Below are 206931 nucleotides of genomic sequence, written 5' to 3' on the forward strand. Positions count from 1 at the left end.
CTAGGTTGGGAAACTATCTTTTAAGTATAAAACACCCTGGAGGGGTTCCCGAGTGGCCAAAGGGAGCAGACTGTAAATCTGCCGGCACTGCCTTCGATGGTTCGAATCCGTCCCCCTCCACCATATTGAAAAAGCCAGCTCATTGAGCTGGCTTTTTTCGTTTCAGACTCTTGATAAAGTAACAAGCCCTTCCTTATTTAACCCAACTTCTTCGCTATTCTACCTCTGTTTGGATCCTACTTTAACAACTGGGCCGAAGCGAATCTCCGATGGCCAAAGTTCGGATCTGGTCGTTGTAATACAAACAATGAACTAGCACTTTGTCCTTGTTTTATCGCAATGACCATAATGTGAATGCTAAAAACATTCAGTAAAACACTTGAGGACTGACTAGCAAAAAGATATTCGGCAGAGTTAAGCGCGAGCCATGATGAAGTCTCCATCTGGCAGGTTTTATAAAAATATCTTTCGTAGATACAAACGACAGATACAAAAAATCCCGCAGGGGGCGCGGGATTTTTATTAGTGACTAAATTGGTTTAAAGGTGACTAGCCTTGAATACCAACAATTAACCATGGTGCATTAGGCACAGTCAGGTCACGCTCTAGGTGCCAGATATCTTCGATTTCTTCTTCAACACCTTCTACTGTGTCACGGTAACGACCGCTAAACTGCAGGCTAAGCTGTGCTTTATTTGCATCGTAATCGGCACGGACGATCTCTGCATCAACGTACATTACATCAGTATGCTGCTCACCGTCGAGCTTCGCGCGCTCTGCTTTCAGATCTTCAAACAAGCTTGGAGAAACATATTCTTCAATGGTTTCCAGTTGATTGTGATTCCACGCACCTTGCAGGATTCGGTAGTGTTCACGAGAGCCGTTAATGAACGCTGCTTGGTCAAAGCACGGTGGGTAGTTATGTGGTACGTCCGTTTGAGCGCCGAAACCGCCAAAGCCACCATTATTTGTGTTTGGCTGTTGCTCAAAGTTTTGCATGTTTGGTTGCTCAAACTTAGATGCGTTACCACCAAATGCAGGTTGCTGACGATGCTGGTTCATACTGCCCTGCTTCGCACCTAGCATACCGCGCATTAATTTAAAGATGACAAAGGCAATCAAACCAATAATTAGGATATCCATAAATTGGATACCTTCAAAAGCACCGCCAAAGAATGCAGCAAGTAGACCACCAGCAAGAAGTCCGCCTAGCAGACCACCCATTAAGCCTTTTTTACTTGAAGACTTCGCCGTCTGATCTTTGCCTACCGTATTGGTGTTTTGTTGCTGTTGTTTTGGTGCTGGCGCTGTTTTGTAGCTCTTACCGAAAGACTTACTGCCACCAAACTTCTTCGCTTCCGCGATAGGCGTTACAGCAACGGTAAACATCAACAGAGCAACAATAGAAAATAAACGTTTCATCGTTATCCTTAAAGTTAGCTATCTAAGATTGTGCTCTATCAGACGAAACAACGATTGTTTCAAACAGTAGCACGCCAAAGATGATTGTTACGTCATCATACTCTGTATGCCTGTTGATGAAAACAACTTACAGAAGCTGACATGTATCAGAATATTGCCAAAGATACAGACTGCTCTCGGTTAACTTCGAGATACTTGGTTCGTTTAGAAATGCTGGGAATGAACTCGCTACTACTCGGGGATGTTTTACTTGAATTAGAATCAGTGACACAGCTCAGAATCCTGGACCTTGACGTCACTTGAGTATATTGCCTTGTTGACGGTTAATAGGTAGCTGACTATCATATTGAACGATGTTCAATAAAGCAGTTTGAGAGTATGGCGCGCAGAAACGATCACACCAGAGAAGAGTTAGTGAATTTGACTTTAACAACAGTCAAAAACTTTTTAGATGAGAATTCTTACCACGAACTCAGTCTTCGTAAAATCGCTAACATGATTGGTTACGTGCCAAGCACATTAGTCAACATTTTTGGCAACTATAACCTGTTACTTTTACACGTAGTCGCGCAAACTTTAGACGAACTCTCCCAAGAAGCACTGAAGGCGACCAATAGCAGTAAAGACGCTCATCAAGCTCTATTTGAACTGGCTTATTGCTACCACGATTTCGCTCAAAAGCACCCTTACCGTTGGCAGTTAGTGTTCGAGCACAACATGAATGGTGCAGAACTTCCAGAATGGCATGCCAAACGTATCGACGGGATGACAGGAATGCTGGAGTCACTATTGGCTCAAATCGCACCACATCGTACCGAGTCCGAAGTGATTCAAGCAAGTCGAGTGCTTTGGTCTGGCGTACACGGTATTACTTTACTCAGTGTTGATGATAAATTTTTCTCTAGTGAACCCATTGATGGTAAAGAATTAATCAGTAACCTGCTTTCTAACTACCTCACAAACTGGTAACAAAGGATTATCCATGTCGTCCGACAGACAGCCGTCCTTACTTACACAAAGAAAGTTCCTACCCTATTTCATTACTCAGTTTTTTGGCGCTTTCAACGACAATATTTTTAAAAACGTTTTGCTGCTGTTTGTCGCCTTCGCGGGATCCAGCGCACTACCTATTTCGAGCAACTTGTTCATCAATTTAGCGGCTGGCTTGTTCATTCTACCGTTCTTTCTATTCTCCGCTTCAGCTGGCGTATTAGCCGATAAATATGAAAAATCATGGTTTATTCGCAAGGTAAAGCTGTTTGAAATCGCCATCATGCTTTTGGGCGCCATTGGTTTTATAACCGAAAGTTATGGTGTGCTTTTGCTGCTACTGTTCTTAATGGGCACACAGTCAGCATTCTTTGGACCGGTTAAATATGCCCTTTTGCCCCAAAAATTAAACGCAAAAGAGTTAGTGCCAGGCAACGCCCTTGTTGAAGCTGGTACCTTTATCGCCATCCTTATTGGTACCCTAGGTGCTGGAATTATCGCCTCAGCAGACAACGCAAAATACCTTGCCGCATTTTGTGTCGTACTCTTTGCATTATTGGGATATTTGTCGAGCCGCTCAATACCCTTTGCAGCCGCCAGCGCACCTAATCTTTCTTTTCGTTGGCAACCGTACAAACAAACTAAACACACGCTATCCATCGCAAAATCAGATCGTGTTGTTTTTCAATGTATTATGGCGATAAGCTGGTTTTGGTTTTTAGGCGCCGCCTATCTAACCCAGTTCCCGAATTTCACCAAGATTTACTTAAATGGCACCGAGAGTGCGGTGTCTTTCTTGCTAGCTCTGTTTTCCATTGGTATCGCGCTGGGGTCGCTACTTTGCAATTGGATCTCAAATCATCGTATCGAAGTCGGTATTGTGCCTATTGGCGCACTTGGCATTACGGTATTTGGGTACTTGATGGCAACCTCCATTCCAAGTGACCTACCTATCTTCCATAACTTTGTAGACTTCTTTAGATATGAGCCTTTTTGGCCATTATTTTTCTATCTATTGATGATTGGCGCCTCTGGCGGGCTGTTTATCGTACCGCTTTACGCATTAATGCAACATAGAGCAAAGGAAACCGAGCGCGCACAAGTCATCGCAGGGCTCAACATCTTTAACTCTCTGTTTATGGTCGGCAGTGCTGTCTTAGGTATTGTGTGCCTGAGTGTCATCAAGATGACAATTCCTCAGTTGTTTGCATTGTTAGCCATTTTGAATTTCTTGGTCGCCGCTTACATTTTTTTGCAAATACCGATATTCGTTGTCCGTTTTGTGGTTTGGATGCTAACTCATACTATTTATCGAGTGAAACATAAAAACCTACATAACTTGCCAGAACAAGGCGGTGCGTTGATCGTATGTAATCACGTGAGCTATATGGACGCCTTGCTACTTAGCGCAGTATGCCCAAGGTTGATTCGTTTTGTGATGGAGGAAGATTACGCCAACCTACCGCCACTAAGACGCTTTTTACGCAGAACTGGGGTAATTCCGATTTCAGCGAGTAACAGAAACTCCATCAGGCGTGCATTTAATGATGTAGAGAGAGCATTAAGCGAAGGACATATAGTCTGTATTTTCCCAGAGGGGAAATTAACCTCAGACGGTGAAATGAATGAATTCATGCGTGGCATTGATATTATTCTGCGTCGCAGCCCAGTACCTGTCATACCCGTGGCACTCAAAGGCTTATGGGGAAGCTATTTCAGCCGCGCGAAAGGCCGCGCATGTTGTGGCTTACCGACTCGATTTTGGTCAAAGCTAGAAATTGAGGCCGGACAGCCGGTTCCACCAAATGAAGCAACGGCAAAAACGATGTTCGATAGAGTGCATCAACTTAGAGGCGACTGGCGATAAAAATACATTTGAACAGATGTTTAGAATAACTGAACATGTGTTCAAATCATTAAGACAAACTGACCACACTCAGTGCGATATACTCGCGCTTTCATTCACAACAGCGAATAAAAACCTTGAATAGAAACTACCTCTTGTTTGGATTGGCGTTACTCTTTTGCTTAACCCCTTTTGTCTCCTCTCCTATTGCCCTAGTTATTGGTTTTCTACTCGCAAGTTTTGGTTTTGTGCCTTCAGAACTGCCCATTGCTTCTTTTACTAAAAAGCTGTTGTCCTACTCGATTATTGGTTTAGGCTTTGGCATCAACTTTGAGCAAGCACTCTCTGTTACATCGGATGGTATCGGTCTGATTATCGCCACGATTGCGGGCACACTGATCATAGGCACTATCATTGCCAGAATAATTAAGTTGGAGCGAGTAACCGCATACTTAATCTCGTCAGGTACAGCAATTTGTGGTGGTAGTGCAATTGCCGCGGTGGCACCAGCGATTAAAGCAAAAGACGAACAGATTGGATTAGCACTGGCAACGGTATTTGTCCTAAACTCCATCGCACTATTCGTGTTTCCTGTGGTTGGGCATGCTTTAGGGCTAGATCAACACACATTTGGTACATGGGCCGCGATTGCTATTCATGACACTTCTTCTGTTGTTGGGGCTGCCTCAGCCTACGGTGAAGAAGCACTAACTACAGCAACAACGTTAAAACTCGCACGAGCTTTGTGGATCATCCCTGTCGCACTGATCAGTGCCGTGATCTTTTCGAGAGACCAGAAAGAGAATGGGACGAAAAAGTTAGTTATTCCTTATTTCATTTTTTGGTACTGCGCAGCCATCGCGTTTAGCGACTTCTTCCCTCAATTTGAAATGGTCTATCACGGTATTTTCGTTGGAGCGAAACAAGCTTTGGTGGTGTGCCTGTTCCTGATTGGTTGCAGCATTTCAATTTCGAAGCTGAGGTCTGCTGGAGCTAAGCCACTGTTGTTTGGTGTAACTCTGTGGGTGTTAATTTCAACCACTTCTCTAAGTTGGTTATTGTTTAGATATTAGTGGTCCTCTCATCGTGTTGAGATGACGACGGCTCAAGTTTGCTGTTTTTGTATGTAACAACCAATGCGATAGCGATCAAAAAAGCCGTCAGCTCTGCAAGAGAGCGGGCGAGCCCTTCACTGCTTATTGCAATACCAATTTGTAGTGCTACCGCCGCAATTAATACTAGCTTTACCATCCTGAACCTTATGCCTTTTCTCTCCTCGAAGAAGCATAATTATGATTCAGAGTTATAAGGATACGAAATTCCCTTTCTGACTAATACATAGCAAAATTGACTAATGATTAATTGATGGCAATAGCCACTCCTTCACTGCCTTCCGAGAAACTTTGATTCCACTTTCTAGTAGCACTTGTGGCATTAAATGGTATTCCACTGGCCATTTAAACTTCTCTAATTTGGATTGCAAATGCAGGTCATATTCCGCTTTGCTGCGCAAATCATTGGTCTGAATCACAGCAACAGGGCGATGACCAAATTCCGCATCTTCGACTGGAACCACTATGCTCTGCAACACGCCATCAATTTGGTTCAATGCTGCCTCAATCTCTTCACAATGAATGTTCTCACCACCAGAGATAAATTGATTGTCGGCACGGCCGATGATCTTTAACTCGTCACCTTGCCACTCACCGAGATCCTTGCTATCGAACCAACCTTTCTCATCCAGAAACGGAGTAACATGACCTTGATGAAAATACCCTGCCGCTAATGTTTTACCACCGACAAAAATGCGTTGGTCAACCAACTTTATCTTACGATGATTCAATACGTGTCCAGCATTACTGGTACTGTCAATTCTCTTTGCGGTAACGGTAGAGGCTGCTTCCGTCATCCCATAACCTAACCACGCCTCAATCCCTCGTCCTGTTGCTCGCAACGCCAACTCGTGAGCAACGTGGCTGCCGCCCAATAGCACATGCGTCAATGACAAGTGAGCATCATCATCCAATAGCCGTTTGAGCTGCGTTGCAACCAAAGAGGCGTGTGACACGCCCTGAATATCTTCGACAAGTTTTCCTGTACCGATTTTCAATGTCGCTCCGACATATAGCCAACGATATACAATCGCCAATCCAGAGACGTGATAAAGCGGAAGCGACAATAGCCAAGAATCTTGCTGAGTGAAAATGAACTCTTGCAACAAGCCTTCTGCGGATGCAAGGTGTTGTCGATGTGTATGAACCACAGCTTTAGGCTCCCCTGTCGAGCCAGAGGTAAATACCACTGAAGCGAGCCTGTCATGGTGATAGGCATCTTCAATCACCGCATCACGCTCTTGTTGTGAAACTAAGGGCGGTGAAAGCAATGTTGCCTTGAGTTTTTGTATATCATGTTCAGAAAAGGTCGAAGCGCACTCCTGAGCAAACCAGATAAACCGAGTTTGTTCAGGTTTATAAAGGGTCGCAAGTTTACTCTGTAGCGTATCGAGTGGTTGTACCATGGTCAGCGCGGCAAGTGCGCCTAACTGCTTGGAAGCAAGATAAAACAGCAGAGTTTCGACTTGGTTTTTACCTACCAAAGTCAGCACATCTCCCCGCGTTACGCCCAAGTCATTCAAATAGTGAGCGTATTGGTCAATACGTACTGAGAGTTGTTGCCAGTTTAATGTTTCTGTTGGTGTCTTGAGTGCAATAGAAAAAGGGCTCGTTTGAGCCCAATATTTCCACGGTGCCTTCGCAACATTGTCTATGCAGAATGCCACACAATCTCCTGATCTTTCAGAGGAAGAACGGGAAGTTCACACTTAGGCCAGCCTTGCTCTAACTGAGCTTTGAATAGGCCAATCGTATCCAAACCTGGAACTTCATCAGGCAGCTGCCATTGGGCAAAGCGCGCTAATTGCGTTAAGCCGAGACTGGATTCAATGCTCGAGCTAATAACCGCTTTCATCCCCAGTGACTTCGCCTTCTCTATCAGTGTAATACAAAAATCCACCGAACCAATGAGTGTGGGTTTGATGATGATCGTTTTCACACCAGTTAGATCTTCAAGACGGAAATCCTCTCGACGAACCGCATCTTGCAAAGTTTCATCCCAAGCAATCGCAATACCAGTATTGATAGCAAAAGAGAGACTATCGCCAGGAGAGCGGCACGGCTCTTCCAAAAAGGTAATGCGCTGACGCAGAGACGGAGTAATGTATTTAGCAAACTGCTGCGCTTTTTCTGGTGTCCAAGCGCGGTTTGCATCAAGTCGAAGCGTTAATTGAGGGATAGATTCAAGAAAAAGGTTCACAAGCATGCCATCGCGAATTGGCTCATAAAGCCCGACTTTTACTTTCGCGACTTTCTCGCCTTCCATTTCGTTCAGCTTTGGAATGAGCTCGTCTGGGTCACCAGTACACAGCGGCGCTGTTTGATACTTACCTTGTTGGGGTAAGCCACCAGCTAACTCTAACTGTGCCATCGATAAACCAAACGCGACCGATGGATACATGTTGGCGTAATCCACATCCAATCCTGCTACCCAACGCTCCGCTTGTTCTTGTAGCTGAATACCAGCATCTTCGGTGTTCTCTAAACTAAAACCAGGAAGAGGAGCGACTTCTCCAAGCCCTATTTGGTCACGTTCAGAAAGCGCGACAACATAACCAACACGTTCTGTTAGCTTATTGTCTCGCAGGATGACACCACTATCCATGGGCAAGCTATAACGATAAATTTTCGCTTCACGCATAATTCGAGTCCTATGTAATGCCGTATATTTGAGCGTTCTGGCGAGCAATCCCACCAGCCTCCCTGAGGGCGAGGCGCTCAGGAAAAATGGAACAGAGGAGCTAAAACACTCCTCTTTTTATACGGATTATGGGTTACGAGGGAATTTGTCGAAGTCTGGGCGACGTTTCTCATTGAATGCGTTACGACCTTCTTGTCCTTCATCGGTCATGTAGAACATCATCGTTGCGTTACCCGCAAGCTCTTGAAGACCTGCTTGACCATCACAGTCCGCATTCAATGCAGCTTTCAGGCAGCGTAGCGCCATTGGACTATGCTGAAGAACTTCACGACACCAACGAACGGTTTCTTTCTCTAGCTCTTCTAGCGGCACAACCGTGTTGACCAAGCCCATGTCTAACGCTTCTTGCGCGTTATAGAAACGACATAGGAACCAGATTTCGCGTGCTTTCTTCTGGCCTACGATACGAGCCATGTAAGACGCGCCCCAACCACCATCAAATGAACCCACTTTAGGGCCCGTTTGACCAAACTGCGCGTTGTCCGCTGCAATTGTTAGGTCACACATCATGTGCAGTACATGACCGCCGCCAACAGCCCAGCCAGCAACTGATGCGATCACAGGTTTTGGACAAGTTCGAATATCGCGTTGGAAGTCCAATACGTTTAGGTGGTGTGTACCTTGCTCGTCTTTATAGCCGCCGTAGTCGCCACGGATCTTCTGGTCGCCGCCAGAACAGAATGCGTCTTCACCTAGACCTGTCAGAATGATCACGCCAACACCAGAGTCATAACGCGCATCTGCCAACGCATCAATCATCTCTTTTACTGTTTGAGGGCGGAATGCATTACGCACTTGTGGGCGTGCAATGGTAATTTTCGCGATACCATCTTCAGATTTATGGTAGTGAATATCCTCGTATTTCTCGCTGCAATCTTTCCATTGAACCGGAGCGTAAAGTTCTTCTTCAGAAATGCCTACTGTTTTAGCCATGGTGATTCCCATTGTTCTCGTTACTCTCACCAAAGTGAGATTGAATTATGTGCTTAATATGCATCGCAAATTGTTGGGGCTGCTCTTGATGAACGTTATGTCCTGCGCCTTCAACTTGTCGATACGCCAACCCGCTACGTTGTGCCAGTTGGCTAAATTTTTGGTCTTTCGCGCCACACAAGTAATACATCGGTATATTCAGCTTTTTCAGTGTGGGCAACAAATACGCCTGCTTGGCTAACGATGTTGCCATCAGCATGCTCGAGACCGCCGAGCCAAGATTATCACTTCGCTTCGCAATTAATGTTTGTCTTTGCTCATGGTTTAGTGAAGAAAACACCGCTTGCTGATACCAATCGTTCAAAACACGTTCAAGTGGTTCAGTTTTGAAACGCTTTGCCCAGCGAGCATCATTCTCCAATCTCACCTGTTTCTCTGACTCAGTTTGAAGCCCGAAGTTTCCCCCTTCCACAATTGCACCCACAATATTGAGATCTGGGAAGCATTGATTGGCAATACCATGCATCGCAATACGACCGCCCATCGAGTAACCAATCAAAATAAGTGGTTGTTGCGGAGGAAATAATAAAGATAGTGTGGAATTAAGAAGTTTGCAGCAATCATCGAGATCGTTGCACTTTGTAAACTGACTGCGACCATGACCAGGAAGGTCTATAACGACTCGTTCAAACTGAGTCAGCTCATCCAAACAAGCTTGCCAATCAGCACCATTTCCTAAAAAGCCATGCAAAAACACCAGAGTGGGAAGGTCGCCACTTTGGTGTTTTTCAGTTGAAGAGAGACGCTCAGAGTGAAGCATGCAGGCTCTTATTAAATGCCTTTATCAACTCTGCGGCTTGGCTTGGTGGGGTTTGAACTTCCACCAGCAGTGTGCCTTGACCGCTCGACAGGTGCTCGGCAACCATTGCTTGATACATTTCTAACGTAGTTGGCTTCTCATACTTTAAACCAAACTGTTTGGCTGCATGTTCAAACTGATAACCGTGGGGCATTTGGTAGTACGCAGTGCGATGCTCCTGAGGCACCGGTAACATATCGAAAATTGCGCCACCATCATTGTTTGTGACCACAAGTACCGTCGGCAATTTATTGTGAGAAAACAGCGCTAGTGAATTGAGATCATACAGTGCTGATGTGTCACCAATATACATCAGTAACGGATTACCTCTTGCTCGCTGCACACCTGATGCGGTAGCAAACAAACCGTCAATGCCTGACGCGCCTCGGTTAGTGAACACTTCTACATCATCAAGTTTGCCGTACATATCGACAAGTCGAACAAACAAACTGTTACCCAAAAAGACATCAGCGTTTTTAGTGCGCTCGTTGATGTCTGCTGCCAACGCAATTTCGTCAATGGCAGACGCTGAATCAGATAGGAAAGCTTCTTCGATACGTTGATGAACTCGCTTAACTCCATTCGCTAACCTATCAGCCCACCCAGCAAATATTGGCTTCTCAAAGCTAATGCGAGAAACCCAAGTTTGAGGAAGCTCAACCCAGTGCATTTGCGCCAGATGATTTTGGTTATTACGGTCCATACGCGGCGAGATATACCAGTATTGAACGTCTTTACTTTGTTGATTTTGCGAAACTTGTTTATCAATCCACTGGTTCAAACGTTTGGAGATGATTCGGCTACCAAATTGGATAATAAGTTCACAAGATTCAAGCTCGTTTGCGAGCTCGGGAAGTTGAAGCCATACATCGTAATGCGCCCAATCCGAACTGAGACCACTTTGCGGGTCTGCAAGTACCGGCCATCCCATCTTTTGTGCAAATGCCTGCGCCGACTTCGCTTGTTCAAGCGGTAAGCTGCCAATCACAACCAAGCCTTTTTTATCCGCACAAGACGGGATTTTCGCCTGTGACAAGTGGCTAAAACGCTGGGTATAACTACCACTTCCTTTTCGCCATCCGGCTACCGAGTCTAAGTAGGTTTGATAATCCGCTTTTGCACCGTTGGAATACAAAGGTTCTGGAAATGCACAGTTAATATGAACAGCACTGCCTTGCAGCTGCTGAGTAAACATCACTTCGTCAACAGAGGTCAGCAACCAATTAAGCGATGTTGTTAAAGTTGGGCTTGGTAAATTCAAGCTGGCCGAGACATGATGTGAAAAAATACCCAACTGGTTAATCGCTTGGTTTGCGCCACAGCCAACGAGCTCCATCGGACGATCCGCAGTGAGCAGCACCAGCTTTTCACCAGTAAGCCTAGCCTCCGCAACGGCTGGTAATAAGTTCGCCACTGCCGTACCAGAGGTAACGATAATTGCCACTGGCTCTTGAGTAGCTTTCGCTAAGCCAAGAGCCATAAAGCCGAGACCACGCTCATCAAAGTGAGTATGAATAGAAAAATTGGACTGTTCTGCCGCCTCTAAAGTTAAAGGAGTAGAACGAGAGCCAGGAGCGATACAAACATGCTTAACGCCAAATCGCTGAAGCTCAATCAATATGGTTTCTGACCAAATTCGATTGAGCACCGCTTGGTCATGATTCATGATGCGACTCCCAACGGGGGGTGATCAGAAATCAGCGTAAGTAACGTCGACATTTTCTTATCAAGTTCCGCCCACTCATGCTCTGCTACAGAGCCTGGCACAATACCTGCGCCCGCAAACAGTTGTACTTGGTCACCGAGAACAAGCGCGCTTCTGATCGCGACACAAAACTCTGCTCGTTCATGGCTTATGTACCCCATTGACCCCGCGTACCAGCCGCGTGCAAAGGGCTCATTATCAAGAATAAACTGCATGGATTCTTGTCGAGGTAAGCCAGCAACCGCCGCTGTTGGCTGAAGCGCCGATAACAACTGAACACCGTTTATGCCCGTCTTTAGGCTCGCGTGAATATTTCGCTTGAGGTGTTGCACTTTTCGTAGCCTAACCAAACTTGCCTCGGCCTCCACTTCAACCGCTTCGGAATGCGGTGATAGGCGATCAATAATGTCATCAACTACGTATTGGTTTTCGTTGAGGTTCTTTTGGTCTTGGGATAACCAATTCGCCAACTCCATATCGTGAGTGGCATTGTCCCCTCGACCAATCGTGCCTGCTAACGCTTCGGTATGAAGTTCATGCCCTACGCGAGAATACAAACGTTCTGGCGTAGAGCCCATAAAGCTGTGTTTGCTGTCTAAGCTCAGCATGAAATGGAAACTATGATGGTTATTTAAGTAACTCGCTTTCAGCAATTGTGCAGCACTTAATGTGTTATCAAGCTGCACGGTAGAGCGACGCGCCAATACCACTTTCTTAAAATCATCATTCTTTATACCAGTCAGAACTTTATGAACTAACTCATTCCATTGAGGCTGACTTGGCGTATGAACAATAGAGCGGATGTGAGAAGAAATCGGAGCTAAGGTCGCGACCTCACAAACCAGTTTATGCAGTCCTGCTAGGGTTCGCGCTTTGTCTTCTGAAATATTAACTGCGAGAGACCATTGTTGGTCAAAACGAATTAACTCAATTTGAGGCAAAAAGAAGAAAGAAGGCATACAGCGACGATTCTTCTCATGCTGGCCGTCAAAAGAGCGTCCGCCCCAGACTCGTTGCCCTTCACCTAGAATGGTATAAGCAGGGCCCGGCTCAACAAAAGCGTGTAATTGCCCTAGTGCAACGACCTCTTCACGAGTATCGCGGGACTGCCAGTAGAATTTAGGGAAAAGTGGTTGTGCATCAAGCCAATCAATAAATGAGAAATTAGGTTTCTCGCTCAGGGGCTCGACCAGACGTGTTTGATTGCCTTCCGCTTGCTGAACTCGCTCGATAATTCTCTTTACGGCTTGATGGAACTGTGACAAATCAACCTCGTAGTATGTGAGGATAAATGGTAACTGACGGCTACTCTAAGTTTAGACCCAAAGCAAATCAAGGTCGTATGCGATCTTTTGCAAAATCCTGTGATAGCAAACGAGCAAAACTTAACCAGCAAACAGATAATTTACAGATATATATTCTAATAAAAAACAAATTATTGTATTTTAATAAAGAAATTAACGAATTTTTAGGAATTATACAATGCAAAATATCGGGATGTCGTCAAAACTCGATAATGTCTGCTACGACATTAGGGGTCCTGTACTCAAACATGCTAAGCGCATGGAGGAAGAAGGGCATAAAATCCTAAAGCTAAACATTGGTAACCCTGCCCCATTTGGTTTTGACGCCCCTGATGAGATTTTAGTCGACGTGATTCGTAATCTGCCGACTTCTCAAGGCTATTGTGATTCCAAAGGCATTTACTCTGCTCGTAAAGCCGTGGTTCAACACTATCAACGTAAAGGTATCCGCTCTCTAGATGTCGAAGATGTGTATGTGGGTAACGGCGTGTCTGAGCTGATCGTGATGGCCATGCAAGCGCTGTTAAATAATGGCGATGAAATGCTGATCCCAGCACCTGATTATCCGTTGTGGACAGCTTCAGTTGCACTATCAGGCGGTAAGCCGGTTCATTACCTATGTGATGAAGGTGCAGACTGGTACCCAGATCTTGAAGACATCAAAAAGAAAATCACACCAAAGACACGTGGCATTGTTCTGATCAACCCGAACAATCCGACAGGTGCGGTATATAGCCGTGATTTCCTACTTGAAGTGATTGAAATCGCGCGCCAGCACAAACTGATCATTTTCGCAGATGAGATCTACGACAAAGTGTTGTACGACGGTGCAACACATACCTCAGTCGCAACACTCACTGAAGACGTGCTCGTCATGACATTCAATGGCCTTTCAAAAGCCTACCGTGTTTGCGGTTTCCGTGGTGGCTGGATGTTCCTAACGGGGCCTAAACATCTAGCTCAAGGGTACGTGAATGGCTTGGAGTTGCTTTCATCGATGCGTTTATGTGCAAACGTACCAATGCAACATGCGATTCAAACTGCGCTAGGTGGATACCAGAGTATCAATGAACTGATTTTACCTGGCGGACGCTTATTAGAGCAGCGCAATAGAGCGTATGAACTGATCAATCAGATTCCTGGTGTTTCTTGTGTCAAACCTAAGGGGGCGATGTACCTCTTCCCGAAAATCGACACAAAAATGTACAACATCAAGAACGATCAGCAGATGGTTTTAGATTTCTTAAAACAAGAGAAGGTCTTACTGGTGCAAGGTTCCGGTTTCAACTGGCCAAAACCAGACCATTTCCGCATCGTGACACTGCCGCACGTTGAAGATCTAGAAATCGCCATTGGACGTTTTGAGCGATTCCTATCAACCTACAGCCAGTAATGAATCACTGGTAGTAATTAGTGCTGATCTCTCATATGCTTAGAGGAACTCCTAGTGAGTTCCTTTTTTACACCAGAAACGGAGAAAGCCATGAAAGAAAGCCATTTTTTCGCCCACCTGGCTCGAATGAAGCTGATCCAACGCTGGCCTTTAATGCGGTCCGTCTCACCAGAAAACGTTTCAGAGCATAGCTTACAAGTTGCTTTTGTCGCTCATGCCCTTGCCCTAATTAAAAACAAAAAGTTCGGCGGCAACCTTAACCCAGAACGCATCGCGATTCTTGCCATGTACCATGACTCCAGCGAAGTATTAACGGGGGACCTTCCAACCCCAGTGAAGTATTACAACCCTGAAATTGCCAAAGAATATAAGAAGATAGAATCAGCAGCGGAACAAAAATTACTCTCAATGTTACCGGAAGAGTTCCAAGATGAATTTGCCCCCTACCTTCTTTCTCACTCTGCACACGAAGAGGACGCAAAAATCGTCAAGCAAGCCGACTCCATCTGTGCCTATTTAAAATGTCTCGAAGAACTAAGCGCAGGCAATCATGAGTTCGCTCTGGCAAAAAAACGCTTAGACATCACTTTGCAAGAACGTAGAACGCCTGAAATGGATTACTTCCTCAATACCTTTGCCCCAAGTTTCGAATTATCGTTAGATGAAATCAGTTAGCTTACGGAGATAATCGTGTCGTTTGAATTACACCCACAATGGCAAGAGCGCCATGATGATGAGCATAAAATCCGTCGAGACGACCATCGAAGCCCGTACCAAAGAGACCGAGCGCGCATTCTTCACTCGGCTGCATTTCGACGCTTACAAGCAAAAACCCAAGTACACGGCAATAGCTTGGAAGACTTTCACCGCAGCCGGTTAACACACTCCTTAGAAGCGTCGCAACTCGGGACCGGTATCGTCGCCCAGTTAAAGAAAAAACAACCAGAGTTCCGTGATCTATTGCCATCAGACAGCTTAATTGATTCATTATGTTTGGCGCACGACATCGGGCATCCTCCATACGGTCATGGGGGAGAAGTCGCTCTAAACTACGTAATGCGCGAACATGGCGGTTTCGAGGGGAACGCCCAAACCTTTCGTATCGTCACTAAGTTAGAGCCTTATACTGAGCATTTCGGAATGAATTTATCACGCCGCACACTGCTTGGTTTGATCAAGTACCCTGCCCTTATTAGTCAAACACGCTCCGTCAAGTTGCCTCAACCAGCCGAGCATCAACGCAAACTAAAAGCCAAAGATTGGAGCCCAGCGAAGGGCATTTATGATTGTGACAAAGACTTATTTGATTGGGTAATTGCGCCGCTTTCTGACAACGACAAGGCATTGCTTAGCTTAATGCGCTCAAAACCAGAATCGGAGTTTGAGCACAGTAAAACGCGTTTTAAATCACTCGATTGCTCAATCATGGAGCTAGCGGACGATATCGCCTACGGCGTTCATGATTTAGAAGATGCAATCGTGCTTGGTATGGTGACACGTCAGCAATGGCAAGAAGGCGCAGCAAGTCAATTAGCGGACTGTGGCGACCCGTGGTTTGAAGCACATATCGATTCCATCGGACAGATGCTATTTAGTGGTAAGCATCATGAACGGAAAGATGCCATCGGTGGTATGGTTAACGCCCTCCTGACCAGCATTTCAATCAAGGCGGTGGATGAGCCTTTCAATAATCCATTACTGTCTTGGAATGCATGTTTAGAGCCACAAATGGCACGAGCACTTGACGTACTCAAACACTTTGTCAGTACTTTTGTTATCCAAATCCCGCAGGTCCAGATCGTTGAATATAAAGGTCAGCAAATTATTATGGACATTTTTGAAGCGTTAACAGCGGACCCAGAGCGCTTGCTGCCTGTTCATACAAAAGAACTGTGGTGCCAAGCGAAAAGCGAGAGCAATAAGATGAGAGTCATCGCCGATTACATTTCTGCTATGACCGATGGTCACGCGCAAAAGCTTCACCGTCAGCTATTCTCTTCCATCGTTCTTTAGTAACACTCAACCTTTCAAGTAATTCTTTTCAAATACGCCCGGCGGCATCTGGGCGATTTGGAATTCGATCATCTTTTCAAAGGCATGCATAAGCGGTGTAAAGTCTCTCTCGGGTTCAAGCAAACGAAGCGAATGATAACCCGCCTCGACTGTCGATAAGCTATTCTCAGAGGGCGCCTTACGAATGGTGTAATGCCCTTGCAATTGCTTCGGTAATTGCACGGTTGGGAGTGGATGTAAATTGCTAGAAAGCTGCCACATTTTGTACGCTTTTTTCCACGTCCCATCGAGCAAAATCAAACGTATTTTCTTAGATACACTACGGCTCGCTTGATTAATTTCAGAGATGCATCGTGACTGTTCCGATGGGTAAAGAACAAAATGTTGATATGATTCATCCGCCAACAAGTGATTTAAGACATCATCACCAGAAAAGTCCTCTCCTATCAGACAAATACAGTTATCTAAACTCAAATTGAGAATCCGTGCCGTACCAAGCGGACGATGTTCTTCACTCGTGTGCTGAAGAATGATAAGTTCTACCTCGCTTGCCAACGGTACAATCCATTGGCAAATACACGCTTTTTGCGATTTTCCACAACGAGAACAATAACGAGACATAGAGTGAACCTTTATACCTTGCTGAGTATTATCAGCGTGATCTGTTTGATACTTCAATTCGAACCAATGGCAAGCCTAACCGAGTGGCACAGCTACAATATACGCCATGGCGAATGGTGGCGAATCGTAACAGGAAATCTCACACATACCAACTTTGCGCACTTAGGGATGAACCTGGCAGGATTATGGATCATTACTTTTATTTTTCGTCCAAGCACTCGCAACTTCCTTATCGTTTTCTCACTCTTGTGTGCATTTGTTGGCGCAATGAATTTGTTTACCAACATGTCAGTGTACGTGGGATTATCTGGCGTACTACACGGACTATTTGGATTCTGGGCACTCAGAGAAGTCTTTGAAAGCAGAAGAAGCAGCTTGTTGTTGGTCGGCGGGCTTATTGCCAAAGTAGCATGGGAGCAGATCTATGGTCCATCAAGCAGCACTGCTGCGCTTATCGGCGCAAACGTTGCTATTGATGCTCATTTATTTGGCGCACTCGGTGGGTTAACAATGGCTCTAATGGAAAAAGGCTTTCGCCGTCGTTTATTCGGTTAAAAAATCCCGAACCACGAAAGAGGGGTTGGTTCGGGAAAGCAGTAATAGGGAAACAGATATTGTTCTGAATTCAGACTCAATATCTGAAATACATCAAGCTACAGTAAAATGCGGTCTTCGTTTTTCTTAACTGTCGCTTCACCAATGCCTTTTACGCTCTTCAAATCTGCTGCTGTTTTAAAAGGGCCATGCTCCTCGCGGTAGTCCACGATACTCTGCGCTTTCTTCTCACCTATACCTTTCAACATGGTCGCTATTTCTTCAGCAGAGGCCGTGTTGATATTTACGGTAATTTCAATTCCTTCATATTTGCCAGTGGCTGAATCCGCAGCCATGCTAAAAGGTGCAAAAACAAATAAGCACAATGTCAAAATCCATTTCATATTGAACATACAATCTCCAAAATAGTAGGCTAAAACCAGTCATCGGGAGCAAGTAACTACCAAGTTCGTAGTGAAAAGCAACGTGATTATGCATTTAACAAACTTAGATGACCCGATATTCGCAATGACTGGTATCACTTAAACGCGCACTAATTTAAGTAATGCTTATTGATGATTGAAGTTAATAAAGACAAAAATAAAACGGACCGCTTATGCGGTCCGTTTTAGTTAACATGCAAATTACACTAATTGTGCTTAGTTGCTCACAATAAAGTACTCAATGTCAGTGTTTGCGCGCAGTACAGCTAGCACAGATGATAGGTCTTGCTGAGAAGATGCTCGCTGCATTTGCATCGCAACTTGCTCTTCTAACTCACTATCTAGCTCAGCATTTACAGCATCAAGCTCGATGATAACAATGTTACCTTCAAGATCTTTAGACTGACCATATACTGGCTTACCATCGACTGGTTTTGCCATCGCGAATACCGTTGTTGCCAACGGAGAACGGCGATCTACTGTCTCTTGTTCACCAAATGCAAGGTTGTTTTCAGTAAGCACATCTGTCTTACCTTCTTTCAATGCAGCAACAACCTGTGTACCAAGTTCCATCGCATCTTGCTCACCCTTAACGCGAGATAGCTCTGCAATAACCTGATCTTTCACTTCTTCTAGTGGAAGAACCGTCTCATCACGTGCGTCTTCAACACGAACAACAATAATATGTTCAGGTGCAACTTCGATAGCTTCAGAGTTTAAGCCATCTTCTTTTACTTCTGGGCTAAGGATAGCTTGCATTACCGCAGGGTTACGAAGCACTTCAGGTGCGTCAACTTGAGAAATAAAGTCCGTTGTCTTCACTTCTTGGTTAACCGCTTGAGAAGCGTCATACAATGAGTCTGGGTATTCAAACGCTACGCGCTCAAGTTCGCTTTGTAGCTCGTAGAATTGATCAACCGCTTGTTGGTCAACCATTTCTTGTTTGATTTCAGCGGCTACTTCTTCAAATGGCTTCGCCACAGAGTCTTTTAGCTCTTCAAGCTTGATAATATGGTAACCAAAGTCCGACTTTACTAGACCCGACGTATCGCCTGGATTCTTCAACGCGAATGCCGCTTCTTCAAAAGCAGGGTCCATCACATCACGCTCTATCCAACCTAAGTCACCACCGTTTTCAGCGCTGCCAAAATCGTCAGATTTCTCTTGAGCAAGCGTCGCAAAATCTGCACCCGCATTTAGCTCATCTAGGATAGCCTGCGCTTTTGCTTCATCGTCCCCTTCTACAAGAATATGAGCGACACGACGCTGCTCTTCTGAAGAGTATTTGTTTAAGTGCTCTTCGTAGTACTTTTTCACCTCAGCATCAGAAACATTAACTTGTTCCTTTAGCGCTTCAGCAGACAGTTCGATATAAGCGACTTTAACCTGCTCTGGGCGAGTAAAGTTGTCAGGGTTTGCTTTGTAGTACTGTTGAATTTCTTCGTCAGTCAATTCAATGTTTTTCGCAAACTCTGCTAAGTCGATTTTAATCGTGCGAATATCACGAGTTTGAGTGAACAGCTTACCTTCTGCCTGTACTTCACCTGGCAGAATAAATTCACTGTTTTGTAGTGCATTCAGCAGTTGTTCACGAACCAATTCACGACGCATGTACTCAGCAAAAGAGTCTGGCGAAAAGCCTGCACGACGCAGAGAAGCTTGATAGATCTCTTGATCGAACTGACCATTAGATTGGAATTGAGGCATGTCTAGAATCATGCTACGAACTTGGGTGTCGCTGATTCGCAGACCTAAAGCTTCTGCTTGTTGGTCAAGCAACACGTCATTGATCATTCGATCTAAAACGGATTTGCGGAAAGATTCAACATATGCAGGGTCAGCCAGCATTTGAGAGAAGTAGTCACCCAACTGAGCTTGCATACGGTTACGCTCATTTTGGTATGCCATCTCGAACTCACCACGAGGAATCTCAGTGTTACCGACTTTCGCTGCAGAGTTGTTGTTACCACTAACGATGTAGCTACCTACACCTGCAAATACGAAAGACAGGATGATAAGCCCAAGGATAATTTTGACCGCGATGCTATTCACGCCTTCGCGTAGTCGATCCATCATAATTTAACTGCTCTCCACAATTGAAGCCTACTGCTTCTATCTAATAGAAATAATGGCGCAATAATATCAGAAAAAGAAATGCGCATCAGTATGATGCGCATAATTTAAGAAAGTTCGGCTCGAAGTTTGTAAATTTTTGTTCGAAACTTATTGTTTGAGCAAAAGTTAAGCAAATGGCCGGTTACAGAATTAACGTTGTGATTAGTTACAAGCGTCTTTCAGTGCTTTACCAGCTTTAAAAGCTGGTACTTTTGCTTCTGCGATTTGGATTTCTTCACCAGTTTTTGGGTTACGACCAGTACGTGCAGCACGAGTACGAACGCTGAATGTACCAAAGCCAACTAGAGCAACTTGATCACCAGACTGAAGAGTGCCGCTTACTGCTTCGATGAATGCATCTAGAGCACGACCCGCTGACGCTTTAGAAATGTCTGCATTTTCTGCGATTTGTTCTACTAACTGAGTTTTATTCACTGTAATTTCCCCTTTGTGTCATCTGTGATTATTTTTGTGATGACTTTCGTTCCATTGTTAAGAAAATATGCTCCATCCCTTATTCGTCAAGGGCTGGCAGCTATCGAAACTAACTTAGCGCCCAAAAAAAACGCTGACAAGCCTTTTTAGACTTATCAGCGTAAACTTTTACTTATTTTTGCTGCACATCACTATTTTTGAGACTCAAACTCAACGCCCGTCGGGTCTCGCTCTAGTGCGACTTTCAGTACTTCATCAATCCACTGTACAGGGATGACTTCCAGATCAGCGATAACATTATCAGGAATCTCTTCCAAATCACGCTCGTTGTCTTTTGGAATTAGCACAGTCTTAATGCCGCCACGGTGTGCCGCAAGTAACTTCTCTTTTAGGCCACCGATAGGTAGGACTTCACCACGCAGTGTGATTTCACCCGTCATCGCTACCTCTGCTTTCACAGGGTTACCTGTCAGAGCTGAAACCAAAGCAGTACACATTGCAGTACCCGCACTTGGGCCATCTTTTGGCGTCGCGCCTTCCGGTACGTGCACGTGAATATCTTTCTTCTCGTAGAAGTCAGTATTGATACCCAGTTTTTCTGCACGAGAGCGAACTACTGTCATTGCGGCTTGGATAGACTCTTGCATCACGTCACCAAGAGAGCCCGTTTGCGTCAGCTTACCTTTACCTGGCATGGATTGAGTTTCAATCGTTAGCAGATCACCACCCACTTCTGTCCAAGCTAGACCTGTCACTTGACCAATTCGGTTACTTTCATCCGCTTTACCGTAATCGAAACGTTGAACACCCAAGTACTCTTTTAGGTTGTCCATCGTTACCGTGACTGACTTGATGTCTTTATCCAGCAAGATGTTCTTCACGGCTTTACGGCAGATCTTAGAGATCTCACGTTCTAAGTTACGGACACCCGCTTCACGAGTGTAGTAACGGATAATGCCAATAATCGCAGAGTCTTCAATGATGATCTCATCTGGTTTTAGACCATTGCGCTTCACTTGCTTACCAACAAGGTGACGTTTTGCAATGTTCAGCTTCTCGTCTTCTGTGTAACCAGATAAACGAATAACTTCCATACGGTCTAGCAATGGACCTGGAATGTTCATCGAGTTCGAGGTTGCAACGAACATAACGTCAGAAAGGTCATAATCCACTTCTAAGTAGTGATCGTTGAACGAGTTATTCTGTTCAGGATCAAGTACTTCTAGTAGCGCTGATGCCGGATCGCCGCGCATATCTGAAGACATTTTGTCGATTTCGTCCAATAAGAACAATGGGTTCTTCACGCCAACTTTCGACATCTTCTGGATTAATTTACCTGGCAATGAGCCAATGTAAGTACGGCGGTGACCGCGAATTTCTGCTTCATCACGTACACCACCCAGCGCCATACGAACGTACTTCCGACCTGTAGCAGAAGCAATTGAACGACCAAGAGACGTTTTACCCACACCTGGAGGACCAACAAGACAAAGGATTGGACCTTTTAACTTATTGATTCGGTTTTGAACCGCCAAGTATTCAAGAATACGCTCTTTTACGCGCTCTAGACCGTAGTGGTCTTCATTAAGAATCTCTTCTGCTTTCGCTAAATTTTTCTTAACTTTTGAGCGTTTAGCCCAAGGCACGCTGACCATCCAATCGATGTAGCTACGAACCACTGTTGCTTCGGCAGACATTGGAGACATCATCTTAAGCTTTTGCAGCTCTTGCTCAGTCTTTTCACGTGCCTCTTGAGGCATTTTTGATTCGTCAATCTTCTTCTGCAGCGTTTCGAACTCGTCTGGTGCGTCTTCCATCTCACCAAGTTCTTTCTGAATCGCTTTCATTTGCTCATTCAGATAGTACTCACGCTGAGATTTTTCCATTTGCTTTTTAACGCGACCACGAATGCGTTTTTCAACTTGCAGCAAATCGATCTCTGATTCCATCTGGCCCATTAGGAATTCCAGACGCTCAGTAACATCAACAATTTCAAGTACTTGCTGCTTATCCACCAGCTTCAACGGCATATGAGCTGCAATGGTATCCGCTAAGCGAGCCGCTTCGTCGATACCGTTGAGTGAGGTGAGAACTTCTGGTGGAATCTTCTTGTTTAGCTTAATAAAGCCTTCAAACTGATTAATCGCACTGCGAACAATCACTTCTTGCTCACGCTCATCCAATTCTGGCGTAACAACAAATTCCGCTTCCGCTAGGAAGAAGTCACTCTCTTTAAAGTGATTGATTTTCGCACGTTGCTGGCCTTCAACCAGTACTTTTACTGTGCCATCCGGAAGCTTCAGTAGCTGGAGAATGGTGGCTACCGTACCAACTTCAAATAGGTCGTCAACCGTAGGCTCATCAGTATCAGCTTGCTTTTGTGCCACAAGAAGAACTTGTTTGTTGGTTTCCATCGCCGTTTCTAAACAGCTAATCGATTTCTCACGACCAACAAACAATGGAATAACCATGTGCGGGTAGACCACTACGTCACGTAGAGGTAGTACCGGGATCTCGATACGCTCGGAACGTTCCAAGTTCATATAATTCTCTCTTCCGCTTTCACGTTTACGTATTACTTATCGATTTATATGGGGGCTAATTGTTTGGATTCAATAAGAGAAATAAAAAAAGGAGGTAATTACTTACCTCCTTTTTCATTACGGCTGAATTTATTCTGCTCCAGCGGCCTGATTGTCTGAGTTGCTATAAATAAGCAATGGCTCTGACTCACCATTGATGACGGACTCATCAATCACGACCTTACTTACGTCTGTCGCAGATGGCAGTTCGTACATGGTTTCCAGTAATACGCCTTCAAGGATCGAGCGTAAACCACGAGCACCTGTCTTACGCTCCATTGCTTTCTTAGCGATAGCGCGCAGCGCATCTTCTCGGAACTCAAGTTCAGCGTTTTCAAGCTCAAACAATGCTGCGTATTGCTTGGTTAATGCGTTCTTCGGTTCACATAGGATCTGAATCAACGCTTCTTCATCAAGCTCAGTCAGTGTTGTTGTCACAGGAAGACGACCAATGAATTCTGGAATGAGTCCGTACTTCACTAAATCCTCAGGCTCAACCTGAGTAAATAGCTCACCCACGGTCTTCGATTCGTTTTTAGAACGAACTTCAGCACCGAAGCCAATACCTGTACCTGTTGCAACACGCTGCTCAATCACCTTATCTAGGCCAGCAAATGCACCACCACAGATGAACAGGATCTTCGACGTGTCCACTTGTAGGAATTCTTGCTGAGGGTGCTTACGACCACCTTGAGGTGGAACCGATGCAACCGTGCCTTCGATAAGTTTTAGTAGCGCCTGCTGAACACCTTCACCAGATACGTCACGCGTAATAGATGGGTTTTCAGCTTTGCGTGAAATTTTATCAATTTCATCAATGTAAACGATGCCGCGTTCAGCTTTAGCTACATCGTAATCACATTTTTGCAGAAGCTTTTGGATGATGTTTTCAACGTCTTCACCCACATAACCAGCCTCGGTTAGTGTGGTTGCGTCTGCCATTGTAAATGGCACATCCAAGAATCGAGCTAATGTCTCAGCAAGTAGTGTTTTACCGCTACCTGTTGGGCCAATTAGAAGGATGTTACTTTTACCAAGCTCCACACCTTCACTCGTTGTATCACCATTGCGTAAACGCTTGTAGTGGTTATATACCGCAACTGCGAGCACTTTTTTCGCGTAATCTTGCCCGATCACATAGTCATCAAGGTGTTCACGGATCTGTTTTGGCGTTGGTAACGCTTCAGATTCTTTCTTAGGGAGAACATCCTTGATTTCTTCGCGAATAATATCGTTACATAAGTCGACACACTCGTCGCAAATGTACACTGACGGACCTGCGATTAGCTTGCGAACTTCGTGCTGACTTTTGCCGCAGAAAGAACAGTACAGCAATTTACCGCTGCCACTTTCTTTGCTTTTATCTGTCATTCGCTAACCTCTTAGCCTTTACTCTTCATGAATGAGTGTATATCAATTTTTGCCAAAATGCGCTGGCTAATTACTCGCCGCGGTGGCTTAACACTGCATCCACGATACCGTATTCCACAGCCTGCTCTGATGACATGAAGTTATCACGATCAGTATCGCGCTCAATGACTTCAAGAGGTTGGCCAGTATGTTCTGCTAACAACTTGTTTAGCTTCTGCTTAATGGTCAGGATTTCCTGAGCATGGATTTGGATATCAGAAGCTTGACCCTGGAAACCACCCAATGGTTGGTGGATCATTACACGAGAGTTAGGCAGTACGTAGCGCTTACCTGGCGCACCACCTGCTAACAGGAAGGCACCCATTGAACATGCTTGACCCATACATACAGTGCTAACATTTGGCTTAATAAACTGCATGGTATCGTAGATAGACATACCAGCTGTTACGCTGCCGCCTGGCGAGTTGATGTATAGGAAAATATCTTTATCTGGATTTTCAGATTCTAGGAAAAGTAGCTGAGCCACGACAAGGTTTGCCATGTGGTCTTCCACTTGACCCGTTAAAAAAATCACGCGCTCTTTCAGCAGACGTGAGTAGATGTCGTAAGAGCGTTCGCCGCGGGAAGTTTGTTCAACCACCATTGGTACTAGCGCGTCCATAATTGGCGACATTGCATTTTTTTCTTGGTAGCTCATATTCTTATGTCCCTAAAATAAATGGCCCGGATGATGACTATCATACGGACCATTGTTAGCAGAATAGTTAACGTTAAGTCAACCTTCTACGCAAGATATTGCTTATTAAGCAGCAGGTTGTTGTTGGTTAAGTAGCTCGTTGAAGCCTACTTCTTTCTCAGAAACCTGTGCTTTAGCGATGATCGCGTCGATTGCTTGCTCTTCTAGAGCTACATTGCGCATGTTGTTCATCATTTCTTCGTTTTGCTCGTAGTAAGCAATAACTTCTGATGGATCTTCGTATGCAGTAGCCATTTCTTCAATTAGAGCTTTAACTTTCTCGTCGTCCGCTTTTAGCTCTTCAGACTTGATTACTTCACCTAGTAGAAGACCAACTACTACGCGACGTTTAGCTTGCTCTTCGAACAGCTCACGTGGAAGCTGAGCAGCAGCTTCTGGGTTACCACCGAAGCGTTGTGCAGCTTGTTGACGTAGAACTTGGATTTCTTGCTCGATAAGCGCTGATGGTACGTTGATGTCGTTTTGCTCAACTAGACCGTCAATCGCTTGCTCTTTGATGCGGTTCTTAACAGCTTGTTTAAGCTCGCGTTCCATGTTTTTACGAACTTCAGCTTTAAGTGCTTCAACACCGCCTTCAACAACACCGAACTTAGCAACGAACTCGTCGTTTAGTTCTGGTAGTTCACGAGCTTCAACTTTGTTCACTTTGATTGCGAACTTAGCTGCTTTACCTTTTAGGTTTTCAGCGTGGTAATCTTCTGGGAAAGTCACGTCGATGTCGAATTCCATACCTGCAGTTTTACCTGCGATACCGTCTTCGAAACCAGGAATCATGCGACCAGCACCCATTTCTAGAGGGAAGTTCTCAGCTTTACCGCCTTCGAACTCTTCACCGTCGATAGAACCAACGAAGTCAATGCTTACGCGTTTGCCATCTTCTGCTGCTTCTTCAACTTCAACCCAAGTTGCTTGTTGCTTACGTAGAGTATCGATCATCTCTTCTACGTCTGCGTCTTTAACTTCAGTTAGTGGTTTTTCAACAGTGATGTTTTCTAGGCCTTTAAGCTCAACTTCTGGGTAAACTTCAAAAGTTGCAGTGAAAACTAGGTCTGAACCTTCTTTGTTTTCTACAGGAGCGAAAGTTGGAGCGCCAGCTGGGTTGATTTTCTCTTTAACGATAGCTTCGATGAAGTGGCGTTGCATAACTTCACCAAGAACGTCTTGACGTACTGCTTTGCCGTACATCTTAGCAACCATTTTTAGAGGCACTTTACCCTTACGGAAACCATCGAAACGACGGTTTTTAGCGATGTTGCGTAGTTCAGCTGTTACAGCGTCTTCGATGTTTGCAGCTGGAACAGTAATGTTTAGACGGCGCTCTAGGCCCTCTAGCGTTTCAACAGTAACTTGCATTATATATAAACCTCTAAAGTGGCTCGGTTTTCCGAGCGTATGAGCGAAACTCAGCGGAGCTTACGCTTCATCCTTGTGTAGTGTTCTGTCCGAACACCTAATTTAAATCGAGTATCGATACTGTTTGTCAGTACCGGACTAATCAGTGATATCTTCGATAAAATTACCAAAGGTATCTCCTATTAGCCTCAGGACAGAATTTTTAGACGCGACATTCTAGCGATCTGTCGCAACCCTGTCGAGCCAATAGCCACTATGTGGACATTGTCTGCGCTAAATTCTCGAATGCTGACCCATTTTTTCTTCAAAAATGCGATTCAAACACCGTCTAAGTATCGTCAGCATATCTAGAATGGGGACAATAGCGACTTTTTCAAGAGAATCGACCGGTTTTTTTATCGAAAAGCCTAAAAAGAGATCTTGCTCTTGTTTTACTCCACAGAGTTGAAAACTAAATCCCTAATCCTCCCTACAAACTATTAACATTTTCTTACGTGACCAAAGGAAAGGTTTAAGGAGTGTAAGGATGTCGCAAAAAAACCGGATTCTGCTGACTTTTTTTGCCTTCTATTTCCTTTGCGCAATCATAGGTGGTCATTGGGTTTGGCAGACTAGTTATCAATCATTACTTGATAAACACCAGTCACAACTTGAGCAATTTTCTAGTCATATTAAAAACAAACTCGACAAATACGCCCATATCCCTAACCTTCTGGCCAAAGATGACCCTCTCCATCAAGCGTTACTGCATCCAAATAACAGTGCCCAACTGGAACTCACCAATCGGTATTTAGAATCCGTTAATGACGTGATTGAAGCGGCAGATACCTATTTAATCGATCAATGGGGTACGACGATCGCGGCCAGCAACTGGCGTAAAGAGCGATCTTTTCTTGGACGAAATTTTGCGTTCCGCCCTTATTTCAAACAAGCAATCGTTGGGGAACGAAGCCAATACTACGCGCTGGGTTCGACTTCGGGTAAGCGTGGCTACTACTATTCTTATCCGATCATATACGCGGGCGGCGTCCTTGGTGTGGTCGTGGTTAAGATGGACTTGAGTAAGATAGAAGACAACTGGCAGCAGCCAAATAGTGTGTTCGTCGCGAGCGATCCGCACGGGATTGTTTTCATGAGCAGCCGAAGTGATTGGCTACTCAAAAGCTTACAACCACTGACTGAGAATGAAAGAAAACAAGTTTGGGCAAGCCGACAATACCTTGATGAGCCAATTGAAACTCTAGGATTGGTGGGCAATGTGGAGGAAACGCATTCTGAGCTTAAACAAGGTTACCCATATAACAAAGGGACCTTGGTGGTCTCTTCGTTGCCCCTACCAGAGCTCAAGCTGACCATCCGTGTACTATCTCCTAAGCAGTCTATCGTCTGGCTCACAATGGGTTACATTTTTGTACTTACTCTTGCATTCACCGTGTTGTTTTTAATTGGCCAGCTCATCTATCACCGTCAACAACGCCACTTACAACTTGAGAGAATTCAGCAAGAGGCAAATCAAAAACTTGAATATCAAGTCATGGCTCGCACCGCAGAATTGCAAGCAGAAATCGCCCAGAGAATTGAAACGGAACAAACACTTCGCCTAACGCAAGACGAACTCGTTCAAGCTGCGAAACTAGCAGTATTGGGGCAAATGTCAGCCAGTATCAGTCATGAACTGAATAATCCACTTGCGGCCATTCGTAGCTTTGCTGAAAACGGCAAGCTGTTCCTCCAAAAAGAAAAATATGAGCGAGTGGAAGATAATCTAACTCGCATTTCAGCCCTCACTGATCGTATGGCAAACATCAGTCAGCAGCTTCGTTCTTTCGCTAAAAAAACCAGTGGAAACGAGCTGGCTCAATCTCGTTTGTTTCCAGTAATTGCCTCAGTCAAAGAGCTGATGAAACCCGCACTTAAATCTGCACGTGTCACGCTAGAAACGCAGGTACCAGAGCACGATGTTGAAGTTCAGATCAATATCATTCAACTTGAACAAGTGTTGGTTAATTTACTGACCAATGCGATAGAGGCTCTCAAAGAGAAACAAGACAAACAAGTACAGTTATCCATAGAGCAAGACGAACATGCCGGTTTGGTTTGGATTCATGTAGATGACAATGGTCCAGGGCTTGGAGATTTCTCACTTTCGGACTTATGTGAGCCTTTCCTAACTACCAAACAAAATGGGTTAGGTTTAGGACTCTCTATCTCGCAACAAATCTTAGCCAGTATGAACGGAAGATTATGTGCCCAAAATCGAGAACAAGGCGGAGCTCGATTTTCATTGTGTTTACCTATCGCTCCTAACAACACAGAACAATCAAAAGGATGAGATCATGTGTCAGGTGTTTTTTATTGATGATGAAGCCGATCTTAGACTGGCAATAGAACAAACGTTTGAATTGGCAGATATCGATGCCACATTCTTTCCAGACGCTGAATCTGCCTTACTCGCCATTAAGCAGGGAGCCGAGCCAGGAGTGGTGATTACCGATATTTGCTTACCCGGTATTTCAGGGATGGATTTACTGAATACCCTTGTGCGAAAAGACACCCATCTTCCCGTGATTATGATTACTGGTCATGGCGATATCTCAATGGCGGTTAATGCGTTACACCAAGGAGCGTATGATTTTATCGAAAAGCCATTCCCACCTGAGCACCTAGTTGAAACCGTCAAGCGCGCCATTGAGAAGCGCCAATTAACGGTTGAAAACGAGAAGTTACGCCTGTCTCTCAAGGCAAGTAAAACGCTCGGACCTCGTGTTATCGGAGAAACGTCTAGCATTCAAATGTTACGCGAAACCATTGCTCACATCGCCGATACTGATGCAGATATCTTATTGTTTGGCGAGACTGGTACAGGTAAAGAGTTAATCGCCCGCTCTTTGCATGAGCAAAGCTCTCGACGGAACCAAAACTTTGTCGCAGTAAATTGTGGTGCAGTACCAGAGAATTTGATTGAGAGCGAACTCTACGGGCATGAAAAAGGCGCATTTACTGGCGCAGAAAGCCGCCGTATCGGTAAATTTGAATTTGCTCAAGGCGGTACACTTTTCTTGGATGAAATCGAGTCAATGCCAATCCAAGCCCAAATCCGTTTACTGAGAGTACTGCAAGAGCGTGTGATTGAGCGTGTCGGCTCGAATGAACTCTTGCCCTTAGATATTCGAGTAATTGCCGCAACCAAAGTCGATTTGAAACGCGCTGCTGAAGAGGGAACCTTTCGCCAAGATCTTTACTATCGACTGAATGTGGTTACCTTAGATCTCCCGCCACTGCGTGAACGGAAAGAAGACATCCCTGCCCTCTTCCATCATTTCCTATTGGTAGCGGCTTCACGTTACGGTAAAAGCTCTCCTAGCTTGTCATCCCACGACCTCGCCCAACTGATGAACCATGACTGGCCAGGCAATGTTCGCGAGCTAAGAAATGCAGCAGAGCGTTTCGTGCTATTGGGTAAATTAATTCAGTTAGGAGAATCGACTCCGGTTGCCAAGCCTTCTTCAAGTCTTGCAGAACAAGTTGCAGAGTTCGAGAGAGCAGCCATTGAAGGTGCATTACTGGAAAATAACGGCAGCATTAAACAGACAATGGCGCAATTGAATGTGCCTCGAAAAACTCTGTATGACAAAATGCAACGCTATCAAATAGATAAAGAGCTCTATAAATAAAACGATTCTCAAGGATTGGTATTATATCCAACTTGAATCATAATTTTTAATAATTGATTCATCATGGTTGTTACGGATATGAACGAGAAAGTGAGAATACCGATCATTACAGATACCGTGATGGTAGACGGGCAATATCAAGAAGAGAGACGTTCAGGCGAGGAGCGGCGCAAGAATAAAAAGAAGTGGCGAAGCTACGAGCGGCGAGTCCACCCAGACCCTCGTAGGCCTAACTACAAACCCATAGACGAAGAGGTGTGAATCATCACACCTCTTTTGTTTTTCTTCAAATATCTGGTGCCATTACTTAGTAATGATTTCTGGCCCCATCAAGGTCGTTGGTAACCAAGTCGACACCCATGGCACGTACGTTACAATAATGAGGAATAGGAACATCACCGCCACCCATGGCAGTGCGGCTTTTACTACATTCATCATCGACATTTTGGCGACACCTGCAGTAACAAACAAGTTAAGCCCAACAGGTGGTGTTATCATACCTATCTCCATATTCACCACCATCATAATACCTAAGTGAATTGGGTCGATCCCCAGTGCTATCGCAATTGGGAACACCAGTGGTGCAACAATGATCAATAAGCCTGATGGCTCCATAAATTGACCACCAATCAACAGCAATACGTTCACCACAATCAAGAAGGTGATTGGTCCTAAACCAGCTGACATCATTGACTCTGTGATCATTTGCGGGATGCGCTCTTCCGTGAGAACGTGCTTCAAAATTAACGCATTGGCAATAATGAAAAGCAGCATGATGGTGAGTTTACCCGCTTCATACAGCGTGTGTTTGGTGTCTTTATGAACAAAGGTTTGGAAGATTTTAACGAGCGCAGGTTTAGTGTTTTTCTTGTCTGCAAATGGCCCCATGTCTTTGTATACAAAGTTGGCAATAAAGAACGAGTACACAGCAGCAACTGCAGCGGCTTCTGTTGGGGTGAAAATACCGCCATAAATACCACCGAGAATGATCACCACCAGCAACAAGCCCCAGCTTGCATCCTTAGCTGCATCAAACGTCTCTTTCCAACCGACAAATGGTTGTTTTGGCAGGTTCTTAATACGGGCAGCAATATAGATCGCTATCATCAACATGACACCCGCTAGCAAACCGGGAATCACACCACCGAGAAACATGCGTCCAACTGACACATCGGTCGCGGCAGCGTAAACTACCATAACGATAGACGGCGGAATCAAAATCCCTAGCGTACCTGCGTTACAAATTACGCCGGCCGCAAACTCTTTTGAGTAACCGTTTTTGATCATACCTGCGATAACGATGCTACCTATGGCAACAACCGTTGCTGGAGATGAACCTGATAGCGCGGCAAACATCATACACGCGACAACCGAAGCCATCGCTAAACCACCACGGAACCAGCCTACAATCGCAATCGCGAAACGAATGATCCGTTTTGCTACACCACCTGTCGACATAAAGCTTGAAGCTAAAATGAAGAATGGAATTGCTAATAGAGTGTAGTGTCCAGCAAATGCATTAAACAACGTTTGAGCAACAGACGCCAAAGACGCATCCGAATGAATCAAAAGGAAAAGAATACTGGAAAGACCCAGAGAAACTGCGATTGGCACGCCGACGAGCATGAAACCAATCACCATCAAAAATAGAAACAAGATATCCATGGCTTATTGCTCCTTGCTCTTAGAATTGTCTGAGGCCTTTGGAGCCATAAGATCACCGGCATCACCCATCTCTTCTTGAAGCGCCTCTAGCTCTTCTTCCGCTTCATGCCCTGCAATCAGTCGGTCGAGCTTTCCGGTAGCAATTTGCCATGTTGCCTGAGCAAATCTCAGCGTTAGCAACGCCATACCAAGCGGCAAAGCGAAATAAGGAATAAAACGTGGCAGCTTTTCGTAACGCTCTCCCTCGTTTAACCAATCCGCCATAAACTGAAGCATTTCCGGCATTGGAATATCATCCGTTTCATACCACGCTCGGTCTGTGGCGAACGGATACCAGTAGTTCCAAGAGCCAATTAAAAGCAAAATAGAGAAGGCTAAACAGCATATTGCAGCGAATAACGCCAAGGCTTTTCGTTTGCCCTCTGGCACTATGTTGATAATCACATCAACACCAATATGAAAGTGTTTTTTCACACCGTAAGAAGCGCCGACCAACACCATCCATGCGAACATAAAGACGGTGAGCTCAAGCGCCCAAAGAATATTGTCGTTAAAGACATAACGAAAGATGACATTGGCAAAGGTTAACAAGGTCATGGCACCTAAGAAGAAAGCAATCAAAGTCTCTTCAATGGCATCGGTGATTCGTCCAGCCTTGGCAAAAAAAGTCTGTTCCATAATTACATCACGTCGTCTGTAGGGGAAAAGAGCCCCCTCTAATCGAGAGGGCTAAGCGTGCTAGGCGTTATTATTTTTGGTTAGAAGCCAAAGCGGCTTCAATTAGGTCAGAACCAATGTCTTTTTCAAACTTCTTCCATACTGGCTGAAGTGCAGTGACCCATTCTTGGCGCTGTTCTGGCGTTAACGTGCGAACCACACCACCAGCTTCGATGATGTTGTTTTTGTTCGCAAGGTTCACTTTGGTCGACTCAGCATTACGCTGCGCTGTCACCTCTTGGATGATTGTGTTTAGCTGCTCGCGCTGATCGTCTGGTAAGTTTTCCCAGAAGTCGTTTGACGTCACCACTAGGTAATCCAGAATCCCGTGGTTCGTTTCCGTAATGCCATCTTGAACTTCGAAGAACTTTTTGCCGTAGATGTTTGACCAAGTATTTTCTTGACCATCAATAACCTTAGTTTGCAGGCCACCGTACACTTCTTTGAATGACATTTTTTGCGGGTTTGCACCTAGCTGTTCAAACTGAGCAACGAGAACGTCAGAAGCTTGAACACGGAACTTAAGCCCTTCAGCATCGGCTGGAGAAATGAGCGGCTTGTTGGCTGACATTTGCTTCATGCCATTATGCCAAAACGCAATACCTTGTAGGCCACGTCGTTTCATTGAGTTTTTCAGCTTTTCACCGGCTTCAGAGTTTTGGAAGCGGTCAACAGCGTCGACATCGTCGAATAAGAAAGGCAGATCGAAAAGGCGGTACTTTTTGGTGAATTTCTCAAACTTAGAAAGAGAGGGGGCAGCGAGTTGAACATCACCATTTAGTAGTGCTTCCAACACCTTATCATCATCGTAAAGCGTTGAGTTCGGAAACACCTGCATACAGACTTTACCGTTCATCTCTTCGTTAACGCGTTTTTCAAGTAACGAAGCCGCAATACCTTTTGGGTGTTTGTCCGCGTTCGTTACATGGCTGAACTTGATGACCGTTTCACCTGGGTCACAATTCGCGGCAGCGTTAAAGCTCGTTACAGCAAGCGCAGAGACAGATAGTAGAGTTAGAGGCTTAAACATTATTATTCTCCTTGTTGAATCACATCCCATCCCGTCCATGAATAACTAGGTATTAGGCGATGGGTACGGATGTTCAACAAAGAGCAATTAATGGACCATATTAAAATTCATATGTATTTCAATAAATTAACAAAGCCCATTAACATGAACACAGAGTATAACGAGTGAATTCCACCCAAGAAAAAGATTCAAATGGGTGGGAAATGACCCATTTATGAAGAACAGCTTATCTCCATTTTCTTCCCCCATTCCGGTGGCAATTTCGCGTAATCATCAAACTCGGGTTGCTCATCAAATGGGCGCTTTAACAGTTCGGCCAATCGGTGTAATTCACTAAAGTCCCCTTCTTCCGCTTTATCAATGGCCAACTGAGCCAAGTAGTTACGCAAGATGTATTTGGGATTGGCTTGACGCATCTGTTCGCAACGCTGTTCGGCTGAAATCAGCTCCCCTAGTTCATCAACCTCTAGCTCACATCGAGCTAAGTACAGATCAAGCCAAGCTCGCGCAGCTTCTCGGTCGAGAAACAAGTCGATTACGGCTTGAGAAGAATCAGTATCAAGATTTGAAAGCGTTCTAAAGAAGCGAGTGTAATCCGTGTTATTTTGGTGAAGGAGCTCAAACATTGCTTCAAATAAACGTCCATCTTCCGCGATCTTGGTTTTTAAACCCAACTTCTCACGCATTAGGCGGCTGAACTGCTGACTCAACCGGACTTCAAATTGGCTCAACGACGCTTCTAAATCTTCTCGCTCAACGAGTGGCGATAGCGCATGCGCGAGTGCTGAGAGGTTCCAAAGCGCAATTCTTGGCTGTTGGTCAAATGCATAACGGCCTTGGTAGTCGGAATGATTACAAATATATCCCGGCTCATAATCATCAAGAAAACCAAACGGGCCGTAATCAAACGTTTGACCAAGGATCGACATATTGTCGGTGTTCATTACCCCATGAGCAAACCCATACGCTTGCCAATAAGCAATCATGTCCGCTGTTTTCTGAACAATTTCACCAAACATTGCAGCGTATGGCTTCTCTGCCGATGCACAATCAGCAAAGTGCCACTCGATCACTTTGTCCGCCAGCAACTTCTGCTCTGCCAATTGATTGGTATAGAAAAAATGCTCGAAATGGCCAAAACGCACGTGGGTCTCCGCCATACGAATCAACATTGCGCCGAATTCTGTTTTCTCGCGATAAACCGGCGTGTCACTGACCATCATGCCAAGAGCACGAGTCGTCGGGATCCCAAGCCCCACCATGGCTTCACTACATAAATACTCACGAATGGTTGAGCGCAACACCGCCCTGCCGTCCCCCATTCGCGAGTAGGGGGTTAGCCCCGCGCCTTTAAGGTGAATATCAAACCAAGTGCCATCTTGATGCTCAATTTCCGCCAACAGCAATCCACGTCCATCGCCCAAGTCTGGGTTGTAAACGCCAAACTGATGTCCTGCGTATTTCATCGCCAAAGGACGAAACGGTTCGAATTCGCTTTGCCCAGAAAAAACCGCCAATAGCTCATCGCTTTGCTCTGCTGGTAAACCAAACTGCTGCGCAAACTCACCATTCCAAGCGACCCAACGAGTATTATCCAAGGGTTGCGGCTCGACCAAAGTATAGAAAGCTGACGGTAATTGACTAAAGCGATGGGTGAAACTGACCCGTTGCCAAATGGACATGTGGGGTTCCTTAATAACAAGAAGTACTGCTGTCAGTATACGTGTGAACGTCACTGTCATTCAGCCATGAAATGGACATGGGTATTTTGCGTGAATAACGCGAAGGTGGTAGGAAGGTATTAACCCGCAGCATACCACCTCACAAACGGAAGTGGTATGTAAAAGCGATCAAATGATTAAGCGGAAAACTCTTCACCCGTTTTTGGTGGCTCTGATGGTGTATCAAAACGAGCGCGTTCAATGTCCACGACCGTTTTATAGCTCAACGATAACAAAGCCAACTGGTACGCACCGAAAATACCATAGGCAACACCCACAAGACTCAGCATGAAGAGGTTAGTAAAGTGACTAAAGATAAGCTGACTGAGCAATCCCGCGCCCAATGGAATTAAGCCCATCAAAATGAATACTTGTTTGTTGTATGGTCTGCTTTGGTTCCACGAACGACGCAAGCTGCGCGGCTGATGATCCATTGCGGTCGCTGGCAACACGAACGACCAGCGCGCCATCACCCAATAGCCCGGAATGCTTGCAACCGTTGTGATAAACGCCATGGCGACAAAATCGGGTTCACCACTTTCTGCAATATAGAGAAACGACAACACAAAGATTGGGATACCAATGACGAGCATCATCATCAACCCAAATAATATCCACCAGCCAATGAAACGGAATTCTCTGGCTGACAAGCGAAATACATCCAACGCTGAGTGCATGTAATCGCCAACCAAATAAATTCGGTGTACACGCACAGCCGCCATCGCGGCAACAAGTGGGTATAAAATGATTGTGACGAAATAAAATCCCGCGATGTTTCCTTCTTGAGCGTTCGCTTGATCTTGCCCCGTCATTTCAGGATACATAAACACAAAAATTGAGTGCACGATGATCAATGGAATACAAGCAATGACAATTGCGAGTAGGTTCCTTCTGACCATCACTGCTGCTTCTCGGCATATTGCCGAAACAGAAAAGTCCTCGGTTGACATACAACATCCTTAATTTATAAAAATCTGCCCATAGGGTAACCGCTGAATAGAAAAATCGCTTTAAAAATAATGAGAAACACATCTCATAAGATAATGAGAGACACTAGGAAGTAAAACAGGCACAAAATTAAGCCACTCAATCTGAGTGGCTTATACCGTAATTCGATATCGTTTTAGACGCGGCGTCGCCAGCCCAATGCAACAAGTAACATCAGAGCCCAATAAGAAACACTGCCGCTACCTTCAGAGTTCTTGAATGTCGTTGTTTTCAAGGAAGCGACAACCGTCACAGTCACTTCTCCCATTGCGGTAGCACCGTTGCCATCTGAAACCGTATATTGCAGCTTGATGTTATCAACCGCACTATCCGGAGCTTGAAAACGAATTTTGCCATTTTCTACACTCGCACTTCCCACGCCCGTTAGGTTCTGTACGCTTTCTACAACCAGTTTATCGCCATTCACATCCGAATCATTGCCAGCAGCATCAATCACAATGCTTTCACCAACGGCAACGGTCGCCGTATCTGCTAGCGTGACTGGCGCTGCGTTTTGCATGGTTAAATTGACGGTAGCACTGGAGGTTTCATTACTTGGATCAGTAACGGTTAGACGGAATGTCAGAACCTCACCCGCTTTTATACCTTGAGGCACTGTAAAGCTTGCCGTAGCACTGGTCGAATTTCCGATAGAAACTGAAGTACCAGCCAATTGCTCCCATCGGTAGTTCAACACATCGCCATCCGCATCTGTGCTGTTTGCCGCCGACAATGTTACTTTCTGTCCAGCCGTAATCTCCTGGCTATTCACATCGATGAGCGCTTTTGGTGCTTCATTACTACCAAGTACTTCGACCTGCACGCTCACAACCGAAGATGAATACACGCCATCCGTAGACAGCAAACGATATTGGAAACTGTCCAAACCAACGAAGTTAGCGTCAGGTTGGTATTGGTTGCCAGAAATGGTGCCGTGCTCAGGCTTCTGCACAATGTCCACATTGAACTGATACCCTATGGCTATGAAATCATTGTCCATCAAGTTCAGATCGATTGGCGTGTTCTTATCGGTTTGCAGTGAATCAGCTTTCGCTTCAACAATGTTGTTCGCCTCCACATTCAAGAGTGCTGCGAACGGAACATAAGAGAACCCGGCTTGCTCCAAACCAAACGTACCTATCTCATTGTAATTACCAGTCCACATTGCAGGCAGGGATGATTTTTCAGTTTTTAGTAAGCGGCCAAAGTCAAAGTTCGATTCAAATTCACCGCCTTCTAATTCCACTACTAACAGGTGCTGACCCGCACTTAATTGGCTCGGTTGAGGGAATAAAATTCGGGATGGCTTTTGGAAGCTACCTTGCTGTAAAAGTTCAGCATTGTTCTGATCCAATATTAATCGGTAGCCCACGTTACCTGAGAATGGGAACCGCCATACTCGATAAGTCATGTCACTTTGAGCGCTATTTCTTTGCGCGTAAAGTTGAAGACCATCAAGCTTTGTCTCAGCATTCAAATCCAATGATACCGCCAGGGTGTTACTGCCACTTGCGTACACATAACCTTGGTGAAGAGAGTTCAACCATGCCGATTTATTTGGCTCGTTTATATGCTCAAGAGAAAAACTGCCGCCGTTGGTATTGCTGGCAATGTTGGAAATACGAACCCCAGTATCAAACCCGGCGATCGCTCTCAGACCCGGGGTCGATGTATCTGAAATGACATTGCCACCATTAGGATACAAATCGCCGGCATCACTGCTTCCATCATGTTCTAACTCATTCAGACCATCGGCCTGCATGATTTGAACCTGCATCGCGCCAACATCGTTAAAGCGATTCTGGACATTAACCGACGTCGCTAGTATGCCTTCTGCCGCCAATGCTCGGTCGTAACCGCTAAAGGTACGGTTTTCCAAATAAACGCGTGGGCCAAACTCTTTCAAGTATGGGTCGAGATACACCAGTTTGACATCGTCGTTGTTCACGGAAATAGGCATCGGGCTTTCATGAGTGATCGTTGGTACTACGAAACCAGCGGCGTGTTTGCTCCACGCACTCATGTTCACTGGCGTGTCTCCTGCGTATGAGTCTCCCGGTTTCTGTGCCCATGAACCACCGCCCATTACGCCCCAAGAACCGATCGAGGCATCACTGTTCCTTGCGTACAAATCCGGCAAGCCAAGCATTAAGTGGCCAAGCTCATGTACGATTACGCCTAACGTCGCTTGATGATCAACTTGGTAGTCAGCAAACACACAATAATCGGCAATTTTTTTGCCATCTAGTGTCACATCGTCGTGAGAGAATTTATGAGGCCAAATAGAAGGACGATCAAGGAATCCGGTTGAACGGTCGCCACCAGCAAAAATAAACATCACTGACAACTCTGACGGTTCTACGGTACCATTTTGATTGCTGTCGTAAGCCGAAAGATTAAAGTACGGATCCAGTTTTTGATATGCTTCGGTGAAGACCGCATTCAACTTGGCAGTGCAAGTCTTGTCTGTTGAGCTAGAGTGGCAATTTGGGTGGCTTTGCGCCACGGTCACATTGATCACACCATCATTCGCGGTACCATAACTCTCAATCGCAGGGACAACTTTGAATTTCCCTTGAGAGTTTTTATCAAAATAATCGACAACGCTTTGACCATCGGTATTAAACACACGTTGTTCGAAGTCATGCACCATTGCTTGGTCATCAAAGGAGACTTGCACAACCAACAGTGGTTGTTGCTTCACCGATGAGCTACTCATCGCCTGATAACCTTGCGCCGAACGCAACAGATTTTGGCGCGCCATCGGTTCAATGGTTTTTAGAGAAGATAACTGCGGCTTAACTTGTAGATCCGGGCGAAACTTCGCCGATTCAGGCGCATCACTCGATTGAGTTTTAGCAACACCCGTCGAGCGCAACGTTGGGATGTCTGACTCGCGCTGAATCTGTGCAAAAAACCAAATGCCATCTTCATGAACCAAGGCATTACCTTGTTTATCTTCAAACCAGTGGAAATCGGCAGTGCCGCGTAAAATTGCCTCACTAGAGGTACCATCGCTCAACGCAATAGTATGCCAAACTGGTGATGGCGGAGTAGTTGCCATGCTCTTACCTGCAAGAAGCGCAGTTAGCATAGTCAAGGCGAGTGTGTTGAATTTCAAAGTACGGCTCCATCTTTTCGATTCGTTTAATACCAAGCACAGTCAGTACACAATAGCCCATAAACATAGAATGAGGTTGAGTGGCTAACGACTAAGGCTGGTATCAATTCGCTCAGATAACACAATATTATTTAGCATCACGTTACAAAAGCGTCGGATGCCCAAATACTTTTGTAAGTGTGGCTTCCGAGGGTATAAATTGAGTGAATGAATAGTATCGAAACAAAAGGAAGAAGAAATAAACTTCTGCGACTTTGTAGATAAAATTGGGCAACGTCCCACATATTTTATAAATGTACGAGCACTGCTATTAATCAGTGCTCGTTATGGTCGGTGGGGTGCAGATAAACGCTACTTTAACCTGTAAGAACGGCGTCTTCTGGGTACTTGATTAAGGTAGGTTCAGGGCGGGCTAACATGTAGGCAAGCGTGAGTGGCCCGATACGACCAATGATCATCACCACGATCATAATGTACTTGCCAGGTTCAGAAAGCTCTGCCGTCAAACCAGCGGTAAGTCCTACCGTCGCAAATGCGGAAATGGTTTCAAACATGACCTTATCAAAGCTTGCCTTCTCTGTGAGCATCAATAAAAACATCGCGCTTGTCAGAATGGCGCCGCTCACAACGATAATGGCGAGTGACTTAGTCACGGTTTGCCAGTTTACGGTTCGTTTAAACATAACCACATGTTTCTTTTGACGCAAAAAGGTCCACGTAGCCATGAACGCAACGGCAAATGTGGAAACCTTAATACCGCCCCCCGTTGAGGTGGACCCAGCACCAATCAACATCAGAACAATCATGATCAATAACGCTGGCTGGGTAAACTGCGCCAAGTCGACACTGTTGAATCCGGCCGTTCGAGCACTAGCGGATTGGAAGAATGCCGCCAACCATTGACCCGCCACAGGTAACGATTCCATTGTATTTGGATTACTCCGCTCGAGTAACCAAAACATCACCGTCCCAACGAGGAGCAATATCGGTGTCGCGATAAGCATGATTTTGGTATGAAGATGCAAAAAGTGGAAACCTTTACGCCAGTTCAGCCAGATGTCACCCACAACAGTAAAACCAAGCCCACCAAAAATGAATAACCCGGCCAGGGTAAAGATGACCAGCGGGTCATTCACAAAGCTCATCATACTGTCTGAAAACAGAGCAAACCCTGCGTTGTTAAACGCAGAAATCGCATGAAATAACGCGTAAAACATGCCGGTTTGCCAGCCCATTTCAGGAACCCAACGAACGGAAAGGAAAATAAACCCAATAGATTCCGCGACAAGCGCAAAAATCACAATCCGCTTCACCAGTCGGTTTAAATTGACCTGTCGATCTTGCCCTAGCGCTTCTTTCGCTAACGCTTGCTGGCGTAAGCTTAAACGCACACCAAACATATAGAGTAAAACCGCCGACAACGTCATCTGCCCCAATCCACCGATTTGCATTAAAAACATCAGCAAGATCTTCCCGGCTAACGTAAAGTGCTGCCCGGTATCGACAATACCAAGCCCTGTCACACTGATGGCGGATGTTGCGGTAAACAAAGCGTCCGTTATCGAAAGGCCTGTAACAGAAAAAACTGGCAAGGTTAACAGCACGGCAGAAGGCAGCAACACACCGAGAAAACTCAGCAATATAATCCGCGGCTCGTTACCCTTGGCTTTTTCTCGTTTACCATCTGGCGCGTAAAAAACGCCTTTTTGATGAAACTGCGTCATAGTGATTTTAATTTATTTGCCAGCGCATCTTGCGGGCCAACCACAATAATGAGATCGCCAATTTCCAGCTTGGTATTAAGGTCTGGCGCCTTGGTAATTTCTGGGCCCCGTTTAAACCCGAGTACTTGCACACCGTCGACTTTGCACAGTGCGAGGTCACTTAATGTCTTACCCATCCAACGAGATCCAATCACAAACTCCGTCATGGCTAAACCACTACCTAAAGGGTGGAACTCAAGAACCCGTTTATCGAGCATTTTACGCGCGACACGTATCCCCATGTCGCGTTCAGGCATGATAATGTGGTCCGCACCAATCTTTTGCAGGACACGCGCTTGAAATCGATCGTTGGCTTTAACCCATACTGACTTCACTCCCGCTTCTTTGGCGATCAGTGTGGCGAGAATACTAGCGTTAACGTCCGCTCCGATAGCAATCATCACCATGTCGTAATCATCAAGCTTAAGCTCAGAAACCGTCTCTTCGTGAGTACAATTAGCCACAATTGCCTGACTAACAAAACTGGCAGCTTCTTTGACTCTGTCTTCGTTGATATCAACCGCTAAAACTTGAGCTCCTGAATCTTGTAGCTCTTTACACACTGCCAAACCAAATCGGCCAAGACCAATAACGGCGAATTGCTTATCACCTGTTTTCATTTATGCCTCATCTTATGCATTCACTAGCAAGCAAAAAAGTCTGCGCCCATTCCTAACCTTGTGCAAACCTGAGGACAGAGAATTGACAAAAGCTTTACGAAAGCTGACTCACTTTGAGTGTTAAGCGTATGACATAAATTAACTTTTTTCCTCATTACGGCATAAAAGCCAACACTGTCAACCCATGAGTGAGTCTCCCTAAAACGCAAAAAGCCGCAACAATGCGGCTTTTGGATCGTAGAGATAAAACAGGCTATTTTGATTCGCGCTTATCGTGCGGTTTACGCTTGTTCTTAGGTACGTAATTTAAAATAGAAATCGGCACTGGCTTTCTTGGTGCAAAGCCGTCAATTTCCACTCGCTCTAGCAAGTGCCCTAAACGGCTCTCGATCATACAAAGGTTTTTAAAGTCATCTTTTGAGACTAATGAGATCGCTTCACCTTGTGCGCCAGCACGACCGGTACGACCAATACGGTGTACATATTCATCTGCTGGATACGGCAAGTCATAGTTAATAACAACGGGCAAGTTATCGATATCAATACCGCGCGCTGCAACACCAGTTGCAACTAGGTACTGGATTTCACCGGCTTTGAACTTTTCTATTAATTCCTGGCGAACACGCTGATTACGGCCACTGTGAAACGCTTCAGCCACAATGCCACGCTTTTCAAGTTGGCTAACAAGCTTGGCAGCACCGTGTTTGGTTTCAATAAATACCAGTACTTGCGACCAGTCGTTTTCTTTGAGCATGTGACTTAACAGTGACGACTTCATGTCCTTATCGACGGTGGTTATCCACTGCTTGATGTTCGACTTAGATGCACTGTGTTTTGCAATCGTGATCTCTTCAGGATCAATAATCGCGTTTTTCGCCAAATCACGAACAGGGTTAGATAGCGTTGCCGAGAACAGCAGACTTTGAACATGTTCTGGCATGCAATCAACGATCTTATCGATCGCATCGATGAATCCCATGTCCAACATTTTGTCCGCTTCATCAAGCACTAGCATTTCCACTTCATCAAAGTGAATAGCGCGTTGACCGTACAGGTCAATCAAACGTCCCGGCGTACTTACCACAATATCGACACCCTCGATCAAGGCTTGTTTTTGTGGCGCATAATCCACACCACCAAACATCGCCATTGAGCGCAGCGGTAAGTTTTTACCATAAGCTTCAATGCTTTGATGAACCTGAAGCGCAAGTTCGCGTGTGGGCGTAAGAATAATAGCGCGAGCGCGTTTTTTACGTTGCGTTTCGCCTTGACTAAGCTTTTCTAAGATTGGTAGAACAAAACTGGCCGTTTTACCTGTCCCCGTTTGTGCTGCAGCAATTAAGTTGCTACCACGCAGTACGATTGGAATGGCTTTTTGTTGGATAGAGGTCGGTTTTTCATAACCTAGCGCTTTTACTGCATCAGTAATCGATGCGCTTAAACCAAGCTTAGAAAATGGCATAGAAACGTCTCAACAGAGGAAATGGGCGCGTAGTGTATCAGAATCCCAGTGAAGTAACAGAAGGATTCATGCACGTAGAGCCCGATATTAGAGCGCTGCATGATTTACTCGCAACATCACATTTCTTGCGCGTGAATCTAGTTATGCTGCTAACGTGTACATTACTGGGAAACGTTATGGACGTATTACTGCTGGTTGGATTAATCGCACTCAATGGCGCGTTTGCGATGTCAGAGATCGCTCTAGTCGCAGCCAAAAGCGGAAGGCTAAAATTAATTGCAGAACACAACGCCTCTGCCGCTTTAGCGCTCGAACTTAAAAACAATCCGACTCAGTTTCTTTCCACGATCCAAATAGGCATTACCGTCATCGGGCTATTAAGTGGTATTTTTGGTGAAGCAACGCTTTCAGTACCATTCGAAAATTGGTTAGTAGCCCAAGGGCTAGAAAGAGAGATAGCCACGGTACTTTCAACGATGAGCGTCGTGCTCATGATCACCTACTTCGCGATTGTGGTGGGAGAACTCGTTCCCAAGCGCTTTGCACAAAACAACGCAGAAACCATCGCTATTATCGTAGCTTATCCGATCCACTGGCTCGCCAAGCTCACCACTCCTTTTGTCTTCTTATTGACGTTTTCAACCGATACTTTTCTCCGATTATTGCGCCAAAACGACAGCAACGGTGAGATTGTTACCGAGGAGGATATTTTTGCTATTGTTAGCGAAGGCTCTGAGTCCGGTGCGATTGAGCCACAAGAGCAATTGATGATTCGCAACTTACTCCACCTTAACGATCGTTTAGCATTATCGTTAATGACACCACGGTGCGATATCCATTACCTGGATGCCAACCAACCTATTGATGTCATCCTTACTGACCTTCGCCAAACCCAACACTCCGTATGGCCAGTCTGTAAGGGTAGTTTGGACAATATTATTGGCACCATTTCATCCAAAGTCCTGCTCGATGAATATGACGAATTGTCTATCAGTAAACTGGCTAAACAGCTCAAGCGCCCACGTTTTGTACCCGAGTCCATGAAAGGGTTACCTCTCCTTAACTACATGCAACAAACCAGTGCGGAAATGGTCTTTATTGTCGATGAGTATGGTGATGTACAAGGCCTAGTAACCCTTTACGACTTGTTAAAGTCGATTGCTGGAGAACTGGGCATGGCGCCACAGCAAGTGTGGGCCAAACAACAAAAAGATGGCAGCTGGTTGATGGACGCGTTGATCCCGCTCAATGAGCTCAAGAATAAACTCGAACTGAGCAGCATAGAAGGCGAAGAGCGAGAAGGCTTTCAAACATTAAATGGGCTTTTGACATGGCTTTATGGTCGAGTCCCAAATGTTGGGGAGCACATTCACTACCAAGGTTGGCGATTTGACATACTCCTCGTTAAAAAACATCGCATTATGCAAGTCAGAGTCACCAAAGACACCGATACACCAACCAACAATAGCGAAGTGGAATAAAGCACGGCCCTATCCCATCAAATTGGGCTGTAAACCTTTCTCTAGTTTTTTTCGTACTTTATAGGAAACATCATTAAGCGTGATTTTTCCTGTATTGTGACGATCGATACCCGCATTTTGTCGGTATGCAATCGAGCCTTGCTTGAACAAAACGAAAGAAGACGGTTTGCCAATCGCAGCAGGATAGAGAATTGCCATATACGCATCTTCCAGACTATTGATTTTATGGCGATATGGCCAGTAATAGGCTTTTACATAGTCAAGTTGCTCGACCGCGCTCATCCTCGCAAGAGTTTTCGTACTCACTCCTAATGACTCAGCGGTAGAGGGCATAAATTGAATTAACCCTGTCGCCCCACTTCCTGAACCATTTTTGATGCTTGGACTGAAGGTTTCAGCGGTTTCAAATGCCATGCAGGCCATCAGATGATTAGGGTTGATCTCCAGCTCTTCACTAATACGAATGACTTTGCATTTGAACTCTGGAGAAACTTTGCCTCCCCACGCCACCGCGTTCTCGGGATCAACAACCGAAGAGACTGTTGACGCGTCGTGTTCTTTGACAATTCGAGAAAGTAAAGGAAGTGTTTGGCGCAGTCGATGGTTCGAACTCACCAAGCGAATTGATTTGGCAAGAAACTTATCTTTTTTTTGGTGCAGTTTTTGGAACTTTACTAATTTATACAGTTGCTTATAAACCGTTTTCACAACGAAGCCGGATTTAGGGAACACTCCCAAAATGTAATCCATTTCCTACACGTTTAATATAAATATCAGCAACAATGAGTATGTATGTGATCATAATCACTATAAATTTTCTCAAATTCGATACACCTCGAAACAAGTGGTCAAGATGTCTCCAGTAAGCTCGAAGTACAAATAAAAAGGTATTGTCGAGAATAAAAAAAGGTCTTACCAATTTCTCGGTAAGACCTAGGTTTACTCATCCTCAGCTAAGAGAATTTATACTCTTACAGTTCCGCTTCTCGAACCAGCTCAGCGAGCGTCGACAAACGTTGTTCGCTTTGTTTTACGTAAGGGTTGTTTGTATCCCAAGCGTACCCAGCCAAAATCGCGCTAATCATCTGCTTAATACGTGGATTCGGGTTTTGGTAGAAAATCACATCTTGCAATGTGCCGTTGTACCACCCCTCCACATAAGTACGGAATGTGTTCACCCCCACCATCAAGCGTTCCGAATACTCTTCTTGCCAGTCAACCACTTCACCATTTAATTGACGAGCTACGCAATCGGCCGCAAATTCCGCCGACTTCATGGCAATGGTGACACCAGATGAAAACACAGGATCAAGAAACTCGCCGGCATTACCAAGCAGTGCGTAGTTTTCTGTCGCTAAGCGTTTGACGTTCGCTGAATAGCCACCCAACTCGCCTGCGGGATTTGGGTACTTCGCGTTTCGCAACACAGAAGCCAACCCCGGCTCTTCATTCGCCAACTGCTGCAAAGCTGCAAGCTTATCCTCTGGGTATCGCTCAAAAAACTCAGGCTCACCCACCACACCAAACGAACACGTACCATTCGAGAATGGAATCAGCCAGTACCACACATCGTGATTTTCAGGATGTACGGAAATCAGAATTTTATTACGATCGTACTCTGGCTCTTGTGGAGAGATACGATCTTCAATATGAGTAAATATCGCTTTTCTTGGAGGAAGACAAGAAGGCTCTTCAAGATCCAACAAGCGTGGCAAAACACGGCCAAAACCACTCGCATCCAAAACAAAATCTGCTTCGATTTGATAGGCCTGTTTATCCGGTCCAACAACTTCTAAGCGCGATTTTTTGCCTTCAAACGCCAAGCTAACTAGCTCATGTTGATAACGAATATCGACGCCCTGCTCTGCGGCACTGTCGGCGAGCACTTTATCAAAACTGGCACGTTGCACCTGAAACGTCGTACCCGGCCCTGGGGTATATTTGTCCGTAAAATCGAACTGGGTGTAAACACCATTGCGACGAAATGCAGCGCCATCTTTATATTGGAAGCCAAACTGCTTTACCGCATTTGTCATTCCGGCTTGCTCGACAACTTCCATACATGCAGGAAGCAGGCTTTCTCCGATAGAGAAACGTGGAAAGGTGGCTTTTTCTATGACAACGACATCTATGCCACGCGATTTTAATAACGCAGAAACGGTGGAGCCAGATGGGCCCGCTCCTACGACGACAACTTGCTTGAGCTCTGTTTTCATTCTGAATTTAGTTTGCTTGTAGTTTTAATAAGGTGTGACCAAGGCCAATGTTGTCGGTTCTTTCGACGACAGATAAACCTGCCGCTTCAACAATTTCTAAGAAATCATCACTGCGATAAAAACGACTATTGCCGTTGGCTAAACAGGTAAAGTAGAGAGAGGTTGCATTAAGACTATAGGAAGCACCCGCGTATTTTTGGGCATCCCAAAATAGCTCCAATACGTAAATAGTATCTCCCTTCGTTAACTGGGCTTTGACTTTTTTAAGGATATTTAGGATCTCAATTGGGGAAAAGCAATCCAAGAACTGGCTCATCCACCATACGTCAGCATGCTCAGGCAATGTTTGTGCTTTATCAAGCATGTTGGCAGGGTATGGACGTACACGCTCGGCGAACTGGTTTTCTGAGACATTTGACATCGCCACTTCTAATTGCTGCGGCAAATCGACAATGGTAACTTCAACATCAGGATCATGCTTACAACACTGAATAGCCCATTTCCCGGTATTTCCGCCAATATCCACGAGGTGCTTTGGCTTGCTTGCAAACACTTCTTTAAGCAGTAATGGAAACGAGCGATCCGAATAGAAGTGATCGAACTTAAACCAACTCTGCTTAGCTTGGTCTGGCAGCGTCGACAGACCTTGATAAATCGTCTCCCAATTGCCCAACTCTTTCAAACCTGAAGGCTTACCTTCTTTAATCGCTTCCGTCAGATGCATCATCGCGGCGTAACAGACATCAGCCGTAAAATCCATGTTTGCGTTCGTCATACCATCGTGAAGAAGGTAAAAACCAAGGTTCGCAAGCGAATAGTTAGGTCTTTCCCATAAAACAATATGTGCGCTAATCGCCATATCCAACAATACTTTGACACCATATTCTGACACGCCCGTTTTCTCGGCAATGTCCGTGGCACTCATGCCTTGTGAACCGGCGCTGTCTAGCGCGGCTAAAATACCTAAATCTCGGAGCGTTCTGGCGGTCTGGAACACGATTGGTGCAAAAGATAACTTCTGAGCTTCTGTTTTTGCTTCAAAAGCATTAAAAGGGTCATTATTTTGATTTAACACGGAAAAACCTAACTGCAATTAATATTTTTATTGTTTAGACTGAGAGCCTAACAATGCAATAGCTCGTTGAATATCAACATTCAAGTTGTTTATCCAACGATTGTAATTGCGATGGATTTTGCCATTACTGGCTTTTAGATTTACTGAGTTGAGATAAATAATTGAGTAATATTTGTTGTTATATGGAATTTTTACTTCTGCAAAGTGTTTACGAACGTGAATTTTTGCAATAAGAACGCCTGGGCTTACTTCTTCAATCGTCCAACCTCGGTTGGTTGCCGATTGCACAATGGCCATTTTTACTTGTTTATTTTGAAGATCATAAGCAACTGGAGTATCCTCCACATTCATTACAGGTTGTACTCGTCCACAACCGACAAGAAGCAAAGTTAATAATAACGAGACATACAGCTTAAAACGCGACATGATAATTTCCTTTTTTATTATGACTTTGGGCAAAACCCAATTTGTATCGAGCTGTAAAATAAACAATTTAACCCAATATGCCAAACTCGAAGATCAACATTTCGTTCAATATTGATGCGTGGACAGCGAATTCATTCGGTTTATCCGAATCCAATGAATGGAAACAATGGGCAACAGAGATAACATGGCCAGAAGATGGCAAAATCAATGTTGCAGATATTCCTGCGATGATGCGCAGAAGAATGAGTCCACTTAGCAAACTGGCAGTGCAAACGGCAATCGAATTGCTTAATCAACATCAGGTTGATTACCTCGTATTTTCGAGTCGTCATGGCGAATTGCATCGCAGTGTTGCGTTAGTTAAAGATATTATTAACGGAGAAGAAGCGTCTCCGATGGCTTTTTCTCAGTCCGTGCATAATACCGCCGCAGGGCTTGCCACTATTGCAACCAAACAGCCCATCCCCCTAACTTCGATCGCTGCGGCAGAAAACACATTCCAAAGTGCAATATTAGAAGCATGGCTGTTTTTGTCCGACAATCCTGATAAAAGAGTCCTGCTTGTTGATTTTGATGAGCCTATGCCTGACTCTTATTTAGAATATGAAAACCAACAATACCAAGGGTTTGGACTCGGCTTGATACTTTCTCATGGAGATGGCTTCACGGTGCAAAGCGGCATCAGTGCAAAATGCTCAAACCACCCGTTGCCACAAGGCTTAGCGTTTTTGCAACACTACTTGTCAGGTGAAAATCAGTGGACTATTCACGCTCCGCAACAAATTTGGGAATGGCAAAAGCAATGAGTCGCTTAAATCAGTATTGGCGTGTGCTAGCAACCGGCTTTTGTTTTTCAGTATTTGGGTTAGGTGGTTTAACACTGAGCTTCATTGTTATTCCGACCATTCGTATTTTCGTTTCGGATCAAACGGAACGTGAATATAAAGTTCAAGGTGCCATTCGATATTCATTCAACACCTTTTGTAAATTGATGAAGTTAAGTGGAGCAATCGATTACGAAATTATTGGTGCCGATATTCTTCAACAAGATCGTAATTGTTTAATTGTTGCCAACCATCCTAGTTTAATCGATTACGTTCTCATTGCTTCACAATTAAATCGCTGCGACTGTTTAGTAAAATCGGCAATATGGTCGAATCCTTTTATGAAGCACATCGTAAAAGCAGCCGGATATATTCCCAATGAAGCGCCGGATGATTTATTAGCACTTTGTGATGAACGATTTAACAAAGGCAACGTGTTGCTTATATTTCCTGAAGGGACAAGAACAACACCAGGTGTAGAACCAAAATTACAACGCGGCGCAGCACAAATTGCGGTAAGAACAGAACGAGATTTAAGGGTTGTCCATATTACGGTAACGCCAAGTTTCCTCACAAAAGAGAAAAAATGGTATCAAGTACCGGCAACAAAGCCTTTTTTCAGGGTTGAAGTTAAGGATAAAGTTGAGATTGACCCTTTTATAAAGCAAACTACGTCGCCGACAATAGCGGCGCGACGCTTACAACAGCACCTAGCTGAAAACATTTTTCCAGAAAACTTTTATTAATAAGCAGGTCCCAGTGGAACAGTTACACAACGACATTAAGCAACTTATTATTGATGCTTTAAACCTTGAAGATTTAACCGTAGATGATATTGAAACGGATGCACCACTTTTTGGTGATGGACTTGGCTTAGATTCTATCGATGCACTTGAGCTTGGACTCGCAATTAAAAAACAATACAACATCGTTATTGATGCCGACGACTCAAACACGCGCGAACACTTTGCGTCTGTAGCAAACCTAGCGAAATACGTTTCTTCTCAAACTAATGAATAAGTTGTAGGTATATTCATGACTGATGTAAATAAAGATCAAGTATTTGAACAAGTTAAAGATGCGCTTGTTGAGCTGTTCGAAATTGACGCAGCCGACATTCAGTCAGATGCGCACTTATACCAAGATCTCGACCTTGATAGCATTGACGCCGTTGATTTGGTCGTACACCTACAGAATGTCACTGGCAAAAAAATCAAGCCAGCAGAGTTTAGTGCTGTAAGAACCGTTGACGATGTGGTTAACGCCGTCACTGAGTTATTGAAGGAAAGTTAATGCGCCAATTGCTGACTGGTCTGTCTGCAATTGTACTGTTTGCCTACCCCTTCGCCGTCTATTTCGGTATAGATAAATTTGGCTTGAACTTAGTCGGGGGCTTGTTAATTGCTGCGTTACTTTTGCGTGTTTTCGTCGCAAATAAGACCCCACTAAAAGAGTTTAAATTCTTGGCGCTCGTTACGGGCGCTGTTGGCATTGTTCTAATTACGCTTGGCATGGTGTTTAAACAACACGGGTGGCTTCAGTTTTACCCTGTAGTTGTCAATGTATGTATGCTGTGTGTCTTTGGACTGAGCTTAAAACAGCCGCAATCAATCATTGAAAGGCTTGCTCGCTTGCAAGAGCCTGAGCTTCCGGCTAGTGGCGTGGCTTACACACGCAAAGTCACGATGGTTTGGTGCGTTTTTTTTACGCTCAACGCTGCCGTTGCACTCTATACCTGTTTCCTACCAGTAAAAATATGGACGCTTTATAACGGCCTCATCAGCTACTTACTTGCTGGTGGCTTGTTCGCTGGAGAATGGATCGTGCGTCAATTTGTTCGAAAGGAACACTAATCGTATGAATACAACGTATTCGAGCTTTACCTCCCTAGCGACCTTGTTCGTCGCAGAGAGGTCTGAGCAATCCCCTGTCTCTTACGATCGCGACACAGTTATCACTTGGGGTGATTTCCAGCAGCACGTCGCAACACTTGCTCAGAAGTTAGAAACCCAACCAACGCAAAACATTGCGTTGTGTTTTGGCAACAGCTACCTGTTTGCCGTTGGCTTTTTTGCTTGTTGTCACGCAGGAAAATCCATTGTATTGCCTGGTAATTACCAACCAGAAGCACTCAAAGAACTCAGTGAGCACTACGATTTATTACTGCACGATGCCGATGTCTCGGTTCCAGAACAGGTGAGTTCGCTTTTAATCGAAGCTAGTTCATTGTTAGAAACCACATTGACTAACAAACAACAGGTAAACCAACCTTATGTTTGGCGTGAATTGAATCTGGCACAAATACCAGTGACGCTATTCACTTCTGGTTCAAGCGGCAAACCAAAAGCCATTGCAAAAACGCTGAAGCAGCTCGATGTCGAAGTGTCTATTCTAGACAACCTATGGGGCGACACGGTTGCCAACACACGCGTTGAAAGCACCGTCTCTCATCAACACATTTACGGCTTGCTGTTCCGCGTATTGTGGCCTTTGTGCTCTGCACGTCCATTTTCAGCACACAACCTTGAGTTCCCAGAGCAAATTGTCCATCACGCCGATGCTGACACCACGCTAGTAAGCAGCCCTGCGTTACTAAAACGACTCAGTGAAGAGCATAATCCGGTTGCGATTCGGTGCGTATTTTCTTCTGGTGGTCCCTTGCCAAACCAAGCCGCGCAGCACAGCCAGCAGTTGTTTGGGTCACTTCCTATTGAAGTTTTTGGCAGCACAGAAACCGGCGGCATCGCTTACCGTCAGCAGCACGTAGCCAGCACTCCATGGACGTTATTCCCAGGTGTTGAAGCAAAGCTTAACCATGAAAATTGTTTAAAGCTCCGCTCGCCACACATTGATGAAAACACTTGGTACCAAACTGCGGATGAATGCTATTTCCATGATAGTATTTCTTTTGAATTGCGTGGACGCACTGACCGAATCGTCAAAGTCGAAGAAAAGCGTATTTCCCTTGTCGAAGTGGAAAAACGTTTAGAGCAACTGCCGTGGGTTCAAGAAAGCGTGGTGATCCCAATGGAAGAATCAGGTCGCCTCACGTTAGTCTCGATCATCGTACTTAACGATAAAGGCAGCGATGTGCTTGATGAACTTGGTAAAGGCAAGTTTTGGCTTGAGCTTCGCAAGGCACTGCGCAATTGGCTAGAACCGATCGCTATCCCGAGAAAATTCCGAGTGGTCGACGAAATTCCATTGAACAGCCAAGGCAAACGCCAAGTTGCTGAAATTGAAAAACTATTCCAATAAAGCTAGTAACATGGATAAAAGAAAACCAACTATTCAGAATATTGAAGTGAGTGACCACACCGCAGAGCTGTCGCTGCGTGTGGATGCTGACATCTTAGATTTCCAAGGTCATTTCAGTCACTTTCCTCTTTTACCCGGCGTCACTCAAATTGACTGGGCGTTGTTCTACGCCGTTCAATATTTGAACACCCCCAAGGTGTTTAAAGGAATGGAAGTCATCAAATTTCAAGAGCCGATTCTGCCAACCGCCGACGTTTGTCTCTCACTCTCTTGGGACAATGAGCGCGAGAAATTGACCTTTAAGTACACATCGAAAAACGGTGAAACCTTGGTGACTCACTCTTCAGGCAAAATGAAACTGGGTGAGTCACGTGAGTGATTACCGTCCCTGCTTTTTAATTCCTTGCTACAACCACGGCAGCACAATTGCAGACGTGGTTGCATCGTTATCCTCTTTCGATTTGCCAGTGCTGGTCGTGGACGACGGCAGTAATGAAGACACCAAACAAGCGCTTTCAGCGTTGAGTGAGCAAGGGCTGATAAAACTGATTAGTTTGAGTGAAAACCAAGGCAAAGGTGGCGCGGTGATGGCTGGCCTACATCAAGCTCACCAACTTGGTTTTACGCACACCATTCAAATCGACGCAGACGGTCAACACGACCTAGAAGCATTGCCGAAGTTGCTCAGCGCCAGCAAAACAAAACCAGATAACCTGATTTCGGGCCAACCGATATACGACGAGAGCGTACCTAAATCCCGTTTGTATGGTCGCTACGCTACGCACGTTTGGGTGTGGATAGAAACCTTGTCACTGTCTATCAAAGACAGCATGTGCGGTTTTCGCGCCTACCCAGTGACGAAAACGGTCGCCGTGTTGAACAAGTACAACATCGGCAAACGCATGGATTTTGATATCGAAATTCTGGTGCGAATGTACTGGGAAGGCGTCGATATTGATTTTGTTCCAACTCGCGTGATCTACCCTGAAGGTGGCATTTCCCACTTCGACGCATTGTGGGATAACGTCAAGATAAGCTGGATGCACACTCGCCTATTTTTTGGCATGTTGCCGCGCATCCCTTCGCTACTCGCCAGAAAGCGCCGTCACACAGATGACAGCAATGCCCACTGGTCTAAACGAAAAGAACAAGGCACAATTTTAGGCATCAAAACCTTACTCGCGGTATACCGCTTGTTCGGCAGAAAAGCGTTCGACCTGATTTTAAAGCTAGTCATGCGCTACTACCACTTCACGGGTAAATCTGCCCGTGAAGCGTCTGAGATTTACCTGCAAAACTTGCAGCGCTACGCAGCGCAGCAGAACATCGCACTGCCAAAACAGTTGGACAGCTATCATCATCTGCTTTCTTTTGGGCGAACCATGCTCGACAAACTAGCAGCATGGCAAGGTGACTTTAATGTCGACAACCTAACCATTCACGGTCAACATCATTTCGAAGAGATGGCGCAGAAAAAACAAGGCGTGCTCATTTTAGGCTCGCACCTTGGCAATATCGAACTCTGCCGCGCGCTTGGTCGTCGACACTCTCATGTCAAAATCAATGCCTTGGTATTTACCCAACACGCTGAACAATTTAATGCGGTAATGAAGGCGGTAAACCCAAATTCGGAACTGAATTTGATTCAAGTCAGCTCAATGGGACCAGACACCGCGATTCTACTTCAACAAAAAATCGAGCAAGGCGAATGGGTAGTGATCGTTGGCGATCGCACTTCCACCAGCAAAGAAAATCGTGTCGTTTGGGCAGATTTTCTTGGTAAACCCGCACCATTCCCGCAAGGCCCATTCATGCTAGCCTCGGTATTAAAAGCGCCGGTTTACCTACTCTTCGGCCTACGCGACGACGAAGCAAACACTCCGCATTTTAATGTGTACTTTGAACACTTTAGTGACCAAATCACGCTACCACGCAAGGAGCGTCAGCAGGCACTAGAACGCGTTGTTCAACAGTACGCACAAAGATTAGAACACCACACACTGCACGCGCCGTTACAGTGGTATAACTTTTTTAACTTCTGGACTTTAAGTAATCAGCCACATGACAAACAACAATAATCACAACATCACTTTTGGTGCCCAATCTTTAACCATCGAAGATGTCGTTGCCATTGCTCAAGGTGCAAAGGCAAACATGAACACCTCGCCAGAATTTACCGCGAAAATCGATCGTGGCGTGGCGTTTCTGGAACGATTACTGAAAGAAGAAGGCGTTATTTACGGCGTGACCACGGGTTACGGCGATTCATGCACTGTGGCGATTCCACCCGCGCTTGTAGATGAACTTCCGTTGCACCTTACGCGCTTCCATGGCTGTGGCTTAGGTCAAATCCTTTCTCATGAGCAAGCTCGTGCGGTGTTGGCAACCCGTTTATGTTCATTGTCGCAAGGCGTATCTGGCGTGTCTCACGATCTGTTGAACCAAATCGTTACGCTTATCAACCACGACATTGCGCCGCGTATTCCACAAGAAGGCTCGGTGGGCGCAAGCGGCGATTTAACGCCTCTGTCGTACCTAGCGGCGACCTTGATTGGCGAGCGTGAAGTGCTTTACAAAGGCGATGTGCGACCAACACAAGAAGTGTTTGCAGAGCTGGACATTGAGCCAATTCGCCTAAAACCAAAAGAAGGTTTGGCGTTAATGAACGGTACATCCGTGATGACTGCCCTCGCCTGTCTTGCCTACAAACGCGCAGAATACCTAGCTCAGCTATGCACCAAGATTACCGCGATGGTCTCTGTGGGTATGCAAGGTAATGACTTCCACTTTGATGAAGCGCTGTTTGCGGTAAAACCTCACCCTGGTCAACAGCAAGTTGCGGCTTGGCTGCGTGATGATCTTAATGCTGAACGTCCGCCACGCAATAGCGACCGACTGCAAGATCGCTACTCGCTGCGTTGTGCGCCACACGTGATTGGCATGGTGCAAGACTCACTGCCTTGGCTACGTCAATTGATTGAGAATGAACTAAATAGTGCCAACGACAATCCAATTATCGATGGCGACAACGAGCGCGTTCTGCACGGCGGTCACTTCTACGGTGGTCATATCGCAATGGCGATGGATACGTTGAAAGTGAACATTGCCAACTTAGCTGATTTGCTGGACCGTCAGATGGCGCAACTGATGGATTACAAGTTCAATAACGGCCTGCCGTTTAACTTAACCGGTGCAGAAGGCAAGCGTAAACCGATCAACCACGGCTTTAAAGCGGTTCAGATTGGTATCTCAGCTTGGACGGCAGAAGCGTTGAAAAACACCATGCCAGCGAGCGTTTTTTCTCGCTCAACCGAATGTCACAACCAAGACAAAGTGAGCATGGGCACCATTGCGGCTCGTGATTGCTTACGCGTACTTGAGTTAACAGAGCAAGTTGCTGCGGCTTCACTCCTAGCAAGCGTTCAAGCGGTTGAGATTCGTCGCCGTCATAACGAATTGGACGAACACCACATGAGTCAGAGTTTACGAGTAATTCGTGACGCCGTGCTGAGCGAGTTTGAGTTTGTGATTGAAGATCGCCCATTGGAACAAGATTTGCGTCATTTCATTGAACGCATTCAGCAACGTCATTGGCCACTCTACGCGGAGGTATAATGCAAGAGCAGGTTCTCTACCCATTAGAAGCGGAGGTGACTATGGTCACCTCATTCCAAGATGCTGACCCGATGGGCGTGATTTATCACGGCAACTTCTTTCGGTATTTTGAAGAAGCGCGTCGTGTGCTGATGGAGAAGATCCAATACAGCTATCGCGATATGCAAGACTCTGGGTATATGTGGCCGATCATCGACACGCGCGTTAAATACGTGAAGGCGATTCCGTTTAATCACACCATTCGTATTACCGCGCAACTCACTGAGTGGGAAAACCGCTTACGTGTGGATTACGTGATTTACGACGCCGAAACGAATCAACGTATGTGCAAAGCGCACACGACCCAAGTCGCCGTATCCATTGAAAAGCAAGAGATGTGCTTTGTTTCTCCAGCAATCTTTTTAGATAAAGTAGAGCAATGGCATCACCATGGGAGCCTGAACTAATGCAAAAGTGGTTACTCTCTTTTTTGCTGATATTGTCTGTTTCAGCACTGGCCACACCGGCAGCAAACGTAACGGATTTGGCATCGCTTCAGCAGCAGTTGTCTCAGCATGAAATCGTGCGCGGAGGTTTTACGCAGCAGCGTCATCTGGAAATGTTCAGTCAACCTTTAACCTCTAAAGGTCAGTTCACACTGAGCAAAACACATGGCTTGTTGTGGCAACAAGCAGAACCTTTCGCAGTCAATTTGGTATTGACGGAAAACAAACTTCGTCAGACTTTTGCCGACCAAGCTCCGAAAACGATCTCTGCAGAAGAAAACCCAATGGCGTTCTACTTTAGCCATGTGTTTTTATCCGTGTTCCACGGGGATACTTCTGCACTGCAAGAACAATTCACACTCGATTTTTCAGTTGAGAACAATCAGTGGCAGCTCATTTTAGAGCCAAAACAGTCGCCATTAAATGCAGTGTTTAAAGCCATCACCCTTTCAGGTAAAACGCACATTGATCGCCTAACCCTACAAGAGCTGCGTGGCGATAAAACCGAAATTACGTTTACGAACCAGACCTCTCTACCTCAGGAACTCACGGATGCCGAAGTCGCTCAATTCCGTTTCTAAACTCAGTCTCGGCACTCATACCTTTGCTCTGGTTTGGCTCAATCTCGTTGTTTTAGCGGGCGCGTTGCTACTCAAACAATGGGTTTGGAGTGCAGAATCTCCGATTGAGACCAACATTTTAAAACTGCTGCCGAAGAACCAACAAAACCCGGTGGCTGAGCAAGCCTTTGAGTCGGTCTCGGCAAGTATGAGCGACAAAGTCATTTTCGTGATCACAGCGCCGGACAAAAATGCCCTTTTTGCAGCGGCGGCTGAATTTGATAAGGGGTTACGCCAAAGTAATCATTTTCGCGATGTGGTAGGAAAAATCTCACCTCAAGAACAGCAAGCTTGGGCGAGTTACTACTTTAAGCACCGCTTCCAATTGCTGACGCCTGAACAACGAGAGCGTTTAAGCCAAAATCCAGAACAGCAAGTGCAGCATGTAATTCAGTCTCTGTACAACCCGTTTTCTGGAGTGACCGGGCAAGAGTTACAAAATGACCCTTTCTTGTTATTTCGTGATTATTTAAGCCAAGTTACCCAGCAATCGTCCTCTTTCCGGTTGGATAACGGCTATCTATCCGTCGAAAAAGACGGTGCTCAATACTTACTTATTACTGCTGAGCTAAAAGACTCGCCTTATAGCCTAACTGGGCAGCTTGCCGTCCCTGATATTCAAGCACTAGAACAAAGCGTCGCTCAGAAATATGGCGCTGAAGTCGCACATACTGGCGTTCTATTTTACGCCGACTTTGGTACGCAAAGTGCAAAATCGGAGATCAGCACCATCGGTGTATTCTCTCTACTCGGTATCATTGCATTGTTCGTATTGGTCTTTCGTAGTGTGATGCCACTGTCTCTGGCACTGCTTTCCATCACCATTGGTTTGCTCGTTGCGTTGTCCGTTACGACGTGGATTTTTGGAAAAGTCCATCTGTTCAGCTTAGTGTTTGGCGCAAGTTTAATCGGCGTGTCTATCGACTACGCATTCCACTACCTAACCGAACGTCTTGCGGCGGGAAATGAATGGGATAGCGAGCAAGGGTTAAAGCATATTTTCATAGCTATCACACTTGGCTTAATCACCAGTTTGATCGGCTATTTGGGCATGTTAGTGGCACCGTTTCCTGGTTTGCAGCAGCTTGCGCTGTTTTCATCCATTGGTCTGATTGCCGCATACATCACCGTGGTGGCTTGGTATCCGATACTGGCTCGTAACCCATCGCGATCCATTTCGAACTTACCAGGACAATCATTGTTGGCGAAATGGCTAACGCTTTGGAATCAACCTCGAATTAAAGTCGGATTGCCGATGTTATGTGTGGTTGTGAGTGGCTTTTTCTTGCTGCAATTGAACTACGATGACGACATTCGTCTGCTGCAAACGATGCCGAACGATCTCAAGCAGCAAGAAACCTTGATTACGACGCTCAGTGGCATGCAATCTTCTCAGCAAATGTTGGTCGTTACCGCCGACGATGACGAAAACCTAATGAAAAAGCTGGAGTCTTTGACGCCAACATTAGAAGCGTGGAAAGCGGACAGCACCATCGAAAGCTACCAGAGTCTGAGTCGCTACTTGAGCTCGGTGGAGCGTCAGCAACAAGACTATCAATTGATTCGCGATCTTTACGCGACACAATCCAGCCCACTAGCTTCCGGACTGAGCTTAAGTAAAAAGCCTAAAATGGACGCCGACTTTATCCCTGTCACGGTTGATCAGTACTTGCAAAACCCAGTATCAGCGCCTGTGCGTTTTCTCCATTTGGGTAAGATCAAAGGAAAATCGGCAACGGTAGTGGTGTTAAACCAATTGCAAGACTCCGCCGTTGTTAAGGCATTTGCCAAATCGCAGTCTGATGTTGTTTATCTAAACAAAGCTGAGGAAATATCCGCCCTATTTGGTGAATACCGAATCAAAATCATGGAACTATTGGCAGCCGCCAGTGCTGTGATCTTTCTGGTATTAATCAAGCGGTATGGTCTGCAACACAGTTGGCGAGTTTTACTGCCATCATTGATTGCTTGCGCCTGCGGTCTGGCAACTGCTGTCGCGATGGGAACAACGTTAAACCTGTTCAACTTGCTTGGCTTGGTGCTCATTCTTGGTATCGGAATCGATTACACTCTGTTCTTTGCCGAGAAAGCCCGCAGCGTGAGCACACTATTGGCGATCACCCTTTCGGCAATAACCACTGTGCTGTCATTTGGGTTGCTGTCACTCAGCCAAACTCACGCGATTCACAGTTTCGGCATTACGGTGTTAAGTGGTATTTTTGTCGCTTGGCTGCTCTCTCCGATTGCGATTAAAACAGAGGAAACGACGTCATGATTTTTAACCATGCTTTTCGCTGCGCGGCGTTAATCGCACTGAGTCTGTTTTTAAGTGCATGTAGCTTGGTACCTCACCAATCGACGCCTCAGGTCGATATTGCCGAGCACACCCAAGTTAGCTTGCCCACTCCCGCAAGCTTGGGCTATCAGTTGTCTGCCAGTCAGTTGATTACGGCTTCTTGGGCAATAGATGGTAAAACCACATCTGAGCAACTTCCGGTACAACTGCAAGTAACCAACAACGAAGTGGTGCTGGCAGGCTTCTCATCCTGGGGGACAAGAGTACTGTCATTGTCTTACGATGAAGAACAAATCCAAACCGAAGTACTCAACGGTTTACAAGGTTCGCTACCGCAGCCAGAACAGGTATTATTTAACCTGATGATCACGCTCTGGCCGAGTTCCGCTTGGGAAGGATCGTTAAATGAGGTAAGGTGGCGAATTATTGATAAAAATAATTCTCGCGCCATCTTTGATAGCGACGGTGAAAAGATCATTGAGATTCAATACAGCTCTTCTAACAAGTTAGAGGGTAAGATTGATTTTCATCACCTCAAACATCAGTTTTCAATTTCTATTCAAACACTGCAACATCAGATTAATTAAGAACAATTTAGAATAACAATATGCCTATTCGCTCTTCTCAACCTTTGTATATTCAGGCCTGTGGCTTTCACTCTGCCATGGGACAAGATGACGCCATCATCCACCAGTGTTTATCGGGAGCGAAGCCATCCAACATGGTGGTTGACCAAGATATTTTAAATTCAGGCCGCCAAACAGTAATCGGTCGAATTGCACAGACGTTACCGCAATTACCGACCGCACTCAGCCAGTTTGATACGAGAAACAACCGCCTCGCACTTTCGGCTTTGCAGCAAATCGAAAGCGACGTGCGTGAAACCATTGCTAAATATGGTCGTGACCGTATCGCAGTCGTGATCGGCACCAGCACGTCTGGCATTTCAGATGGCGAAATCGCATTTGGCGAAAAGCTGGCAAACGGTAATTTTCCCGCCGACTACCATTACACCAAACAAGAACTTGGCAACTGCAGCGATTTTATTGCCGCCTACTTTGATTTGAGCGGCCCACATTACTCAGTTTCCACCGCTTGCTCTTCTAGTGGTCGCGTCTTTTTAACCGCGCAACGCCTGATTCGCTCTGGCATTGTTGATGCGGTCATTGTAGGTGGTGTGGATACCATTTGTCGCCTAACGCTAAACGGCTTTAACGGTTTAGAAGCTCTATCCGATACCCTTTGTAAGCCGTTTGACCAGCATCGCAACGGCATCAATATCGGCGAAGCCGCAGCATTAATGTTGCTAAGCAAAACACCTGCGCCCGTTGCTCTTCTCGGAGCTGGCGATAGCTCAGACGCGTACCACATTTCCGCACCACACCCAGAAGGGTTAGGCGCAGAAGAAGCGATGAAAAAAGCGTTGGCCAATGCAGGACTTACAGCGCAAGACATTGGTTACATCAACGCGCATGGCACAGCAACGCCGTTAAACGATGTGATGGAAAGCAAAGCCATTCACCGCTGCTTTGGTAACTCCGTCCCTGTGAGTTCAACAAAGCCACTTACCGGACACACATTAGGCGCTGCAAGTGCAACGGAAGCCGCGATCGCTTGGCATATTCTCAAGTACAACCTTGACTTGCCAATGCAACACTGCGAAACCAAAGCAGACGATATCCATATATCGTTAGTTGAGACGCCAACCAAACTGGGTAACAAAGCGATTCTCAGCAACTCTTTTGCTTTTGGTGGCAATAATATTAGTCTTATTTTTGGTTACGCTCATGACTAAACTTCCTCCCATCGAACAACTTTTGCCACACGACAAACCAATGATCTTGGTCGATCGTGCTTTGGATGTTCAACAAGATACGATTCACTGCCAGGTTGATATCGCAGAACACAACCCGTTCTTCGACTCGACCTCTCAAACCGTGCCAGCTTACGTTGGCATTGAGTTTATGGCGCAATCTGTCGCGGCGTGGTCTGGTTACCACGCATTAATGAAAGAACAAGCGCCACCGATTGGCTTTTTACTTGGTAGCCGTCGATACACTTCTGAATGCGATGCGTTTTCTCGCAGACAAATGCTCGATGTGTATGCCGAAAAAGTCATGGAAGATAACGGTATGGCGGTATTTTCTGCCCGTATTGAGCTACAAGGAACTGTTGTAGCGACTTGCCAATTGAACGTTTACGTTCCATCAGAAGAAAAATTACAAGAAATGAAAATCAGGAGTCAACAATGACCCGACAAGTCCTCGTTACAGGTGCTAGCAAAGGCATCGGTAAAGCCATTGCCGTTCAATTGGCCAAAGATGGTTTCCAAATCATTGTCCATTACATGGGCGATCAACAAGGCGCGCAAGACACCCTAGACACCATCGAACAGCATGGTGGTAACGGTCGTCTTATCCAATTCGACATCAGTGACCGTGCAGATTGTCGTGAGAAGTTAGAAGCCGATATCGCCGAACACGGCGCTTACTATGGCGTCGTGAACAACGCTGGCATCACAAAAGATACCGCTTTCCCTGCGATGACCGAAGAAGAATGGGATGGCGTGATTCATACCAACCTAGATAGCTTCTACAACGTTCTTCACCCTTGTGTTATGCCAATGGTGCAAAAGCGCAAAGGTGGCCGAATTGTTACGCTTGCATCAGTCTCTGGCCTAATGGGTAATCGTGGTCAAACTAACTACAGCGCAGCAAAAGCGGGCGTAATTGGTGCAACAAAATCACTCGCTCTTGAACTGGCAAAACGCAAAATTACCGTCAACTGCGTTGCACCGGGACTTATCGACACAGGCATGGTAGACGAACACGTAAAAGAACACGCGATGCCGCAAATTCCTTTGCGCCGCATGGGAGAACCAGAAGAAGTCGCTGGTTTAGTCAGTTACCTTATGTCTGACATCGCAGGCTATGTAACTCGCCAAGTCATTTCGGTAAACGGAGGCCTAGTATGAACCGTCGAGTCGTTGTAACCGGAATGTCGGGCGTGACTGCGTTTGGTAACGATTGGCAATCTGTCGAGCCGAAACTGCGTGACTGCCAGAACGCGACGCAATACATGCCTTCTTACGAACAGTATGATGGTTTGAATACCAAGCTCGCGGCACCAATTTTAGATTTTGAACTGCCAAAGCACTACAAGCGCAAGCAAGTACGCGGCATGGGGCGTGTTTCTAAATTGGCGACCGTCGCAACAGAAAACGCACTGAGCCAAGCAGGTTTGATTGGTAACGACGTACTCACCAATGGCCAAACGGGTATCGCATACGGCTCATCAACAGGCAGTACCGACGCAATCGGTGCATTTGGTGTCATGCTGAATGAGAAAACCACTAAAGCGATCACCGCAACGACTTACGTGCAGATGATGCCGCATACGACGGCAGTGAACGTTGGTCTATTTTTCGGTTTGAAAGGCCGAGTGATCCCAACCAGCAGTGCATGTACCTCCGGCAGCCAAGCAATCGGCTATGCCTACGAAGCGATCAAACACGGCTACCAAACGGTCATGGTTGCTGGTGGCGCTGAAGAATTGTGCCCAACGGAATCCGCGGTCTTCGATACCCTTTTTGCCACCAGTCTGAAGAATGAAGACCCGAAAAGCACACCAAGACCTTATGACTCCGATCGCGATGGTTTGGTGATTGGCGAAGGTGCGGGAACGCTAGTTCTGGAAGAGTACGAACACGCCGTCGCTCGTGGCGCGAAAATCTATGCAGAAATCATCGGTTTTGCCAGCAACTGTGATGCCGCACACGTCACTCAACCTCAGATGGAAACCATGCAAATCTGTATGGAAATGGCTTTGCAAAACGCGGGCATTCCTGCGGAGAAGATCGACTATGTATCTGCTCACGGCACTGCCACCGACCGCGGTGATATTGCAGAAAGCAACGCAACAGCGAATGCTCTGGGCAAAGTGCCAATCAGTTCACTCAAGAGCTACTTTGGCCACACACTAGGCGCGTGTGGCGCAATTGAAGCGTGGCTAGGTTTAGAAATGATGCACACAGGTTGGTTCAACCCAACACTCAACCTAGAAAACCTCGACGAGCAATGTGGCAATTTAGACTACATCGCCGGACAAGGCCGAGAACTGGACGTGAAATATTTGATGAGTAACAACTTCGCCTTTGGCGGCATCAACACCTCCATCATCTTTAAAAAGATGTAATGCCCTTGGTAAATGCAAAAGCGCTGGTTAACCAGCGCTTTTTTGTTGGTTGCCTATCAGGTTCATATATCACGCTGTAACGGCAAACAAGACATTACCATTCCGCGATACAAAGGCGACTTTTAACACCACGAATTTGTAATCCCATCGCTTCAAAGACATGCTCAAAATCTTGGCAAGATGCTGGCACATTAGGTAGCGACAATGAAGCCTCGGTAAAAAATGTCCGACTCAAACTATCCGTCTCTCCCCAAGCTAACTGCCACCAATCCAAAATTCGCGGCTTAGACGCGTTTAATCGATAGCTAGCAGGAATACGATCACGTTTGTTCAGGTTTTCAGCCTTAGAAGTTGGTAGCAAGTTCCACTTATCATTGTTAGGCCAATAAGCAAAAGGCAAACAGTGATCAACGTGATACTCATTTCGTAATTTGCTTCCACTCCATACGCTGACAATGTCGGAGTGGCTGAGTTTCAACTGAACAATTCGCTTTCGAACGGCTCGCGTATCATGGTCTTTATCAATCCAGACCAAACAATCGTGATACGTTTGCAGTGGAATACCCCGCTCTTGATTAGACCGAAATCGTTGCATTTCCATAATCCACTGGTTGACTACCAGCGGCTCAATCCAAGAGTTATACAATCGAAAACAATCCCAAAGGCTTTCATCCAACACAAACAGCCCATAGCTTTCGAGGAACTCACTATCCACAACAATTGAGCCTTTATTAGGCTTTTTAGCTGAACGAATTATTTCAAAGTAAGGGTTTGATTTATCACCTTGATAGGTAAAGGTGACGGGGCCATCTTTTATGGTTTTTAAGCTGTCTTTTATTGCTTTATCAAGCGCCACTGCGTCTTCGCCAAAAAATGTCGTGCCTATAGCAAGATCATCAGGACTTAAATGGGAAAGTCTGCCCCAACCACCGGGCTTTATAAAACCTAGCCCTTTAGACGAGTTCGAGCTTTGCTGGATGTTCTCTTTATCGATTAAACGCTTAAATTGACGAATCCAATATAAGCCGACTAATCCTAATGGGATGGCAACTTTACCTTCGCTGCGATCAACCACTGCACCAGAATGAGCGTCTGCAATCCGTAGTAAAGTACGTAGTAGTGCGAGTTTATAGGTAGCCGATTTGGAATCATTGACGATAATGTGGCGAACCTTATTCAGATCACCAGAACCATCATCAGGCAAAGACATCACTACCGTTTGCCAAGATACACCCGTTCGCTTTAACTGATCATCATCGAGAGATACGTTTCTCACCATTAACGCGCTATTCTTTGCAAACTTTTCAAGCTCTTCAACCGATACCGGATAAGCTTTACGACCGTCAGAAAAGTCACCGTGACGAAGGCTAATCACCAATCGACCATTAGGCGCTAACAAATTTGCAAGTTTGCGAAATGCACGTTCACGGTGCGTAGGCGCAAGATGCATCCATACCGCACTGACAAGAATTAAATCGAAGCGAAAGCCAAGATTAATGGTTTTCTCAAGCTTAGGTAATGCATCTTCAAGCCAAGTAACGGAATCGCCACAGTAAGACTTACCAAGCCTTAGAAGTGCTTGAGCAGGCTCAATCGCAACAACTTCACACCCATGTTCAGCCATCCATTTCGCGTCTCGACCAGAGCCCGCGCCAACATCTAACACGCGATCTCCAGCCTGGGGCCAGAAAACTCTCCAACTCGCGTGGACATCCTCAAACTGGAGCGATGTGTATTGCTTCGCGAAAGAGTCGGCGTGTTGGTCATAAAAATTAGAAGTGGCAGGCATAAAGACTTAACGAAAGATAATTAATATGCGTCCATATTAATTGCTAGAAATTGCAATGGCTAGAATGCCATTCAAAAGTTGTAGATAGAGTGGTAATTATAGCCAAAAACCTAAAAACGACAAAGCCCCGACAACTCAAAGAGTTATCGGGGCTTTTGAATAAATGGCACGCCCTATTGGATTCGAACCAATGACCACATCCTTAGAAGGGACGTGCTCTATCCAGCTGAGCTAAGGGCGCGCTACAGGGACAGGATTATACGAGTTCAAACGGGTAAATCAACGGGTTTTCATAACATTCTGATCTGAATGCCTAAAAAAAGTCCATCAAAACGCTTAATGTTCAAAAACACCACAAAGCAAACGTTTGCGTATGGATGTTAATAAGAAATTCTGCGACAATGCGCCGCAGATAATTTGCCTTCTTAATTTATAAGGAAAGTCATGACTGCTCAAAATATAGACGGAACTCTCATTTCCCAAACTGTTCGCTCCGAAGTGGCTGCACGTGTTAAAGCGCGTGTTGAAGCAGGGCTACGTGCTCCTGGTTTAGCAGTGGTTCTAGTTGGTGAAGATCCTGCTTCTCAGGTTTATGTCGGCAGCAAACGCCGCGCATGTGAAGAAGTTGGGTTTGTTTCTAAGTCTTTTGATCTTCCTGCGTCTAGCTCAGAAGAAGAGTTACTAGCGCTGATTGATGAATTAAACAACGATGATGAAATTGACGGCATTCTAGTGCAATTACCCCTTCCTGCGGGCATCGACACAACACATGTTTTAGAGCGCATTCACCCAGAGAAAGACGTGGATGGCTTCCACCCTTACAACGTTGGTCGTCTTGCACAACGTATTCCAAAGCTTCGCTCTTGCACGCCAAAGGGCATCATTACCCTACTAGACCGTTACAACATAGAGCTTCGTGGCAAACATGCTGTTGTGGTTGGTGCATCAAACATTGTTGGTCGTCCTATGACACTTGAGCTGCTGCTTGCGGGCTGTACAACGACAACATGTCACCGTTTTACCAAAGACCTAGAGAGTCATGTGCGTCAAGCTGACGTTGTCGTAGTTGCGGTTGGTAAGCCAAACTTCATCCCTGGAGAGTGGATTAAGAAAGGTGCAGTGGTTATCGATGTCGGCATTAACCGTCTTGATTCAGGCAAGCTAGTTGGCGACGTGGAATACGATAAAGCACGTGAAAGTGCGAGCTTTATTACTCCTGTCCCTGGTGGTGTTGGCCCAATGACCGTCGCAAGCTTAATTGAGAACACGATGCTCGCTTGCGAGCAGTTCCACACAGACAAATAACGTAAACTTCAGATACGAAAAAGGCTCCGCAAGGAGCCTTTTTGCTAATTTTAGGTATCTCTTTCAATTACAGGCTTAAAATCACGCCCGCAATCGAAGCGCTCATTAAGTTCGCCATGACACCAGCGATAATCGCACGGAAACCATGTTTAGAAACAAATGCACGCTTTTCAGGTACCAATGAGCCCAACCCACCAATCAGCATCGCCATGCTTGAGATGTTTGCAAAACCACACAAAGCAAACGTCACGATTGCTTGTGAGTGTTCACTGAGTTGAGACTTCACTTCAGCAAGCTGGATGAAGGCAACGAACTCATTCACCACAATCTTATTACCAATCAACGAGCCTGCTGTGGTTGCTTCTTGCCATGGTACACCTAATAACCAAGCGAAAGGTGCGAATACATAACCTAGGATCAGCTCGAAGCTTAGTGGCGTCCCAACAAGATCACCAATCCAACCTAGCATGCCGTTTAACATTGCAATGACACTGATGAAAGCCAATAGCGTACCACCTACCGATACAGCAATGCGTACACCCGCCATTGCACCATCGGCTAATGCTTCTACTACGTTGGTTGCACGTGGAATTTCAACTTGGCTAATGTCGATATCTGCTGCTTTATCCGTATCTTCTGGCATTAAAATTTTTGCCATCAGCAAGCCCGCAGGTGCCGACATAAATGCAGCAGCAATAAGATAGTTAAGGTCGACGCCCAGTGATGCGTAACCGACCAACGTTCCACCAGCAACTGATGCCAAACCACCTGTCATAACTGCAAAAAACTGCGAGTCAGTCATGTGTTTTAGGTAAGGCTTCACCATCAATGGTGCTTCAATGGTGCCAACAAAGATATTCGCCGTAGCAGACAAAGACTCCGCACGACCGATACCCAGCAGTTTTTGAATACCGCCACCGATAAAGTTGATGATTCTTGGCATCACGCCAATGTGATAAAGACCTGAGATAAGAGAGGAAAAGAAAACGATGATACCCAGAACATTGATCGCAAAGGTGAAGCCCCCTGTCGCCAAATTACCGAATAAAAACGCAATGCCCTCTTGACCATAGTTGATCAAATTCGACACTACGCTGCTCACTGAATTCAGCGCATCTCGTCCTGCTGGTACATATAAAACCAACAACGCAAACAGTACCTGCAAAGCAAACGCAAACGACACTGTTCTCAGCTTTATATTTTTTCTATTTGTAGAAAGTAGCCATGCTACGAATAGTATGGCTACGATACCAATAATTGAGTTCATAAAATGAATCCGACAGAAGGGGGATATGGAAGGCACCGGATTGTATAGCGGACTCAAAATGCTGCAAGTTGAGGATGTTAACAGTGTGAAAAGTTTAAGCGCCCAATAATTGACCATAATTATAAGGCATTGAATTATATAAATATAAACGTTTGCTTATTTTTATTGTTTCTATATGGAAAAGATGTTTCTAGTTCTGGAAAAATTTTTGTGAAGTGAATCACCTTATGTGCCGTTCAATAACGTCATTGATCCTGTTACTTAGGAATAGATATGTAAGGCGCTAGACGTTGATCCCAATGACACGGGTTACCGATCTTCTGTTTGATGAAGTTAATCACTGCGGATATTTTTTTGGGCATATGTTGGCGGCTTGGATACACCGCATAAAACGGCATCGACTGGCTTGCTTTCCAGTCCGGTAACAACTGTATTAACTTACCCGTTCTAAACTCATCACCCAGTAAGTAAGTGGCAAGGTAGGCAATGCCCCAACCTGCAATAGCGGCATCCCGAACGGCTTCTGCCAGATCCACTGAATAGTTGCCCGAAACTTTTACGTTCAACTCCTGCTGATCTTTAGTAAACGCCCACCCCGTATAGTCACGCTCCCAGCTTCTGTATATAAGACAGTTGTGAGAAGACAAGTCATCCGGCTCTGTTGGCGTATCATGCTTCAATAAGTAATCTGGTGATGCCGCTACAACAAACTGGCAATCCGTCAAACGCTGCGCAATGTAGCCTTCAGGCAAATGCTCGTTGTTGGTTACCCATAAATCGAGCCCTTCGGCTAACATATCGACCTTATAATCAAACAGATGTACTTCCACTTGAAGTTGAGGATACAGTTCGCGTAACTCTTGAATCGCTGGGATAATGTGTAAGGTACCAAATGATTGCGACAAACCAAGACGCACTAAGCCTGCCACTTCATCCCGCTGGGTTTCCATCTCTAATGTAGCACTGCTCACCGCTTGTACTACTTGCTCACAGTGATGAAAAAAGGTTTTTCCTGCCTCAGTCGGCGTAAAGCTTCGCGTAGTGCGTTGAACAAGCTTGATACCAAGAGACGCTTCTAGCTGGCTCAACTGCTTACTCACATGAGACACCGACACGCCTAAGCTCTTTGCAGCAGCAGTGAAACTTTTATGTTTAAGAAGAGCGGAGAAAATCACCATTTGTGCAGCACGTTCAGATAACACGCTTTACCTCGATTTGATTATAGGAAAAACAAAGGACTCCGAAGAGCCCTCATATTGAATACTGGATGCCAAGTGATTATTTTATAACAGCTCAGTATTTAATTCGGTCAGCCAAGTGACTCACGGCGAGTGCGAAGTAGTAAGAGCGGTTCCACTTCATCAGTACGTTGTAGTTATTGTAAACCAGATACGTACGACCATTTTCGTCGTCCGGCATGATCAACCATGCTTTGATGTCTTCATCCAGTTTTGGCAACGGACTACCGTCGTATTTTGTGATGCCAAGTTTGCTCCACTCCTGAAGGTATTTACCTTTTTCAGCCGTGCGCCCTTCTAAGCTGTGATCAATGCCTTTAGGAACTTTCACTTGGCGACCCCAAGTGTATTTGTCATCCCAGCCGGACTTGCTCAAATAGTTAGCGGTTGATGCAAACACATCGGCTTCAGATTGCCAAATGTCTTTTTTACCATCCCCGTTGCCATCAGCGGCAAAACGAAGAAAAGAGCTTGGCATAAACTGACATTGCCCCATCGCACCAGCCCATGAACCCTTAAAGTTTTCCAGTTCAATATGGCCTTGATCGAGGATCTGCAATGCCGACATGGTCTCTTTACGGAAAAACTCTTCACGACGACCTTCAAATGCCATTGTAGACAACGCGTCAATCACTTTGAAGTTACCCGTAAATTTACCAAAGTTACTTTCTACACCCCACAGCGCCACGATAAAACGAGGCTGCACACCGTACTCATCGCCTATACGCTTTAGCTCGGTGTAATGCTCTTTATAGAGTTGTCTTGCTTGCTTCACCTTCCATTCGGGCACCGCGCGAGGAATGTATTCATCCAACGTCAGTTTCTTCTCTGGTTGGTTTCGGTCCGCTTTTACTGCTCGAGGCTTGTACTCAACATTCGCAAAAGCAGCACTAATGACCTGCTCTGAGATACCTTTATCACGCGCTTCAGCACGCAGCTTATTCAAGTATTCATCGAAACCCTCGCTACTTGCAAAAGCCGAGGTACACACACCAACGCTAAGCATGGTAGCCAGTATTTTTTTCATATTGCCCTCCTTGAGCAAGGCAGAAATCCCAGATGAAAAACGATGACGTTATTCGCCTTTCTGCTGGGCTTTTTGTTCTTTGTACTTTTCTAGTAGGTTCTCCGGCGGAGGCGGAACCTGCAAAAAGAAGCCATCATTTTGCAATGAAGCCTTCACTTTTTCGATATCAACTTGTGCCAATTTACGGCCATCAAGTTTAATCGTCATAACAGCGATAGGCTTACCGAACATCTGCATTAAGGTGTCAGGAACCTGTGAAAAATCATCCTTTTTCGGAATATAGAGATAAGTACCTTCTTTTTTCGAGCTTTTATAAATAGAACAAAGCATGACACGCCTTTTATGCTGATTTAGCCGCGTTGAGTGCGGATTAGGTTGAAAACGTCAAATTCTCGCAAACTTAATAGCAAATTTGAGATTAATTCACCTATTTGCCCACGAGAGAACTTGCTGCGTCAAAGGATGAAATATAACATGACAGACCTAGTTTAAGGCAACGCTCTTTCAATAAAGGCAAGAAGTCCACGATGACCCATTCACCAGACCTTAAAGGTAGCAGTTTTACATTGTCAGTTTTACACCTTTCTGACAATGAGATCGCAAAGACTGTCGAATTTTTGCAAGAAAAAGTTTCTCAAGCACCTTCTTTTTTTGCATCCGCGCCTTTGGTAATCAATATAGCAAAAGTACAAGGCGACATTGATTTCCCTAAGCTTAAACAAGGCATCTCAGATGCTGGTTTTATTCCGGTCGGTGTAACGGGCTGTAAAGACAAGCGTGTACAAAATCTTGCTTCCGAAGCTGGCTTCGCCATTATGTCGGCAAGCAAATCACCAAGCCAGGCGCCAGCCAAAATGGCACCAACGAAAGTAGTTCGCACGCCTGTTCGATCAGGACAACAGATCTACGCGAAAGATGGTGATTTGGTGGTGTTAGCGCACGTAAGTGCTGGTGCTGAAGTCATCGCTGACGGCTCTATTCATATCCATGGCACACTTCGAGGCCGTGCGATTGCAGGCGCAAGTGGTCAGCAGGAAGCGCGTATTATTTGCCACGATTTACAAGCAGAACTGGTATCCATTGCGGGTGACTACTGGTTAAGCGATCAAATTGAAAGCGAGTACTGGCAAAAGAAAGTAATGATCAGTAAAGCCGATGAATCATTACATTTAGAAGTTCTCGCGATTTAATCTAAAAAGGAAAAAAAATGGCACGCATTATTGTAGTAACGTCTGGTAAAGGTGGCGTTGGTAAAACCACTTCAAGCGCAGCCATCGCCTCTGGTCTAGCTCTGAAGGGAAAAAAGACCGCGGTGATCGATTTTGATATCGGTTTGCGTAACCTCGACCTAATCATGGGCTGTGAGCGCCGTGTCGTGTATGACTTTGTAAACGTCATTAACGGCGAAGCGACATTAAACCAAGCGCTGATCAAAGATAAGCGCACGGACAACCTATTCATTCTTCCTGCTTCTCAAACTCGTGATAAAGACGCACTGACAAAAGATGGTGTTCAGCGCGTATTCGGCGAACTTGATGAAATGGGCTTTGATTTCATTATTTGTGATTCACCAGCAGGTATCGAACAAGGCGCATTGATGGCCTTGTACTACGCCGATGAAGCCATTGTCACAACGAATCCAGAAGTCTCTTCTGTGCGTGACTCTGACCGCATTCTAGGTATTTTAGATTCTAAGTCCCTGCGCGCAGAACAAGGGCTAGAGCCAGTAAAACAGCACCTGCTACTGACTCGCTACAACCCATCTCGCGTCACTCAAGGCGAAATGCTAAGCGTTGAGGACGTAGAGGAGATCTTACATATTCCACTACTGGGCGTGATTCCAGAAAGCCAAGCCGTGCTTAACGCGTCAAACAAAGGTGTGCCAGTCACTTTTGACGATAACACCGATGCAGGTATGGCTTACTCTGACACCGTTGATCGCTTATTAGGCAATCAGGTTGAATTTCGTTTCCTTACTGAGGAGAAGAAAGGACTCTTTAAACGACTCTTTGGAGGCTAGACATGTCATTATTAGAATTTTTCCGCCCACAGAAGAAAACTTCTGCGAATCTAGCTAAAGAGCGTTTGCAAATCATTGTTGCTGAGCGCCGCAGCCAAAATGATCCTGCGCCTTCTTACTTGCCTCAATTGAAAGAAGACATCCTGAAAGTGATCAGTAAGTACGTGGCAATTGATCCAAATATGGTTGACTTAACATTTGAGCACAAAGACGACGATATCTCAGTTCTTGAGCTCAATGTGAAGCTACCAGACGACGAGAAGTAAACCACTTTTCCTCACGAGATTGAATGCTCAGATTAGAATGAAAAAGGTTGGCACCGAGGCCAACCTTTTAATCTTTTATTACTTTAATGCTTTGTTCATCTTGTCGCCGAGCAGGTCCAAGCGCCAGCCCTGCATCAAGTCAGGCAACACTTCTGGATCGCGATCTTTTTTCCACACCCAACTGATCAGCTGATTAATCTGCTTTTTAGAAGCAAGGAACTCCGTCGCTAAGCCAGACTTCTGCGACGCCGATTTCACTATGTCTTTCATATTTTTGAAGACTTGTTTGTAACCTGGATAATCCATTAAGCGTTCAATTTTTGCTGGATACTCTTCAGAAGGTGTTTGCTTCGCTTGTTTAACAATCGCGGCAATCTTCGCGCCATGGCGGTTAATCGCTCGGATATCAATATCTTCCGCTTCCATCTTCTTAAAGTTAGTTAAGCCAAGACGAGCGACTGTTAATAGGTCACCTTCTTTGAAGATAAAGTTCAGCGCTAAATCTCGTTTGATTGCTTCACGGTAGCGCCACGTCGCTAGAGGCTTTAAAATCGCCAGTTCAGAAGGTTTTAATTGCCAAGCACCTTTAATATCAAGGTAGGCATTCTCTTCATTAGTGAAGCGAATGCGTTTTGAAACCAACAAATCACTTTCTTGTTGTACGGCTTCCCACCAACCTGCTTGCGTCACCTTATCGAACAGCTTCTCGTATAACGGTAGCAAGTAATGCACGTCTGCAGCAGCATAGTCTAATTGCTTTTGCGTCAACGGTCGGGCCATCCAGTCAGTACGTGACTCACTTTTGTCTAGCTCAACACCTAAATATTCTTCCACCAGCGTTGCAAAGCCTGTTGATAGACCGTGGCCAAGAAAGGCCGCCATCAACTGAGTATCTACCATAGGGAACGGCGTACAACCAAATGCATTTTGGAAAACTTCTAAATCTTCACCGCAGGCATGCAGCACTTTTAACACGGAAGTATCTTTTAATAGCGCTACGAACGGCGTCATATCCGTTAATTCGGTCGGATCAATCAGCGAGAGGCGATTACCATCGAAAAGCTGAATCAGACCTAACTGCGGGTAGAAAGTGCGAATACGGACGAATTCGGTATCCAGCATCACTACATCTGCCTCTCGGGCGTGAATGCAAACTTCTTCTAGGTCTTTGTTTTTGGTAATAATTTGATAATTCACATACTTCTCGCTATAAAAAATGCCAGCAAAACGCTGGCATTCTATCATTTTTTAAATCTCTCGACTCGACGAAATCGGCTTATGCGCTTTTCTTCGCGAGTTCAGCGTCGTTCTCTTCACGCAGAACACGGCGCAAGATCTTACCGACATTGGTTTTAGGGAGGTCTTCACGGAACTCAACCAACTTAGGCACTTTGTAGCCAGTTAAGTGCTGACGACAATGCGTAATCACTTCATCTTTGGTCAAGCTCGGGTCGCGCTTCACGACGTAGATCTTCACTAATTCACCAGAGACTTCGTGCGGTTGACCAATAGCAGCCACTTCAAGGACTTTGCCGTGTAGCGCTACAACGTCTTCGATTTCGTTCGGGTAAACGTTGAAGCCTGATACCAAGATCATGTCTTTCTTACGGTCAACGATGTGCAGGAAGCCTTCGTCATCGAACTTAACAATGTCGCCGGTTGATAGCCAGCCGTCTTCGTTAATCGTATCTTTCGTTGCTTCAGGTCGTTGCCAGTAGCCTTGCATAACCTGAGGACCACGAACTTGAAGTTCACCAGTTTCAGTATTCGGAAGCGCATTGCCTTCTTCGTCCACAATACGAACTTCTGTTGATGGCACAGGCAGACCAATCGATCCATTGTATTCAACAAGGTCATGCGGGTATGCCGCAACCAATGGAGAACACTCGGTTAGGCCGTAGCCTTCTAGTAGGTAACAACCAGTGGTCTTCTGCCATCTTTCTGCCACTGAGCGCTGCACTGCCATGCCGCCGCCAACGGCTAAACGTAGGTTACTGAAATCCAACTCGTGGAAGTCTTCGTTGTTGATCAAAGCATTAAATAAGGTGTTCACGCCCGTAATCGCAGTAAACGGATGCTTTTGTAGCTCTTTCACGAACCCTGGAATATCTCTAGGGTTCGTAATAAGTAGGTTACGGCCACCCATTTCGACAAACAGTAAACAGTTTACGGTAAGAGCAAATACGTGATACAGCGGTAGCGCTGTCACGACCAATTCGCGGCCTGGAGATAAAACCGGCCCGTACGCGCCTTTTGCCTGTAGAACGTTCGCAATCATGTTGCGGTGAGTCAGAATGGCACCTTTCGCGACGCCTGTCGTCCCCCCCGTATATTGCAGGAATGCAATGTCATCCCCAGACATAAACGGTTTAACGTATTGTAGACGACGACCTTTACGTAGAGCCTGACGCATTGAGATTGCACCAGGTAAATCGTACTTAGGCACCATGCCCTTAACATACTTCACGACAAAATCGACAATCGTACCTTTCGCTCGTGGCAGCATTTGACCAAGGCTGGTTAACACCACGTGTTTAACTGGTGTTTTATCGACGATTTGTTCTAGCGTGTTCGCAAAGTTAGATACAATCACAATCGTCGTCGCACCTGAGTCATTCAATTGGTGTTCAAGTTCACGAGGAGTGTAAAGTGGGTTAACGTTTACGACGATACAACCTGCACGCAAAATACCAAACAACGCCACTGGGTATTGCAGTAGGTTTGGCATCATCAGAGCAACACGGTCACCCTTTTGCAGTTTTAACTCGTTTTGCAGATACGCTGCGAATGCGCGACTACGCTCTTCCAATTTACGGAAGGTCATAACCGAGCCCATGTTCATGAATGCTGGTTGGTCTGCATATTTTTGTACAGACTGCTCAAACATTTCTACCAAAGACTCATATTGCTCTGGATTAATGGTTTCAGGTACGTCACTTGGATAACGTGAAAGCCATGGTTTATCCACGATGTTACTCCTCGTTTATAACTGGCTAAAAAATAGCGTCCTTTTTATTTTGAAAGCTATTACAGCACAGCGAACGTGCTTGAGCACGCAACTCTCAAACACTTGTTTAAATTTTGTTAACTACACCAAGAATTCGCGTTGCGACCTCGAGTATTTGCTCTAAATGACAGTGATGACCACCCTTGACAGAAACCACTTGCGGCGGGTTCTCTCCCCAATCAGCTTGGTTAGATGGTAAATTCTGAAATCCTTGATCGCCTAATACGATCAAATGAGGACAACGTATTTGGCTGGTAATCGAGTTAGCATGCGCTTGCGCCATTCGGTAAAGCGACGCACATTTTAACTTGGCATCATGCCGCCAATGCCATTTATCTCCTCGCTGCTCCGTTCCTCGCTCGACTATCGGCAGAAGCTGCTCAGCGGTTAATTGGTTGGCTTGCATGCGTAATTTTAACGCCAGATCGAAGGAGGCAATGGCTCGCTCTGGCTTGTTGTGCTGTCTTACTCGACTTAAAATGCCATCACGAAGACGAGACAAACTGTTAGCAGGATCTTCAGTAAGAGGACCCGCTCCCTCAATTTGCACAAGAGCTTCGACCTGCTCTGGAAACGCAGCACTATAGCAACTTGCGATTAAAGCACCAAGTGAATGCCCTACTAATATCAGTCTGTTTGGCGATAATTCGTCCAACAACTGATATAAATCGGCAATATAGTCGTAAAAGGGGTAATAGTTATCGTGAGATTTATGACTCGATAAACCGTGACCAAAATGATCGATGGCGAGGAGGTGTAAGTGAGGATTAAGTTGGTTCAACTGCTCCATGAGCGCTTTAAAGCTGCCCGCATTATCTAACCACCCATGAAGAAAAACGACTGACAAGTCAGCCGTTTTCTCGTTCCCTATCTCTAGGGCTGACATTTTGCCGGCAGGAAGCTCGAATTGACGCTCATGCATCGCAGATTATTTGACCTGTTTTATCACTTTACCGTCTTGTGGGAAATCATTACGCCACATGCGGCAGTTAATCGAGTAACATGGGTAAAAGTAGGTTGGCGAGTCATACATGCGTACACGTTCTTCAATTTTCCACAAACGGTAGCCTTGCCCCTTAATGATCGGGAATACGTATTCGTGCTCACCAATCTTTCCTTCTTCTTCTCCGGCGCCTGTACCTACAACCGTCAACAAACGACCTTCACTAAAGGCAACAGGCTCTAAATAACCATCAAAATAGGCAATAAATCGTCCAGTTGGCTCTTCATCAATATCCGGTTTACCAGATTTACTGATTGGTAGGTTTACGATCTCTAGACGGGTTTTATCTTTGAAGTTATCCACTTTAGCGATGATTCCACCAAGACGAACATCTTCACTCACTTGCCCCTGAGACTCAGCGAAAGCTTTATAATCAGTAACGACTTCTTCTGTGCTTGCATTTAACTCCTCTGGCAACGAGCTACACGCAGACAAACCAACCGTAGCAAATAATGCCAGAAAAAACCGTCCAAAAACCTTCATAAACCACCTTTCATATTAGTAATCCCTGCTTGGGGGAAAGTACTCACACGTAAATATCGACACCAAGTAACTGAGCCAGTTCCTCTTTTTTAGCTCGATTCATGACATCCATGTATTGTTCCATCGCTTTACGTGCACTCCCTTCAGGAAGGTCATATTGCACTTGAGCTCGGTGAATTTGGGACTCATCCACGTGTTTTATGGAGTGCGCCACAGCGTTAGCAACCTTTGAAGGCTGACCTACAGGCTGCTTTGTTTGTGATTTATTTACCTGCTTCTTTTGACTGGCTTTATTAGTGCGATTTGCACCAGGGATCAGTGAAGGAGGCAAGCCATTAATCGACGCCATAACGCTCCATAAAAATACAGGGCAAATGCCCTGCTTTTTGTCAGGTTAATGAAAAACGGATTATTCGCGGCCCGGAAGTTTTTTCCATGTCACATTATCGCGTAGATAAACTGGGCTAGAATCTTCTACCGGCACAGTATTACCCTTTTTAAATTCTTGTTCAGCAAGAATCACGATGTCTTGTGAATCAGGGTACAGAACCTCGCCATGCGTCAAATTAAACGGTAGGTCTGCTAATACTTCTTGGTAGGCATCCCAACCAGTACCTGCTGTCGTCCACATTTTGTCGTCTGCCTGTGCTTCTTCAGTTAGACGTGCTGGTGGAATAACACACTCTTCATCAATACCAACCCATTCACCATTGTCTTGACGAGAATAGCGCGCCCAATAAACTTCACTCATACGTGCATCAATGGCCACAGCGACATTGGTCACACCATGTAAACGATGGCTACCTTGAGCCATTGCAGACAGGGTTGAAACGCCGATCATAGGCAAGTCAGCGCCGAACGCCAAACCTTGTGCGATACCAATACCGATACGAACGCCAGTAAAGCTACCTGGACCACGTCCAAACGCTAACGCATCTAGCTCTTGTAGAGTCAGGCCAGCTTCTTTTAGTACTTCATCAACCATTGGCAGTACTTTTTTGGTGTGATCGCGTGGTGCAACCGCGCTACGTGAAATCACTTGATCATTAGCCAACAACGCAACTGAACAGTTTTCAGTCGCTGTATCGATAGCAAGAATTTTTGCGCTCATTTAACTCTCTACAACTCTCATTTATTGGGTTATGCCTCAGCACTTGCGTCTGTGACAGATTGTTCTGCTTTCAGGAATGCTTTGATTCCATCTAAGTCTCGCGTTCTTGGGATAGGTGGTAGGCTTCCGAGGAAAATACCACCGTAGTCTCGCGTGACGAGGCGATTATCACAAATAATCAACGCACCGTGATCCTTCTGATCTCGAATTAATCGTCCTACTCCCTGCTTTAACGTAATCACTGCATCCGGGATTTGTACTTCAGCAAATGGTTCACCGCCACGCAATCGACAATCCTCGATACGGGCTTTGAGTAATGGATCGTCAGGGGCGGTAAACGGTAATTTGTCGATAATAACACAGCTCAGCGCATCACCTCTAACATCAATCCCTTCCCAGAATGCACCTGTCGCCACGAGTAAAGCGTTACCCAGTTCCATAAACTCCGCCAAGGTTTTCTGCTTACTCATCTCCCCTTGCATTAACACAGGCAGCTCAAGTACTTCTCGGAACTTCTCACCTAGTTCACGCATCATGCTGTGCGAGGTACATAAAAAGAAGCAGCGACCATCATTTTCTTCAATCACCGGAGCAAGCATTCGGACTAACTTATCCGCTAAGCCGTTACTGTTTGGCTCTGGCAGATACCTTGGCACACAAAGGCGCGCTTGTTTTTGATAATCAAAGGGGGACGGCAGAGAAAATTGCTTTGTAGGCTTGAGGCCAAGGCGCTCAGTAAAGTGCTTGAAGTCGCCCGATACGGCTAGGGTTGCTGACGTGAAAATCCACGCGCCTTGTTTAATCTCTATTTGCTCATGGAACTTGTCCGCGACAGAAAGAGGCGTAATGTGCAGAGCGAAATGACGAGGCGAGGTATCGTACCAGTATGAGTAGCCGGTAATATCGACATCACATACCCGGTCGATGCGGCCTTTGATCAAATTGGCTCGTTCAAAGGCGGTATCCAGTAATTGACTGCGCCCTAAGGCTATTTTGAGTACATCAATCGCCAATTCGAGGCTATCAGTTAAGCGCAATAATTCTCGCTTAATAGAGCCTGATTGCAACGCCTCACGCCAGTTGCCACGAAAGCCAGGCTCACCCAGTACAATCCGCATGTCCATTGCGCTTTGCATGAGTTTGTCTCCCACTTTTTGCAATTGACGCATATCTTTGGCTTCGGTGCGGTAGGCTATTTCAATGTCTTTGGCAAGATCATGAATTTGACGGCTTGAAACTGACTGGCCGAAATATTCGCTCGCAATATCTGGCAACTGATGAGCTTCATCAAAAATAAACACATCGGCTTCTGGGATCAGTTCGCCAAATCCTGTTTCTTTGATCGCTAAGTCAGCAAGAAATAAGTGATGGTTCACCACAACAATGTCGGAATCCATGGCTCGCTTACGCGCTTTCAATACAAAGCAATCGGTGTAGCTCGGACACTCTTTACCTAAACAGTTATCATTGGTTGAAGTGATGGTCGGAATGATCATGCTGTCTTCAGGTAGATCATCACAATCACCAAGGTCACCTGTTTTGGTTTCTGATGACCAAGCACGCACTTTAACCAGTTGAGTTAATAGCGTCGGGTCAGATTCATTAGTATGGCTTTCGACCATTTGGCGGCTCAAGCGATCCAAACACAGATAATTAGAACGCCCTTTTAATAACGCCACTTGACCATAAAAACCAAGCGCATTGACCATGAGCGGTAAGTCCCGATGGTACAACTGCTCTTGCAAGTTTTTCGAGCCTGTACTGATGATCACTTTTTTACCACTCAACAGCGCAGGGACTAGGTATGCGAAGGTCTTACCGGTTCCGGTTCCTGCCTCCACCACCAACTGGGTTTGATCTTTGATCGCACTACTGACGGCTTCCGCCATATCGATTTGTGGCTGACGAGCTTGAAAGCCAGGAATGGCCTTACCTAACGCGCCATCAGAGGAAAAAGTTTTTGCGATCATGCTTGGTATTGAGTTTGAAAAATTATCGAGAGTATATCAGAGGAATAGGAGTGACATCAGCCCACAATCTGGCCAGCTTGCGGCGATGCACGGATATTTTGTTGAAACCAACGTAAGAATAGATTATTTATGGTGAAACATGGCAGTACAGTTACACCCGCCTGGGAATAATAACAAATTCGTACGCTAAAATATTAATGCATGGAAGTACCTGATTTATGGAAAAGAAAACACTGTTGACCCACTGTTCTGACGCCCCGGGTCTCATCTCAAAAATCACTAACATCTGTTACAAGCACCAACTCAACATCGTTCACAATAACGAATTTGTTGATAATACCAGTGGCCACTTTTTCATGAGAACGGAGTTGGAGGGATACTTCAACGATCAAACGTTTCTTGCCGATTTGGACCAAGCACTCCCGCAAGGTGCTAAGCGTAAATTGGTTGGCTCTCGCCGTAAGCGCATCGTCATTCTCGTCACAAAAGAAGCGCATTGTTTAGGCGATATTCTGATGAAAACCTACGACGGAAGCCTAGATGTTGAGATCGCCGCTGTGGTAGGGAATTACGACAAACTGCAAACTCTCACTGAACGCTTCGACATTCCTTACCACCACGTGACCCATGAAAACCTTAGCCGTGAAGAACACGAGCAGAAGATGTTAGAGGTGATCGACCAATACGATGCTGACTTTTTGGTGTTAGCTAAATACATGCGCGTATTGACGCCTACGTTTGTTGAGAAATACCACCACAAAATCATTAATATTCATCACAGCTTCTTACCTGCTTTTATTGGCGCTAAGCCATATCAACAAGCTTACGATCGCGGTGTGAAAATCATCGGTGCAACGGCACACTTCGTGACTAATGATTTAGATGAAGGGCCGATCATCAAGCAAGACGTAATTCCTGTCGACCATACATTCAATGCCCAAGATATGGCACAAGCGGGACGCGATGTAGAAAAGAATGTGTTGAGCAAAGCGTTGAATAAAGTCATTAACGACCACGTCTTTGTTTATGGAAATAAAACAGTGATCCTGTAATCCCTCCGCACTAGTTACAACGAGAATGAAACCCGTCCAACTTGGCGGGTTTCATCTTTTCAGGGATATCCCCCGACTCTAACCATCAAAATTAAACCGATATATTATAATTTTTCATTTCACTACAACTATTTACTGAGAGAATGATTCCGTTTATCATTTGGTCCCCTTATAATAAACCACGTTAATATTACGGAATTAAAATGAAAAAAACGTTAGTGGCTTTTCTGATTGGGCTGACTTTGCCAGCAACCACAATCGCAGATACTCTTAAGCCTGTTCAGAATGATGTATCCACTCGCATTATTGGCGGCGAGCCAGCTAATACTTCCGACTGGAAGTTTATTGCTTCACTGGTCCGTAAAGGACAGCCAACATCTATTGGTCACTTCTGCGGCGGTAGTTTCCTTGGTGGAAAATACGTATTAACTGCTGCGCACTGTGTGGAAGGTCTTAATGCGGACGATATTGATATCGCTCTTGGTCTTTATGATCAAAACAACGAGTCTCACGCGCAGCGCATCGCGGTTAACAATATCTACTCGCATACTGCATATAACAGTAATACAACGAACAATGACATCGCTCTTATCGAATTAGAACGCAATGTCGATAGCGCGACTATCGATCTGGCAACGCCAGAGCTTTTGGATAGTGTACGCGTAGGAGATAAGTTGCACGTGGCTGGATGGGGAAATACGTCCACGACAGACCGAGTATACCCAACCGTTTTACAACAAGTTGATTTGGAATACGTAGATCGAACTACCTGCCAAAACCTATCGGGAAATTACTCTAATGTATCAGATGACGGCATTTGCGCCGGATACTATTGGGGAGGTAAAGATAGCTGCCAAGGAGATAGCGGCGGTCCGCTCATCGTTGACGATAACGGCATCAACAAATTATTAGGGGTGGTCAGTTGGGGTGATGGATGTGCTCAACCAAATGCTTATGGTGTTTACGCAAACGTCTCTCATTTTCAGCACAACGGCTGGATAGATAGTCATCGTAATACTATCAGCTACACTCAGTATCGAGATCTTCATTTCGTTGAGCGAAAAGCGCAGCAAGAGACCTTTACTATTCGTAATGACGAGGTGAATACGCCAATTAACATCACGGGCGTTACCCTAACAAGCGGAATCAGCCTCGCCAAAAATACCTGTACTGCGACACTGGCACCATCTCAGAGCTGTCAAATTACGGTAGGCTACTACCCAAGCTACTCGCACTCAGTTGAAACGATTGAAGTCTCTACTGATCATCCGAAACTATCTAAACTTTCGACTACCTTAATATATAGTGGTATTGATAAAGCAAGCAGCTCATTGAGCAGTGCCGTTACGCTAGCTGGCGCAAACGTGTACACCAATGAACACGCTTGGACCGCTGAAAATGGTGAACTTCAATCAGCAGACATGGGAACGTCTGCTGGCGCATCCATCTTGTATTTAACCGATCTTCCAAAAGGCAAACTATCAATGGACTTTAAAGTCTTGTCAGATGGTTTCGATGTTTTTGTCGTTTACGTCAATGGCCAAGAGTATGACTACACTCGCCAGCTTCTTGAGTACAATGAACTTTCTATCGATCTTTACCGGAAGTCAAACACGGTTACTTTTGCTTATCTGAAAAACTACGAGTTTAGCGGTGGTTACAACGCGCAAGCGTATATTCGCAATATCAAGATGTCAGTTAGTTCAGATAACACTAGCGAGAGCAGCGTAACAACAACATCGAGTTCAGGCGGCAGCTTCTCAATTAGCCTACTAATGTTGCTAGCCGCAGGTCCTTTCCTGCGTCGCAAAAAAGGACAATAAGATGCAATATGTACTCAAAACAATGCTGCTTGGCTTGAGCTCCATCAGTTTAGTCGCTTGCTCGGCAAATACAGAAACGCAGCAAGGTCTAGAGTCTGAACATCAAGCCGTCATGGTTGAAGCGTACCGAACTAGCGATAGTCAAATTTCATTTATCGCCGAGTCTAATGGCTGCAGTAAGAACGATGACTTTAGCTTAAAAATAGAGCAAAACTCTTCAACGGAAGCCCTGCTTACAATCGTCAGGAACAAAGTGGATCATTGTAAACGAATGCCGTTTCCAAAGACTTTCACACTAACTCTAGACGAAGAGTTGAAAGGCAAAAAGCTTTCCATTACCAACCCAAAAAGCAAGTCACCGGCTAAATAGTGATTCGCTTACGAAAGGGAGCCTCGGCTCCCTTTTTGCCTCTCGCAACTCAGCAATTTTCACTCTAGCGTTTTACGCCTGCTCAGACTCCACAATACGCTTAAGTGAATGCGGGTGCAGCTTGATACAAATGCCTTGGTACTTAAACGCCACGGTTGGGTTGTTCAAGCGTTCGCCTTCCCCTTTCGGGCTCGACAATTTGATCTTCACACCCAGTTCTTTTAACTCATCAAAACGCGCGCCAAACGCTGGGTAAGTGTGTTTCAAATCAGCAAGAAACTCATCTGCGGTTTCGGCATGAGACGGAATCACAAACTCCACATGTTCCCAGCTTTCAGTTGGGTAGATTTTGCCTTCCGCAGGATATGGCAGCTCCAGACACTCAATCTTCCAGCCACGGCTTTCCAACGCTTTGTCGAATTCGATAACGATGATTGGGCGACCGTTTATTTTCGCTTGTGAAATCACCTTACCGTATTGATTCCATGCTTCATGCGCGGCTTTCGCTGTTTCAGTATCATTAATACGCAGCGCAATATGGTCAGCCTGAGCAAAGCTCAGATCCAGTTTTAACAGGGTTGCAAGCTCTTCAATCTTCGCCATAAATGCGTCCAGGTCTTGGATCATCAATTCAGGCGCTAGGCGTTTTTCAACTAGTTGAGTCGTCATTGTGGCTCTCTTATGGGGCGATTTATCTCATTACTCTGAGCGCAATAGTAAACGCAAACCAAACCACATTTCCATTCAATCGAAAAAGTATAAATTTCCCCAATTCCTCTCTGTATGAAAAGCAATAAAGTTGTTATCATTAGCCCCATTTTTGTGAACTCCAACAGAACTCGGCACTTACTTCGCCGAGTTCTTCGTCCTTGAATTGAAGGAAACGCGTGTGAATATCCAAGCACTTATTAATGACAAAGTATCTCAGGCTCTAGAAGCCGCTGGCGCACCTGCAGGCTGTCCTGCGGCAGTACGCCAATCAGCAAAGCCACAATTTGGTGACTACCAAGCAAACGGCGTAATGGGCGTTGCTAAAAAACTGGGTACTAACCCACGAGAATTTGCACAGAAAGTACTGGATGTTCTAGACCTAGACGGTATTGCGAGCAAAACAGAAATCGCTGGCCCTGGTTTCATCAACATTTTCCTAAGCGAAGAGTTCCTTGCGAAACAAGCCGACGCGGCGCTAGCAGACGAACGTCTTGGCGTAGCTAAAGAAGAAGCGCAAACCATCGTTGCCGACTACTCTGCACCAAACGTAGCAAAAGAAATGCACGTAGGTCACCTGCGTTCAACCATCATTGGTGATGCAGTGGTACGTACGCTTGAGTTCTTAGGTCACAAAGTGATCCGCGCGAACCACATCGGCGACTGGGGTACTCAGTTCGGAATGCTTATCGCAAACCTTGAGCGTGTACAACAAGAGTCTGGCGAAGTTTCTATGGAGCTGGCTGACCTTGAAGGCTTCTACCGTGAGTCTAAGAAACTGTACGACGAAGACGAAGAATTCGCAGTGAAAGCACGTAACTACGTTGTGAAACTGCAAAGCGGTGACGAGTACTGTGCAGAAATGTGGAAAAAACTCGTTGATGTAACCATGATCCAAAACCAGCGCAACTACGACCGTCTAAACGTGTCACTGACTCGTGACGACGTAATGGGCGAAAGCATGTACAACGACATGCTTCCTAAGATCGTTGCAGACCTAAAAGAACAAGGTCTTGCCGTTGAAGATGATGGCGCGCAAGTTGTATTCCTAGATGAATACAAGAACAAAGATGGCGAACCAATGGGCGTTATCGTTCAAAAACGCGATGGCGGTTTCCTATACACAACAACAGATATCGCATGTGCAAAATATCGTTATGAAGAGCTAAGCGCAGACCGTGTGCTTTACTTCATCGACTCACGTCAACACCAGCACCTAATGCAAGCTTGGACGATTGTTCGTAAAGCGGGCTATGTGCCTGAGTCTGTATCTCTTGAGCACCACGCGTTCGGCATGATGCTGGGTAAAGACGGAAAGCCATTCAAGACTCGTGCGGGTGGTACCGTTCGTTTGGCAGATCTTCTGGATGAAGCAGAAGTTCGCGCAGCACAGCTGATCGAATCTAAAAACCCTGAACTAGATGCAGACGAAAAAGAGAAGATCTCTAAAACAGTTGCAATGGCAGCGGTTAAATACTCTGACTTATCTAAACACCGTACGACTGACTACGTGTTCGATTGGGACAACATGTTAGCGTTTGAAGGCAACACAGCACCATACATGCAATATGCATACACTCGTGTAGCTTCAATTTTCGCTAAAGCTGGTGTTGCTATGGATGCTCTCCAAGGTGACATCAAAATCACTGATGAGAAAGAGAAAGCACTTATTGCTAAACTTATGCAGTTCGAAGAAGCGGTGCAATCTGTTGCTCGCGAAGGCCAACCACACATCATGTGTAGCTACCTATTCGAACTAGCAGGTCAGTTCTCTAGCTTCTACGAAGCGTGCCCTATCCTAGTTGCTGAAGACGAAGCAGTGAAACAAAGCCGTCTGAAACTAGCTGCGCTAACAGCGAAGACCATCAAGCAAGGTCTGTCTCTACTGGGTATCGATACTCTAGAGCGTATGTAATCCGCTTTTACGTAGTTAGCTTAAGTAGCACAAGCTAAATGATGACAAAGGTTGACGTGAAAGCGCCAACCTTTTGTTTTATCTGTCGTATACTAATTCAAACTAAAAATTAATCGGACAGCAATAATGAGTTTTGAACTTCATCCTCAATTGGCAAAAGACACTTCGGTGATTGGTCACTTCCCACTTTGCGTCGCTCTTCTTCATAAAGATAATGCTGTGCCATGGGTTATCTTGGTGCCTAAACGCGAAAATTTGAAAGAGCTACACCACTTGCCAATGCAAGAGCAACAACAGTTTTTGCTCGAATCTCAAGCGGTAAGCCAAGCACTCGAAGCGACATTCCGCCCAGACAAGTTAAACCTTGGTGCCCTAGGTAACATGGTGCCACAGCTGCACATTCACCATGTTGCTCGCTTTAAAGACGATATGGCATGGCCGGGACCAGTTTGGGGTAACACCAAAGGTGAGTTTCGTACTGACGAAGAACAAGAAGAGATTCTTAACCGAATTCGTAATGTGTTGTCGTTAAGCTCTATCTTCCGTAAAGCGTAACCGTTATATAACTTTTAATTCAGGCAGAAAGTAAAAAGCCGCATCATTGCTGATGCGGCTATGTTGTTTGCTCGCGATGGTTCATTGCTCCTACTACATGGTTACGGTAAGTGACAAACCATCGTGCTTTGTGACTGCATAGCGTATTCGCGTTATATGATGAGCTTTATTTGTATCTACCAAGCGAGAAATGCGACCTTTGTTAATCCATACACTTAACATGGCGTCTGCACCGTCTTCACTCATTCCGAACTGTTTTGCTAGCTCAGATTGGGAAACCGTTCCTTTTTCGGCAATATATTGATAAAGCTCTTTTAAAATCATACGACTTGCGCCTCAAACTCGCCTTGATGTTTCTTGCCTACGCGCTTGAAAACGCGGTACGTGCCAAAGAAAATCGCAATAATTGCGGCAATCCAAACGCCGCTGGTGATAGGGCTATCAGCGAAATGCATAAGCTGATGATAGAAAGTCGCACTCAAGTACGCGAGCCCCATTGTCCATACCGCTATAAAGCGCGCAAAGTTATTGCCGAATTCTCGAACATAGGCACCCATCGCAGCCACACAAGGAGTGTAAAGTAAGATAAAAATTAGGTACGCAAAAGCAGCATGACCAGAAACAAATTTCTCTTTTATGTTACCAAAGATCGATTCATCAATTTCTTGCTCCTCTGCGACTGCATGAGAATCTGCTAAATCACCGACGTCAATCCCCAGAGGATCAGAATAGCTCAGCCCTGCTAGGTTTTCAGGAATGCTCATCACCGCTTCTTCTAGGCTACCCATAAGATCAAATTCTGCATCCTCTTCATCGGTTGGCGTAGTATATAAGCTGTTCAATGTGCCCACGACTGCCTCTTTCGCGAAGATACCAGTAATAATACCAACCGTTGCTGGCCAGTTATCCTCTTGAATACCAATTGGTGCAAACACTGGCGTCACAACCTGAGCGGCTTTTGATAGAACCGATTTATCACTGTCTTCATTACCGAATGTACCGTCAGTTCCTAGCGAGTTGAGGAAGCTCAAGATAGCAACAACCACTACGATGGTTTTACCTGCACCCAATACAAAACGCTTAAGTTTTTGCCAAGTTTTGATCACGACGTTCTGCAACGTTGGAAGCTCATAGTCAGGCATTTCCATCACCAAGCTATCACTGCTGCCAGGATACAGCGTGTGCTTGAGGAACAAACCGGTAAACACCGCGGCGACAATACCAAGTAGGTAAAGTGCAAACACAATGTTTTGACCAGAGCCTGGGAAGAAAGCGGCAGCAAATAAAGCGTACACAGGTAAGCGAGCACCACATGACATAAACGGTGCCATCGACGCAGCCAACTTGCGCTCACGCTCTTGGTCTAGCGTGCGCGTTGCCATGATCGACGGAACGTTACAGCCAAAACCAAGAACCAAAGGGACAAACGCTTTACCCGGCAAGCCGATTTTCTGCATCACTTTATCAAGCACAAACGCAGCACGTGCCATGTAACCCGAGCTCTCAAGCACAGCAAGGAATAAGTACAAACACGCAATGACCGGGATAAAGGTCGCAACTGTTTGAATACCGCCGCCTAAACCATCAGCAATCACCGTAACTAGCCATACGGGGAGGTGACCATCTAATAAGTGGTGTCCACCATCAACCAGCAATGCGCCTACACCAATGTCAAAAAAGTCGATAAATGCACTACCGATGTTAATCGAGAACATAAACATCAAGTACATAACCACAAAGAAGAATGGGATCCCAATCCACTTGTTCAAAATAAACTGGTCGAGTTTTTCAGTCACGCTACGGCTCAATTTGCCTTCGCTTCGGCGAACTTTTTTACACTGTTCATGCAGGTATGTGTACTTGGTATCCGCGACATGCAAATCGATATCCAAATCTAAAGTCGCAATGACTTCCAATACTTTGCTTCTCTCAATATCGGAAAGGCTATTGAGAACCATCGTATCTTTTTCAAGCGCACGAATAGCTAATGCACGATGGGCGACGGTTTGATCGTTAAAAAGTGCGGAAACAGTTTGAATCGCCGACTCCATCTTTTCACCGTAATGCAAAGATAGCTCTTTAAGCGCGACCCCTTGAACGATGGACTTATGAAGTTTTTCTTTAAACTCTGCAACTTGAGTTTTATTGGTTGCAGATAAACTTACTACAGGACAACCTAATGTTTTCTCAAGCTCTGAAACGTTAATCATTTGACGTTCACGTTTTAGCGCATCCATTTTGTTGAGAACAACAATCATAGGACGGCCAAGTTCGCGAAGTTGCAACGTCATATATAAGCTGCGCTCTAAACTCGTGGCATCAACCACGTTGATAATGAGATCAGCAGGATGAGTTAGAACCGCACGCGATGCAATGGATTCGTCAATACTATTGCTATCATTACCACTGTCTAACGAGTAAATGCCAGGGAGATCAGTGAGCAAAAACTCGTCACCCGCATGTTTGAATTGTCCCGTTTTCTTTTCAACGGTGACGCCTGCCCAGTTACCAACTTGCTGTTTTGCGCCAGTCAAACCATTAAATAGCGTCGTTTTACCACTATTAGGATTACCTACGGTAAGCACTTGATATTGCATTACACTCGCTCCACTTCAATTTTCTGAGCAATGGTTTCTCGCAATGCGACAGACACACCACGGACTTCGACTTGTAAAGGATCGCCCATTGGAGCACGTCGAATCACTTTGACTTCTGTATTGGGAAGCAGCCCCATTACCATGAGTTTCTTTCTGATATCTGATGAAAGACCATCTAACAACCGAATCGTCACCGTATCGCCAGGATTAATCTCTGATAACTTCATAGTGGCCCTTAAGAGTATTGCTAATGAGAAATATTATTATTTAATAAGTTTAGGCTGCCAATATTACTCTCCTATAACCCTTCAATCCTTGTGTGAAATCAAAGATTTCATAAATGTTTTCATGCTTTCAAACGTCAACTCCGTAAATTTCCTCTCGTTATTTACGTCAAAATTAACAATTAAAAATCACGACCAATGAAATAAAAATGTCACAAACAAATGGTAAAGATAAAAATTTCCACACAAAACAACAGGTTAGATGACATTTAAAACTTTGTCGTTTTTCTCATATCAACATGGCGTTATTTTTATAAGAAAAATAAGTAACCTCTCGTATAGTTACTCCATCGAGAGGGCAACCTCTCAAATGAATTCCAGAGGTGGCATGGCAACATGTCACTCCGGCAGCAAGCGAAGGTGTCATTGACACCCGTGGTATAGTCCCCCCGGCTATACCACGATATTTTTTTTCATCTCTCTCTAAACTCTTTATCTTATCCACCTTTTCAGCACAGTTCTGTTTTCACGAATTTCGCATACCCCCACTACTCAAATGAACCAACGCACTCTAGATACAAAAATACAACCATTCATCTATTTGTCGCCGTAGGTAAATCCGTCCTCTTAAGCCATGTATGGTTATAGCTAAGAACAGCGCTACTAACAGATAGAGCGTGACCGTGCTTACGTATTGAGAATGGATTTGTAGGCTAGATGTGATGAAGAAGCAATGAGAATCACTGCATTGGTAGCTCTAGAATAGTAGAGCGCTATAAGCAGCTCCCCAGTCTTTTGAATATTCACTAGGGAGTGTGTAATGAGGTTTTTTAGTTGGTTTCTTGGCTTTCTTGAGTCAAAGCAAACTTGGAAGGAGGCAAACCAAAATGCAATTTAAACTTTTGGCTAAAGTAAGAAGGATCATTAAAGCCGCAGTTAAACGCTACTTCGCTGATTTTCTCGCCCGCTAATAACTGCTCACACGCCGTTTCTAAACGAACTTCGGTTACATAATCTTTTAACGTTCTTGACGAGGCTGATTTAAAGCGCCTCTGTAAAGAGCGTTCTGACATGAACAGCATTTTAGCCGCTAAAGCAGTACCAAACTCAGGGTCATGGTAATGCTCAGCCACCAGCTGATAGACTTTTTGCAACCATTCTTTCTCTGGGGTCACTTTATCTTCGACGATAGGTTCAGACTCAAATTCTTGCAAAGATTCATCCACATAACTCATTTCCTTCGCAGTTGGCCATGTAATTTCGATTTTATTTTGAGCGTCGGAAGTAAACACCGCCAAGTATCCTCCACTCGTTGTCACTAACTGGGCAAGATGATCAATACTCAATTCAGAGTGGTTCATATTAGATGGACGCCCGGTCATGACTTTATTAGGCAGTTGCGTCCCATAATCAAGAAAACTCAATGAAACAATATCATTGCCCTCTTCTAGCATGATTCTCACCGTTTGGCCTCGGAAAGAACGCTTGATGATATTGGCAAAAATGCTGTTGAAGATAACATCAAGGTTAAAGCTTTCCAGAGCAATTCGACTTGTTTTTCTCTCATCTTCAAGCTCCACCATAATCCCAGCCTTCGCAAAATCATCTTGCCATACATCAACCACCGATTGAGTTATCTGACTCAAATTGTAATTGTGACTACCGCCGCTAGCTTCGCCAGGAACACTTTTTAACTCATTTAATTGCCATGTCGTTTTCGCCAGATGATCTTCCGTAGCTGCATCCAAAGGTATGGGTAATTTTGCCGCTATAAAATCCACACTGGACTTAATAGATTGCGCCACGTGATCAACCAGCAGGTTTCTGACTTGAATCTGTTTACGTAGCTGTTGGTTACTCGTCAACAACACTCGGCTTTGATGCCTCAACTGGTTAGTTTTGAGTGTCACTTGCGCAGCTAAATCACGGTTAGCCTGTACAACATAGCGAGAGCGCCAGTACATAAGTAGTGCAACCATGGCAATACTCGCGACCACAAAACCTAAAATTGCGAGTTGCGATAAATACCAAGGATTAAGCACAATAAAATATGACTCGAGCCCAACCAATCCAGCAGCGACTTGAGACTCATTACTTACCTGTAGATGGTATTCACCGGAATTGAGATGCTCTAGAGTCAGTTGGCCTCCCTCTAGCGCTTGCCAAGGATCATCGCTATTCAATCGATAATACAAATTTTGGCTGTCTGGTTTTGGCATCACGCCAAATAAGAAACTTAGAGAAGAGCCATACGGTAATTTTATGCCATTCAAATCGGCGCTACCAACTTGTAGAATCTCGTTTTCAAGCACAACTTGGCTCACGATAAACTTCGACTCTGGAGGGTTGGACACAAGCAGCTTGGATGCTTCAGCTTTTACCAACCCGTATTTCGACCCTAGGACGAGCTCTCGCTCACCACCTTCTTTTTGCTGTATAACACTGCAGATTCCTGGTAGAAACTCGTTGTTCATTAAGCCAGACGCCGATGAATAATGCTTCACTAATTCACCCGAAAGGTGGTAATAGCTTAATCCGACAGAAGAGGCTAACCACACACCTTGCCTGTCTCTGATCAAGCAAGCAGGTCGCGCGTTGGGCACACTCATTTCAACAACATGTTTCTCGTTACTTCCTTTAATCGTTTTAAAAACGCCGTAAGATGACGCAAACCACTGACTGCCATCAACCGCCGTGACCATGTCTAATGATTCACCAAATTTTTCGGAATAGCGGATGAACTGGATGTTTTCATTGCTGTATTGATAAATCCCATGATCGGTCCCTATCAATAGAGAATCTTCAGTGTCGTATAAACGCGTAACCTTAGCTGGTAAGTACTGACTTACTAGCCACTCACTTCCAAAATTTCTTACGCTTTGCTTGGTTATATCAACATTGTAAAGATGGTATCCACTTGATACCCAGAGACGATCATTACCATCTACAGTCACGTGCTCCACTGCGTGTCCAGCCATAACCTGTAAATAAGGAAATGTCACTTTGTTAAGACCATTCAGCTCGAATATTTCGAGCCCTTTAGAGGTCGCAAGCCAAAGCATCCCACCTTGAAATGCAAATTCATTGATCTGCGAATCAAGCTCCAAGACTTTGATGTTGCCACTCTCACCTGTCCGGTAAAGCTTTCGGTCATCCGCGAACCAAAGCGCATCATCAGGTCCTGTGGAAGTTTGTCGAATTCGCCCTGATAAGGTTTGCGAGTCGTAACTACTGAAGGTTACTCGTTCAAACTTTTTACTAAACAAGGAGTAATAGCGAATGCCTTGGTTAGTCGCGATCCACATCCCTCCCATGTTGTCACTCAGTAGCGAATAGATCTTTGTATTATCCAGCTCCAGTTCAAGAAAGCTTGCAGGCTCGACTTCTGTCACTTCACCTGACAGGAATGAGTATAAATACAGACCATGCTCAGTCCCCACCCAGTACTCTTGATTTGTCTCAGCGAAAGTCAACACATGAGAGCCGCCAATCTTAATCACCTCTTTATCAGGTTGATAAATATTGAAAATTAATGCCCCACGCAACGTTCCTACCAGAATTTCTCTGCGCGTGTGTGAGTAGTAGATCTTTTCAATGTAGTTCTGACCTGAAGCGACTACATGGTCAAACTTATCTCCTTCTGAAAGATAAAAGCCAGAAGTTGTAGCAAGTGCCCACTTCTCTTCGAGCAGAACTGCATCGTTAATATAAACATAGCTATTGTTGCTATGTTGATAGAGCTGCAACAAAGAAAAGGACTTTAACTCGCTAGTATCGATGTTGTAAGTATAGAAATGTGCGCCATCACTAACCCAAATATAATCTTCAGAAGAACCGATTTTTCTTATTTGCGACCCGGGGTTTAAGCTAAAGACTAAACGTCTTTCTTGATTTGGATAAGTTTGATACACCTCATTCTCAACAAAGGTCCAGAACGAGCCTTCATGATAAGCCAGTTGCTTGGCAGACGTTTGTAAAAAACTGCCTGATTTAGGTAGGATATTTTGGCCATCATAAAACAACACCCGCCCATGCACGTCGTGAATCCACAAGCCCCCTTGCTCACCCAAGAACAATTTTTTAGCCGCAATAAAAGTACCCTTAACCTGAGTCGGCAAAGGGTAAAAGATGGCATTCGCATTATGAAGAGCAAATGCTTGGAAAGATAGGAAAAAGCCCAACAAGACAAGGGCTAATTGGCGTAGCAAGACGAAAACCTTTTATATCAATTTGTGCTCGGTGCCCACCGTCTATATCTTCTACAGCATGGACTTATACGGTTATTTTGAGCTGCTAATTATTGATAATGATATCTCAATTATTGTTTGAGAAAAGGCTCGCCTTGCCAAAGGTTGTAATTCTTACTACTGGATCACGTTAAAAGGACTATTCCTACACAACAACACTACTTAATCCGTCTTTTGGCTCAAGCACTGCTCAAAATTATTCGCCATATTGTTGAGAAAAGTAAAGTAACTGCCCGGTTTTGCTTCAATTGTGCTCCCTAATGGGTCAAGTTCTCCTTTGGCAACTTTACTACCTCGCATCACACTCTGAACGACAGCTGGAGTAAACTGAGGTTCAGAAAACACGCAAGCTACATCTCCTGAACTTAACTTTTGACGAATTTGGATTAAGGTTTTTGCGCCCGGCTTACGATCCGGGCTCACGGTGAAGTGCCCCATTTGATTTAACTCATAACGCTCTTCGAAATAACCATAAGCATCGTGAAACACAAAGTAACCTTTGTCTTTCACTGGCGATAATTTCTTCTTGATCTCTAGGTCCGTCTGGCTGAGCTCAGTTTCAAATTTTTTAAGGTTTTCTTGGTACTGTGCTGCATTTTCCGGATCAAGTGATCCCAGTTGATTCACGACAGCCTTGGCAACTTGTTGTGCTTGACTTACACCTAACCAAAAGTGCGGATCATGTGAACCATGATCGTGGCCATCATGGTCATGGTTGTGCTCACTATCAAACTCACGCAAATCTAGATCTGGAATTTGACTAATAGTCAGCGTATTCGATCTGTCTGACACGACTTTTTCCAGAAACGGTTCGAGATCATGTCCGTACCAAATAACTAAATCAGCAGAAGCGATTTTCTTAACATCCGATGGGCGTAAAGCGTAATCATGGGGCGAAGTGTTAGACTGCAGTAATACATTTGGCGAAGTCACCCCTTGAGTAAGTTCTGTCACTAATAACTGAATAGGTTTGATACTCGTTAGTACCGTTACTGCGTGTGCTGGCAACGTTAGCATCGCTGACGCAGCAAGAATTAATGCTCTTTTCATAGTTTTACTTGGGATATGGTGTAGAAAGTGTGATAATGTTACATTATAACATTATTGATTTGCAAATGAGTTTCATTCATGTCTTCCTTAGTCCATCTTGAGCACTTATGCGTCGAGTTCGATGGCCGCAGAGTTCTCGACAACATTAGTATGGAATTACAAAAGGGCAAAATAACAACCCTAATTGGTCCCAATGGAGCGGGAAAATCAACGTTAGTCAAAGTCATTTTAGGCCTTCAAAAACCGACTAGCGGCAAATTAAACCGACAAAGAAAACTAAAAATTGGTTATGTTCCTCAAAAATTGAAACTCAATGACTCTCTTCCATTGAATGTCACCCGTTTTCTAAATTTAGCAGGAAAATACAGTAAACAAGAATGTATTGATGCATTAAGGCTTGTTGGCGCTGAGCATTTAATTAGTAGTAACATGCATCGCTTATCAGGTGGTGAAAACCAACGCGTATTACTTGCGCGTGCTTTGCTTCAACGCCCAGAGCTGTTAGTGCTAGACGAACCTGCGCAGGGTGTGGATATTCAAGGTCAAATCGATCTCTACGATCTAATTGAAAGCATCCGTCACCGGTTCGATTGCGGTGTATTTATGGTGTCACACGACTTACATTTAGTAATGGCCAAAACAGATGATGTCATTTGTCTGCATCACCATGTTTGCTGCTCTGGTTCACCTGCCACGATTACTCAGCACCCTTCTTACATCGCGCTATTTGGCAATGCAGCGAGAGAATCACTCGCGTTTTATCATCACGACCACGAGCATCATCATCACGATTTATCCGGAACGCCAGTAACTGGCGATGCGACATCATGCTCCAACCATAAACACGGACATCATCACCATGATTGAGTTTCTTCTACCTTCTATTCTTGCTGGTATTGGCATCGCGATCATTGCAGGTCCTCTTGGGTCATTTGTCGTTTGGCGCAAAATGGCTTACTTCGGTGATACCCTGGCACATGCTTCATTGATGGGTTTGGCATTAGGCTTTCTGCTCAACGTGAACCTTTATCTTGCCCTACTCGTTTGCTGTTTAGCACTCGCGGTATTGCTCGTGACACTACAGAAACAACAACTGGTCGCAACCGATACGCTTCTGGGTATACTCGCCCATAGCGCATTATCTGTTGGTCTAGTTTCTGTTAGTTTCTTGGATAATGTCCGTGTTGATCTGATGAGTTACTTGTTCGGTGACTTACTCGCAGTATCTCCGCAAGATCTGATGTTCATTTACGCAGGTGTCGTTGCTGTTAGTGTGTGTCTTTACGTTTTTTGGCGACCTTTATTGTCGAGCACAGTTAGTGAAGAGCTTGCTGCCGTCGAGGGCGTCAATACAGACTTAGTTAGATTGGTGTTAATGCTTATGGTAGGTGTTGTGATTGCCGTAGGAATGAAGTTTGTTGGGGCACTTATCATGACTTCTTTGCTGATCATCCCAGCAGCAACAGCACGTAAGGTCTCTTCATCACCAGAGCAAATGGCACTGTTCGCATCTATTATTGGCTCTGTGGCAGTACTAATGGGGCTTAGCCTATCATGGCACTTCGATACGCCGGCTGGTCCATCAGTAGTAATCAGCGCAACATCTCTGTTTATGCTTAGCCAATTTATTCGCCAAAAATCGTAAAAAGTACCTTGATACAAAAAAGCCTAGCAATAATTGCTAGGCTTTTTTAGCTTTAAGCTTAGAGTTGGAAATTACCAGCCCGTTACTTCACGTAGACCTTGGCCGATCTCTGCTAGAGATTTCACAGTCTTAACGCCCGCCGCTTCTAGTGCAGCAAATTTGTCTTCAGCAGTACCTTTACCGCCAGAGATAATCGCACCAGCGTGGCCCATACGTTTACCAGGAGGAGCAGTTACACCAGCAATGTAGGAAACCACTGGCTTCGTTACGTTTTCTTTAATGTATGCTGCTGCTTCTTCTTCGGCAGTACCACCGATTTCACCGATCATAACAATCGCTTCAGTTTCAGGGTCTTCTTGGAACAGTTTTAGGATATCAATGAAGTTTGAACCTGGGATTGGGTCACCACCAATACCAACACAAGTAGACTGGCCGAAACCTTCGTCTGTTGTTTGCTTAACTGCTTCGTAAGTTAGAGTACCGCTGCGAGATACGATACCTACTTTACCTTTCTTGTGGATGTGACCAGGCATGATACCGATCTTACACTCGTCAGGAGTGATAACACCCGGACAGTTAGGACCGATCATACGAACGCCAGTTTCTTCTAGCTTCACTTTTACGTCGATCATATCTGTTGTAGGGATGCCTTCCGTGATTGTTACGATTAGCTCGATGCCCGCATCAATCGCTTCTAGAATTGCATCTTTACAGAAAGGTGCTGGAACGTAGATAACTGTCGCTGTTGCACCAGTTGCTTCTACTGCTTCACGAACGGTGTTGAATACAGGTAGGCCTAGGTGAGTTTGGCCACCTTTACCTGGAGACACACCACCAACCATCTGAGTGCCGTATGCGATAGCTTGCTCTGAGTGGAAAGTACCTTGACCACCAGTGAAACCCTGACAGATTACTTTAGTGTCTTTGTTAATTAATACAGACATTATTTAGCCTCCGCAGCAGCAACAACTTTCTGAGCAGCATCCGTTAGCGACTCAGCAGCAATGATATCAACATCAGAATTAGCAAGAACTTCGCGACCTAGGTCAGCATTAGTACCTTCTAGACGAACAACAACAGGTACGCTTACACCTACTTCTTTAACCGCACCGATAATACCTTCTGCGATCATGTCACAACGTACGATACCACCGAAGATGTTAACAAGTACCGCTTTCACGTTGTCATCAGATAGGATGATCTTGAATGCTTCAGCAACACGCTCTTTGGTCGCGCCGCCACCTACATCTAAGAAGTTAGCTGGCTTGCCGCCGTGTAGGTTTACGATATCCATCGTACCCATTGCTAGGCCAGCACCGTTAACCATACAGCCAACGTTACCGTCTAGTGCTACGTAGTTCAGTTCCCACTGAGCTGCGTGCGCTTCGCGCTCATCTTCTTGTGAAGGATCGTGCATTTCACGAAGCTTAGGCTGACGGTACAGTGCGTTTGAGTCGATGTTGATCTTACCGTCAAGACATAGCAGGTTGCCTTCACCAGTAATCACAAGTGGGTTGATCTCTAGCAGAGCAAGGTCGTACTGAGAGAACATAGTGCCAAGACCCATAAAGATCTTAACGAATTGTTTGATTTGGTCACCTTCAAGACCAAGTTTGAACGCAAGCTCGCGACCTTGGTAAGCTTGTGGGCCTACTAGTGGATCGATTGCTGCTTTGTGGATAAGCTCCGGCGTTTCTTCCGCAACTTTTTCGATTTCCACACCACCTTCTGTTGAAGCCATGAAAACGATCTTACGGCTTGCACGGTCAACAACCGCACCTAGGTATAATTCGTTTGCAATGTTTGAAGCTTCTTCAACAAGGATTTTTGTAACTGGCTGACCGTTAGCGTCAGTTTGGTAAGTCACTAGGTTTTTACCTAACCACTTTTGTGCAAACTCTTTAACGCCTTCTTTTGTATCGTGCAGCTCTACACCGCCCGCTTTACCACGGCCACCAGCGTGAACCTGACATTTAACTACTTTCTTTTCTGTACTGATACGGCCTGCAGCTTCAAAAGCTTCTTGTGGTGTATCACACGCGTAGCCTTCTGGCACAGGCAAACCGAATTCTGCAAACAGCTGTTTGGCTTGGTATTCATGCAAATTCATTTCGATATTCCGTTTGTTTTTCCCTTAAGGGATTTATTATTTCCATAACGCTGCAGTCTTGGCTGCTTGTACGTCTGTAGGGTCTTCTCAAATCAATCCCTCATCACGAGTACTCATGGTGTGGGATTCAAATGAAGGCCAGACGTTGAGCTAGTCTAGCCATTGAAATTTTTAACGTCTAGCTACCTACGATAACTAGACGTTTTAGCGATATTAAACGTCTAATAGGAGACGTGCTGGATCTTCTAGCAACTCTTTAATCGTCACTAGGAAGCCAACAGACTCGCGACCATCAATTAGGCGGTGATCGTAAGACAGCGCTAGGTACATCATCGGCAAGATTTCAACTTTGCCATCCACTGCCATCGGGCGCTCTTGGATCTTATGCATACCAAGAATCGCTGATTGAGGTGGGTTGATGATTGGTGTAGACATTAGTGAACCGAACACACCACCGTTTGTGATAGTGAAGTTACCGCCCATTAGCTCGTCTACCGTTAGCTTGCCATCACGACCTTTGATAGCCAGTTCTTTGATGCCTTTTTCAACATCAGCGAAACCAAGCTTGTCACAGTCTTTTAGGACTGGTGTAACTAGACCACGTGGCGTTGATACCGCCATGCTAATGTCGAAGTAGTTGTGGTAAACAATGTCATCGCCATCAATCGAAGCATTTACTTCTGGGTAACGCTTAAGCGCTTCTGTTACAGCTTTCACGTAGAAAGACATGAAGCCTAAACGAATACCGTGACGCTCTTCGAACTGATCTTTGTACTGTTTACGAAGGTCCATGATTGGTTTCATGTTCACTTCATTAAACGTCGTTAGCATTGCCGTGTTGTTCTTCGCCTCTAGTAGACGGTTAGCGACTGTCTTACGCAGGCGAGTCATTGGAACACGTTTTTGGCTACGAGCCGCTGCCGGCACGTCAACCACTGCTGGTGCTTCTTCTTTTGGCGCAGCTTTAGCGTTCGCAAGATGCGCTTCAATATCTTCGCGCGTAATACGACCACCAACACCAGTGCCTTTCACTTGGCTTGCTTCTAAGCCATGCTCAGCCAATAAACGACGTACTGCTGGGCTTAGTGCATCATTGCTTTCTTCGCTAAGCGCAGCTTTATGACGTTTATCAGGAGATGCTTCCGTACCTTCTGTTTTATCTGCGGTAGGCTCACCTGCAACTGCACCTGGCTTCAATTTAGCAATGATTTGTTTAGAAAGTACTGTCGCACCTTCTTCTTCAACGATAGCTTCCAAAACACCTGCTTCCGGAGCTGGCACTTCTAGCACGACTTTGTCCGTCTCGATGTCAACCAAAACCTCGTCACGCTCTACTGCGTCGCCTGGTTGTTTGTGCCATGTCGCTACGGTTGCATCAGCAACTGATTCAGGTAAATCTGGAACCAGAATTTCAATTGTCATATCTGTTTCTTCCTTTAACTTCTAGTTCTTAATTCGAAGTTTTTGAGTTCACGTTCAGAGCGTCTTCAACCAACGCTTTTTGTTGTTTCAAGTGCACCGACATGTAGCCAACTGCTGGCGAAGCAGAAGCTGGGCGACCTGCGTATTTAAGATCTGCACCTGCAGGAATAGCGGCACGGAAGTTGTGTTGGCTACAGTACCAAGCACCTTGGTTCTGAGGCTCTTCCTGACACCACACGAAGTCTTCAACGTTAGTGTATTGAGCAATCGCTGCTTGTACTTCTTCCATCGGGAATGGATAAAGCTGCTCGATACGCACGATAGCGACATCGTATTGCTCGTTGTTACGGCGCTGCTCCAGTAGGTCAAAATAAACCTTACCTGAACAGAACACGACTCGTTTTACTTTGCTTGGGTCTAAATCATCTACTTCTGGAATTGCAGATTGGAATGTACCGTCCGCTAAGTCTTCAATTGTCGAAGTACATAGGGGATGGCGCAGCAAAGATTTTGGCGACATAACAATCAGAGGTCGACGCATTGGGCGTACAACTTGACGACGAATCATGTGGTATACCTGAGCCGGTGTTGAAGGAACTACAACCTGCATATTTTGCTCAGCACACAACTGAAGGTAACGCTCTAGACGTGCAGAGGAGTGCTCAGGGCCTTGACCTTCGTAACCGTGAGGTAAAAGCATTGTGAGACCACATAAGCGTGCCCATTTCTGCTCACCTGACGAGATGAATTGGTCAATCACAACCTGCGCGCCGTTGGCAAAGTCACCAAACTGCGCTTCCCAGATAGTCAAACCACCTGGCTCTGCTGTTGCGTAACCGTATTCAAATGCCAATACCGCTTCTTCTGACAGTACTGAGTCAAACACTTGGAATGGACCCTGATTGTCATGAATATTCGCTAATGGAATGTACGTACTTGCATCTGTTTGGTTATGAAGAACCGAGTGACGGTGGAAGAAAGTACCACGACCCGAATCCTGACCAGAAAGGCGAATACGCTTACCATCATCAACTAATGTTGCATACGCCAATGTTTCGGCCATACCCCAGTCGATTGCTTTTTCACCGGTCATCATTGCTAGACGATCGTTGTATAGCTTATTAACACGGCTTTGTAGTTTATGGCTTTCTGGATACTGACAAAGACGATTACCCAACTCGATAAGACGCGTCTTGTCATATTTTGAATCCCACTCCATATCCCATTCATGCCCTAAGTAAGGGGACCAGTCCACAGAGTGCAACGCCATTGGACGCCATTCTTTAACCACCACTTCACCGCGGTCTAATGCGTCGCGGTACTCATTGACTAACTGAGTCGCTGTCTCGATATCTGATTCGTTTTTATCGATCAGAATATCCGCATACAATTTGCGTGGTGTAGGGTGTTTTTTGATTTTTTGGTACATCAAAGGCTGAGTCGCGTTTGGCTCATCGGCCTCGTTGTGACCGTGGCGACGGTAACACACCAAATCAATCACGACATCGCGCTTGAACTCGTTGCGGTAATCCAAAGCAATACGAGTAACAAAAGCAACCGCTTCTGGGTCATCGGCATTCACATGGAAGATTGGCGCCTGAACCATCTTCGCGATATCTGTACAGTACATCGTTGAACGCGTGTCACGAGGGTTAGACGTCGTAAAGCCAACTTGGTTGTTGATAACGATACGCACCGTACCACCGACTTGGAAACCACGAGCCAGTGACATGTTGAACGTTTCGGCAACCACACCCTGACCAGCGATTGCAGAGTCACCGTGGATAGTGATAGGAAGCACTTTGCTACCTTGATTATCACCCAAGCGATCTTGACGTGCTCGCACCGACCCCATGACTACTGGGTTGACGATTTCTAGATGCGATGGGTTAAATGCAAGAGCTAAGTGAACATCACCACCTGGGGTAGCAAAGTCGGCAGAGAAGCCTTGGTGATATTTCACATCACCCGTACCCCAAGTTTCGTCGTGTTTACCGGCAAACTCATCGAACAGATCTTGAGGCTTCTTACCAAGCACGTTCACCAGCATGTTCAAACGACCACGGTGAGCCATACCGATAACCACTTCACGCATCCCACTAGTTCCCGCGTGACGGATCAACTCTTTCGTCATCGGAATCAGTGCGTCACCACCTTCTAGAGAGAAACGTTTTGCACCTGGGAATTTCGCCCCGAGGTAACGCTCCAAACCTTCAGCGGCAGTTAGCTCTTCTAGGAATGTGCGCTTCTCATCTTTGTTGAATGATGGCTGGCCTACGACAGACTCAAGACGTTGTTGGATCCAACGTTTTTGCTCTGTGTCAGTCATGTGCATGTATTCAGCACCGATGGAACCGCAGTAAGTTTTGTTGAGGGCTTCATAGATGTCTTTCAACTTCATGGTTTCTTGCCCAACAGCAAAAGAACCTACGTTGAAAGTTTCTTCGAAGTCATCTTCGGTAAGATTATGAAAAGCAGGGTCTAACTCCGCCACGGTTGGGCGTTGCCATAGACCTAGTGGGTCTAATTCTGCAGCTTCATGTCCGCGGAAACGGTAAGCGTTGATTAGCTGTAGAACTTTTACTTGTTTTGCATCGACATCTGGGTCACTAACTTGGACATTGTAATGCTTTGTTTCTCTAGCGAGTCGACGGAAGTAGTCACGGACACGTGAATGTGGTTGTTCTGCCACTTCTTCTGACGGCTTAGGTAAGCCTTCAAAAACACGTTTCCACTCCTCACTTACCAGATCGGGATCACTTAGATACAGTTCGTAGAGGTCCTCTACATACGTTGCATTGGCGCCAGCCAAGTGTGAAGACTCGAGCCATGCCTTCATCACGCCGTTGTGCATATTTTCCCTTAACCAGTAGTTTTCACGTTTGCTTCGGTCTTTGCCGAGCTATAAGAGCCGACCAGAACTAGTCGGCAATTTTTGTATTCTTTACTCGAAATATTCTTGAAGCAGTGAAGCGGTCATATCGGGTGATCCGCAACACTGCGACATTCCTAAGAGCGAGTAAATTAAACCGAGCGATTAACCAGCATCGACTTAATATGGCCGATGGCTTTTGTCGGATTTAATCCCTTAGGACAAACACTTACACAATTCATGATGCCATGGCAACGAAAAACGCTAAATGCATCATCAAGATCAGACAAACGTTCATCTGTTGCCGTATCACGGCTATCAATTAGCCAGCGGTACGCCGCAAGAAGACCAGCTGGACCGATGAATTTGTCAGGGTTCCACCAGAATGATGGGCAAGACGTTGTACAACATGCACACATAATACATTCGTACAATCCATCTAAATGCGCACGATCATCAGGCGATTGTAGGTTCTCGCGTGATGGTGGTAATGCACCATCATCAATCAAGAATGGTTTAACTTTCGCATAGTTATCATAGAACTGCGTCATGTCAACGATAAGATCGCGCACGACAGGTAACCCTGGCAATGGACGAATAACTATCTTTTCGCCTTGTAGAGCAGATAACGGTGTGATACACGCTAGACCATTTTTACCATTCATGTTCAAACCATCAGAACCACATACCCCTTCACGGCATGAGCGACGGAACGCGATGCTTGGATCTTGCTCTTTTAGCAGAATCAATGCATCAAGCACCATCATGTCTGAGCCTTCGTCTACCTCAAGGGTATACTCTTTCATGTAAGGCTTGGTATCCACATCCGGATTGTAACGGTATAAAGAGAAGTTCAATTTCATAGTCGTATCCTCCCTTTAGTATGTACGTACTTTCGGCGGGAAAGCTTCACGATGCGTTGGCGTCATGTTCACATCACGCTTAGTCATCGCTTCTGTTTCCGGGTTGTAGATAGAGTGGCATAGCCAGTTCTCATCATCACGCTCAGGGAAATCGAAACGAGCATGTGCGCCACGGCTTTCAGTACGGTAGTTCGCCGCTACGGCTGTAGAGAATGCTGTTTCCATCAAGTTGTCTAACTCTAGACACTCAATACGTTGCGTGTTGAATTCAGAAGACTTGTCCGCTAGATGTGCATCTTTCAGACGCTCGCGAATCACTTTCAACTCTTCTAGACCGGTTGCCATCGCATCGCCTTCACGGAATACCGAGAAGCTGTTTTGCATGCATGCTTGTAGGTCTTTACGAATCTGAACTGGATCTTCTCCACCAGTGCTGTTTTCCCAACGCATAGTACGCGCTAGAGATGCTTCAATATCAGATTCTGTTGCAGGACGAGCTTCCGCTTGCGCTGCTAGCGTTTCGCCAAGGTGCAAGCCAGTAGCACGACCAAATACGACTAAGTCTAGTAATGAATTGCCGCCTAGACGGTTTGCTCCGTGTACTGATACAGAAGCAATCTCACCACATGCATATAGACCTTGTACTTCCATCTCGCTGCCGTCAGCCTTTTGCTTGATTGCTTGACCAGACACTTGAGTCGGTACACCACCCATCATGTAGTGACAGGTTGGAATTACTGGAATTGGCTCTTTCACTGGATCAACGTGCGCGAAAGTACGAGACAGCTCACAAATACCAGGCAGACGTGACTCAAGCACTTCTTTACCAAGGTGATCCAACTTCAGCTTAATGTGTGGACCCCAAGGACCATCACAACCACGGCCTTCACGAATTTCGATCATCATTGAACGTGCAACTACGTCACGACCAGCAAGGTCTTTCGCGTTAGGAGCATAGCGCTCCATGAAACGTTCGCCATCTTTATTTAGAAGGTAACCACCTTCACCACGACAACCTTCTGTAACAAGAACACCTGCACCAGCGATACCCGTTGGGTGGAACTGCCACATTTCCATGTCTTGCATAGGTACACCCGCACGCAATGCCATACCTACACCGTCACCAGTGTTGATGTGTGCGTTAGTGGTCGACGCGTAAATACGACCTGCACCACCTGTTGCTAGAATCGTTGCTTTTGATTTGAAGTAACAGATTTCGCCTGTTTCCATACAAATCGCAGTACAGCCCATTACGGCGCCGTCTTGGTTTTTCACCAAGTCTAGTGCATACCATTCCGAGAAAATGGTGGTTTTGTGTTTCACATTTTGTTGGTAAAGCGTATGCAGAAGCGCGTGACCTGTACGGTCCGCAGCAGCTGCTGTACGTGCAGCTTGCTCACCACCAAATTCTTTTGACTGACCACCGAATGGACGTTGGTAGATAGTACCGTTATCAAAACGAGAGAATGGAAGACCCATTTTTTCTAGTTCGATAACGGACTCAGGGCCATTTTTACACATGTATTCAATCGCGTTCTGGTCACCAATGTAATCGGAACCTTTAACGGTATCGTACATGTGCCATTGCCAATCGTCTTTGTGCGAGTTACCCAGAGCAACGGTAATACCGCCCTGTGCAGACACAGTATGAGAACGTGTTGGAAATACTTTTGATAACAAAGCACATGATAGGCCTTGTTCTGAAATTTGTAGTGCAGCGCGCATACCTGCACCACCAGCGCCGATTACTACGGCATCAAACTCACGAACTGGAATAGACACTTACGCACCCCACAGAATAAATAGACCAGAGAAGACATAGCCGAATAGCACGGCAATAACACCAAGTTGCAGTGCGCCACGCAGTTTCGCGCACTTAATGTAATCCGTTAATACCTGCCACAAACCGACCCATGCGTGGATCAGGATCGAGACAAGTGCCAACATGGTGAATACTTTAGTGAAGGTACCACCAAAGAATTGGGTCCAAGATGCGTAAGAGATATCTGAAAATGCACAGAAGCTAATCAGATAAATCGTGTATAGCGTCATAATGATTGCAGTTGCACGAATTAGTAGGAAATCGTGTACACCATTACGACCAAATGAAGATACGTGTTTTACCATACCAAGATCCCCGCCAATAATGATAATACTGCTGTTGCACCAAACGCGACTTTAGCGCTCATCGTGCCAGAATCTAGCTCTTCAAAGTGACCTAGATCCATCAACAAGTGACGGATACCACCTGCAATGTGGTAGGCAAGTGCAGTAAGAATTCCCCACAGGATGAATTTTACGAAGAAGCTATCGACGATGTCAGCGGCTTCCATAAAACCCATTGGGGATGACAGAGAAATGGACAGTAACCACAGTAGTATACCCACCGCAACAAACGTAATTACCCCAGACACACGGTGTAGGATGGATGCGATTGCTGTGATAGGAAAGTGGATGGTCTGTAAATCTAAATTAACAGGTCTTGACTTTCTTTCTTTCACGGGCTTGCTCACTCAGCTCCATTGAGCATTTATTGTTATAACCAATTTCAGCTTCCAAACGTACAAAAGTTAACATCTATTTAACAAATATCGCGAGTAACCACCCAGATAATTGTAAACAACTTGTTAACAATCGGAGTCCAGCAACAAACCTCACTCTTTGTTTCTAGCCCCGAATTTATAAGGATTTAACTAAAATTTTCTTAGCCAATATACGGCGAGCAACATTCTAATACAATTGGTGTAACAAATTATGCTACATAGAACAGATTTTTAACGATTTTCATGAGAAAAATCATAACAAGTGCACACAAAGATGGAGAAAAATTGACTTTAAGCTTTAACAACAGTACAAAAATGGCACATAAACATCCTGGACGGATTAAATAATAAACAAAGGAGATTGTTATGGCGGATAAGAAAGCGACCCTTCATGTTGAAGGTCAAGCGCCAATCGAACTGCCAATTATGGACGGTACGCTAGGTACACCTGTAATTGACGTTCGTAAGCTGGGAGCCAATGGTTACTTTACTTTTGACCCAGGTTTTCTTGCCACTGCATCTTGTGAATCATCAATCACGTACATCGATGGCGGCAAAGGTATTCTTTTGCACCGCGGTTTCCCGATTGATCAATTAGCCAATAACGCAGATTACTTAGAAGTATGTTACATCCTTCTTTATGGTGAAGCCCCTACCCGAGAACAATACGAGCAATTCAAGACGACCGTAACGCGTCATACTATGGTCCACGAGCAAATCGCAAGCTTTTTCCATGGCTTCCGACGTGATGCTCACCCGATGGCAGTAATGTGTGGTGTAGTCGGTGCACTTGCAGCCTTCTACCACGACTCTCTTGACATCAACAACGACGAGCACCGCGAGATCGCGGCGTACCGTCTGCTATCGAAGATGCCGACACTGGCTGCAATGTGTTACAAATACTCTATCGGTCAGCCATTTATCTACCCACGCAACGATTTGAGCTACGCAGAAAACTTCCTACACATGATGTTCGCAAACCCTTGCGAAGAGTATGAAGTAAACCCTGTCGTTGCTCGTGCAATGGATAAAATCTTCACGCTACACGCGGATCATGAACAGAATGCGTCGACGTCAACTGTACGTCTAGCTGGCTCTTCTGGTGCTAACCCATTTGCATGTATTGCCGCTGGTATTGCATCACTTTGGGGACCTGCTCACGGTGGTGCAAACGAAGCGTGCTTGAGAATGCTAGAAGAGATTGGCAGCGTCGATAACATCCCTGAGTATGTAGACCGCGCGAAAGACAAAGATGACCCATTCCGCTTAATGGGCTTTGGTCACCGCGTTTATAAAAACTACGATCCACGTGCGACAGTAATGCGCGAAACGTGTCATGAAGTTCTCAAAGAGCTAAACATTCAAGACCCTCTACTAGATGTAGCAATGGAACTTGAGCGCATTGCGCTTTCTGATGAGTACTTCGTTTCTAAGAAGCTGTACCCGAACGTAGACTTCTACTCAGGTATCATTCTTAAAGCGATTGGTATTCCAGTTTCTATGTTTACGGTTATCTTCGCGATTTCTCGTACCATCGGCTGGATTGCTCACTGGAACGAAATGCACAGCGATCCACTGAACCGCATCGGTCGTCCTCGTCAGCTATACACTGGTGAGACACAGCGTGAGTTTTCTCCACTTCACGAACGTGAATGATCTTTTTAGTTAGAAGATAAACAAACAAAAGGGTTGAGATTTTGTCTCAACCCTTTTTTCTTTTCAGCGTTTCACGTTATGAATAGCGAACACTAAACCGGATTATCAATATCGATAAACTCCACATGTAGGCCATATTCATCCGCTAGCCATTTTCCTAAAGCCTGAACACCATAACGCTCAGTAGCATGATGACCTGCAGCAAAGTAATGAATGTCCATTTCTCGCGCAGTATAGGTTGTACGCTCAGAAATTTCGCCAGAGATAAACGCATCTAATCCGTGTTGTACAGCAAGCTCAATAAAATCCTGTCCTCCACCAGTGCACCAACCGACCGTCTCAATCATCTTATCGGTATTCTCTGGAGCAATATGCAGTGGTTGTCTATCAAGAACTTGATTGATCTTGCTCGCAAACTCAGCACCAGACATCGGTTTTTTCAAGCGTCCAAACATGGCTACTGATTGAGGATGTCCTTCAAGCCCACCTTCTACTTCGATTTCAAGTAAGCGAGCTAATTCGGCGTTGTTGCCTAGCTCTGGGTGAATATCCAGAGGAAGGTGATAACCATATAAGTTGATATCGTTTTTGATCAGACTACGAATTCGTTTACCTTTCATACCACGAATTGGCTCAGGTTCACCTTTCCAAAAATAACCGTGATGAACGAGTAATGCGTCTGCATTAAGCTCAATCGCTTTATCGATTAAGGCTTGGGAGGCAGTTACGCCAGTGATAATACGCTTTACGGCTGGCGTCCCTTCTACCTGTAACCCGTTTGGTGCGTAATCTTTAATTAACTGCGGTGACAGTTTGTCATTAAGAATCTGTTCTAGCTTTAAGTTATTCATTATTACTTCCAATTTCTAGCGCATGTAAACCTAAATAACCTCTCGATGAAATCAGACCGAGAATGTGCAACCTAGTTGATAAAACAACGTTTTGACATCTGGCACCTTGATATCATTTAGGTACTTAAAGTGTATCTCGAACCCTAATATCGATGCTAGCCACCCTACCCTCAAAAGCAAATTTAGTTACAATAACAAAGCTTGTCTCCTCACCATACATATAGGGATACGGATGAACCAACTGCAACGCTTTTACCAATGGATCGCCACTTCACCTCCTCTTTTCAAGTTACGCCCTCCGTTTACAACCTTAGAGGATCTTTCGGTAACGCCTTTAAATAACGCTGAGCAATACAATGGTAATCCAAGATTGGGCTTTTTATATCAGCACTTATGCACTGCAGTTCTCTCTAGTTCAGAACGATATCAGGTTATCGCGGAAGAGGTTCAGTTAAACGACATCGAAGGTAAGACCATTGGTGCTATCGACTTAGTGTTGCGGAATACAGAATCAAATCAAATAGAACACTGGGAAGTAGCGATTAAGTTTTATCTTCTTTATAACGGCGTTTGGTATGGTCCGAATGCTCACGACCAGCTGCATACAAAACTGAATAGAATGCTTACTCATCAGTTGAAAATGAGCGATCGCCCGGAATTTCAAAAAATAATTCCGTTAAACGACGCCCCACAAGAACGTCTATTGATGCAAGGACGACTCTATATTAATCCGTTTACTCCAGAGCCAACTCCTAGCGAGTGCTTGGGTTATGAACTAAATCCAAGTCAGATTAGTGGTTACTGGTGTTACCAGAGCCAATGGGAGTTAATCGGTAAGCCACTTTATCATTTACACAAACCATGCTGGGCGATTGGTACGGACGATTTCTCTCAACCCATTGAAAAGCCTTCAGACCGATTTGTACATGCACAAACGGAGGACGGTCAATTCTGGTTTGTGGTACCGGATTCCTGGCCCGGAAACAACTCAGTTCAGGAATATTAAAACGCAAAAGGGTTGATGCTTGCACATCAACCCTTTGTTTTCTAAATCGACTATTGAATGGTTTACAGGCCGGCAGCTGCAAACACTTGATTAACGATCTCTTGTGCTTCTGCTTCGATTTGTTTTAGGTGCTCTTCACCTTTGAAGCTTTCACAGTAAATCTTGTAGATGTCCTCTGTGCCTGATGGACGAGCAGCAAACCAGCCGTTGGCAGTCGTTACTTTTAGACCACCGATTGCAGCACCATTACCAGGCGCATGCGTTAGACGAGCAGTGATAGCATCACCCGCTAGAGTTTCAGCCGCGACCATTTCTGGTGACAACTTCTTCAGTACGTCTTTTTGAGGGCCATTCGCTACAGCTTGAATACGGTTGTATTTCGACTCACCGTGTTTCGCCGCTAGCTCTTCATAGTAGTCTTGTGGGTTCTTACCCGTTACCGCAGTGATCTCTGCCGCTAGAAGACATAACAAGATGCCGTCTTTGTCTGTTGACCAAGGCGTACCATCTTTACGAAGAAAAGATGCCCCGGCACTTTCTTCGCCACCGAAGCCGAATTTACCAGTGTACAGACCATCAACAAACCATTTAAAGCCTACTGGTACTTCACATAGCTCACGACCTAGATCCGCAACAACACGGTCAATCAGTGCACTTGATACTAGTGTTTTACCAACCGCTACATCTTTACCCCATGCCTCACGATGGCGGTATAGGTAGTCGATACAAACGGCTAAGAAGTGATTCGGGTTCATCAAACCTTTTGGCGTAACGATACCGTGACGGTCGTAGTCAGGATCGTTACCAAATGCTAGATCGTACTCATCTTTCAATGCCAATAGACCCGCCATTGCGTAAGGAGAAGAACAGTCCATACGTACAACGCCGTCTTTATCGAGAGACATGAATTGGAAAGAAGGATCAATCGCTTCACTTACTAGCGTTAGGTCTAGGTTGTATGCCTGACCTATTTGACGCCAGTAATCGATGCCGCTGCCACCCAATGGATCTACACCAATCTTCAGGTTCGCTTTTTGGATTGCTTCCATATCGATAACGTTCACTAGGTCATCGATGTAGGGTTTAACCAAGTCCATCTCCACAAACAGATCCGATGCTTTTGCTTCTGCTAGTGGTAAGCGTTTAACACCTTGTAAACCTTCGGAAATCAGTGCGTTCGCACGATCTTCGATAGCTTGAGTCAACTCAGCTTCTGCTGGACCACCGTGAGTCGGATTGTATTTGATACCGCCGTCTTGTGGTGGGTTATGAGATGGTGTAATCACAATACCGTCTGCTTTTTCATCGTGCTTGATGTTGTAAGTCAGAATTGCGTGCGAGATACCTGGTGTTGGCGTGTAGCCGTTATCCTGCTGTACGATGACTTTCACACCGTTTGCAATCAAAACTTCAATCACGCTAGAAAATGCAGGTTCAGACAAAGCATGCGTGTCTTTACCGACAAACAAAGGACCTGTGGTCCCTTGCTGGGCACGAACTTCTGCAACCGCTTGAGCAATAGCCAAAATGTGGTTTTCGTTAAATGTATGCTTATCAGCGGTACCACGGTGACCTGATGTGCCGAATTGAACCTTGTGATCGGGGTTCTTAGCATCAGGTTGAAGCAAGAAGTAATTGGCAACAAGTGCCGGAATATTATGAAGATCTTCCTGCTGCGCTTTTTGCCCAGCACGAGGGTGCATAGCCATGTTTGACATCCTTTCTTTAAATACAAATAAAATTAAAAAAGCCTCATAATATCCGCTAACTGCGACACATTATGAGGCTTCTATCAGGTTTCTTAGATTGAACCTGTTACTTTTTCTATTAAGTCAGGTTGGTACCCCATGTGTGTCATCACTTGTTCAACCATCTGTCTTTTACGACTGGTATTGTTGTTCGTGATAACCCAAAACGGTGTGCCAGGAATGGCTTTTGGCTTGGTCGTGTTGCCATTTGCCAACAAGGTTTCTTCATTATCTGCAAAGTACACGCGTTTACGTCCCTTTACATTCGTAGCCTGCGCGAAACCTTCTGGATTTAATTTATGTAAGGTCGATAGTACTAACATAAAGCGATCAATCGCTTTTTTTAGACCGGCAAACTCATCAGAAATAAGCAGCGAACGCATTTCTTTCACCACATCAACAGATTCCGTTTTACCCGCATCTTTACTTACTACAATCCCTTGTGGCTTCTCTACTACAGGCGCGGCTTCAGCTTCCTGCAACTGACCATCAAGGTTTAAAAGGCGTCGCAAAATATCCGAGGCGCTTTCACCGATATGCTTAGTTTGGCTAGCAATGTAACGGTATAGATCCTCATCAACCTCAATTGTTTTCATTCGCTTTTCACATTCTCAATGTTTAAACTCTGGGGGATTATAACGAGATCCTCTCGGATACTCCACGTTAAACCCATCACGAATAAGATAAAATGTCAGCATTACTCAACTATAAGCAGGAAGGCCAAGGCCAAACAGTTGTTTTGATTCACGGATTGTTTGGTAGTTTAAGTAATCTGGGTCTACTCGCCCGCGATCTTATTAAAGATCACACGGTGATCAGTATTGATCTGAGAAATCACGGCCTCTCTTTTCACTCAAACATTCATAATTACGCCGACATGGCAAAAGATGTGGCACAACTCCTACAACACTTAAATGTAGATCCATCTATTATTATTGGGCATTCAATGGGTGGAAAGGTCGCGATGACACTGGTGGACATTGCTCCAGAGCTCGTCAAACAGTTGGTTGTGCTCGACATGGCACCTGTCGCCTACACAGCAAACCGTCACGACAATGTGTTTAATGGTTTACACGCCGTAATTAACGAAAAGCCAGCAAGCCGTCAACAAGCGATGGATATCCTAGCTCAACATGTTGAGATCGACGGTGTAAGACAATTTCTCTCTAAGTCACTATACAAAAATGGCGATAAAATGGACTGGCGGTTTAACGTACCGAGCCTTTTTGAGAATTACGCACAAATTATCGGCTGGCAGGAAATTGCCCCAACAGACATACCCACTCTGTTTGTTAAAGGTGGTGATTCCGATTACTTAATGCCAGAGCACCAACCTGCGGTGCAAAAACAGTTCAAACAAGCAAAAGCACATATTATCGCTAATACTGGCCACTGGCTTCACGCCGAAAAACCGGCTGAAGTAATGAGAGTCATTCGGAAATACATTTCGAGTTAACAAATTCGAAAAGCAACAATAGATTATTGAAATAACCCTTCTTGTAGTGCATTAACTTTACCGTTTAACAGTGGTATAGTGCGCCCAAGATTTTTCGGCATGAAGGGCTAAAATGCTTTACGACTATATGGATATGCTCGAGTCTATTGGGCTCGATCTTCTTTTTGCTGCTATCTTCTTTTTCATCGGGATGGCGATAAAAGATGTGCTAAAGCAAGGCAATGTACCTGTTTTTGGTCGTCGTATTGTGTGGTTAGTCCTTTTCCTAGGCTGTGCTGGCTTTATTGCAAAAGGTGTAATTCAGCTAACTTGGGAAGGCTCTGGGTTAGGTTAAACCCTTAGTACCATCGCCAATAACAAACAATGTAAAGGTATAGACTCTATGGCAAGTGTAGGTATCTTCTTCGGTAGCGACACAGGTAATACTGAAGCCGTTGCAAAGATGATTCAAAAGCAACTAGGTAAGCATCTAGTTCACGTTCAAGACATCGCGAAAAGCAGCAAAGAAGACATTGATAACTTCGATCTTCTTCTTCTAGGTATCCCAACTTGGTACTACGGCGAAGCACAATGTGATTGGGATGATTTCTTCCCTGAACTTGAGCAAATCGACTTCTCTACTAAGCTAGTGGCTATCTTTGGCTGTGGCGACCAAGAGGACTACGCAGAGTACTTCTGTGACGCGATGGGCACAGTACGTGATATCGTTGAGTCTAAAGGTGGCACAATTCTTGGCCATACTTCAACAGAAGGCTACGAATTTGAAGCGTCTAAAGCACTTGTTGAAGGTGACGACAGCCAATTCGTAGGTCTATGTATCGATGAAGACCGTCAACCGGAACTGACTGACGAACGTGTTGAGAACTGGGTTAAACAGATTTACGAAGAAATGTGTTTAGCTGAGCTTGAAGGCTAAATAAATCGAATTATGTAAAGACCTCCGATTGGAGGTCTTTTTGTATATTTTCACAAAGCATCGGTGAGCACTTCCTCTTCGCGATACTGAGGTTTCTTTCTTACATAAAGCTTGCGTTGAACCTCTGAAACCACATTCCCCTGCTTATCTTTTACATGGGTAATAAATTCAGGAAAACACTTTTCTCCATTCCGTGTCATTTGATAAATGTTTTCTAGCATTCCTTCAGTGACCTCAAATTCTGCAAATAAATCACTTTGCCCTGGCTTAATAAAGTTAATACTCGCCTCTTTATCCCACACGTAATACTCCTCGCGTAGAATCCCCATCAGCATCAACGAGTAAATGGGATCAGTTAAAGAGAAAATACTGCCACCATACTGAGTACGATTGGCGTTTTTATTCCACCAGCGAAGTTTCAAACGCACCTTGACGGTACGAAAGTCTTCAGAAATATGTAAGATTTTAATACCAGCGCCCCAAAAAGGTGGCCAAATATTGAGTGCTAATTTTACAATTCCTGGTTTGTATATCTTCGCAAGTCGCTTATTCATCGCAGTCCGTGCCCTCTCTAAGCTCAATGTTACATAATTGTAACTGGTCAGATCTGTAATATAATCGACCTATTTCTAATTTACAAAAAGATTCTATTAACCCTTTGAAGTTCGTGGTTTAATGTTCTGAGCGCTTATCCTATAATGGTAGGAAGATTGAATTCTGTTAAATCGCTGCAGATGATCCAACGGGAAAGTATATGTCAGATAATAATCAGGCGCTGAAGGATGCGGGTTTAAAAGTAACCCTTCCAAGGCTAAAAATTCTAGAAGTACTTCAGCAGCCAGACTGCCAGCACATCAGTGCTGAAGATTTGTACAAAAAGTTGATTGATCTAGGTGAAGAGATTGGCCTAGCAACTGTTTACCGAGTTCTAAACCAATTCGATGATGCTGGTATTGTAACTCGTCACCACTTTGAAGGTGGTAAGTCAGTCTTCGAATTATCGACTCAACATCACCACGACCATCTAGTGTGCCTAGACTGTGGTGAGGTAATTGAATTTTCTGACGATCTTATTGAAGAACGTCAAAAAGAGATTGCAGCTAAGTACAATGTCACGCTAACAAACCACAGCTTATACTTGTACGGCAAGTGCAGTGATGGTGGTTGTAAAGACAATCCAGATGCACACAAACCAAAAAAATAACGGTTTGTTGATTTAAAATAAACGTCAGCTCATGCTGGCGTTTTTTGTTTCTGAGGGCGATATCTTTCAATAGCTGAATTGCCGTACCAACTTTTGTAAAGCGTCGATTAGACTTACCAATTCAAACCTTAATAAACATCATTGTTTTGCTTCCAAACCGAACATTTATCAAACGTCCCTCGTTCTTAAGCAACTCCCTACACTACCTATAACCGCCGCATTACGATAATGAGAATAAAAAAATGCCAGCATTTGCTGGCATTTTTATCGGTTTTTGCATTAATCGAGATTATTGGTTCTCAATTTTTGCCCAAGTATCACGTAGGCCAACCGTGCGGTTGAATACTAGTTTATCTGCTGAAGAATCTTTCGAGTCTGCGCAGAAGTAACCCATACGCTCAAACTGGTAGCCTTTTTCTGCTTCTGCTGACGCTAAGCTAGGCTCTACAAAACCATTGATCACAACTAATGATTCAGGGTTGATTGTAGAAGCAAAGTCTTCTGCTGCACCCGGGTTTGGAACCGTAAATAGACGATCATACAGACGTATTTCCGCTGGTAATGCTTTATCAGCTGATACCCAATGAATCACACCTTTTACTTTACGGCCATCAGCCGGGTTCTTACCTAGTGTGTCTGCATCGTAAGAACAGAAGATAGTCGTGATGTTGCCTTCGGCATCTTTTTCAACGCGCTCAGCTTTGATCACGTAAGCACCACGTAAGCGAACTTCTTTACCTAGCACTAAACGCTTGTACTTTTTGTTCGCCTCTTCACGGAAGTCTTCACGCTCAATCCACAACTCTCGAGTGAATGGTACTTCACGCACACCCATCTCTGGTTTGTTTGGGTGATTAGCAACCGTCAAGTTTTCTACTGCACCTTCTTCAAAGTTTTCGATAACAACTTTAACAGGATCCAGCACAGCCATTGCACGCGGAGCGTTCTCGTTTAGGTCATCACGAATACAAGATTCTAGTGAGCTAAACTCGATCATATTTTCTTGCTTCGTTACACCAATACGCTTACAGAACTCACGGATAGATGCTGGCGTGAAGCCACGACGACGCAGACCTGAGACTGTTGGCATACGTGGGTCATCCCAACCGTTAACCAGTTTTTCAGTGACAAGTTGATTAAGCTTACGCTTAGACATCACCGTGTATTCAAGGTTTAGGCGACTAAACTCGTACTGATGTGGACGGCTTTCGATCGTGATGTTGTCCAGAACCCAGTCGTACAGACGACGGTTATCCATAAACTCAAGCGTACAGATAGAGTGTGTAATGCCTTCTAATGCATCAGAGATACAGTGCGTGAAGTCGTACATTGGGTAAATGCACCACTTATCACCAGTTTGGTGGTGCGTAGCAAAACGCACACGGTATAAAACTGGATCGCGCATAACCATGAATGAAGAACCCATGTCAATCTTGGCACGAAGACACGCTTTACCTTCTTCAAATTCACCAGCGCGCATTTTTTCAAATAACGCTAAGTTCTCTTCAACAGAACGGTCACGGTATGGGCTTGGTTTACCTGGCGCCTTTAGCGTGCCACGGTATTCACGAATCTGCTCTGGACTTAGCTCATCTACGTACGCTAAGCCTTTGTTAATCAATTCAATTGCATATTCGTAAAGCTTATCGAAGTAGTTTGATGAGTAACATACTTCACCACTCCACTCAAAGCCCAACCAGTTTACATCTTTCTTGATAGACTCAACGTATTCGATGTCTTCTTTTTCAGGGTTCGTATCGTCGAAACGTAGATTACATTGACCCTGGTAGTCCTGAGCAATACCGAAGTTCAAACAGATAGACTTAGCATGACCGATATGCAGGTAGCCATTTGGCTCCGGCGGGAATCGAGTATGCACGCTAGTGTGTTTACCATCCGCTAGATCTTTATCAATGATCTGGCGAATAAAGTTTGATGGACGAGCATCAGCTTCACTCATCTATAGCACCTCAAAAATATTAGTATTGTCAGAGAAAACGGAACTCTGCATCCAAGTATGGTTTTGCAGAGTACATTGTTTCTAATGATCCACAATTCTAAGCAATTAGACAACAAGAACTCGCGCTAAAACGACAATATTTATCGAGTTAGAGCGAAAGCACAGCAGATTCAAAGTGCCAAAACAAAAAAAAGACCTCCCGAGGGAGGTCTTTAGTCAGATATCAGTTCGATGTAATTAAGGCAATTTTACATTCGATAGGTCTTCATTAGCACCGATTGCTTTCATTTCGCCAGCAACGATTTCAGCTAGAGGGCCAAGGATAACTTGAAGGTTGTTTTCACCAAGTTTAACCACACCTTTCGCACCCAGTTTCTTCAGTACTTCCTCATCAGCGACTGAACGATCTTTTAGCGTCAAGCGTAGTCGAGTGATACATGCGTCGATTGAAGTTAGGTTGTCATGACCGCCAAGTGCTTTTAAGTATTGGCGAGCTAGGTCACCACTTTTCTTCTCACCAGCAGGCGCTGCAGCTTCGCTGTCGTCATCTTCACGACCAGGCGATTTCAAGTTGAATGCGCGGATTGCGAAGCTGAATGTGAAGAAGTATAGAGCACCAAAGCCAAGACCAACTGCACCAAGTAGTAGCGGTTTAGTTGCTAGACCGTAGTTCAACAAGTAGTCAATTAGACCAGCTGAGAATGTGAAGCCGTGTAGCGTACCAAGCATGTTAGCAACAACTAGCGACAGACCAGTGAACACTGCGTGAATCGCGTATAGTGCAGGCGCTAGGAATACGAACATGAACTCTAGAGGCTCTGTGATACCAGTTAGGAATGAACAGAATGCAACAGAGAACAATGCACCACCAACTTGGCTGCGTTTCTCAGCAGGAGCCGCTAGGTACATAGCAAGCGCCGCACCAGGTAGACCGAACATCATTACTGGGAAGAAACCGTTCATGAACACACCAGCGCTCTTATCGCCGCCGAAGAAACGGTGTAGGTCACCAGATTTAACTGTTTCAGTTACTTCCTTCACTGTTGCAGTGATTTCAGGAGTGACAGAGTTAGCGAATTCAAATGTATGAGTTTGACCAGCCACAAGCGTTTTCGCTAGCGCAGGATCAACACACAGTTGTTGTAGAGCAGGAAGCGCTTGACCCGCAGCATTTGCACCAGTTACTAGCACTTCTTGACAAGACCCCATACCAAACCAGAAGAATGAGTTAAGTACGTGGTGTAGACCTACAGGAATAAGGGCTCGGTTCAGTGTACCGTAGATAAACTGACCAATAGCGCCAGAAGTTGAGATGCCATGAGCAAGCGCATCTAGACCACCTTGAATTGTTGGCCATACAATGCCACCAACTGCACCAGCAACTAAAGCGAATAGACCTGCCATAATCGGCACTAAACGTTTACCAGAGAAGAAAGCAAGCCACTCAGGAAGACGTGTAGCATGGAAAGCGTTGTAAGAGTGGCCAGCAATAATACCTGCGATGATACCACCAAAGAACGACATGTTTACTGATGCATCAATTGTTGACGCTGTCGCTGTCAGTACAAAGTACGCAACTGCACCAGCAAGGCCAGCTGCACCTTGACCGTCTTTAGATAGACCGATCGCAATACCAAGGCCAAACAACAATGGAAGGTTAGAAAAGATTGAGTTACCTGCTTGCGCCATAAATGCGATGTCAAAAACATCCGGCTGGCCCAAGCGCAGTAACAAGCCTGCGATTGGCAAAGTCGCAATAGGAAGCATAAGAGCTTTACCTAACTTCTGCGCGTATCCGAGAATATTCACCTTAAGTTCCCCCTATAGGATTAGATGTTATGTTGAATGACTTATTTCAGTCGTCCAATTTAGTCATCCTCAGTTTATGACATTAATTTTGCTCCGCAAATTAAAAGCTCACCGTTTGTGATCATAATCACCACAATTTGCCCTTTCGGAAGGTTTTTGCTAGCGAGATCATAAAACTTATTTTATTATACGAAAAAATGGCGTTTTAAAGATAATATTCTCGCACTTTATGCAAGGCAGAATCAGTGTTATTTTGGTATCTAGGCGGGTAAATCACTGTAACTTTGCTCTGAAAAAGAATCATAAAAAACCATACAATTATTACTTTTCAGTTAGTTACTATGACAATAACATCGATAAAACGCGACTTGCTGTATGTGACTCGTTATCTAATTCAGTGATACAAACTAAGTACCCATATGACTAAAGCAGTCTCCACTTAGGTAACGATATAGAAATTGAATTCTCATCTATAAGGACTAGCTGACTATGTACGCGCTAAGTAACTGTAAAATTTATACCGGTAGTGATGTTCTTACCGATCATGCGGTCATCATCGAAAACGACCTTATTCAATCTATTGTGCCGGTTGCAGAGCTACCTCAGGGCATCGAAGTGAAAGACCTCGCAGGAGCAAACCTAAGTCCGGGCTTTATCGACCTGCAACTGAATGGCTGTGGCGGTGTAATGCTAAACGATTCAATCACACCGGAAACCATGCAAATCATGCACGAAGCAAACCTTAAGTCCGGCTGTACTAGCTTCTTACCAACGCTCATTACTTCATCAGACGAAGATATGCGAACTGCAATTTCTGCCGCTCGTGAATATCATAACCAATATCAAAACCAATCACTTGGTCTACACCTAGAAGGCCCTTATCTTAACGTCGCGAAAAAAGGTATCCACAACGTCGATTTTATTCGCCCGTCAGATGAAAGCATGATTGATCTGATCTGCGCAAACGCCGATATCATCGCTAAAGTAACGCTTGCACCAGAGCAAAACGATCCAGAGCATATTGCACGATTAAAAGCAGCCGGCATCGTAGTTTCTATTGGTCATACAAATGCGACCTACGCCGAAGCGCGTAAAGGCTTTGAAGCAGGTATTACTTTTGCCACACACCTATTTAATGCGATGACACCAATGGTTGGTCGTGAACCTGGAGTTGTTGGTGCAATTTACGATACGCCTGACGTTTATGCTGGCATTATTGCTGATGGTTTCCACGTAGACTACGCAAACATCCGAATTGCTCATAAAATCAAAGGTGAAAAGCTTGTTTTGGTGACGGATGCCACAGCTCCAGCAGGTGCTAACATTGATCACTTTATTTTTGTCGGTAAGAAAGTATATTACCGAGATGGTAAGTGTGTTGATGAAAATGGCACACTAGGCGGCTCAGCTTTGACAATGATAGAAGCAGTTCAGAATTCAGTTGAGCACGCGGGGATCGCTTTAGACGAAGCTCTACGAATGGCCACGTTATACCCAGCAACTGCAATTGGTGTTGAGGATCGCCTTGGCCGAGTTCGAAAAGGGATGGTTGCAAACCTAACCATTTTCGATCGTGACTTCAAAGTAAAAGCGACGGTTGTTAACGGACAATACGAGCAAAATTAAGCATGAATGGCGGACAGATTGGTAATGTAGATTTAGTAAAACAGCTTAACAGCGCTGCGGTATATAGGCTGATTGATCAGCAAGGTCCTATCTCCCGTATTCAAGTCGCAGATGTGAGCCAGCTCGCACCTGCTAGTGTTACCAAAATAACCCGCCAACTTTTAGAGCGCGGCCTTATTAAAGAGGTCGCCCAGCAAGCTTCAACTGGTGGTCGTCGTGCAATCTCTCTGACCACCGAAGTCAAACCCTTCCACTCTATTGCGGTTCGTTTAGGTCGAGATTACGTACAATTTTGTTTGTACGATTTAGGTGGCACTGCACTTGCGGAAGATCAGCACGAACTGCATTACACCAACCAAGCTGACTTGATCGCTGGGCTTATCGATTTACTTAAAGACTTCGTAAACCGTTGCGAAGACAAAATTGATCAGCTCATCGCAATTGGTATTACGCTACCGGGCCTTGTTAACCCAACAACAGGCGTAGTTGAGTACATGCCGAATACCGATATCGATAATCTAGCGTTGGGTGAAATTGTTGGAGAGAAGTTTAATACCGCATGCTTTGTTGGGAATGACGTACGTGGTATGGCGTTAGCGGAGCACTACTTTGGGGCAAGCCAAGACTGTCAGGACTCCATTTTAGTTAGCGTTCACCGCGGTACCGGCGCAGGTATTATCGTTAACGGCCAGGTTTTTCTTGGTTTTAACCGCAACGTCGGTGAAATTGGTCATATCCAAATCGATCCGCTTGGTGAACAGTGCCAATGTGGGAACTTTGGTTGCTTAGAAACCGTAGCAGCGAACCCAGCTATTATCCAACGAGTAAAACAACTGATTGCTCAAGGCTATGAGTCAAGCTTGACTGACCTTGAAAACATCACGATTGAAGCAGTGTGTCAGCATGCAATGGATGGTGACGAACTTGCAAAGCAGAGTTTAGTGCGAGTGGGTAACCAGTTAGGTAAAGCGATTGCAATTACCGTTAACTTGTTTAATCCTCAGAAAATTGTCATTGCGGGCGACATTACTGCCGCACAAGACATAGTCTTCCCTGCAATTCAACGTAATGTCGAAAATCAATCTCTCAAAACTTTCCATAACGACCTTCCTATCCTGGCTTCACACATTGATAAGCAGCCAACGATGGGCGCATTTGCGATGATTAAACGCGCAATGCTAAACGGAGTTTTGTTACAAAAGTTACTTGAAGACTAAGTTTATACAACTAATTGAGTTACAATCTCGGGCTGTGTTTTCACAGCCCGTTTTTGTATATCAGGAATACAGCTCAACAGTATGGAAATTATTCTAATTACAACAGCTTTTTTAGCTGGCTTTATTGCGCTTAAATGTAGCCTCCCTCCCCTCGTTGGTTTTCTACTGGCAGGATTTGGTTTGCATGCATTTGGCTATCAAAGCAATGACGTTATCGTCACTCTTGCAGATCTTGGTGTCACTCTTCTTCTATTCACGATCGGACTCAAGCTTGATGTCAAAACGCTACTGTCCAAAGAAATATGGGGAGGAGCGACCGCCCACAACATACTGTCTACCGCTTTTTTTGCACTAGCGCTATCAGGTTTAAAACTACTGGGCTTAACTTCGCTCGCCAGTATGGATAGCGGTCAAATCCTACTTTTAGCTTTTGCACTATCGTTCTCCAGTACCGTTTTTGCCGTAAAAGCATTGCAAGAAAAAGGGGAAATGAACGCCACCTACGGCACACTCGCGATCGGTATCTTGGTTATGCAAGATATTTTTGCCGTGGTATTCCTGACTGCTTCAACCGGAAAAGTCCCAGAATGGTATGCCATTGGTTTGTTCGCATTGCCTTTCCTTCGTCCACTATTCTATAAACTGTTAGATAAAGTTGGCCACGGCGAAATGCTGGTGCTGTTCGGTATTTTCTTCGCGCTTGTTGTTGGGGCAGGGCTATTCGAACTGGTCGGTATGAAACCAGACTTGGGCGCGCTGATTTTAGGCATGTTACTCGCAGGCCACCCTAAAGCTTCAGAGCTATCCAAATCGCTATTCAATATGAAGGAGCTGTTCTTAGTCTGCTTCTTTTTAAACATTGGCTTGTCCGCTTCATTGAGCGTCAATGGCGTCGTACTCGCCCTACTATTTATCTTACTGCTGCCAATAAAAGGGCTCTTGTACTTCGTCACGATTAATCACTTTAAGTTTCGAGTACGTACCTCTTTGCTCGCCTCTTTATCGCTGTTCAACTACAGTGAGTTTGGCCTTATTGTCGCAGGGTTGGCCTATAAAATGGGCTGGATGCCAAGCGATATGCTCGCTGCGATTGCGGTTGCGGTGTCTGTGTCCTTTATTATTTCTGCGCCACTTAACCGCCTTAGCCACAAAATTTATCAACACTCCGGCAAGTGGCTGCAAGAGACAGCCGCAGAAAAGCTTAACCAGCGTGACCAACTCATTAACCCTGGGCATGCCCAGGTATTGATCTTAGGCATGGGGCGCATCGGGACTGGGGCCTATGATGAATTACGTGCGCGCTATGGCAAAATTTCACTAGGCATAGAAATTCGTGAAGATGCAGCACATCAGCACCGTTCAGAGGGAAGAAACGTGATCGCTGGCGATGCCACAGACCCAGATTTTTGGGAACGAATTTTAGATACAGGTCATGTTAAACTGGTGCTGCTTGCCATGCCTCATCATCAAGGTAACCAAACCGCACTTGAGCAGCTTAAACGCAGAAAATATAAAGGGCAAATAGCTGCTATCGCCGAGTACCCAGATCAGTTGGAAGGTTTGCTGGAAAGCGGAGTTGACGCCGCATTCAATATATACAGTGAAGCAGGTAGCGGTTTTGCTCGACATGTGTGTAAACAACTCGAACCTCAGTTCACACCAATAAAATAAGCAACCATACTAATATTTTTTAAAAGCCTTTCTATCAATAGAAAGGCTTTTTTGTATGGTTTTTATACCAAACCTTGATTTCATTCACCAAACGAGCCATTAAATTAAATAATATTTACACAACAAGGCTTTTTATCATTTTTATAATCACAAAACGTTGCTTTTTTTACTAGTAATGGCAAATTGAAGCCATACCGATTAGAAATTATTTAGTTTAGTAAGGATGTAGTATGTGTTCAGTATTTGGCATTTTAGACATTAAAAGCGATGCAGCCGCATTGCGCCCTATCGCATTAGAAATGTCGAAAAAACTTCGTCATCGTGGCCCTGACTGGTCTGGGATTTACTCTTCAGAGCGCGCTATTTTAGCGCATGAGCGCTTGGCGATTGTTGGTCTAAATAGTGGTGCACAACCGCTATACAGCCCTGATAAAAAGCTCATCCTTGCAGTCAATGGTGAAATCTACAACCATAAAGAAATTCGTGCTCGTTACGAAGGAAAATACGAGTTTCAAACCGATTCAGACTGTGAAGTCATTCTTGCACTGTACCAAGATATGGGTGCAGATCTCCTTGAAGAACTAAACGGTATTTTCGCTTTTGTTCTGTACGATGAAGAAAAAGACGAATACTTAGTCGGTCGCGACCACATTGGCATTATCCCTCTTTATCAAGGTCATGATGAGCATGGCAACTACTATGTTGCATCAGAGATGAAGGCACTTGTTCCAGTATGTAAAACAGTGAGCGAGTTCCCTCCTGGTAGCTACTACAGTTCAAAAGATGCCGAGCCAACGCGTTACTATGTTCGTGACTGGAACGAATACGCTGCCGTTCAAGGTAACACCACCAGCAAAGAAGAACTGACTGAAGCACTAGAAGCAGCGGTTAAACGCCAACTAATGACGGATGTTCCATATGGTGTTTTACTATCAGGTGGTTTAGATTCATCCATCACCTCTGCTGTGGCTAAACGTTTTGCTGCAATGCGAATTGAAGACGATGAAAAGTCAGAAGCTTGGTGGCCACAACTGCACTCTTTTGCTGTTGGCCTAGAAGGCGCGCCTGACCTGAAAGCCGCTCGCGAAGTTGCCGACCAAATCGGTACCGTTCACCATGAAATGACTTATACAATTCAAGAAGGTCTCGACGCGATTCGCGACGTGATTTACCACATCGAAACGTACGATGTGACCACCATCCGCGCATCCACACCTATGTTCTTAATGGGTCGTAAGATCAAAGCGATGGGTATCAAGATGGTATTGTCTGGTGAGGGCGCTGACGAAATCTTTGGCGGCTACCTGTACTTCCACAAAGCGCCAAACGCGAAAGAGTTCCACGAAGAAACGGTACGTAAACTGCTTGCTCTAAACATGTTTGACTGCGCGCGCGCAAACAAATCGCTAGCGGCATGGGGGGTTGAAGGCCGAGTACCGTTCCTTGATAAAGAGTTTATCGACGTTGCAATGCGCCTGAACCCAGCAGATAAGATGTGTGGCAACGGCAAAATGGAAAAACACATTCTACGCGAGTGTTTTGAGCATTACTTGCCAGAGTCGATCGCATGGCGTCAAAAAGAGCAGTTCTCTGATGGCGTAGGTTACAGCTGGATTGATACATTGAAAGAAGTCGCAGAGCAAAAAGTGACGGATCAGCAGATGGAAACGGCTCAATACCGCTTCCCATACAACACGCCAACTACAAAAGAAGGTTACGTGTACCGAGAAATCTTTGAAGAGCTATTCCCACTACCTTCAGCGGCTGAGTGTGTGCCAGGTGGTCCTTCAGTAGCTTGTTCATCAGCGAAAGCAATTGAATGGGATGAGTCATTCCAAAACTGTGTAGACCCGTCAGGTCGTGCAGTGCAAACCGTCCATAACGACGCTTACTAAGCGACTAAGTAGGGTGTCATGCCCTACTCCTAATCGGTAATCATCGTTGTTTTGCTAAGCTCGCTAACAGCGTCCCACTGCTGGTGATCACTAGCAAGATTAAAAAAGAGGTGCCAAAGCACCTCTTTTTTTGTTTGTACGCATTAGCTATTTCAAGTCTAAATCGCTGTTGTCAATGCTGACAGGCACTCGTTTAGTGATCATCTGCACTAACATGATTGAGCGTTTCTCACCATCTTGCTCTTGGAAGATAGCATCTATACCTGCAAACTGACCGCTCTTAACTCGGATTTGATCACCTGGTTTTGGCATACACTCAGAAGCGGTATTTTCATTACAGCATTTTTCTAGCTGCATCAATTCAAAGACTAAGTCACCTTGGACTTCTTTTGGTTGAGCACCAAAACGCACAAAATCAACAACCCCTCGAGTGGAGCGGACTGAGGTGAAGTTAGGTCCCTGTTCATAATCAAAGTACGCAAACACATAACAAGGAAACAGCGGCTCTTCGACTTTTTGTCTTTTCCCGCGCAAAATCTTCTCAACTTCTACAGTTGGATAAAAGCACTCTACACCTTGGTTTTCAAGGTGCTGTTTCGCCCTAACCTGCTCCCCACGTTTACAATAAAGTAGATACCAACGTTTCATCTTTTTTACTAGCCAATTCTATTTTGTTTTTATCCTAGCATTAAGCCAAAGTTGAGTCATTGACATTCAGTTTATCTATAAAAGTATGATTATACATCGCTCGCATTAACGGTATCTTTTCAAGAACTTACGAGAAGAAGTCCATAGACAAAAATGGAAATTAAGTTTGTAACACAGCCAACACACCATCATATCATCTGCAAATTCACCCAAAAACAGTCACTTAACAAACAACTTTAGTCGTAATGCAAAATTTTATTGTTTGTCACTCATTAAATTGCAATGTATACGTAGAAGTCGTTAAAAAATGTAATAACTATTATTAGAAGAGCTTATGTCAAACCAACATCAATATTTCGGCCATCCTCGTGGCTTGTTCTTATTGTTCGGTACTGAACTGTGGGAACGCTTTTCTTACTACGCAATGCGCGCCATTCTAGTACTTTACCTTACAGATACAACGATGAATGGCGGCCTTGGCTGGTCAACCAAAGACGCACTAGACCTATACGGTATTTATACTGGTCTTGTGTATATCACACCTCTCATCGGAGGTTACTTAGCGGATAACTATCTAGGTCAACGCCGTTCAATTTTGCTTGGTGGCGCGTTAATGGCTATCGGCCAGTTTACACTCGCACTTCCTGCTGACGCTCTGGGTATTGGTTCGCTACACAGTTTCTATTTAGGTCTTGGTCTGCTTATCACTGGTAACGGCCTCTTTAAGCCGAATATCTCAACCATGGTTGGCGATTTATATAAAGAGGGTGACAACCGTCGTGACGGCGCATTCACTATCTTTTATATGGGTATCAACTTAGGTGCGTTACTTGCCGGCGTCGTTTCTGGCTCTGTGACAACCTCGTACGGTTGGAAAGCTGGTTTTGTGGCCGCAGGTGTAGGTATGATTATTAGCCTAGTGATGCAAATGGTGCTAGCTCAGTCTTGGCTTGGTGACATCGGTCGCGAGCCCGCAGCAAAACGAGATCTAAGCAACAAAAACTCAACCACGAAGCAACCCTTAACGAAAGAAGAAGTAAACCGACTAAAAGTAATTTTGGTCATGAGCTTATTCACTATCGTCTTCTGGGCTGGCTTTGAGCAGGCCGGTGGCCTGATGAACATCTACACTCAACAATATACTGATCGTATGATTGGTGGCTTTGAAGTACCTGCTGCGTGGTTCCAATCGCTAAACCCATTTTTCATTATTACCCTAGCACCGGTTCTAGCGGTCCTTTGGGTAAAACTGGGTAAACGCGAACCTACGTCGCCAGTGAAATTTGCAATGGCACTATTTTTCTTGGCAATTGGCTTCCTATGTATGGTTGGCGCTGTGCTAGAACAAGGTGGAGACACAACGGTAAAAACATCAATGTTGTGGCTGGTGGGTGCTTTCTTCTTCCATACATTGGGCGAACTGTGCTTATCTCCAATTGGTCTTTCACTGGTGACCAAGTTAGCACCGCTTCGCTTAGCTTCACTCATGATGGGTGCATGGTTTGGCTGCAATGCGATTGCAAACTACGTTGCGGGCTATGTGGGATCTCACGTAGGAGAATTGGGCGCAATGGCTATCTTTAGTGGCATTGCAGTCAGCGCTACCGTGAGTGGTGTCATCCTACTTCTGTTCTCGAATACGCTCGTTCGCTGGATGCATGGTGCAGAGAATACTCACAGCACAGCAGAACAAGTAGAAGAGCAGCAAGTACAAGTCGCTTAATCGCTCTACAAAAAATGAAAGGGTCGCTTTTGCGACCCTTTTTGTACCTAAAGCTTAGAGTGAACTAACTCAGCCATCATTTCTATATGAAGCTCACTATCGTTCAAACAAGGAATGTAAGTAAAGCTTTCACCACCTGCTTCAAGGAAAATCTCTTTACACTCTTCCGAGATCTCTTCCAACGTTTCTAAACAATCCGAAGAGAATGCTGGTGTCACTACATTGATATTTTTTACCCCTTTTGCAGGAAGTGCCTCTAGGGTTTTATCGGTATAGGGCTGTAACCACTCTTCTCGGCCAAATCGAGACTGATACGTCATACCTATCTGTTGCTCGTTTAACCCTAACGCTTCAGCGAGTAAGCGAGTCGTTTCTTCACAGTGCTGAGGGTAAACATCTCCATTATCAGCGTAACGTTTTGGAATACCGTGATAAGAACATAGCAAGTAGTCTCCCTTACCATACTCTTGCCAATGTTCACGAACTGAATGCGCTAACGCTTCAATGTATTTCGGGTGATTGTAGTAATCCCGAATAAAGCTAAAGCCCGGTATCACGGGCAGGTTTTTAAACGCTTTAGTGATTCCGTCAGAAACCGCTGCCGTTGTTGTGCCCGAGTATTGCGGATACAAAGGTAAAACGATGACTTCCCCTACCCCTTGAGCCAACAGCGCTTCAAAACCTGATTGCAAACTTGGATTTCCATAAGTCATGCCAAGTTCGACTGGCATATCAAGCTTTTGAGCCAACTTTTCTGTTTGACGCTTAGAGTACACCATCAGTGGCGAGCCCTCTTCCATCCAAACTGATTGGTAGAGTTTAGCAACCTTGGGAGCTCGGATTGGAAGGATAACGCCGTGCAATAGCGGACACCAAAGCCATCGAGTCATATCTACCACTCGGTGATCATGAAGAAACTGACTTAAAAAGCGCTTTACGGCAGGAGCGGTTGGTGCGTCAGGAGTACCCAGGTTCACGAGGAGTACACCCTGTTTATTATTCTCTTTCATAACATCCTATTCATGGTAAACGGCTTGGTTCATATACTTAAATAGCCTCAAAGTGCTGCATCGCTGCAGCTTGAAGTTATTTAGATATATGTTTACGAGTAAACTAAAAAAAGCGACCACTTGGGTCGCTTTCAATATATCAAAATATTAAATTTTTGACTTCAGCAAATTAAGAAAGTGCTTTCTCGATATCTGCACTAACTTCAGCTACTTGCTTAGTACCATCAAACTTAAGGTACTTAGTGTTGCCTGCTTCAGCTTCTTTACCGTAGTAGTTGATTAGTGGTGCAGTTTGCTCGTGGTAAACACCTAGACGTGCACGTACTGTTTCTTCTTTGTCGTCATCACGAACAACAAGATCTTCACCAGTTACGTCATCTTTACCTTCCACTTTAGGTGGGTTGTAAACAACGTGGTAAGTACGACCAGAAGGAAGGTGAGCACGACGACCTGCCATACGCTCAACAATCACATCATCTGCAACGTCAAATTCGATAACGTAGTCTACATCAACGCCCATTTCTTTTAGGCCGTCAGCTTGAGGAATAGTACGTGGGAAACCATCCAGTAGGAAACCGTTTGCACAGTCTTCTTGAGCGATACGCTCTTTGATAAGACCAAGGATGATTTCATCAGAAACTAGCTGACCAGCGTCGATAACAGCTTTAGCTTGTTTACCAAGCTCTGTACCTGCTTTGATAGCAGCACGAAGCATATCACCAGTAGAGATTTGTGGAATACCGTATTTTTCCATGATGAAGTTTGCTTGTGTGCCTTTACCTGCACCTGGAGCACCTAGAAGAATGATGCGCATGATTTATCCTCTTTAATATTTAAGATTTATACCGAAGCTCACAATAGCTGGGCTTCTTAGACATCAAACCCGAGAAGCACTCGCAACGATAAGTTTCGGTATAACGTATATAGGCGAGCAAAAATACACGCCTTATTACTCACATTCAAGTCGCAGATTCTATCACAGGTTCGCCGCGCAAAGAGTGTATTAAGACTAAAGAATGTTAACGATACCCTCTTTCACGCCCTATTGATTATTAACTCAACACCTGAGATGCAAAATTTTGCGACAACAAACAAAAAGCTCGCGAAATGCGAGCTTTTTGATGTACTGAGGTTATTACACCTTAGTCAAAAGTTTATTAACAGCTCCTAAGAACTCCGTTGGGTCCTCAATTGAGCCTCGCTCTGCAAGCATTGCTTGACCAAGCAGGACTTCTACCCAACGACCAAATGCCTCTTCATCCGCTTCGTCAGCCATGCGCTTAACCAGCTCGTGCTCAGGGTTTAGCTCAAAGATGTACTTCACTTCTGGCACTGCCTGACCCGCCGCTGCAAGAAGCTTCGCCATTTGAGTGCCCATTTCGTAATCGTCCGTTACCACAACAGCAGGTGTAGACGCGAGTTTAAAGGTCGTACGAACTTCTTTCACACGATCGCCTAGGTAAGACTTCGTGCGTTCTACAACCGACTTAAACTCTTCTTCAGTTTCTTTCTGCTTCTCTTTTTCTGCTTCATCTTCAAACTGACTTAGATCGAGCCCAGCTTTTGTGATTGACTGGAACTGCTTGCCGTCAAACTCAGTTAAGTAGTTCATCAGCCACTCATCAATGCGGTCGTACATCAAGATAACTTCAATGCCTTTCGCTTTGAACTGCTCTAAGTGAGGGCTGTTTTTCGCAGCTGCATAGCTGTCTGCCGTCAAGTAGTAGATTTTATCTTGACCTTCTTTCATGCGCTCAACGTAAGCAGCTAGACCCACGGTTTGCTCCGCAGAATCCACTTCAGTTGAAGCAAAGCGCAATAGGCCTGCAACTTTCTCTTTGTTTGCGAAGTCTTCTGCCGGACCCTCTTTCATTACAAGGCCAAACTCTTTCCAGAATGATTGGTATTTCTCTTCATCATTCTTAGCCATGCGCTCTAGCATCGTTAGCACACGCTTAGTACAAGCATTACGTAGAGACTGAGTCACTTTGTTGTCTTGTAAGATCTCACGCGATACGTTGAGTGGCAGATCATTGGAGTCTATTAAACCACGTACAAAACGTAGGTAAGACGGCATGAACTGCTCTGCATCGTCCATAATGAACACGCGTTGTACGTATAGTTTCAAACCTGATTTGTGGTCGCGGTTCATCATATCCCATGGCGCTTTAGATGGGATGTAAAGCAAGCTCGTGTAATCGTTTTTACCTTCTACACGGTTATGGCTCCAAACCAATGGATCAGCAAAGTCATGTGATACGTGCTTGTAGAACTCTTGATACTCTTCATCTGAGATATCCGATTTATTACGCGTCCACAGTGCTTGAGCTTTGTTGATTTGCTCCCACTTCTTCTCATCCGTTTCTTTGCCTTCGTCATCGCGAACAACAGTTTGGATTGAAACTGGGATGCCAATGTGATCCGAGTACTTACTGATCACATCACGTAGACGCCATTCATTTAGGAACTCTTTACCTTCTTCACGCATATGAAGAATGATATCAGTACCACGCGATTCTTTAGTGATGTTTTCGATGGTGTACTCACCTTCACCGGCTGAGTGCCATTGTACTGCTTCATCAGCGGCTAGGCCCGCAGCACGAGTGCGTACGGTGACGGCATCAGCAACGATAAACGCAGAGTAGAAACCAACACCAAACTGACCAATAAGCTGAGAGTCTTTGCTCTGCTCTTCAGACAGCTTTGAGAAAAACTCCGCGGTCCCAGATTTTGCGATCGTACCTAAGTGCTCGATCACATCATCGCGGCTCATACCGATACCGTTATCAGAAATGGTTAAGGTATTTGCGCTTTCATCAAACGACAGTTTCACGCAAAGGTCTGCATTACCTTCATATAAGTCTGGGTTAGATAGCGCTTGGAAGCGCAGCTTGTCCGATGCATCTGATGCGTTAGAAATCAGCTCGCGCAAAAAGATCTCTTTATTTGAATAAAGAGAATGGATCATTAAATGCAGTAGTTGTTTTACTTCTGATTGAAAACCACGAGTTTCTTTGTTTTGAGATACGGTTTCGCTCATGTGTGCTCCATAACATCTAAACTAATTGGCTTTTTCATGGAGATAAGTTTGTGACTTTCCCCTTGAAATTACCTTACTGAGATGTCATTTAACATGTGGCTGACAAATGTAAATTCAAGGTCAATATTGCTAAAAACGGTGTTTTTTTAGAAAAATTTAATTATCCTACCAGCCTAAAAGCATCTAAAATGTCGTGCGCACTCCATGCGCTTCGGTAATTTTGTGACATAAATCACTATAATTACAACATCATCCATCTAAGAAGAACTAAATGACTAACATCGGCACCAAATTTCTACTTGCTCAAAGGTTCACCTTTGATCCAAATAGTAATTCGCTCGCTGACCAACAAAACGGCAACGACGTTGTACGATTAGGAAGCAACGAAAGCCGTATACTTCTGATGTTGGCAGAGAGACCAAACGAAGTTTTAACCCGTAACGAGCTTCACGAGTTTGTTTGGCGTGAGCAAGGTTTTGAGGTGGATGACTCAAGCCTGACTCAAGCGATCTCTACTCTGCGTAAGATGTTGAAGGACTCAACAAAATCTCCAGAGTTTGTTAAAACGGTTCCTAAACGCGGTTATCAACTCATTTGTTCAGTGGAACGCTTAAGCCCATTATCTGCTGACTCTAATACTGACGTTGAAGAAGCCACTTCTGAAAATGAAGCGCACGCTGCGGAAATAGAAACAAGTGACGCGCCGTCAACAGAAGCGGCTGCATACACTACGACTGAAGTAGAGCCTCAAGTAGAACTACCTAAGGCACAGCCAAAACCAGCAGCTAACACTAATAACTGGCTGCCGCGTATGATCGTTCTTTTGTCTCTACTGCTTCCTATTTGTGTATTGCTCTTCACCAATCCTGCAGAATCCCAATTCCGTCAGATTGGTGAGTATCAAAATGTACCTGTGATGACGCCAGTGAACCACCCGCAAATCAATAGTTGGTTGCCGTCCATTGAGCAGTGCATTGAACGCTACGTAAAATACCATGCAGAAGATTCAATGCCGGTAGAAGTGATTGCTACAGGTGGCCAGAATAATCAGCTGATTCTGAACTACATTCATGACAGTCAACATTCATATGAGAACGTGACATTGCGTATTTTCGCTGGTCAAAATGACCCAACCGATATCTGTAAATAAGGAGGCCAGAATGAAGATAAAATTAGCATCTGCGGTTTTGGCCGTATCCGTCCTTTTCAGTGGTTGGTTATATTGGGGTAGCGACCTAAAAGTGGAGCAGGTCCTCACTGCCAATGAGTGGCAGTCAACCATGGTGACGGTCATTACAGACAGCTTGCCTGACGATCCTGTCGGCCCACTGCGTCGTGTTAATGTTGAATCAAATGTGAAATATCTCCCTAACGGAGACTATATTCGCGTAGCAAATATCAAACTATTCGCTCAAGGTTCAACGGCAGAATCCACGATTAATATCTCGGAAAAAGGGCGATGGGAAGTAAGTGACAACTATTTGCTGGTTTCGCCTTCTGAGTTTAAAGATATTTCATCTTCTCAATCAAAAGACTTCTCCGAAGCACAGCTACGTTTGATCACTCAAATCTTTAAGCTTGATGCTGAGCAAAGTCGCCGTATTGATGTCGTGAACGAAAAAACGCTATTGCTCACTAGCTTGAACCACGGTTCTTCGGTGCTGTTTAAAAACTAACTTTGATTTGATGATAAGGGGGCAAGACGCCCCCCTTTATTTTGCTTATGGATTGGCTAGATACCCTCACCCTCTTTTTCGGCTCACTTATCGCCAATACTCTGGCTTCGCTTTCTGGCGGCGGTGCAGGCTTACTTCAATTCCCTTTGCTCATCTTTCTCGGCTTGCCATTCTCGGTTGCGCTGGGGACACATAAAGTGGCTTCCGTCGCTTTAGGCTTAGGGGCAGCAAGCACACACTTAAAAGCAGGCACAATTAAATGGAAGGTCGCGCTCTACCTTATAGTCTCTGGCAGCATTGGCGTAGTCTTAGGGGCGAACTTAATTGTCCAAATACCTGATGGTGTGGCGGAAAAAATGCTAGGGAGCATGATTCTCGCGCTCGGCATCTATTCACGATTTAAGAAATCGTTAGGCCAAGAAGAAATAATACGTAACCGTCACCCAATCGGTTGGGTCATCGGCGGTGTCGGACTAATGCTCATCGGTATCATCAACGGGTCGCTGACCGCAGGTTCTGGTCTGCTCGTGACACTATTTTTAGTGCGCTGGTTTGGGTATAACTATAAACAAGCCGTTGCTTACACCATGATTTGCGTCGGGTTGTTTTGGAATGGCATTGGAGGCATTGCCGTCGTCCAAGCTGGCGCTCCGATACATTGGGCTTGGTTGCCTGTTTTATTGTTAAGCTCATTTCTAGGCGGCAGTTTAGGCGCATGGGCCGCGACTCGATACAGCAACCGAGTGATTAAAATTGCATTCGAAATTCTCACGTTTGCCGTGGGTATCAAGTTGCTAGTTTAAACCGATTAAAAGGAAAGTTTCATGGATAAAGCAATCATTGATATTTATTACTGCCGCCAATGCAACTGGATGTTGCGTTCAACTTGGCTATCGCAAGAACTACTGCATACTTTTAGCGAAGAAATAGAAACGATCAGCTTACACCCAGATACGGGTGGTCGCTTCGAAATTTTCTGCAATGGCCAGCAAATTTGGGAACGGAAAAAAGACAGCGGCTTTCCTGAAGCAAAGGTGCTAAAACAGCGCGTAAGAGACATTATCGACCCAGAACGCGATTTAGGACATTCAGACACAAAATAGGGAGCAATTCGCTCCCTATTTTTTTACTTAGTAAAACCGTTAAATCATGGTTTGTGCTAAGACTTCGCCTTCTGGCGTTTTTACCGTTAGCGTATTGTCTTCTAAAGTACCAAAGCTTCTTGGTAAACCATTACGTGGAAATGTCATCGAGCCTGGGTTAAATATAATGGCTCCATCTTGCATCTCTGCGACAGGAACATGCGTATGACCGTGGGCGATGATATCACCTTCACGCAGTGGCGGCCGTTTTTCAGAGTTGTACAAGTGACCATGAGTCAAAAAGATTCTCTTGCCAGATTCAAGTAGCACCCACGAGTAATCCATCATCATTGGAAACTTCAATAGCATTTGGTCCACTTCACTATCGCAGTTACCACGCACAGATATAATTTGATCACTGTATTGGTTCAATAGCTCCGCCACCTGCGGTGGGTTGTAACCTTCTGGAATCGGGTTTCTTGGCCCGTGGTTTAGCGTATCCCCCAACAAAATCAGGTGCTCCGCACCAGAGGCTAAAAATAGCTCAATAGTTTCTTTAGTTGCTGGCAAAGAGCCATGCAGATCTGAGGCAAAAAATAGTTTCACGACATCGTCTCCTCACAAAGTACGAGGTCATTCTACGGCATTTTTATGACAGCTCAACCAACGACTACTGATAGCGCAATGATTCAATGACCATAGGCAAAATATAGAACCATGCGGCATACGCAGTTCCAACCAACACCAGTATCCAAAACACCATCGACATAAATTTTGACTTAGCTAGGTGGTGCAGCGGGTCTGGCTCTCCGCATCCTGGACATGCGTGAGCGCGCTTTGAGATTTGTTTCTCACACACAGGGCAAGAGACTAAAGGCATGATACAAATTCCTCGACAATAGACTTAGGGCGCAAAGAATAATGGTGAATTAACACATATGCAACCTAACATATATTAAATATTTTAGTTCTTTGTAACAGTCGCTGACTTGAGAAAAAATGCGTTGATTTTTCATTTATATCAACCTATTACACTTCTTCTCGCACCATGCCATTGATGACAATATTGTTATAACTCACCATGCCAATGACCTCCCCATCTTCAATGACAGGAGCTCGGCTAATGCCAAATCGTTCAAATAGGCGCGCACAATATTTCACATTCATATCAGGGTCGACACACAAAGCGGGCTTGGTCATGATTTCATAAATATTCGTGCGCTGTGGAGAGCGATTATTCGCCAGCACCTTTTTGGCAATATCATTCATCAAGACGATGCCATATTCATCGTTGTCATCTCGCTTTTTCACCACCAGCGCTTTGACTTGGTATTTTTTAGCCAACGTTATGCCTTCATAAACTGTCATTAGCCCATCAACCATTACATAAGTAGCCGCCATTACATCTCGAACTCTAATTATCGTTTGACTGCTCATAACTCATCCTCGACCACTTTGGTCAACGTCTCTACTTGATGCGCGACACCGACTGCATCCTCAATATCGATCTGAATAGCAATGCCCTGCCCCGACTCTCGGTCGAACTCACCAACTTCATTGATGGTTTCTAATATGTGTCGAGAAAGGTGCTCCTCAACGACAAACAGCAGCACATCTTTTTGTACTTCCAGCGTTAAGCCAAAAAACGTTCGCTTTTGATTTAAGCCTTGTCCACGAGCGTTATTAATCACTGTCGCACCAGTCGCGCCAGCTTCGCGAGCAGCGTCCAGTACCTTGTCTGTTTTGCTGTCTTCAACAAACGCAAGTATCAATTTAAAGCGCATTTTCTTCGTCCTCCGAGACATCTTTATTCAGCCATTGGGTTATTTGCGCATAGCCCATCACAGAGATCATAGGAAACAGACTGGCAAAAGCGATCAAGCCAAAGCCATCAATCATTGGGTTTCTTCCTGGGACGGTAGAAGCAAGCCCCAGCCCTAGTGCGGTTACAAGCGGAACAGTGACAGTAGAAGTCGTGACGCCTCCAGAATCGTAGGCGAGTGGAACAATAAGCTTTGGCGCATAAAACGTTTGAATCACAACCACGATGTAACCCGCAATGATGTAATAGTGAATAGGGTCACCGACAACAATCCGATAGCTCCCTAGCGCGATGCCAATGGCCACCCCAAATGCAACGGCCACGCGTAAACCGTTAATACTGATACTGCCACCAGAAACTTGGTTTGCTTTTATCGCTACAGCGATTAGAGAAGGCTCAGCAATCGTGGTACTAAAACCGATAAAAAAGGCGAAGGTATACACCCAATAGTAGTCGACCCACACTAAGGCTTTTCCCACAGAAACTTTAAACTCTTGTAAAAATTCCGGCGCCGTCAGTTGCACAGCCATGGTCTCTCCGAGCGGAAACAGAGCCATTTCTAATCCGAGCAAAAAAAGAGCGAGCCCAAGAATCACATAAACAAACCCAAGCAAAACCCTCTTAAGGTTGTTAACTGGACGCCTTAACACCGCTAACTGAAAACCAAAAATAATGCTGGCGATGGGAATGACATCTCGAACGGTCGATAATAAAGTGTCTAGGAAATGTTCAATTGAAATCATGTTACGACCATTCCGTAAACCATCACAAACATCATCGGTAGAAGCGAGGCAAAAGCGATCAAACCAAAACCATCCACCATGGGGTTGCGCCCTTTAATCGCCGATGCTAAACCAACCCCTAGAGCAGTGACCAAAGGCACGGTGATAGTCGACGTCGTCACACCTCCAGAATCATAAGCAACGCCAATAATGGCTTCAGGTGCAAACCACGTCAGGACTACAACGCCGACGTAGCCGCCGATGATCATGTAATGAATTGGCCACCCTTTTAAGATGCGCAGAACGCCAATAACGATGGCGATCCCCACAGAAAGTGCCACCGTTACTCGTAGCCCTTGTCCATAATCCTGCATGGATTGCTCTGAGTTTGTGATCATCCCGCCTTCTGCCGCAACTTCTGATGCTTCTTCTGCTACGGCCGTTAATGCAGGCTCGGCGATCGTGGTGCCAAAGCCTAAACAAAACGCAAAAACTAACAACCAGAACACACTGCCTTTTTTTGCAAAGGCTTGAGCCATACTCTCTCCGATAGGAAAAAGACCAAGCTCTAGACCAAAAATAAAAAACGTTAACCCTAAAACCACAAGCAATAAGCCAAAAAGAATGGAGATGAGATTAGGAAGTGGCTCTTGCAAAACAACTAATTGAAAAAAGTGATAACAACAACGATGGGTAGCAGATCGCGAGCACTATTAAGGAGCGCTCGAAAAAGAGCAACAAATGCTTCCATACCTATCCTCCTTGATGGTGCAAACTGATTACGCTTGTTCCGGTAGCGATGTTTCTAGTCTGGCATAGATTTAGTTCTCCTACCGTGAACGAATTAGCGCCATGCATAACATTTAGTTACATTTTTTCAATATGTGAAGTCAGTAGCCTCGCTACAGGCTTGCCACTATCCTAGAAATAATAGTGTTGAGATGATCAAGCTCAGCACAAAACGACTATAATGTTCTAATACGTGTACATTCAAAGAGATAACATGAAGATATTACTCACAGGTGGCACTGGGTTTATTGGTTCGGAGTTGCTCAAGCTGCTATCCACTCACCAAGTTCTGCTACTTACACGCTCTCCAGAGCATGCAAAACAACGCCTCCAACACGCTGATTTGGGTAATATCGAATACCTTAACTCGCTTGAGTCATTCGCCGATCTCAATCACATTGATGCCATAATTAATCTTGCGGGTGAGCCTATCGCAGATAAAAGATGGACCAGTGAGCAGAAAGAAAAAATCTGCAAAAGTCGCTGGAAAATTACCGAACAAATCGTTGAGCTGATCCACGCCAGCACAGAACCTCCCGCTGTTTTTATTAGTGGCTCGGCCGTTGGTTACTATGGCGATCAACAAGACCACCCGTTTGATGAGTGCCTGCATGTTAACAGTGAAGACTTTCCTCACGAGGTTTGTGCAAAGTGGGAGCAAATAGCCAAACGCGCAGAGTCTGAACAAACACGTGTTTGTCTATTGCGAACTGGCGTGGTGCTCGGCCTTAATGGCGGTGCGTTGGCGAAAATGCTCTTACCTTACAAACTTGGCGTAGGCGGCCCGCTCGGGAACGGTAACCAGTACATGCCTTGGATTCACATTCTGGATATGGTCCGCGCCATCATGTACTTGCTTGAAACACCACATGCCCACGGTGCGTTCAATATGTGCGCACCTCACCCTGTGACTAACCGTATCTTTAGCGGCACGTTGGCAAAAACGCTCAAACGACCACATATCTTGTTCACGCCTAAATGGGCAATGGAACTCCTAATGGGTGAATCTTCCTGCTTATTGTTCGATAGCATGAGAGCAAAACCCAAAAAGCTCACCGAACTTGGCTTCAAATTTAGCTACTCCAGAATAGAGCCAGCACTCAAGCACTTGCTTCATGACCGGAGCTGATGAATGATGACCTCATTCAATGTTTCTTGAGGCTTAATTTATGAAAAAGTCGATTCTTATTACGGGTTGCTCAACCGGTATCGGTTACGTGTGCGCTCACGCCCTGCAAAACGAGGGATTTCATGTCATAGCATCTTGTAGGAAAGAGCAAGATGTCCAACGTCTAATTAATGAAGGGCTAACCTGCATCAAGCTAGACCTAAACAGCCCTGAAAGTATTTCTTCGGGCGTGAAGCAAGCATTAGAGCTAGCAGAGGGTAAGCTTTATGCCGTGTTCAACAATGGTGCCTATGGCCAGCCCGGTGCATTGGAAGACTTGCCCACCGAGGCTCTTCAAGCTCAATTTCAGACCAACTTTTTTGGTTGGCACCAGTTAGTCAGAGAAGTGCTTCCTCATATGCGCATACAAGGCGAAGGACGCATAATACAAAACAGTTCCGTTCTAGGCTTTGCTGCAATGAAATACCGCGGCGCCTACAATGCGTCAAAGTTTGCCCTAGAAGGCTGGACTGACACACTACGGCTAGAGCTTGCGGATACGAATATCAAAGTGGCATTGATAGAACCTGGGCCTATCGAAACTCAATTTAGAAACAATGCATTAAAAGCCTTCGAGAAGTGGATTGATATTGAATCCAGCCCTCACCGCCTCGCCTATGAAGGACAAAGAGAGCGACTCAACAACGACAAATCTAATAATCGATTTGTTTTACCTGCAGAGTCCTGCGTCGCACCTGTTCTTCATGCATTAACTAGCGCTTCACCTAAAATTCGCTATCGAATTACTACGCCGACTAAATTATTCGCAATCTTGAAAAGGTTATTACCAACCCGTGTGCTTGATAAAATTTTGCGACAAGCTGCATAAAAAAGTTTTGTCACAATGTAATTTCATCGTAACAATGTGATGTCATTATGAGCATGTAGGTTAAAAAAACCTCAAGCAAACGAATCAATTTCTACGCAATTCAGTGAGCACTATTCAGCCTAAAGTGAATGAGTTGCTTAGATTTGGTATCGCCACCCATTACGTTTTGTAGCAATGTTTTTACTACTGCGAGGCAATAATGACATTAAATCAGCTTAACTGGCTTAGTGTGGGTGTAGTGTTGACCATGTTCATCCTATTTTGATACCGCACTAACAAATAGCATTAGAACTGCGCTGCTTCGGCAGCGTTTTCTTTTTGCCTTACACCTATTCAGCAGTAACACTATTCTCTTACCGCATCCTTTCACAAAATAGAATGATTCATTATTGATGACGATTAGCAACCATCGCTTGAATTTCCCTTAAATCAACTCCATATCTATTATCAACGACAAGACACAAAGCAAGGATACTCTGATGCAATCCCCATTTATCGTTGAGATAACAGAACAGAACTTTCGCGAAACTCTTGAAGGATCAATGAACACGCCCGTTCTGATCCACTTTTGGGCCAATGCTCAACCAGAAAGCGCACAGATACTCCCTGAGTTGCAATCTCTTGCTCAACAGTACAACGGTGCATTTACGCTTGCTTTATTAAATTGTGAAGATCAGCCGGCTCTAGCGTCTCAATTTGGTGTGCAAGTATTGCCAACTATCGCGCTGTTTATAAATGGTCAAGCCGTCGATGGATTGGGTGGCCCTCAGCCAATTGATGCCATTGCAACCATGCTACAAAAGCATTTGCCAAGCCCAGATGAACAGCTATTAAAGCAAGTCAGTGAACTTCTTCAGCAAGGTGAGCATGCTCAGGCTTTAAGCATCATCCACACTTTGCCGCCAGAACTGCAAGAGCGTGGTGATGTGAAACTCGCGATGGCTGATTGTTTATTAGAAACCAAACAATTTGATGTAGCCCAAGAACTACTGAACGCTATCCCTCTTGAGTATCAAGATAACTACTACAAGAGTCTAATAGCCAAGCTCGAGCTGCATTTGCAGGCTGCAGATAGCCCTGAGTTACAACGACTAGAACAAGCATACGCAGCAGACATGGCAAACTTCGAACTTGCTTGTGAATTGGCGGTACAGTACAACCAAGTGGGTCGTGATGAAGAAGCGCTGGAACTGCTGTGGAATATTCTTAAAAAAGACTTGGGCGCCCAAGACGGTGAAGTGAAGAAGACTTTTATGGATATTCTCAGCGCGCTAGGTCAAGGCAACGCATTAGCAAGCAAATATCGCCGTCAGCTGTATTCGATTCTGTACTAACTCGCTGAAAAGCGAAACTTCAACTAAAGGCCGGATATTCCGGCCTTTGTTATATAAAAAACCAATAACCTCTTAAGGTTCTCAGAACTTCAATTGTCTATTGTCTATAAATAGGTAAAAATGAATCGGACATTATGCACTTAAGGGAATAACTCATGCCAATTGATTCACTGATTACCATCGGTATTTTCGTCGTTCTTGCTGTAGTTATCTTATCTTCAGCCATTAAGACGGTGCCACAAGGAAATAACTGGACAGTCGAACGCTTCGGACGCTACACCCATACGCTAAAACCCGGCTTAAACTTGATCATCCCATTTGTTGATAAGATAGGGCAAAAAGTCAACATGATGGAGCGCGTTCTTGATATTCCAGCGCAAGAAGTTATTTCAAAAGACAACGCTAACGTGGTTATTGATGCGGTCGGATTTGTTCAAGTCATCGATGCTGCCAAAGCGGCTTATGAAGTCAACGATTTGGAACATGCCATTAGAAATTTAACTCTCACCAATATCCGTACCGTTTTAGGCTCAATGGAGTTGGACGAAATGCTGAGTCAGCGCGACATGATCAACTCCAAGCTGCTGGCAATTGTTGACCAAGCCACCAACCCGTGGGGTGTAAAAGTCACGCGAATTGAAATAAAAGATGTCCAGCCACCATCCGATCTAACGGCAGCGATGAATGCTCAAATGAAAGCCGAGCGAAATAAACGAGCGGAGATTCTCGAAGCAGAAGGGGTACGCCAAGCTGAAATTTTAAAGGCTGAAGGTCATAAGCAATCGGAGATATTAAAAGCTGAGGGCGAAAAGCAGTCTGCTATTCTCCATGCTGAAGCTCGTGAACGCGCCGCGCAAGCAGAAGCAAAAGCGACTTATATGGTTTCTGAAGCGATTGCCAAAGGCGATATGCAAGCCGTCAATTACTTCATTGCTCAAGGCTATACCGAAGCGATCAAAAGCATTGGTCAAGCCGAAAACGGCAAAATCATTATGCTTCCATTAGAAGCGACCGGACTAATGGGCTCGGTTGCAGGGATAGCAGAGATGTTTAAACAACAAGATAAAGAATAACTTATGGACTTTTTCAGTTTGCTGGAAGGTATCTCTTTCTGGTATTGGCTAGCCTTCGGTTTTGCACTTCTAGCGGTAGAGCTACTTGGGACGGCGGGATATTTTCTCTGGCTCGGAGTTTCTGCACTTATCGTTGGGGCACTAATGACCGTTTTGTCAATGAGCTGGCAATTACAATGGCTTTGCTTTGCAAGTTTCAGCTTAATCACCACTTGGTTATGGTGGCGACGACAATGGTCTCAAGACAAGAAAGAAGACCAAGAAAGAGACCTGAACCAAAAGTATAAGCAGTTAATCGGACGCACACTTACCATTGAAGAGGACTTTTCTGTTGGGCTCAATCGTATCAAGGTTGCCGATACCACGTGGTCGGCACAGTCGGATCAAGCACTTCCAGCAGGAACGCGCGTTAAAATAAAAGATATCGATGGTATTATTTTAATCATTGAGCCTGATTCTAAGTAATTTATGCCAAAGTAATGGGGCAAACTATGCTCCATTACTTTAATCTAAACAACCGCTTTCATTTCATTGATTTAATTAAAATCGAACAAAAAATAAGTAGCATAAATATTATTAATATCCTACCCTCTTCTTCCAATTATTTAATTCTTCATCATACGATAATCAATAAGATAGAAATATATCGATATAAATTATCTTTCTAAATTTATTTTAAAAAATAAAACTTTATTGAATTATTTTTTGATCTTTTTGCCCCCCCATACATACTTAACGCATAAGCATTTAAGTTGAATGCTTTTTATTTGGTAAGTAAGAGGACGTACTATGAAGAAACTTCTCTTTTTAATGTTATGCGGTATCTTTTCTTTTTCTTCCTTTGCCTACACCAACGGAAATGGTGGTACAACTAATTTAGGACCGATAGTCGAATGTAAATTGCCAAGTGGTGATGTCACTAATATTCCAAGTGAAACGTGTCGATTTAGAGGCGGGGAATGGAACTAATATAGAAGTCAGTAGTTAGATATAAAGAAACTATTGATACCTTACTTTTCAGTAAAGTCATTATTTACCCAAGCAAGTAGATATTCAATGTCTACATTAAGGTGATGATTATGAAATTTTTAGCTGGTCTATTGTTAGCATGTTTTGCCCTAGCTCCATTAACGACTCATGCCAATAGTGCTTCAGGTGGTCGTACGCTAGCCCCAGAGATAAAGTGTGAGTTACCAAACGGTAACGTGCATATGCTACCGCCGTTATATTGCAAAATATATGATGGTCGAGAAGTAAAATAAAAAAGGAGCCTAGCGGCTCCTTTTCATTATCTCACTAAGTATTAGTGGAAGCTGTAAGGGATAAGAACTTGTAGACGTAGGTCCGTTTCATCCGCATCACCAGCACCAGCGTACTCATCGCGCTCTAGGATTGTACCGTGTAGACGGATCGTAGAACCTTTCAGTGCGCCACTCTGTAGAGAGTAAGATACTGTCGCGTTAACTGCGTATTCACTTTCGTAATCCCAGTCACCTGATGCACCGCTTGCTGCAGAATCAGCACCAGTACCGTAACCAAAGCCTAGGTAGTAGTTCCAGCCGTTACCTTGGTTGTAAGATAGACGGTTGTACCACGCTAGCTCACCTGCTTTGTTCCAGTCAGACAGTGCATCCCACCACTGAGACCAAGTACCGTTGTTCATACCGTAAGTATGAATTGTACGTGGAACGAAGTCAGCACGGTTGTCTGTGTCTGTGTAGCGTAGCTCAGACATCCAAGCTAGCTTGCCGAAAGATTGATTCAAAGATAGACCAGTGTGGAAACCTAGACCATCGTATTTCACATCATCGTCAACACCGTAGAAATCAAATGCTAGAGTTGTACGGTCACTCACAGTGTACTTCAAGTAAGCCTTGTAAGAAGTGTTGTCAGTTTCGTTGTGGTAGCTAGTTACTTGACCTGCACCCCAGTCGATACCATTTGCATATTGAACGCCAGTAGCTTGACCCAAACCAAGTTGCATAAACAAGCTGTCAGTTAGGTTACCGTTTAGGCCTAGAGAGTGTAGGTAGCTCCATGAAGTATCAGACCAAAGCGCTGGCGCGTAGTCATCTTCGTGAAGTAGCCAAGGTGCTGTAAATTGGTCTGCACCAAAGTAGCTTAGGTTGAAATCACCTAGTTTAGCGTTCAGTTCGAAACCACGGTAAGTACCAGGTACGAAACTCCAAACGTTACCAATAGTACCGTTACCACCCGCTTGTAGCATACCAAAGCGCGCGTTGAAGCTTTCGTTTGCTTTGAACTTCAGTGCTGCTTTGTAAACTTTAAGCTGTTGACCATCACCTGCACCCCAGTCTAGGTTGTTACAAGTTGAGATTTCGTTACATAGGTAGCCTTCGTTTGAATTGTAAAGGCTATCGTTGTAAAGGTCGCCAGAATAGTAAGCCGCAACATCTGCACCAACCCAACCATCGTGGTAGCCAGAAGTAAAGTCTAAAATTGCGTTGTAAGAAGAGTAGTTTAGACGACTCCAACGGTCACCGTTTTCACCGCCAGGCTTACCTGTTGTACGAGTACGAGAACGAGTATCAACTAGAAATAATGCATTAAGACTAGAGTCTTGCATAAATTCGTTCACTTTCTCTACGTACTCGCCACCTGCTGCACTTTCAGTAGACGCTGTAGCTGGAGCAACAGCAACAACACCAAACATTGCTGCGGTTAACGCTGAAACCTTAAAAAATTTGTCCATGGAAAAACTCCTAAAAATGGATATAGCTGTATTTTTCTATCTCACCTTTAGTTGGCCGCCGAAGGAGAGAAGTAAATTCCTGATCAAACCTCATTATTTCTAATTTGGCTTTTTTTAGTTCCTGCATACACACCGTGTATCCACGTGATTAAGACTAACTTCGCAGCTAAAAACATCCAAACGGAACTTATTTTTTTTCTAAAAAAATATGAGCCAGTCCAAAGTTCCATATAAGTTGTTGATCCAGATCTTACTTTTAACAACACCAACATAAAAAGACAGTTAAACATTAAATATCAATAACTTAAAACACACATTAGAATTCCAACTTGAAGTCACTCGCAGACTAAAGAAGTAAAAAACCTTAATAATTCAATGGGAGATCTTGATCACTGAAAAGATAAAAAGCACAAATAACTCAATCAAAAAGCACTTAATTATGAGCAAGAAAAAGCCCCACATGCTTACTATGTGGGGCTTTTAGTTATTTTTTAGCTTTTTTGACAAGACTTAATTCATCAACTCGAGTAAGTCTTGTTCTGTTTTGATCTCGATACCCAGTTCTTGTGCCTTTGCCAACTTCGAACCTGCATTTTCACCAGCAAACAAAATATCCGTTTTCTTAGAAACACTGCCTGTCACTTTTGCACCTAGGGATTGGAGGGCTTCTTTAGCCTCTGTGCGACCTAATTGAGAAAGTGTTCCTGTCAATACGACTGTCTTACCTTCTAACGGTAGCTCCCCTACCTGCTCAGTAGTATTAATCTCTGGCCAGTGGATCCCTTGTTCAAGCAAATCTTTAACCACCGCTTGGTTCTGCTCTTCACTGAAGAAAGTCGTAATATGTTGAGCAACCACAGCACCGATGTCTTGCACTTCAATTAACTGCTCTTCGTTAGCATTTTGGATGGCTTCCAACGTTTTAAAGTGCATTGCTAGGTTTGCGGCGGTTGCCTCGCCAACTTCACGAATCCCCAGCGAATACAAAAAGCGAGGTAACGTTGTTTCTTTGGATTTTTCTAACGCATTCACAATGTTCTGCGCAGACTTTGGCCCCATGCGATCTAATACCGTTAAAATCCCCGCAGATAACTTAAATAAGTCAGCAGGAGTTTTCACCATCTCACGGTCAACAAGTTGCTCGATCACTTTATCGCCTAGACCGTCAACGTCTAACGCTTTACGAGACACAAAGTGTTTTAGCGCTTGTTTACGTTGGGCTTGGCAAACTAAGCCACCCGTACAACGTGTTACCGCCTCTCCTTCGATCCGCTCAACATGCGAACCACAAACCGGACACTGAGTTGGGAAAATAATATCTCGCGCCGTTTCTGGTCGACGCTCTTTGATGACAGAAACGACTTGAGGAATAACGTCACCCGCTCGACGAATCACAACGTGATCACCGATCTTAACTTGCAGACGTTCTATCTCATCTGCGTTATGAAGCGTCGCATTACTTACCGTTACCCCGCCAACAAATACAGGCTCTAGTTTAGCAACAGGTGTAATCGCACCAGTACGACCGACTTGGAATTCCACCTCATTCAACGTCGTCATTTCTTCCTGAGCCGGGAATTTGTAGGCAATCGCCCAACGTGGAGCGCGAGCAACAAATCCAAGACGCTCTTGCACGGCAATATCGTCAATTTTAATGACGACACCATCGATCTCATAAGGAAGGGCATCACGACGCTGCAAGATATCTTGGTAGTAAGCTTTTACATCCGCCAAACTTCCAACTCGCTTGGTCTCCGGGCACATTGGTAATCCCCAAGATTTAATTTGCAAGAAGCGTTCGTAGTGACTTGCCGCCAATTCAGCGCCTTGCACCACGCCTACACTGTATGCATAGAAGCTAAGCGGACGAGAAGCCGTAATGCGTGAATCCAATTGTCGTAAGCTACCTGCCGCAGCATTACGTGGATTAACAAAGATTTTCTCGCCTTTCTTCCTTGCTAATTCATTGAGCTTTTCAAACCCAGCTTTCGGCATAAAGACTTCACCACGAACTTCAAGACGATTTGGCCAGTCATTACCCCTGAGTTTTAAAGGAATGGCTTTAATCGTACGTACATTTTCTGTGATGTTCTCGCCAGTAGTGCCATCGCCTCGTGTTGCCGCCTGAACTAACACACCGTTCTCATACAGTAAACTAACTGCGAGTCCATCCAGTTTCGGCTCACAACAGTATTCTTTCACACTCTGACTGCCCACCCGCTCTTGTGCTCGCTTATGGAAACTATCAAGTTCGCTGTCATCAAACGCATTATCAAGCGAAAGCATCGGTACTTCATGTGTCACTTGGCTAAACGCAGAGAGAGGTTGTCCACCGACACGTTGACTTGGTGAATCTACGGTAATTAAATCAGGGTTCTCAGCTTCAATATCCAGGAGCTCTCGCATTAAGCGGTCGTACTCGGCATCAGGGATCTCTGGGTTATCTTCCACGTAGTAACGCACAGCGTGGTAATGCAACGACTCTTTTAGTTCTTCTAATCGCTGAAGTACTGATTCAGACATAGTAAAGCCCCGTGTATTTTCAATCGGTGAGGTTGGGAAATCCAAGAAAAAGGGCTCCATCCGGAGCCCTATTATTATTTGCTGTTAAGATTATGCGTTAGCGGCATTAAACTCAACTATTTGACGTCGATAAGACGCTAAACGGTCTGGTGTCATTAAGTTACGCTGGTCATCAAGAACGTTGCCACCTAAATCATCAGCAATTTGCTGCGCAGTTCGGAGCATTAAGTTGAAGTTCTGTTCAGCCTCGCCATAACAAGGCAATGTCATGAAGAATGAAATCCCCTTCGTTGTAAACTCAGCAGGATCAGCATGCTCAAACGTACCAGGGTGCATCATATTAGCTACGCTAAACAACACTTTGCCGTTACCGGACAAGTCGACATGACGGTGGAAAATATCCATCTCGCCATAAATTAAGCCGTTTTGTTGCATACTCTCAAATAAAGCAGTACCAACAAATGGCTCTTCACCCGCGCAGTGCACATTCAATACAATCACTTGCATTTCAGGTTCTGGCTTTGGCTCTTCCTTAGGCTCTACAACGACAGGGTCGCTAACCGTTTCGACTTGCTGTTCTTTCTCAGTAATATCAAACGCGGCGGGAATAGCTTCTTCTTCCACAGCAGGCTGGAGTGGCTCTTCAACTACTGGTGCTTGAACAACAGGCTCAACGTCCTCTTCTTTATCTTTTTCTGCAACAAATGAAGGGATGTCATCTGGCTCCTGCTGTGTCTGTGTTACTTCAGATGGGCCACCGAATAGCGGGTCAGATTCAAATTTGTTGTCGAAAGAACTCGCCATCCCAAAATCTGGTTCTTTGCGATCTTTACGAATGATCTCAAAGTCATCTTCAGGAGCGGGAGCGAAGTCTCGTTCTTTCTCGACAAGATCATTTTTGTCCCCTTGGTCAACATCCAGCTTACCAAGCGGCTTGTTACCAAACTTTGCTTTGCCTTCTTTTTTACTGCTCCACAAACCATGAAACAGCAATGCCGCGATGGCTAATGCGCCAACAACAATGAGTACGAATCGCAATTCCTGCATTATTTACTCTCAATATACTTGTTTTTACTACTCGCAGTTCCTTGAGCAGCAACCCAAGTGCAATAAATCTGAATGATACGTTTACTTTACCAAAACTATATGTAGATTTAGAACAACTTAATGCAAGAAGTTCCGTTTTTTGTTGTGATTCTTGCCACGATTCCACTTAACAAGACGTCATTTGTCAGGGCATTGAAAGAAAAGCCCTCACAGGTACAATGAGTTTTCATTTACACGAAGCCAAAATAGACATGAAGCAAAACAATCAGCAGAGAACCGGATTCGGTTATTTTCTATACGGGATACAATTGGCACTTGCCCCTAAAATCAGACGCTTTGTCATCTTACCTCTACTTGCAAATATCTTGCTTGTGGGTGGTGCCATCTTCTATCTATTTTCAAACCTTAATATATGGATCGAAGACTGGATTGGGCAGCTGCCTGAGTTTTTATCCTGGTTAACTTACATTCTTTGGCCTTTACTCGCTCTGACGATACTCGCTACCTTCTCCTATTTTTTCAGCACGCTCGCGAACTTTATCGCCGCGCCATTCAATGGCCTCTTAGCTGAAAAAGTGGAAGAGTACTTAACGGGACAAAAAGTAAATGATGATGGATTCACTGCCGTTCTGAAAGATGTTCCTCGCGTTTTAGCTCGTGAGTGGAGAAAGCTGCTTTACATCTTACCTAAAGCAATAGGCCTATTCCTGTTATTGCTCATCCCTGCCCTTGGGCAAACAGTAGGCCCATTTTTATGGTTTATTTTTACCGCTTGGATGCTCGCGATTCAATATTGTGACTACCCGTTTGATAACCATAAAATCCCATTTAACGACATGCGTTACAAATTGAAACAAAAGCAAGGTAAGGCCTATGGCTTTGGGGTATTGGTGTCTGTGTTTACGACGATCCCAATTTTGAACCTCATTGTCATGCCTGTAGCAATATGTGGCGCAACCGCTATGTGGGTGGCGGAGTTTAAGCACCAACGATAGTCGATTAGAGATTAAGGAAAGGGATCAGCACCAGCTTTTCCCTTTTCTTTTATCGAGTTCTGGGCCAACCTAATAAGATATAACTTTTTAATCCTTTTCCCTTTTTTTCATACCGCATATTCTTCTATCCATATTCACACAACGTGTAATGAAGGAACATCACTATGAGCAAAATCTACGAAGATAACTCTCTTACTATCGGTAATACACCTCTCGTTCGTCTAAACAAAGTAAGCAAAGGCAAAGTTCTCGCGAAAATTGAAGCGCGTAACCCTAGCTTCAGTGTTAAGTGCCGTATCGGTGCAAACATGATTTGGGAAGCAGAGAAAGCGGGGCTTCTTAAGCCAGGTGTAGAGCTTGTAGAACCTACCAGTGGTAACACAGGTGTTGCTCTAGCATTCGTAGCGGCCGCTCGCGGTTACAAGCTAACATTGACCATGCCTGAATCAATGAGCCTAGAACGCCGTAAGCTACTTAAAGCACTGGGCGCTAACCTTGAGCTGACTGAAGCGGCGAAAGGCATGAAAGGGGCGATTGCTAAAGCAGAAGAAATCGTAGCAAGCAACCCTGAGAAGTACCTACTTCTTCAACAATTTGACAACCCTGCTAACCCAGAGATCCACGAAAAGACTACGGGCCCTGAGATTTGGGAAGCGACAGACGGTGAAATCGACGTATTCGTTGCTGGTGTCGGTACGGGCGGTACTATCACAGGTACAAGCCGTTACATCAAAGGTGAAAAAGGCAAAGCCATCACTTCTGTCGCAGTTGAGCCAGCAGAGTCTCCAGTTATTGCCCAAGCACTTGCTGGCGAAGAAATCCAACCTGCTCCGCACAAAATCCAAGGTATCGGTGCTGGTTTCATCCCAGGTAACCTCGATTTAGACATTATTGACCGCGTTGAACAAGTCACCTCAGAAGAAGCGATTGAGATGGCTCGTCGCCTAATGGAAGAGGAAGGTATCCTAGCTGGTATCTCATCTGGTGCGGCTGTTGTTGCAGCCAACCGACTTGCAGAACTCCCTGAATTTGAAGAAAAAACAATTGTAACCGTTCTACCAAGTTCAGGTGAGCGTTACCTAAGCACAGCACTCTTTGCAGGTATCTTTACCGAAAAAGAGAACCAACAATAATATGTGTTCAAATCAATTTTTAGTTTAAAAAAGCCCCGTTTAGGGGCTTTTTTGTTGATCCCTGCCCTACCTTTGGTAATATCAGGGTGTTTTATTTCTAGCTTCAAAATAAAGAAGCAGAACACAAAAAGGTTTCAAAGTGATTACGCACGCAAACAGTTGCGTAGTTACCAAACTTTTGACTAGTATCAGAACTGACGCGCTTTGAACTCTTCCCGTGCTAGCGCACAAGATGTAAAGCAGTTAAGCTAAAATCTAGTCACAAACTAACAAAAAAATACATTTATTGGGGTATATCACATGTACGAGAAGCAAGTAGAAATCACAGCAGAAAACGGCCTTCACACTCGTCCAGCTGCACAGTTTGTTAAAGAAGCAAAAGCATTCGACGCAGACATCACTGTGACTTCTAACGGTAAAAGCGCTAGCGCTAAGAGCCTATTCAAACTACAAACACTAGGCCTAGTAAAAGGTACTCAAGTAACTATTTCTGCTGAAGGCCCACAAGCTCAGCAAGCAGTTGACCACCTAGTTGCACTAATGGACCAACTACACTAATCCGGTCTCCTACTCCAGAAGCCATTTTGTGAAAGCAAAATGGCTTCGTTGGAAATAGGCTCAAAACTAAGCTAAAACTATTCGTTAGCGCACCCATTATTCTCCCGTTTTATAAAGTTGACCAAACTTAAGGTAAGGCTATGATTTCAGGCATCCTAGCATCTCCTGGTATTGCAATCGGTAAAGCACTACTACTTCAAGAAGATGAAATTGTCCTAAACACAAACACTATTTCTGACGATCAAGTAGAAGCTGAAGTTCAGCGTTTCTTCGACGCTCGTAACAAATCTGCAGCTCAGCTAGAAACTATCAAGCAAAAAGCGCTTGAAACGTTTGGTGAAGAAAAAGAAGCGATCTTTGAAGGTCACATCATGCTTCTTGAAGACGAAGAGCTAGAAGAAGAGATCCTAGCACTTATCAAAAACGACAAGATGACTGCGGATCACGCTATCCACTCAGTTATCGAAGAGCAAGCATGTGCTCTTGAGTCACTAGATGACGAATACCTAAAAGAACGTGCAACTGACATCCGCGATATCGGTTCTCGTTTTGTGAAAAACGCACTGGGTATCAACATTGTTTCGCTTAGCGACATCAATGAAGAAGTTATCCTAGTTGCTTACGACCTAACACCATCTGAAACGGCACAGATTAACCTAGACTACGTTCTTGGTTTTGCTTGTGATATCGGCGGTCGTACATCTCACACTTCAATCATGGCTCGCTCTCTTGAGCTTCCAGCTATCGTTGGTACTAACGACATCACGAAAAAAGTTAAGAATGGCGATATGCTGATTCTTGACGCGATGAACAACAAGATTGTTGTTAACCCATCAGAAGCTGAGCTAGAAGAAGCAAAAGCGGTTAAAGCGGCATTCCTAGCTGAAAAAGAAGAGCTAGCGAAACTGAAAGACCTGCACGCAGAAACGACTGACGGCCACCGTGTAGAAGTTTGCGGTAACATCGGTACAGTGAAAGACTGTGACGGTATCCTCCGTAACGGCGGTGAAGGTGTTGGTCTGTACCGTACTGAATTCCTATTTATGGACCGTACTGCACTTCCAACTGAAGAAGAACAGTACCAAGCGTACAAAGAAGTTGCAGAAGCAATGAACGGTCAAGCTGTGATCATCCGTACAATGGATATCGGCGGCGATAAAGATCTCCCATACATGGATCTTCCAAAAGAGATGAACCCATTCCTAGGCTGGCGTGCTGTACGTATCAGTCTGGATCGTCGTGAAATCCTTCGTGATCAGCTACGTGGCATCCTACGTGCGTCTGCACACGGTAAACTGCGTATCATGTTCCCAATGATCATCTCTGTTGAAGAAATCCGTGAGCTTAAGAAAGCGATCGAAGAGTACAAAGAAGAGCTACGCGCTGAAGGCCACACATTCGACGAAAACATCGAAATCGGTGTTATGGTTGAAACTCCTGCAGCTGCAGCGATTGCACACCACTTAGCGAAGGAAGTATCTTTCTTCTCTATCGGTACAAACGACCTAACTCAGTACACGCTAGCGGTAGACCGTGGTAACGAGATGATCTCTCATCTTTACAACCCACTATCACCAGCAGTACTAACCGTGATCAAGCAAGTTATTGACGCTTCTCACGCAGAAGGTAAATGGACTGGTATGTGTGGTGAGCTTGCAGGTGACGAGCGTGCAACGCTTCTACTTCTAGGTATGGGTCTGGACGAGTTCTCAATGAGCGGCATTTCAATCCCTAAAGTGAAGAAAGTAGTTCGTAACTCTAACTTCGCAGAAGTGAAAGCAATGGCTGAAGAAGCCCTTTCTTTACCAACAGCTGCAGAAATCGAAGCAGTGGTAGAAAAGTTTATTGCTGAGAAAGCTCAGTAATCGGTAGTACCAAGTAATTCAATACTTAATGGTCATTAGACGGCGAAAAAAGTCGTCTAATGCGCTATATTGGTATACTATAATTCGACAGAATAAAACCAAACCTTAGGAGCATGACACAATGGGTCTGTTTGACAAACTTAAGAAGCTTGTATCTGATGACAGCGCTGACGCTGGTGCTATCGAAATCATCGCGCCACTTTCTGGTGAGATTGTAAACATCGAAGACGTGCCAGATGTTGTTTTCGCTGAGAAAATCGTTGGTGACGGTATTGCTATCAAGCCAGCAGGCAACAAAATGGTAGCTCCTGTAAACGGTACTATCGGTAAGATCTTCGAAACTAACCACGCATTCTCTATCGAGTCTGACGACGGTGTTGAGCTTTTCGTTCACTTCGGTATCGACACAGTTGAACTAAAAGGCGAAGGCTTCACGCGTATCGCTGAAGAAGGTCAAACTGTTAAAGCTGGCGACACTGTAATTGAATTCGATCTAGCTCTTCTAGAAGAGAAAGCGAAGTCAACGCTAACTCCAGTTGTTATCTCTAACATGGACGAAATCAAAGAGCTAAACAAGCTTTCTGGTTCTGTAACTGTTGGTGAAACTCCAGTTCTACGTGTAACTAAGTAATTTTTACTTAGCCGAACACGAAAAAACGCTGCCATTGGCAGCGTTTTTTATTACCTGAAGTTTATGCTTTCTTACCAGATTCAACTGAGTAGACCAAGTGCCGAACTCGGCCTTTGTTTTGCCTGAGCCAATAACGCAGTTGTCGCATCTTGGAGCACTTGAGAACGCACCATTTCCGTAGATTCTCTTGCGAAGTCTGTATCTCTTATTCGACTCTTGGATTCCGTAACACTCCGATTCACGGTATTTAAGTTATCCACCGAACCATTTACACGATTCTGAAAGCTGCCAATTTCACTTCGGTGCGAATCAACGTACTTGATCGCTGCATCAATCACCCCAATTGAAAGCTGCGCCTTACCAGCCGTCGACATATCGATGTCATCCATTGTGACTAATTGACCAGTGCTTATATCAAGCTCATCCGCTAAACTGCCTTCTAACTCCACTCCTTCTGGCGTATTCATCGTAGAGGCAAAGAATTGCAGTTCATTTTTTTCCGTTACTGAGGCACTCACTACCGATTGTTGAGCATTGATGTAAGTGGCGACCTGTTCTATGCGATCACCCAATTTGAGCCCAATGGATTCCGTTTGGGTTTGCCCTTTACTGTCTTGGTATTCGACTTTTAGAGTTTGGTTATCTTTAGTGACTCGCCAATCTTTATCGACCGCATCACCAACATAATGCTGCCCTCCCATCTCTGGGATATGGCTACGCATGTTACGTAACGTCAAAGAGATTGAATTAGCGTTCGCGCCAATATGAAAGCTTTGCGAGCCATAAGAACCATCAAATAAATTTTTATCCGCAAATGTTGTCGTGATCGCGACACGATCAAGCTCATCCTGCAGCGCTACGACCTCGTATTGGATGCTTTGTCGGTCACTGGTATCGTAACTACCATTTGCCGCTTGAAGCCCTAGAGAGCGTAACCGTTGCAAAATATCACTGCTCTCATGTAACGCGCCTTCCGCGGTTTGCGCGACCGAATAAGCATCGTGCGCATTTCTTAAGGCGACATCAAGCCCTCTCGTTTGCACATGGAGAGTATTCGATATCTGTAAACCTGCCGCATCATCACTCGCCGAGTTAATTCGAAAACCAGAAGTTAGGTTGCGTTGTGACTCGACGTTTTGCGCTGCCGCTTGACTCAGGTGTCTCTGCGCCACCATCGCGGCAACATTGGTATTTAAAGAGACCATCTAATCGATATGAGTGCCTTGTCGAACATCCTGTTGGGACGCATCTAAATCGTTAATAGCCGATAAGCAAAAAAGCCAGGGATGAGCCTGGCTTTTGTATCTTGTCTTATTAAGGTGATTAACCTAGCAGACTTAGCGCTGAGTTTGGCGCTTGTTTCGCTTGCGCAAGGATTGAGCTTGACGCTTGCGATAGAATTTGTGACTTGGTCATTTGAGTCGTTTCTTTCGCGAAGTCAGTATCTTTGATACGGCTCTTCGACGCGTTCACGTTCTCGTTAATGTTGTCCAAGTTGCTGATTGCATGGTTGAAACGGTTCTGGAATGCACCCAGCTCTGCGCGGTGGCTGTCTACGTATTTCAGTGCCGCATCGATGATAGCGACAGATTCTTGTGCGCCACCAACTGAGGTTACGTCGATAGTATCTACCGTTACTTTTTTACCTTCGCCCAAACCTAGCTCGCCAGATAGGCCGCCTGAAAACTCGACTTCGCCTTCGACTTTGTTGTTGCCAGCAAAGATTTGCAGTTTACCGTCTTGGTCTACTGAGGCTTTCACTAGGTCAGTTTGACCGTTAATGTAAGTCGCAAGCTCTTCGATATCGTCACCCGCTTTTGCGCTGATGTTGATTTCTTGCTCTTGGCCGTAGCTGTCCGTTAGGTTGATTTTTAGGTCGTTCTTACCTTCAGCAACGTTCCAGTCTTTACCTTTACCACTTTCAGCTTGGTAGCTCACACCGCCCATCATTTTGTTGTCTGAGCGCATGTCTTTTAGCTCAAGCATCACGGCTTCACCGTTATCCGCACCGATTTGGAACGATTTCGCACCGTGTGTGCCGTTTAGTAGCTTGTTACCACCGAAAGACGTGGTTTCTGCGATACGGTTTAGTTCGTCATTTAGCGCGGTCACTTCTTCTTGAATCGCCACACGCTCTGATTTCGAGTTTGAGCCGTTTGCTGATTGTAGAGACAAGTCACGCATACGTTGAAGAATGTTAGTGGTCTCGTTCATTGCACCTTCAGCGGTTTGTGCAATTGAAATACCGTCGTTCGCGTTGCGAACCGCCACATCCAAACCACGGCTTTGTACGTTCAAACGGTTCGAGATTTGTAGACCCGCAGCGTCATCTTTTGCGCTGTTGATTTTAAAACCTGAAGACAAACGCTCCATAGAAGTTTGTTGAGCTGAGTTTGCGTTGTTTAGGTAACGCTGAGCGGTCATCGCTGATACGTTAGTGTTTACATTCACTGCCATGGTGATTTCTCCAATTGATTTTCCGGTGTAGCGGTTTCCGACGTCTCGGAAAACCAAGTAGTTCTCTCAAAGTTACCTCTATTAACGACACCAAATTCAGAAGCTTTAGAAAAAAATTTAAAAAAATAACATTGCGAGATTTAGCTAATAAAATTGAAGAAAAGTAAGAAAAAGTGCTCAAGTTTCCACAAATCGAGCCGAGAGGGCTAAATTGTATAGAAAACCAGCAAAAGGAAACAATTAAAGGTAAGTTCGCAGACGATAGACGTGAGAATTAGAAAAGAAAAAGCCCCTTTTCCTTTGAGAGAACTGGGGCTAGGTTGGTCGCCAGAGCCTATGTGGAGATCAAGAGAAATGAACACATTTCCGGCATACCGAGTGCAACTTTACATTGAAAATAATTGGCAGGTGAGAGATGAGAGAGCCGCTCATTCTATTATAAAGTTGCTTGCCAAAAGCCTGCATTCCCATCCACGTCTGAATGTATTGAGTACAGGCTAAGTAAACTACTGCAATAGTGACATTGCAGAGTTTGGCAACTGTTTCGCTTGAGCAAGAATCGATGTACCTGCTTGTTGCAAAATTTGTGCTTTGGTCATTTGCGTGGTTTCTTTCGCAAAGTCCGTGTCTTTAATTCGGCTGTTCGACGCGTCAACGTTTTCTTGGATGTTTGCCAAGTTGTTGATGCTGTGGCTCAGACGGTTTTGCTTCGCACCCAAGTCCGCACGTTGTGAATCCACGTATTTCAGTGCCGAATCCAGCACAGAGATAGCGTTTTGAGAACCTTGTACGGTTGTCATATCAATATCTTGTACTGATGTTCTAAGAGGTTCATCGCTCAAACCAAGCTCAGACGCCAATCCACCCGAAATTGAAATCTCACCCTGAACGTTTGGATGTGCAACAAAAACTTGTAACTTGCCATCTTCACTTACAGACGCGTTGATCATATCAGACTGACCATTAATGTACGTAGCAAGCTCTTCGATGTCGTCACCTGCTTTTGCATTAATGTTGATTTCTAGATCATCGACATTGCCGTCTTCGTCTTCACCCATACCTGGCAAAGTGATTTTTAGGTCCGATTTAGCTGGGTCAACGCCCCAATCTTTATCTTTACCGTTTTCCGATAAGAAGGTCACACCGCCCATGCGAGTATCGTCCGCACGAATGCTGGTTAGCCCCATGATCATTGCTTCACCTGAGCTCGCACCAATCTGGAATGCCGCTTCACCGAATGAGCCGTTCAATAGACGACGGCCACCGAATGACGTGGTTTCTGCGATACGGTTTAGCTCGTCAATCAATGCCATTGACTCTTCGTTGATCGCCTGACGCTCAGCCGGAGAGTTAGTACCGTTCGATGATTGGATAGCAAGGTCACGCATACGTTGCATGACAGATGTTGCCTCATTCATCGCACCTTCAGCGGTTTGTGCAATCGAGATACCATCGTTCGCGTTACGCATTGCGACATCTAGACCACGAGACTGTGCAGTTAAGCGGTTAGAGATCTGTAGACCTGCCGCATCATCTTTTGCACTGTTAATCTTATGTCCTGAAGATAAGCGCTCCATCGACGTATTTAATTCGTCAGTCGCTTTGTTTAGGTAACGCTGCGCGGTCATCGCGGAGACGTTAGTACTAACTGTTACAGCCATTTTGCTCTCCTTTTGAGTTCGCAAGCTTTTGCGAAGCGGCCAGCTTTACTCTCATTTGGATAAGCACTGACCGTAAAAATTACTTGCTAAATCTGCCTTAAACGCAGGGTTTAGAATCTCTAAATCTGTTCTGATATTTTCAATACAATTTGTGTGCCAACTTATAAAATTTATTTCACCGCTTTTAAAAGAAGCACATAAACAATAAGTTAGCGTTATCACTAAACCATTTCCGGATAATGAGGCTCATCTTGCTTCATAGATATTGACCGCTACTTTGTTGCCGCCGACTTGCCTCTCGCGTCATTGCCGCTTTGGGTAAAATCGTGCCGCATAGCATGACTCTCAATTTACGTCGATTTATCGCGCTTAAGGCTTTGCACATAAGGCATCAAAATCAGACACTGTGTATGAGTGTCATACTAGATGTAGTTAAACAACGTTAGATTTTTGGTCTTACCGAATGCTTGTTGCGATGCCTGTAACGCTCGCGAGTTTTCACTGAACTCGATAACGGCTTTAGAGTAATCCAAATCCTCAAAGTTGCTCTTCGCTTTCGCCAGAGACAAATTAAAGTCTTCGTGGTTTTGCTCTTGGATATCGAGCGTGCTCAATCGAGCTCCGGCATCAGTACGCGCTTTATTCAAATGGATAAAAGCAGCGTGAAATTCTTCTGTCATTTGGTGCAATTTGGCGGTCGCCGACGTATCCGACACCGATTTATCTGACCACGCCATTGCATCCTTGAAGGTATCGAAAATGCTGAACTCTGCCCGCTTTTCGATCTCGATGCTGTCGCCAGGCGTAATTTGACCTTTTACGTGCACTTTCAGGCCTTTGTACTCAATGCCTTTTTCTGGAGAAAACTCATCGGCATCCACGACTTTACCGTTACGCTCTAGTTGGTAACCAAATTTGCCGTTGTTCATATCGACAAATGTCACGCGATACGCGGCATCATCCTTCGTATCAACGTTAGTGGCTCTATTTAATAGCAACTCAGAGCCATTTTGTAGATCGTAATTCGGCTGATAATCGCCAAATGGGTTTGGTATCTCCATAAACAGCTTGCTGCCAGGATCGTTCATTGGCATCTCAAGCATGCTGGAGACTTTCATTTTGCGCTGGTAATCGTCTCCAGCGTACTGAACACTACCGTCTTTATCGCGATAGAATGGTTGGCTTTTTGGCTTAGTGCCAGCAAACACGTAGTTACCAGATTCATCTTGCGAGTTCACTAAGTTAAGGAAGTTGTTCGCAATCTCTTCTAGCTCACGCTTCTTTGCTTGTCGGTCTTCCGCAGAAAACGCACCGTTAATCATCTCCATCGTTAAGCGCTTCGACTCGTCGACAAAATTCTCTGCATTGGCGATATTAACTTCGTGGTTTTCTAGACGATTACGCACCAACACTATTGAGCTAAGGTATTGTTGTAGCTGTTCTTGTTGCTGACTAATATTTTGAATGTAATGCGACGCAAGGGGATCGTCGCTAGGTTTCAGTAACTTTTTCCCTGAAGCAAGTTGCTCTTGGTTATGGTGAACCTTATTCTCTTGACGACGCAAATCATTTTGTACGGACTGATAGTTATGGAAACTAGAAATTCGGGTTAGCACTTATCTCTTCTCCTTACCTCAGTTGTAAAATGGTATTGAAGGTATCATTCGCCGCTTGCATCACACGTGATGAAGCCATGTACGCTTGTTGAAACTTCATCATGTTGGCCGCTTCTTCATCGAGGTTAACGCCAGAGATAGAAGCAACGCGCTCTTGTGCCGCCTCATGCTCTAAGCGAGCGACAGAGGCTAATCGGTTTGCTGTAGAAGATTTCAATCCGACTTCGGTATTGAGGTTGTGATAAACATCAATCAAAGTACTGGATTTTCCGTCCATCATCTTATCTGTTTGGATCTTCTGCATTTTTCTCAAGTTGCCATTACCACCTTCCGAAGGCACCAAGTTCGCGGTGAACTTGTCATTCATCAGCGCACCTTCGCTCAACTCAAACACGGTTGCATCGCCGTTTTTATACAGCGGATGACTTTTCGGCACTGAGATTTCAATCATCGGGTTATCTTTGTCTAGCGGGTATGAGTATTTGTCCGATAGCAAATTGCCTTTGTTGTCCGTGATCTTTAACCACGGCTTATCATGTTTCTCGTCGGCTGGTTGTACGGTGACCTCAAACTCTTTGACATCCCCCGCCTCACGAATTTTGAACTTGGCGTTACCTTGAGCAAAAGTGGTTGAAGCTTCATAACTTTGCGCTGCAATGGCTTTTGCATCATTGGTTTCCATCTTGATGATGGCTGCGCCACTTCGTGTTGGGCGCAATAATACGCGCTCACCAGCGGCAAGACCTTCACCGATTTGCACTTTCATACCATCCAGAACAAACGAAGAATCCGATTGATCAATGTTCAACGACATTTGCTCACCTTTCGGTGTTGTCACGCTATACTGGTCGCCATCATAACGTAGCGAATATTCACCACCTTTGATCGCTGAAATATCATCAATGTAAACCGCAACATCTGCTTGAGAGTCAGGCGCAGCAAAAACTCGAGATTTTGCCACCAGCTCAGAGTTCACGTCGGTAAATACGTCTTTACCTATCTTACCGTTAAGATCCAGGCCTTGAGATTGCAGCTGATTAATTTTGTAGGAAAAGCCCGTCGCTAAACGGCCCATTTCATCCTGAAGTTGCGGAATGTGTTTGTCGCGCATTTCAAGCAAGGCACCGATTTTGCCATCCATGTCGTCAGACTTGATCGCTTTAATGCCATCTCCTTCCACCATCGCTAATCGTCTTTGGTGAACATCAGGATAGCCGTCAATCATTTTGAGCTGGCTTGCTTCCGTGCCAGAAACTAGCGTGTGCCCATTGCCGATGTGAACATTAAATCCTTCCGCATTTTTGCGTGGGGTTACGGTTACTTTGGTGTACTCAGATAGCTCAGTAACCAGCTTTTCATGCTGGTCCATCAAATCATTGTGTGGACCGGGTGTGCGCATCATTAACCGATGCACATCGCGGATTTCCAAGGCAAGTTGGTTCACGCGTTCAATGCCCATATCCAATTTTTTATTGGTCACGTCAGATTGCAATCGCACAGTTTCATGGAAGTCATTTAATGTATCAGAGAAGATTTTCGCCTTTTCCAATACCACTTTCCGTGCCCCCAAATCGTTCGGGGTATCTGCCATGGTTTTGACCGCATCGAACCACTCATTCAAGTTCTCTGGAATTTTCTTCGATGCCACAGAGCTCAACATGCTAGAGAGCATATCAAGATTGTCTTGGGTATCCGTTTTGTTGGCATTGTTGGTCGACGACAGGTTCAGTTCATTCACGGCAAACTGATCCCACGAGCGGCGAACATTTTCCACATGCACACCCATGCCGTAGGTAGAACCACCAAACATGCGCGGATCATTCGTACCTTGGATAACAGACTGGCGGCTATAACCCTCTGTATTAACATTAGAAATGTTATGACCAGTGGTGTTTAATTGTCTCTGAGCAGTAAGCACACTTTGAGTACCTACATTCAGAAGATCTGACGCCATACATGCCCCCAAAAACGAAATAAAATCGGCAAAACCGATCACCTATACACATCAAAGCAAAAGGTGTGCCAAATAAAAGAGAGGTGTGAATGTTCAGAAAAAGTAAAGGCTTACACTGTGGCAAGCCTTCGAAAACAACATTAACTGGCGAAGAGTAAATTACATACTTTCGATTTTCTGCTTCACCTGCAGGACTTTGTCTGAGTAATTCGGATCGGTCGCGTAACCCGCGCTGTGGATGCCGCGAATGAAGGACTCTGAATTCCCTCGCTGTTGCAATGCCGTCTCGTAACGTGGGTTGTCATTTAAAAAGCGCACAAAGTCATTAAAGCTGTCTTCGTAATTTGAGTAGGCGCGAAACGCTGCCGTCTCTTTCACTGGCGTATTATCGTGGAACTCTAGCGTTTGAGTCGTCACTTTGTCACCCTGCCAGCTTCGATCTGCTTTGATGTTAAATAAGTTGTTGCTGCTGCCACGCGCGTTCTTCACTACCTTTTGTCCCCACCCGGTTTCCAAAGCCGCTTGCGCAAGTAGCAGAGATGGCTCGACACCTAGGGCTTTCGCGGCTTTCTCCGCGTATCGCTTCATCGAGTTAACAAAAGATTCTGGCGAATCGAATCGAGTTGGTTCATTGCTTGGTCGAGATAGCTGACCAGATTCAATCAAGCGCTGTTCAATCTCACGCGCTTTTTTCGGGTCAACACGACGATATTCCACGGCATTATTTGCCGCATCACGCATTGCCGTTTCACTCTTGTCGTTACCTTGCCCAGCCGTTAATTGCTTAACAATCATATCGGCCAAGCCCATTGAACCAGACGAACTGAGCTCACTCGCCATCTGCTCATCCAGCATTTGTCGGTAGAACTTCTCGTTCTGGCTGTTCATCATGTTGGACTCAAAGCCCTCGTTGGCTTCTCGCATGGATTTCAACATCATGGAGGTGAAAATAGATTCGAACTGACGAGCCGCTGCACGCAGTGCTTCTTGCTCGCCATCTTTACCTTCTTTCACTGCTTTTTGACGCAGGGTATCCAGCGAACTGATGTCATGAATAAAACCAATGTCGTTAGGATTGTTCATTATACCTACCTCCTAACCATTAAATGATGATCAACTGGCCTTCAATGGCGCCAGCTTGTTTCAATGCTTGCAAGATAGCCATCAAATCCGACGGCGCTGCGCCGACTTGGTTAACAGCACGGACCAAATCATCCAACGTTAAGCCTGGCTCGAACTTAAACATCTTGCCCTGCTCTTCGCTAACTTCGATATCCGAGTCTGGCACGACAACGGTTTGCCCACCAGAAAAGCCGTTCGGTTGGCTAACATTCAGGTTTTCTTTGATCGCAACCGTCATGCCACCATGCGTTACCGCAGCAGGTTTAAGGCGAACATGTTTACCAACTACGATGGTACCCGTGCGAGAGTTAACGATGATTTTGGCTGCGCCATCTGCTGGGTCGAACTCTAGGTTTTCAATTGCCGATAAGAACGCCACACGCTGGCTGACATCACGAGGGGCACGTACACGTACCGACGTCGCGTCTACTGCACTCGCCATTTGTGGGCCAAGGAAGTTGTTTACCGCATCCGCCATACGTTGAGCCGTTGTGAAATCTGACTCAAGCAAGTTGAACGTGATGTAATCGCCACGACCAAATGGGTTTGGAATTTCGCGCTCTACTGTCGCACCACTAGAGATAAGACCAACGGTTGGATTGTTACCTACGATTTTGGAACCGTCAGCGCCTTCAGCACTGAAACCGCTCACCACTAAGTTACCTTGAGCAACCGCGTAAACTTGACCGTCGAGACCTTTGAGGAACGTTTGTAGTAGCGTACCACCACGCAAACTTTTGGCACTACCGATAGAAGAGACTGTCACGTCTACTTGCTGACCTGGTTTAGAGAATGGCGGCAACTCTGCCGTTACCATGACTGCGGCAACGTTTTTTATTTTCGGCTTTGTGCCCGGCGGCATCTGAATGCCGAAGTTTTGCAGCATGGCGGCGAAACTTTGCTCCGTAAACGGGTTCGCTTCGCCTGTGCCAGGTAAGCCTGAAACCAAACCATAACCCACGAGTTGGTTGCTTCGTACACCTGCCACTTGCGCGACGTCTTTGATACGTGCAGCTTGGGCAGCGGTAGCAAACAGAGCAACGCTCATCAGTATTAAAAGGAGTTTTTTCATGCTTACTTATCTCTTGCAGTCAAATTGCCGTCAGCACGGCGTGTTATAGCGCTACATTAAAGAATCGTGCCAAGAAACCCGGCTCTTGCATATCTTGTTGTACACCGGTGCCAGAGTACTGAATTCTTGCGTTAGAAACGCGGTTTGATGCAATAGTATTGTCGAAACTAATGTCATCCGGACGAATAGTGCCGCTTAAACGTATGTACTCATCACCCGTATTAAGCGTCATCCATTTTTCTCCACGGATAACGAGGTTGCCATTTGCCAAAACTTCAATCACCTCAACAGTAATGTAACCACTGATGCTGTTACTCTGCTTAGCAGAAGAGTCACCCGCAAATGAGTTTGAGTTATTTAAGTCATAAGAGAAATTGTATTTGCCACCAATTTGCAGCTCTTCTCCGCCCACTTGAAGCGGGTCCATTTGCGCTTCATTGGTTTTCGATAAATCGGCATTGGCGCTTTTCGTGGCGCTGGTAGTCTCATCCAGTGTCACAGTAATAATGTCGCCAATACCACGTGGCTTGGAATCGTCGTAAAGATCGGTAATGTGCTCAGCGCTAAACAGTGAGCCTGTTGCAGCAGCATAATGCTCAGGTTTCTTTTTCGGATGAATCGGAGCCCATGCAGGATCACCCGCAACCGGATCGCTTCTGCCACGCAGTGTATCCACGATACCGCTGCTCTCTTCTTTCGATTTATCGCCTTCTACCGCATCAACCACCGTCGTTGCTTGTGTCACTTCATCCGTTTCAATCGGCTCTAACATGGCACAACCCGACATCGTGGCAATCAAAGCAAGTAGACAAATACGTTTCATCGTGAGCTCCTCAATTCTTGCTCTTAACCGTTATAACTGCTGGTTAACAAAGCTCATCATCTTATCGACTGACGAGATCACTTTTGAGTTCATTTCGTAAACGCGCTGGGCTTCGATCATGTTGACCAACTCTTCCGTTACATTCACGTTAGACGCTTCCAGCATGGATTGACGGATTTCACCCAAACCGTCCAAACCAGGAACACCTTCTTGTGGATCGCCACTGGCACCCGTTGGTAAGTAAAGGTTCTGGCCAATTGGCTCTAGGCCTCCTGGGTTAACAAAGTCTGTAATGGTTAGCTGACCAACGACTTGGTTGTCTTGCTGACCACGGACTCGAACCGATACTTCACCATCCGTACCGACAGTGATAGAAATCGCATCTTCTGGAATCACAATTTCAGGTTCTACAGGGTAGCCAGAACCCGACGTGACTAACGTGCCTTCACCATTTAACGTGAACTGACCGTTACGGGTGTAACCGATGTTGCCATCCGGCAACGTCACTTGGAAGAAGCCGTCGCCTTCAACCATCATGTCCAGTGCGTTGGTCGTTGTCTGCGCATTACCATGCGTGTGCACTTTTTGCGTCGCAACCACTTTAGAACCCGCACCTAGCATCAAGCCACTCGGAAGCTCAGTGTTCTGAGATGATTGGCCGCCAGGCTGGTTGATGTTCTGATAGAACAAATCTTCGAATACCGCACGGCTCTTTTTGTAGCCGACAGTAGAGGCATTCGCCAAGTTGTTCGAAATCGTGGCAATGTTGGTTTGTTGGGCGTCTAGACCTGTTTTACTTACCCATAGTGCTGGATGCATAGTGAACCTCTAACTCTGTTAACTCATACGAAGCAGTGAATCTGAAGATTTATCCATTTCTTCAGCTGTGCTCATCACCTTGACTTGCATTTCAAACTGACGTTGTAAGTCAATCAATGCGGTCATTTCACCTACGGCATTCACGTTACTGCCTTCAATCGCTCCTGTCTGGAGGCTAACAGTAGCGTCTGCTTCGTAAGGTTGGTTTGGAGTTTTATGGCGAAATAAGCCATTGGTGTCTTTAAATAAGCTTTGATCATTAGGCTTAACAAGCTTGATGCGATCAACCGCTTGGAATTCTTCCGCCGGGGCACCTTGAGGAAGCACAGAGATGGTGCCATCCCGACCGATTTCAATTTTAGAGAGAGGGATAGGCAAAGTAATCGGCGCATCGTTTTCACCCAGCACCAAATGGCCACTTGCGTTAGTAAGCATGCCATTTTGATCGACTTTTAGGTTACCGTTACGGGTCAACCCTTCTTTACCCGTGTGATCGAGTACCGATATCCAGCCGCTGCCTTCAATCGTCACATCCAGATCACGCCCTGTTGTAATCACGCTACCTTGAGCAAAGTTATGCCCTGGACGCTCTGTCATGCTGAACACACGTGAAGGATGGCCTTCACCATAAGCCTGCATTGAGCGAGCCTGTGCTAAATCCGCACGAAACCCTGTCGTGCTTACGTTAGCCAAGTTATTAGCACGCAATTGTAGTGCCTGCATATTTTGCTTGGCCCCACTCATTGCGAGAAACAGTGCGCGATCCATAAATTACTCCAAAAACTTCTCTGTACACGGAGTAAAAGCAATAGTTATGCCAACATAAAATGAGCTTATTTATCAAATATTTAAATAAGAAACAAAAGATTAAGAGGGGTTTCAGTGGCAGAAAACTGCAACAAGGGGCAAGGTTTTGATCCACATGGCGGCAACGGCGGCAAATCAGAGATCAAAGCATGCTTAGCCTGAACTGAGGTATTTTCAGGCTAAGCATCAGATGAATGTCATGATGTTATCAAGCCAAGCGGCGAAAGCGCGCCTAACTTGATGATGCAGATTATCGGATCTGCAGGATATTTTGTTGTAGCTGGTTGTGCACTTCTAGCGAACGTGAGTTTGCTTGGAAGTTACGCTGAGCAGAAATCAGGTCCACCAGCTCCTGCGTCATATCAATGTTTGACTGTTCCAGCATACCGTTGTTGATGGTGCCGAAAGAGCCTTTGTTAGATTCACCCCAAATCTTGTCACCAGAGAACTGAGTTGAATCCCATTGCGTACCGCCCTTCTTATCCAGACCTTGCTCGTTTGGAACACGTACTAGCGCGACACGACCCAATGTGACGTTTTCACCGTTTGAGTAAGTCCCCATTACGCTGCCGTTTTCATCGAAGTCAACCTTGGTTAGGAAGCCCGTTGTTGCACCGTCTTCATCGAACTTGGTCAGTTCGAACGGAGCAGCAAACTGTGTTGCCGAGCCTAAACCGAAGTTAAGCGTCTGCGCAGGATCGGCACCATTCATATCGACTGGTGTCGTGTTCGTCGCCGGATCGCCCAGTGCCACAGACGTAATTGGCTGACCATTGTTCAAGCTCGCCAACGTACCATCGTTGTTGAACTTCATGGTATGACCCACATGGCCTGTTGGCGTTTGTGCATCACCTGCCGCAACATTTAAAGGCTTTTCACCTTCTTTATCTGTCACGGTGTAGTAAGTGTTCCACGTGTTTGGCTGAGTCTGATCTTTCAAGTAGTACGTCGTTAGCTTGTAAGACTGACCCATCGAGTCATAAATAGTCGAAGAGGTTGAACGGTTGTATGTATCTGGGTCTGAAAAATCAAACTGAGTCGGATCTTTCAAATCGCCGTTAGCTGGCAAGTTCACGCCCACTTCAATGTTTGCTGTTTGCTTTGGCTTACCAAATTCAGCAGGAATATTGATAGGTTGTGGCTCGTATGAAGAAACCTCACCAGAGCTTGGATCAACTTGGTAACCTAATAAGAACTCATCGTTCGCGGTCACCATGTAGTTTTCTTTATTTAAATGGAATGCACCATTACGTGTCAGTTCATTCTGTTGTGGAGTCAGACGCTCCTTCGCCACGGCGAAGAAACCTGTACCCGAAACACGCAAATCCATTGGGTTGTTGGTGTAAATGCTTGAGCCTTCATGGAACTGCTGCGCCACTTGGCTTGCTTGCGCACCACCACCCGGAGTGGTTTTTGCATTAGTAAATAAAGAGTTAGAGTAAACATCAGCAAACTCAGCACGGGACTCTTTAAAGCCGTATGTGTTGGCGTTCGCAATGTTGTTACTGGTGGTGTTCAAATCCAGTTGTGCGGCGGACAAACCGCTTAAAGATACATATGACATTCCAAAATCTCCTAATCTAGCGAGCTATGACTACGCTTTGCCGACTTCCAATACTTCTGCAAGTCGAACTGGCGATTCAAAACCAGCCAGATTGAGTAATACGTTTCCGTCACCTTTGCCGAGCAATACGCTATTTACGTTGGCATATGTCGATACTGGGAACTCTTGCGACTCCCCTTCAACCAAGCCAGACGCTTTCACTTTGTATTTGCCAGCAGGCAGTGGATTTCCGCTTTCATCTTTACCGTCCCAAAGCACACGCGTGTCGCCGGCTGGTTTCGCCCCTACCTCAAAAGTACGAACCAGTTGGCCAGCTTCATCCTCTACACGAACAAACAGATTATCGATAGATTGTGAAAGCTTAACCATTGCCGCCATTGGCGCGTCGTCCTGCTTCACACCTGCCGCTCCTGGGACCAATACGTCACGTCCTACCAAAGAGGAAGCTTGTAACGCTTGGTTTGATGTCATTGACGAGTTCAAACTCTCAAACTGAGTGTTCATCTTGCCAATGCCATCAACGGTCGCAAATGAAGCCATTTGCGCAATCATCTGGTCATTACTTACCGGCTTAAAAGGGTCCTGTTGAGACAATTGCTTCGTGAGCAATGATAAGAAGTCTTCCTGCTTTAGGTCCTGCTTACCCGTGCTCTCTTCCGTCTTCTTGTTGCTCTCTTGTAGACTTTTAAGCTGGTCGATATAGGACAAGCCGCTTTGACCAACGTTGTTAATTCCGGCCATACGCTACCTCCTTATCCTTATTGACCCATCTGCAGCGTACGCAGCAGCATTTGTTTACTAGAATCCGCTACTTGCACATTGGTTTGGTATGCGCGAGAAGCTGAAATCATGTTCGCCATTTCTTCCATTACATTCACGTTCGGCTTGTAGATGTAGCCTTCTTCGTTTGCAAGGGGATGGTCTGGGTTGTACTCCGCACTCAGCGGTTTATCGCTTTCTACAATGCCCATCACTTTCACTGGCACCGTATCACCGCCACGCATGGCGTTACTTAACTCAGCTCCAAACACAGCATGGCGCGCTTTATAAGTGTCTTTTGCAGAGCTGCTGACACTGTCGGCGTTCGCCAAGTTGCTTGAGGTAGTGTTCAGACGAACGGATTCAGCGCTCATTGCGGAACCTGTCACATTGAAAACGTTAAATAAGCTCATCTAAATTATTCCCCTTTGATTGCTTTGGTTAAGTTCTTGAATTTGCTGCCTAGAAAGTCGAGTGATGCTTGGTGTCTGATTTGGTTTTGCATAAACAAGTTACGCTCTAAATCCAAATCAACCGTATTGCCATCACCCGTATCAGGTTGCGTAGGAAGACGATATAGCTTGTCCCCGACCAACGTTGTAGTGGCAGGAATATGCCGACCATCCGTACGACTAAGACCAATGCTTGCCCCAGATGTTGCCGCTTGCAATTCCTTCGCAAAGTCTAAACCTCTTGCTTTGTAACCAGGCGTGTTGGCTTGTGCAATGTTGGTGGAAATCACCTCAGCATTGCGCTCACGTACGCCCACCGTGTGCTGGTGGATGCCTAGTGCATTGTCAAAAGATATAGCCATGTTTGCCTCTACAATTAAGAACTGACCGTGATTGATAACCAAAAAGCAACTATCATGCCAAAAATATAAATCGCTCTATCTACTTAATAGCTATCACCCATTGGAATAGCAATAAGTGAGCCAAAGTGACTGGAATGTCATGTCGTTTCACTTTGTTCACTTAATAAAGATACACCGTGATGAGGGAACAAAGCAAAATCGCGCTTCAATTTAGCAAGTGAAAACGTGGAAACACTCGAAGGCAGGAAACCAGCAAACAAAAAAAGCCTGACACGAGGTCAGGCTTTTTATCAATGAAGAGATACCGCTATTTAAGCTTGTAAATGATACCCGGATTACAGCGCACCATTTCAAATTTATCAGTCAGACCAGTTAGCGACTCTGATGCCCCTAACAGCAGATAACCACCTGGGTTTAAGCTGCTCGCCATTTGGTTAAGCACTTTTGATTTCATTTCCGGTGAGAAGTAAATCAGCACGTTGCGACAAAAAATAATGTCGAACTTACCCATCAGTGCATAACTGTCCATCAAGTTTTGTGGACGAAAGTTCACCAAACGTTTGACGTTGTCTTTGACTTTCATACGGCCACCGTCCGCATTCTCAAAGAAGGTGCGGCGACGTTCTGGTGAAAGTCCGCGCCCTAGAGCCAAATTGTCATACACACCTGCACGACACATCTCGAGCATACTTGCTGAAATGTCTGTTGCTGTAATAGACACGTTTGGTAACAAACCCGGCTTGCGCTGTTGCGTTTCCAGAATCGTCATTGCAATAGAATACGGCTCTTGGCCCGATGAACTGGCTGCAGACCAGATCTTGATTGGGCGCTTGCTTGCCGCTACTTCTGGCAATAATTTGTCAGCTAAAACTGTGAACGGATAAGTATCTCGAAACCACAAGGTTTCGTTAGTCGTCATCGCGTCCACAGCGGCCACTCGTAATTCACGATTACGCCCTGTAACAACATCACGTAGCAAATCTGATAACGATGCTAGCTTAAACTTCGTCACTAAAGGACTCAGTCGGCTACGCACAAGGTATTGCTTGCTATCACCTAACACGATGCCACATTGCGATTCTAGAAAACGGCTAAAGTCACGATACTCTTGATCACTGATTGTAATAGCAGTCATTAATGTCTCTTTTATTGTGTTAATGCAGATTTAACCGCGTTACCCAATTCATCTGGGTTAAATTTCGCAATGAAGGTATTGGCACCTACACGCTCAACCATAGCCTGGTTGAATACACCACTTAATGAAGAATGGAGGATAACATAAAGGTCTTTCAAATCGGCATGTCTGCGAATTTCAGCCGTTAAGGTATAGCCGTCCATTTCTGGCATTTCAATATCGGAAATAACCAACGAAATTTGATCGTAGATATTGCCTTCTTGAGCCATTTCAATCAACTTATTGTACGCTTCTTTGCCATCTTTGACAGATACGACCTCGAAACCGATTGATGTAATCGCACGCTCTACCTGTTTACGCGCGACAGTCGAGTCATCGGCAATCAATATACGGCGTACAATAGGCTTTTCTTGTTCTGCTTGCGCGATTTCTTCACCGATAGCGGAATCCATCGTTTCATCAACCGGCGCAATCTCCGCCAGGATTTTTTCAACGTCAAGGATTTCAACCAGCTCGTTGTCGATGTTCGTCACTGCGGTCAAGTAGTGCGCTTTACCCGCACCGTCTGGCGGCGGCAAAATCGCTTCCCAATGCATATTGATAATACGCTCAACCGATGATACCAAAAATGCTTGGATCGTACGGTTAAATTCTGCGATAACAACAAAACATTTATCCAGATCAGTGGTTGGGCGGCCACCAATTGCCAGGCTCAAATCAATAACGGACACGGTATGGCCGCGGATATGAGCGATACCTTTTACCAGCGGGTGTAGATTTGGCATTGAAGTCAGCTTAGGGCACTGCAGTACTTCTTTCACTTTGAATACGTTAATGCCGTAGCGCTGTCGGCCCATCAGTCGAAAGGTCAATAATTCCAATCGGTTCTGACCGACGAGTTGCGTACGCTGATTCACCGAGTCAAGAATCCCCGTCATATGCTCATCTCCATCTCAAACTTTTTGTTTTTAAATGATACTCTACCACTGGCAAGCACGATACCAGGGAGACAGTATGGCGTATTTCACTTTCACTTCGACACCATTGACTATGACAATATGTAGAGCGCTAATTACAAAGTACGCTAAGTCTATCGGCATTTTGCTCAGTATGTTTAGCTTTTTTGTTCATTCAGCTTCAGATAATCAGATCGAGCAAATAAAAACGGCAGCAGAACAACATATTCTTGCTACAGTTGATCAGCCTGATGGTGGCGAGCTATCTGTTAATGCGGCAGATATCGACTCGAGAATAAAAGCAACGGATTGCCCAGTGCCCCTAGATACGTCAGCTTCTTCCACCAGCAGTACTCGAAGCAACATCAATGTTCTAGTGGAATGCCCACCGGATGACTGGAAAGTCTATGTGCCTGTACGGATCTCTGTATCGGTGCCAATGATCGTCGCAACACGAACGCTAGGGAGAGGGGAAATCGTCAGCGCGTCGGATGTCACCACTTCCATGATCGAGCTTCAGCGCTTTCGCAAAGATGGCTTTTCTAACTACGATCAAGTGGTTGGCGCAAAGCTAAAACGCAACGTTCGCCTAGGTGATGTTGTTGAGCGTAATGATGTCTGTGTCGTTTGCCGGAATGAAAAGGTCACAATTAAAGCGGTGAATTCTGGCATGACAATCACCACGCAAGGCACAGCATTGCAAGATGGTGCGGCTGGCGATCAAGTAAGAGTGAAAAATGATAAGTCACAGCGTATAATAGAAGGCATAGTGACTGGCATTGCGGAAATCACTGTTAATTTTTAATACCCACTGGTAGCGTGTTTAAACTGATCAATAAAAATGCAAAAAATGACTAAAGTTATTTTTGCACTGGTCGATAGTCTGGATACCAGTATTACGATACAAGGCAAAGGTTAAACATGGCAGGTATAGATAATATACGTTCAGGGCAAATGATGACGACGACAAGTCGTGCACCTGCGCGTAACGATTCCAATGCTACCAGCACGACTGAATCGAAAAAAGCACCCGCACAACAAGACGCTGTATCACTCAGCCAGCAAAGCAAAGCCGTTAGCAAACTCCAAAAAGATATGGCAGCTTCTCCGGCCTATGACAGCGCCAAAGTGGCGGCAATCAAAGAAGCAATCACAAACGGTTCATACAAAGTCGATCCTGAAAAATTGGCCGACAACATGATTAAGTTTGAAAACGAATTGCAAGGCAAAAGCTAACTGACTTAGGCCGAAGGTAAGTATTTTATGGCAGCATTAGTCGATCTCGTCAATTTCCAACTAGAAAATGCTAAGGCACTTTCTGCTGTTTTGCGTCAAGAAACACAAGCGATAACTGCGCGTGTCTCTACCGAGATTGAGAGTATTGCCAAACAGAAGATGACACTCATTGATCAGCTTAGAACAACTGATCAGCGAATCGCCTCTCACCCGCACGTCAATCAACTTACTGAAGATGAGCACCTAAGTCAGGTTGTTGCTCAAATCCAATCGATCGTCCTCGACTGTCAACAAGTCAACAAAGTAAATGGTGAATCGCTTAGTCGCGCACAGCTGAGTTTTAATAAACTCAATAACATGCTTCAGCGAACTCATGGCAAAGTAGGCATGACCTACAATGCCGGTGGCAAAACCCACACTATTTCGACACTTGGCACCAATATAAAAGCCTAAACGTCACTCCTACCCCACCATCTCTAGAATGTAGATATAAAAAAGCGACTCATTGTTGCCAATCAGCCGCGGGAAAGATTATCTGGTCTTCTGAAGTAATGTGCTTAGGGCATTAGAACAAGGTTTGTTGACGCTTCTCAGGCACCTGTTGAACTTCTCCGTAATCACGTAGCTTATCCATTTTACGAATATCAAGACGCAACTCAGTCACATAACTGTCTTCAACAAGATAACTACGCACAACTTCTGCACCGCGAATCACACCATCGACCGCACCAGTGGTACTTTCAATACCCAAACGCTGGTCTTGCAGTTCTGCACGTCCACTAACACGCATACCATACACTTGTTCTGCCAGTTCACGGTACGCATCAATTTTTGATGCGCGCATCGCTCGTACACGCTTCTCTTCAACAGTACGACCTGTTTGCTCACTGACACTGGCGTAACCCACTGCCACTAAGATTTCATCTTGACGCATCTGTTGTAATGGCTGACACCCCACCAATATCAGTGTGGCAACAATAAATAATAACTTCTTCATGCTTCTATCCTATGGACGCAGAATCACAGTGTACGGCTGACGAATGGTTGGGTCTGAGCGAATCAACACGCCATCTTGCGTACGGATACTGTTTAACGTATCTAAGTCACGACCAATACGGTCAGCCGGAAGGAAACCCTGTGCCGTTGCTACAACCACACGGCTCTGCATACCGACCACACGTGCATTGACGAGCACCCCGCCCTCTTGGCGCAGCATCGTACCGGTCAGTACATACTGAATTTGTTGCTCTTGCGCCAGATCTTGCCAATCACGGCTTAAAGCAAAATCGCCCTGCTGCGTCACTTGGATAGAGCCCGTAGTTTTGAAATCAACCACTTTAAACCCTCGGCGCTGGAACTGATGGATAAAACCTTCCGAGACCGAGTTGCCTAACCAGTTTGTTGCATCCATATTTTGTAGATCAACAAACGAGGTAATCGCAATCGGTGTCCGCGCAGATACCGCCACATTAGAAACCATCAGGTCTTCGGTCATGCTTTCAATAAAAAAGTCCATCGTATGACGTGGACTATCCATAAGCATGAACTGGCTTCCCGAGTACGGTTCTTTACCATTGTAAATCGGTGAGTACGCGCACGATGTCAGAAGCGTCATCATCGATGCGGCGACAAGCCACTTTTTCATGGTTTGATTCTCCAGATAATCTTAGGTGATACCGTTCTTGATTAATTCCTTTCTAAGAAAGTGAATATTGGAACAGTCTTTGCTTTTTCTTTGTTTGCCTAACGAAGAAAAATCCACCAAACTTCACTGAAATTGTTAAAGCAATATTTATACCCGAACGGTTGTAATCAATGAAAAAAATATTAAACAGTCTGTTTTCAATCACTTTAGTGATGCTTGTTCCTTTTAAAGTAATGGCATCTTGGTATGAAGTAACAGGCGTTGCCACTATCGTTTCTTCAGAAGAGACGGCAAGGCTCCATGCGTTGGAAGACGCGCTGTTCAAAGCCGTCAATTTTTCGGGCGCAGATATTGGCAGTATTAGCAATTTGATGCCGCTACTAGAAGAAAGCCGTAACGAGTACCAGTTTACCAACCATGAAGTCCGTTACATTTTGGTCGAGTCTGAGCGTAAACGTCGAGGTAAAGTCGAGGTAAAAATTCGCGTCGATATTTATCCATCGGCAACGGGTTGCCACACCGACCAATACAAAAAGACGATCCTTGTCGGCAATACTGAGGTTGCCTCACCACAACAAGCGGTGATGGGACAGATTTACCAAGTGGGTGACGATTTTAGCCGCGTGGTGAATCGCCAGCTGGATCAAACCTCTCGCAGCTTTGTGTCTGTGGGTACAACGGACTATTCAATTAGCAGTAACTATCCCGCTCGTACTCAAATGATCGCGCAAGATAACGGCGCACAATACATCATAGGGGGAGTCATTACCGATCTCACTGCGACAGTCGAATCTCAGCTACTGCAAGATGACATCATCAATCGTCAGTTTGCGTTAGAGATGAAAGTATTTGATGGTAAAACTGGCCATGAAGTCTTCAACAAAGCCTACCGTGAAGTGGCGCGTTGGCCATTTGCCAAAACGAGCCAAGTAGATACTCGCAGTGCGCGCTTTTGGGCGTCGACCTATGGCGAGATGATGCTACGCGTTAGTCGCAATATCATGCTGGATCTAGAGTCAGAGCTGTCTTGCAAAATTACGCTGCCAGAGGTCGTTGCTGTCTTCGGCAATACCGTAACGATGGATCTCGGCCGTATTCATGGCGTAAAAGAGGGAGACAAATTGCAGCTCTGGCACACCGCATCATTTATCGACCAAAACGGACTACCAAGAAATAAAGTATCGCAAAGTGAAGTTACATTGACGGTATCACGTATATACGAACACGAAGCCGAGCTAACGATTGATCAGCCAAATTTAGCGTCTAGTGTTCAAATTGGCGACGTAATGAACAAGATCCTATAAAAGCAAACATTAAGTCTTGAGATATGCTCACTTTTGAATATCATAGGCAGCGCATCTTATTTGATTATACCAATGACCGTAGTGAGTCGTTCAAAGTGATACTGATAAAGACCTAAACAAAGTTACTAGGTTTGCATTCAGTAAAACGGTTCAATGAACTGCAACTATTGGTATTACGCCCCCATGGCACAGCTGGATAGCGCAGTCCCCTCCTAAGGGACAGGTCGTAGGTTCGAATCCTACTGGGGGCGCCATATCATAGCCTTAGCTCCCACTTGAGCTAAGGCTTTTTTGTATCCACTATTTCGAGCTTCACAGAGCGTTTCCAAGTAACGTGTGAAACAATTTCCTCAGTAATCAATATGATCGCCTCGCTCCTTTACTCGACGAGATAAAACCTTTTACTGTTCCGACCTCTTCCCCTTGAAATCATTTCAACAAGCCCTATTTACAGTTTTGTATTTTATTACTTTAATTATCTATGAGTTTTGCTTACCCTTTTAGCTATTAATAAAATTATTAGTTAGCACTATGTCTAAGAGCAATTTAATAACTAACACTGGACACCGCTTTATTTCTAAAGGCAAGACTGCCTTTAAGATTCATATCCATACCCCCGAGGACACGGTATTGCACCGCTCGGTTGGGTTTGTTCGTATTGGAGAAAAGAAAGGCTTACAAAAAGCCATTAAGCTGAGAAACGAATTAGGCCGGCAAATGTGGGGCAAATTTTGGCGACGTCTTTTGAAGGATCCTTATCTCATGACCAGACTCCCACACAGCGTTGAGCCAAAAATTGTTCACAAACCTAACCCCACTCTTGAAAACCCAGATAACCGAGATACGTGTTACATCGCTAAGTGGCGAGAGTTCAATGACGACGGTGACTACAAATACAAAACGGTGGTTCGCTCTATTAGTAAATACGGCAAGCTTGCCGCCTACATGCAAACCAAAAAAGCGTTGCTAGAAGCACATAAAGACAACTTGGAAATCCTAACGTTCATGGGGCGCTTAAACAGCATTGACCTCAAGTGATGTTTACCGTTTTTAACTTTTCAGTCCGTTTCAAATAGAAATGAAAAAGCCCCAAAGAGCGAACTCTTTGGGGCTTTCAGCTTTAGTCTTCTATACTACGGTCGGATAGAAGCTTATTGCTGAACTTGGTATTCAAATTCTGGAACAACGATTTCTACGCGACGGTTTTGCTGACGACCTTCACGAGTGTCGTTTGAAGCGATTGGATTGTTTTCACCTTCGCCACGCGCTTGAATACGTGATGAATCAATGCCTTTTTCAACAAGTGCGTTAGCTACAGATTCAGCGCGTTTCTCAGAAACTTTTAGGTTGTAAGCTGCTGGGCCAGAAGTATCTGTGTAACCTACAACTTCAACGTTCGCTTGTGGGTGCTCGTTTAGGAAAGCAACTAGGTTATCAAGTTTTGCAGCGCTCTCTGGTTTTAGAGTTGTGCTGTTTAGATCGAAGCTACCAGTGCCGATTGTTTGAGTTTCGAATGTTTTCGTTACAACTACTGGCTCTTCTACCACTTCTTCTACAACCACTTCTTCAACAACAACTGGCTCTTCTACGATTACTGGCTCATCGTTGCCGCCGAATTTGAAAGAAACACCCAGTGTTGCTGTGTTACCTGTCGCACGAGTTACATCGTTGCTGATATCAGTCAGAGTTTGGTATTCCGCACGAGCAGTTACGTTTTGGCTTAGGTTGAACTCAAGGCCAGCTGCGCCTAGGTAAGAGTAATCATCTTTGCCATCAAACATTACGTAAGCGCCACCCACTTTACCGTAAAGTGCGATGTCTTCAGTGATTGGTAGGCTGAATTTAGGTGCAAGAGTGATTGCTTCTACATGGCCACCGAAAGAAGTTTGGTTAAAATCACCGATGTTGTCGAAACCTGCTTCTACTGCGAAGTATTTATTCATTTCGTAACCAACAAAAGCGCCAAGAGTAGAGTCGTCTTTGTCACAAGCCTGGCCCGCTACACACGCGTCTTCCATCCATGACTTACCCATCTTACCACCAACGTATACTTCTGCTTGTGCTGCTGAAGCCATAAGTAGAGACGCTGAAATTACCGCTGCTAATTTTTTCATTATTGATTCCTCTAAAGAAGTTCTTTTGTTAGATGCCGAAATGCGCCGTCTGACTGACGTTGTATTTCAATTCTTTTTATTCATTCCTTGAGTGAGATACTTAGTCAGCTTCTTTTTATGCACATGCATTTTTTTTATGGAAGCTACTTACGTACATTTCCTGTTCAGTGATACATATCGCCATCTCGGTATCACTGACGGGGTGAACTATAACGCTAAGAAATCGCGAGAAAAATCCCAATTCTGTCAATTTATTGTCATCAAAAATCTCAACAACATGTGATCTTAAGCAAAAAAATCCCCATACAATCACGAAGCAAACGTTTGCTTTGTTTTCTGGAATACTACAACTTAAGCAAAGTTTTTTCTTAAAAATGAGACAAAAAAAAGGGAACTTTAAGGATCATGGATAAAAATCAGACATATATTTGATATATAACCGTTCGCTTTTTATTCATGATAAAGATATTTGGATTAAAAAATCTTATCCATACCTAGGTGAATTACGGTCCTAAATCCCACATCCTTCACCGACATATGAGAAGGTTTCTCATTATCTAAGGTTCAGATACAAAAAAGCCGCGGGTGTTTACCGCGGCTTTATGACTATTTATTCAAAAGAACGTTTAGTTCAAAGCAATTATGCGTTTGCTTCACGCTCAGCAATGAACTCAAGCGCCATCTTAATACGAGCAACACAACGCTCTTTGCCAACCAGTTCCATTACTGCATCTACAGAAGGAGACTGACCGCCGCCTGTTACAGCAACACGTAATGGCATACCGATTTTGCCCATGCCGATTTCTAGCTCTTCACAGACTGCAGCGATAACGCCATCTTTGATGTTTGCTGTTGTCCACTCGGTCAGTGCTTCAGCTTTCGCTAGAGCAAGCTCTAGAGGCTCTTTAGCCACACCGCGTAAGTGTTTCTTCGCTGCGCCCGCTTCAAACTCAGAGAAATCTTCGTAGAAGTAACGGATTTGCTCAGCTAGCTCAACTAGCGTGTTGCAACGCTCACCCACTAGCTTGATCACGTCAGTGATAGCAGGACCATTCGTTACGTCTAGTTTTTGTTGATCTAGGTGCCATTGTAGGTGCTCTGCAACGTACGCAGGATCTGAATTTTTGATGTAATGGTTGTTCAACCATTGCAGTTTGTCCGTGTTGAAGGCAGACGCTGACTTAGATACTGCGTTTAGGCTGAATAGGTTGATCATCTCTTCTTGAGAGAAGATTTCTTGGTCGCCATGAGACCAACCTAGGCGCACTAGGTAGTTGTTTAGTGCTGCAGGCAAGTAACCCATATCGCGGTATTGCATGACTGATACTGCACCATGACGCTTAGACAGTTTCGCACCGTCATCACCTAAGATCATTGCACAGTGCGCAAACGTTGGTACTGGCGCACCTAGTGCTTCGTAGATGTTGATTTGACGAGGCGTATTGTTGATGTGGTCTTCACCACGAACAACGTGAGTGATACCCATGTCCCAGTCATCCACTACTACACAGAAGTTGTAAGTAGGTGAACCGTCAGTACGACGAATGATTAGGTCATCCATTTGATCGTTGCGGATTTCGATACGGCCACGAATTTGGTCATCAAATACTACGCTGCCCTCTTTTGGGTTACGGAAACGGATAACACATGGGTCGCCGTCTTTTGCCGCTTCGTTTGCCGCTTTGATTTTTGGATGGTTCGCATCGTAACGAGGCATTTCTTTGTTTGCTTCTTGCTCTGCACGGATTTCATCTAGCAGCTCTTTAGACGCGTAACATTTGTAAGCTTTGCCTTCTGCCAACAGCTTATCAACCATTTCGTTGTAACGGTCAAAACGTTGAGTTTGGTAGTAAGGACCTTCATCCCACTCCAAGCCTAGCCATTCCATGCCTTCAAGAATTGCATCAACCGCTTCCTGAGAGTTACGCTCAAGGTCTGTATCTTCGATACGTAGAACGAATTCACCACCTTGGTTTTTAGCGTATAGCCAAGAGTAAAGTGCAGTACGCGCACCACCAACGTGTAGATAGCCAGTTGGGCTAGGAGCAAAACGAGTTTTAACCGTCATTTGAGTTCCTTAGGGGTAATGAGCAACGAGAGATCTCTCGTTGTAATGTCAAGGATAAAAGTGGCGACATTTTACCACCGTAAGTCAATTCTACAATCGGTTTGACACCAGAAATACAAACAGGGCAGCACCAATAAAGGTACTGCCCTCCTATTTACTGTTAAAGTGCAGAACGAAATTACTTCAGGTTACGCATCGCCCATTGCATAAATTCTTGCTGCTCTTCACGGCTTAACTCATTAAACGATGCTTTGATTGTTTTGGTTTCCGCCGGAGAAGACGCAATGCTTGCCTTGGTCGATTCTTTGTTCATTGCATTGTTATAGTCAGCCACTTCTCGCTCGTAATCACGAAAACCTTGCAAACCACCTTTACGAAGTTGAACCATAGAAAATACCACTTCTTTTCCGTGTTTGTCTTTCAATAACACTTTTGGATCGAGTTCAAAAGCTTTCGCTTCTTCGATGGTACGGAACGCTTTGTAAGTCAGCGATAGTTCGGCGTCTTTTTCTGCTTCAAACTCTAATACCAGTGGCTGCGAATCGAACTTACGGCGCTTGCCATCTTCAAAGACAATTTGTCCAACCGTCACCGCCAACTGATTTTCCCCGTCCTTCAGCTCGATGCTGTTATTTTTGGAAATCCACTCAGGGTACACGAACTCACCGTTGAGAACGCGAGGAACCAGTTCAGCTTGCAGAGTCAGTTGAGCAGCAAAAGCAGGCGCAGAAAGCATTGCGCAAAGTCCGAGAAGTGTCGTTGTTTTTTTCATCGTGGTTTCTCACTTTATACCAATTTAGATAAGCCTCTGAAACTTACAGGCCTGTCATTCCAAAGGCTTATTTGAATCAGTATCAAGACAAAAAGGGCGTTTCCGCCCTTTTAGCTGCTTCTTTATTAGAAGTAGTATTCAACACCCACAGAGAACTCATCGTAGTCCGCAGATTTCCAACGCGCTTCTGTTGGTTTATCCAGTTGATATGCACCGTCGCCAAAGTCTAGAGTACGAGCACGTACGTAAAGCACTGCCGATGGGTCTACGAAGTACATAACTTGTGCAGATAGTACATCGTCTGCTGTATCGTTAATGGTCTTACCGTCACGCTCTAGATCGAAGTTCGCTGCGTAAGCCAGTTTGTATTGCCAATCACCTGTGGTGTACATGATAGCGGCAGACATTGCGTCTTGCTTCTCACTCACGCCGTTGCTTGCGTCAGCTTCCATGTATTTGTATTGCGCGAAGAAAGAAATACCGTTATCAAACCAGCCTTGAGCACCCACCAAGTATGTGTTGTTTTCCCACGTTTGGCCTTCCATCTTAATGTTACGGTTACCCTCGTATGCGGCATCTAACTGAATTGGACCAATTTTGTAGTGCGCTGCGATACCACCCCAGTAGTCATCACCTTCACCCAGACCCGCTTTGTCACCTGCACCTGCCGCGATATCTAGAGAGAATTTGTCCGCATACATTGGCGAGTCCCAACGAATGGTGTTTGATTGGCGGTCTTGATACTTAGCACCACCGATTGCACCACCCCAGTCGTAAACGTCACCGAGACCTGGGTTAGATGCAGGCCAGTCAACTAATTCGTACATCGGTGTTAATACACGACCTAAACGAACTTGACCCCAAGATGCACTTTCAAAACCGACGAATGTGTCACGTTCACCAAGACCTGCACCCTCGCCGCCAAAGCTAGGGTCAACGTAACCACCTTCGATTTGCCAAATAAAAGTAGGGCCGAAGTTAGCAAATTGTTTTTTACCACGGAAACCGATGCGAGATTCGTTGTTTAGCTGCATGCCACCTAGATCATCGTCCGTTGCTTTGTTGCCAGAATCGTAATCGCGGTACGCGGCCTGCATCGCGATGATCCCGTAAACTTCATAAGAGAATGAATCTTTGGTTAGGAACTCTTTTGCTGCGTCACTGTTTGCACCATCAGCAAATGCAGCACCACTGAACATCATGCCTGTGATTGCCGTAGCAAGTAGGCTTTTCTTTAGGTAAGACATTTTTAACCCCTATATTTTTTAGTTTTTTCCATTTTCAAATTCGCTAACTAGGACATGGCAGGAACTTGAAACAATGTTTGGACGGGGCAAATATGACAAACTTTTTTCGCACTAAAAAACTTTCCCTACAGCAATCTGAGCGACTTCAAAATGAGAAGATCAAAAACAATATAAATACTTAACAATCAAATAATTAAGTTCAAATATAAAAAGTTAAAAACGTTAAAAGCACTTCTTGACACTGAACTGACATTGAGAGCATCTTAAAAGCGTGAGCGACTTCATTCATCTTTTAGGTGTTTTAACGGAACTTTATATTCAGAGAGAAAAAACCTTGAGATCACTCGCAAGTAAAATGGCAGTGAACTTTTGTGATTCAAGCGATTTTGACGAAATTGTTGAGAACAAAAAATGGGTATTGACCTTACCCTTGCAGGAAGGTTTAAGCTCAATGTATCACTATTATTGAGGTGCAGATTATGTATCAGTTTGTCATACCTTTATCAGGGCTCAACTGCATGGGCTGTGCGAGAAAAGTTGAGAAGGCTTTACATGCGAATCATGATGTAGAGATCCTCACTTTGTCCCCAACGCAAGTCGAGGTCAAAACCGAGTCCTCTCTCAAAGAGCTTGTCTCATCAATTGAATCTCTTGGTTACCAAGCAGGAAATCAGTACGAGTTAAACCTTTCAGGCTTAAGCTGCGGCGGCTGCGTGAAAAAACTCTCGTCTTTATTAGACTCTCATCAAGACGTTATTTCTTTCGAGGCTTCAACAACGCACTTAGAGATTCGTACCCTACTCTCCGAGCAACAAGTCATTGAGCTAGTTGCTAGCTTGGGCTATACGGCCAACAATAACGCTGTTACTGATAACTCAGTTGCTGAAGAGCAAAAGGCAATCACTCCCGATCAACGCCAAAGCCAGACACATCAAAGCGAAAAAGGCGACCAAGCAACGCCTGACGAGCAACCAGCAGGCACGGCTCAACTACAGATGTTGATTCAAGGTATGACCTGTGCAAGCTGTGTCGCATCAGTAGAAAAAGCCCTTACTAATGTACAAGGGGTTGAAAAAGCTCAGGTAAACCTCGCAGAACAAAGCGCACTGGTGTTTGTGACTGAAGACTCAGATTCGTTACATCAATCTATTTTGCAATCTGTCAAACAAGCGGGTTACCAAGGCGAGGTTTTACAAGACGCCGCGACACAGCAAGAAAAGCAAGCGCAGCAACAACGTCAACAGCAAAAACGTTTTAAGTTGGATGCAATTGCTGGCCTTGTTGTGGGTGCCCCTTTGATGATTTGGGGTGTTGCTGGTGGCAACATGATGATTCGCAACACCAATGACCAATTGGTTTGGGGCGCGATCGGTATTGTGTGTTTACTGCTGCTTGCCACTGCCGGAAAACAGTTCTTTAGTAACGCTTGGTTAGCAGCCACTCACAAGCGCGCCACGATGGATACCTTAGTTGCGCTCGGTACTGGCGCAGCGTGGTTCTATTCTATGCTTGTGGTGATTTTCCCAGATTGGTTCCCAATGGCATCTCGTCATGTTTACTTCGAAGCCAGCGCGATGATCATTGGTTTGATTTCACTTGGTCACTATATAGAAGCCAAAGCGAAAGCAAACACAACTCGCTCGCTTCAGGCTTTGGTGAACTTACAGCCTCAACAAGCGACCGTCATCACTGAGAAAGGTGATAAACAAATCGCGGTAGAAGAAATCACTCTAGGAATGAAGTTACGTATCAAGCCGGGAGAGAAAGTGCCCGTCGACGGTACGGTAATCAATGGTGAATCGTATATCGATGAGTCCATGCTAACTGGTGAACCCGTTCCTGTATTAAAAGCACAAGAGGCACATGTATCCGCAGGGACATTGAATACCGACGGCTCTCTCACTATAGAGGCTACCGGAATCGGCGCAAATACGATGCTCGCACGTATTATTCGTATGGTGCGCAGCGCTCAGAGCAGCAAGCCCGCCATCGCTAAATTGGCAGATCAGATTTCATCGGTGTTTGTCCCTGTCGTTGTAGGCATAGCAATACTGGCCGCGCTTGTTTGGTTTGCCGTTGGCCCAGAGCCAAAAGCGAGCTATATGCTGGTGGTCACCACAACCGTACTTATCATCGCCTGCCCTTGTGCTCTAGGCTTAGCAACCCCACTTTCTGTCACGGTGGGTGTGGGTAAAGCCGCAGAACTCGGCATTTTGATCAAAGATGCTGATGCCCTGCAGCTAGCGAGTAAAATAGATACGGTTGTGTTCGATAAAACAGGCACGCTTACCCAAGGTAAACCGAGTGTGCAGCAAGTGTTTACTCACACCACCAGCCAAGAAGAGCTGTTGGGGTTAGCGTACGCTGCCGAGCGTCAGTCAGAGCACCCACTAGCAAAAGCGGTATGCGACTTTGCTAATCAGCACAACACGCAAGAAGTGACTCTCGATAAATTTGAAAACGTTCGTGGGCGCGGCATTTTGGCAACGTATCAAGGTAAACCGCTGCTTATTGGCTCGCTTCAATTTATGCAAGCGGAAAACGTTGCAACAGAGGCACTTCAGGATGCAATTGACGAATGCGCTCAGAATGCATGGACTCCGGTTGCCGTTGCGCTCGATGGTGAGTTAGTCGGCCTGATCGCCATTGCTGACCCAATCAAATCAGATGCAAAACAAGCGCTCTCTGCATTAAAATCGCAAGGCATCAAAACGGTAATGCTGACGGGTGACAACCAACACGTAGCCAACGCTATCGGTCAAGAACTTGGTATTGATGAAGTAATCGCTCAAGTAATGCCAGATGAGAAAGCTCAGCACATTGAGCAACTTCAATCCCAAGGCCATGTCGTGGCAATGGTGGGGGATGGCATTAACGACGCCCCTGCTCTCGCGTTAGCCAACCTTGGTATTGCAATGGGTAGCGGCAGTGATGTCGCCATTGAAAGTTCGCAAATGACCATCCTTAACACGTCACCAATGGCGGTGGTACATGCGATTGAACTGTCGCGCGCTACACTTAAAAACATGAAGCAAAACCTATTTGGTGCCTTCGTTTATAACTCACTGGGGATCCCTGTTGCCGCAGGCGTACTTTATCCTGCATTTGGATTTTTGCTCAGCCCAGTTGTCGCAGGTGCGGCAATGGCGCTGTCATCTATTACTGTCGTTAGTAATGCAAATCGACTACGACTTTTTTCAGTAAAATAACCACTTATATTTGAGGCTATTATGAAGTTGAAATTATTGACCTTTGCAATGCTTGCGACCGCATCCGCCAACGTATTGGCAGCTGATGTCATTAACCACAAATCGCCATACTGCGGCTGCTGTGGTGAATGGACAAAACACATGGAAGAGAACGGATTTACGGTCGAAGAGAAATTGCACGATGACATGAACGCCATAAAACGCGATCTAGGCATCAAGAACGAACAGCTTTACTCTTGCCACACAGCAGAAATCAACGGCTATGTGTTCGAAGGTCACATTCCAGCCGAAGACATTAAAGCATTCTTAGAAAATCCACCACGTAACGCAAAAGGGCTCTCGGTACCGGGCATGCCAATGGGTTCCCCTGGTATGGAGTATGGCGATAAAAAAGACAGCTACACTGTTTACGCCTTTAACGAAAAAGGCCAAGTGTTCGAATATAGCCACCACGAAGGCAACGACAAATAACAAGAAAGCCCAGCAAATCAATTGCTGGGCTTTTTCTTAATGGACAAATATAAGATTAGAAGCCGTAAGAGGCACCAAATACAAACGCATTGTTAACTAGGCTATCACCACTTGCGTTTTCTGCACCGTGTGCTTGGCTACGGAACTCAAAGTAAGGCTGAACACCTTTACGTGTCCACGTTGCGCGAAGTTCGTGGTCCATCGTTTCCGCTTCAATCATGTAGACGTTGTTGTAGCTTAGCGTCACATCTTCATTCATCACGTAACCAATACGGTTATCCATGCGGTAGTCTGTATCCGCATCTGCGTCTGTCGCATCAATATGCGCACGAGTACGGTTACTTAGCGAGATACCGTTATCGAAGTTGTAACCGATCTTAACCAATGGACGGTACTGTACGTTCTCGCCAGCAGAGAACAAGTGTTGGTAACCCGCTGCAACCCATAAATGATCGGTAATGTTAAATGACTGCTCACCACCCACAGTGATTGCTGGTGTTGTGTTACCCGCGCCACCGTTTTCTGTTTCCAGTTTACCCAACTGAATACCATCAAATTCGGTGTAAACCGTAAAGCCGCCGAATTGGTTATCAAAAGTATGACCAGCTTCCAGTGTAGACGTAACGTCCGAACCATGGATTCGACCATCATCGTGGAATTGAACGTTACCCGTTACGTAAGAAGAACCAGCAAAAGCGCTAGAAGCGAAAGCGAGAGAAAGAGCACTCAGTGCAAAAATGTTTTTCATAATTACTGCCTTTATTTATTCACGTTATGCGACGGTTTTAAAGGGCTTCTCTTCCCTTTATCGCAAACTTTGGAATGTGCCTCCTTGGCGATCGCAATATTGTTCCAATTAATTCGCGATGGAAAATAAAACATTTTAAAAAGTGATCTTGTTCAAACCGACGCTCAACAACCCTGATAAAAGTATGGTAAATACAGGCACTTACCGTATTTTTCTATAATGATTCAAAAAATAGAAGTGTGATCATAAACAGGTAATTTATTGATATTTAGCAGATTAAGTCGATCCAGTTCACAATAACCCTGACCATTACAAGCTAAAACTTATTTATCAATGAAAAATAATTAGACATTGGTCACGCTTAATTTCCTCTAAAAATAAAGAAACCCTCAACATGACATTGAGGGTTTGCTTAAATTTAGCTGAGAAGATTAAGGTTATTTCACGCTAGTTACGCGGCTTGCTCTTTCCCCTGTCGCCGATACAGAGCGGATAAACACTTCTCCTTTCACACTTGGACGAGCATTGTCTGCGTAAGTCAGCCAGTTTTGACCGTCTAATGAGTATTGCAGTTCAACGCCAGGGAACTGAACGTTCATAGCTAGCTTGCCGTTTTCTACTTTCGCACCAGGAATTGGAAGGCGGTAGTCGATACCAGATTTTTCTAGCTTAGCCAGTTCACGTTGGCCAAGCACGTTCGCAAAGCGGTTGTAGTCTTGGTTTAGCGATGCTTTATCAATTAGGTTAGAGTTTTGCGAGTACTCAACACCGACTTTGTAGTCGTTCTCCCAAACTGCGCGGTGCCATGCACGCTCAGCGGCTGCGAGTACGCGAGGGAATACCATGTACTCGTATTGCTCATCGTTACGTACTGTCTCAGACCAAAGCTGTGCTGATAGACCGTAGAAAGGTTTCGCTTCGATTTCACCTTTACCAGTAAAGCCGTTGCCATCGCGGTCTACAGAGGTTTCTGCGTTCTGAGGCATGTTCTCTGGTGCAAAGCCAAACATCTTACGCGTATCGGTTGCACGTGTTGCCCAGTAGTAACCACGCTCTTTCGGGTCAACTTCGTATGGCATGTCCATGTACACGTAGTCTGGGTTAGAAACGATCACGTCGTAACCTTTCTCAGACCACTCGTACACTGATGATGTACCCCCCCAGTAAAGAACGTCCCAGAAGTTAACACGCGTATTTTCTGTTGCGAATGCTTTCTCACCTTCGCTGTATTTCAAACCATCTTGCCATGCTTGGAAGTTTGGAATGCCTTTCTCAGCAACTAATTTTGATACTTCTTGCGCAAAATGACTCGGTAGGTGAGCAAAATCACTCACTGTGCCTTCTGCGATTAACGCCTGACACTGTGGAGATTGCGCGAATGGCTTGTCTTGTTTCGACAGGTCAATCGTGCCTTTCCAGCTTACTTTGTCTTCTGCGTTAACGTCTTGGAAACCAGCACCTAGCTTGATGTTCTTCGCCTCGTCACCACCAAAGTGCCATGTCGTTAGCGGTGCCCCAGCTTCAGCGTGCATTGCTGCCACTTCTGAAATCACTTTATCTACAAAGCGAGTGGAAGATTCCATACACGGGTTGATAAAGCTTTGCTTATCGTAGAACTGAACCGTAGTGACATTAGAAGCATCTTGAGGATCCATCAGGCGGTATTCGTTCGCTTCAGCTTCCTTACCTTCTTCCATCAGGCGGTCGTAACGTGCTTCCATTGATACTACCGCTGCACGCGCGTGTGCTGGCATATCGATTTCGGGAATGACTTCAATGTTACGCGCTTTCGCGTATTTCAAGATTTCCACGTAGTCTGTTTTACTGAAGTAGCCAGAGCCAAAGTTGTCTGTCGTTGGACCGGAACCAAGCTGAGGCAGTACGCAGCTTTTCTCTTGTGTATCGAAACAACGATTAGCGCCAACCTCTGTCAACTCAGGTAGGCCCGGGATTTCTAAACGCCAGCCTTCATCATCGGTTAGGTGAAGGTGAAGTTTGTTCATCTTGTACGCTGCCATTTGGTCTAGCGTTGCAAGAATTGCGTCTTTAGAGTGGAAGTTACGAGCTACATCCACCATCACACCACGGTAATCAAAGCGAGGTGCATCTTGAATAGACAGTTGTGGTAGAGAATCAGCATTTTGGCTATCTACCAGGCCAAAGATAGATTGTACTGCGTAGAAAGCACCTGCTTGGTCAAACGCTTTAATCGCAATACCATCGCCTTTGATGCTCATCTCGTAAGCACCAGATTTTGCCAATTCACCGGTGAAGTCTGCAGGAACAACAGTGATGCTTACAGGAAGATCACCACGAACGTCCACACCTACCACTTCTGCACGATCTTGAATTGCTGCGAATTGAGTCGCATCGAATGCGTCTTTAGGCAGCGCAATACCATCCGCGATATCTACTTTGCCTTTACCCGCTTCAACGTGCATCGGTGTTGGTAGTAACGTGGTTGATACGTCTTGTGTTGCTAGGTCTTCGTTTTTCTCAAAACGAGACACAGCGTTTGCAAATACATTGTTGTCGTCTGGTGTACGTTTTAGGTTGTTACCCTCAAGGCCAGTCACGAAAGACGCAACGTCTTCTGTGTTAAGAGAAGCGATCATCTTAGGTTCTGCGTTTGGTGCAGCCACGAAAGCGCCCGGCATAAAGTCGGTTTCAAATAACTGCCAATATTCGCCAATTAGTGGAAGTACCACTTCTTCGCCCGCCGCAAAGCCATCAAACTTATCTGTTGGTTCCAGTTTGTGTAGGTCACCCGTTACACGAGAAATTTTGAACTGATCATTATCTACATCCAAAATCAGACGAATGCTGTGGAAGTAGATAGCCCAATCTTTAGAGTTAACCGCTTCACCTTGGTTAACTAGCGTCATGTTCACCTTGTTACAAGAAGCCCACTCAGCTCCTAAATCCTGACAAGCAAGACCTTCGTTTGCACCGTGGTTAGTCAACACTTGGTATTGAATATCAAGGTTATTAGCCAGTGAATTTACAGCTTGTTGCTCAGAGCTTTGCAGAGCAGAGCAACCTGCTAATGTGGTGATAACAGAAACAGCAATCAGACTAGGTTTAAACATCTTACTTCCCCAAAAAAGTCAGTGGTTCAAAACGACAATGATAAAAATCGCGGCTCCTCAAATGCGAGGGGCCTAACAGTTGCATTCAACATACAACCAGTTATTTCTAAGCGTAAAATAAATAGAAATAGGAAGTGATCTAGTTCAAAAAATGATACTCAGCAAAAACCATAAAAACTTAACTTTCATGAAGTTACAAGCCACGTCAAAATCGAACAACTTGTTTTGACGAGTTTGCTGCGATCTAGGTCACTAATATTCATGAGTTACGACTGATTTTGTAAGATTTGGATCACGCCTAATTATTTTGTGAACCATTAGTAAGCGAATGACCTATTTATCTTTCGTGAAGTGACTCTCATTTATTCATCGTCAAAACTCGTCAATATTTTTAGAAATGACGATTTTGTCGAATATCCCCACTAGAGAAATTGCACTTAACCTCAAGCATTTTTGCGTATAAAGTTTAAAGGTATCTTACCTGAGGACCATTCTATGTCTCGTCTCTTGACACTCATATCATCCCTGCTTGTTGCCTTTGCTCCCTTTTCCTCTTATGCAGAACCGCAACATTGGTTAGCAAAAAAAGGGGAAACCGAGCTGATGATCATTGGCTCTGTGCATGTGGGCGATAAAACGATGTACCCACTCCCTAAAACTATTACTCAGCACTTAAGCCAAAGCGCTGGGTTGATTATCGAAGCAGATGTCAGAAACTCTGAAGGCTTGGTTTACCCACAAACAACCATTCTTTCTAAAGATGTTTTAGGCAAGGCTCAACGTCGCCACTTAGTCGAGATAGCACAAGATTTAGGGTTGCCAGAAACTCAACTTTTGAATTCTCCACCATGGACGGCTGCATTAACCATCCAACTCGCTTTAGTCAACAAACTGGGGTATGTCTCTGATAAAGGGGTCGACATGCACTTAATAGGACTCGCTGATAAAAAACAAATCCCGGTCATTCCACTGGAGTCCGTGCAATTCCAAATTGATTTAATAGCAGGTCAATCAGAAGGCGGTAAAGAGATGCTCCTCTCGTCAATTGAAGAATATGACGGTGGGGAAGAATTGGTTCAGTGTTTGATAGAAAGCTGGAAGAGCGGTGATGGTAGTATGTTGGTCGAGGCATCATTAACCGATCAAGCAACAGAAGATTTTAATCAGGCTTTCTTATATGAGCGCAATCGAGATTGGGCAAAAAAACTTGATACTGGCAGTGTCCTACCTCAACGTTCGGGTCGCTATACCGTTGTTGTCGGCAGTTTGCATCTAGTTGGTAAAGATAATCTGATTGAGCTGCTTAAAAAAAGGGGTTTTGACATAAAACCACTCGGTAAAACCCGCCAAGCTAGGTGCCATATTTAGAAATTTATTTGAAGGCAGCCAGCCTCATCAATGATGAATAGCAAGGCATCACGCTAACACGATCACTGACAATGGTTTACTCTTCTGCTAAAACGACTCTAACCTATGTGGATACATAATAACTCATATGAAATTTAAAGCTTTATTCCTATGCGTGAGCAGTATGATGCTCACTTCATCGCTTGCTTATGCTAAACCGTCATGTAACGTAGAAAATTTTCAAGCTATTGATATAACCCCGGAAGCAAAAGGCGGGGTACTAGATAAAGAGAGTGGCCAGTTTCTTATTACCGAAAAACCAATGATGCGTTGTGCGAACATCACTTTTTCCACTAACCATACCCGAAATCGCGTCGCACATATGATGAATCAAGGCTTTGAAGCTGTTTACTTTGATGGAAGTTCGAGCAAATCTCACTCCGTCACGTTTGATGAAGACGAACTAAAAGCAGGTTACATCAAAGTTGGTCCAAACCATCCAAAGACCGCTTATGTTTGCTTCACAACTTCTGAAACTCCTATCAGCACTATCTCGTGTGACATCAAGTAATATATTTACTCGCTCTAAAAAATGAAAAGGCCCTACATTACTGTAGAGCCTTCCTCTCAATACGTGTCGGTGAAGTGCCATATTCTAACGTCAGGTGAACCCATTTGGCTCGATACTATTGAAGTCTAAAATTACTAGCGCTAAAAACGACGAAAGCCTGCTCATTGAGCAGGCTTTCTAAAAGTGGTCGGTGAAGTAGGGATTCGATTGGACTGGCATTCCAGACCCCGACCCTCTGGCTCCAAATAAATATCACCAAATACGAAAAAGGCTCTACATTTCTGTAGAGCCTTTTTCTCAATATGGTCGGTGAAGAGGGATTCGAACCCCCGACCCTCTGGTCCCAAACCAGATGCGCTACCAAACTGCGCTATTCACCGAGATGTTTAACTGAGGACTTATCCCCGTCAACGAATGCGTATATTACGGATTCTGAACTATGACGCAAGTGCTTTTTACAAAAAAACCTTAGGTCTTAATTCGTTTGATGAATAACTGAACACTAGCACGTAAAATGTGACTGATAACTCACAACAAAATACAGTTTATTAACCTTAGCAACATAATTGATCCAGATCAGTGTGCAACAAGGCACTGCCATTTAGTTTTATGCCTGTCGGGAACATCTTGGAGGAAACGTATGGACTTTTGGCTTGATCTCCTATTTGGTAATGCGGTGGGTCTATCGTCAATGATAGTAATCTTTGGGGCAATTGGTCTGATGTTATTTTACGGCGGTTTCTTCATATACAAGATCATGAACGACAAATCTCCTCACTAGATCTCGCTTAGCTCTAGAAACGCTTTGCACCGGAGTCGGTTACTTGCCTACTCCGGTTTTTTATTTGATCTCAATGCACCACTCATTGATATAATCCTATTATTCCTCCCTGTTCTTAATGAGATTACTACTATGTCTCACGATGACGATTTTGATCTGTTCCAACAGATGATGGGCGATGTAAAGCCGATCACTCAAGACACCGCCGAACACAAAAAAGTACACCAAGTAACCGAAGCGCAGCTCGCCAAGAGAGAAGCGGCAATCTGGCTAACAGAAGATGACCCAGAATACCTGTCACTTGATCACGCAGAAATGCTGAAACCAGAGGACTTTGTTGAGTTTAAACGTGATGGCGTACAAGACGGGGTTTACCGGAAGCTTCGTCTTGGCAAATATCCAATCCAAGCACGCCTAGATCTGCATCGTAAAACATTGAAAGAAGCTCGTGATGAAGTCGTAAAGTTTTTAAAACAGTGCCTATCAATGGACATACGAACGGTCGTTATTGTCCACGGCCGAGGAGAACGCTCAAATCCACCAGCACTAATGAAAAGCTTTGTTAGCAGCTGGCTACAACAAATCAGGGAAGTTCAGTGCGTGCATAGTGCGCAACGCTTTCACGGTGGAACCGGAGCCGTTTACGTTCTACTTAGAAAAAGTGCGGAAAAGAAATTAGAAACTCGCGAACGTCACCAAAAACGGTTGGGCTAAATTTCACCCTAATGCTAGAATGCCCGCCCTTATTCTTCCTTCCCTTTCACGGGAAGGAAACTTCATTCGCCGTTGTGAAACGTTAGGAGACAAAAATGTCACAAGACAACGCTAAACGATTAAATAAATTCATCAGTGAAACTGGCTTTTGTTCACGCCGTGAGGCAGACAGACTAATTGAACAAGGTCGTGTCACCATTAATGGAAACAAGCCTGAAATGGGTACAAAAGTGCTACCTGGTGATGATGTTTGTGTGGATGGTAAGCCAGTTGCAGCAAAAGAGAAGCCGATTTATATCGCTCTCAATAAACCAACAGGCATCACCTGTACAACAGAACGAGATGTACCTGGAAACATCGTTGATTTTATCGGTCACAAAAAACGTATCTTTCCGATCGGCCGCTTGGATAAACCCTCTGATGGTCTGATTTTTTTGACCAACGATGGCGACATCGTTAACAAAATCCTCCGTGCTGGCAACAGCCACGAAAAAGAGTACGTTGTGCGCGTGGACAAACCGATTACAGGTGAGTTTCTCAAACAGATGTCGAGCGGCGTTAAAATTCTCGATACCGTCACTCTACCTTGTAAGGTAACGAAAGAGACTAAGTTCTCTTTCCGTATTGTGCTCACTCAAGGACTTAACCGCCAAATCCGTCGTATGTGTGAAGCACTAGGTTACGAAGTCTTTAAGCTTCGTCGTGTTCGAATCATGAATATCTCTCTTGACGGTATTCCGAACGGAAAATGGCGTTACTTAACTGACGATGAAGTCGCTGAGATTCTTGCTATGTGCGATGGTTCGGTGGGTACAGAAGAGGCATCAAAAACAGACTCTAGAGGTCGTAATATTCGTAAAGCGACTGATGCGAAGCTGTTTGATAGCCGTGAAGAAAATCAAGACTCTACTGCTCGTCGTAACCAGAAGACAAGAACTTTCCGTGGTAACAATGCTGATGAATTCCGTCATGCACCAAACTCGAAAAAAGGTCAACAAAAGCGTCGTCAGCGTGACGATGAAGGCGGACGTCCAGCTAAAGAACATTACAAAGTGAAACCACAAGGTGAACGTAGCAGACCGCAAGGCGAGCATGGAAAATCGCACCGTAAACCAGATGCATCGAGCAATAAGCACTCAGTAAACAAGCCTCAATCACCGAGTAAGCCTAAGCAGCATTACATGAACCCAAATGCCGCGAAGCCAAGCAAACCAGCTCAACGCACCGGTGGTACATTGAGTCTGAAGAAGTAACGCTTCACTAACAGGCAAGATCAAAAAAGGACGCTCATGAGCGTCCTTTTTATTTGTCATGAGTTTACAAACAAAGAGGTGCAAACTGACCACGAGTTAATCCAAGCAAATCTCTCGGGGCGAGTTCAATCTCTAATCCTCTCTTCCCTGCGCTTACACAGATTGTGTCTTGCTCTGCTGCGCTTTCGTGCAAAAAAGTAGGTAAGGCTTTCTTCTGCCCCAGTGGGCTAATCCCACCAACAACATAACCTGTGATCTTTTGCGCGATTTCCGGATCAGCCATATCGGCCTTTTTGCCCTTCGCTGCTTTCGCTGCCAGTTTTAGGTTCAGCTTTTGATCAACAGGGATAATCGCGACCGCAAGGTTCTTTGGCTCGCCGTTCAAGCAGAACAGCAAGGTTTTAAATACTGTTTTCGGATCCTGCCCCAGTACTTCAGCAGCCTCTAAGCCATAACTATCGGCTCTAGGGTCGTGCTCATACTGATGAATCGTGTGTGGAATTTTTTTCTTTTTCGCAAGATTAATGGCCGGAGTCATCAAGATTCTCCTCATAAAAACAAAAAGCGCAGATTGAATCGGATCTGCGCTTTTAGTTAATGATATCAGCGAGTTTGAGTCAATCGCTTTTTCTCTGTTGGGTTACTGATCAATCGCCGTATCAACTAAATACGTGATTTCACCTGAAGGGGCATACTCATTAACATCAATAGGGCTGTGTGTTTCTAAATAATCCTTCAAAACCTCAGCATCGGTAAAACCTGTATTTACATACCCTGGATGATCGTCGATTTTAGGGTAACCATCACCACCAGCAGCATTATAGCTTGGTACGGTAAATCGGTAATTACCATCTAAGCGAAGTTGCTTATTACCAATGAACACATTGGTTACCTCACCATTATTGATACTCATCGCAATACCCGCAAACTGCGCGTAAGCTCCAGAGTCGACAGGCTTAGTTGCAACGACATTTAGGTAATCCAATACTTCTTTGCCCGTCATATCAACGTAAGAGACCATATTGCCAAATGGCTGAACAGTCAGCACATCTTTGTAGGTAATGTCACCTGCTGCAATCGAATCGCGAACGCCGCCAGAATTCATTACGGCGAAATCTGCTTTTGCACGTTCCATATGAGCCGTTGCAATTAATCGACCTAAGTTTGTTTGCTGGTAACGCACCACACTGCGGTCACCCTCAAGCTTACCGTTAGATTCTGCAATCTTCACGTTTAGCTTGCCCTGACCTTTTTCTTGATAAGGACGAAGAAACTCAAGCATCGCTTCGTCTTGTTCAATCTCTTCTTGGATCAAAACTCGTTGCGACTGACTATCAACTTTAATTTTCTTTTTCAAGTTTACTGGGATCAGATCGTAGCTCACCATCGAGAGTTCACCATTACGAAACTCGTAATCGGCGCGTCCCACATATTTCCCCCACTCATGTGCCTGAACAATATAAGCACCATTTTGTTGATCAGGCTGACATTCATCACCCGGTTTAAAGCTCTTTTTGATGACGTTTGGACCTTCCATACAAACCGGCTCTTGTGAGTGACCACCGACAATCATATCCAGATCACCTTCATTCAAATAACGAGCTAACGCTACATCACCAGGTGCATTGATGCCTCTATTGCCATTCTCATAGTGTCCCATATGTGTGACAGCAAAAATAAGGTCTGGGTACTCTGTTTCTTTCAGCTCAGCAATTAGATTCTTGGCTTCTTCTTTTGGGTCACGGAAGTCAATTTGTTCAATGAATTCAGGGTTGCCAAGTTTCGCTGTGTCTTCGGTTGTAAGACCAATGACCGCAATTTTAATGCCCTGCTTTTTAAACATCGCGTATGGTTGGAATAAACGCTTGCCAGTACTTTTATCGTAAATATTGGCAGACAACATCGGAAAGTTTGCCCACTCTTGCTGCTTGAATAGCACGTCCAATGGATTATCAAACTCATGATTACCCAGAGCCATCGCATCGTAACCAATTTTGCTCATGCCTTTAAAATCCGGCTCGGCATCTTGTAAATCAGACTCAGGCACTCCAGTGTTGATATCACCACCAGAAAGCAGTAACACACTGCCCCCCTCTGCTTGTATTTCTTCACGCAAATCATCTATTAACGTTTTACGTGCCGCCATACCGTACTCGCCGTATCGATTTTGCCAAAAACGACCGTGATGATCGTTAGTGTGTAGCACGGTCAATTTATAGGTTGTATCGGCATTCCATTCTGGTGCAGGTTGCGTAGCACACCCAGCTAACGAGGCCAAAATAGCGGCACTCAACGCAGTTTTAATAATCAGACGCTGCTTCATTTATTTACCTTTTTTCTTATTGGGAGTCACTGATGCACATTCCCAGCGGCCTAGAGCCTTTACAGCAAGAAGCTGAGAATGATGCGCCATCTGATAAAAAAATAGCCAACACGAGGTTGGCTATTGCATTTGATCACCAGTCATCTGGCGTTTACTTGATATCGATATCTGCAAAGCTCTTGATCAGATCATCAAGAGATTTCATTTGCGCTAGGAACGGTTCTAACTTGTCTAGCGGCAGTGCAGATGGGCCATCACAGCGTGCTTGGTCTGGGTTTGGATGCGCCTCGATAAATAGACCTGCAATGCCTGTTGCTAGACCCGCTTTCGCAAGTTCAACTGTTTGCTCACGACGACCGCCAGATGCCGCACCTGACGGATCACGCATCTGTAGTGAGTGCGTTACGTCAAAGATGATTGGGCTGCCTTTCGACGCATTTTTCATCACACCAAAGCCAAGCATGTCTACGACTAGGTTATCGTAACCGTGGCAAGAGCCGCGCTCACATAAGATGATCTTGTCGTTACCGCATTCCGCGAACTTCTCAACGATGTTACCCACTTGACCTGGGCTCATAAATTGAGGTTTCTTCACGTTGATAACCGCACCTGTTTTTGCCATTGCTTCAACAAGGTCAGTTTGACGAGCTAGGAATGCAGGAAGCTGAATAACGTCTACCACGTCAGCGACAGGTTGAGCTTGCGCTTCAGTGTGAACGTCAGTGATGATCTTCACACCAAATGTGTCTTTTAGCTCTTGGAAGATTTTCATACCTTCTTCAAGGCCTGGGCCACGGTATGAATGAACAGAACTGCGGTTTGCTTTGTCAAACGACGCCTTAAATACGTAAGGAATGCCAAGTTTTTCCGTTACTTTTACGTAGTGCTCACAGATCTGCATCGCAAGATCACGAGACTCAAGAACGTTCATGCCTGCAAATAGGGTGAATGGCTTGTCGTTAGCAACCTGAATGTCGCCGATATTAACGATTTTCTGTTCCATTTTGATTCTCTTTTTCTGTCCACGATACGCCACAGTTCGGCACATCGATAAAATTAGTGAAGTGTGACGTGCGTTTCACTCATCACATTAACTTGTGATTTTAGTAGCTCAGAAGCCGGATCGTCAGGGCATTGGTCAATAAAGTACTGAAAATCTGACACCGCCACTTGAGGGCACTCTAGCTGTTGGAAGATAAAACCACGATCACGAATCTCGTATGGGTCATCTGGCACAAAGGTTAACGCAAGGTTCGTACAACGCAACGCCAGCGTGTAGTGCTCTTCACGTAACATCGCGCTTTTGATCAACGCTAACCAGCGACCAATAATGGTTGGATTGTCAGCTTCTTCAAAGTGTTCTGGCTTTAACTGAGCCAACGGTCCTTCTTGGCCAATAAGCCAAGCTTGGAGAATTCTTTCCCCCACATACTCACCATTAAATGGGTTAATGTAGTCTGGCTTTTTATGCATCCAATCGACTTTTAGCAGAAACTGAGTAGGGAAAGTGACTCCCTTCAACGGGAAACCCAGCTTTTTGCCTAGATATAATAAAATCGAACCTAAACTAACCGGAATACCTTTTCGGCGCTCCAACACTTTATCGATAAAGCTGTTGTCCGAAATAAAGTATTCCTGCTCGTCGCCTTTGAATCCCCACTCATGGAAAAACAGTCGTAGGAATGCATCAAATCGTTGCTCTTCATCGGTTTCATGGACAAGCGTGGCTTCTGCATCTTTGTAAAGACGCTCTAACTCTTGTTTCGCCCAATGTACTTTGGTTTCTGGGTTGATCGCTTTGTTTAGCTCAAGCGCACCTTCCACCAACGGTATATTGTCAAAATCTTCGTCAAAAAACTCTAACATGACGTCTTATCCAAATAACGTAGGGCTCTTAGACACAGCAATATTCGCAGCCATGACCAACCAACCTAATGCGCCGAAAAAGCCAAATATCTTCAGTAGGTTGTTTTTCGCAAGCTTCAACGAGAAGAAACCGAGTGCAATGTACGCCAGTACGCAGGTGATTTTGTTTGTTAACCACGGTGCGGCATCAGTAAACGGGATGAAACCAGTAATGAAAATAAGCGCGATACCTGACACTAGCAATGCAGTATCAACGATGTGGGGAAACACTTTCAAAAAGCGATTATTTCGCTTCGGTGAGTTCATCATCATTAACACGAATCGGATCGATAATAGTGTCGCGCTGAGCGCAATCGTCACTAAGTGTATGTGTTTTAGAGCTACGTACATTTTTCTTCTCTTTTTAGTTAGTGTTTGCTGACTTCCGTGATTAACAGGCAAAACAACCGAGCGTTACTCGATCGTTACCGCCGTAATCTTTTTCCGTGGCAACTTGTTGGTAACCAAAACCACGCATTATCTCACGTACGGCATCACCCTGATCATAACCATGTTCGAATGCCAGCCAACCGCCCACTTCAAGATACTGACGAGCAAGATCCGAGATATGGCGGATATCGGCTAAACCATTCTCCTTAGCAACTAATGCTGATTTTGGCTCAAAGCGCACATCACCTTGGGATAAATGTGGATCTTTTTCATCAATATACGGCGGATTGGAGACAATTAAAGCAAACTTCGTACCCTCTGCAATAGGCTCGAACCAACTGCCTTGAGCAAAGGTCACATTTTTGATGTTTAGCTGCTCAGCATTGTACTCTGCAAGTGCTTTCGCTTCTTGCTTGAGATCTACGCCCATCACTTGACGTGTTGGCATTTCAGATGCGAGTGCGATAGCAATTGCCCCCGTCCCCGTTCCAAGATCTAAAATAGGTCCTGTTTGCTCATAGGTCTTATCGAGTGCAACTTCGACCAAACGTTCTGTATCCGGTCTTGGGATCAAGGTAGAGGGAGAAACTTTGAACGGTAGAGACCAAAACTCTCGCTCACCAATAATATAAGCGACGGGTTCACCAGCTAAACGTCGTTCAAGTAGAGCGTCGAATTTTGCTTGTTGCTCTGCTTCTAATGCTTTTTCTGGCCAGGTCAGTAGATAAGTTCGTGGTTTGCCAAGGACATGGCAGAGGAGTACAGCTGCATCGAGAGAAGGCGACTCTTTGCCGCCTTCTGCCAGTTTCGCCGTCGCACTTTTCAGTGCTTGCTCAATTGATTGAACTTGGCTCATCGATTAGCCGTTCTCTGCGAGCGCCGCAAGTTGGTCTGCTTGGTGCTCTTGAATCACAGGATCAATCAAGCTCTGCAGGTCACCTTCCATCACTTCGTTCAAACGGTAGATGGTTAGGTTGATGCGGTGATCAGACACACGACCTTGTGGGTAGTTGTAGGTACGAATACGGTCACTACGGTCACCAGAACCTAGAAGGTTACGACGTGTATCAGACACTTCTGCAGCACGACGCTCTTCTTCCGCTTGAACGATACGAGCAGCAAGAACCGCCATCGCTTTCGCTTTGTTCTTGTGCTGTGAACGCTCGTCCTGACACTCTACTACCGTACCCGTTGGTAAGTGGGTAATACGGATTGCAGAATCCGTGGTGTTAACGTGCTGACCACCCGCGCCAGATGCACGGAACGTATCGATTTTCAGGTCTGCCGCTTTGATTTCTGGCAGATCCGCTTCTGGGATTTCCGCCATCACCGCTACGGTACATGCAGAAGTATGCACACGGCCTTGGGATTCAGTTGCAGGAACACGCTGTACACGGTGACCGCCAGACTCAAACTTCAGTACGCCGTACGCACCGTCGCCGCTCACTTTTGCGATCATCTCTTTGTAACCACCGTGTTCAGCTTCGTTTGAAGACATCACTTCGATGCGCCAGCCACGCTTTTCTGCGTACTTGCTGTACATACGGAATAAGTCACCCGCGAAAATACCCGCTTCGTCGCCACCCGCACCTGCGCGAATTTCTAGAAAACAGTTACGATCATCGTTCGGATCTTTTGGCAGAAGAAGAATCTGTAGCTCATCAGTAAGACGCTCAATAGTCGCTTTCGCTTCTTTGATTTCTTCTTGCGCCATTTCACGCATTTCTTCGTCGTCTTCGTTTGCCATCTCTTCAGCGGCGACAAGATCTTCTTGCGCTTGTTGATAAGCTTGGAAGCACTTGGTTACTTCTTCTAGCTGAGAGTACTCTCTTGATAGAGCACGGAATTTGTCCTGATCTCCAATAACATCAGGATCACCAAGAAGATGTTGAACTTCTTCGTAACGTTCTACTAGCGTTTCTAGCTTAGTCAGAATAGAGGCTTTCATAGTGTCGTTTTCTTAATAAAAAGCGTGAGTTATAGATCATCCAAGCCAAGTGTTTGGCGGATAATCGTTAATTTTGCTGGTTCGCCTTGCTCTGCTGCACTTTGCAATGCGCGAGTTGGAGCGTGAATCAGTTTGTTGGTGAGTTTATTACTCAGCTCGCGCAGCACTTTCTCCGGATCTGCGCCTGCCGCTAAAGATTGCAAACTTTTGCTCAGTAACTCTTCACGAATTTCGTTGGCTGATTTGCGATAGTCGCGAATACTATCGACGGCTTGCAGTGAACGCAACCATGTCATAAACGCAGCGCTTTCTTCACTAACAATCGCTTCAGCTTGAATCGCTTCGACTTTACGCTGCTCAATGTTGCTGTCGATGATAGATTGCAAGTCATCAACCGAATACAAATATGCGTCGTTCAGTTCACCGACTTCCGACTCTACATCTCGCGGCACCGCAATATCGACTAACAAGATAGGTTGATGTCGGCGCTGCTTCAGAGCCGTTTCGACCATACCTTTGCCAATAATAGGCAATGGGCTCGCCGTTGAGCTAATCACGATATCCGCTTTCGCCAAATGTTCAGGAATTTCGTTCAAACTGATCACTTCTGCGCCAAATTGATCCGCTAAGCCTTGCGCACGCTCTTTAGTGCGGTTCGCGACAATCATTTTTGTGCAGCCGTTGGATGCTAAATGCTTCGCGACCAGTTCAATCGTCTCTCCCGCACCAACCAAAAGCACGGTTGAATCAGATAACGACTCAAAAATATGTTTTGCCAATGTACATGCGGCATAAGCCACGGACACAGCATTACCGCCGATATCTGTTTCTGTTCTCACACGCTTGGCGACTGAGAACGTCTTTTGAAACAGTTTATCAATTGAAGCATCGACGGCTTGATGATCTCGCGAGTCAGAAAATGCTTGCTTTACCTGCCCCAAAATTTGAGGCTCACCCAACACCAGAGAGTCAAGGCCGCACGATACGCGCATCAAATGCTTTATTGCAGCTTGTTCTTCATGCACATACAAACTCGGCATTAAATCTTCGCGGCTCACTTGATGAAATTGAGCAAGCCAATCGATCAACTTATTTCGCGCTCCTTGCTTAACATCGCAGTACAACTCAGTTCGGTTACAGGTTGAAACAATCACACTGCCGTTAACCGCTTCGTGCTCTCTAAGATGCTCGAGTGCAGGGCCGAGTTTATCCGGACCAAACGCCACCTTCTCTCGCAAGTCGACAGACGCTGTATTGTGATTGATTCCAATAGCAAGCAAGGACATCTAACGTGGTATCTCTGGGATAGGTTATAAAATAGGTCCAGAATTTTACTGTAAGCACGCATTTATTGAAAGGGTAAGCCGGATTTGTTTTCCTAACTGCGACTTTTCAATGCTATAGTTGTGAGCGATTCCCGACGAAACTGATTAATAAGCCATCAAACATGACGTTACGCTCCTTTATTCTTTTTTTCTTGTCGAGCTTACTGCTCGCTGGTTGTTCCTCCGTTCCTGAAAGTGTTACCAGCGTTGAATGGCAAGCTCATGAGCAACGACTCGAGACCATCCAAGATTTTCAAGCAACGGGAAAACTTGGTTATATTGGCCCAGACCAAAGACAAAATTTAAATTTCTACTGGAAACATTCTTCAGCACTAAGCCAGTTGCGTTTAACTACGATTCTCGGACAAACGGCATTAAAGCTCACCATCACCCCACAAGGTGCCACAGTAGAAACTTACGACGATCAGGTCCTTTCCTCTCGCAGTGCAAACCAGCTAATTTACCGTCTTACGGGGTTAATGATGCCCGTTGAACACATGCCTGACTGGCTATTAGGCCTACCGACCGATGCCGACAAATTCCAATTGTCCCCAACTAATACACTGCAAGCGTTAAACAAACAAATTGGTTTAAATGATTGGCGTATTGCTTATCAACGGTATGGCGATGTTCAATGGCATGAGCAGTCTCTACCACTGCCAAATAAGCTGAAACTCACCACTGCTGACGTCAAAATAAATCTAGTGATCACAAAATGGAACATCACCCAATGATCGAACTTTCAACCCGCTGGCCATCACCAGCGAAATTGAATCTCTTTCTATACATCAACGGTCGCACAGAAAATGGCTACCACGAGTTACAAACCTTATTCCAATTCGTCGATCACGGCGATGAGCTCACCATTCAAGCAAACCATTCTGGTGATATTACGATTTCTCCAGATATAGAAGGTGTGCCTCTTCAAGACAACCTAATATGGAAAGCAGCAACCGCGCTTCAAGCTTACTCAAACTGCACTTTTGGCGCGCATATTGAGCTACAGAAAGTGCTGCCTATGGGTGGGGGCATTGGTGGGGGCTCATCGAATGCAGCTACAGCACTAGTGGCACTGAACTACTTGTGGCAACTGAATCTAACTGACGATGAACTGGCTGAAATTGGTTTAAAGTTGGGCGCAGACGTGCCCGTATTTGTGCGCGGATTTGCAGCTTTCGCTGAAGGTGTTGGCGAGAAACTCTCCCCCGCTTATCCAGAAGAAAAGTGGTATTTAGTCGTCAGACCGAATGTTTCTATCGCAACCGTCGACGTTTTTTGTCATCCAGATCTAACGCGAAACACCCCAAAACGAGATCTAGAAACACTTTTAAATACGCCAAGCGTAAACGATTGCGAAAAAATTGTACGAATGCTCTACCCAGAGGTTGATAAGCAACTTTCTTGGCTGCTACAATACGCGCCGTCAAGATTGACGGGGACAGGATCTTGCGTTTTTGCTGAATTTTCGAGCAAATCTGAAGCAGAAACTATCCTTGCACAACTCTCTGATAAAGTCTCGGCATTTGTCGCTCAAGGGCGCAATATTTCGCCATTAAAAGAGACTTTGGCTGAATACCAATCAGCCTCACACCGACCTATTTAAACTGGACGCAAACCCGAGGTTTCCACCGTGCCTGATATGAAGCTATTTGCTGGTAACGCAACACCTGAACTAGCCCAACGTATTGCTGATCGTCTTTACATCTCTCTTGGTGATGCATCTGTTTCTCGCTTTTCTGATGGCGAAGTTGCAGTTCAAATCAATGAGAATGTTCGTGGTAGCGATGTTTTCATCATTCAATCCACTTGTGCACCGACTAACGACAACCTAATGGAATTGGTTGTTATGATTGATGCAATGCGCCGTGCTTCAGCAGGCCGTATCACTGCAGTTATCCCTTACTTCGGCTACGCTCGCCAAGACCGTCGTGTACGTTCTGCGCGTGTGCCAATTACTGCAAAAGTTGTTGCTGATTTCCTATCTAACGTTGGTGTTGACCGCGTTCTAACTATCGACCTACACGCAGAGCAAATTCAAGGCTTCTTCGATGTACCTGTAGACAACATCTTCGGCACGCCAGTGCTACTTGAAGATATGCAGGCTCGCGGTCTAGATAACCCTGTTGTGGTATCTCCTGACCTAGGTGGCGTTGTTCGTGCTCGCGCAACAGCAAAAGCACTAGGCGACATCGACATCGCAATCGTAGATAAGCGTCGTCCACGTGCAAACGTTTCTGAAGTAATGAACCTAATCGGTGATGTTGAAGGTCGTGACTGTGTGATCGTTGATGACATGATCGACACAGGTGGCACACTATGTAAAGCAGCTGAAGCACTAAAAGAGCGCGGTGCTAAGCGTGTATTCGCTTACGCTACTCACGCTGTATTCTCAGGCAACGCTGCGGACAACATCAAGAACTCAGTTCTTGACCAAGTTATCGTAACTGACTCTATCTCTCTATCTAAAGAGATGGCTGCAACAGGCAAAGTGACAACACTAAGCCTATCTCGCATGCTAGCTGAAGCGATTCGTCGTATCAGCAACGAAGAGTCAATCTCTGCAATGTTCAACTAATCCGAACATTTCAGTTACACTGATTTCAAAAGCACCCCTCTTTGGGGTGTTTTTTTATTTGTACTGATAACCAGAAAATCCCTTGGTCGCCCACTGCGAGAATTCTGTGCTATCATACTGCGCTTTTTGAGATTCCAGAGAGATCCTAACCTTGAGTCAACAAATCAAACTTCTTGTTGGTCTTGCTAATCCAGGACCAGAATACGCCAAAACTCGTCACAATGCGGGCGCTTGGGTTGTAGAAGAATTAGCACGCGTTCACAACGTTACACTGAAGAACGAACCAAAGTTTTTTGGTCTAACAGGACGCATTATGGTCAATGGCCAGGATCTCCGTTTGCTTATCCCAACCACCTTCATGAATCTATCAGGTAAATCGATCGCAGCGCTTGCGAAATTTTATCAAATTAAACCTGAAGAGATCATGGTTGCTCATGACGAGCTAGACTTACCGCCAGGTGTCGCTAAGTTTAAAAAAGGTGGGGGTCACGGTGGACACAACGGTCTGCGTGACACCATTAGCAAACTGGGCAATAACAAAGATTTTTATCGTCTTCGCATTGGCATTGGTCATCCGGGACACAAAGATAAAGTGGCGGGTTTTGTATTAGGTAAAGCGCCAGCTAAAGAGCAAGAGCTTTTAGATGCAGCAGCTGATGAGGCTGTTCGTTGTCTAGATATCCTGATTAAGGATGGCCTATCTAAAGCACAAAATCGCCTCCACACGTTCAAAGCTGAATAAGGTTACTATCATGGGTTTTAAATGTGGCATCGTTGGTCTACCTAACGTAGGTAAATCAACTCTGTTCAACGCACTAACTAAAGCGGGTATCGAAGCAGCAAACTTCCCGTTCTGTACCATTGAACCAAACACTGGTGTGGTTCCTGTGCCAGATCTACGTCTAGACGCACTAGCTAAGATCGTTAACCCACAGAGAGTTCTTCCAACGACGATGGAGTTCGTGGACATCGCTGGTCTTGTTGCTGGTGCATCACGTGGTGAAGGTTTAGGTAACAAATTCCTAGCTAACATCCGTGAAACAGACGCGATTGGCCACGTTGTACGTTGTTTTGAAAACGAAAACATTGTTCATGTTTCAGGTAAAGTTTCACCTATCGAAGATATCGAAGTGATCAACCTTGAACTTGCAATGGCTGACCTTGATTCTTGTGAGCGCGCGATTCAACGTAACGCGAAGAAGGCAAAAGGCGGCGATAAAGACGCAAAATTTGAACTAACAGTACTAGAAAAACTGTTACCAGTACTAACTGAAGGCGGCATGGCGCGCACAGTTGAGCTATCTAAAGAAGAGTTAGCAGCAATCGGCTACCTAAACTTCCTTACACTGAAGCCAACTATGTACATTGCAAACGTAAACGAAGATGGTTTCGAAAATAACCCATATCTAGATGCGGTTCGCGAGTTCGCAGAAAAAGAAAACAACGTCGTTGTACCTGTATGTGCAGCTATCGAATCTGAACTATCTGAACTAGAAGATGAAGATCGCGAAGAATTCCTAGCGGATATGGGGATCGAAGAACCGGGGCTGAACCGTGTAATTCGCTCTGGTTACGAGCTACTGACTCTACACACCTACTTCACGGCGGGTGTTAAAGAAGTACGTGCGTGGACAATCCCTGTTGGTTCAACTGCGCCTCAGGCGGCAGGTAAGATCCACACTGACTTCGAGAAAGGCTTTATTCGTGCAGAAGTAGTCGGTTACGACGATTTCATCCAATTCAATGGTGAAAATGGCGCAAAAGACGCAGGTAAATGGCGTCTAGAAGGTAAAGACTACATCGTAAAAGATGGTGATGTTGTACACTTCCGCTTCAATGTTTAATTAAATGAATGAGTTTTAAACACTTCATTTACACTAAAAGCCAGCTGCTAAGCTGGCTTTTTTAATACCTTAAGTAAATGAGCAAAAATAAATTACCTAACTGCAAGCTAATTTATTTCCAGTTTTAGATCATAAACACGCCTCTTTGTTTAAAAAGGAAGCGAACGAGGTTTTTTCCGAAATTTATTAAAAAAAACTGTTGACGGATCTCACTCAACTTCGCATAATGCGCGCCGTTCCCAACGACAAGGCAACAAAGCGTTGAGAGCAAAAAATATGGTTTTGGCTACGTAGCTCAGCTGGTTAGAGCACATCACTCATAATGATGGGGTCACAGGTTCGAATCCCGTCGTAGCCACCATTCCTAAGTGTTCTTTTTATCAGAGCAATTAGGAATAGATGCGGAAGTGGCGGAATTGGTAGACGCACCAGATTTAGGTTCTGGCGCCGCAAGGTGTGAGAGTTCAAGTCTCTCCTTCCGCACCATATTTTAAATAGTCATTGTGACTATTGCCTACAGGTCTATCGCCAAGCGGTAAGGCAGCGGCTTTTGATGCCGCCATTCCCTGGTTCGAATCCAGGTAGACCTGCCATTATTCAAGTGAGATTCCTTTATAAAAGGGGTTGTCACTGAGAGCGTGAAGGTTTATATTGTCTCGCTCCAAAAGATGGCTACGTAGCTCAGCTGGTTAGAGCACATCACTCATAATGATGGGGTCACAGGTTCGAATCCCGTCGTAGCCACCATGAACAACGTTATTTAGGTTTTTACCAATTACCTTGATAACTACAGAATAAGTTGCGGAAGTGGCGGAATTGGTAGACGCACCAGATTTAGGTTCTGGCGCCGCAAGGTGTGAGAGTTCAAGTCTCTCC

At 45.0% G+C, this 206931-nt stretch carries 188 protein-coding genes, 8 tRNA genes and 2 pseudogenes; 89 read left to right on the top strand and 109 right to left on the bottom strand.

Annotated elements, in window-relative coordinates; all coding sequences use genetic code 11:
• The first annotated feature begins 38 nt into the window (after positions 1 to 38).
• Positions 39 to 123 (top strand) — tRNA-Tyr (locus L3V30_RS05720).
• 426 nt (positions 124 to 549) lie between these two features.
• Here the strand turns inward: L3V30_RS05720 and L3V30_RS05725 are convergent.
• On the bottom strand, positions 550 to 1422 hold the full coding sequence (locus L3V30_RS05725) for a Tim44 domain-containing protein (protein WP_237308502.1): 873 nt from the start codon (positions 1420 to 1422) through the stop codon (positions 550 to 552).
• Positions 1423 to 1800: 378 nt separating this feature from the next.
• Between L3V30_RS05725 and L3V30_RS05730 the strand changes: the two genes are divergently transcribed.
• The 3 genes from L3V30_RS05730 (at position 1801) to L3V30_RS05740 (ending at position 5331) form a co-directional block, all read left to right on the top strand.
• On the top strand, positions 1801 to 2391 hold the full coding sequence (locus tag L3V30_RS05730) for a TetR-like C-terminal domain-containing protein (RefSeq protein ID WP_006743255.1): 591 nt from the start codon (positions 1801 to 1803) through the stop codon (positions 2389 to 2391).
• A 13-nt stretch (positions 2392 to 2404) separates the two neighbouring features.
• Positions 2405 to 4279: an MFS transporter gene (locus tag L3V30_RS05735; RefSeq protein ID WP_134648070.1), complete on the top strand. Its 1875-nt coding sequence runs from the start codon at positions 2405 to 2407 to the stop codon at positions 4277 to 4279.
• 116 nt (positions 4280 to 4395) lie between these two features.
• Positions 4396 to 5331 carry a putative sulfate exporter family transporter gene (locus L3V30_RS05740; RefSeq protein WP_104974325.1) on the top strand — a complete coding sequence of 312 codons (936 nt, stop codon included), beginning with the start codon at positions 4396 to 4398 and terminating at the stop codon, positions 5329 to 5331.
• Here the strand turns inward: L3V30_RS05740 and L3V30_RS05745 are convergent.
• The 7 genes from L3V30_RS05745 to L3V30_RS05775 form a co-directional block, all read right to left on the bottom strand.
• On the bottom strand, positions 5321 to 5509 hold the full coding sequence (locus tag L3V30_RS05745; protein ID WP_237308503.1) for a hypothetical protein: 189 nt from the start codon (positions 5507 to 5509) through the stop codon (positions 5321 to 5323). The two genes, L3V30_RS05740 and L3V30_RS05745, sit on opposite strands and share 11 nt — an antisense overlap.
• Before the next feature lie 100 nt (positions 5510 to 5609).
• Positions 5610 to 7037, bottom strand: coding sequence for an o-succinylbenzoate--CoA ligase (gene menE / locus L3V30_RS05750; RefSeq protein ID WP_237308504.1), 1428 nt, complete (start codon positions 7035 to 7037; stop codon positions 5610 to 5612).
• Positions 7022 to 8011, bottom strand: coding sequence for an o-succinylbenzoate synthase (gene menC, locus L3V30_RS05755; protein ID WP_047009472.1), 990 nt, complete (start codon positions 8009 to 8011; stop codon positions 7022 to 7024). Before menC ends, menE begins: the two co-directional genes overlap by 16 nt.
• Before the next feature lie 126 nt (positions 8012 to 8137).
• A complete protein-coding gene (gene menB / locus L3V30_RS05760; RefSeq protein ID WP_005390550.1) occupies positions 8138 to 9004 on the bottom strand; it encodes a 1,4-dihydroxy-2-naphthoyl-CoA synthase in 867 nt (288 codons plus the stop codon).
• Entirely contained in the window at positions 8997 to 9824 is an 828-nt protein-coding gene (gene menH, locus L3V30_RS05765; RefSeq protein ID WP_237308505.1) for a 2-succinyl-6-hydroxy-2,4-cyclohexadiene-1-carboxylate synthase, read from the bottom strand. The genes menB and menH overlap by 8 nt, the downstream gene beginning before the upstream one ends.
• Complete coding sequence (menD, locus tag L3V30_RS05770) at positions 9811 to 11529, bottom strand: 2-succinyl-5-enolpyruvyl-6-hydroxy-3-cyclohexene-1-carboxylic-acid synthase (RefSeq protein ID WP_237308506.1); 1719 nt, start codon at positions 11527 to 11529, stop codon at positions 9811 to 9813. Before menD ends, menH begins: the two co-directional genes overlap by 14 nt.
• Positions 11526 to 12833, bottom strand: coding sequence for an isochorismate synthase (locus L3V30_RS05775; RefSeq protein WP_104974329.1), 1308 nt, complete (start codon positions 12831 to 12833; stop codon positions 11526 to 11528). The genes menD and L3V30_RS05775 overlap by 4 nt, the downstream gene beginning before the upstream one ends.
• Positions 12834 to 13050: 217 nt before the next feature.
• Between L3V30_RS05775 and L3V30_RS05780 the strand changes: the two genes are divergently transcribed.
• The 3 genes from L3V30_RS05780 (at position 13051) to L3V30_RS05790 (ending at position 16278) form a co-directional block, all read left to right on the top strand.
• Entirely contained in the window at positions 13051 to 14265 is a 1215-nt protein-coding gene (locus L3V30_RS05780; protein ID WP_005390543.1) for a pyridoxal phosphate-dependent aminotransferase, read from the top strand.
• A gap of 90 nt (positions 14266 to 14355) precedes the next feature.
• A complete protein-coding gene (gene yfbR / locus L3V30_RS05785; RefSeq protein WP_031780152.1) occupies positions 14356 to 14940 on the top strand; it encodes a 5'-deoxynucleotidase in 585 nt (194 codons plus the stop codon).
• A gap of 15 nt (positions 14941 to 14955) precedes the next feature.
• Entirely contained in the window at positions 14956 to 16278 is a 1323-nt protein-coding gene (locus L3V30_RS05790) for an anti-phage deoxyguanosine triphosphatase (RefSeq protein WP_237308507.1), read from the top strand.
• A 6-nt stretch (positions 16279 to 16284) separates the two neighbouring features.
• Here the strand turns inward: L3V30_RS05790 and L3V30_RS05795 are convergent, their stop codons facing one another.
• Positions 16285 to 16899, bottom strand: a complete 615-nt coding sequence (locus L3V30_RS05795) for a DTW domain-containing protein (RefSeq protein ID WP_005390535.1) — start codon at positions 16897 to 16899, stop codon at positions 16285 to 16287.
• A gap of 3 nt (positions 16900 to 16902) precedes the next feature.
• Here L3V30_RS05795 and rrtA point away from each other — a divergent pair, with 3 nt between their 5' ends.
• Positions 16903 to 17454, top strand: a complete 552-nt coding sequence (gene rrtA / locus L3V30_RS05800) for a rhombosortase (RefSeq protein WP_005390532.1) — start codon at positions 16903 to 16905, stop codon at positions 17452 to 17454.
• Between the two features lie 98 nt (positions 17455 to 17552).
• On the opposite strand, the gene L3V30_RS05805 is transcribed toward rrtA, so the two are convergent.
• The 8 genes and pseudogenes from L3V30_RS05805 to L3V30_RS05840 all read right to left on the bottom strand — a co-directional run bounded on the left by L3V30_RS05805 (position 17553) and on the right by L3V30_RS05840 (position 26975).
• Positions 17553 to 17837, bottom strand: a complete 285-nt coding sequence (locus L3V30_RS05805) for a ComEA family DNA-binding protein (RefSeq protein WP_054867875.1) — start codon at positions 17835 to 17837, stop codon at positions 17553 to 17555.
• Positions 17838 to 18092: 255 nt separating this feature from the next.
• Positions 18093 to 19952: a peptidylprolyl isomerase gene (gene ppiD / locus L3V30_RS05810; protein ID WP_109168586.1), complete on the bottom strand. Its 1860-nt coding sequence runs from the start codon at positions 19950 to 19952 to the stop codon at positions 18093 to 18095.
• A 201-nt stretch (positions 19953 to 20153) separates the two neighbouring features.
• Positions 20154 to 20426 carry an HU family DNA-binding protein gene (locus L3V30_RS05815; protein ID WP_005382341.1) on the bottom strand — a complete coding sequence of 91 codons (273 nt, stop codon included), beginning with the start codon at positions 20424 to 20426 and terminating at the stop codon, positions 20154 to 20156.
• A 191-nt stretch (positions 20427 to 20617) separates the two neighbouring features.
• A complete protein-coding gene (gene lon, locus L3V30_RS05820; RefSeq protein ID WP_237308508.1) occupies positions 20618 to 22969 on the bottom strand; it encodes an endopeptidase La in 2352 nt (783 codons plus the stop codon).
• 129 nt (positions 22970 to 23098) lie between these two features.
• Positions 23099 to 24379, bottom strand: a complete 1281-nt coding sequence (gene clpX / locus L3V30_RS05825; protein ID WP_005390528.1) for an ATP-dependent protease ATP-binding subunit ClpX — start codon at positions 24377 to 24379, stop codon at positions 23099 to 23101.
• 70 nt (positions 24380 to 24449) lie between these two features.
• Positions 24450 to 25076 carry an ATP-dependent Clp endopeptidase proteolytic subunit ClpP gene (clpP, locus tag L3V30_RS05830; RefSeq protein WP_005382347.1) on the bottom strand — a complete coding sequence of 209 codons (627 nt, stop codon included), beginning with the start codon at positions 25074 to 25076 and terminating at the stop codon, positions 24450 to 24452.
• Positions 25077 to 25181: 105 nt separating this feature from the next.
• Positions 25182 to 26489: a trigger factor gene (tig, locus tag L3V30_RS05835; protein ID WP_005390526.1), complete on the bottom strand. Its 1308-nt coding sequence runs from the start codon at positions 26487 to 26489 to the stop codon at positions 25182 to 25184.
• 273 nt (positions 26490 to 26762) lie between these two features.
• Positions 26763 to 26975 (bottom strand): annotated as a pseudogene (locus tag L3V30_RS05840) (hypothetical protein).
• 40 nt (positions 26976 to 27015) lie between these two features.
• Here L3V30_RS05840 and L3V30_RS05845 point away from each other — a divergent pair.
• The 3 genes from L3V30_RS05845 to L3V30_RS05855 all read left to right on the top strand — a co-directional run bounded on the left by L3V30_RS05845 (position 27016) and on the right by L3V30_RS05855 (position 30424).
• Positions 27016 to 28821 carry an ATP-binding protein gene (locus tag L3V30_RS05845; protein ID WP_237308509.1) on the top strand — a complete coding sequence of 602 codons (1806 nt, stop codon included), beginning with the start codon at positions 27016 to 27018 and terminating at the stop codon, positions 28819 to 28821.
• Positions 28822 to 28825: 4 nt separating this feature from the next.
• Positions 28826 to 30163 (top strand): sigma-54 dependent transcriptional regulator, encoded by a 1338-nt coding sequence (locus L3V30_RS05850; RefSeq protein WP_005390512.1) that lies wholly within the window; start codon positions 28826 to 28828, stop codon positions 30161 to 30163.
• Between the two features lie 78 nt (positions 30164 to 30241).
• Positions 30242 to 30424 carry a hypothetical protein gene (locus tag L3V30_RS05855; protein WP_046874352.1) on the top strand — a complete coding sequence of 61 codons (183 nt, stop codon included), beginning with the start codon at positions 30242 to 30244 and terminating at the stop codon, positions 30422 to 30424.
• A 42-nt stretch (positions 30425 to 30466) separates the two neighbouring features.
• Here the strand turns inward: L3V30_RS05855 and L3V30_RS05860 are convergent, their stop codons facing one another.
• The 9 genes from L3V30_RS05860 to L3V30_RS05900 all read right to left on the bottom strand — a co-directional run bounded on the left by L3V30_RS05860 (position 30467) and on the right by L3V30_RS05900 (position 43249).
• Positions 30467 to 31828 (bottom strand): TRAP transporter large permease, encoded by a 1362-nt coding sequence (locus tag L3V30_RS05860; protein WP_047009484.1) that lies wholly within the window; start codon positions 31826 to 31828, stop codon positions 30467 to 30469.
• Between the two features lie 3 nt (positions 31829 to 31831).
• Entirely contained in the window at positions 31832 to 32506 is a 675-nt protein-coding gene (locus tag L3V30_RS05865) for a TRAP transporter small permease (RefSeq protein WP_054867871.1), read from the bottom strand.
• Between the two features lie 70 nt (positions 32507 to 32576).
• On the bottom strand, positions 32577 to 33575 hold the full coding sequence (locus L3V30_RS05870; RefSeq protein WP_065645432.1) for a TRAP transporter substrate-binding protein: 999 nt from the start codon (positions 33573 to 33575) through the stop codon (positions 32577 to 32579).
• 212 nt (positions 33576 to 33787) lie between these two features.
• Complete coding sequence (locus L3V30_RS05875; RefSeq protein ID WP_012842024.1) at positions 33788 to 35257, bottom strand: protein adenylyltransferase SelO; 1470 nt, start codon at positions 35255 to 35257, stop codon at positions 33788 to 33790.
• 176 nt (positions 35258 to 35433) lie between these two features.
• Positions 35434 to 36246: a hypothetical protein gene (locus L3V30_RS05880; RefSeq protein ID WP_005390499.1), complete on the bottom strand. Its 813-nt coding sequence runs from the start codon at positions 36244 to 36246 to the stop codon at positions 35434 to 35436.
• A 173-nt stretch (positions 36247 to 36419) separates the two neighbouring features.
• The gene (locus tag L3V30_RS05885; protein ID WP_237308510.1) at positions 36420 to 39404 is read right to left on the bottom strand and encodes a M6 family metalloprotease domain-containing protein; all 2985 of its coding nucleotides are present in this window, start codon (positions 39402 to 39404) and stop codon (positions 36420 to 36422) included.
• A 356-nt stretch (positions 39405 to 39760) separates the two neighbouring features.
• Positions 39761 to 41128 carry a TrkH family potassium uptake protein gene (locus L3V30_RS05890; protein WP_237308511.1) on the bottom strand — a complete coding sequence of 456 codons (1368 nt, stop codon included), beginning with the start codon at positions 41126 to 41128 and terminating at the stop codon, positions 39761 to 39763.
• Positions 41125 to 41787 carry a TrkA family potassium uptake protein gene (locus L3V30_RS05895; protein WP_237308512.1) on the bottom strand — a complete coding sequence of 221 codons (663 nt, stop codon included), beginning with the start codon at positions 41785 to 41787 and terminating at the stop codon, positions 41125 to 41127. Before L3V30_RS05895 ends, L3V30_RS05890 begins: the two co-directional genes overlap by 4 nt.
• A gap of 253 nt (positions 41788 to 42040) precedes the next feature.
• Positions 42041 to 43249 carry a DEAD/DEAH box helicase gene (locus tag L3V30_RS05900; RefSeq protein ID WP_046874220.1) on the bottom strand — a complete coding sequence of 403 codons (1209 nt, stop codon included), beginning with the start codon at positions 43247 to 43249 and terminating at the stop codon, positions 42041 to 42043.
• A gap of 176 nt (positions 43250 to 43425) precedes the next feature.
• Here L3V30_RS05900 and L3V30_RS05905 point away from each other — a divergent pair, with 176 nt between their 5' ends.
• The gene (locus tag L3V30_RS05905) at positions 43426 to 44730 is read left to right on the top strand and encodes a hemolysin family protein (RefSeq protein ID WP_237308576.1); all 1305 of its coding nucleotides are present in this window, start codon (positions 43426 to 43428) and stop codon (positions 44728 to 44730) included.
• Positions 44731 to 44739: 9 nt separating this feature from the next.
• On the opposite strand, the gene L3V30_RS05910 is transcribed toward L3V30_RS05905, so the two are convergent.
• The 4 genes from L3V30_RS05910 to L3V30_RS05925 form a co-directional block, all read right to left on the bottom strand.
• Positions 44740 to 45480, bottom strand: a complete 741-nt coding sequence (locus L3V30_RS05910; protein ID WP_079855598.1) for a transglycosylase SLT domain-containing protein — start codon at positions 45478 to 45480, stop codon at positions 44740 to 44742.
• A 221-nt stretch (positions 45481 to 45701) separates the two neighbouring features.
• Complete coding sequence (locus L3V30_RS05915) at positions 45702 to 46946, bottom strand: NAD(P)/FAD-dependent oxidoreductase (RefSeq protein WP_237308513.1); 1245 nt, start codon at positions 46944 to 46946, stop codon at positions 45702 to 45704.
• A gap of 7 nt (positions 46947 to 46953) precedes the next feature.
• Positions 46954 to 48021: a methyltransferase gene (locus tag L3V30_RS05920; RefSeq protein ID WP_005390460.1), complete on the bottom strand. Its 1068-nt coding sequence runs from the start codon at positions 48019 to 48021 to the stop codon at positions 46954 to 46956.
• A 27-nt stretch (positions 48022 to 48048) separates the two neighbouring features.
• Positions 48049 to 48447 (bottom strand): hypothetical protein, encoded by a 399-nt coding sequence (locus L3V30_RS05925; RefSeq protein ID WP_012842027.1) that lies wholly within the window; start codon positions 48445 to 48447, stop codon positions 48049 to 48051.
• 77 nt (positions 48448 to 48524) lie between these two features.
• Between L3V30_RS05925 and L3V30_RS05930 the strand changes: the two genes are divergently transcribed.
• From L3V30_RS05930 to L3V30_RS06010, 17 genes are read left to right on the top strand one after another with little or no spacing between them, the layout of a single operon-like run.
• Positions 48525 to 49253 carry a beta-ketoacyl synthase chain length factor gene (locus L3V30_RS05930; protein ID WP_237308514.1) on the top strand — a complete coding sequence of 243 codons (729 nt, stop codon included), beginning with the start codon at positions 48525 to 48527 and terminating at the stop codon, positions 49251 to 49253.
• Positions 49250 to 50017, top strand: coding sequence for a lysophospholipid acyltransferase family protein (locus L3V30_RS05935; RefSeq protein ID WP_047009495.1), 768 nt, complete (start codon positions 49250 to 49252; stop codon positions 50015 to 50017). The genes L3V30_RS05930 and L3V30_RS05935 overlap by 4 nt, the downstream gene beginning before the upstream one ends.
• Before the next feature lie 13 nt (positions 50018 to 50030).
• On the top strand, positions 50031 to 50291 hold the full coding sequence (locus L3V30_RS05940) for a phosphopantetheine-binding protein (RefSeq protein WP_005382278.1): 261 nt from the start codon (positions 50031 to 50033) through the stop codon (positions 50289 to 50291).
• Between the two features lie 15 nt (positions 50292 to 50306).
• On the top strand, positions 50307 to 50564 hold the full coding sequence (locus L3V30_RS05945; protein WP_005382279.1) for an acyl carrier protein: 258 nt from the start codon (positions 50307 to 50309) through the stop codon (positions 50562 to 50564).
• Positions 50564 to 51124 carry a hypothetical protein gene (locus L3V30_RS05950; protein ID WP_237308515.1) on the top strand — a complete coding sequence of 187 codons (561 nt, stop codon included), beginning with the start codon at positions 50564 to 50566 and terminating at the stop codon, positions 51122 to 51124. The genes L3V30_RS05945 and L3V30_RS05950 overlap by 1 nt, the downstream gene beginning before the upstream one ends.
• Before the next feature lie 4 nt (positions 51125 to 51128).
• Positions 51129 to 52529 (top strand): AMP-binding protein, encoded by a 1401-nt coding sequence (locus L3V30_RS05955; RefSeq protein ID WP_085343438.1) that lies wholly within the window; start codon positions 51129 to 51131, stop codon positions 52527 to 52529.
• A gap of 10 nt (positions 52530 to 52539) precedes the next feature.
• A complete protein-coding gene (locus L3V30_RS05960; RefSeq protein ID WP_237308516.1) occupies positions 52540 to 52908 on the top strand; it encodes a 3-hydroxyacyl-ACP dehydratase in 369 nt (122 codons plus the stop codon).
• Complete coding sequence (locus tag L3V30_RS05965; protein WP_237308517.1) at positions 52901 to 54607, top strand: glycosyltransferase family 2 protein; 1707 nt, start codon at positions 52901 to 52903, stop codon at positions 54605 to 54607. The genes L3V30_RS05960 and L3V30_RS05965 overlap by 8 nt, the downstream gene beginning before the upstream one ends.
• On the top strand, positions 54591 to 56144 hold the full coding sequence (locus L3V30_RS05970; protein ID WP_025504329.1) for an aromatic amino acid ammonia-lyase: 1554 nt from the start codon (positions 54591 to 54593) through the stop codon (positions 56142 to 56144). Before L3V30_RS05965 ends, L3V30_RS05970 begins: the two co-directional genes overlap by 17 nt.
• The gene (locus tag L3V30_RS05975; RefSeq protein ID WP_152812733.1) at positions 56144 to 56590 is read left to right on the top strand and encodes an acyl-CoA thioesterase; all 447 of its coding nucleotides are present in this window, start codon (positions 56144 to 56146) and stop codon (positions 56588 to 56590) included. The genes L3V30_RS05970 and L3V30_RS05975 overlap by 1 nt, the downstream gene beginning before the upstream one ends.
• Entirely contained in the window at positions 56590 to 57210 is a 621-nt protein-coding gene (locus L3V30_RS05980; protein WP_237308518.1) for an outer membrane lipoprotein carrier protein LolA, read from the top strand. The genes L3V30_RS05975 and L3V30_RS05980 overlap by 1 nt, the downstream gene beginning before the upstream one ends.
• Positions 57182 to 59524 carry an MMPL family transporter gene (locus L3V30_RS05985; RefSeq protein ID WP_237308519.1) on the top strand — a complete coding sequence of 781 codons (2343 nt, stop codon included), beginning with the start codon at positions 57182 to 57184 and terminating at the stop codon, positions 59522 to 59524. The genes L3V30_RS05980 and L3V30_RS05985 overlap by 29 nt, the downstream gene beginning before the upstream one ends.
• Complete coding sequence (locus L3V30_RS05990) at positions 59521 to 60132, top strand: DUF3261 domain-containing protein (protein ID WP_237308520.1); 612 nt, start codon at positions 59521 to 59523, stop codon at positions 60130 to 60132. Before L3V30_RS05985 ends, L3V30_RS05990 begins: the two co-directional genes overlap by 4 nt.
• A gap of 20 nt (positions 60133 to 60152) precedes the next feature.
• Positions 60153 to 61340 carry a beta-ketoacyl-[acyl-carrier-protein] synthase family protein gene (locus L3V30_RS05995; RefSeq protein ID WP_237308521.1) on the top strand — a complete coding sequence of 396 codons (1188 nt, stop codon included), beginning with the start codon at positions 60153 to 60155 and terminating at the stop codon, positions 61338 to 61340.
• Positions 61333 to 61797 carry a hotdog family protein gene (locus tag L3V30_RS06000; RefSeq protein ID WP_237308522.1) on the top strand — a complete coding sequence of 155 codons (465 nt, stop codon included), beginning with the start codon at positions 61333 to 61335 and terminating at the stop codon, positions 61795 to 61797. The genes L3V30_RS05995 and L3V30_RS06000 overlap by 8 nt, the downstream gene beginning before the upstream one ends.
• Positions 61794 to 62519, top strand: coding sequence for a 3-oxoacyl-ACP reductase FabG (gene fabG / locus L3V30_RS06005; RefSeq protein WP_015296414.1), 726 nt, complete (start codon positions 61794 to 61796; stop codon positions 62517 to 62519). Before L3V30_RS06000 ends, fabG begins: the two co-directional genes overlap by 4 nt.
• Positions 62516 to 63739 carry a beta-ketoacyl-ACP synthase gene (locus tag L3V30_RS06010; protein ID WP_140082599.1) on the top strand — a complete coding sequence of 408 codons (1224 nt, stop codon included), beginning with the start codon at positions 62516 to 62518 and terminating at the stop codon, positions 63737 to 63739. Before fabG ends, L3V30_RS06010 begins: the two co-directional genes overlap by 4 nt.
• A gap of 94 nt (positions 63740 to 63833) precedes the next feature.
• Here L3V30_RS06010 and L3V30_RS06015 read toward each other — a convergent pair whose 3' ends face one another.
• Positions 63834 to 65528 (bottom strand): class I SAM-dependent methyltransferase, encoded by a 1695-nt coding sequence (locus L3V30_RS06015; protein ID WP_237308523.1) that lies wholly within the window; start codon positions 65526 to 65528, stop codon positions 63834 to 63836.
• A gap of 164 nt (positions 65529 to 65692) precedes the next feature.
• Positions 65693 to 65769 (bottom strand) — tRNA-Arg (locus L3V30_RS06020).
• 203 nt (positions 65770 to 65972) lie between these two features.
• Here L3V30_RS06020 and folD point away from each other — a divergent pair.
• A complete protein-coding gene (folD, locus tag L3V30_RS06025; protein WP_005396027.1) occupies positions 65973 to 66833 on the top strand; it encodes a bifunctional methylenetetrahydrofolate dehydrogenase/methenyltetrahydrofolate cyclohydrolase FolD in 861 nt (286 codons plus the stop codon).
• A 67-nt stretch (positions 66834 to 66900) separates the two neighbouring features.
• On the opposite strand, the gene L3V30_RS06030 is transcribed toward folD, so the two are convergent.
• The 4 genes from L3V30_RS06030 to L3V30_RS06045 form a co-directional block, all read right to left on the bottom strand.
• Positions 66901 to 68100 carry a NupC/NupG family nucleoside CNT transporter gene (locus L3V30_RS06030; protein WP_237308524.1) on the bottom strand — a complete coding sequence of 400 codons (1200 nt, stop codon included), beginning with the start codon at positions 68098 to 68100 and terminating at the stop codon, positions 66901 to 66903.
• A 257-nt stretch (positions 68101 to 68357) separates the two neighbouring features.
• Positions 68358 to 69302, bottom strand: coding sequence for a LysR family transcriptional regulator (locus tag L3V30_RS06035; RefSeq protein WP_005396032.1), 945 nt, complete (start codon positions 69300 to 69302; stop codon positions 68358 to 68360).
• 91 nt (positions 69303 to 69393) lie between these two features.
• Complete coding sequence (locus L3V30_RS06040) at positions 69394 to 70365, bottom strand: lytic murein transglycosylase (RefSeq protein WP_046874238.1); 972 nt, start codon at positions 70363 to 70365, stop codon at positions 69394 to 69396.
• Between the two features lie 48 nt (positions 70366 to 70413).
• Positions 70414 to 70695: a YcgL domain-containing protein gene (locus L3V30_RS06045; RefSeq protein WP_005382303.1), complete on the bottom strand. Its 282-nt coding sequence runs from the start codon at positions 70693 to 70695 to the stop codon at positions 70414 to 70416.
• A 197-nt stretch (positions 70696 to 70892) separates the two neighbouring features.
• Between L3V30_RS06045 and minC the strand changes: the two genes are divergently transcribed.
• Genes minC through minE form a run of 3 tightly spaced genes read left to right on the top strand, consistent with a single transcriptional unit; the run spans position 70893 to position 72651 of the window.
• Positions 70893 to 71555 carry a septum site-determining protein MinC gene (gene minC, locus L3V30_RS06050; protein WP_005382304.1) on the top strand — a complete coding sequence of 221 codons (663 nt, stop codon included), beginning with the start codon at positions 70893 to 70895 and terminating at the stop codon, positions 71553 to 71555.
• Positions 71556 to 71572: 17 nt separating this feature from the next.
• Positions 71573 to 72385 carry a septum site-determining protein MinD gene (gene minD, locus L3V30_RS06055; RefSeq protein ID WP_005388331.1) on the top strand — a complete coding sequence of 271 codons (813 nt, stop codon included), beginning with the start codon at positions 71573 to 71575 and terminating at the stop codon, positions 72383 to 72385.
• A gap of 2 nt (positions 72386 to 72387) precedes the next feature.
• Complete coding sequence (gene minE, locus L3V30_RS06060) at positions 72388 to 72651, top strand: cell division topological specificity factor MinE (protein ID WP_005396037.1); 264 nt, start codon at positions 72388 to 72390, stop codon at positions 72649 to 72651.
• A 78-nt stretch (positions 72652 to 72729) separates the two neighbouring features.
• Here the strand turns inward: minE and rnd are convergent, their stop codons facing one another.
• The 7 genes from rnd to L3V30_RS06095 form a co-directional block, all read right to left on the bottom strand.
• Positions 72730 to 73848 (bottom strand): ribonuclease D, encoded by a 1119-nt coding sequence (gene rnd, locus L3V30_RS06065; protein ID WP_237308577.1) that lies wholly within the window; start codon positions 73846 to 73848, stop codon positions 72730 to 72732.
• 79 nt (positions 73849 to 73927) lie between these two features.
• Entirely contained in the window at positions 73928 to 75619 is a 1692-nt protein-coding gene (gene fadD / locus L3V30_RS06070; RefSeq protein ID WP_237308525.1) for a long-chain-fatty-acid--CoA ligase FadD, read from the bottom strand.
• 106 nt (positions 75620 to 75725) lie between these two features.
• Complete coding sequence (locus L3V30_RS06075) at positions 75726 to 76580, bottom strand: alpha/beta hydrolase (RefSeq protein ID WP_237308526.1); 855 nt, start codon at positions 76578 to 76580, stop codon at positions 75726 to 75728.
• 6 nt (positions 76581 to 76586) lie between these two features.
• Positions 76587 to 77144: a Slp family lipoprotein gene (locus L3V30_RS06080; protein ID WP_237308527.1), complete on the bottom strand. Its 558-nt coding sequence runs from the start codon at positions 77142 to 77144 to the stop codon at positions 76587 to 76589.
• 43 nt (positions 77145 to 77187) lie between these two features.
• Positions 77188 to 77493 (bottom strand): chromosome partitioning protein ParA, encoded by a 306-nt coding sequence (locus L3V30_RS06085; RefSeq protein ID WP_124008628.1) that lies wholly within the window; start codon positions 77491 to 77493, stop codon positions 77188 to 77190.
• Positions 77494 to 77553: 60 nt separating this feature from the next.
• Positions 77554 to 78255: a tRNA (adenosine(37)-N6)-threonylcarbamoyltransferase complex dimerization subunit type 1 TsaB gene (gene tsaB, locus L3V30_RS06090; protein WP_237308528.1), complete on the bottom strand. Its 702-nt coding sequence runs from the start codon at positions 78253 to 78255 to the stop codon at positions 77554 to 77556.
• Between the two features lie 29 nt (positions 78256 to 78284).
• Positions 78285 to 80225 carry an ATP-dependent DNA helicase gene (locus tag L3V30_RS06095; RefSeq protein WP_005382210.1) on the bottom strand — a complete coding sequence of 647 codons (1941 nt, stop codon included), beginning with the start codon at positions 80223 to 80225 and terminating at the stop codon, positions 78285 to 78287.
• 218 nt (positions 80226 to 80443) lie between these two features.
• On the opposite strand from L3V30_RS06095, the gene purU reads away from it, so the two are divergent.
• From purU to L3V30_RS06110, 3 genes are all read left to right on the top strand, one after another.
• On the top strand, positions 80444 to 81277 hold the full coding sequence (gene purU, locus L3V30_RS06100; RefSeq protein ID WP_005382206.1) for a formyltetrahydrofolate deformylase: 834 nt from the start codon (positions 80444 to 80446) through the stop codon (positions 81275 to 81277).
• 203 nt (positions 81278 to 81480) lie between these two features.
• Complete coding sequence (locus tag L3V30_RS06105) at positions 81481 to 83100, top strand: serine protease (protein WP_237308529.1); 1620 nt, start codon at positions 81481 to 81483, stop codon at positions 83098 to 83100.
• Position 83101: 1 nt separating this feature from the next.
• Entirely contained in the window at positions 83102 to 83470 is a 369-nt protein-coding gene (locus L3V30_RS06110; RefSeq protein ID WP_150918300.1) for a hypothetical protein, read from the top strand.
• A 72-nt stretch (positions 83471 to 83542) separates the two neighbouring features.
• Here the strand turns inward: L3V30_RS06110 and L3V30_RS06115 are convergent, their stop codons facing one another.
• Positions 83543 to 84139 (bottom strand): VOC family protein, encoded by a 597-nt coding sequence (locus L3V30_RS06115; RefSeq protein ID WP_237308530.1) that lies wholly within the window; start codon positions 84137 to 84139, stop codon positions 83543 to 83545.
• A 220-nt stretch (positions 84140 to 84359) separates the two neighbouring features.
• Here L3V30_RS06115 and argS point away from each other — a divergent pair, with 220 nt between their 5' ends.
• Entirely contained in the window at positions 84360 to 86093 is a 1734-nt protein-coding gene (argS, locus tag L3V30_RS06120) for an arginine--tRNA ligase (RefSeq protein WP_237308531.1), read from the top strand.
• Between the two features lie 126 nt (positions 86094 to 86219).
• Positions 86220 to 86648 carry an HIT domain-containing protein gene (locus L3V30_RS06125; RefSeq protein ID WP_046874244.1) on the top strand — a complete coding sequence of 143 codons (429 nt, stop codon included), beginning with the start codon at positions 86220 to 86222 and terminating at the stop codon, positions 86646 to 86648.
• Between the two features lie 93 nt (positions 86649 to 86741).
• On the opposite strand, the gene L3V30_RS06130 is transcribed toward L3V30_RS06125, so the two are convergent.
• From L3V30_RS06130 to znuA, 5 genes are all read right to left on the bottom strand, one after another.
• Entirely contained in the window at positions 86742 to 86972 is a 231-nt protein-coding gene (locus L3V30_RS06130; protein WP_005396058.1) for a FeoC-like transcriptional regulator, read from the bottom strand.
• On the bottom strand, positions 86969 to 89245 hold the full coding sequence (feoB, locus tag L3V30_RS06135) for a Fe(2+) transporter permease subunit FeoB (RefSeq protein ID WP_237308532.1): 2277 nt from the start codon (positions 89243 to 89245) through the stop codon (positions 86969 to 86971). The genes L3V30_RS06130 and feoB overlap by 4 nt, the downstream gene beginning before the upstream one ends.
• On the bottom strand, positions 89245 to 89472 hold the full coding sequence (locus tag L3V30_RS06140) for a FeoA family protein (RefSeq protein WP_005382190.1): 228 nt from the start codon (positions 89470 to 89472) through the stop codon (positions 89245 to 89247). Before L3V30_RS06140 ends, feoB begins: the two co-directional genes overlap by 1 nt.
• An 827-nt stretch (positions 89473 to 90299) precedes the next feature.
• Positions 90300 to 93677, bottom strand: coding sequence for an AraC family transcriptional regulator (locus tag L3V30_RS06145; protein ID WP_237308533.1), 3378 nt, complete (start codon positions 93675 to 93677; stop codon positions 90300 to 90302).
• Positions 93678 to 93878: 201 nt separating this feature from the next.
• Positions 93879 to 94766: a zinc ABC transporter substrate-binding protein ZnuA gene (gene znuA / locus L3V30_RS06150; protein ID WP_237308534.1), complete on the bottom strand. Its 888-nt coding sequence runs from the start codon at positions 94764 to 94766 to the stop codon at positions 93879 to 93881.
• Positions 94767 to 94844: 78 nt separating this feature from the next.
• On the opposite strand from znuA, the gene znuC reads away from it, so the two are divergent.
• Together znuC and znuB are read left to right on the top strand one after the other, a co-directional pair.
• Positions 94845 to 95633 (top strand): zinc ABC transporter ATP-binding protein ZnuC, encoded by a 789-nt coding sequence (gene znuC, locus L3V30_RS06155; protein WP_006742704.1) that lies wholly within the window; start codon positions 94845 to 94847, stop codon positions 95631 to 95633.
• Positions 95626 to 96411, top strand: coding sequence for a zinc ABC transporter permease subunit ZnuB (gene znuB / locus L3V30_RS06160; RefSeq protein WP_005396067.1), 786 nt, complete (start codon positions 95626 to 95628; stop codon positions 96409 to 96411). Before znuC ends, znuB begins: the two co-directional genes overlap by 8 nt.
• Before the next feature lie 71 nt (positions 96412 to 96482).
• Here the strand turns inward: znuB and sucD are convergent, their stop codons facing one another.
• From sucD to sdhC, 8 genes are all read right to left on the bottom strand, one after another.
• Positions 96483 to 97355, bottom strand: coding sequence for a succinate--CoA ligase subunit alpha (sucD, locus tag L3V30_RS06165; protein WP_005382181.1), 873 nt, complete (start codon positions 97353 to 97355; stop codon positions 96483 to 96485).
• The gene (gene sucC / locus L3V30_RS06170; protein ID WP_046874251.1) at positions 97355 to 98521 is read right to left on the bottom strand and encodes an ADP-forming succinate--CoA ligase subunit beta; all 1167 of its coding nucleotides are present in this window, start codon (positions 98519 to 98521) and stop codon (positions 97355 to 97357) included. Before sucC ends, sucD begins: the two co-directional genes overlap by 1 nt.
• A 213-nt stretch (positions 98522 to 98734) precedes the next feature.
• A complete protein-coding gene (odhB, locus tag L3V30_RS06175; RefSeq protein ID WP_005393012.1) occupies positions 98735 to 99943 on the bottom strand; it encodes a 2-oxoglutarate dehydrogenase complex dihydrolipoyllysine-residue succinyltransferase in 1209 nt (402 codons plus the stop codon).
• 28 nt (positions 99944 to 99971) lie between these two features.
• On the bottom strand, positions 99972 to 102797 hold the full coding sequence (gene sucA / locus L3V30_RS06180) for a 2-oxoglutarate dehydrogenase E1 component (protein ID WP_237308535.1): 2826 nt from the start codon (positions 102795 to 102797) through the stop codon (positions 99972 to 99974).
• 170 nt (positions 102798 to 102967) lie between these two features.
• The gene (locus tag L3V30_RS06185) at positions 102968 to 103678 is read right to left on the bottom strand and encodes a succinate dehydrogenase iron-sulfur subunit (RefSeq protein ID WP_046874253.1); all 711 of its coding nucleotides are present in this window, start codon (positions 103676 to 103678) and stop codon (positions 102968 to 102970) included.
• A gap of 15 nt (positions 103679 to 103693) precedes the next feature.
• Positions 103694 to 105460: a succinate dehydrogenase flavoprotein subunit gene (gene sdhA / locus L3V30_RS06190; protein WP_005393016.1), complete on the bottom strand. Its 1767-nt coding sequence runs from the start codon at positions 105458 to 105460 to the stop codon at positions 103694 to 103696.
• A complete protein-coding gene (gene sdhD / locus L3V30_RS06195) occupies positions 105461 to 105805 on the bottom strand; it encodes a succinate dehydrogenase, hydrophobic membrane anchor protein (protein ID WP_005382169.1) in 345 nt (114 codons plus the stop codon).
• Positions 105799 to 106191, bottom strand: a complete 393-nt coding sequence (sdhC, locus tag L3V30_RS06200) for a succinate dehydrogenase cytochrome b556 subunit (protein ID WP_017634811.1) — start codon at positions 106189 to 106191, stop codon at positions 105799 to 105801. The genes sdhD and sdhC overlap by 7 nt, the downstream gene beginning before the upstream one ends.
• A 396-nt stretch (positions 106192 to 106587) precedes the next feature.
• Here sdhC and L3V30_RS06205 point away from each other — a divergent pair, with 396 nt between their 5' ends.
• Positions 106588 to 107877: a citrate synthase gene (locus tag L3V30_RS06205; protein WP_005382163.1), complete on the top strand. Its 1290-nt coding sequence runs from the start codon at positions 106588 to 106590 to the stop codon at positions 107875 to 107877.
• Between the two features lie 92 nt (positions 107878 to 107969).
• Here L3V30_RS06205 and L3V30_RS06210 read toward each other — a convergent pair whose 3' ends face one another.
• A complete protein-coding gene (locus L3V30_RS06210) occupies positions 107970 to 108728 on the bottom strand; it encodes a Nif3-like dinuclear metal center hexameric protein (RefSeq protein WP_006742708.1) in 759 nt (252 codons plus the stop codon).
• A 232-nt stretch (positions 108729 to 108960) separates the two neighbouring features.
• On the opposite strand from L3V30_RS06210, the gene L3V30_RS06215 reads away from it, so the two are divergent.
• Complete coding sequence (locus tag L3V30_RS06215) at positions 108961 to 109734, top strand: DUF1853 family protein (RefSeq protein WP_237308536.1); 774 nt, start codon at positions 108961 to 108963, stop codon at positions 109732 to 109734.
• A 62-nt stretch (positions 109735 to 109796) separates the two neighbouring features.
• Here the strand turns inward: L3V30_RS06215 and pgm are convergent, their stop codons facing one another.
• Complete coding sequence (gene pgm / locus L3V30_RS06220) at positions 109797 to 111443, bottom strand: phosphoglucomutase (alpha-D-glucose-1,6-bisphosphate-dependent) (RefSeq protein ID WP_237308537.1); 1647 nt, start codon at positions 111441 to 111443, stop codon at positions 109797 to 109799.
• 92 nt (positions 111444 to 111535) lie between these two features.
• Positions 111536 to 112078, bottom strand: coding sequence for a replication initiation negative regulator SeqA (seqA, locus tag L3V30_RS06225; protein ID WP_005393026.1), 543 nt, complete (start codon positions 112076 to 112078; stop codon positions 111536 to 111538).
• A gap of 92 nt (positions 112079 to 112170) precedes the next feature.
• On the opposite strand from seqA, the gene L3V30_RS06230 reads away from it, so the two are divergent.
• The 3 genes from L3V30_RS06230 (at position 112171) to fldA (ending at position 113854) form a co-directional block, all read left to right on the top strand.
• Positions 112171 to 112938, top strand: a complete 768-nt coding sequence (locus L3V30_RS06230) for an alpha/beta fold hydrolase (RefSeq protein ID WP_012842048.1) — start codon at positions 112171 to 112173, stop codon at positions 112936 to 112938.
• Positions 112939 to 113050: 112 nt separating this feature from the next.
• On the top strand, positions 113051 to 113272 hold the full coding sequence (locus L3V30_RS06235) for a DUF2788 domain-containing protein (RefSeq protein ID WP_005393038.1): 222 nt from the start codon (positions 113051 to 113053) through the stop codon (positions 113270 to 113272).
• 48 nt (positions 113273 to 113320) lie between these two features.
• Positions 113321 to 113854 (top strand): flavodoxin FldA, encoded by a 534-nt coding sequence (gene fldA / locus L3V30_RS06240; protein ID WP_005393040.1) that lies wholly within the window; start codon positions 113321 to 113323, stop codon positions 113852 to 113854.
• 50 nt (positions 113855 to 113904) lie between these two features.
• On the opposite strand, the gene L3V30_RS06245 is transcribed toward fldA, so the two are convergent.
• Entirely contained in the window at positions 113905 to 114408 is a 504-nt protein-coding gene (locus tag L3V30_RS06245; RefSeq protein WP_046874259.1) for a DUF4442 domain-containing protein, read from the bottom strand.
• A gap of 200 nt (positions 114409 to 114608) precedes the next feature.
• Here L3V30_RS06245 and fcrX point away from each other — a divergent pair, with 200 nt between their 5' ends.
• Entirely contained in the window at positions 114609 to 115058 is a 450-nt protein-coding gene (gene fcrX, locus L3V30_RS06250) for a ferric iron uptake transcriptional regulator FcrX (protein ID WP_005382141.1), read from the top strand.
• A gap of 289 nt (positions 115059 to 115347) precedes the next feature.
• Here the strand turns inward: fcrX and glnS are convergent, their stop codons facing one another.
• Positions 115348 to 117018, bottom strand: coding sequence for a glutamine--tRNA ligase (glnS, locus tag L3V30_RS06255; protein WP_005393044.1), 1671 nt, complete (start codon positions 117016 to 117018; stop codon positions 115348 to 115350).
• A 237-nt stretch (positions 117019 to 117255) separates the two neighbouring features.
• On the bottom strand, positions 117256 to 118827 hold the full coding sequence (gene nagE, locus L3V30_RS06260) for an N-acetylglucosamine-specific PTS transporter subunit IIBC (RefSeq protein WP_006742711.1): 1572 nt from the start codon (positions 118825 to 118827) through the stop codon (positions 117256 to 117258).
• A 489-nt stretch (positions 118828 to 119316) separates the two neighbouring features.
• Between nagE and nagA the strand changes: the two genes are divergently transcribed.
• The 4 genes from nagA (at position 119317) to asnB (ending at position 125236) form a co-directional block, all read left to right on the top strand.
• Positions 119317 to 120453: an N-acetylglucosamine-6-phosphate deacetylase gene (nagA, locus tag L3V30_RS06265; RefSeq protein WP_237308538.1), complete on the top strand. Its 1137-nt coding sequence runs from the start codon at positions 119317 to 119319 to the stop codon at positions 120451 to 120453.
• Positions 120454 to 120455: 2 nt separating this feature from the next.
• Positions 120456 to 121670, top strand: a complete 1215-nt coding sequence (locus tag L3V30_RS06270) for an ROK family protein (protein ID WP_237308539.1) — start codon at positions 120456 to 120458, stop codon at positions 121668 to 121670.
• Between the two features lie 81 nt (positions 121671 to 121751).
• The gene (locus L3V30_RS06275; protein WP_006742714.1) at positions 121752 to 123341 is read left to right on the top strand and encodes a cation:proton antiporter family protein; all 1590 of its coding nucleotides are present in this window, start codon (positions 121752 to 121754) and stop codon (positions 123339 to 123341) included.
• Between the two features lie 230 nt (positions 123342 to 123571).
• Entirely contained in the window at positions 123572 to 125236 is a 1665-nt protein-coding gene (gene asnB, locus L3V30_RS06280) for an asparagine synthase B (RefSeq protein ID WP_005393054.1), read from the top strand.
• 147 nt (positions 125237 to 125383) lie between these two features.
• Here the strand turns inward: asnB and rfaH are convergent, their stop codons facing one another.
• Complete coding sequence (gene rfaH, locus L3V30_RS06285) at positions 125384 to 125884, bottom strand: transcription/translation regulatory transformer protein RfaH (RefSeq protein ID WP_005393056.1); 501 nt, start codon at positions 125882 to 125884, stop codon at positions 125384 to 125386.
• Positions 125885 to 126218: 334 nt separating this feature from the next.
• Here rfaH and L3V30_RS06290 point away from each other — a divergent pair, with 334 nt between their 5' ends.
• Positions 126219 to 127607, top strand: a complete 1389-nt coding sequence (locus L3V30_RS06290) for a peptide MFS transporter (protein WP_005393058.1) — start codon at positions 126219 to 126221, stop codon at positions 127605 to 127607.
• Positions 127608 to 127654: 47 nt separating this feature from the next.
• On the opposite strand, the gene hemH is transcribed toward L3V30_RS06290, so the two are convergent.
• The 3 genes from hemH to htpG form a co-directional block, all read right to left on the bottom strand.
• Positions 127655 to 128617, bottom strand: coding sequence for a ferrochelatase (hemH, locus tag L3V30_RS06295; RefSeq protein ID WP_085343421.1), 963 nt, complete (start codon positions 128615 to 128617; stop codon positions 127655 to 127657).
• Between the two features lie 169 nt (positions 128618 to 128786).
• Entirely contained in the window at positions 128787 to 129431 is a 645-nt protein-coding gene (adk, locus tag L3V30_RS06300; protein ID WP_005393061.1) for an adenylate kinase, read from the bottom strand.
• A 321-nt stretch (positions 129432 to 129752) separates the two neighbouring features.
• Complete coding sequence (gene htpG, locus L3V30_RS06305; RefSeq protein ID WP_005393063.1) at positions 129753 to 131657, bottom strand: molecular chaperone HtpG; 1905 nt, start codon at positions 131655 to 131657, stop codon at positions 129753 to 129755.
• Positions 131658 to 131928: 271 nt separating this feature from the next.
• Between htpG and L3V30_RS06310 the strand changes: the two genes are divergently transcribed.
• From L3V30_RS06310 to L3V30_RS06325, 4 genes are read left to right on the top strand one after another with little or no spacing between them, the layout of a single operon-like run.
• Complete coding sequence (locus tag L3V30_RS06310; RefSeq protein WP_237308540.1) at positions 131929 to 132807, top strand: transcriptional regulator; 879 nt, start codon at positions 131929 to 131931, stop codon at positions 132805 to 132807.
• A gap of 10 nt (positions 132808 to 132817) precedes the next feature.
• Positions 132818 to 133333 carry a transmembrane regulator ToxS gene (gene toxS, locus L3V30_RS06315; RefSeq protein ID WP_005393067.1) on the top strand — a complete coding sequence of 172 codons (516 nt, stop codon included), beginning with the start codon at positions 132818 to 132820 and terminating at the stop codon, positions 133331 to 133333.
• Positions 133334 to 133380: 47 nt separating this feature from the next.
• On the top strand, positions 133381 to 134136 hold the full coding sequence (locus tag L3V30_RS06320; protein WP_104974380.1) for a sulfite exporter TauE/SafE family protein: 756 nt from the start codon (positions 133381 to 133383) through the stop codon (positions 134134 to 134136).
• Between the two features lie 21 nt (positions 134137 to 134157).
• Complete coding sequence (locus tag L3V30_RS06325; RefSeq protein WP_005382088.1) at positions 134158 to 134436, top strand: SelT/SelW/SelH family protein; 279 nt, start codon at positions 134158 to 134160, stop codon at positions 134434 to 134436.
• A gap of 39 nt (positions 134437 to 134475) precedes the next feature.
• Here the strand turns inward: L3V30_RS06325 and yfcE are convergent, their stop codons facing one another.
• From yfcE to L3V30_RS06355, 6 genes and pseudogenes are all read right to left on the bottom strand, one after another.
• Positions 134476 to 135021: a phosphodiesterase gene (gene yfcE / locus L3V30_RS06330; RefSeq protein WP_005393071.1), complete on the bottom strand. Its 546-nt coding sequence runs from the start codon at positions 135019 to 135021 to the stop codon at positions 134476 to 134478.
• A gap of 64 nt (positions 135022 to 135085) precedes the next feature.
• Positions 135086 to 135295: a hypothetical protein gene (locus tag L3V30_RS06335; RefSeq protein ID WP_005393073.1), complete on the bottom strand. Its 210-nt coding sequence runs from the start codon at positions 135293 to 135295 to the stop codon at positions 135086 to 135088.
• A 149-nt stretch (positions 135296 to 135444) separates the two neighbouring features.
• Positions 135445 to 135852 carry a CBS domain-containing protein gene (locus L3V30_RS06340; protein ID WP_005393075.1) on the bottom strand — a complete coding sequence of 136 codons (408 nt, stop codon included), beginning with the start codon at positions 135850 to 135852 and terminating at the stop codon, positions 135445 to 135447.
• The gene (locus L3V30_RS06345) at positions 135849 to 136199 is read right to left on the bottom strand and encodes a P-II family nitrogen regulator (protein WP_005393077.1); all 351 of its coding nucleotides are present in this window, start codon (positions 136197 to 136199) and stop codon (positions 135849 to 135851) included. The genes L3V30_RS06340 and L3V30_RS06345 overlap by 4 nt, the downstream gene beginning before the upstream one ends.
• Complete coding sequence (locus L3V30_RS06350; protein WP_005393079.1) at positions 136189 to 136980, bottom strand: DUF1538 domain-containing protein; 792 nt, start codon at positions 136978 to 136980, stop codon at positions 136189 to 136191. Before L3V30_RS06350 ends, L3V30_RS06345 begins: the two co-directional genes overlap by 11 nt.
• A pseudogene (locus L3V30_RS06355) lies at positions 136977 to 137710 on the bottom strand (DUF1538 domain-containing protein). Before L3V30_RS06355 ends, L3V30_RS06350 begins: the two are co-directional and overlap by 4 nt.
• A gap of 252 nt (positions 137711 to 137962) precedes the next feature.
• Between L3V30_RS06355 and L3V30_RS06360 the strand changes: the two are divergent.
• The 7 genes from L3V30_RS06360 (at position 137963) to L3V30_RS06390 (ending at position 143414) form a co-directional block, all read left to right on the top strand.
• Positions 137963 to 138877, top strand: coding sequence for a TIGR01777 family oxidoreductase (locus tag L3V30_RS06360; protein ID WP_237308541.1), 915 nt, complete (start codon positions 137963 to 137965; stop codon positions 138875 to 138877).
• A 40-nt stretch (positions 138878 to 138917) separates the two neighbouring features.
• A complete protein-coding gene (locus L3V30_RS06365; RefSeq protein ID WP_074191006.1) occupies positions 138918 to 139745 on the top strand; it encodes an SDR family oxidoreductase in 828 nt (275 codons plus the stop codon).
• Between the two features lie 479 nt (positions 139746 to 140224).
• Positions 140225 to 141079 carry a co-chaperone YbbN gene (locus L3V30_RS06370; RefSeq protein ID WP_048626123.1) on the top strand — a complete coding sequence of 285 codons (855 nt, stop codon included), beginning with the start codon at positions 140225 to 140227 and terminating at the stop codon, positions 141077 to 141079.
• A gap of 155 nt (positions 141080 to 141234) precedes the next feature.
• The gene (locus L3V30_RS06375; RefSeq protein WP_005393087.1) at positions 141235 to 142152 is read left to right on the top strand and encodes an SPFH domain-containing protein; all 918 of its coding nucleotides are present in this window, start codon (positions 141235 to 141237) and stop codon (positions 142150 to 142152) included.
• A 3-nt stretch (positions 142153 to 142155) separates the two neighbouring features.
• On the top strand, positions 142156 to 142617 hold the full coding sequence (locus tag L3V30_RS06380; protein WP_237308542.1) for an NfeD family protein: 462 nt from the start codon (positions 142156 to 142158) through the stop codon (positions 142615 to 142617).
• A 324-nt stretch (positions 142618 to 142941) separates the two neighbouring features.
• Positions 142942 to 143121 (top strand): hypothetical protein, encoded by a 180-nt coding sequence (locus L3V30_RS06385; protein ID WP_237308543.1) that lies wholly within the window; start codon positions 142942 to 142944, stop codon positions 143119 to 143121.
• A 110-nt stretch (positions 143122 to 143231) separates the two neighbouring features.
• A complete protein-coding gene (locus L3V30_RS06390; RefSeq protein ID WP_237308544.1) occupies positions 143232 to 143414 on the top strand; it encodes a hypothetical protein in 183 nt (60 codons plus the stop codon).
• A 41-nt stretch (positions 143415 to 143455) separates the two neighbouring features.
• Here L3V30_RS06390 and L3V30_RS06395 read toward each other — a convergent pair whose 3' ends face one another.
• The 3 genes from L3V30_RS06395 to zipA form a co-directional block, all read right to left on the bottom strand.
• Positions 143456 to 144865, bottom strand: a complete 1410-nt coding sequence (locus L3V30_RS06395) for a hypothetical protein (protein WP_006742721.1) — start codon at positions 144863 to 144865, stop codon at positions 143456 to 143458.
• Positions 144866 to 145375: 510 nt separating this feature from the next.
• Complete coding sequence (gene ligA, locus L3V30_RS06400) at positions 145376 to 147388, bottom strand: NAD-dependent DNA ligase LigA (RefSeq protein WP_170892676.1); 2013 nt, start codon at positions 147386 to 147388, stop codon at positions 145376 to 145378.
• A gap of 90 nt (positions 147389 to 147478) precedes the next feature.
• On the bottom strand, positions 147479 to 148435 hold the full coding sequence (gene zipA, locus L3V30_RS06405) for a cell division protein ZipA (RefSeq protein ID WP_237308545.1): 957 nt from the start codon (positions 148433 to 148435) through the stop codon (positions 147479 to 147481).
• A gap of 251 nt (positions 148436 to 148686) precedes the next feature.
• Between zipA and cysZ the strand changes: the two genes are divergently transcribed.
• From cysZ to crr, 5 genes are all read left to right on the top strand, one after another.
• Entirely contained in the window at positions 148687 to 149430 is a 744-nt protein-coding gene (gene cysZ / locus L3V30_RS06410; protein WP_031780324.1) for a sulfate transporter CysZ, read from the top strand.
• A 164-nt stretch (positions 149431 to 149594) separates the two neighbouring features.
• Positions 149595 to 150563, top strand: a complete 969-nt coding sequence (gene cysK / locus L3V30_RS06415) for a cysteine synthase A (RefSeq protein ID WP_237308546.1) — start codon at positions 149595 to 149597, stop codon at positions 150561 to 150563.
• Between the two features lie 300 nt (positions 150564 to 150863).
• Positions 150864 to 151121 (top strand): HPr family phosphocarrier protein, encoded by a 258-nt coding sequence (locus L3V30_RS06420; protein ID WP_005382043.1) that lies wholly within the window; start codon positions 150864 to 150866, stop codon positions 151119 to 151121.
• A 140-nt stretch (positions 151122 to 151261) separates the two neighbouring features.
• Positions 151262 to 152986, top strand: coding sequence for a phosphoenolpyruvate-protein phosphotransferase PtsI (gene ptsI / locus L3V30_RS06425; protein WP_237308547.1), 1725 nt, complete (start codon positions 151262 to 151264; stop codon positions 152984 to 152986).
• Between the two features lie 121 nt (positions 152987 to 153107).
• Entirely contained in the window at positions 153108 to 153617 is a 510-nt protein-coding gene (crr, locus tag L3V30_RS06430; protein WP_005382041.1) for a PTS glucose transporter subunit IIA, read from the top strand.
• An 80-nt stretch (positions 153618 to 153697) separates the two neighbouring features.
• On the opposite strand, the gene L3V30_RS06435 is transcribed toward crr, so the two are convergent.
• The 16 genes from L3V30_RS06435 to L3V30_RS06510 form a co-directional block, all read right to left on the bottom strand.
• Positions 153698 to 154822: a flagellin gene (locus L3V30_RS06435; protein WP_134647980.1), complete on the bottom strand. Its 1125-nt coding sequence runs from the start codon at positions 154820 to 154822 to the stop codon at positions 153698 to 153700.
• Positions 154823 to 154940: 118 nt separating this feature from the next.
• On the bottom strand, positions 154941 to 156074 hold the full coding sequence (locus L3V30_RS06440; RefSeq protein WP_005393103.1) for a flagellin: 1134 nt from the start codon (positions 156072 to 156074) through the stop codon (positions 154941 to 154943).
• A gap of 506 nt (positions 156075 to 156580) precedes the next feature.
• Positions 156581 to 157735 carry a flagellin gene (locus L3V30_RS06445; RefSeq protein ID WP_006743025.1) on the bottom strand — a complete coding sequence of 385 codons (1155 nt, stop codon included), beginning with the start codon at positions 157733 to 157735 and terminating at the stop codon, positions 156581 to 156583.
• Positions 157736 to 158157: 422 nt separating this feature from the next.
• Positions 158158 to 159351, bottom strand: a complete 1194-nt coding sequence (gene flgL / locus L3V30_RS06450; RefSeq protein WP_237308548.1) for a flagellar hook-associated protein FlgL — start codon at positions 159349 to 159351, stop codon at positions 158158 to 158160.
• A 13-nt stretch (positions 159352 to 159364) separates the two neighbouring features.
• Positions 159365 to 161305, bottom strand: a complete 1941-nt coding sequence (gene flgK / locus L3V30_RS06455; protein WP_012842055.1) for a flagellar hook-associated protein FlgK — start codon at positions 161303 to 161305, stop codon at positions 159365 to 159367.
• Between the two features lie 159 nt (positions 161306 to 161464).
• On the bottom strand, positions 161465 to 162391 hold the full coding sequence (flgJ, locus tag L3V30_RS06460) for a flagellar assembly peptidoglycan hydrolase FlgJ (RefSeq protein WP_237308578.1): 927 nt from the start codon (positions 162389 to 162391) through the stop codon (positions 161465 to 161467).
• A 16-nt stretch (positions 162392 to 162407) separates the two neighbouring features.
• Complete coding sequence (locus tag L3V30_RS06465) at positions 162408 to 163499, bottom strand: flagellar basal body P-ring protein FlgI (RefSeq protein ID WP_145532375.1); 1092 nt, start codon at positions 163497 to 163499, stop codon at positions 162408 to 162410.
• 43 nt (positions 163500 to 163542) lie between these two features.
• Positions 163543 to 164322, bottom strand: coding sequence for a flagellar basal body L-ring protein FlgH (flgH, locus tag L3V30_RS06470; RefSeq protein WP_006743029.1), 780 nt, complete (start codon positions 164320 to 164322; stop codon positions 163543 to 163545).
• A gap of 30 nt (positions 164323 to 164352) precedes the next feature.
• The gene (flgG, locus tag L3V30_RS06475) at positions 164353 to 165141 is read right to left on the bottom strand and encodes a flagellar basal-body rod protein FlgG (protein ID WP_005382032.1); all 789 of its coding nucleotides are present in this window, start codon (positions 165139 to 165141) and stop codon (positions 164353 to 164355) included.
• Positions 165142 to 165159: 18 nt separating this feature from the next.
• Positions 165160 to 165909, bottom strand: a complete 750-nt coding sequence (gene flgF, locus L3V30_RS06480; RefSeq protein ID WP_237308549.1) for a flagellar basal-body rod protein FlgF — start codon at positions 165907 to 165909, stop codon at positions 165160 to 165162.
• Between the two features lie 289 nt (positions 165910 to 166198).
• A complete protein-coding gene (gene flgE / locus L3V30_RS06485) occupies positions 166199 to 167512 on the bottom strand; it encodes a flagellar hook protein FlgE (protein ID WP_005393123.1) in 1314 nt (437 codons plus the stop codon).
• A 30-nt stretch (positions 167513 to 167542) separates the two neighbouring features.
• A complete protein-coding gene (flgD, locus tag L3V30_RS06490) occupies positions 167543 to 168253 on the bottom strand; it encodes a flagellar hook assembly protein FlgD (protein ID WP_005393125.1) in 711 nt (236 codons plus the stop codon).
• Positions 168254 to 168270: 17 nt separating this feature from the next.
• A complete protein-coding gene (gene flgC, locus L3V30_RS06495) occupies positions 168271 to 168684 on the bottom strand; it encodes a flagellar basal body rod protein FlgC (protein ID WP_005393132.1) in 414 nt (137 codons plus the stop codon).
• A 5-nt stretch (positions 168685 to 168689) separates the two neighbouring features.
• Positions 168690 to 169085 carry a flagellar basal body rod protein FlgB gene (gene flgB, locus L3V30_RS06500; RefSeq protein ID WP_005382026.1) on the bottom strand — a complete coding sequence of 132 codons (396 nt, stop codon included), beginning with the start codon at positions 169083 to 169085 and terminating at the stop codon, positions 168690 to 168692.
• A gap of 307 nt (positions 169086 to 169392) precedes the next feature.
• The gene (locus L3V30_RS06505) at positions 169393 to 170220 is read right to left on the bottom strand and encodes a protein-glutamate O-methyltransferase (RefSeq protein WP_005382024.1); all 828 of its coding nucleotides are present in this window, start codon (positions 170218 to 170220) and stop codon (positions 169393 to 169395) included.
• An 11-nt stretch (positions 170221 to 170231) separates the two neighbouring features.
• The gene (locus L3V30_RS06510) at positions 170232 to 171158 is read right to left on the bottom strand and encodes a chemotaxis protein CheV (protein WP_005382022.1); all 927 of its coding nucleotides are present in this window, start codon (positions 171156 to 171158) and stop codon (positions 170232 to 170234) included.
• Between the two features lie 76 nt (positions 171159 to 171234).
• Here L3V30_RS06510 and flgA point away from each other — a divergent pair, with 76 nt between their 5' ends.
• From flgA to flgN, 3 genes are all read left to right on the top strand, one after another.
• The gene (gene flgA, locus L3V30_RS06515) at positions 171235 to 171981 is read left to right on the top strand and encodes a flagellar basal body P-ring formation chaperone FlgA (protein ID WP_005393139.1); all 747 of its coding nucleotides are present in this window, start codon (positions 171235 to 171237) and stop codon (positions 171979 to 171981) included.
• Between the two features lie 116 nt (positions 171982 to 172097).
• Positions 172098 to 172412 carry a flagellar biosynthesis anti-sigma factor FlgM gene (flgM, locus tag L3V30_RS06520; RefSeq protein WP_005382018.1) on the top strand — a complete coding sequence of 105 codons (315 nt, stop codon included), beginning with the start codon at positions 172098 to 172100 and terminating at the stop codon, positions 172410 to 172412.
• A gap of 27 nt (positions 172413 to 172439) precedes the next feature.
• Positions 172440 to 172865: a flagellar export chaperone FlgN gene (flgN, locus tag L3V30_RS06525; protein WP_046874280.1), complete on the top strand. Its 426-nt coding sequence runs from the start codon at positions 172440 to 172442 to the stop codon at positions 172863 to 172865.
• Between the two features lie 112 nt (positions 172866 to 172977).
• Here flgN and flgP read toward each other — a convergent pair whose 3' ends face one another.
• Positions 172978 to 173409, bottom strand: a complete 432-nt coding sequence (gene flgP, locus L3V30_RS06530) for a flagellar assembly lipoprotein FlgP (protein WP_005382014.1) — start codon at positions 173407 to 173409, stop codon at positions 172978 to 172980.
• A gap of 9 nt (positions 173410 to 173418) precedes the next feature.
• Positions 173419 to 174057 carry a FlgO family outer membrane protein gene (locus L3V30_RS06535; protein WP_005382013.1) on the bottom strand — a complete coding sequence of 213 codons (639 nt, stop codon included), beginning with the start codon at positions 174055 to 174057 and terminating at the stop codon, positions 173419 to 173421.
• A gap of 170 nt (positions 174058 to 174227) precedes the next feature.
• On the opposite strand from L3V30_RS06535, the gene L3V30_RS06540 reads away from it, so the two are divergent.
• The 3 genes from L3V30_RS06540 to L3V30_RS06550 all read left to right on the top strand — a co-directional run bounded on the left by L3V30_RS06540 (position 174228) and on the right by L3V30_RS06550 (position 176399).
• On the top strand, positions 174228 to 175361 hold the full coding sequence (locus L3V30_RS06540) for a flagellar assembly protein FlgT (protein ID WP_237308550.1): 1134 nt from the start codon (positions 174228 to 174230) through the stop codon (positions 175359 to 175361).
• 177 nt (positions 175362 to 175538) lie between these two features.
• Positions 175539 to 175615 (top strand) — tRNA-Arg (locus tag L3V30_RS06545).
• Between the two features lie 277 nt (positions 175616 to 175892).
• Positions 175893 to 176399, top strand: coding sequence for a hypothetical protein (locus L3V30_RS06550; protein WP_031780328.1), 507 nt, complete (start codon positions 175893 to 175895; stop codon positions 176397 to 176399).
• A gap of 113 nt (positions 176400 to 176512) precedes the next feature.
• Here L3V30_RS06550 and L3V30_RS06555 read toward each other — a convergent pair whose 3' ends face one another.
• The 4 genes from L3V30_RS06555 to chiP form a co-directional block, all read right to left on the bottom strand.
• A complete protein-coding gene (locus L3V30_RS06555) occupies positions 176513 to 177475 on the bottom strand; it encodes an OmpA family protein (protein ID WP_006743033.1) in 963 nt (320 codons plus the stop codon).
• A 640-nt stretch (positions 177476 to 178115) separates the two neighbouring features.
• Complete coding sequence (gene gltX, locus L3V30_RS06560; protein WP_005393148.1) at positions 178116 to 179543, bottom strand: glutamate--tRNA ligase; 1428 nt, start codon at positions 179541 to 179543, stop codon at positions 178116 to 178118.
• 178 nt (positions 179544 to 179721) lie between these two features.
• Entirely contained in the window at positions 179722 to 180315 is a 594-nt protein-coding gene (locus tag L3V30_RS06565) for a DUF2057 domain-containing protein (RefSeq protein WP_237308551.1), read from the bottom strand.
• A gap of 125 nt (positions 180316 to 180440) precedes the next feature.
• The gene (gene chiP / locus L3V30_RS06570; protein ID WP_006743034.1) at positions 180441 to 181562 is read right to left on the bottom strand and encodes a chitoporin; all 1122 of its coding nucleotides are present in this window, start codon (positions 181560 to 181562) and stop codon (positions 180441 to 180443) included.
• A 479-nt stretch (positions 181563 to 182041) separates the two neighbouring features.
• On the opposite strand from chiP, the gene L3V30_RS06575 reads away from it, so the two are divergent.
• Both L3V30_RS06575 and L3V30_RS06580 read left to right on the top strand, forming a co-directional pair.
• Positions 182042 to 184771, top strand: a complete 2730-nt coding sequence (locus L3V30_RS06575; RefSeq protein WP_237308552.1) for a heavy metal translocating P-type ATPase — start codon at positions 182042 to 182044, stop codon at positions 184769 to 184771.
• A 21-nt stretch (positions 184772 to 184792) separates the two neighbouring features.
• Entirely contained in the window at positions 184793 to 185242 is a 450-nt protein-coding gene (locus L3V30_RS06580) for a DUF411 domain-containing protein (protein WP_012842060.1), read from the top strand.
• A 55-nt stretch (positions 185243 to 185297) separates the two neighbouring features.
• Here L3V30_RS06580 and L3V30_RS06585 read toward each other — a convergent pair whose 3' ends face one another.
• Both L3V30_RS06585 and L3V30_RS06590 read right to left on the bottom strand, forming a co-directional pair.
• Positions 185298 to 185990 carry an oligogalacturonate-specific porin KdgM family protein gene (locus L3V30_RS06585; protein ID WP_005382004.1) on the bottom strand — a complete coding sequence of 231 codons (693 nt, stop codon included), beginning with the start codon at positions 185988 to 185990 and terminating at the stop codon, positions 185298 to 185300.
• Between the two features lie 437 nt (positions 185991 to 186427).
• The gene (locus L3V30_RS06590) at positions 186428 to 189079 is read right to left on the bottom strand and encodes a beta-N-acetylhexosaminidase (RefSeq protein ID WP_237308553.1); all 2652 of its coding nucleotides are present in this window, start codon (positions 189077 to 189079) and stop codon (positions 186428 to 186430) included.
• Positions 189080 to 189574: 495 nt separating this feature from the next.
• On the opposite strand from L3V30_RS06590, the gene L3V30_RS06595 reads away from it, so the two are divergent.
• Positions 189575 to 190447: a TraB/GumN family protein gene (locus L3V30_RS06595; protein ID WP_150916428.1), complete on the top strand. Its 873-nt coding sequence runs from the start codon at positions 189575 to 189577 to the stop codon at positions 190445 to 190447.
• A gap of 127 nt (positions 190448 to 190574) precedes the next feature.
• Positions 190575 to 190997, top strand: coding sequence for a hypothetical protein (locus L3V30_RS06600; protein ID WP_048626110.1), 423 nt, complete (start codon positions 190575 to 190577; stop codon positions 190995 to 190997).
• Positions 190998 to 191300: 303 nt separating this feature from the next.
• On the opposite strand, the gene L3V30_RS06605 is transcribed toward L3V30_RS06600, so the two are convergent.
• Positions 191301 to 191377, bottom strand: a tRNA-Pro gene (locus tag L3V30_RS06605).
• A 260-nt stretch (positions 191378 to 191637) separates the two neighbouring features.
• Between L3V30_RS06605 and L3V30_RS06610 the strand changes: the two genes are divergently transcribed.
• The 3 genes from L3V30_RS06610 to rluF all read left to right on the top strand — a co-directional run bounded on the left by L3V30_RS06610 (position 191638) and on the right by rluF (position 193745).
• On the top strand, positions 191638 to 191778 hold the full coding sequence (locus L3V30_RS06610) for a DUF3149 domain-containing protein (RefSeq protein ID WP_005382236.1): 141 nt from the start codon (positions 191638 to 191640) through the stop codon (positions 191776 to 191778).
• A gap of 132 nt (positions 191779 to 191910) precedes the next feature.
• Complete coding sequence (gene smrA, locus L3V30_RS06615) at positions 191911 to 192492, top strand: DNA endonuclease SmrA (protein WP_005393162.1); 582 nt, start codon at positions 191911 to 191913, stop codon at positions 192490 to 192492.
• Between the two features lie 95 nt (positions 192493 to 192587).
• Positions 192588 to 193745: a 23S rRNA pseudouridine(2604) synthase RluF gene (gene rluF, locus L3V30_RS06620; RefSeq protein WP_237308554.1), complete on the top strand. Its 1158-nt coding sequence runs from the start codon at positions 192588 to 192590 to the stop codon at positions 193743 to 193745.
• Between the two features lie 64 nt (positions 193746 to 193809).
• On the opposite strand, the gene ybaK is transcribed toward rluF, so the two are convergent.
• From ybaK to hemA, 8 genes are all read right to left on the bottom strand, one after another.
• Positions 193810 to 194283 carry a Cys-tRNA(Pro) deacylase gene (gene ybaK, locus L3V30_RS06625; RefSeq protein ID WP_237308555.1) on the bottom strand — a complete coding sequence of 158 codons (474 nt, stop codon included), beginning with the start codon at positions 194281 to 194283 and terminating at the stop codon, positions 193810 to 193812.
• 102 nt (positions 194284 to 194385) lie between these two features.
• The gene (ushA, locus tag L3V30_RS06630; RefSeq protein ID WP_237308556.1) at positions 194386 to 196068 is read right to left on the bottom strand and encodes a bifunctional UDP-sugar hydrolase/5'-nucleotidase UshA; all 1683 of its coding nucleotides are present in this window, start codon (positions 196066 to 196068) and stop codon (positions 194386 to 194388) included.
• A gap of 151 nt (positions 196069 to 196219) precedes the next feature.
• Positions 196220 to 197071 carry a 3-deoxy-8-phosphooctulonate synthase gene (gene kdsA / locus L3V30_RS06635; protein ID WP_005384095.1) on the bottom strand — a complete coding sequence of 284 codons (852 nt, stop codon included), beginning with the start codon at positions 197069 to 197071 and terminating at the stop codon, positions 196220 to 196222.
• A 53-nt stretch (positions 197072 to 197124) separates the two neighbouring features.
• Positions 197125 to 197934 (bottom strand): SirB1 family protein, encoded by an 810-nt coding sequence (locus L3V30_RS06640; protein WP_005384098.1) that lies wholly within the window; start codon positions 197932 to 197934, stop codon positions 197125 to 197127.
• Positions 197935 to 197940: 6 nt separating this feature from the next.
• The gene (locus L3V30_RS06645; protein ID WP_005382225.1) at positions 197941 to 198324 is read right to left on the bottom strand and encodes a SirB2 family protein; all 384 of its coding nucleotides are present in this window, start codon (positions 198322 to 198324) and stop codon (positions 197941 to 197943) included.
• Between the two features lie 40 nt (positions 198325 to 198364).
• Positions 198365 to 199219: a peptide chain release factor N(5)-glutamine methyltransferase gene (gene prmC, locus L3V30_RS06650; protein ID WP_046874291.1), complete on the bottom strand. Its 855-nt coding sequence runs from the start codon at positions 199217 to 199219 to the stop codon at positions 198365 to 198367.
• A gap of 3 nt (positions 199220 to 199222) precedes the next feature.
• Positions 199223 to 200311, bottom strand: a complete 1089-nt coding sequence (gene prfA / locus L3V30_RS06655) for a peptide chain release factor 1 (protein WP_006743330.1) — start codon at positions 200309 to 200311, stop codon at positions 199223 to 199225.
• Between the two features lie 29 nt (positions 200312 to 200340).
• On the bottom strand, positions 200341 to 201597 hold the full coding sequence (gene hemA, locus L3V30_RS06660; RefSeq protein ID WP_237308557.1) for a glutamyl-tRNA reductase: 1257 nt from the start codon (positions 201595 to 201597) through the stop codon (positions 200341 to 200343).
• A gap of 161 nt (positions 201598 to 201758) precedes the next feature.
• Between hemA and lolB the strand changes: the two genes are divergently transcribed.
• The 9 genes from lolB to L3V30_RS06705 all read left to right on the top strand — a co-directional run bounded on the left by lolB (position 201759) and on the right by L3V30_RS06705 (position 206802).
• Positions 201759 to 202370: a lipoprotein insertase outer membrane protein LolB gene (lolB, locus tag L3V30_RS06665; RefSeq protein ID WP_005393172.1), complete on the top strand. Its 612-nt coding sequence runs from the start codon at positions 201759 to 201761 to the stop codon at positions 202368 to 202370.
• Complete coding sequence (gene ispE / locus L3V30_RS06670; RefSeq protein WP_237308558.1) at positions 202367 to 203239, top strand: 4-(cytidine 5'-diphospho)-2-C-methyl-D-erythritol kinase; 873 nt, start codon at positions 202367 to 202369, stop codon at positions 203237 to 203239. The genes lolB and ispE overlap by 4 nt, the downstream gene beginning before the upstream one ends.
• A gap of 27 nt (positions 203240 to 203266) precedes the next feature.
• On the top strand, positions 203267 to 204211 hold the full coding sequence (locus L3V30_RS06675) for a ribose-phosphate pyrophosphokinase (protein ID WP_005393176.1): 945 nt from the start codon (positions 203267 to 203269) through the stop codon (positions 204209 to 204211).
• 151 nt (positions 204212 to 204362) lie between these two features.
• Positions 204363 to 204953, top strand: a complete 591-nt coding sequence (gene pth, locus L3V30_RS06680; RefSeq protein ID WP_124008596.1) for an aminoacyl-tRNA hydrolase — start codon at positions 204363 to 204365, stop codon at positions 204951 to 204953.
• Positions 204954 to 204963: 10 nt separating this feature from the next.
• The gene (ychF, locus tag L3V30_RS06685; protein ID WP_237308559.1) at positions 204964 to 206055 is read left to right on the top strand and encodes a redox-regulated ATPase YchF; all 1092 of its coding nucleotides are present in this window, start codon (positions 204964 to 204966) and stop codon (positions 206053 to 206055) included.
• A 284-nt stretch (positions 206056 to 206339) separates the two neighbouring features.
• Positions 206340 to 206416, top strand: a tRNA-Met gene (locus tag L3V30_RS06690).
• A 40-nt stretch (positions 206417 to 206456) separates the two neighbouring features.
• Positions 206457 to 206541: transfer RNA gene (locus L3V30_RS06695), tRNA-Leu, on the top strand.
• 32 nt (positions 206542 to 206573) lie between these two features.
• Positions 206574 to 206648 (top strand) — tRNA-Gln (locus L3V30_RS06700).
• A gap of 77 nt (positions 206649 to 206725) precedes the next feature.
• Positions 206726 to 206802 (top strand) — tRNA-Met (locus L3V30_RS06705).
• Positions 206803 to 206931 lie beyond the last annotated feature (129 nt).

Origin of the sequence: Vibrio sp. A1-1 (assembly GCF_021728175.1) — a bacterium.
Classification (GTDB): domain Bacteria; phylum Pseudomonadota; class Gammaproteobacteria; order Enterobacterales; family Vibrionaceae; genus Vibrio; species Vibrio diabolicus.

Coding starts and splice junctions, on each gene's coding strand:
- L3V30_RS06030 (WP_237308524.1), bottom strand. CDS start 68,100: ATGAACTCAATTATTGGTATCGTAGCCATACTATTCGTAGCATGGCTA.
- L3V30_RS05805 (WP_054867875.1), bottom strand. CDS start 17,837: ATGAAATGGATTTTGACATTGTGCTTATTTGTTTTTGCACCTTTTAGC.
- minC (WP_005382304.1), top strand. CDS start 70,893: ATGACCCATTCACCAGACCTTAAAGGTAGCAGTTTTACATTGTCAGTT.
- L3V30_RS05980 (WP_237308518.1), top strand. CDS start 56,590: ATGCAAAAGTGGTTACTCTCTTTTTTGCTGATATTGTCTGTTTCAGCA.
- L3V30_RS06365 (WP_074191006.1), top strand. CDS start 138,918: ATGAAAAAGTCGATTCTTATTACGGGTTGCTCAACCGGTATCGGTTAC.
- L3V30_RS06385 (WP_237308543.1), top strand. CDS start 142,942: ATGAAGAAACTTCTCTTTTTAATGTTATGCGGTATCTTTTCTTTTTCT.
- asnB (WP_005393054.1), top strand. CDS start 123,572: ATGTGTTCAGTATTTGGCATTTTAGACATTAAAAGCGATGCAGCCGCA.
- toxS (WP_005393067.1), top strand. CDS start 132,818: ATGAAGATAAAATTAGCATCTGCGGTTTTGGCCGTATCCGTCCTTTTC.
- L3V30_RS06130 (WP_005396058.1), bottom strand. CDS start 86,972: ATGATTTTAAAAGAGCTTTATCAATATATTGCCGAAAAAGGAACGGTT.
- L3V30_RS05875 (WP_012842024.1), bottom strand. CDS start 35,257: ATGTCCATTTGGCAACGGGTCAGTTTCACCCATCGCTTTAGTCAATTA.
- L3V30_RS06535 (WP_005382013.1), bottom strand. CDS start 174,057: ATGAAAAAGTGGCTTGTCGCCGCATCGATGATGACGCTTCTGACATCG.
- L3V30_RS05930 (WP_237308514.1), top strand. CDS start 48,525: ATGCCAAACTCGAAGATCAACATTTCGTTCAATATTGATGCGTGGACA.
- L3V30_RS06375 (WP_005393087.1), top strand. CDS start 141,235: ATGCCAATTGATTCACTGATTACCATCGGTATTTTCGTCGTTCTTGCT.
- L3V30_RS06320 (WP_104974380.1), top strand. CDS start 133,381: ATGGATTGGCTAGATACCCTCACCCTCTTTTTCGGCTCACTTATCGCC.
- L3V30_RS06340 (WP_005393075.1), bottom strand. CDS start 135,852: ATGAGCAGTCAAACGATAATTAGAGTTCGAGATGTAATGGCGGCTACT.
- lon (WP_237308508.1), bottom strand. CDS start 22,969: ATGAACTTGGAACGTTCCGAGCGTATCGAGATCCCGGTACTACCTCTA.
- L3V30_RS06085 (WP_124008628.1), bottom strand. CDS start 77,493: ATGGCGTCGATTAATGGCTTGCCTCCTTCACTGATCCCTGGTGCAAAT.
- L3V30_RS05845 (WP_237308509.1), top strand. CDS start 27,016: ATGTCGCAAAAAAACCGGATTCTGCTGACTTTTTTTGCCTTCTATTTC.
- L3V30_RS06540 (WP_237308550.1), top strand. CDS start 174,228: ATGAAAAAAATATTAAACAGTCTGTTTTCAATCACTTTAGTGATGCTT.
- L3V30_RS06105 (WP_237308529.1), top strand. CDS start 81,481: ATGAAAAAAACGTTAGTGGCTTTTCTGATTGGGCTGACTTTGCCAGCA.
- L3V30_RS06010 (WP_140082599.1), top strand. CDS start 62,516: ATGAACCGTCGAGTCGTTGTAACCGGAATGTCGGGCGTGACTGCGTTT.
- clpX (WP_005390528.1), bottom strand. CDS start 24,379: ATGACAGATAAAAGCAAAGAAAGTGGCAGCGGTAAATTGCTGTACTGT.
- L3V30_RS06140 (WP_005382190.1), bottom strand. CDS start 89,472: ATGAAGTTATCAGAGATTAATCCTGGCGATACGGTGACGATTCGGTTG.
- L3V30_RS06205 (WP_005382163.1), top strand. CDS start 106,588: ATGGCGGATAAGAAAGCGACCCTTCATGTTGAAGGTCAAGCGCCAATC.
- menB (WP_005390550.1), bottom strand. CDS start 9,004: ATGGCTAAAACAGTAGGCATTTCTGAAGAAGAACTTTACGCTCCGGTT.
- ybaK (WP_237308555.1), bottom strand. CDS start 194,283: ATGACTCCGGCCATTAATCTTGCGAAAAAGAAAAAAATTCCACACACG.
- prmC (WP_046874291.1), bottom strand. CDS start 199,219: ATGAGCCAAGTTCAATCAATTGAGCAAGCACTGAAAAGTGCGACGGCG.
- adk (WP_005393061.1), bottom strand. CDS start 129,431: ATGCGCATCATTCTTCTAGGTGCTCCAGGTGCAGGTAAAGGCACACAA.
- L3V30_RS06290 (WP_005393058.1), top strand. CDS start 126,219: ATGTCAAACCAACATCAATATTTCGGCCATCCTCGTGGCTTGTTCTTA.
- sucD (WP_005382181.1), bottom strand. CDS start 97,355: ATGTCTGTATTAATTAACAAAGACACTAAAGTAATCTGTCAGGGTTTC.
- L3V30_RS06360 (WP_237308541.1), top strand. CDS start 137,963: ATGAAGATATTACTCACAGGTGGCACTGGGTTTATTGGTTCGGAGTTG.
- L3V30_RS06370 (WP_048626123.1), top strand. CDS start 140,225: ATGCAATCCCCATTTATCGTTGAGATAACAGAACAGAACTTTCGCGAA.
- L3V30_RS06080 (WP_237308527.1), bottom strand. CDS start 77,144: ATGAAGGTTTTTGGACGGTTTTTTCTGGCATTATTTGCTACGGTTGGT.
- L3V30_RS06380 (WP_237308542.1), top strand. CDS start 142,156: ATGGACTTTTTCAGTTTGCTGGAAGGTATCTCTTTCTGGTATTGGCTA.
- prfA (WP_006743330.1), bottom strand. CDS start 200,311: ATGAAAGCCTCTATTCTGACTAAGCTAGAAACGCTAGTAGAACGTTAC.
- L3V30_RS05925 (WP_012842027.1), bottom strand. CDS start 48,447: ATGTCGCGTTTTAAGCTGTATGTCTCGTTATTATTAACTTTGCTTCTT.
- L3V30_RS06575 (WP_237308552.1), top strand. CDS start 182,042: ATGTATCAGTTTGTCATACCTTTATCAGGGCTCAACTGCATGGGCTGT.
- L3V30_RS06095 (WP_005382210.1), bottom strand. CDS start 80,225: ATGATCGCAAAAACTTTTTCCTCTGATGGCGCGTTAGGTAAGGCCATT.
- flgB (WP_005382026.1), bottom strand. CDS start 169,085: ATGGCTATATCTTTTGACAATGCACTAGGCATCCACCAGCACACGGTG.
- L3V30_RS05895 (WP_237308512.1), bottom strand. CDS start 41,787: ATGAAAACAGGTGATAAGCAATTCGCCGTTATTGGTCTTGGCCGATTT.
- L3V30_RS05995 (WP_237308521.1), top strand. CDS start 60,153: ATGCCTATTCGCTCTTCTCAACCTTTGTATATTCAGGCCTGTGGCTTT.
- L3V30_RS06395 (WP_006742721.1), bottom strand. CDS start 144,865: ATGGACAAATTTTTTAAGGTTTCAGCGTTAACCGCAGCAATGTTTGGT.
- L3V30_RS06445 (WP_006743025.1), bottom strand. CDS start 157,735: ATGGCTGTAACAGTTAGTACTAACGTCTCCGCGATGACCGCGCAGCGT.
- L3V30_RS06510 (WP_005382022.1), bottom strand. CDS start 171,158: ATGACGGGGATTCTTGACTCGGTGAATCAGCGTACGCAACTCGTCGGT.
- L3V30_RS06110 (WP_150918300.1), top strand. CDS start 83,102: ATGCAATATGTACTCAAAACAATGCTGCTTGGCTTGAGCTCCATCAGT.
- feoB (WP_237308532.1), bottom strand. CDS start 89,245: ATGCAATATCAAGTGCTTACCGTAGGTAATCCTAATAGTGGTAAAACG.
- L3V30_RS05990 (WP_237308520.1), top strand. CDS start 59,521: ATGATTTTTAACCATGCTTTTCGCTGCGCGGCGTTAATCGCACTGAGT.
- nagA (WP_237308538.1), top strand. CDS start 119,317: ATGTACGCGCTAAGTAACTGTAAAATTTATACCGGTAGTGATGTTCTT.
- L3V30_RS05960 (WP_237308516.1), top strand. CDS start 52,540: ATGGATAAAAGAAAACCAACTATTCAGAATATTGAAGTGAGTGACCAC.
- znuA (WP_237308534.1), bottom strand. CDS start 94,766: ATGAAAAGAGCATTAATTCTTGCTGCGTCAGCGATGCTAACGTTGCCA.
- L3V30_RS05890 (WP_237308511.1), bottom strand. CDS start 41,128: ATGACGCAGTTTCATCAAAAAGGCGTTTTTTACGCGCCAGATGGTAAA.
- L3V30_RS05955 (WP_085343438.1), top strand. CDS start 51,129: ATGAATACAACGTATTCGAGCTTTACCTCCCTAGCGACCTTGTTCGTC.
- L3V30_RS05865 (WP_054867871.1), bottom strand. CDS start 32,506: ATGGAACAGACTTTTTTTGCCAAGGCTGGACGAATCACCGATGCCATT.
- minE (WP_005396037.1), top strand. CDS start 72,388: ATGTCATTATTAGAATTTTTCCGCCCACAGAAGAAAACTTCTGCGAAT.
- L3V30_RS06075 (WP_237308526.1), bottom strand. CDS start 76,580: ATGCATGAGCGTCAATTCGAGCTTCCTGCCGGCAAAATGTCAGCCCTA.
- L3V30_RS06465 (WP_145532375.1), bottom strand. CDS start 163,499: ATGAAAAAACTCCTTTTAATACTGATGAGCGTTGCTCTGTTTGCTACC.
- fcrX (WP_005382141.1), top strand. CDS start 114,609: ATGTCAGATAATAATCAGGCGCTGAAGGATGCGGGTTTAAAAGTAACC.
- flgG (WP_005382032.1), bottom strand. CDS start 165,141: ATGCATCCAGCACTATGGGTAAGTAAAACAGGTCTAGACGCCCAACAA.
- L3V30_RS05855 (WP_046874352.1), top strand. CDS start 30,242: ATGAACGAGAAAGTGAGAATACCGATCATTACAGATACCGTGATGGTA.
- L3V30_RS06595 (WP_150916428.1), top strand. CDS start 189,575: ATGTCTCGTCTCTTGACACTCATATCATCCCTGCTTGTTGCCTTTGCT.
- fldA (WP_005393040.1), top strand. CDS start 113,321: ATGGCAAGTGTAGGTATCTTCTTCGGTAGCGACACAGGTAATACTGAA.
- L3V30_RS05970 (WP_025504329.1), top strand. CDS start 54,591: ATGACAAACAACAATAATCACAACATCACTTTTGGTGCCCAATCTTTA.
- cysK (WP_237308546.1), top strand. CDS start 149,595: ATGAGCAAAATCTACGAAGATAACTCTCTTACTATCGGTAATACACCT.
- minD (WP_005388331.1), top strand. CDS start 71,573: ATGGCACGCATTATTGTAGTAACGTCTGGTAAAGGTGGCGTTGGTAAA.
- L3V30_RS06645 (WP_005382225.1), bottom strand. CDS start 198,324: ATGTACGTAGCTCTAAAACACATACACTTAGTGACGATTGCGCTCAGC.
- htpG (WP_005393063.1), bottom strand. CDS start 131,657: ATGAGCGAAACCGTATCTCAAAACAAAGAAACTCGTGGTTTTCAATCA.
- sdhD (WP_005382169.1), bottom strand. CDS start 105,805: ATGGTAAAACACGTATCTTCATTTGGTCGTAATGGTGTACACGATTTC.
- L3V30_RS06230 (WP_012842048.1), top strand. CDS start 112,171: ATGTCAGCATTACTCAACTATAAGCAGGAAGGCCAAGGCCAAACAGTT.
- cysZ (WP_031780324.1), top strand. CDS start 148,687: ATGAAGCAAAACAATCAGCAGAGAACCGGATTCGGTTATTTTCTATAC.
- clpP (WP_005382347.1), bottom strand. CDS start 25,076: ATGAGCTACCAAGAAAAAAATGCAATGTCGCCAATTATGGACGCGCTA.
- L3V30_RS06350 (WP_005393079.1), bottom strand. CDS start 136,980: ATGATTTCAATTGAACATTTCCTAGACACTTTATTATCGACCGTTCGA.
- L3V30_RS05975 (WP_152812733.1), top strand. CDS start 56,144: ATGCAAGAGCAGGTTCTCTACCCATTAGAAGCGGAGGTGACTATGGTC.
- znuC (WP_006742704.1), top strand. CDS start 94,845: ATGTCTTCCTTAGTCCATCTTGAGCACTTATGCGTCGAGTTCGATGGC.
- L3V30_RS05950 (WP_237308515.1), top strand. CDS start 50,564: ATGCGCCAATTGCTGACTGGTCTGTCTGCAATTGTACTGTTTGCCTAC.
- L3V30_RS05870 (WP_065645432.1), bottom strand. CDS start 33,575: ATGTTTAAGCCTCTAACTCTACTATCTGTCTCTGCGCTTGCTGTAACG.
- L3V30_RS06600 (WP_048626110.1), top strand. CDS start 190,575: ATGAAATTTAAAGCTTTATTCCTATGCGTGAGCAGTATGATGCTCACT.
- lolB (WP_005393172.1), top strand. CDS start 201,759: ATGACGTTACGCTCCTTTATTCTTTTTTTCTTGTCGAGCTTACTGCTC.
- L3V30_RS06275 (WP_006742714.1), top strand. CDS start 121,752: ATGGAAATTATTCTAATTACAACAGCTTTTTTAGCTGGCTTTATTGCG.
- menC (WP_047009472.1), bottom strand. CDS start 8,011: ATGCGTGAAGCGAAAATTTATCGTTATAGCTTGCCCATGGATAGTGGT.
- flgC (WP_005393132.1), bottom strand. CDS start 168,684: ATGAGCTTATTTAACGTTTTCAATGTGACAGGTTCCGCAATGAGCGCT.
- L3V30_RS06610 (WP_005382236.1), top strand. CDS start 191,638: ATGGACTTTTGGCTTGATCTCCTATTTGGTAATGCGGTGGGTCTATCG.
- odhB (WP_005393012.1), bottom strand. CDS start 99,943: ATGACAATTGAAATTCTGGTTCCAGATTTACCTGAATCAGTTGCTGAT.
- L3V30_RS05735 (WP_134648070.1), top strand. CDS start 2,405: ATGTCGTCCGACAGACAGCCGTCCTTACTTACACAAAGAAAGTTCCTA.
- pgm (WP_237308537.1), bottom strand. CDS start 111,443: ATGGCTATGCACCCTCGTGCTGGGCAAAAAGCGCAGCAGGAAGATCTT.
- seqA (WP_005393026.1), bottom strand. CDS start 112,078: ATGAAAACAATTGAGGTTGATGAGGATCTATACCGTTACATTGCTAGC.
- L3V30_RS06115 (WP_237308530.1), bottom strand. CDS start 84,139: ATGACGACTCAACTAGTTGAAAAACGCCTAGCGCCTGAATTGATGATC.
- flgN (WP_046874280.1), top strand. CDS start 172,440: ATGGCAGCATTAGTCGATCTCGTCAATTTCCAACTAGAAAATGCTAAG.
- L3V30_RS05725 (WP_237308502.1), bottom strand. CDS start 1,422: ATGAAACGTTTATTTTCTATTGTTGCTCTGTTGATGTTTACCGTTGCT.
- flgF (WP_237308549.1), bottom strand. CDS start 165,909: ATGGATCGCGCACTGTTTCTCGCAATGAGTGGGGCCAAGCAAAATATG.
- menH (WP_237308505.1), bottom strand. CDS start 9,824: ATGCTTCACTCTGAGCGTCTCTCTTCAACTGAAAAACACCAAAGTGGC.
- L3V30_RS06040 (WP_046874238.1), bottom strand. CDS start 70,365: ATGAAAAAAATACTGGCTACCATGCTTAGCGTTGGTGTGTGTACCTCG.
- L3V30_RS06565 (WP_237308551.1), bottom strand. CDS start 180,315: ATGAAAAAAACAACGACACTTCTCGGACTTTGCGCAATGCTTTCTGCG.
- L3V30_RS06000 (WP_237308522.1), top strand. CDS start 61,333: ATGACTAAACTTCCTCCCATCGAACAACTTTTGCCACACGACAAACCA.
- yfbR (WP_031780152.1), top strand. CDS start 14,356: ATGAAAGAAAGCCATTTTTTCGCCCACCTGGCTCGAATGAAGCTGATC.
- L3V30_RS06210 (WP_006742708.1), bottom strand. CDS start 108,728: ATGAATAACTTAAAGCTAGAACAGATTCTTAATGACAAACTGTCACCG.
- zipA (WP_237308545.1), bottom strand. CDS start 148,435: ATGCAGGAATTGCGATTCGTACTCATTGTTGTTGGCGCATTAGCCATC.
- L3V30_RS06310 (WP_237308540.1), top strand. CDS start 131,929: ATGACTAACATCGGCACCAAATTTCTACTTGCTCAAAGGTTCACCTTT.
- L3V30_RS06270 (WP_237308539.1), top strand. CDS start 120,456: ATGAATGGCGGACAGATTGGTAATGTAGATTTAGTAAAACAGCTTAAC.
- L3V30_RS06215 (WP_237308536.1), top strand. CDS start 108,961: ATGAACCAACTGCAACGCTTTTACCAATGGATCGCCACTTCACCTCCT.
- fabG (WP_015296414.1), top strand. CDS start 61,794: ATGACCCGACAAGTCCTCGTTACAGGTGCTAGCAAAGGCATCGGTAAA.
- L3V30_RS05880 (WP_005390499.1), bottom strand. CDS start 36,246: ATGTCAACCGAGGACTTTTCTGTTTCGGCAATATGCCGAGAAGCAGCA.
- L3V30_RS05860 (WP_047009484.1), bottom strand. CDS start 31,828: ATGGATATCTTGTTTCTATTTTTGATGGTGATTGGTTTCATGCTCGTC.
- L3V30_RS06555 (WP_006743033.1), bottom strand. CDS start 177,475: ATGAAAAAATTAGCAGCGGTAATTTCAGCGTCTCTACTTATGGCTTCA.
- rluF (WP_237308554.1), top strand. CDS start 192,588: ATGTCACAAGACAACGCTAAACGATTAAATAAATTCATCAGTGAAACT.
- smrA (WP_005393162.1), top strand. CDS start 191,911: ATGTCTCACGATGACGATTTTGATCTGTTCCAACAGATGATGGGCGAT.
- tsaB (WP_237308528.1), bottom strand. CDS start 78,255: ATGAGCGCAAAAATTCTTGCTATCGATACAGCGACTGAAAACTGTTCA.
- tig (WP_005390526.1), bottom strand. CDS start 26,489: ATGCAAGTTACTGTTGAAACGCTAGAGGGCCTAGAGCGCCGTCTAAAC.
- sucC (WP_046874251.1), bottom strand. CDS start 98,521: ATGAATTTGCATGAATACCAAGCCAAACAGCTGTTTGCAGAATTCGGT.
- znuB (WP_005396067.1), top strand. CDS start 95,626: ATGATTGAGTTTCTTCTACCTTCTATTCTTGCTGGTATTGGCATCGCG.
- rfaH (WP_005393056.1), bottom strand. CDS start 125,884: ATGAAACGTTGGTATCTACTTTATTGTAAACGTGGGGAGCAGGTTAGG.
- L3V30_RS06435 (WP_134647980.1), bottom strand. CDS start 154,822: ATGGTCTCTTTAAATACCAATGTTGCCGCGATGGTGGCGCAGAGACAC.
- hemA (WP_237308557.1), bottom strand. CDS start 201,597: ATGTCCTTGCTTGCTATTGGAATCAATCACAATACAGCGTCTGTCGAC.
- ppiD (WP_109168586.1), bottom strand. CDS start 19,952: ATGATGGATCGACTACGCGAAGGCGTGAATAGCATCGCGGTCAAAATT.
- L3V30_RS06420 (WP_005382043.1), top strand. CDS start 150,864: ATGTACGAGAAGCAAGTAGAAATCACAGCAGAAAACGGCCTTCACACT.
- L3V30_RS06590 (WP_237308553.1), bottom strand. CDS start 189,079: ATGTTTAAACCTAGTCTGATTGCTGTTTCTGTTATCACCACATTAGCA.
- L3V30_RS06390 (WP_237308544.1), top strand. CDS start 143,232: ATGAAATTTTTAGCTGGTCTATTGTTAGCATGTTTTGCCCTAGCTCCA.
- L3V30_RS06550 (WP_031780328.1), top strand. CDS start 175,893: ATGTCTAAGAGCAATTTAATAACTAACACTGGACACCGCTTTATTTCT.
- ptsI (WP_237308547.1), top strand. CDS start 151,262: ATGATTTCAGGCATCCTAGCATCTCCTGGTATTGCAATCGGTAAAGCA.
- L3V30_RS05915 (WP_237308513.1), bottom strand. CDS start 46,946: ATGAAAACAGAGCTCAAGCAAGTTGTCGTCGTAGGAGCGGGCCCATCT.
- flgP (WP_005382014.1), bottom strand. CDS start 173,409: ATGAAGAAGTTATTATTTATTGTTGCCACACTGATATTGGTGGGGTGT.
- ychF (WP_237308559.1), top strand. CDS start 204,964: ATGGGTTTTAAATGTGGCATCGTTGGTCTACCTAACGTAGGTAAATCA.
- flgD (WP_005393125.1), bottom strand. CDS start 168,253: ATGGCCGGAATTAACAACGTTGGTCAAAGCGGCTTGTCCTATATCGAC.
- L3V30_RS06185 (WP_046874253.1), bottom strand. CDS start 103,678: ATGAAATTGAACTTCTCTTTATACCGTTACAATCCGGATGTGGATACC.
- L3V30_RS05850 (WP_005390512.1), top strand. CDS start 28,826: ATGTGTCAGGTGTTTTTTATTGATGATGAAGCCGATCTTAGACTGGCA.
- flgE (WP_005393123.1), bottom strand. CDS start 167,512: ATGTCATATGTATCTTTAAGCGGTTTGTCCGCCGCACAACTGGATTTG.
- flgK (WP_012842055.1), bottom strand. CDS start 161,305: ATGGCGTCAGATCTTCTGAATGTAGGTACTCAAAGTGTGCTTACTGCT.
- gltX (WP_005393148.1), bottom strand. CDS start 179,543: ATGACGGTTAAAACTCGTTTTGCTCCTAGCCCAACTGGCTATCTACAC.
- L3V30_RS06045 (WP_005382303.1), bottom strand. CDS start 70,695: ATGCTTTGTTCTATTTATAAAAGCTCGAAAAAAGAAGGTACTTATCTC.
- kdsA (WP_005384095.1), bottom strand. CDS start 197,071: ATGGAACAGAAAATCGTTAATATCGGCGACATTCAGGTTGCTAACGAC.
- L3V30_RS06325 (WP_005382088.1), top strand. CDS start 134,158: ATGGATAAAGCAATCATTGATATTTATTACTGCCGCCAATGCAACTGG.
- ispE (WP_237308558.1), top strand. CDS start 202,367: ATGATCGAACTTTCAACCCGCTGGCCATCACCAGCGAAATTGAATCTC.
- purU (WP_005382206.1), top strand. CDS start 80,444: ATGGAAAAGAAAACACTGTTGACCCACTGTTCTGACGCCCCGGGTCTC.
- L3V30_RS06125 (WP_046874244.1), top strand. CDS start 86,220: ATGAGTTTTGAACTTCATCCTCAATTGGCAAAAGACACTTCGGTGATT.
- L3V30_RS05935 (WP_047009495.1), top strand. CDS start 49,250: ATGAGTCGCTTAAATCAGTATTGGCGTGTGCTAGCAACCGGCTTTTGT.
- L3V30_RS06505 (WP_005382024.1), bottom strand. CDS start 170,220: ATGACTGCTATTACAATCAGTGATCAAGAGTATCGTGACTTTAGCCGT.
- menD (WP_237308506.1), bottom strand. CDS start 11,529: ATGAATCATGACCAAGCGGTGCTCAATCGAATTTGGTCAGAAACCATA.
- L3V30_RS05985 (WP_237308519.1), top strand. CDS start 57,182: ATGCCGAAGTCGCTCAATTCCGTTTCTAAACTCAGTCTCGGCACTCAT.
- L3V30_RS06640 (WP_005384098.1), bottom strand. CDS start 197,934: ATGTTAGAGTTTTTTGACGAAGATTTTGACAATATACCGTTGGTGGAA.
- L3V30_RS06580 (WP_012842060.1), top strand. CDS start 184,793: ATGAAGTTGAAATTATTGACCTTTGCAATGCTTGCGACCGCATCCGCC.
- sucA (WP_237308535.1), bottom strand. CDS start 102,797: ATGCACAACGGCGTGATGAAGGCATGGCTCGAGTCTTCACACTTGGCT.
- ligA (WP_170892676.1), bottom strand. CDS start 147,388: ATGTCTGAATCAGTACTTCAGCGATTAGAAGAACTAAAAGAGTCGTTG.
- L3V30_RS06585 (WP_005382004.1), bottom strand. CDS start 185,990: ATGAAAAACATTTTTGCACTGAGTGCTCTTTCTCTCGCTTTCGCTTCT.
- L3V30_RS06235 (WP_005393038.1), top strand. CDS start 113,051: ATGCTTTACGACTATATGGATATGCTCGAGTCTATTGGGCTCGATCTT.
- chiP (WP_006743034.1), bottom strand. CDS start 181,562: ATGTCTTACCTAAAGAAAAGCCTACTTGCTACGGCAATCACAGGCATG.
- L3V30_RS05745 (WP_237308503.1), bottom strand. CDS start 5,509: ATGGTAAAGCTAGTATTAATTGCGGCGGTAGCACTACAAATTGGTATT.
- L3V30_RS06345 (WP_005393077.1), bottom strand. CDS start 136,199: ATGCGCTTTAAATTGATACTTGCGTTTGTTGAAGACAGCAAAACAGAC.
- L3V30_RS05730 (WP_006743255.1), top strand. CDS start 1,801: ATGGCGCGCAGAAACGATCACACCAGAGAAGAGTTAGTGAATTTGACT.
- L3V30_RS05910 (WP_079855598.1), bottom strand. CDS start 45,480: ATGGATTACATTTTGGGAGTGTTCCCTAAATCCGGCTTCGTTGTGAAA.
- L3V30_RS06440 (WP_005393103.1), bottom strand. CDS start 156,074: ATGGCAGTGAATGTAAACACTAACGTATCAGCGATGACCGCTCAGCGT.
- L3V30_RS06245 (WP_046874259.1), bottom strand. CDS start 114,408: ATGAATAAGCGACTTGCGAAGATATACAAACCAGGAATTGTAAAATTA.
- crr (WP_005382041.1), top strand. CDS start 153,108: ATGGGTCTGTTTGACAAACTTAAGAAGCTTGTATCTGATGACAGCGCT.
- flgM (WP_005382018.1), top strand. CDS start 172,098: ATGGCAGGTATAGATAATATACGTTCAGGGCAAATGATGACGACGACA.
- L3V30_RS05905 (WP_237308576.1), top strand. CDS start 43,426: ATGGACGTATTACTGCTGGTTGGATTAATCGCACTCAATGGCGCGTTT.
- L3V30_RS05945 (WP_005382279.1), top strand. CDS start 50,307: ATGACTGATGTAAATAAAGATCAAGTATTTGAACAAGTTAAAGATGCG.
- flgH (WP_006743029.1), bottom strand. CDS start 164,322: ATGAAACGTATTTGTCTACTTGCTTTGATTGCCACGATGTCGGGTTGT.
- L3V30_RS06335 (WP_005393073.1), bottom strand. CDS start 135,295: ATGCCTTTAGTCTCTTGCCCTGTGTGTGAGAAACAAATCTCAAAGCGC.
- ushA (WP_237308556.1), bottom strand. CDS start 196,068: ATGAAGCAGCGTCTGATTATTAAAACTGCGTTGAGTGCCGCTATTTTG.
- L3V30_RS05795 (WP_005390535.1), bottom strand. CDS start 16,899: ATGTCTCGTTATTGTTCTCGTTGTGGAAAATCGCAAAAAGCGTGTATT.
- glnS (WP_005393044.1), bottom strand. CDS start 117,018: ATGAGTGAAGCTGATGCTCGTCCATCAAACTTTATTCGCCAGATCATT.
- L3V30_RS06015 (WP_237308523.1), bottom strand. CDS start 65,528: ATGCCTGCCACTTCTAATTTTTATGACCAACACGCCGACTCTTTCGCG.
- L3V30_RS05900 (WP_046874220.1), bottom strand. CDS start 43,249: ATGCCATTTTCTAAGCTTGGTTTAAGCGCATCGATTACTGATGCAGTA.
- hemH (WP_085343421.1), bottom strand. CDS start 128,617: ATGAAAGAGAATAATAAACAGGGTGTACTCCTCGTGAACCTGGGTACT.
- flgA (WP_005393139.1), top strand. CDS start 171,235: ATGGCGTATTTCACTTTCACTTCGACACCATTGACTATGACAATATGT.
- L3V30_RS05780 (WP_005390543.1), top strand. CDS start 13,051: ATGCAAAATATCGGGATGTCGTCAAAACTCGATAATGTCTGCTACGAC.
- folD (WP_005396027.1), top strand. CDS start 65,973: ATGACTGCTCAAAATATAGACGGAACTCTCATTTCCCAAACTGTTCGC.